This is a genomic window from Leuconostoc sp. LN180020 (assembly GCF_014844115.1).
Lineage (GTDB): Bacteria > Bacillota > Bacilli > Lactobacillales > Lactobacillaceae > Leuconostoc > Leuconostoc citreum.
Genome location: NZ_CP039736.1, coordinates 940687 through 1171372 on the forward strand (window position 1 = coordinate 940687; position 230686 = coordinate 1171372).

Here is a 230686-nt window from a genome sequence, read left to right on the forward strand (position 1 = left end):
GATAAAATAGCCGATCAAATAGCGGATGCGATTTTAGATGCTGTTTTAGCACAAGATCCTAATGCACGTGCAGCAATTGAAGTGACAACTTCAACAGGCGATGTATCAATTTTTGGTGAATTATCGACATCTGCCTATGTCAATGTTCGGCAAATTGCGACTGAAACCATTCGTGAAATTGGTTATAATCATGCAGAATTAGGATTCACCGCTGATTCTGTTAATGTATCTAACAAAATTGTTGAACAATCAGGCGATATTGCGCAAGCAGTCGACAATGCTGATGATGACCCAGAACAATTAGGAGCAGGTGATCAAGGCATGGTGTTTGGCTATGCGACAAATGAAACTGATAGTTATTTGCCACTCACATTAGCCTTATCACACCGTTTGATGCGTAAAATTCGTGATGTGCGTGAAGCGGGCATAGTTGGTTACTTGCGTCCAGATGCTAAGGCAGAAGTCAGTGTTGAATTGGATGATCAAGATCATATTACACGCATTGCGGCTGTTGTATTATCCACACAACATGATGAAAATGTTTCTCTTGAACAATTAAGAAAAGATGTACGTGAATTAGTTATTGACCAAGTATTGCCACAAGAATTAGTTGATGATAAGACAATTTACTATATTAATCCATCTGGTCGCTTTGTGCTCGGTGGACCGCAAGCAGATTCTGGTTTAACGGGACGTAAAATTATTGTAGATACGTACGGTGGTGCAGCACATCACGGTGGTGGTGCGTTCTCTGGAAAAGATGCCACGAAAGTAGATCGCTCAGCAGCTTACTTTGCTCGCTATGTTGCAAAAAACCTTGTGGCAGCAGGCGTTGCTGATAAACTCGAGCTTCAAATTGCGTACGCTATTGGTGTTGCCCAACCAGTATCATTGAATATTGATACATTTGGCACAGCCAAAATTGACGAAGCTAAAATCCGCGATATTACGGCAGAACTTTTTGATTTCCGACCATTGGCAATTATTAACCAACTTAATTTACGACGTCCAATCTATAAGCAAACAGCAGCATTTGGTCATTTTGGTCGTACCGATATTGATTTACCTTGGGAAGCACTAGACCGTGTCGATGAAATCAAGGCTCGCCTCTAATTTTTTACCCGCTGGAATATGTTAGAATAGGATATGTTTAAAAAGCAGTCAACAATTCAATTTTTAATGTTCGGTGTAGCAATTGGCGAGAGCATGACGCAATTGTCTAATAGTCAGCAAGAAGCATTGCTACAACAGCCGATGAATTTTCAGCAGGACCTAAGATGGGGTGCCCAAACAAGTTTAGCTTTGACGACGGTCGCTAGCTTATCAAGAGGTTATCAGTTAGCCGATGTCATGAACCATTTTCAAAATTGGTACAGAAAACGGCAGTTCGCGCCTGAAAAAACGATCCAGCATGTCGACGTGATTACCAAAAAAGCGATGGATAATTATATTAAAAATCGCGATACCCTGTCTTCAGGTGTTTTTGAGGACACAGCTGATAGCGAAGACATTCTGGTGAGAATGCTACCAGTGGCGCTCTATCTTCATCATGAATATGGGGTCTCATTTATTAATGATGAAATGGCTATGCTGACGTTGCATCGCATTGCTGGATTGACACATAATGATGAGGGCGCATTGGTCAGTGTTGGTATGTTAAGTTTGATTGTGAGTCAATTATTAGAAAAACAATCTATTCGCGATGCAGTTGAAAATGGGCTTGCTTTTGGTTTTGAATATTACTCAAGACACAAAGTGTTTGCTTCTGAATTAAGCGCTTTTGAAGAGTTGAATTTGCCGGACTTTGCTAATATTCCGGTAAGTAATATGACACTTGATGGTCGCAGTGCTAGTACACTAGAGGCAGTCATTTGGTCGTTGTTAAATAGTGACAGTTATACCGAAGCGATGCACAACGCGTTCCTACATGGGCATGCAAATAGTGTTGTGCCAACGATTGTCAGTGCTATTGCTGCGATTGTTTATCAGGAAGAATTAATATTACAAGCCAGTCAATATCTCGTTTCACGAAAATTGATTGTTGGCGTTGCTAGTCAGGCAGAACGGTTAGGACGATTTAATTAAAAAAGATGTTCACGATAACATGAGCATCTTTTTTAGTTAAATCCAAAATGGGTAGGTTTGCAGGGTTGTTGTAAAAATAAAACTACCATTACCAAGCTCTTCACCATCTAATTGACCTGGTTGGATATCATGCACGTGTATTTGTGCACCTTTTTGTAGTGTAAAATGGTGTACTTTTTGGTCTTTTAAATGACGACCATCCTTTTTCAAGCCTATAAATAATGTTAAAAAGTGAATAAAAGACATTTTTTCAACAACAATCATGTCTAACTGTTCTTCAAACAGATCAGCTTGTGGCAGAATAGCCAAACCACCACCAAAATAAGGTTGGTTGACAATGGTTGCTAAAAATACTTGATGTAGATGATAATATTCCTCACCATTTGTAATTGTTACCGGAAAGCTATTTTGATTAAAGAAAGTAGAAAAGGCAGTAAAAGCATAACTCATTGCGCCAAAATGCAATTTGTTAAAGTATGTTTTCCATTTTGAGTGATTAGTTTGAGTAACGACTGCGGCATCAAAGCCCATACCCATGTTATTAATAAAATATTGTGTTGTTTGGTGCGGCGCTTCACCGATGATTTTGCCAACATTAATCATTTTGGGCTTAACAATTTGTTGTAAACGGTTAATGACTTCATCTGATGAACCAATATGACAAGCACGAGCGAAATCATTGCCTGTACCGGTAGGAATATAAGCAATAGGCAAGTATTGGTGTCGTTGTATTTGTAATAGACCATTAAGTGTTTCGTTAAGGGTACCATCGCCACCGATAACCAGCACCACAGCTTCCGCATCAACCAATGTTTTAGCCAAATTCTTGGCTAAATAAATAGCATGATCCGGATACTCTGTATCAAACCATTCGATGACATTAGGCATATTGCGTATATTGTTAGTTACCGCTGTATGTTCACCGTTGCCAGCATGCGGATTATGAATCACATAAAAATTAGGCATTGTCCTTGTCTTTCAATAAAACTAGTTTTATTGTAACAAAAAAAGCCCATTAGGGCTATGCCAGTTAACCTAAGAAATGACGAAGTTGTGCCATACGATTAATTAATGCTGTGACAGCAATTGGGGCACCATCTTTGATTTGAACGACTTGTAGCGCTATTTCTGCGTGTTGTTGTTCTTCTCTGGTTTGTGGGCCAACTTCAAGGTTAAAAATAGCTTTTAGAATCATAATATCACGTTCAACCTCAGCCCAAGCAGGACTTTGAGTTTTAAGCACTTCAAGTGCATCGAGATTGACATAATGTGATAGTTCTTGGAAATCTTTTTTCATGCTAGGATAATTACGTACAAGTGCGGATAGATGATCGGCGTTTAAGTTTTCTAATGCACGACCGAAACCAATAAATTCTGGTGGGACACCGATGGAATAAAAGGCGCCAGTAAAGTTAATCGCACGAGGTAATTCGATACCGTCAACTGACCGAGAATAGCCTAGAACACCCACGTGTTGGCGACGGTCACGACGCTTAGGAAAGGCCTTAAAGATTGGTTGCATATCAGGCACCAGCTGATCTAACGTATGAGCGTAGAAGGCCGCGGATTCTTCAGCAACCTCGGCCAAAATCGTTTGATCTTCGGCTGAGATCTGCAATGGTTCTACGACCGGTAATTTTGCTTTCAATTCACTGATGGCACTTTGAACGTCCTCGATGGGAAAATCATAGCGAAAAGCCGATTGGACAGTCGCTGTTCTCACACCTGGGAATTCTTTAATGTAGCGGTCAATACGCTTTGGTGACAAGCCACCACGGAAAATAGCAGATCCTGTACCAGAAATTGGATAAATTTCTATATTTTCTTCGCGCGCAAATTCATGCAGACGTGCAATGGCCAATTTGTTTCCTGTGATTGAACTCATGAAACCAGCCGTTAATGCTGAATCAGAACCAGCTAGGAAGACACGAAGATACTTAGGACGGAAACCAAAGTGCTTCTCATGGAGCTGAAGGTATTCTTTTAGAATTTCAGGTGCATGCAGTTGTGTATCGAAATCTTCAAATAATGGAATCATTTCGATGTATGGTGTATTTTTATCTGATCTTGTAAATTCAACTGATTTAAAGTTAGCCAGCTTTTCAAAAAGCACTTGCATTTCTATTAATTGATCCGCACGTTGCGCCATTGGTAAAATTGTTTCAAATAATGGTCGTTGTGCAAAGCCTAAGTCATGTGCAAAATCCTCTGAACTGAGAATTGCGGTCATGGCCTGCATTAAATTATAGCCTTTTTCTTCCCAGATGTTAGGAAATCGGAAAGTGAGAAATTTATCTCTACCAATTTGATTTGTTTTAAAGTAATCGTATTCGGTGCTAAACAAACGGTCAATGACAGCCGCATCAGCGTGCTTGCCTTCCCAATCCCACATGTATTCATCAACGTTTAGCTCACTGAAATTTTCAAAAGCTTCATTCATTTCACGGTAAGCGCTGATAAAAGGTTGTTGAGAAGAATCCCAGAATGGTGCATTAGCGTTATCTGGATGTTGTGTACCCATAATTGTTGGGATTTTTCTTTCTGTCATTGGGGGCTCCTTTAATTGATACTTATATCATTCTAGCATACTATGACTTGATTAAAAATAAGAATGTCCAGATTTATTAGAAAACATGATTGTTTTTATTCAAAATGTTCGGAATATACAGTGGATTTGTTTATATTAAAAAAGCACCCAATAGATGGGTGCTTGGTTTAAATCATAATTAACATTGGCAGAATCATTGGCTTGCGTGCAGTTTCTTTATAAAGGAATCTAGATAAGTCATCAATGACAGCTTGTCGAATATCTGCTTCACTGGCATTTGAATTATTCATGATACGACGCATTGTACCAAAAATAATGCGGCGACCTTCATTAATGAGTTCGCCCGATTCACGCATATAAACAAAGCCACGTGACAAAATATCCGGTCCAGATAGAATTTCTTTCTTTTTTAAATCAATTGTCGCTGTGACCACCACTAAGCCGTCTTGGGATAACTTTTGACGATCATGTAGTACAACAGAACCGATATCACCAATACCTGAGCCGTCAATATAAGTATCGTCACCAGGAAAATGACCTGCAACACGAGCGTTTTCGCCATCCAAAGCCAAGACATCACCATTTTCTAGGATGAAAGTATGGTCTTTTGGAATATCTAACTCATGTGCCAAAGAAGCATGGACTTTTAGCATACGGTATTCACCGTGAACTGGCATAAAGTACTTTGGCTTCATTAATGCTAACATCAATTTCTGTTCTTCTTGACCGCCATGACCAGAAGTATGAATGTTATTGACTTTACCATATATAACATTGGCACCGCCTTCTTCAAGCTTATTGATGACAGCATTGACCGAAGCGGTATTTCCTGGTATTGGGGAAGATGAGAAAATAACATTATCTTTTGGCTTCAAACGAATTTGCTTGTGTGTACCTTCAGCAATACGTGCTAGAGCGGCCATTGGTTCGCCCTGTGATCCAGTAGATAGTATTAATAATTCATCATCAGGTATATGTTTGATTTCTGATTGTTCAACCAACATGTTATCAGGGATGTTCAAGTAACCAAGGGCACGACCGTTTGTGACGGCAGATTCCATTGAACGGCCGAAAACAGCTATTTTACGCCCATGAGCAATTGCTGCATCAGTTGCCATGCGAACACGGTTCATATTAGAAGCAAAAGTTGCAAATATAATGCGACCATGTTCCAACTTGTCAAATATGCGATTAACAGATTTTGCAACCCAAGCTTCAGATTTCGTCCACTCTGGTCGCTCTGCGTTGGTCGAGTCACTCATCATTAGTAACACGCCTTTTTCACCAAGACGCGCCATTGACCAAAGGTTAGGTGGCTGCTTTGTTGTTGGCGTCAGGTCAAATTTGAAATCACCAGTTTCGACGATAGTGCCAACAGGGGTGTGTACAGCAACACCAAACACATCAGGAATGGAATGGGTTGTTCGGAAAAATTCAACATTCAGTTGATCAAATTCTAGAACAGTGCCATCCGTAATTTCGTGTAGTTCAACACGGTTTAACATTTGCTTTTCTTCAAGTTTGTTCTTGATTAAAGCCATGGCTAATGGGCCGGCATAAACTGGCACATTAACAGCTTGCAAAAAGTAGGCGATAGCACCAATATGGTCTTCGTGTCCGTGAGTAATGACAAGTGCTTTGACGCGATCGATATTGTCGACTAAATAAGTATAGTCGGGAATAACATAGTCAATACCAAGTAATTCGTCTTCGGGGAACTTAATACCCGCGTCAACGACGATAATTTCATCTTGATATTCAATACCATAAGTATTCTTACCAATCTCGCCTAAACCACCTAGCGCATAAACTGCGACTTCGTTAGGTTTGATATCTACAGAATATGTCATAGGTTAGAATGTTGTCATCTTGAAGTTAGGGTTGGCCTTCTCATAAGTGACGGCCTTATCTGACAACTCTTCAATAAATTCAACGTTATAGTCAGTGTTTTCTTCAATTATTTCACGTGCTTGTGGTAAACTTTCAGCTGTTAGGTAAAGTGAAAGTGTCGTTTCCCGTTTGGGATTGCGCTCAGGGTGTTCTTGGTAATAAACTTTGTAAATCATAATGCCTCCAAATAGTGTTTTAATTTTAATTTGTCACGAACGAAAACCTATATTATAGTGTACCACATAGCATTTGAAAACGGGAAACTTGTCGACATATTCCTTGCTTATTGGTCCTAATATTGATAAATTGATATAAAGGAATAATTCAATGACAGTGCAAGCAATTACAGTATTCATGGGGTCACAACTCGGTAATCAATCGAGCTATATCACGATGGCAAAACAATTAGGTCAAACGATTGCTCAACGGCGTCTCAAAATGATTTACGGTGGTGGTCGAGATGGTCTAATGGGGATTGCTGCAAGGTCTGCCATGGCTGAAGGTGGCGAAGTTGTAGGTATCTCACCGAATAACTTGGCTGAGGAAGCGATAGCTATTGATAGTGTGACGAAACTCATTGAAGTTGCAGATATGGACGAGCGTAAGCGTCTATTAATGGCCTATGCCGATGCCTTTATTGCGCTACCAGGCGGATTTGGTACATTAGAAGAGATTGCACAAGTGATTAGTTGGGAAAAAATTGGGCTACACCATAAGCCACTGGTATTACTGAATACAAATGGTTTTTATGATAGTTTGTGGCATTGGCTGATGACGAGTGTGTCCAGTGGTTTTGTGACGCAAAATGATTTAGATAAAATCTACCTTGCGGATACTGTCGAGTCAGCCTTAACTTATCTTATTAATGAATCTGACAGATAATAGCACGGAGGAAATATGGCACAATCTGATATGATGGCCGAATTTATTGGCGTCTATATGTCATCGCTTAAAAATTTAGAAAAATTGATTTCACAGCCAACGAGTGCCTATGGCATTTCTTTTGAACAGTGGTTAATTATGTCGGCCGTGGCACACAGTCGCACACCATTGACTTTGACAGAAATTGCTGCCGAACGTGGTGTTACCAAGGGCGCGGTCGCGCGTCAACTAAAGCCACTCTTTGAAAAAGAATATTTACAGCAAGTAACAGACGACAAAGACCGTCGGCGAGTGTTGTTACATCTTACTGAGACAGGCGTAGTGGTTGAGACAACCATTACCGAAAAAGTTAGCAGTCGTTTCAATAAATGGCTCGGCATTTATGGTTTAGAAGAAGGTAAAAGTTTGTTGGCGCATTTACACCGATTAGAAGACCTAATTGTTAAACCGGAATTAGCGCATAAAAATATTGAGAAATAAGGTTTTTTGTGGTACAATTTTATCTTGTTTGACTACTGCAGAGACAGTTAATTTCTGTTATAATAAACATATTATTTATAAAAGAGGATACTAATCATGGCTATTGGCATGAATGATTTGAAAAATGGATTGACAATTGAGTACTCTAACTCAATTTGGCGTGTTTTGGATTTCCAACACGTTAAGCCTGGTAAGGGTGGTGCTTTTGTTCGTTCAAAATTAAAGAACCTCCGTACTGGTGCTGTGAATGAAGTGACATTCCGTCCTGGTGATAAGTTTGAACAAGCTGACATCACAACGCGTCCAATGTCATATTTATTTGCTGAAAATGATGGCCGTGTGTTCATGGATGTCGAAACTTATGAACAAGTTAATTTGCCAGATGATAAGATTGCAGCTGCCTTGAAGTTTTTGCTTGAAGGTATGGAAGTTAAGGTTACGATGTACGGTAACGAAATCTTAGGTGCTGAATTGCCTTCAACCGTTTCTCTAAAAGTTGTTGAAACACAACCAGGTATTAAAGGTGCAACAGCGACAGGATCAGGTAAGCCAGCGACTGTTGAGACAGGCGCAACGATTACTGTACCGGACTTTATTAACGAAGGTGAAACAATCATTGTTAATACAGAAGACGGTTCATACAAGGGCCGCGCTTAATTAAAGTGTGAACTTATGCCATTTGAGAGAATGATTATCGTGGAACAGCTTAAACGCACCAGGATTTTTATGTTGATAATCGGCATGACAGGGAACACGTTTGAAAAAGTTCCCCAGCGGAACTTTTTATTTTAGGAAATATTTTCGAGGATTAAATCATGGCCAGAGAAATAAAACGAAGTAAACAGACAACAAAAAATATTGTGTTAGCGACTGAAAGTCCAGTTGAGGGCACAACGCAAGTCACACCTGAAGTTATTGAGATTATTGCACAGATCGCAACACAAGAAGTGCCAGGGGTCTACTCAATGCGTGGTAAATTATCAGATCACTTCACAGGCGCTTTTGGTTCTAATGGACGCGGTAAAGGGGTTGAATTAACACAATCTGAGGATGGCTTAATCATTGACGCCTATGTCTTTTTGCAATATGGCGTGGCTGTACCTAAGGTTGCATTGGCAATTCAAAATGCTATTCGTTCGCAAATTTCATCAATGACTGATTTACTGATTGTGCAGACAAACGTTCATGTCAGTGGCATTGTTCCCGAGAAATTATCAAGTAAGATTGATCCTGACAATTTGTTTGGTGACGTTGTCACATCAGAGGTGCCCGATTAATGGCTAATTTAACACGACACGAATCGCGACAAGCCGCTTTCCAGATTCTATTTGCGCTGGAAAAGGACCCACAAAATAATAATATTGATCGTTTATATGATATTGTTTTAGAGGGTAAAGATTTTGATGATTACCTACCACGTTTGGTTAATGGTATTTTGGGTAATAAAATAGATTTAGATGCACAAATTTCAGAACATTTAGCGGCTGGTTGGGCAATTGCACGTATTAATAAAGCTGATTTAGTTATTTTGAGATTGGCTATCTATGAATTGAGTCAACAACTTGTACCATATAAAGTAGCAATTGATGAGGCACTGATTTTAGCAAAGACGTTTGCTGATGAAGATGATCGTAAATTTGTTAATGGCGTTCTGAAAAATTTTGCACCTAAAGTAGAAGCAACAGACACTAAAGATTGATTGAAAAGGCGCCTAGCGGCTTTTTTTATTATGATATACTGATAACAAACTGATGCCAATCTTATCTCTGATAAGAAAAAGCGAGTAAAAACGGAGGATCAGGTATTTAAAACACGTGTGGCACAAACTTCGGTTGTGCCAAATGATAGTGCTAGATACATATAGAATATGGCAATTTATGATTTAACAAAAACACCAGCTGATAGTTACGATACGCATACACATCTCAATGATGACAAATTATATCACGACGTTCCAGCGTATATTGGTCGTGCTAATGAGTTTCGCGTCATGGAAATGAATATTGTTGGCTATGATGCCACGGGTAACGAGCGTGCATTAGAAATTGCACAAGCGCATGATAATATTTATGCTGTACTAGGTTTTCAACCCGAAGATACGGCTGATTTTGATGAAGCTGCAGCATTGTTATTGTCGCATCAACTTGAACAAGAAAAAGTAGTTGGCGTTGGAGAAACTGGTCTGGATTATTATTGGGATACACCATCACGCGAGATACAAAAAAAAGCTTTCCAGACACATCTCGCTTTAGCTAAAAAATATGACTTACCAGTGATTATTCATAATCGCGATGCCTTCAATGACGTTTACGATATAGTGAAGGCAAGTGGTGTCACTAAAGGTGTTATGCACAGCTTTTCTGGGACACCAGAGCAGGCTTTAGCATTTGTTGACTTAGGCATGCATATTTCCTTTAGTGGAGTGGTCACTTTTAAAAAGGCAGAAGAGGTTCGTGACGCGGCGCGAGCTGTCCCACTTGACCGTATTTTAGTCGAAACAGATGCCCCTTACTTAGCGCCAACGCCATTTCGTGGTAAAGACAATGAACCTGCACTTGTGAAATATGTTATCGATTCCTTAGCCGAAACTTTAGCTGTCACGCCTAAGGCGTTATCAGAAATAACACGAACAAACGCGCATCGTCTATTTTTAAACCATGAGTGATAAGCCGAAAATCAATGAATTTATTGTGGTTGAGGGTCGTTCTGATACGGAAAATTTGGCACGTGCTGTTTTAGCAGACACAATAGAAACTGGTGGCAGTGCTATTAATGCTGATGCCATAATCCGTGCACAAGTAGCCGCTAAAACAAGAGGCGTTATCATTTTAACCGATCCTGATTTTAATGGTCAGCGCATTCGGCGTCTTGTTGCTGAAGCTGTGCCAACTGCTAAACATGCTTATATAACACAAGCACAAGGTCGTGCAGCAAAGGACAATGTGCACAAATCACTCGGTGTCGAGCACGCAACACCTGACACATTGAGAATGGCATTGTCTCGTGTGATGACACCAAAAAAAACCGTTACAACTGATATTACGCAATATTTTTTACAGGAAAATGGTTTACTGAATGGGCCGAATGCACGTCAGTTGCGCCAAAAAATCGGCGAAACATTAAACATCGGTTACACTAACGGCAAACAACTATTAAAACGTGCCCAACAATTTGGTTTAACGCGAGATCAAATTTTGACAGCACTAAAAAAGGAAACATAGTATGGCAGATATAATTGATATTGCAAATCCAACACGAACACAGGCTATTTTAAATCAGTATGGGTTACATGCTAAAAAGAAGTTTGGACAGAATTTTTTAACTGATTTGAATGTACTGCACGGTATTGTTGATGTTGCGGGTATCACGTCAGAAGATTATGTTATTGAAATTGGCCCAGGCATTGGGGCTTTAACCGAACAACTGGCACGTTCAGCCAAAAAAGTTGTTGCGTTTGAAATTGATCCACATATGGTTGCTGTACTAGCCGAAACATTATTACCTTATGATAATGTGAAAGTCATTGAAAACGATATTTTAAAAGTTAACTTGGCTCATGTGATTGCAACTGAATTTGGTGAAGGGGCACACGTCAAGATTGTGGCCAACTTACCTTATTACATTACAACCCCCATCCTCATGCAATTATTACGAGCCAAAATTTCATGGGACAATATTGTGGTTATGATGCAACGTGAAGTTGCTGATCGTTTAAACGCTGAGATAGGAACGAAAGCCTACGGTGTACTCACGTTAACGATTCAATATTATGCTCAAGCGCAATTGGCAATTAAAGTGCCGGCAAGTGCTTTTAATCCGTCGCCAAATGTTGATTCAGCAGTGGTGATGTTGACGCCGATTGTTCCAGAAACTGTTGTTGATAATCCAGATAAATTATTTTCCGTTGTTAAAGGTAGTTTTGCCCATCGGCGTAAGAGTTTATGGAACAATATGTTGCAAATGTTTGGTAAACAAGAAGACGTTAAGCAACGGATACAAGACGCTTTGGACTCAGTAAACATTGCCTCATCTATTCGTGCCGAGCGTTTATCTTTGAATCAGTTGACAGCGCTTTATGAAGCCCTTAAGTTGCAAGGATTGATTAAATAACCGTATATTATTGCATTTTCTGTTGCCATTATACACTCATCATTTGTGAAAAAAACCTAATTATGGTATAATAGATTAAGTTTTCACGAAAGGTGGTATAAAAATGCCAAGTAGTTTGCAAGACATCAAGATTAAGTTAGATGCACATGTCGGTGAGGCTGTCACCGTAGTTGCACAAGCTGGTCGCAAAAAAATAACCGAACGTAGTGGTGTATTACGTTCGACATTCCCCTCGCTGTTTGTGGTTGAGTTAGACGATGCAAACTTTGAGCGGGCATCATACAGTTATACTGATATATTAACGAATAACATTGATATTACCTTTACCGATTAATTTTTATTTCGCCCGTTAGGGCTTTTTTTGTAGGTGAGAGATAACAGCAACCATGAACAGACAAGCAATATACGCTATTTTGACAATTTTATTAATTCCGTTAGGTTTACTGTGGGTATTTGTTTATATGACAACAGACACACCAGCCCCAAAACATGTACCAGTAAAAATTGTTACTGATAATGTTGCTTATCAACAAATTGCGGCATCTGTTGCTGGTAAGAGTGGGCAAGTGACTTTGGTGTCTGCTAATTTACCTACCAAAAATCAGCGTCAGGCCTTTAAATCGGCAGAAATTATCTTAACAGATAGCCATCAAGATCAATTACTAACGCAACGCAATAAACAGCAGTTACATTCAAAAATTCTAGTTGCTAGTGATGTTGTCAATGATCAAGGCGCAGGGAACTATTGGTTGAGTCCGGAAATCATGTTGCGAACGATTAATAGGTTATCAGATTTACTGAGTGACTTCGATCCGCAAAATCGTGACGTCTATATGCATAATAGTCAAAAGCTGTTAGATAACCATCAGGCCTTATCGAATGGTATCAATAACTTGAAATCAAAAAATAACGTTCAGTATATTGCGACCAACAATGCGCAACAAATTTTTATGTTGCAATTGAATTACCGACGTGTTTTACCAGATGTTGAAACGGCAGACGATAAAGCATTTGACCAAATAAGCCAGGATTTTAAAGCCAAAAAAATAAAATTTATATTAACGGCACCCCAGGATCAGAGTCAAAATGATCAGCGCTTGGTGAAGCTGGCAAAAGATGCTAAAATACCAGTAATTACTTTTAATCAAGTTTTGCCTCATGACGAAAATATTTTGGCTTGGCAATTCAATTTTGTAACACAAATAAACAATGCAATTCAGACAATAGAAAGTGGTAAATGATGGCAATTATCCAGACACGTGATTTTGGTATCCGTTATGGTGAAAAAGCTGTCTTGTCACACGTGAACGTTGACGTGCCGGCAGGACGCTTTTTTGCCTTATTGGGAGAAAATGGGGCAGGTAAAACGACCTTTATTAAAGCTCTCATTGGTCATAATCAGCAGACCAATGGCTTATTAACCCTTAATGCGAAACGTATTGGTTTCGTACCACAGTTTCGTGATATTACGAGAGATTACCCATTGAGTATAGCAGAATTTGTGGGATTAAATTATAATAAAGGCTGGCGATTATGGTTTTCTCCCGTCGAGAAACAGCAGATTGCGGCTGCTTTACAACGTATGGATTTATCTGATATTGCGTCAAAGCGTTTAGGTTTGGCATCTGGTGGTCAGCAGCAACGTGCCTTTGTGGCACAGGCTTTAGTACAGCAACCCGACCTACTTATTCTTGATGAGTCGACAGCTAGTTTGGATCATGAACATAAAGTGGCGTTATTACAAAATATTAAACAGCTACAAAAGGCACAGGATCTTACCGTTTTATTTATTACGCATGAGTTAAAGTTAGTATCACAATATGCTGATGGTTATTTATTATTTGACAATGGTCATGTAACGCAAGGTGAAGCAAAAGACCTAGGGGCACTAACGACTAAAATGACAGCACCCTATGATGAGGATGAGGTAAGGCATGTTTAATTATGATTTTATGCAAAATGCATTCATGGCAGGGACTGTTGTTAGCATTGTCGCTGGTATTGTTGGGACATTTGTGGTGGCACGGAACTATGCTTTCTTAACGCATACATTAAGTGAGATTGGTTTTGCTGGTGCAGCATTTGCCCTGTTTGCTGGTTGGCCAGCATTGTTGGGGATGATGCTAGCAACTAGTGGTGCTTCAGTGGCTATTGGTGCGCTCGAATCTGGTTATACCAAGCGCGATAATGTGACTAGTGCAGTCTCAGCTTTAGCCATTGGTTTAGGTATTTTATTTTTAGCTCTTGGACATACAAGTACCACAGCTGCAACTGGTATTTTATTTGGTTCAGTATTAGGCATTAGCCGTCAAGATTTGTTGCTGTTACTAGCTTTGGCGCTACTCGTCATTATTGTTTTGTTTTTTAACTATCGTGCATTGAGGCAACTCTCATTTGATGAAGCTGGTATGTTTTTGCAACATGGGACACAAAAAATGGTTCGTTATATTTTCCTGATTATTATTGCCTTGTCAGTTAGTATTTCGTCGCAATTAGTTGGGTCATTATTAATTTTTGTTCTGGTAACTTTACCAGCTGCTAGTGCAAAATATTACGTCACTACAACGCCACAATTGATGGGTGTAGCCATTGTCTTTGCGCTATTTGGCACCTGGGTGGGACTAACTTTGGCCTATCTGACGAACTTGCCAACGAGCTTTTTCATTGCTGTAATTGAAGTGTTGATTTATTTAGTTTCTGTCTGGCAATTTCAAAAAAACGCTTAAATACCGAACATTGACGGTATTTAAGTGCTATAATTAAACTCAAATACTAATACTCAAAAAGGAGAAAACGTGCTAATTAACTTTTAGCACGTTAACATATTATGAAAACACGTCGTTCCGATCGTCTTGTCGACATGGCGCGCTACATGCTTGAGCGCCCACGCACATTAATTTCATTGTCTTATTTTGCGAAGCGATACGATTCAGCTAAGTCTTCTATTTCTGAAGATTTATCTATCCTAAAACGCACATTTCAGGAGCGCGGGACAGGATTAATTGAGACAGTACCTGGCGCTGCTGGCGGTGCGCGTTTTGTACCTTTTATGGCTGAAGATGAGGCGAGAGACTTCATTGAACAAATACGCCGAGATGTTAATGACGAGACGCGTGTACTACCTGGTGGGTACGTGTATCTTTCAGATTTATTAGGCCGACCTGATATTTTAAGACAAGCTGGGCGACTGATTGCAACCCAGTATTTAAGAGATAACATTGATGCTGTTATGACTGCAGCCACGAAAGGTGTACCTTTGGCACAAGCAGTTGCTGAACAGTTGAATGTACCTTTTGTGATTGTTCGTGATGATGCTAAAGTGACTGAGGGACCAACGGTTTCAGTTAATTATCTAACAGGATCATCAAAGCGTGTTGAAAAAATGGAGTTATCACGTCGTTCTTTGCGAACAGGCTCTCGTGTATTAGTGGTGGATGATTTCATGAAAGCTGGTGGTACCATTCAAGGCATGCAGACGCTTGTGAGTGAGTTTGATGGTACCGTGGTTGGTACCGCTGTTTTTGCTGAAGGACGTTCGGCAACTCGATTGTTAGATCGATTCACATCGTTGCTTCATGTTGATACGAATTTGAAAAATGGTGATCCCATTTTGGTGACCGCTGGTAACTATTTGCAAGAAATTTATAAGCACGAGGCCTAATTTTAATGAGTGATGAAGTAAACGTTTTAGTATTAGCTGCTGGTCATGGTTCACGCATGAAATCTCGTGTACCAAAAGTATTACATCATGTTGCGGGACAAACAATGATTGATTGGGTTCTAGATGCTGTTGCGCCTTTAACACCTAATCGACCAATTACTGTCATTGGTGTGGGGGCTGAAAGTGTTCAAACTCATGTTGGAGAACGTAGTGACTTTGTTTTACAGGCACAGCAATTGGGTACAGGACATGCAGTACAACAAGCACAAGATAAATTATCAGCGAGTCACGGTGTAACCTTGATTATGTCTGGAGATACACCAATGTTTCGAGCAGAAACATTATCAGAGTTTATTGCGGCACACCGTCAGTCAAACAATGCTGTCACTGTATTAACTGCTGTGACGCAAGAGCCAACTGGTTATGGCCGTATCGTTAGAGCAGACGACGATACAGTATTAAAAATTGTTGAACAAAAAGATGCCAGTGTGACGGAACGTCGAATTCAAGAGATTAACACAGGTGTGTACGTATTTGACAATCAACTCTTGTTTGAAGCTTTGGCGCAGGTTAAAAATAATAACGCACAAGGCGAATATTATTTGCCAGATACATTAGACATCCTAAGACAAGCCGGACACCAAATTGGTGCGCACGTGTTGCATGATTTCACAGAGTCATTGGGTGTGAATGATCGTGTCGCTTTATCCGTTGCCAATCGTGTGATGCACGCTCGTATTAACCAACAATTAATGATTTCTGGCGTTGAGTTGCTAGATCCTGATCATACATATGTTGACGCAGGTGTTATTATTGGTCAAGATACGGTGATCGAGGGTGGCGTGACAATTCTTGGTCAGACGACAATTGGCCAGGATAATTTATTGACATATGGTACACGTATTGTTGATAGCGTTATTGGTAACCATAACACTATCACAGATTCACACATTGAGTCAGCAACGATTGCTGATCATGTTACCATTGGTCCGTTTGCCCATCTAAGACCAGAAGCAGATTTAGCTAATGGCGTGCATATTGGTAATTTTGTCGAAGTGAAACAAGCCAGCTTAGCTGCTAATACGAAAGCGGGTCATTTAAGCTATATTGGCAATGCAACCGTTGGACAATCAGTTAATATAGGTGCCGGCACAATATTTGTCAACTATGATGGTGTGCATAAATTTAATACCAACGTAGGCGATCATGCATTTATTGGGTCAAACACTAAGCTTGTGGCACCAGTGACAATTGCTAACGAAACAATTACGGCAGCAGGATCAACCATTACAGAAGACATTCCGGAACATGCGATGGGTATTGCGCGTTCACGACAAGTGAATAAACAAGACTTTTGGAAACGCATGCCACATAAGTAATTTTTAAAAAGCCGTCGGTCAAGCTACGTCGCGGCTTTTTTATTATGCAACCGTTAACGTCAGTATTTGTGGTAATATAAAAATACGATATAAGTGAGGATAAAGCATTGAATATTACAGGTCAAAAGGCACTTGAAAATATTGTAGAAAATCATTTTTATGTGGATACATTAACAGTTGGCGATGAGCAGAATATTGACTTGGATGGCTTATTTGAGCGATTAGATAAGCACATCACTGATATAACATTTATGCATCTGGATATTTTAGTAGCTGGCGGTGTTAGCGAAGGCGGGACAACGTTGACATTAGAGACAAATATTATTAATCTACCTCTGCGTTACACTAGTCAGCTCAAGAAGCTAGTTTGGCCTGAAAAAACAGATAATGATGTCAATCTCTACATGATAATTGAAAATGAATTTGTCAGTCAATCACATCTTGTGATTGCATTAGCTAGTTCAGTTGCGGCTTATTTGGATGATTCTGATAGCGTTAAATATAAAATATCACAATGGTTTACTAACGAATTATCCGTAATACAGGAGCACCAATCAGGACAAAAAAATGACGAGAAATGAGCTATAGGATAGCCTGTCTCGTCATTTTTCTTGTTGTATTTTTGCCGTTAGATGGGATATTTGATTGTTGGTAAGATATGAAAATGCGAGAACGTGTGGGGAGGACGTCTGTTTAACACCATCTAAGCTACCAAGATCATAAACAGCAATAATGTATTCAGCCATTGCTTGTTTCGAATCAGCATGAAAATCAGGTATGACAATATCATCAAGATGGTTTTTTGGGGGATTGGCAATACGATTGATGGCATGCGTTTCAATATTTGTTATTTTTATCATAGGCTTATTATAAAGGCAAAGTCTTGTTTTGCCAATCTTTGTAGTATACTAAAATTATGTTTAAAAGAGGCTTTAATTTTAATACAACACGCATATCTTTTGTTGGCCGTGGCTTACTAATAGGGGTATTATCTGGTGTTGTAATTAGTGTTTTTCGCTATGCCATTGAAAAATTATTATTGTTTTGGATTGAAATATATCAGTATGTTGCGTTACCAAAGCATGGTTGGTTGGTTATTATTATTGTGTTGGTTAATATATGTATTGGTTTGTTGATTGCAAAAATGGTGCAGCAGGAGCCAAATATTTCTGGCTCTGGTATCCCTCAGGTTGAAGGCCAACTCATGGATGAGCTTAACACAAAATGGTGGGCGATACTCTGGCGTAAGTTTGTGACGGGCATTTTAGGTATTGGTAGCGGACTCATGCTTGGTCGAGAGGGGCCTTCCATTCAACTTGGTGCTGCGGTGGGACAAGGCGTTGGTCATACGCTACATTTGGATAAAAACGACAAAAAAATTGCGATAGCTAGTGGTGCTGCTGCTGGCCTATCAGCTGCTTTTAACGCGCCAATTGCTGGTGTGATGTTTGTATTAGAAGAAATCTACCACAGCTTCTCACCACTAGTATGGTTGTCTGCACTGAGTGGCGCCATTGCGGCTAACGGCGTATCGAGTAGTTTATTTGGTTTAAAACCAGTTTTATCAGTGACGCAAGTACCTGTATTACCACTATCTAGTTATGGGTTACTGGTTATACTTGGCTTGATTTTAGGTTGTTTTGGTTATTTTTATCAACGCATCTTGTTAAAAACAAATATTTGGTACCAGAAAATTTTCCCAGTACCGCATGCGTACTTTGGTATTGTGCCTCTGCTGATGATTATACCAGTTGGCTTACTTTGGCCTAAGGGTTTGGGTGGTGGTAACGGCATTATTTTGTCATTAGGTCATGTTATACCATCGCTGCAAATTCTTTGTGTCATGATTGTTGTGCGCTTTATTTTTTCTATGGTGAGTTACGGTTCGGGATTACCTGGCGGTATCTTCCTGCCAATTCTAACGCTTGGTGCATTAATTAGTGCTGCGACTGGGCAGTTGTTTGTTTTATTGGGTTGGCTAGAGAGTCAATATGTTATTGATTTTATGGTTGTTGGTATGGCAGGTTATTTTGCCGGTATTGGTAAAGCGCCATTTACAGCTATATTATTAATTGTTGAGATGGTGGGTAGTCTAACACATTTGATGCCACTAGCCATTGTTAGCTTACTCTCTTATTTGACGGTAGACTTATTAGGTGGCGAACCAATTTATACGAGTTTATTAAAACGATTAATTGGGCCAGGGTCGTTTATTAAAAGCCAGGAAACAATCACTATTGATATACCAGTATTGGTGGGGAGTGTGTTAGCTGATCAATCGGTACGTGATGTGCCGTGGCCTAAAAATAGTTTGTTAGTTTTGGTCTTACGTGAAAATAGTAGCATTATACCTCATGGTGATTTAATTTTAAGGCCGGGGGATCAATTACGTATTCAAATCGAAAAGAAACAATCACAGGCAGTACGAACGCAATTTTTGACATTACATTAGTGCCATGGTAAAATTAAATTATGCGATGAGTCGAAGCGCTTGAAAAATTAGCGCCGATTGCGGCCTGCTACGTTAAATCGTAAATCTCGTATAGATGCAGGTGTTAATAGTGGTTGTGGAACCCTATTTTCTCACCATGACTAACAGTGCTTGCACTGTGGCGACGCGACTTTGCTGTTGGTGTGACAACCAATAGTCGCCCGTAAGAGCGAATCTTACATGCCAAACTAACATCTGACAATTGTCAGGTGTTTTTTAGTTTTTCAAGATGATTGTGCGTATAATCTATTGGAGGTTTCAACCAATGATAGATCAAATACTGGCAATAAAAGAGAAAATACTAGCTTATCGATTCATAAAATGGGTTATAAGTGGCATAATGCTAATCCTAGTTCTGGGAATCTATGCGATTTATATGTTGTCACATCAACAGGAACTTACAAGCGTGAAGACGGATCCATCAAAGGAAGCCAGAAAAGCAACGATGACAAATGCTTCAACTGAGATAAAGAGTCAATCATCTGATGCGGTAATCATGGTTGATGTTAAAGGTGCGGTCAAAAGACCAGGTGTTTATAACGTTGTCGATAATCCACGTGCACAGAAAGCAATCGCTCAGGCAGGGGGAATAACATCAGAAGCGGATATTACAACAGTTAATTTAGCTCAGAAAATGTCTGATGGTACGGTGATTTATGTGCCCAACAAAAATGAACCACAACCTAATAACGAGAGAACGGTGATTGCTAAAAAGAGTGATAGTGCAAAAATTAATCTTAATACGGCGACTGCCAATGAACTTCAAATGTTGGAGGGCATTGGAGCAAAAAAAGCAGAGCAAATTATTGCGTATCGAGAAACACATGGACATTTTAAGGATGTAACAGAATTAAAGGGTATACCCGGAATAGGGGACAAACGTATTGAATCTTTAAAAGATAAGTTATTGGTTTAAAATGAGCCGATATCTTTTAATTGTGACGCTTATTATTAGTGCACTAAGTGTTTTTGTTTATAGACAAGATACGATGACACTTTGTTTTTTATTAGCTTGCCTTACTTTACTAATTTTTAATTTTAAGCAACAAATGATTTTTTTACTCAGTTTATTAGTGATACCATTTCTATGTTATTTTATGTTAGATACCTATCAGCTTGGTCAGCAAGCTAAGCAATCAGAAAATCAAAGATATATTTGCCGAGGCACCATTTTACCAGATAGTATTGCCATAGATGGTGACCAATTAAGTGCTAATGCCAAGCTTTACGAGTCACGTCAGGTCATTCGAGTGTATTACACATTCACTTGTCTAAAAGACAAGCAACAATGGCAATCCAATACAGATGTTTTGCAATTTAGTGCGTCTGGGCATTATAAACGGATGATGCCAGCTACGAACTTTAACCAATTTGATATGCGACGTTATTATGAAGCAAAACACATAACACATCAGCTAACAGTTCAATCGTGGTCTAATTTAAAGCAAAAATCAGTCCATTCTCTACTCGATACTTATCGCAACCATATTCATAAATGGCATGCGATAGGAATAAAGAAAGCAGAGATGTTACCACAGCCACTAAACGAATATGCTGAGTCAGTAATTTTTGGTGCTGCACCAAAATCGTTTTATGTTAATAATCCAGGCGTACAAAAACTTGGTTTAATTCATTTATTTAGTATTTCTGGTTTCCACATTAACTATTTATTGAAAATGGTAATGGGTATGTTTCGACGTTTATTTATTCCTAAAGAAATATCAGCAGTTATTGCAGGCATGATTTTATGTATTTATTTTGTTTTTTCAGGAGAAACAGCTGTCTTAATGCGCGCGGTTATTGTTGGCTTATTTTTTTTGTTACGCATGACTGGTTGGTGTAAATTAACGCCGCCCACAGTTTGGTCGGTTAGTTTGTTAGGCACCTTAATATACGAGCCATGTATTTTATTAACATTAGGTGGACAATTATCATTTACTTTGACTTTCTGTCTGTTGTTTGCTAAGTCTTTGAATTTTTGGCAAACTAATATGCTATTAAGTTTGGTGAGTTTTCCTTTTATTGTGGCACAGCAATATACATGGCACATCCTTCAAACATTAGTCAGTTTTGCTGTTATTCCTATTTTCAGTACGCTAATTGTTCCTTTTACATTACTCGGTTTTGCAGGGCAAGATATACCTGGTATAGCGAAGGTTGTCAATGTGTTAATACAATGTTTTACTAGTTGTTTAGATAGCATGTCGATGTTGCCTGGTGATATGATTATTGGTAAACTGCCTAGTGTCGTGCTAGTATTATTTTTTACTTGTTCGTTGTTGATTTACGTTAAACAAAACGCTTTAGCATTTTTTTGTCGTGGTATGTGCCTATTATTACTATTTTTTGGGACTATTTGGGTACGTTACCCATTATATGGTGAGTTTACAACCTTTGATGTTGGACAGGGGGATGCCGCTTTAGTCAGAACGCCATTTAATCGATCAGTGACCTTGATTGATACTGGTGGTCAGGTTGACTTCAGTGCCAAAAAGGATTGGCAAATAAAACAGTATCAACGGACTAACGGCGAGTCCGTCATTGTGCATTACCTTCACAGTCGAGGTATTTCTCAGATTAATAACCTTGTGCTATCACATCACGATTATGATCATATTGGTAATGCTAAAGTTATTTTGAAACATCTTTCGGTTCAACGCGTCATTATCCCTGCTGGTATGCTAAAACAACAAAAATTTTTAAAAGAAATCCAACCCTACCTTGGTAGAACAAAGGTATGTGAGTTAACCGCCGGTGATGAAATACCAAATTGCCCATTTCATATTGTCCATCCCTTTACTTCTGGACAAGCAGAAAACCAAGACTCAATTGCGTTATTTGGCTGTTTAGGCAATCAACGAATTTTGACAGCTGGCGACTTAGATCGTGCAGGGGAAAAAGCAATTGCAGAACGATATCCAAAGCTGAAAGTTGATATATTAAAACTTGGACATCACGGTTCTAAAACCGCTAGTGATCCGGAAACACTTAGAAAGTGGCAACCACAGTATGGTATAATTTCAGCTGGACGTGACAATCGATATAACCATCCACGTAAAGAAACAATACGAACGTGTACGGTCAATCAGATAACAAACTTGAATACACAAAAAGACGGCATGATTCGCTATATTTATGATAATAATCAAACAAGCTATTTTGAGGTAAAAATAACGCATGAACTTAAAGCAACTGTATCAACAAATTCAAAATAATGCACTGGCCAATTTTTATGTAGTTATTGGCGATGAAGACATACTTATTCAGCGAGCAAAACAAGCTTTTAAAGCAATTATTAAGTCTGACGATCGCGAAATGAATTTTTCGCAATTCGATTTGTCGCAGCAGGATTTAAGTGAAGTAATCGACGATGCCATGTCATTACCTTTTTTTGGGGATAGACGTGTTATATTAATTCAAAATCCTGAATTTTTAACAGCGAAGGGTAAAATCAGTGAGACAAATCAAGACCAGTTATCAAAACTTATTGAGAGCCCTGTTGCAGACAATGTGGTCGTCTTTTTGATTAATGATTTAAAAATAGATAAGCGAAAAAAAATCACTAAACAGGTGCTTAAGCATGCGGAACAGATTGAATTAGCAGCACTTAATGAAAGTGCTGCTAAACAAGCCATAACACAACAATTACAGCAACAAAACTATACAATGTCACCTGATGCACTGCAAGAACTCGTAGTAAGAACCAATGCACAATATACCGTAATGGTCAATGAACTGCCAAAATTATTAGCCTATGCAGTATACGATAAGAAGATTACTTTAGATGCAGTTAATGCGCTTGTACCAAAAACGTTAACTGCTAATGTTTTTGATTTAGTTGATGCAGTCATGACCAAAAAAATCAAACAAGCACTAATCATATATCGTGCGCTATTACAGAATGGTGAACCAGCATTACGAGTGAATGCAGTTTTAACCGGACAATTTAGATTATTAATCCAAGTTGCTGGATTAAAGGGGAGTGATCAGGAAATTAGTCAACAGTTGGGTGGTATTCATCCTTATCGTATTAAGTTAGCACGTAAAATGCTGGGTAAATACAATTTACCAGCATTGCGGACTGGTTATTTAGGGATGATTTTAATTGAAAGTAAGTTAAAATCAACCAATCAAGACCCAGAAATGTTATTTGAAAGATTTATTTTACAATATATATAGTAAAAAAAGACTTGGAACATGTCCAAGTCTTTTTTACTATGAATTACTTTACATACTTAGCTAAACGTGACTTTTCACGTGAAGCCTTGTTCTTCTTAATCAAACCCTTTGAGTGGGCACGATCAATTGCAGAAGAAGCAATTTTGTACAATTCTGCCAAGTTGTCTTCACCAGCAGCTGCAGCCTTTTCAAAACGCTTAACAGCTGTACGGTAAGCACTAGCTTGTGGTTCGTTACGATCGTGTTGCTTTTTTGTAAGACGAACACGTTGAATTGCTGATTCAATAACAGGCATATGTCTTTTCTCCTTAAATTTGATACGAGGTTTTCAGGTTAATCTGAAAGATTAACGACGCAAACCTAAGCGTTGGATCAATTCACGATAGCGTTGAATATCAGTGTTGCGGAGGTAACGTAACAAGTTACGACGGCTACCAATCTTCTTCATCAAACCACGTTGTGAGTGGAAATCATGCTTGTGAGCTGCCATGTGTACGTTCAACTCATTAATATCAGCAGTTAAAACTGCGATTTGTACTTCAGCTGAACCTGTATCGCCTTCGTGGCGAGCATATTCCTTGATGATTTCGTTCTTACGTTCTTGTGTAAGGGCCATAATCATATCCACCTTTCTAAAATGTCGCCAATGACTGTGTAAAACGACGGTGAGACGCTGAACAAAGTCATTGGTCATGTTGTTTTTACAACAAGATTAATTATACGCGATTTTTGATAAAATGCAAGCGTGTTAAGCACTTGAGTTATGGTAAAATGGATAAGTATATGTTTAGATGTGCAACGTGTTTGAAATGGCATGATATAGCACACAAGTAAAGGAGTAGATGAATGTCTGAAACAACAATTTCAAAAGAAGAAGTTGCCCATGTTGCTAAATTAGCTAAGTTATCTTTTGATGATAGCGAACTAACGCAATTTACAACACAATTAGGTGATATTTTAAATATATTTAATACTTTAGGTGAAGTAGACACTGCTGCAGTCGAACCCACTTATTCAGTCACTGAAAATGTTAACCATTTGCGTGATGATGTTGCACATAATTGGCACCAAAAGCAAGGCTTACTAGAAAATGCGCCACTGGCATCAGCTGGATTGATTAAAGTGCCGGCAATATTAGAGGATGAAGGAGAATAATGATGACGATTGATTTTTTTGATAACGATTTAACATCTCTTCATAATGCCCTTTTAAATAAGCAGTTTACGGCTAGTGAACTAACTAAAGCCACGCTTGAAAAAATCGAGAAAACTGATGACAAGCTACATGCTTTTATTATGACGAACCCAGAAATAGCTTTGTCACAAGCTGAAAGCATAGATGAAAAGCAAGATTTTGCTCACGTCTTATCGGGACTCCCATTAGCATTAAAGGATAACTTAGCTACTAAAGGAATTGAAACAACTGGTGCTTCAAAAATTTTGGAAGGTTTTAAGCCAGTCTATGATGCCACTGTTGTTGAAAAGCTTAATCAGGATGGTGCCATTTCTGTCGGAAAAGCGAACATGGATGAATTCGCAATGGGTGGCTCAACAGAAACATCATATTATAGTAAGACAGCTAATGCATGGGATCAAACAAAGGTGCCGGGCGGATCATCTGGTGGTTCAGCGGCAGCTGTTGCTGCAGGATTAGTGCCGTTCGCCTTGGGTTCTGATACTGGTGGTTCAATCCGTCAACCAGCAGCATTCAATGGTATTGTCGGTATGAAGCCAACATATGGTCGTGTATCGCGTTGGGGGTTGTTTGCGATGGCTTCATCGCTTGATCAAGTGGGGCCTTTTACACGTACTGTAAAAGATAATGCATTGGTTTTGAATACCATTGCTGGTTTTGACATTAAGGACTCTACTGCTTCAAAACGTGAAGTGCCTGATTTTACAGCACAGTTAACCGGTAATATTAAAGGTTTAAAGATTGCTGTACCAAAAGAGTATTTTGGTGAGGGAATTGATCCTAAAGTGGCAACAACAGTTAAAGCAGCAATTACGCAGCTCGAGGCAATGGGGGCTACGGTTGATGAAGTGAGCTTGCCACACACAAAGTACGGTGTTGCTGCCTATTATATTATTATGTCTTCAGAAGCATCTTCTAATTTACAGCGTTACGATGGTGTACGCTATGGCTATCGCGCTGATGATGTTAAAAATCTTGAAGATTTGTATGTTAAGACACGATCAGAGGGCTTTGGTGATGAAGTAAAGCGTCGCATTATGCTAGGGACATTTTCATTATCTGCTGGTGCTTATGATGCGTTCTTTAAAAAAGCAGCTAAGATTCGTACTTTATTAATAGAAGACTTCAATAAAGTATTTGCTAATTATGATGTTATAGTCGGTCCCACAGCGCCAACTGTTGCTTATGGCCTAGGAGAAGAGGTAGATGACCCAACAGCTATGTACTTAGCTGATGTACTGACTGTACCGGTTAATTTGGCTGGTCTGCCCGGATTATCTGTTAATGCAGGATTTGTAGACGGTTTGCCAGTCGGCTTGCAGATTATTGGTAAGCCATTTGATGAACAAACTGTTTACCAAACGGGCTATGCCTTTGAACAAGCCACGCGTCTATTCGAACAAATACCAGATATTGCAAAAGAAGACTAAGAAGGGGACAGTTGATTATGGGAACAGGAAATTTTGAAACAACCATTGGATTGGAAGTTCACGTTGAAATGCAAACCAATTCAAAGCTTTTGTCACCATCGCCAGTCCATTATGGTGATCAGCCAAACGAAAACACGAATGTGATTGATTTTGGCTATCCTGGTGTTTTGCCGGTTGCTAACAAAGGGGCATTAGAATATGGTATGCGTGCAGCGCTAGCCTTGAATGCCACCATCTCACCATTTATTCGTTGGGATCGTAAGAATTATTTTTACCCAGATAACCCAAAAGCTTATCAAACAACACAATCACAGACACCTATTGGTACAAATGGCTATCTTGACGTCGTATTAGCTGATGGACAAACCAAACGCATTCGTATTAAAGAAATGCACGTCGAAGAAGATGCAGGTAAAAATACACACGGTGCTGATGGCTATTCATACGTGGATTTGAACCGTCAAGGAACACCTTTAATTGAAATTGTATCGGAAGCAGATATCGCTTCCCCAGATGAAGCTTATGCTTACCTAGAACAGTTGCGCCAAGCTATTTTGTTTACTGGTATTTCTGAGGCTAAAATGCAAGAAGGTCAAATGCGTGCGGATGTTAACATTTCAATTCGGCCATTTGGGTCAACCAAATATGGCACTAAAGTTGAAATGAAAAATATTAATTCATTCAACTATGTCCGTAATGCTTTGATTTTTGAAGAGAAACGCCAGGCAGAGGTGTTGCGCTCAGGTGGTGTCATTCAACAGGAAACACGTCGCTACAACGAACCAACAAAGTCAACAATACTCATGCGTGTTAAAGAGGGTGCAGATGATTACCGTTATTTCCCCGAACCAGACTTATCACCTGTTGTGATTGATCAAGAATGGATTGATCAAGTAGCAGCTGAATTACCAAAATCTGCTAAGGAACGCCAGCAGGACTATGTTACACATTTGGGCATTGAACAATACGATGCTGAGGTATTAACTCAGACTTTAGCGATGGCTGATTTTTATGACGCAACTATCGCAGCTGGGGCCGATGCAAAACGTGCAGCTAATTATCTAATTGGCGATGTGAATGCTTTCATGAATAAGCACCAAGTTGAATTACAAGAAACACAATTAACGCCACAGCATTTGGCAGGTATGATTAAGTTGATTGAGGCTGGTACGATTTCAACAAAACAGGCAAAACAAGTCTTTGAGGCAATTATGACAGGTGAGGAACCAGAAGCTTTTGCTAAGAAAAATGGTTTGGTTCAAATTAGTGATCCGGCTGTCCTACTAGAATGGATTACAGACGTATTAGATAATAATCCGCAATCCATTGAAGATTTCAAGGGTGGTAAGGATCGCGCAACTGGCTATTTGATTGGACAATTGATGAAAATGTCTAAAGGACAAGCCAATCCTGGCATTATGAACAAATTATTATTAGAAGAGCTAGCCAAGCGCTAATAATGCTGGATAGTCACATAACAGGTAAACTTACCTGTGTACATAAGTTTTATGAAAGGATAGTGTGGCACGGTAACGTGTTTAACAAATAATTAGCATTATTTGTGACGTCACACGCTAACATGAGAGCAAGAATTATTTATAATCCAACATCCGGTCGTGAAGCAATTAAGCGGGAAATGTTGGACATTTTGCAAGTTTATGAGTCAGCTGGTTATGAAACATCGGCATTTGCCACGACGCCAGAACCAATGTCTGCTGCCATAGAAGCCAGACGAGCCGCTGAAGCGGGATTTGATTTGATTGTTGCTGCCGGTGGTGATGGCACGATTAATGAGGTGGTTAATGGTTTAGCACAATTAGATAAGCGGCCAATGATGGCGGTTATTCCAGCTGGCACTACAAATGATTACGCACGTGCTTTAAAGTTGCCTCGCGATGAACCTCTAGAGTCAGCCAAAGTTATTTTGCAAAATGAAACAATTAAGATGGATATTGGTAAAATTGACCAATATGGGCAGTCAAAGTATTTTATGAATATTGCAGCCTTAGGCACCATTAGTGAAGTTACCTATGCTGTGCCGTCATTAATGAAGTCATTATATGGGTACTTGGCATATCTAGTTAAAGGCGCGGAGTTAATTACAAGAATTAAGCCAGTAAACGCTAAGGTTGTGTACGATGAGGGTGAATATTCTGGGAAAATTTCGATGATTTTTTTGGCATTAACTAATTCAGTTGGTGGCTTCGAATCAATTGTGCCAGATGCTAAGTTAGACGATGGCAAGTTTACATTATTGATTATCAAGGAATCTAACCTTGCCCAAATTCTCCAGATTGTTGCGCAGATGCTCAATGGGGGGAAGCATGTTGATAACCCGCAATTGATTTATAAAAAAACTAACAAAGTGGAAATCATACCATTGGATGATGACCGGTTAAAGGTTAATTTAGATGGTGAATATGGTGGCGATGCCCCAATGCTTTTCACTGATTTACAGCAACATATTGAATTTATTGCGAACCGTTCTGGTATGCCAGAAGCAGCAACTGTTTCGGACCGAACTAAACAGCAATTTATGGCTGACGTCGAAAAACTCGACGTTAAATAATGTTTGTAGTGGGTGTCGAAAAACCCAAGAAAAGGAGTGTGCGATTAATATCATACGATGATGAATTATGTCGTGATGATGAGCACGAATATTATGGCAAAAGCAAATCGTGTCTATAAAACGAAGGTTCCCGTAACCAAAAATCAACAAGTTGAGGCTGAAGTGGTTGATATTACTTATCAAGGTATGGGTGTCATTAAAATCGATAATTTTCCAATTTTTGTAATTGATGCCATACCTGGTGAAGTGGTACAAGTTGGTATTACCAAAGTGTTAAAAAGTTACGCTTTTGGTCGCGTGATTAAGCGCGTAAAGGCCTCACCAAATCGTGCCGAAAATGTCGATAAGGTCGCAATTACAACAGGCATTGCGCCATTGGCGAATTTGAAATACGAAGCCCAGTTGACATTTAAGCAACGGCAAGTAGAACAACTCTTCAAAAAAGTTAATGTTAGTGTTGAAGTGAACCCAACGATTGGGATGACAGATCCAACAAAATACAGAAACAAAGCGCAGGTGCCTGTCCAAATGGTTAATGGCCAATTGGAAACAGGCTTTTATCGGCGTGGATCACATAAATTAATGCCAGTAGAGGACTTCTATATTCAAGATCCAAAAGTTGACGAAGCTGTTTCCGTTACACGTGATGTGTTACGTGATCTTGGTATTTCGGCATATGACGAGGAAACACATAAAGGTGTTGTACGCCATATTATGGCACGTCGTGGTTTTTATTCACATGAACTGATGGTTGTGATTATCACCAATACGAAAAAATTACCCGAAGCCGATAACATTGCAGCAGCTTTACGTGCAAAACTACCTGAATTAAAGAGCTTTATCCACAATATTAATAATCACGATACCAACGTCATTATGGGTCAGTGGAATGAAACAGTATGGGGTGCAGATGAGATTCATGATCAGCTAATGGGAAAGGACTTCATCATTGGCCCAAACTCATTTTATCAAATTAACCCGCAGACAACTGCTGTTTTGTATACATTGGCTGCCGAGAAAGCAGGCTTAAAACCGACAGATGTAGTGGTAGATGCTTATTCAGGCATTGGCACGATTACCTTGTCAATTGCTGATCAAGTGGCCAAAGTTTATGGTGTGGAAGTTGTTGAAGATGCTGTCCTAGATGCAGAAAAAAATGCCCAAAATAATCATATTGACAACGTTGAATTTGTTACAGCCGATGCGCCCGAGCAGATGACACAATGGGCAGCAGATGGTCTGAAACCGGATGTTGTATTTGTTGATCCACCACGTAAAGGCTTAACCAATGAATTAATCTCAGCTGTTAGTGCGATGCAACCGAAGACATTTGTATATATAAGTTGTAATCCTGCGACCTTGGCACGTGATACAGTTCAGATATTAGCAGAAGGTTTTCATATTGATGGGCCAATTCAACCAATTGACCAATTCCCTCAAACAACACATGTTGAAAGTGTGTTGATATTTAAGCGTTAAGCACTATGTGAATACTATTTTGTCAAAACAACTCAAAATAATTTGACAAATATTGGTTAACTCTGTAATATATATTAGGGCTCCCATTAAATGGGACAGACGTTAAAAGCTCCCAAGTATTATACTTGGGAGCTTTTCTATTTTTATTTTTACCCCTGAAACGTTGCATGCGCGCAAGCGCTTAATCATGAGGAGGCATCATGGCAGAAAAACAAGTTAAGTATATTTTTGTTACCGGTGGCGTTGTGTCATCTTTGGGAAAAGGTATCGTAGCGGCTTCACTTGGCCGTTTGTTGAAGAACCGTGGCTTAAAATTGGCCATTCAGAAATTGGATCCATATATTAATATTGATCCAGGCACAATGTCCCCATATCAACATGGTGAAACTTTTGTGACAGGAGACGGTTTGGAAACAGATTTGGACATGGGGCATTATGAACGTTTCATGGACATTAATACAAATATGTATTCTAACGTGACAACAGGCCGTATTTATTCTGAAGTATTGGCCAAAGAACGCCGTGGTGATTATAATGGTGGCACAGTGCAGGTGATTCCGCATATTACTGATGCTATTAAAGATAAGATGAAAAAAGCGGCTGAATCAACAGATGCTGATGTTGTTATTGTTGAGGTTGGTGGCACTGTTGGGGATATTGAAAGTTTGCCATTTATTGAGGCATTACGTCAAATGAAATCAGATCTTGGCAGTGATAATGTATTTTATATTCACACGAGTCTTATTGTCTATTTGACAGCTGCGGGCGAAGCAAAAACTAAGCCCACACAACATTCTGTGGCACAATTGCGTTCATTAGGTATTCAACCGGATATGATTGTTCTGCGCACCTCTTCACCGTTAGAAGATAACTTAAAAAAGAAAATTTCAACTTTCACAGATGTCGACCCTGATGCAGTCATCGAGTCACGCGACGTTGAAACATTATATGACATTCCTTTGAACCTCCAAGCACAAGGGATGGATGACGTAGTGCTTAATAAACTAAAGGTTGATGCACCAAAAGCTGATATGGTAGCCTGGTCAGAAATGGTGGAAAATATCAAGCATCCAAAGAAGACAGTTAATATTGCTTTAGTCGGCAAATACACTGATTTGCCCGATGCTTATATCTCTGTCAATGAAGCATTAAAGCATGCTGGTTATGCCCAAAATACTGAGGTTAATATTAACCATATTAAATCTGAGACAGTGACTTCAGACAATGTGGCAACGCTCTTGGCAAACGCTGATGGCGTGATGGTGCCAGGTGGATTTGGTGAGCGTGGGACGGAAGGTAAGATTCAAGCCATTCGCTATGCCCGTGAAACAAATGTGCCATTCTTAGGTGTTTGCTTAGGGATGCAACTTGCTTCCGTTGAATTTGCGCGGCATGTTTTAGGTTATGACGATGCTAACTCAACTGAGTTGAATCCTGAGACACATGCACCTATTATTGATTTGATGAAAGATCAAGAAAATGTTGAAAATCTTGGTGGGACACTACGTTTGGGACTTTATCCGGCTATGCTAACACCAGGAACATTAACTGCTAAGGCTTATGGTAACGTTGATGAAATTGAGCAACGTCACCGCCACCGTTACGAATTTAATACGAAGTTCCGCTCAGAATTTGAAGCAGCTGGTATGATTTTTTCTGCAACGTCACCAGATAATCGTTTAATGGAAGTCATTGAGTACCCAAAAAATGATTTCTTTATCGCAGCACAATACCATCCAGAATTCTTATCACGTCCAGAGCGCCCAGAAGGTTTGTACCATGACTTTATTGGTGCAGCACTTAAGCACGAGGCAAAATAAATTTATTTTTGAACACGCGAACGCGTGTTTTTATTTTCGAACAAAATACTTGCTTTGCTTGGTATAATAATAATATGTTAGCAAATCCATCAAAACACATTGAACAAAAACTCGCGTTGCTGCCATCAGAACCCGGGTCATATCAAATGAAAGATAAGAACGGCAAGATTATTTATGTTGGTAAAGCCAAAAATTTAAAGAATCGTGTTCGCTCTTATTTCAAGCAAGATCATAGTGGCAAAACAGCAGAATTAGTGCAAAATATCACCGATTTTGATTATATTGTCACAAATTCCGATAAGGAAGCTTTTTTACTAGAAAACGAATTAATTAAAAAGTATAAGCCTTATTATAATATTCGCTTGAAGTATGGTACTGGTTATCCTTATATTAAAATTACTAAAGAGCGCGATCCTAAAATGGCTTTAGTTAATGAAGTCAAGCGAGATGGCGGCTTTTATTTTGGACCCTATCCAAACGTTTATGCTGCACAGGAAACCTTACGATTTTTGGAAAAAAATTATCCTCTACGACGCTGCAACGGTTATCAAGGCAGGCCATGCTTATACTACAATATGGGACAATGCTTAGGACCGTGCTGGCATGATGTACCACAAAAAGCGTATGATGATCAAATTGCGCGTATTAAACACTTTTTAGATGGTAATACTGCTTCAGTTAAAAAAGCCATTGCACAGAAAATGCAAATAGCTGCCGAAACATTAGAATTTGAGCGTGCGGCTGATTTAAGAGATCAACTCAAATATATTGATGAAACAGTTGAAAGTCAACGTGTACTCTCAAAAGACACGACACCTCGCGACTTGTTTAATTATTATCTTGACAAGGGTTGGATGACGGTTGAAGTCTTTTTCTTAAGACAAGCACGTCTAATTCGACAATACAAACAGACATTTTCGGTTGTCGGGGCAGCTGATGAAGAAATGATGAACTTCATGCAACAGTTCTATGCACAGCGTAACATTCAAAAACCCAATGAAGTATTAGTACCCAAAGGGATTGATACTAATGCATTATCAGAGATGTTACAAATTCCTGTACGTGTACCTGTGCGTGGTGAAAAACGTGATTTGCTAGATTTAGCTCAAAAAAATGCTCGAATTGCTTTAGAAGAAAAGTTTCGTTTGATGCAGTTGAATGAGAAAAAAACGACAGGCGCGATGCGCGAAATCACCCATGCTTTAAACATTCCTATGGGCAAAAGAATTGAGGCTTTTGATCATTCACATACCCAAGGTGTCGAAATTGTCAGCGCTATGGTTGTCTTTGATGATGGCGTGCCCAACAAAGACCTATATCGTAAATATAAAATTAAATCGGTCAGTCACGCTGATGAATGGTCTGAAACCCAAGAAGTAATCCGCCGCCGATACTCACGTATTTTGAAAGAGGGCGGTGAAATGCCAGACCTTATTTTAATGGATGGTGGAGAAATTCAGCTACACGCTGCCAAAGAAGTGTTAGAAGATGAACTTGGTCTAACTAGCTTGCCGATTGCAGCCATGGTGAAAAATGATAAGCATAAGACAGCTGATCTGATTGATGGGCGAACAGGTGAAGTAGTAGTTTTGAGTAAGCAATCTGAAGGTTTCTTCTTGATTCAGCGTGTACAAGAGGAAGTGCATCGGTTTGCGATTAATTTCCATCGCCAACTGCGTAGTAAGAACTCGTTAGCATCACGCTTAGATATGATTGACGGTGTCGGCCCTAAAACGCGACAGAAATTACTACGTGAATTTGGGTCACTACCAAAAATAGCTGGGGCTTCCATTGAAGCATTGCAAGCCATCGGCATTAATGAAAAATTAGCGCGTGTTATCCATATGAGTTTAAAATCAGGCATACAATAGTAATAAACCTCATGGTCGCACGACGACGCGTTTTATGTTAAACTAGAGTATTAAAAGTATCGCAAGCTCAATGATATGAGCGGACAAGGAGAATCGCATCAAACAAGACGCGTCCGATTAGTAACAGCGTGTCGGTTGGTTTGGTGCACTAAAGCTATGGCATTTGTAGATCAAGCAGAAATTGAAGTAAAAGCTGGAAAAGGTGGCGATGGTATTGTATCCTTCCGTCACGAAAAATTTGTGGCTATGGGCGGTCCATTCGGTGGAGATGGTGGCCACGGAGGGTCAATCATTTTTAAAGTGGACGAAGGTCTACGCACTTTGATGGATTTTCGTTATAATCGTCATTTTAAGGCTCAGCCTGGTGGCAACGGTGGCACAAAAGGAATGACAGGTGCCTCAGCCGAAGATCGATATATCAAAGTGCCACAAGGCACAACGGTAAAAGATGTTGAAACGGGCGAAGTTTTAGGCGACTTACTGGAAAATGGTCAAGAATTAGTTGTCGTAAAAGGTGGCCGTGGTGGCCGCGGCAACATTCATTTTGCTACACCAGCTAACCCAGCACCTGAATTGTCAGAAAATGGCGAGCCAGGTCAAGTCCGAAAGCTTAAGTTAGAGCTTAAGGTGCTTGCCGATGTTGGACTCGTTGGTTTTCCTTCGGCGGGAAAGTCCACGCTATTGTCTGTTGTTTCTAATGCAAAACCTAAAGTTGCGGCTTACCATTTCACAACGCTGTCACCTAATATTGGCATGGTTCGTCTAGATGATGCGCGCGATTTTGTTATGGCCGATTTGCCCGGTTTGATAGAAGGTGCATCTCAAGGTGTTGGACTTGGCTTCCAGTTTTTACGTCACGTTGAACGTACGCGTGTCGTACTGCACCTTGTGGATATGTCAGGTATTGAAGGAAACGACCCGTACACACAATATCGTAAAATATTAGATGAACTAGGTCAGTATGATGAAACAATACTAAATCGACCACATATTGTTGTGCCAACGAAGATGGACATGCCAGATTCTGAAGAAAATTTGGTTAAATTCCGTCAAGAAGTTGCCGCTGATTCAGGTTTGCCTGTACAACCGGAGATTATGCCTATTTCTGCTTTAACGCGTGAAGGGGTTCAACCTTTGATGCGATTAACTGCTGACTTATTAGCCACTGCACCTGTACCGGAAAGTTACCGTCCTGTGGTAGAAAAGGTGTCTAACGATAAAACTTATGACTTTAAGCCAGAACAGCATAACTTTACTGTTGAATGGTCCGAGGAGACAGAAGAGTGGGTTATTGGCGGCGCTGAAATTGAGAAACTATTCTTAATGACAAATATTCAGCGTGATGCAACGATTATGCGTTTTGGGAGACAGCTCAGGCATATGGGCGTTGATGACGCGCTTCGCAAAGCTGGTGCCAAAGACGGTGATGATGTGCGCATCAATAACTCGGATTTTGTATTCGAATTCAGTGATTAATGTTTTAAAACAGCCAGTGTACTACTGACTGTTTTTTATTGCTTAAAATAGTTTGTGAATAAAAGAACATTGATGTAGCAAGCTATTTCACAATCTTTATTTCGCATAGACTAGTGAAAAGTGCTATGATATGGTTATTGAAAAAAGTTTGGAGGAAATGAGTGACACCACGCGATGAGTGAGAGTTATCATTCAAGCGCAGCGCACACTCCTTAATAAAATGGCAGAAAAAAAGTTTGGTGCAGATATTGTTGCACAAAGTCTAACAAACCACGGTGTTGATTTAGTATTCGGCATTCCGGGTGCGAAAATTGATCGCTTATTTGAGACATTGGAACACCCTTCAGCAGGTGTGAAAGTACCCCATTTGATTGTCACACGACACGAACAAAATGCTGCGTTCATGGCTCAAGCATTTGCCCGTATTACGGGTAAAACTGGTGTTGTCATTGTGACTTCAGGCCCTGGTGTTGGTAATCTTGTGAGCGGGTTGATGACCGCTAGTGCCGAAAATGACCCAGTTGTCGCTATTGGTGGCCAGGTACCGCGTCGTGATCTTTATCGTTTAACGCATCAGTCAACAAATTCTGTAGCACTCTTTAATTCGATTACTAATTTCAGTTCAGAAATTCAAGATCCTAATAATATTTCAGAAATTATTGCCAATGCTTTCGCAGCTGCTAATGGTGCCAAAAAAGGTGCTGCTTTCGTTTCTCTGCCCCAGGATGTTGATGATGCACCTGTAACCATTGATGCATTACCACAAGTGCCCGCAGCGCAACAAGGTGCCGCTTCTCTTGCTGATCTTGATTGGTTAGCTAACCAAATTAAGCAAGCACAGCTTCCTGTTTTGCTAGTTGGTGCGCGAGGTTCTGATGATCAGACTGTTGCAGCTTTGCACAGCTTGCTTGGCGACACACCGCTACCAGTTGTCGAAACATTCCAAGGTGCTGGTGTTATATCGCATGACTTAGAACCAACAACTTTCTTTGGTCGTATTGGTCTTTTCCGTAACCAAACTGGTGATAAGCTACTAAAACAATCAGACTTAGTGATTACAGTTGGTTATGACGCTATCGAATATGAACCACGTAACTGGAATAAAGAAAACGACTTAAATATTGTCGCCTTAGATACGACACCGGTTCAAATTGATAATAATTTTGTGCCAAAACGGCAATTAGTAGGTAATATTGCGCAAAGTCTTGACTTGTTAGCTGAACGTATCAAAGGTTATGTATTACCTGAGGCTAGTCAAAGTCAATTAAAGGCATTGAAGAAAGATCTGAATGACACGGACGAGCCAACTTATACACCTGCTGAAGGCAACTTAAATCATCCGTTGAATATTATTAAGGCGCTACAAGCACGTGTCACAGATGACATGACAGTGTCCACTGATATTGGCTCACATTATATCTGGATGGCACGTCACTTCAAGTCATATGTCCCACGTCATTTCTTAATTTCAAATGGTATGCAAACACTTGGTGTTGGACTACCATGGGCATTAACCGCAGCCATGGTACGACCAAATGCTAAATCTATTTCTGTTTCTGGCGATGGTGGTTTCTTCTTTTCAGCGATGGAATTGGAAACAGCTGTTCGTCTAAACTTAGATACAGTGCACATTGTTTGGAATGATAATGCACACTATGATATGGTTAAATTCCAAGAAGAATTAAAGTATGATGGTGAATCAGCTGGTGTTGATTTTGGTAATATTGATCTTGTCAAGTATGCCGAAAGCTTCGGAGCTAAAGGTTTACGTGTCAATACTCCGGCAGAACTCGATGCTGTATTGGATGAGGCATTTGCAACTAAGGGACCAGTTGTGGTCGATATACCAGTTGATTATTCACATAATTTCGAGTTAGGTGAACAATTAATTGAGTCAGAAGGCTAATGATAATAGGTAAGTAAAAAGCACATTATTGTGCTTTTTTTGTGAACAAAATTTGTAATCAGATTGTTATTTTGTGAACTTATACATTGGAAAAAAGAAAATAGATGAACGTATAAGGTTATTTTAAAAAAACTTACAAAAAATAATGAATAAATACTTGGTGTTATAGATTTAACAAATAACAAGACTGACTTGCTAATACGCTATTAAAAATAAATGAAACAAACATTCGCATGAATGTTTATACATAGAACAAGTGTTTGACATTAACCAGTAAAGGGGCGCATAATTCTAAATACAGTCATCAAATTGATTAGTCACAAAAATCACAATAAAATTAAAAGGGGAACAAGAGATGTCGTTAGGTCAAACATTACTAAAAGTCACAAAACAGACGGGGGAGACAGTGACGTTTCACGCTTATAAGGTCGCTTTGATACTAAATCTTTTGGGGGTAAAAGATGATGTTTATCAACAAGTGATGGCCGCGGTGGAAAACCAGACGAAACAACCACAATTAACAACAGCACAAATATATAATACTGTGTTATCCGAACTCAAAAAATTGGATGGTGCTGCAGCCGCAGCTTTTGAGCAAGAACATATTCGAGCAGAAAAAAAGTGGCAACAGGCCATTAATCCATCAAACAAAATCAATCGACTCATTGCGCAAGAAGATGATATTGTTCACGAAAATGCTAACAAAGATGCGCAAGTTTTTAATACATTTCGCGACCTAACAGCTGGTATGGTTGGTAAATCAACAGGGCTGAAAATGTTGCCAGAAGATGTAGCTAAAGCTCATTTACGTGGTGATATGCACTGGCATGATTTAGATTATTCGCCCTTGAGTCCAATGACAAACTGTTGCTTAGTCGATTTTAAGTTTATGTTTGAGCATGGCTATACAATGGGCAATGCGCAAGTTGAACAGCCGCAATCAATCGGGACGGCCACAGCTCAAATGGCGCAAATTATTGCCAACGTTGCTTCATCACAATACGGTGGTATTTCTATTAATCGTGCTGATGAATTGCTCGCACCATATGCAGCAATGAATTACAAGAAGCACCTAGCTGAAGCCGAAACCTATGTTGTGCCCGAAAAAAGAGAAGCATATGCTGTGTCCAGCACAAAAAAAGATATATATGATGCGATGCAAGCATTAGAGTATGAAATTAATACGTTATCTTCAGCACAAGGACAAACACCTTTTACAACATTGGCTTTTGGTTTAGGCACAGATTGGTTAGCGCGTGAAATTCAAAAAGCTATTTTTGATATTCGCATTAAGGGTATTGGGCCAAATCATCGTACAGCGATTTTTCCAAAGCTGGTATTCTCGTTGAAACGTGGCGTGAACATGCTTAAAAACGATCTAAACTATGATATTAAAAAAATGGCGATAGTGTGTGCAACAAAACGCATGTATCCTGATGTTTTGAATTATGAAAAAATAATTGAAATTACTGGTTCGTTTAAGGCGCCAATGGGCTGCCGTTCATTTTTACAAGGTTGGCGTGATGAAAATCAAACGGAAGTCAACGAAGGGCGTATGAATTTAGGTGTGGTAACCCTAAATATCCCACGTATTGCGATCCAGTCGGGTGGGGATGTGAATATGTTTTGGGAGATTTTAGCAGAGCGTCTAGCGTTGGCCAAAAAGGCATTACAATTTAGAGTAGCACGTACCAAAACAGCGATTCCTGAAAACGCACCAATTCTTTATCAAGGTGGCGTTTTTGGCAGTCAAAGTGTCACCGAAGTTGATAGTTTATTCAGAAATGGCCGCGCCACAGTGTCTTTGGGTTACATAGGATTATACGAAGTGGGCGCTTATTTCTTTGGTGCGAATTGGGAAGATAATAGTCAGGCACATGATTTTACGGTTGCTATTGTGCGCCGTCTTAATGAAGCATGTCAGCAGTGGGAAAAAGAGGATGGCTACCATTATTCTGTGTATTCAACGCCAGCGGAATCACTAACAGACCGCTTTTGTGAACTTGATAAGGCGCGATTTGGCGTGGTTGATAATGTGACTGATAAAGATTACTATACGAATTCATTCCATTACGATGTGCGAAAGCATCCTAATCCTTTTGAAAAACTACTGTTTGAAGAAGCTTATCCACATTATGCAAGTGGTGGGTTTATTCACTATTGTGAATATCCTAATTTAAAACAAAATCCAGCAGCACTTGAATCAGTTTGGGATTTTGCTTATGATCATGTTGGTTATTTAGGCACAAATACACCAATTGATAAGTGCTTTAAATGTGGCTATGAAGGAGAGTTTAAGCCAACTGCACGTGGTTTTTGCTGCCCAGAGTGTGGCAACCATGACCCAAAGACTTGTGATGTGGTTAAACGAACTTGTGGTTACTTAGGAAATCCACAAGCTAGGCCTATGATTCACGGACGCCATGCTGAAATTACGGCCCGTGTGAAAAATATGTCACAAAATGAGGTGGATGAAGGCCATGTCTAAAAAATTAGAAAACGGTATTACTGTACCGGATAGTCAAGAATGGCGCTCGGAAGATTTGACACGTAATTTTGTAGCCGATTACAAACCCTTCGTTATGGTCGATGGCCCAGGCGTACGTTGCTCAATTTACTTGTCCGGTTGCAAATTCTTATGTCCTGGCTGTTATAATGTTGTCGCGCAAAACTTTCATTATGGCACAGAATATACACAGGCACTAGAAGATCAGATTATTGCAGATTTGAGTCAACCGTATGTTCAAGGATTGACTTTGCTTGGTGGTGAACCATTTTTAAATACACCTGTTGTTTTACAATTAACACGTCGTGTGAGAGCAGAATTTGGCGATACGAAAGATATTTGGTCTTGGACTGGCTATACGTGGGATGAATTAATGAAGGAAACCGATGATAAAAAAGCACTATTAGCAGAAATTGATGTTTTGGTAGATGGTCGATTTGTGCAAGCTCTGATGGACTTATCTTTAAGATTTAAAGGATCTGCCAATCAGCGCATCATCGATGTGCCGCAGTCGCTAGAGGCACAGCGCCTTATTTTGTGGCAAGATGAATATGGGATTTAAGTTTTAAAAGCACTGGTTTAGGTGCTTTTTTTATGTTGTTAACGCTCAAAATGTCGTGTGTTTTGTGGCGTTCGACTATTTTGGTGTAAATAAGGTATAATAGTTAAGTGTTGTGACTTTTTCACACATGTACATTTAGTCGGAGGAAGGACATGACTGAAGATATTAAAAAAGCGGTTTATGAACCCAATGATCCACGTGGGTTAGATGAACCCTTCTTACCGGTGTCTGTGGCTAAACAGCTTGATTTACCCGGAAACCATAATAATTCAGAAGCACCACTGAAAGTAAGTGGCCGTTATATTACAAAAGAATACGATATGGGTACGTCCCGCAATGAAAAGATTCAGGCAATATTAAATCCTTTGAAATCAGATAAGGAAAAGTTTTGGGGCTTGAAGGGCATCTCTTTTGATGTCTTTGAAGGTGATGTTGTCGGCGTGATAGGCGTCAACGGCTCAGGAAAATCAACATTACTTAATATATTGAGTGGCGCCTTGGCTGAAACTTCTGGTCGTTTGAAAATTAAGGGGCAAACCTCATTGCTATCGGTTTGGGATGGCTTACGCGATAATTTGACCGGATTAGAAAATATCCGATTGAAGTCACTCATGATGGGGTTATCAAATAAAGAAATTGATGACCAAATTGACGACATATCCGATTTTTCTGAACTTGGTAAGTTCATTAAACAACCAGTTAAAAACTATTCATCGGGGATGCGTTCAAAACTCGGATTTTCAATAGCAGTGCATCAAGATCCTGATATTATGATTATCGATGAAGCGTTATCTGTTGGGGACCAAACCTTTACACGTAAAGCTTTGAACAAAATGAAGGAATTTAAAGCTGCAGGTAAAACAATTTTCTTCGTGTCACATGCCCTAGGCCAAATTGAAGAATTCACAGACAAAACAATGTGGATTCAATATGGTGAGTTAAGAGCCTATGGTGATACGGAAACGATTCTGCAAGAATATAAAGATTGGACTAAATGGTACAATCAGCTCGATGATGATGTTAAAAAGTCGTATGTTGCAGCACGTAAACAAGCACAAAACGACTTCAATCGTCAACAGTTAACAGAACGTATAGCATTAGATCAGCATTTGACGAATACAGAAAAGAAAAAAATTGTCAGAGACAATGCTGTTGGTGGCCGCCTAAGTTGGTGGAACTGGCTACTTGCTTTTGCTGGTACGGGTATTCTGATTTATGCTGTGTACGCTTATATGTATTTTGGACGGTAAGTAAAACATGAAAGAAATATGGCTTGTGCTACGGGAGCAAATAAAATACTTTCCCGTTATTTTACGTTTAGCGCGCTATGAAACTCGCGCGAAATACATGGACCATTCTTTGGGTGTGCTGTGGGATATTATCAACCCTGTTATGCAGATTGCAACGTATTGGTTAGTCTTTGGTGTCGGTTTGCGGCAAGGCGGTGAAACTGATGGTGTGCCATATATTGGTTGGTTAGTAATAGGTCAGGCAGTATGGTTGTTTTTGAATACATCATTTATGGATGCTACTTGGAGTATTCGTAACAATGTACGACAAGTTTCTAAAATGAATTTTCCAATCAGCATTATGCCAAGTGTGAGAACTTGGATTAACGTCATCCCATTTTTTATTACATTAGCCGTGGGTGTTGTCATTGCTGTTTTGTCAGGTGTTCATCTAACGCCACATGCATTCCAATTTATTTATTATTTCTTTGCGATGCTCGTCTTTTTGCACGCTTTAGGCATATTTAATGCGACTATTACAGTACTTTTCCCTGATTATCAACAATTGATACAAACAATTATGCGATTCGTATTTTGGTTTTCTGGTGCAGTTATCGATATTGCACAAAAATTGGGCCCAACACACGCACGCATTGGTCGTTTAATAGAAATGAACCCGTTTTATTATTTAATTGCTGGTGTTCGTGATTCATTCTTGAGTACCGGCTGGGTATGGGATCATCCATCACAAAATATAGCCTTCTGGTCATTTGTGCTGGTTGTATTACTGTTAGGATCACATTTGCATTTGAAATTCCGTGCTTATTTTGCGGACCTTGTTTAATACTTAAGCGAAAAGAGGGTGCGGCCAAGTGGTTCGTACCCCCTCTTTGCATACATAATTACAATAGGAGTTAATCCATGACTGAACCAATTATTCATATCCCTAAAAATCATGACAAGCCTGTCACCATTGTTAAAAAAAGTTGTCGGGCAACAACAAAGCTAAGCGTTGTTGTGCCAATGTATAATGTGTCACTTTTTCTAAGAGAGGCGTTAGATTCTCTACTTAGGCAAGGTGTTGATGGGGGCTATCAAGTTATTTTAATTGATGATGGTTCAAAAGACGCAACCCCGGAAATTGCGCGTGAGTACGTTGATAACTATCCAGAAATATTTGAATTATACCTGTTTGAGAACGGCGGACTGGGTTCAGCAAGAAATCGTGGGACTAATTTAGCCGAAGGTGAATTTATTACCTATGTTGACCCAGATGACATTGTCATCGATTTTTCGTATCGCAAAATGTTAAATATGATTATGCGTACGGGATCTGATTTGATTGGCGGAGCGGTTAGAAGGTTTAATAGTACAGGCGAATCATGGACGTCTTATGTTCATCATAGAGCTTATCATGATACATATGAAGCCACAACATTGGCAGAACATCCCGAAATGGTTTGGGATTCGACTGCATGGAATAAAATATATCGTCTCGATTTTATTTTAAAATATAGTCTTTATTTCCCAGAAAAAGTATTGTACGAAGATATGCCAACTGTTGTACCAATGTATAGCTTAGCGCAAAAAATTGATATTTTTGATGAGATTGTTTATTTGTGGCGATTCCGTGATATTGGGGCACCTTCAATCACACAGGCAACAGGTCAAATTAAAAGTTTTACTGACCGCGTTAAGGGCATGAAGTTCATTCTCGAAAGCCTAAAAAAGTATGACGCTCCAAGAAGTGCACAAGATGAACAGTTACACAAAATGCTTGATTTTGATTTAACTATTCCTTTTACTTACGATAACTATTTAGTGCTAGATCAAGATTATAAAGATGTAATCTATCGTGAAGTGAAATCCTTTTTGGAAATGCTAACCCCACAACAATTTAATCAAGCACGTTTTTGGTATCGTGCACTATATACTATCTGGCTAAATGAGCCGTATAATCTTGTACAACAAGCAATTTTAACTTATGCCAAAAAAGAATTTCATATTAGCTTTAATCCAAAAACAAAGCAGTTGCATAGTAGCTACCAAGATGATTTTGATTTTGAACTACCAACATTCAAGCATGATTTTGAAAGTCGCACACGTTTATATGAAGTAAAGCAAGAAGATAATGTTGTCACCCTTGATGGTCATCTATATTATCAGTATTTGGATGTCAATAATTTAGATGATATTGGCGATGCTGAGGTAACATTCGTTAATAAGTATGGTGAGACAGTTGCGCCGTTTACAGGCAGCATCGTCTTCTCCGAAGATCCTAATATAACAGCGTACAGTGGCTTTGATAACACACAAACAAAAGTCGAAGCACCGGCACACCACTATCAATACAATCACTATCATATTGAAATACCATTAACAGACTTAACGGCGCTTACCGAACCAGCTTACATTAAAATTAGCCAAGTAGTACATGGTATGTCATTGCAGGCTATTGTGACGGAACCATTACCCGGTGATGATCCAAGACCTGAAGGATTTATGGTTGGTGATGACTTCATTGTGCCCGGTTATTCATCGGACTGGCGACTAAAATTTACTAGGTATCCCAAAGCACCCGTAGTTGTTTCTAGCCGGTATTATAATAATAATTACATATGGCAACTTACTCATACTAAGGCCCATGTCGCATTATGGGATGACGCTAATCAACGTTACTTACCAGTAGTGCGTCAAGGACAAAACTATACAATTTCAGAAGCAGACCAGTCATTCTTAGGTGAGGCGGATCCTAATGCTAAACGGTGGTGGCAATTAATTACCACAGATGATTTATCTGATGTGACGAGCTACGAGAAAATCCGCATGTCACAACAACAGATTGCAGCACCGCAAAGTATTGGTGCAAATATGAGTATTTTTCATGTTTCTAATCATGTCGCCACTTTAGCTATCTCATGGGAATACCCAATTGTGAAATCTTTTAGTGTGGATGATAACACAGCTAAAATACAATTTTGGCTCGGAGGCTGGACAAAGACAGCATTGTCGGCCAAACTAACCTTTGCTGCAGATGGGTTATCAAATAGTTATCGTGCCAAAAAATTGACGCATGGTTTTGGCAAGCGCCAATTGTGGGAAGTATCGATGCCATTGTCATTTGGTCAATATCGTGATGTTGCATTACTGCATCCTGAAATTTCTATACATTTCTTGCGTCGTGATGATTTCACGATGCCTTTGCGATGGGGTAAGTCAGTTCATGAGTTACTGAATAAAACCATACCAATGGGACAGTTAGAGTGGTTAATTAGTACAGACGATAAAGAGGAACATCGTAAAGTTGTATTAAGACAAAACACGAACCGTGAAGGCTTTAGAGATATGGCCGATAAAGTGGCCTTCTGGCAAACGGACTATCTAGAATATTTAAAACAGCCATTATTGAATAATACAGTTGTTTATTCATCCCTTTGGGGAGACAAGTTTGGCGATAATCCAAAAGCTATTTATGATTACCTACAGGCACATACTCAAAAGTTTAACCATGTTGTCGTATTAAAAAATATAGTCGAAGAGGTCGACCTACCAAATACTAAATTTATTTCATTTGGCACAAAAGAATATTGGTATTATTTAGCTCGAGCAAAGTATTTTGTTAATAATGTTAATTTTGAACAAGATGAACGCATTAAACGGTCATCACAAGTTGAAATACAGACAATGCACGGGACACCATTAAAAAATATGGGATTTAATGTACTAAATGAATGGAATCCTGCTAACTACGAGCGTTATTTACGTAAAAATTTGAATTGGGACTATCTTACAGTCCCAAGTGATTATGTAGCGGAGGTAGCACAAGACGCATATCGCCACCAAGCTCAGGTCTTACCGACAGGTTATCCAAGAAATGATGCTTTATTTAGTAGGGCCAATTCTGAAAACACAAAACAGATGAAGCAAAAGATGGGGATACCCACAAATAAAAAAATTGTTTTATATGCTCCGACATGGCGAGTTCGTGGCGAAATCGAATTGCCAATTGATTTTGTGCAATTAGAAAAAACTTTAGATAAAGAGCTTTACATGATTATTCACCCGCACTATTGGAATAATGTCAGTAATGTTCCAAAAGCTAATAATATATCATTAGCTAATCAAGATTTTTCAATTGAAGACTATTACTTAGTTTCTGATGTGATGATTACTGATTACTCATCTACGATGTTTGACTATGCATTGCTTGATAAACCAATGATTTTTTATACTTATGATTATAAAGAATATGTGTCGTCACGTGGGCTGAATTTTGATTTTGAGCATGATGCGCCCGGACCACTAGTCTACAATCAAAACGAATTATTAGCAGCAATTAATAATTTTGAGGCTATTGAACATCAATATCGTGAAAAAATTGCAAACTTTAAGCATAAGTTTATACAATATGATGATGGTCATGCTAGCCAAAAACTTGTTGAAACGGTCTTTAAGGATGATATGGCATGAAACAAGCGATGAAGAAAATACAATGGTATCAGGCATACCCATATTTGATTATATTAGCCATTGCTTTGATTTTTGCCCTACCACAACTTCATAGCAGAGGCATCTATTTAGGGGCAGATACAGCATTTCACTTTAATCGTGCTTTTGAATCTATGCAACGGCTCAAGCATTTAAACTTTCATAATATGACGATGTCACTTTATGGTTTCGGTGCAACTGGGCGTATAGTCAATGCTTTTTACGGACCCGGATTAGGCTATTGTTTCGGTCTTATCTTGTTGATGACACAGGCATGGCTGAAATTTCAATTAATCACTAACTTTATTCTAACGTTTGGGACAATAGCTTTGAGTTATTGGTTGTTCAATAAGTATTCTAGACAGCCATTTTTGAGTTTGACTGTGGCTACGCTATTATCACTGACAAGTTATTGGGCATTAACTTATTGGTACCAAAGTTCGGGAGGAATGCCGTGGGGCATGATGTTCCTGCCATTAGTAATTGATGCCGGTATGCAGATGACTAGTGGGCAAAGGCAGCTGGTGAAGCCCATAAAGCTTGGAATTACCATGGCCATTATTTTGGAATGTCACATGCTATCGTTTGTTTTTAGTGTCTTCATAATAGCTGCCTTCTTTATAGTTGCGTTAGTGACTACCAATCAAAAACTTATGCTTGTTAAGCAAATTGCTTTGGCGGGCTTAATCAGTGTTGGTTTAACGCTGGGATATTGGATTGACTACTTGACAATCATAAAAACACAGCCAATTTTGTCTCCATTTATTTTCACCTCACCTAAAGCATTATCAACGAATCCTTATCAAGGGCTGGCTTTTTGGTTAATTGTGTTGTCAATAACTTTGCTAGTTGCTTGTGTTAAACAAGTATCAAAGCAACAGTGGTTGTTATTAATTTTTGGATTATTATTTCTATTCATTGCCTCGGCACCAGCGATTGTAACAAATCATTGGAATGATATTGCTTTCTTTAAAATTGTGCAGTTCCCAATGCGGTTTACGCTACCTGGTTTATATTTACTTAGTTTTTTTGTTATTTTATCGTTGACGCAACTGATCAATACACTAAATTTAAAGAAACAATATCTTTTAGCGATAAGCATTGGACTGTTACTCATCGGCGGCATGACAATTAAAAATACTTATATTAGTAACGAAAACGCCAACCAAAATTTTTGGCGTCAGGATAATACGTTAGCATCAAAGTTGGTTATTCCAAATGATGAATCCAAAGAAGCTAGCCAAATACAGGACTTGTTACAAAAAAGGCAACAACAGTTTGACAAGAGTATGCATGTTGTTAATTTTAGCGCACCGGATTATTTGCCCGGCAAAGATGAGGTTTTCTCAAATGATAAACATTATCAAGCTGTTGTCAATAATCTGATTTTACCGAGCCAGTTTAAAAAACGCATAAATAATGCTGGGAATCTGGAAATTACTTGGTATCAAGCACATCCGGCTAAGATACAAGTGCCAGCCGTAGCTTACCGACAAACAGTAGCTACCCTGAATGGCAAACAAATAATGCCTAAGACCGGGCTGGTGGGCGTGATTGATGTGGTTGGTCGTGAAGGAGAGAATCAACTGATATTGGGCATCAAAACATCTTTGCTACAAACAGTAGCGTATGTGAGTCCAATCATTGTAATCGTGATTCTTTTGAGCTATCAAGTTATAAGCATAAGGAAACGTCACAATGAATAATAGATACGATGTATTAGACATCTTTAAACTAATTGCGGCCATTTTTGTAGTAGGTATTCACATTTGGCCTTTGCCTAACCCAGAGAGTAATATTGTTCTTTTTTTAGGCATTGGCCGCTTTGCCGTACCATTTTTTCTACTGACATCTGGTTTTTTGGTGCATAAAAAGTTAATGACTTTGCCATCGTTAGCTGAGCGAAAACAGTATACATGGCACTACCTTAAACGTCTATTTAAGTTTTATCTGGCTTGGTGGTTACTATATCTTTGGCTAATACCATTAGATTGGAGTGGTCATTTTCGTTTCAAAGGTGAGCATGGATTACGATTGGTATGGTCGTTGTTTAAGAAATATATTCTTAATTTTTTCACAGGTAGCACCTTCCAAGGCTCTTGGTATATTTCAGCAACTATCTTGGGCGGAATTATCGTCTTTGTATTACTTAATCGTTTAAATGTGTTATCACAGACTGCGATTGGGACTATTTGGTTGGCAATTTTACTGATTGTCTTGCTTAAGGGCAAGAATATACCAATGGTTATGACCACGCTTAAGCATATCCCAAATTTTTTGCCAGCTGAGTCTTTCCTAGTGGCTGTACCATTTTTGATTTTTGGCCGCTTTATTGCTGAATATGAGGGCTTTTTCCGAAGAATACCTATCTTGCTGTTGACTGTGTCAATCATGTTGATTCAACTATTAACTGTTAAAGAAGTATTTCATTGGCGTGCAGCAGGGACAACATTATCGACTGAGCAATTTATCTTTGTTGATTTATTGGCGGTAAGCGTTTTGTTATTGGCAATCAATGTCGCTGTCAGACAAATTACTATACCTTGTTCGAACGATATACGTCGTCTCTCTAGCTTTGTTTACATGGGACAATTTGGTTTAATCGTGTTAACAGCAATTTTACATAATCGCTTCGCTATTAACATGAGTGGTTGGACAAAATTTAGTTTGGTGTTAACTGCCTTAATGTTACTGTTTAGTTTGTCTTATGCTTTACAAAAGAATACTAGACTTAAGTTGATTAGATATTTATGGTAAGCTGTGAGTTAGTGATGTGACACAAGATGGATTTGTAAAACACTGCTGTTTTACGTATAATTGAACTACTGAACTTATGAAGGAAATAATCAGATGACTGACAAAACTGTCGCTGCTGCTATTGTGACATACAATCGCTTGCCATTATTGAAAGAATCACTCGCTGCGGTTTTAGCGCAAACAAATTATTTATCACATGTTATTGTAGTTGATAATTTATCAACTGATGGTACAAAAGAGTATCTGGATAGTTTGCATGATAGTCGCGTGGTTGTTTATCACGCTGACAAAAATTTAGGTGGTGCTGGGGGCTTTAACCAAGCTGTCCGCTTATTTGGTGAAACTTTAGAAGATGATTATGTCTGGTTAATGGATGATGATACGATTCCAGAGCCAGATGCTTTAAAACATCTTGTCGAATTTTCAGAATCGCATCCAGAAGCTGGTTTTGTTAACTCACAGGTGCGTTGGGGTAGTATGACGGGTAATCCTTCTTGGATGAATGTCACGGCGCCACGTGCTTTTACTTGGCAAAGATACCTCACTGATAAGAACCAACCAGCAATTGAAGTTGTTAATTCAACTTTTGTGTCAGTTATGTTTTCACGTGAGATGGTAGCAATGGTAGGCTTGCCTCAAAAAGAGTACTTTATTTGGGGTGATGACATGGAATACACAAATCGTATTGCTGACATCAAACGAGGCTATATGGTTATTAATTCTATTGCTGTGCATAAATCAAAAGAAAACACTAAACCTGGTGATATAATTGCGGAAAAAGATGCTAGTCGTCTATGGCGTTATGATTATGAGTACCGTAATCGTGTCTTAACGGCACGTCGCATTTCTACCAAAGATATGATCAAAACAATTATCGGGGCAGTTATTTATGATTGGCGTCGGACCTTATTAAAGCGAGGCGTTCCTTTCCGAGCTAAGAAACTTGGTATGATTATCCGCGGTTTATGGCGTGGTTTGTTTTTTAAGCCAACAATTGAGTATGCAGCTGGATTACACCAAACAAAGACCATTAGTTTAAGAGAGTTGGATTTAGAAGAATTACTTAACTAAAAAAGTTGTCACTTTCAAAGTGACAACTTTTTTAATTTGCAATAAATTCATGGGCTAAAATACCCATCATCATACTATCGTGATACTTACCTTCAGCGAAAAAATGACCCCGTAAGACACCTTCTTGAGTGAAACCAACTTTTTTATAAATATGAATAGCAGCAGCGTTGTCAACGTCAACATACAGGTAAACTTTGTGCATGTTCAAAACTTTAAAGGCATATTCAATGCCCGCTTTGATAGCTGATTGAGCGTAACCATGTCCCTGGTGGTCTGGATGGATGATAACTTGTATTTCAGTATGGCGATGTAACCCATCAATATACATTAATTCAACCACACCAATAAATTGGTCCTTATCTTCAACGACAAAACGTCGTTCTGTCTGATCTAATACATGTCGTTCGTACAACAACTGTAACTCATCAAACGACGTGTATGCTTCCTGAAACCAAAGTGCCATCACTTTACGGGAATTTTCTTGTTGATAAATATAAGGTAAATCTCTTTTTTCTAGTGGCCTAATTTTCATTTCTAATCCTTTCGACAACATGATCTATTAAGATTATTATACCGCAACAGGCGCTTTAATCGCAGGCTCACTTTCATAATCGAGCACCTTGATGTCATCCATTGTATAGTCAAATAGTGACTTGACTTCAGGATTCAGCCATAGCTTTGGCAAATGGTGCATTGGACGAGAGAGTTGTTCGGTGATTTGTTCAATATGGTTATTATAAATGTGCGTGTCACCAATCGTATGGATAAAATCGCCAACTTCATAGCCAGTCTGCGCGGCAACCATATGTAGCAGAAGAGAATATGATGCTATGTTGAATGGCACACCCAAGAAGAAGTCACCAGAGCGTTGGTATAATTGCAGGCTAAGCTTGCCATCAGCAACATAAAATTGACTGAGCACATGGCATGACGGTAATGGCGCTTGTGGTGTTGTTTCGGCATTCCAGGCAGTTAATATAAGGCGACGTGAATCAGGTGTTGCCTTAATTTGATTCACTAGGCGATTAACTTGATCAATGGCGTTTTCACCAGATATTGTTTCCCAGCCGCGCCAAAGCTTACCGTAGACATCGCCGATATAACCAAACTTCTCCATAAAATCATCATCATTGAGAATATTGTCCACGAAAATAGCTTTTTGTGCTTGATAAGCTGCAGCAAAATCAGCATCTTCTTGTGCACGATGGCTGAAGTTCGTCATATCAGGACCAGAATATTCTTCTGAAGATACCCAATTTTTAAAAGCCCATTCATCCCAAATGTGATTGTTGTGTTGGAGTAAAAATCGAATATTATTATCACCCCTTAAAAACCAAAGCAATTCTGACTTTATCAGTCCAAAAAAAACTTTTTTTGTGGTGAGTAGGGGAAAACCCTCTTGCAGATTGAAACGCATTTGTGATCCGAATAAAGAATGCGTGCCAGTACCAGTGCGGTCGCCCTTGAGGTGACCTTCATCTAGTATTTTTTGTGCTAAGTCGAGGTATTGTTGTTCGTTTTTTGACATGATTATATTATGTCGTGTTCATAGAACACGGTTATCCTTTCGCGTGTGGTAATGATTAAAATCTTAACAAATATACGATAAAATATTAATTTTGTCCGTGTTTTGTTTTTGCGATGATATCGCCAAATAACGGCTAATACGATTGTAGCATGTTTAAAAGCATTGGTAAAACAATGCTAAAATGAGGTTAATGTATCATGATTAGATATTCGTTTTCTAAAACAAAAAACTGTGATAGAATAATAATAGTTCGTTATTAACAAATAATTCATTTTTTTTGGAGAGTATCATTCATGTGTGATGAATTGTTGCCAATTAATTTGTTGTGCTGTTTGTGGTAAAAAAGGGACTTGTTTGACGGTGACATGTTTTTGAGCCAGCAATTCTTCTGCAAAAGCGTTATTGTGATAATCGCGCATGAAGTTGATTTTTTTGATACCAGCTTGCAACAATAATTTGGTGCATTGGATACAAGGCACATCAGTCACATAAAATTCTGCCCCTGAGACGCTGATGCCCATTTGAGCGGCTTGCATTAAAGCGTTTTGTTCAGCATGTACTGCACGAACGCAGTGGCCATCAACCATTAAATCACCGACCTCGGTACAATGTGGCGTGCCTGAAACTGAACCGTTATAGCCGCTGGCAATAATGCGATTATTCTGGACAATTATCGCGCCAACATGCAGCCTGGTGCATGTAGAACGAGTGGATAAAATAGCTGCCTGTGCAATAAAATATTGATCCCAGCTAATACGATTATTCTTCGACATATTGAATGACTCCCATGATCTTTTTGTTAAGAAAAATATAACATAAATCGCGAACAAACGAAGGAGCTTTTTGATGACTGAAATACTTGACGGTGCAGCAGTAGCAAAGTTAACTAACGAGAAAACTGCTAATCGTGTGGCAAAACTAGGGAAGCCAGTAACATTAGCTGTTATATATGATCCTCAAAATGACGGTAGTCGATTATATGTCGGCATGAAATCCAAAAAAGCCGCTGCTTTAGGTATTCAGACCAAAGATATTCCGACAGCAGCTGATGCAACGACAGAAAGTGTGTTGGCATTAGTCGCGTCACTGAATGCTGACCCTTCAATTACAGGAATTCTAGTACAAAGTCCGTTAGCAAAAGGCGTCAAAGAACGTGAAATTTTTTCAGCAGTGGCACCACATAAAGATGCTGATGGCTTAGGCGCAACGGTACAAGGGATGTTGTTTGGTGACGCATTAGATGATTACACTGTTGCAGCGACACCGCAGGGTGTGATGACACTATTAAAGCACTACAACATCGATATTTTTGGCAAACAAGCGCTTGTTATCGGTCGTTCTCAATTATTCGGCCGTCCAATGTTTGCTTTATTGACTAATGCTGACGCAACTGTAACGTTAGCACACCGCTACACACCAGAAAATGTCCTGAAAGATTATTTGAAGCGCGCAGATATTGTAGTTGTTGGTGTGGGCAAGCCAGACTTTATTCAAGGTTCAGACTTGAAGCCGGGGGCTGTGGTTATTGATGTTGGCATGAATTTTGTTAACGGTAAAGCTGTTGGAGATGTCAATTTTGATTCTGTCCAAAGTATTGCCAGCTACATCACGCCAGTGCCTGGCGGTGTTGGACCAATGACTATTGCGACACTATTAGAAAACACAATTACCTTAGCAGAAAATTACCAAGCATAAAAAAGCAATGATCTTTCTATCAAATAGACGGATCATTGCTTTTTTATGCTTGGTGAAGGTGACATTTAGGATTAAATGCGTGCTGACATTGTGGACAGTTAGTTGATTTAAGATATATTGTGCCAGTCATTTCAAAACCACAGTTACCACATCGCACACTTTTTGCTGTCAATGTTGCCGGTTGAAACGCATGACGACGTAATGAATCATGACACAGGTAGCAAGCAAAGTATTCCTGACATAGCTCGCATTGATTGGCAATGATATCAAAATCTTGGTGCCAATGTTGACATCGCCCTGACGCATCAACAGCAATCCCTAAAATCTTAGTCATGCTCTAATACACTAAAACGACGGCGCAGTGTGAGTGCAATTGTTGTGGCAAGTGCAGCTTTAATCAAATCGCCAGGAATAAAAGTAAGCTGCATTAGCAAAGCCTTAGAAAATGACATGTGTGTGATAAGAGTCAAACCAACAGCACCACTGACATCAATAAAGATAACCCCAAAAATAATAATTGCGATAAAAAGTGTTACAAAGTTGAACTTATTGAAATGCTTTAAGTACTTAACAGACAATCCAATCAATAGTGCAGCAAACGGATAGGCCCAAATATAGCCAGCAGTGGGGGCGATGAAATGAACAAAGCCACCACTACCACCGACCAAGACAGGTAAGCCAATGGCAGCCATAATTAACCAAACGATAACAACGATAAAGCCGCTACGCCAGCCTAAAATGGCCCCTGCCAGCATAATGCCCATATTCTGCACTACAATTGGGACAATCCCGATTGGAATGGCCGGAATATAAGCCATGATAATCAATATGGCGATAATCGCAACGGTGAAGGTGAGTCTTTGTGTCTTCATAATTTCCTCTTGTTAACTTATTTTTCTATATAAGTTTACAACTAGGCGATGCAGTTGTCAAGAAAATAAAAAAAGCTATTTTAATAGCTTTTTAAGGTGTATCGTAGAAGAAATTTTTGACATGGTTGATAGCTACTTCATTACCAACAAAGTATAATGTATCGCCACGCTCAATCACAGCATAGGGACCAGGTGAAATCACTAATTCATCATTATGCATGAGGGCAACAATTGTTGCGCCAGTACTCTGCCAAAAATTCAAACTAGCAATTGACTGTCCAAATTTTGAACTATCTGAGATGAGTTCAAGTTCAAAAGGATTGAGGGGATTGTGATACTGCACACGCTGAGTTTGATCGAATAAACGCGACATTGACTCTTCTAAAGTTTTAATTTCTCTTTTCTGTTGTGAAATTGTTTCTTTAATTTGGCTATGAATTGTTTGTATATCAGATGTTTCTTGTGCTTGGTTTAAAAAGATTTTAGCTTTTTCCCGTGACAAGACTTCAATACCACTGCCATGGACTGGTTTGACAATTTCCAAATCAGCTAATACGCTTATGGCTTTACGGGCTGTCTCAGATGACACGCCAAAAGCAGCTGAAAGAGTAGAACGTGCGTGTAGTTTACTACCCACTGGATAATTATTGTCAGCTATTTTCTGCGCAATTTGATAAGCTATTTTACGATAACGGGGTTCTCTAATTGTTGGCATCATGTCCTCCAAACGATAGGATAATTTGACAAAAGTGACAACTTATGACAAAATAGAAGACATCACTTAGTGGCAATCTATTATTTATAACAAGTTGTCACTTTGAAGTATAAGTTAAATCATAAACAGAGTCAATGAAAAAATAGCATTGTCATCATGCTATTTGAACAAAGTGGAGGATTTCATGGCGAAAGTAGAGATTAAGCATCTCACAAAAATTTTTGGGAAGCGTCCAAAAGCGGCGCTGAAAATGGTAAAACAGAACAAAAGTAAGAACGAAATTGTCGAAAAAACAGGGAGTACAGTTGGTGTCTATGATATCAACATGAGTATTGAAGAAGGCGAAATATTCGTCATTATGGGGCTGTCAGGATCGGGAAAATCAACGTTGATTCGCTTACTGAATCGCTTGATTGAGCCAACTGATGGTCAATTATTTATTGATGGGCAAGAAATCACTAAGTTTAATAAGAAACAAATGCTTGATATTCGTCGTAAAAAGATGAGCATGGTCTTCCAGAACTTTGGACTGTTCCCACATCGTACGCTTCTAGAAAATACTGAATATGGCCTAGAAGTACAAGGTGTTGATAAAGCAGAACGTCGCAAAAGAGCGGAAAAAGCATTGGATAATGCTAAGCTATTAAGCTTTAAAGACCAATACCCAAGTCAGTTATCAGGTGGTATGCAACAACGTGTTGGTTTGGCACGCGCACTGACAAATGACCCGGATATACTCTTGATGGATGAAGCGTTTTCTGCTTTGGACCCCCTTGTTCGAGGTGAAATGCAAGAAGAACTCTTGGATTTGCAAGCTAATGTCCGCAAGACAATTATCTTCATTACACATGATTTGAATGAAGCCTTACACATTGGTGATCATATTGCCATTATGAAAGACGGGCAATTACAACAAGTTGGTACCGGTGAAGAAATTTTGACGGATCCTGCTAATGAATATGTTGAAACGTTTATTGGCGGTGTTGATCGTACCAAAGTGTTGACAGCTGAAAGTATTATGATTCCAGCACTCACGACAAATATTGCGGTTGATGGGCCAACGGTTGCCTTACGTAAAATGTCTGATGAAGAAGTGTCTGGTTTGGTTGCAGTTGACCGTAACCGTAAGTTATTGGGTTATTTGTCTTCCGATTCTGCCGTTTCTGCACGTCGCGAACGTAAGTCACTGACAGAAGTAATTGCAGAAATGCCGACTGTATCATTAGATACGTTAATTGCTGATATCATGCCGATTATTTATGATTCGCAGACACCGGTAGCTGTTATTGACAGTAATAATCGCGTGAAAGGTGTCATTATTCGCGGTGCGGTCATAGAAGCACTTGCCGACACAGAAGGAGATGATGAGAATGCTTAATATACCTCAACTACCCCTTGAAGATATTGTAACCAAGGGCGTCAATTGGCTAACAAATCACTTATCTGGACTGTTTAACTTAATGCAACATGTTGGACAAACAGTCATGGATGGGATGACTAACGCTTTAGTTGCTGTGCCAATGCCGTTAATGATTGCCGGCATTACGTTAATCGCTATCTTAACCACACCTAAAAAGTATGGTTTTCCGTTATTCACATTTGTTGGGTTAGCCATTATTGCTAACCAGAATTTGTGGGATGACTTGATGAGTACCTTAACATTAGTTATCATGGCTTCTGTTATCTCCCTAGTCATAGGGATACCACTTGGTATTATAACGGCTAAGTCACCAAAAACAGCCGCTGTTGTGAAGCCAATTCTTGATTTCATGCAGACAATGCCCGGTTTCGTCTACTTAATTCCTGCCGTTGCTTTCTTTGGTATCGGTGTGGTGCCTGGTGTGTTCGCATCGATAATATTTGCTTTGCCACCAATGGTTCGTATGACAGACCTTGGTATTCGTCAAGTACCTGTTTCATTGGTTGAAGCAGCAGATTCATTTGGGTCAACGACTTGGCAGAAATTAATTAAGCTCGAACTACCAAGTGCTAGAAATACTATCTTAGCTGGTGCCAATCAAACAATTATGTTGGCCTTATCGATGGTTGTTACTGCTTCTATGATTGGTGCGCCTGGACTGGGTCGTGGCGTCTTATCTGCCGTACAACATGCTAATATTGGTTCTGGATTTGTGAATGGTTTGGGTCTGGTGATTTTAGCGATTATTATTGATCGCTTCACACAAAAACTGAACTCTAAGCCTGGCGAAAAAGCAGAAACAAAGCCTTGGAAACGTTGGACTATCTTAGCAACACTAGTTGTTATGATTGGTGGTGGGGTTGTCAATGCTGTCACCACTAAAAAAGAAACAGGGCAACGCGTTAATCTTGGTTATGTTGAATGGGATTCAGAAGTTGCTTCCACGAATGTCTTAGCCGAATCTTTAAAACAACATGGTTATAATGTGACGATGACCCCGTTAGATAATGCAGTGTTATGGCAGTCTGTTGCTAATGGGCAAGTTGATGCTTCACTAAGTGCATGGCTACCTATAACTCATAAGACTTTATATGACAAATTTAAGAATGATGTGAATGTATTAGGTTCAAATTTAAAAGGTGCTAAAACCGGTTTAGTTGTACCTGATTATATGAATGTTAACTCTATTGAAGATTTAACAAATCAAGCTGACAAAACAATTACCGGTATCGAACCTGGTGCTGGTGAAATGGTCTCAGCGAAAAAAACGCTGTCTAGCTACGCCAACTTGAATGGTTGGCAACTCCAAGGTTCATCATCAGGGGCTATGGCAATTGCTTTAGATAAAGCTTATAAAGCTAAAAAAGACATTGTGGTAACAGGTTGGTCACCACATTGGATGTTTAGTAAATACAACTTGAAATATTTAGCAGACCCTAAAGGCACGATGGGTAAAGGCGAAAGTATTAATACCTTTACAAGAAAGGGATTAAAGAAAGAGAATCCTAAGCTTGAAAAAGTACTTGATAAGTTCCATTGGTCAAAAGACGATATGGAAAGCGTCATGTTAGCTATACAAAATGGTAAATCACCAAAAGAAGCAGCAAATAACTGGTTAAAATCACACCAAAAATTAGCTGATAGTTGGTATCAATAATAAAAAAGCAATGCTGTTTAATTACAGCATTGCTTTTTTATTATTGATTCAATTGTTGGTCTTGCTGAATAATCCAATGATTCAAATTTTCATCAACCACACTTTGCGGGTGTTGCTTCAAAAATTGGCGATATAATGTGGCAATGCGCTTTCTAAATATGAGCGTATTAGGCGCTGAAAGTGAATCATCAAGTAACTGATAAGAGCGAATAGCCGCACTGATGAAACGTAGTTCAGCTTTGATGTCATCAGAAGATAACCCGTGTTCTTCTGATAAATAATGTTTTTTGGCTGCAAATCCAAGTGCTTGCTGGAAACGATTGAGATGTTCAGGATCAATCGTCGTTTCTCGACTAAGCTGTAGCATTGTTTCTTTGAAACTGGCAATTGCTTCAGGGCTTGCTTGATTAGTCAATTCGAATCTTTGAAAAGGAAGCCCATTGGCGGTGAGACGCTCTTCGTAAGTATACCACTTGGGATTTATTAGGAAATAAGGTTTATCATTCAACATTGTCTATTAATACCCTCTAATCATGACGGGTTATATTTTTAATCAACTGTGACATGATTTTATCATCACTATATGATAAGACATTTTTTGCATAGATTTTTTTGCCAAACCAAGCTAACAAAATCAGTGATACGAATGCAATGATAAGTGAGATAATGCCACCAGGCCAAGTTTCTACTTTGGTTACTAATCTAACTGGCATCATGCTTTGTGAAACAAAAGGAACATAGCTAAGGATTTTAATTGCAAAGTTATTTGGCATATTAGTCATAATGAAACTAAAAATATACCCAATCATTGCTAAGAAAGTGATTGGTTGTATTGCTTGTTGGACTTGAGAATTATCATTGATTAGCGAAGCTATCAAAGCTGTTAAGACAAGATATAAAGCAATAGCAACTAAAATGAACAGGATAGCGTATATAGAGAAGCCTAAGGTCATGCTAGAAAAAGTCTGGGAAAAGCTCTTAACTATGGCGTTATCCTTAAAGCTAAAGTATCCAATCGTCCCGGCTACCACATAAATTAGCATATGCGTAACGGCAAGGGCAAAAATACCAATCATTTTGCCGAAGTATTGAATATTTGAAGAAGTGGCTGCTAGTAAGGTTTCCATGATTCGCGATGACTTTTCATTAGCAATCTCGGTCGCAATCATTGATGTGTACCACATAACAACGACCCAAGTGATGATACCAATGGCCACGGCAATACCATAGTTGGCAGTATTTGAATTATCGCCATTGGTTGACTTATTATTGGCCTGCTTAACCACTGATTTAAGGTTAAAAGGTTGACTGAGCGCTTGTGTCTGTTCCGCTGTTAAGCCAAAACTTGACGCCTTTTGTGTCCGTGATAGGTTGCCTAGGATACTGGCAATCGCTTCTTTGTTAATGTGGTTACTCTTTGGTTGAGTTGTTAAAGTTGCATTATCATTAGATGTGATAGTCACAACACCATCAAGTGACTGTTTATCAAGTGCAGTGTTTGCTTGTTTTGCATCAGTGATAGATGAAATTTTCATATCCAGTGTTTTATCGCTCTTCACAAAAATTTGTCGCACATTTTGATTGCCGATAATGGCCACTGTTGGGGTGGTGTTTCCTTGCATCTTAGTAACACCAAAAACAATACCACCAATGATAGCTGTAAAGATGATTGGTGAAAGCACGAGTAACCAGTATCCTCGTGATTTAAAGTGGTTACGATATGTTTGTTTGATAACGACGTTAAGTCCATTAAGCATTGTGTGCTACCTCCTGTCGGAAAATATCATCAAGTGTCGGTGGTTGTTGAGAGAAGGCTGGTATATAACCATTTTTGGTCACATAAGTAAAAATATCGTGGCCGACATGGTCTTCTGTAATGGTGAGATCAAATCCAGCACCTTGTGGTATGACATTGATAACACCTGGCAAATGAGCTAATTCTTCTCGTGAGAAAGGCCCTTCAATGTACACTTTTGTGCGACCGAATTGTTCCCTGATTTCTTGGACGCCACCTTGTAAAATACTTTTTCCTTGCTTAAGCATGGTCAGATTATCAGAAATTTTAGTCACATTATTCATGTCATGACTAGAAAAGATAATCATTGCGCCTTGGTCACGCATACGCATGATTTCAGACATCATAATACTTGTATTGACTGGATCAAGGCCAGAAAAAGGTTCATCTAAAATAATAAATTCTGGTTTAAAAATTAATGATGCAATCATTTGAACCTTTTGTGCATTACCTTTGGAAAGAGATTGTACCTTGTCTGATGCTTTACCAACAACATCTAAGCGCTTTAGCCAATGTGTTAATTCAGATTTGGCATCGGCACGTGACATACCATGCAATTCCGCAAAGTATAAAATTTGTTCTTCAATCGTTAACTTTTGATACAGACCACGTTCTTCTGGTAAAAAGCCAATTTTTTGCTTATCTTTTTGTGTAATGGGGCGGTTGTCCCATGTAATTGTGCCAGATGTTGGCACGATAAAATTCAGAATCATGCGAAATGTCGTGGTCTTACCGGCACCATTTTGGCCAATTAATCCCATAACTTTTCCTGGCTCTAAAATCATATTAAGATCATTGACAGCAATTTTGTCTCCAAACCGTTTGCTGAGATGTGTGAGTTGAATCATAGTGTGCTCCTTATAGTAACTGATTGAGCAGCCAGCGTAAGCTTGCTCTTAGTGCAAGTAGTAGAATAAGCGGTATGATGAGAAAAAACCAACCTTGGTCGCTATTACTATAGCCGTATAGGGCCGCAGTAATTGCGAGTAGAAGTAAAAAATTGAGACTCAAGGCATCAGCACGTTGCCGTATGAATTGTGTTCGTTCATCCGATTCAATCACCTTGTGCTTATGTAGACGTTCAGGATGTGACAAGTCATATAAGATACTCAATTTAAAACCTAACGCGATAGCAAAAAAAAAGTTAGACAAAGTAGCCAGGAAGGTTAGGTCAATACCAATGAAGTAATGTTTAACCAGACTGTTACTAATAATCGTCAAAATACCTAAGACAACAAATAATACCGTAAAGGCGTTTCTTCGATAGGTTGTTACTTTTTCATAGGTCTGATCAGACATACCAGGGTTAACTTTGATGAGTATTTTTTTTATCATCAGTTTCTCCGTTCTCAAAAATAAACACTTCTTCAATTGATAAGCCAAAAAAATGTGCAATGTCATAAGCTAAAAATAATGAGGCATTATATTTTCCCTTTTCCAAAGAGATAATCGTTTGTCTAGTGACTGCTAATGCTTCAGCTAAATCAGCCTGTGTCATTTGACGCGCTTTTCGGAGTTCTTGAATTCGCGTTTTCATAGGTATACCTCGATTTTAACATCATAAAGTATAGTTCGCTTTACAAAATTTAGTATAGCAAGCTTGACAATAAAAGTAAAGTAATAATTTTATAATTGTTGATGATTGCAATTTTCAATAAAAAGAACTATAACTGAGGTGTAAGAAAGGGGCCCATAAAATGGCAGATGAAAAATATCAAATGTTAGATCTTCCGATGAACGAGGTGTTTGATTGGAGTGAGGACAAAACCCCATTACGTGACGCTCTATGGAACCATTATATGAATACAAGTAATAAGGATACCTTATCAACATTGAAGCATATGAATGCATTTAAAACAATGAGCGGGGATGAAATTAAGGTAGAAGCAGAAAAAGTTTTGCACTAAGCCAAAATAGCTTTTGCTAAATAAACGGTTAACATTGTTTGTCAAATGTTGGCCGTTTATTTTTGACGCTTTTTTAATTGTTGTTTTATTTTACTGGTTGACGAGCGGTACTTTTTTCTGTATACTTATATCTTGTTATGGCGCTATGGTCAAGTGGTTAAGACGTCGGCTTCTCAGGCCGAAATCGAGGGTTCGACTCCCTCTAGCGCTATTATATTGCAGAGCGGTGCATCTAGTTTGAAAAAACTTGATGTATCGTTTTTTGTTATGAAAAACGTTGCACTGTATTTCATACAAAATGGGAAACATTTTAAATAGGCAAGGCAGCAGTGTAATAGCTATAGAATCCGAAAAAATTTTAAGGGTCAACTATGATAAGTACAGGGCCGACTTATTAAAAGGGGCGGGGTGTTTAATTTTATTGTCTTTTAAAGCGAACTAACAGGCAAATTAAGTACTTTAGAACTAAGGTAGTGTATTGCTATTTAGACCATGAATGTGTAAATAGCAGCGCCTAAATCGGCTCTTAGAGTGTTTAGTAGCATTGAAATTTTAATGTATACTGTACTAAGTATAAAGTTATGAGTGGGGAAGTATTATGTTATTGAATATTATTTATTGGTTCGTTATTTGTCTGTTAATTGTAGTTGGTGCATTGTTAATTTATAAAAGTTATAAGTATCGTAATGTGAACCTAGCTTGGTGGGATTACCTGCTATATTTTTCTGTGTTTATCTTATGGATTGTGGTGAAGAAAAGTGTTGATATTACATACCTGGTTTCTTTAATTACTACACTAGCTGTTCTGTATTTGCTGTTAGCCACTGACAAAAAGAGTTAATAAAAAAGTCATGCCCTAGATTAAAACTAGCGCGTGGTTTTATTTTGTATATGTGGATAAATTACTTTGTTTCACAGCCAACAATAAATTTTGCAAAATCTTCTAAGCTACCTTTAAATGATTTGACGTTATCCAAAAAATAGAACGTTGATGTTAGGTCAAAATTCTCTATTTCATTATTAACATCTAAAATATATATTCTTTTCTTTAGAGCAGTGGCAATACCAAATTCAATGTTAGATCCTTTACCACTAGGAAAGATGAACACGAGAAAGTCAGCTCGTTCAACACCTTGTAACTCTTCGTTAGCAATCTTATGCAACGTTTCAATGGAGTCCGATCTCTTATTTAACGTCCAGTTGTAGGTGCGTAAAAATGATGAGTGTTCTAGCATAACAGATAAATTATTAATTAATTCTGCATATCTAAAGGAACCAGCAATATAAAATTTTGTTTTCTTATTTTGAGACATACCATACTCCTTGAACAGTATTATATAAATTGAACAGAGACATCGATACGGCATTTAAATTATCTTAATAAACATGATAATGAATTATCGATACTCAATTTTACAGTTACGCAAGCAAAGCAGCCATTCAAGGTCAAAAAATTGTTAGTAAATGTTAGTGTGCAACCGAAGTATTTTCGAGTATGGTAATACCAACAAATATATATACATATATTTATAGGCGTTTTTAACTGTTGCTATCAATCGCTATATAGGTTGTTACAAAGCTTTTAACAGCGCGTGATTTCGTTATATCAAAGAAGGTTAAATTTAGCATTGCAAATTTTTACTTTCCTAACGAGTAGAAAAATACAACAAATATTATATGAGACACTCCTAATATACTGTTATCATAAATAAAAAAACACGATAACTTATTTATTTCTCGTCCGTATTTTTTATTTAAAGCTTGGCAAGTATGTACGCACTCCGTGAGTGCTTTTTTTAATAAGAATTGTGTTGATACTCAAAGTTACCGTTTAAGATAGACGTAATTATAGCTCCAATAAATAGGAAATATAGGGCTATAAAAGCAATGCCAATGATAAATTGAACAATACCAGCTCTGTTCCATGTGGCTTGTACCGCCTTAAAAGTTTCTACATCTTTATAGTCGCCTTTTTGCCAAGCCCATTCGTTCCCTTTAAAACCGCATACGAACATCCAAATAAAATTAAATCCAGGAATTAAGCACAACAAAGGTAAGTAAGTTTTGTTTCCAATACCCCAGAAGATGTTGTACATAAATGCTCCCCAATTCCAGCCTTTAACTTCTGCTGGTACGATAGTGCCATTTTCATCCATAATGAAATGATTCCCCTTAATGCTTTTAACGTGGTTCAATGCACGTATGTACGCACTCTGTGAGTGCTTAGCTAGTCAATTTATATGTTAGATATTTTGCGCCACTAAAAATAGTTAACAAAGTAAATACAAACGCCATTGACCAGTTGAGTGAGATCTCATTTTTAGATATAGTTAGAGAAAAACTAAAGTCAAGTCCATGTTGATAGACTGTATACAGTGTTAGTAAGGCAAGTAAAAATGTGATAATCAAATAGAGTGTAGTTTTTTTCATGAATATACATTCCCCAATAATGCTTTTAACGTGATTCTGCACGTATATTGCCCTAGCTAGTCATTGCTTTTATAGAATTAGAATCAATTAATTCAATATAAATAGTCCAATTCATTGACTTCTATTTTCGATCCTCACGTAACATCTTCACAAATGCAAGGATAGATTTTTTATAGTCCTCAGATAATTCTTTTCCCTCAAAAGACATAACTAGTTCATCATCATCTAAATCCACATGTTTTTTGCCCTCTCGAATAGCAGAACCGCTGTGAACTGTTTTAAACGCGTTGTCAGTTTTGCCTTGTAAATAGTCTACCGTGGTATCCAAAGCGTTAGCAATGAGTGATAACATTGCATAAGAAGGAGTATATTTGTCAGTTTCAATTTGTGCAATGCTTGAACGTGAAGAGTTAATTAATTCAGCTAGTGAAGTCTGAGTTAGTTTTTTTATTTTGCGCTGTTGTTTCATGCGTTCTGAAGTTACAGACATATTAGCACCTCGATTAAATGTTAAGTATTTATAAAGAACTTAATTAAAAACAAAAATTAATTAAGAAACTTTAAAACGTATTGTGCAGTGAACTAACAAAAGTTATAGTTTTATTATTGAATGTTAGTTTAAAAAACATATAGTGTTTGCTTGTACAGTGAATATACACATATCATACCAAACAAACAATACCATTTAAAGGTAAGTAAGGGTATTTAAGCGTAAGCGTGAACCATTAGAATCCAAAGAAATAGGAGAGTACCATGACAGTATCAAACGCCTTATTTAACGAGACATCAATAATTAAGGACACAAAAAGTGCTTTTGGGGAATGTTGAAGAAAGATTAGCACACTCACTGGTGAATGGTGCTAACTGTGAGAGAGCATTTTGATGTGAGTCTAAGAATGTTAATAATTGGAAAAAGTAGTGACTTATCACAGGTTATAAACATGACGAAATTATGATTTATGGTATTAATGCCATTGAACGTGAATGATTTAAAGTAACGCAATAGAAAGGACGGCAGAGCATAAGAAGGCAAAAAAGCACATCCCTGAGCGACTAAACTAACGGATGAGCTTTGCTACAATGCCTGATACGTGGCTTTTGCTAAACACATTTCAATATGGAAGATAATAAGAAGATAGAATTACATATTACACTGACGCAAGCCAACTACATTAACTCATTATTTGATAGACCAATGTTTGCCATTGATTTAAACAAAAAAACGTTTCGACCTGTTAATGATGTTCGTTTTTACGATTGGTTACAAAACCTTGCGCAAGGGGAACAAGAATGATAGGCTTTAAGCTTCGTGTTTGAGAGACGGTGTTGAGTGATAGGAGGGGGTTCGATAAGTATTAATGACCAATCTTTTAGTGTCATAAGCAAAAATTAATCAATTTAGCGCGCTATTGAAAACATGGCGCGCTAAATTGATTAATTTCGTAAGCGTAATATTATGTCTGCGTTTTAATGCAATAGTAAGACGGGTTATAATTAGGTTTTATGATAAATGAAATCGTAATTATAAGGCGGTTAAAAAAGCAATGAGCCCAAAAATAATACCAGGAAAGTTAGCGAGTGCAACTGGAATATCTCGCTGATCCTTATATAAAGCATAGACAACCCATAATAAGCAGTTAATGGCTGCAACTAAAGGTTGAATGGGGTTACCCTTGGATCCTGATAAGTTATCCATTATCTGAGGAATGTATGATACATACATCATGATGGCCATAGCGGTGGCCACCCAACTCAGATATCGGATAAATCGTTTCTTTTTCATAATAGCCTCCATGAGTCGAATGATACAACAACTTTTATATAAAATCAAGTGAAACATGTAATAAATAAATGATTAAAAAATAATTAAACACTGAAAAAAGCGATATTTACAGGGATGAAATTGTAAATATCGCTTTTTTAATTTGTTACAATATAAACTAATTGTTGACTACTTGTTCGAAACCATTCTTGATGGCATCATTTTGTGTTTCTGTAAAGATTAAATCATCACCATTAGTTGTCCGAGAAACATAGACTTTGGGTTGATTATTTTGAATAACAAATAAATAAAGTGCACGATTAAATGTACCTTGCGCGCCAACGTTTCCAGCAGCTGCTGCGACAACTTTTATAGGCGCATCACCTGAACCGTCTGGTGACCAAGTTGGTGTCACGTTCATGTTATCAAACTTAATATGATTATTATATTTACCGCTTGTTAGTGCCTCTGGAAATTTGACGCCATATAGATCTGGCGTTTTATTATCATAGGTACCATCAAATTTTTGGTTCATTTGTGATTGCCAGCTTTGCATGAAAGTTGATAGTTCTTTTTGCTTCTCTAAACGCCAACCTGCATTGACGTGACTATGATTTTCATCTTTACTATCTGCTGTATTAGGGCCAGTGACGACAGATGTTGAAGAACTGGCGGTAGATGGCAATATAATAGAATCAGCTTTTTTTTCAGGTGATGCTCTATGCGATTTTGTTACGGCATTCTGTGTTGCATGTGGCTTATTATTGTTGCCGTAAATGAGTAATGAACTCATAGCAATAATGATGACTATAATGGTACTTACAGCGATAATGATTTTCTTTTTAAATGACATGTTAACGCTCTCCCATAACAACGAATTATATTTAAATTATATCATGAATGTTACTAAAACGTTACATTTTAATAAAATATAGTCGTGTCTTCTGACTGCATCAGTGTGAACAAACAAAGTGAGCAAATATACTGTCTCAATCATGATAGCATGTTAAACTAAATGTATATCAAGCAATCTTTCATAAAGGAGAACATCATCATGTCAATTGAAGAAAAATTTGATAGCGCTAAAGACAAGATCGTTGGTAAGGCTAAGGAGTTAGAAGGTAAGCTAACTGGTGATAAAGTACGTGAAGCCGAAGGTAAAGCCCAAGGCGTTGTAGGTAAAGCAAAAGATGCTGTCGCTGATGTGAAAGATGGCGTCAAAGAAGCTGTTAAAGATTACAAAGAAGACAGCAAAAAAGAAATTGATAAGTAAGCAGTAGCTAAAAAAGTAATGAAAAAGCGCGTTGTCAAAATTGGCAACGCGCTTTTTCATTTCATCTTAATCCAACAAAATGTTAGCATAGAAACTAAAGGAGATTAAGATGTATACGAAACGATTTGTGCAACTATTCGTTATTTTTCTTGTGACAATGTTTATTGCCACGTTTATTTTGCAACAATTAAACATACAGGGATATGTTTATCAAGCATTAACCTTGACGATAGTGGGGTATATTATTCTCACAATTCCACTGACCATTTTGACCATATTAAAGCAACGCAAAAAATTTAATAATTCGACGTCGAACCAGTCAAAAGACATGCTACAAAAGACATTAGAGACGTTGGAAAATGTGATGGTGCTATCAACCGTATCTGAAAGTAAGGCGCTAACAACCAGTGTGATTACTTTCAAGCAATCACGGAGTGAATCAAATGTTTTTTACCTTGTTACAGCTGGTGACACACAACGTGTAGCACAAATAAGAGCGACAGGACGGGCCGCGTTTACGACATGGTATCAAGCGAAGACAGGGCAGCGTATCAGTTCGAATCAAGTCACTGCTACAATTATTGACGACAGAGAGTTACAACATACGTTAGATAAACACCCAGAAATTAAAGAATTATCAGATGATTTTAGTCATCAAGTGATTATTAAATTGCGTGTGCATACTTTAATCATTGAGTCCTTTAGAGACCAGCCACGCGTGATGACTTTTGAAAATTGACTAGGTTGATGTAGAAATTACTTTGTGATAAAAAATAAAAACAACTTGTGAATAGCTTTTTATTTTGTTAATCGTTTGCTTTTATTTATATGACTTATCTGGCTAATATAATTTGTGAATTGGTGTTATAAAAGTTAGTGAAAAAACTTTTATTTTGATATTAGAAGGACTATAATGAAATTGTTGTTAAGTAGTTATGCAATCTGTATTGAAAGAAAGGTCGAAAAACATGAGTTACCAAACAGTTAATCCGTTTACAGCTGAAGTTATTAAGACATTCGACAATCATGATGATGCCTATGTCGAAAATGCACTTGCCAAAGGCCATGCCTTATACAAAAAATGGCGTAATGATCCGGTTGAAAGTCGTGCAGCAGCCCTTAATAAGGTTGCAGATGTCATGGCAGAAAAAGCCGATGAGCTTGCTAAAATTTTGACACTTGAAATGGGTAAGCGCTTTTCTGAAGCACAAGGAGAAGTGGCAATTAGTATCGCTATTGCGCGATACTATGCAAAAAATGCAGCTGAATTCCTTAAGCCAAAAGAAATCGCATCAGCCATTGGGCCGGCACAAACAATTTCAAGACCAACTGGTGTACTACTAATGGTCGAACCTTGGAATTTCCCATACTATCAAATTATGCGTGTGTTTGCACCGAATTATATGGCAGGCAATCCTATGGTTCTCAAGCACGCTAGTAATACGCCAATGGCTGCGGATGCTTTTGAAAAACTCGTTCAGGAAGCCAACTTGCCAGAAGGCGCCTTTACCAACTTATTTATAGACTATGATCAAGTCAGTCAGATTATTGCCGATGAACGTGTTCAAGGCGTGGCACTCACAGGTTCTGAAAGGGCCGGCCAGCTAGTTGCTTCTGAAGCAGGAAAGAATATGAAGCAGAGTTCGCTTGAACTCGGTGGTAGCGATCCGTTCATTGTATTGGATGATGCAGATTTATCAGAAATTAAAAAAATTATTAGCGGTGCACGGCTATACAATGCGGGCCAAGTCTGCACATCTTCTAAGCGTTTCATTGTAACAGAAAAGAATTATGATGCTATTGTAGATATGCTAAAGACAGCCTTTTCAGAGGCTAAGTTAGGTGATCCGATGCTACCAGAAACAACATTAGCACCACTTAGCACGGTGAAAGCAAAAACAAATTTGACCAAGCAAGTCAAAGCAGCTGTTGAAGCTGGCGCAACGTTAGCATTTGGTGACGTTGAACAAAATCAGCCAGCAGCTTTGTTTGAACCAGTTATTTTAACTGATATTACAAAAGAAAATCCAGCATTTTACCAAGAGTTCTTTGGTCCTGTAGGACAGGTGTATAAAGTTCGCGATGAAGCGGAAGCTATTGCGCTAGCAAATGATTCACACTACGGTTTGAGCGGCGTTGTCTTTGGTGGCTCAGCAGAACATGCTGCCGAAGTTGCTTCACAAATTGAGACAGGTGTTGTCTTCGTGAATAGTTTTGGTGGCACATTACCTGAATTACCATTTGGTGGTGTAAAAAATTCCGGCTATGGTCGTGAGCTCGGTGACTTAGGCATTGACACCTTTGTCAACAAGGAAACAATTGTGACAAAACACGAACCAATTGATCTAGATGATGCCTTTGGCGGTTTTGTCTAATCGCTATCTAAAAGCAGTGTTATTATTAAAAGCCTAAGCGGTGACCTTATCTTGGTCGCCGTTTTTTGAGTTAAAATGTTACAATAATAGCATGATGACACGTGATGATAATGTGAATGTATTGCCTGGTGTTGGGCCAAAAAGGCTCGAGGCATTACATGAAATTGGTATTTTTACAATTGAAGATTTAGTCACTTATTTTCCTTTTCGCTATGAAGATTTAGGTGAGCGGGTGCCCTCTGAAACGTTAGATGGGGACAAAGTGACATTTAAAGGGATTGTTAGTACACCAGCTGTAATGACACGTTTTGGCAAAAAAACACAGACACGTTTTGGATTGTTAATTGCCCATGAAAATATTCGTGTCACTTTTTTTAATCAGCCTTGGATTATGCAAAACATCATTGTTGGTGAGGAAATTGCAGTTTACGGCACATATAACGCTGCAAAAGCTGCTATGACAGGCATAAAAATGATTAATGCTTCGGTCGATGGGCTAGATCCTATCTACCCAGCAACCAAGCAAATTGCTGCTAAAACAATTCGACATTTGATTGAAATCGCTTGGTCTGAAGTCAGGGGAACAATACCGACACTTGTGCCGGAAACTATCCGACAAAAGTATCGTTTATTGGATCGCAATACCCAGATTGAAAATATGCATTTTCCAGTCGACATGGCTGCAGCGAAAGCAGGTCGTCGCAGTGCCGCATTTGAAGAGTTTTTCATTTTTCAAATGCGACTACAGTTACTAAAATTAGCAGACCAAAACTTTGCCGGAGAAGGTATTGATTATGATGAGACGGCGCTAGTTAATTTTGAACAAGCTTTGCCATTCGAGCTGACAGCTGCACAGCAAAAAGTTATTCAGGAAATACTTCAAGATCAAAAAAGACCGCGACACATGAACAGACTCTTACAGGGAGATGTGGGTTCAGGAAAAACGGTTGTAGCTGCTATGGCCATGTACGCAGCGGTGACGGCTGGTTGTCAGGCGGCAATTATGGCACCAACAGAAATTTTAGCGCAGCAACATGCGATGAATTTAGCCCAATTATTTGATAATGCTGGTGTTAACGTACGTGTTGAATTGCTAACTAGTGGGCTAAAAGTAGCAGCTCGTCGTCATTTATTAGAAGATCTTGAAAACGGTGCAATTGACATTTTGGTTGGGACACATGCGTTACTACAACCAGATGTTGCCTTTCATCATCTCGGTTTAGCTGTTATTGATGAGCAACACCGGTTCGGGGTTAATCAACGCGCAAAATTACGTGAAAATGGGGTTAATCCTGATATTTTAGCCATGACGGCTACGCCTATTCCACGGACATTGTCTATTACAGCTTATGGGGAAATGGATATTTCAGTCATTGATCAATTGCCCAGTGGGCGAAAGACCATACAAACAAAACGATTGCGTCACAATCAGTTAGATACAGCATTGGACTTTGTTAAACAGCAAATTGACCTGGGTGCCCAAGCTTATATTGTCACACCGTTAATCGAGGAATCCGAATCGCTGGATGTACAAAACGCTACTGCTATGTATGAAGCGATGCAACTTGAATTACCTCAATATCAGATTGGTTTATTGCATGGTCGTTTATCGAATGATGAAAAAAAGCAGTTAATGCAAGATTTCAAAGCTAATCGCATTCAAATTCTGGTGGCAACGACAGTCATTGAAGTAGGTGTTGATGTACCTAATGCTAGTGTGATGCTAATTTTAGATGCGGATCGTTTTGGCTTGGCGCAGTTGCATCAGTTGAGAGGGCGTGTCGGGCGTGGTAAGCGACAGTCATACACAATTCTCGTAGCTGATCCTAAAACTGATTATGGAACTGCACGTTTGGATGCTATGGTTGAAACAACAGATGGGTTTGTTTTAGCGCAACGGGATTTGGCCTTGCGAGGTGCTGGCGATATTTTGGGCACGAAACAATCGGGTGTGCCAGAATTTAATGTTGGAGACCCAGTAAAAGACTTGCGAATGTTAGAGATTGCCCAACAAGAAGCCATCGCTATCGTGAATGATAAAACATGGGATCAAGCGCCAGCAAATCAAGCGTTGGTTAATTATTTATCTCGGACAATGGCGCAGTATCGACACTTTGATTAAACATACAAACAATTGAAATGAATTGAGGAGATAACTTTTTTATGGGTAAAATAGCTGATACCCCAATGATGGTGCAATATCATGAGATCAAGGCACAATATCCAGATGCTTTTGTTTTTTATCGGTTAGGCGATTTTTATGAATTATTTGAAGAAGATGCTATTCAGGGTGCTAAAATACTTGAGCTCACTTTAACGGCACGGAATAAAAATTCTGAAAATCCAGTACCAATGGCGGGAATACCACATCATGCGGCCCAAAACTATATCGATATTTTAGTAGACCAGGGTTATAAGGTAGCTATTGTTGAACAAATGGAGGATCCAGCAGTTGCTAAGGGGATGGTCAAGCGTGATGTGGTTCAACTTGTCACACCGGGCACAAAGATGGCGGATGGTGCTGGCGGAGATAAACAAAACAATTACTTAGCCGCAGTATTACCAGCAAAAAATGTTTGGTCTATTGCCTATGTGGATTTGTCAACGGGTGAGTTACGTGCTACCACAACGGGCCGATTTGAAGATGTCATGGATGAGTTAAGTTCATTAGAGGTTAAAGAAGTTGTTTTATCTAAAAATGATGTTGCAACAACCGAACAACAAATTGCGAGTCAGTTAGGTGAACGTGGGATTGTCATTTCAACGCAAGGCACAGCGGAACCTAGTGCAACTGTTAGCTTTTTGACGCAAGCACTTAAAGTAACTTCAGAAATTGAAGCAACGACAATATTGCTGAATTATATTTTTGATACCCAGCGGCGCAGTCTGGATCATATTGTACCAGCCACAAGTTATGAACGGCTTAAATTTTTAAAGTTTAATCAAGATACACGCAGTAATCTGGATTTAGTTGAAAATATGCGTACCAAGAAAAAAGCAGGTTCGCTGCTTGGGCTCATTGATCGTACAAATACGGCAATGGGCGGGCGTTTACTTAAACAATGGTTGTTGAAACCACTACGTGAAAGTAGCGATATTGAAGCACGTTTAGACCTAGTACAGTCGTTTCAAAATGATTTTTTAACACGTGGGGCATTGCAAGACCACTTAAAATCGGTTTACGATTTGGAACGATTGGCAGCGCGTGCCGCAATGGGCACTATGAATGCACGTGAACTTGTACAACTCAAGCGGTCATTACGGGCGATTCCTGGGATTAAATCTGTTTTATTACAAGCTGACACGACACTTTCCAATGCCGGGCAGCAATTAGATGACATGACAGATTTGGCTGATTTAATTGATGTGGCTATTGTTGATGAGCCACCCGTTAGTGTGCGTGAAGGCAATATCATAAATGACGGTTTTGATGAACGGATTGATGGCTATCGACAAGTTTTAAAAGATAACCAGCAGTGGTTAGCGCAATTAGAAATAGATGAACGTGCACAAACTGGTATTAACTCTTTAAAAGTAGGTTACAATAAGAACTTTGGTTATTATATTGAGGTGACCAAAGCAAATATTGGTCGCTTAGCCACTGACCGCTACCAACGTCTACAAACGTTAACTAATGCTGAACGTTTTGTGACACCAGCCCTTAAACAGCATGAAAGCCTGATTATTGAGGCCCAAGCGAAACGCACAGAGCGAGAGTATGAATTGTTTGTCACCGTGCGTGAACATGTCAAATCTGATATATCTCGTATTCAAACACTTGCACAACATATTGCGCGATTAGATGTGTTATCGTCATTAGCAGATGTTGCTGATAATCAACGCTTTGTTAGACCAACATTTACAAATCAACATGTCATCAATATTATGCAGGGGCGTCACCCCGTTGTAGAGTCGATATTAGACGCAGGTGATTTCGTTGCCAACGATGTTATACTCGATGAATCAATTAATATGCAATTAATTACTGGTCCAAATATGGCTGGAAAATCAACTTACATGCGTGAATTGGCTTTAATTGTGATTTTAGCTCAAATGGGGAGCTTTGTTCCAGCAGATGTTGCCGAATTACCAATTTTTGATCAGATTTTTACGCGTATTGGGGCTAACGATGATATGGCCATGGGTCAGTCAACCTTTATGGTTGAAATGGCAGAAGCTAATGATGCGCTGCAGCAAGCAACAGCAAATTCACTTGTTTTATTTGATGAATTAGGCCGTGGTACAGCAACTTATGATGGTATGGCTTTGGCTCAAGCAATTATAGAGTTTTTAGATAAACATATTCACGCTAAAACATTATTTTCAACGCATTACCACGAACTAACAGTTTTAGCAGATAATCATACAAGCATTGAAAATGTTCATGTTGGTGCTGTCGAAGATGATGAAGGACAATTACATTTTCTCCATCAGATACAATCGGGTCCAGCCGACAAATCTTACGGTATTCACGTCGCAGCATTAGCAGGTCTACCAAAAGAGCTGATTGATAATGCAACAAGCATTTTGCACGATTTAGAGGCTGGCAAGATGATTGTGACGCAAACAAATGATCAAGTGGCATCAGCTGTGATACAACCAGATGCTCATTTATCCGAGCAAGTCGCTTTGTTTGATATGACTGTACCGGATGACAAAACACAAAAAATTCTGGATGCGCTAGACAATTATGATATTCTGAACATGACGCCAGTAGATGCGATAAATGCACTTAACCGTTTGAAAAAAATGAGAAGTTAGGAGAGATGCGTCGCGGCGCAAAATAGTTATGGGTAAAATACATGAACTATCAAATTTATTAGCTAACCAGATTGCTGCCGGAGAAGTCATTGAGCGACCGGCTAGTGTGGTAAAAGAATTAGTAGAAAATGCAATTGATGCCGGTGCCACACAAATTGACATCGTGGTTGAAAATGCAGGTGAAACATTTATTCGTGTTGTGGATAATGGTGCTGGAATAGACCCAGTCGATGTCCCACTCGCTTTTACGAGGCATGCAACCAGCAAAATTACAGACAGGCATGATCTCTTTAATATCGTCTCTTTAGGGTTCCGTGGTGAAGCACTACCTTCCATTGCCGCAATTGCTGACGTTGAATTGCGCACAAAAACAACTGAAACAGCAACTGGCTTAAACTACCATATTAAAGGTGGAAAGGAAATTAGTGCTACGCCAGCTAATGGCCGTCGTGGGACGGTGATTACCGTGCGTGATTTATTTTATAACACACCTGCTCGTTTAAAATATCTTAAAAAACATCAAACAGAGTTATCAAAAATTGTCGATATTATTAATCGCCTAGCATTGTCATATACAGGCATTGCTTTTACAGTAAGCGCTGATGGCCGCTCATTGCTAAGAACAACTGGCAATGGCAATCAACAACAGGTAATTGCTGGCATTTATGGCCGTGATAACGCACAAAAGATGCTAGCAATTACCGGTGAAAATGACGATTTTAACATAACAGGATTTATTTCCCTACCAGAATTAACACGTGGTTCACGTGAATATTTGACGGTATTAGTTAATGGTCGATATATTAAAAATTTTGCTGTCTCAAACGCTGTCATTCGTGGATATGGCTCAAAGTTAATGGTTGGCCGCTTTCCTATGGGTGTTATTAACATTAATACGAATCCATTACTCATTGATGTCAATGTGCACCCACAGAAATCTGAAATTCGTTTATCAAAAGAAACCGAATTAGCCGAATTGTTAGTCACAACCATTAAAAATCGGTTAGCTGAGGAAAATCTTATTCCAGATGCGTATGAAACACTTTATGGGCAACAAAATAAACAACAGAATACACAAAACACTTTCACACCAAAGGCACCATGGATTGCAGCAGAAGATAGCATGGACGGTCACAATGCTGAAAAAATGTCTTCACAACCGATTAGACGCTCACCAAGTTTGGTGACACCGGTTGAAATCACGAAGCGTGAAGAACTGTCATCTGACCGTGTTCTGACATTTACACAAAAGTATACGAATGAGCTACCACAACCTGTTTTCGAAACTGATAACGTAGTCGAGCAACAGGTGACTGAACCAACAGTAACGTATCAATCTCAATATTCAGAAACTGGCAGTCATAGTCAAGAAACCTTGCCGTTGTCAGAACAAAAGCCAACAGGTTTCCCCGCCTTAGATTATATTGGCCAAATGCATGGCACGTTTTTGTTTGCTCAGAGCGAGGATAGTTTCTTTTTAATCGATCAACATGCAGCGCAAGAACGTGTCAATTACGAGTTTTATCGCGAGCAAATTGGTCAGGTCACCAATGATCAGCAACGTTTGCTAGTACCGATTACAATTGATTATTCAGTTTCCGAGATGCTAGCTATTGCTGACCATCAGCCGGAACTGATGGCACTTGGTTTGCGCCTGGAACCTTTTGGTGCGACGACGATGATTATTCGTGAACATCCAACTTGGTTTGAAAAGGGCCAAGAGGAAGAAACTGTTCGTGAGATGACAGACTGGTTATTACGCGACGGCCAGCTAACGGTTGCGCAATTTCGAGAAAAAGCTGCTATCATGATGAGTTGTAAACGCGCAATTCGAGCAAATATGCATCTGTCTGACACAGCTGCACGACAACTACTAGCACACTTGAGTATGGCAGAAAATCCATATAATTGCCCGCATGGACGGCCTGTGTTAACACAATTTACATTGACAGAAATGGAAAAAATGTTTAAACGTATTCAAGAGTCACACGAGAAATGGGAAAGTTACGATAATCATCCGTTTTAAATAATACTGTCAGTTTGAGATTGGCATTTAGGAGAGAACTATGAATAATAATGATATTGTTATCCGCTTACGTTATGCGCTGAATATCAAAAAAAGCGATTTGATAAAAGTTTTTGCTTTAGGAGGTATGACATTAGACGAAGCAAAAGTTAATGATATATTAACTAAACAAGAGCCTGATAGTAAGCGTGATGATAAGCTCACTATGCAGCAACTAGAAGGATTTATGAATGGTTTAATTATTTCACAGCGAGGCCAAAAAATTGGGGCTGATTTGCAACCCATTGCGCCGACTTTTGACATGGCTAAAGAAGAAGACATTAATAATGTAGTGATGAAAAAATTGAAAATTGCTATGTCTTATACAAGTGATGATTATATGGCCTTTATGGCGAAAGCAGGCATTGAAGTATCTAACTCAGAACTAAGTGCTGTCTTAAGACGGCCAGATCATCGTAATTATAAGCCAGCTGGTGACCGCTATTTGCGAAATATATTAAAGGGGATGGCCATGACCTACCGTCCTGATAACGGCAAATCATAAGCTATTTATTGTATAAATATTCACAATTGTGTAGAATAAGGGTAGTGAAGCTTGTTAAGGAGAATAAAATGACAGAACAGACTTTCATTATGGTAAAACCTGACGGTGTATTACGCGGTAAAATAGGTGATATTATTATGCGTATTGAAAACAAAGGTTACCGTATCGTTGCTATGAAAATGTTGACCCCAACGGCTGAGCTGTTAGCCCAACATTATGCTGAACATGTCAATAAACCTTTTTACCCTGCGCTTGTGGACTACATGACATCTGGTCCAGTTGTCGCAATCATTGCTGAAGGGGAACAAGTTGTTGCCGGGTGGCGTCATATGATGGGCGAAACAAATCCAACCTTGGCAAACCCTGGAACCATTCGTGGCGACTTTGGGCGTGAATGGCAAGCGGAAGCGATGATGAATTTAGTACATGGTTCGGATAGTGTCGCTTCGGCGCAACGCGAAATTAACCTTTGGTTTGCTTTTAAATATGTAGCTTGAAATAGACGAAAATGGGTCTAATTTCAAGCTTTTTTGTTGCATTCTCAGTGCTGATGGTAAAAGTTTGGTAAAATAAAGAATATAGACTCGGAGATTAGAAAATGATATTAAATAACATGACAATACTCGAGAACCAACCACTTGCACCTTTTGCACATACTCAGGTTGGTGGCGTAGTAGACTATTTAGCAATTCCTAAGACGTTAACAGAATTAAAAGAAGTACTGGACTGGGCAAAAAAAGCCCAACATCAAGTGTACATTTTTGGCCGCCTATCTAATCTCGTTGTGCGTAATGGTGGGCTGCGAGGCGTGGTTATCTTATTACATGAGCTGCATACTATTCAAGTCACTGACGATACGATTACTGCAGAAGCAGGCGCAGACCTCATACTAGTTGCTGAGGTAGCCATGGAACATGGTTTGACGGGCTTAGAGTGGGGTGCTGGTATTCCGGGATCCGTTGGTGGTGCCGTTTTTATGAATGCAGGCGCTTACGGCGGACAAGCGGATATGGTCGTTAGTTCAGCCACAGCTATCATGCCTAATGGCACAATTCAGACTTTTTTGGCAGAGGCGCTTGACTTTGGTTATCGTCAATCTATTTTCCAAGAGAATCAAGGGATTATTATTAGTGCTACTTTCTGCTTGACATCAGATGATCAACGCGCAATTAGAGAGCGAATGGATGACAACAATTATCGACGTGCCGATAAGCAACCATTGAATTACCCGTCCAATGGCTCGGTCTTTAAGCGACCGGAAGGATACTTCGCAGGCAAATTAATCATGGATTCCGGTTTGCAGGGTCAGCGTGTTGGTGGCGTTGAAGTCTCCAAAAAGCATGCTGGATTTATGGTGAATGTCGCGCAAGGGACTGGCAATGACTATGAAGATTTGATTCATTTTGTTCAAGACACTGTTCAGGAAAAGTATGGTGTCATGCTCGAAACCGAAGTACGTATCATGGGGGAAAGGTAAGCTATGGCCATACTTGAACTCATTGTTATTCTAATTGTCTCAGTGACCGTTTCAAACGTGATTTCTCATTTTGTACCAGACGTGCCTGTCAGTCTTTTTCAAATTGCGATTGGTCTGATATTGGCTTGGGTATTTGGTGTTTTTATTGCGGTTGACGCACACTGGTTCATGCTTTTATTTGTTGCTCCACTTCTGTACAATGATGCTTGGCGCTTTCCTAAACGAGAGCTGTGGGAGTTACGTGGTCCAATTTTAGGGAATGCCATTCTACTGGTACTATTAACCACACTAGTTGGTGGGTTCTTGATACATTTGTTAATACCACAATTTCCAAAATCAGTCGCTTTAGCACTTGCAGCTGTTGTGTCACCCACTGATCCTGTTGCCGTACAGGCAATTGCAAAACGTGTTAAACTGCCTGCAAATGTGATGCACATTGTGTCTGGAGAAAGTTTGATTAATGACGCTAGTGGCTTGGTTAGTTTTAATACGGCAATTAAGGCAACCGTTGCGGGGACATTCTTACTAACAGATGCCATAGGTAATTTTTTTTGGATGACAATTATTGGCCTAATCGTTGGTTTGGTTTTGGGAAACATTGTTAGTCTGTTACGAGATACTTTTGATCGTGTGGGCTTAACAGATGTGGTCTTTCATACCGTTATTATGTTGTTATCGCCATTCTTGATTTATTGGGCAGCTGAAGATATTTTTCACTCATCAGGTGTGATTGCCGTGGTGGCTGGGGGAATCATTACCAAAATTTTGAGTGATCAACAGATTGATGCGCGTAACCCTGAAATTTCGGTGACAGCAGTGCGCACTTGGGAAATATTTGTTTATTTACTGAATGGCGTTATTTTTGTATTATTAGGCATCGAATTACCGCAAGCAATTGATGTTGTGATTAAAAGTTCGCAAATACATACCGGACGTGCCATTTTTTACGGCATTGCCGTTTGGGTAATTATTTTTGTTATTCGAACACTTTGGGCGTATGGTAATCAAGTGATGTTGTACATTAAAAATGGCGAACATAAGCCAGATATGAAAACGTCGTTAACACTTGGTTTATCTGGTGTACGTGGGGCAGTAACCATGGCCGCTGTTATGACCATTCCAACGGTTGTAGCCGATGGTTCAGAATTTCCACAACGTAATCTTCTCGTATTTGTGGCGGCAGTTGTTGTTATTGTGAGTTTATTGGTTGCTACCATAATGTTGCCATTTGTGACCAAGGAACGGTCAGCCCATGATTTTACGCAACCAGAAATGTTAGATGCAGAAGTAGATAGCACCAGTGAGGCGCACAAAGCAGATTTATCTGAAGCACAAGCACGTATTTTTGCGATGCAGATTGGTATTCAGACGTTACGTGAATCCCAGCGAGATGATAATCGTGCGATAGTTTACGAATTGGTGACACGTAAGCAGGGCACGATTACACAAATCCGTCGCCAAATGCCAATGGCACAAACCAAAAAGCCACTAAGTGATGATTCAGAGTTGCGCCGTGTTGCACTCGATGCACAACGTGATCGCCTGCAACAGCTTTTAGTTAATGAGGAAATATCGCCGTTAACATTTTCATCTCAATCACGACGTTTAGAGCGCTTGGAAAATTTGATTGCTACTGATAAGACATACAGAATGTCAACGCAATGGGCATGGGAACTCATCAGGCGTGGACTACGTAGTATCCGGATATGGTTCTCTGATGAAACAACTGATAAGGTAAAAAAAGAAACCTCGTTAGCAATTCGAGAAACCTCTAAAGCAGCGATAAAAAAATTATCAGAGCATATGACGCGTTATAATGGTGATACGGTGTCTCATCGTATTGAACGGCAAAATGCTTATAATCTAATTGTCGCTTATCGTTATCGGATTGAACATGATAAGCATCTTGATACACCACAACAACGCGAAATCGACGAAAAGCTACGCATGGAGTTGGAATTAAAAGCGCTTAATGTTCAGCGTGAGACAATTCAAAATCTTTATGAACAAGGTAGAATTACGCGACAAGCAGGCATTAACATCAGGCAATTTATTAATTTTGCGGAAACCGCTGCATTAGCTGGTAAAAATGAATCATAGGTGCTTAATATACCATAAGACTTGTTCATAAATTAGGAAAAGGAATTTATATGTTACCATACTTAACAATCAGTAATATGATGCATGCTGTTGATATTGCTATCATTTGGTTTTTACTTTATAAGATTATTCAATTTGTTGAGGGCACACGTGCTTTGCAAATTTTGCTTGGCGTAGGCGCAGTTATCTTAATTAAAGTCATTAGTTGGTATTTGGGTCTAGGAACAGTATCTTGGGTAATGGATCAACTCATTACTTGGGCGCCAATTGCTTTGGTAGTCATTTTCCAACAAGAAATTCGCCGTGGCCTTGAAACATTAGGACGACGATTGACGCTCAGACGTGCACATATTGATAATACGTTTGAGCACCAGCTTATCAAAAGCTTAGATGTCGCATTACAATATATGTCAAAACGTCGTATTGGGGCTTTAATTACGATTCAAAGAGATGCACAACTTGACGAGTACATTAAGACAGGCATTAAGTTAGATGCCTATGTGACGGGGCAATTATTGATTAATACGTTTATTCCTAATACACCCTTGCATGATGGGGCTGTTATTATCAGTAAAGCGCGTGTGGCAGTCGCTTCAGCTTATTTACCATTATCTGAAAGTACACGTATTCCAAAAGAACTTGGTACGCGACATCGTGCAGCTGTAGGTATATCCGAGGCCAGTGATGCTATCACTGTTGTTGTGTCTGAAGAGACTGGCGAAATTTCGATTACACAAAATGGTGATTTATTACGGCATATGGATCAGGAAAGTTATATGAACTTTTTTGAAAAGCAATTCTTAGCTGAACGTACCGCACCTGTTAGGAATCGTCATTGGTGGCAAAGAGGGGGACGTGCACAGTGAAAAAGATTGGACAATCAAAAATTGTAAATCTCGTGATTTCTTTACTTATTGCATTGCTGTTGTTTGCCTATGTTATCAGTACAAAGTCAGGAGTAGCTAATTCAAGGGGAGCAGATAATTTTTCAACATTAATTCCTGAGAAAAAAGCAACGCTAAAAATTCCATTGAATTTGCAGTTTGATAGTGACCGTTATGTTGCAATTGGCGCGCCAACAACTGTACAAGTATCTATTGAGGGGGCAGGCGCTCTAATTTCGGCAGCACAAAGTCGTAATGATATACAGGCTAGTGCTGATTTAAGAGGCTTAGCCCCAGGAAAGCATACCGTTACAATCGCATTGCGCGGTGTGAATTCATCATTGACCTCAACCGTTGATCCTCAGAAGATAACGGTCACTATTGCTAAACGTACTACGACAATATTACCTGTCAATGTGACTTATGATAAAAATGCTATTGCAAAAGGCTATACGGTTAGCGATACAAGTGTTGATCCTAAGCGAGTGACTATTAGTGGCCCTAAGACTAATGTCGAGTCAGTTGCGACAGTGATAGCTCGGGTACCATTGCAAAATGGCGTCAAAGACACTGTGACGCAAAGTACACGGCTTGTTGCCCTTGACAAAAATGGTAACGAAGTAGAGGTTGGATTTAGCCAACGTGTGGTCAATGTGACCGTCAACATTGCACCAGAAGATTCAAAAAAACTACAGTTAAACGCAACGATAAAGAATGGGGATGCGAGTCAGTATCAAGTGACCTTTGACCCTAAAAATGTGACGGCATTCGGCTCTTCTGATATACTTAATGCTATGAATAGCATTAGTGTGCCAGTTGATGTGGCGAATATTCAAAATCAAGGTACTGTCAAAATCAATTTACCAAGCATTGACGGCATTGTTCGCTATGATTCATCGACGGTTACTGCTAACGTGACGCATAATGGTAGCAATACAAATAACGGTGGTTCGTCCGCCAAAGAGTCTACTAGTTCATCAAGCAGCAGTAATAGCAGTAGCAGTAGCAGTGCAAATTCAAGCAGTAAGTAAAGAAAATAGGACAAGAAGATGTCAGAAATTAAGTTAAAATATTTTGGAACAGATGGTGTACGTGGCATAGCTAACGAAACATTAACACCGGAATTGGCATTCCGCTTAGGACGAACTGGTGGGGCAATTTTAACACGCCACGCTGAATCAGATAAAAAGCCGGTTGTTATTGTGGGTCGAGATACACGTATTTCTGGTGATATGTTGCAACAAGCCATGATTGCCGGGTTCTTATCAGTTGGTATTGACGTGTTGCGGTTAGGGGTTATCACAACACCTGCTGTTGCTTTCTTAGTTCAGAATTTGGAAGCAGATGCGGGGGTACAAATCACTGCTTCGCATAATCCTGCTGCTGATAATGGCATTAAATTTTTTGGTAAGGATGGATTCAAGTTATCCGACGAATTGGAATATGAAATTGAACAATTATTGGATTCACCAGAAGACACTTTGCCACGACCAAGTGCTAATGGTTTAGGTGTTGCTAGTAATTATCCTGAAGGTGCTTTGAAGTACATGAGTTTTTTGCAGAAAACCATTCCAACGGATTTATCTGGTATGCAAGTTGCTTTAGATGGTGCTAATGGCGCAACAAGCGACTTACTGCCAAGATTGTTTGCAGATTTAAATGCGGATTTTGTGACTATGGGCACTGAACCCAATGGGCTTAACATTAATGATGGTGTGGGATCAACACATCCAGAAGCACTGGCCGACTTAGTAAAATCTAGTGAAGTGCAAGCTGGCTTAGCTTTTGATGGTGATGGTGATCGTTTAATTGCTGTAGATGAAAATGGCGACATTGTCGATGGCGATAAAATCATGTATATCACTGGCAAATTCATGAATGAACAAGGCCGATTAAAGCATAGTACTGTGGTATCAACTGTTATGAGTAATATCGGCTTTTATAAGGCATTAGCGGCTCATGACATGACGAGTGTGAAAACATCAGTTGGTGACCGTTATGTTATGGCTGAAATGATTAAGTCTGGATACAATTTAGGCGGCGAACAATCTGGTCATATTATTTTTAGAGATTGGGCAACTACTGGTGATGGCCTGCTGACAGCATTACAATTATTGTATGTTATGAAAGAAACTGGCCAAAAATTATCTGAATTAGCTGCTGATGTCCAAGTTTACCCACAAAAATTAGTTAATATCGCAGTTGCTGATAAAGTTGCTATACAAAAAAATCCAGCTGTCCTCGCAAAAATTGCTGAAGTAGAAGCTGAAATGGCTGGCGATGGTCGCGTGCTAGTTCGCCCGTCTGGCACAGAATCGTTACTACGTGTTATGGCGGAAGCACCAACAACTGAACTAGTTGAGAAATATGTTGAAGCTATTGCAGCGGTTGTAAGAGATCAAGCAAATGTATCATAAAGTAAGGAAGTGCCAAGTTTATTAAAAACGAGGTGCTTTTTTTGATATAATAAAGTGTAAAACTATATTTTCAAAGGAAAAAACCGTGTCACAAGACAGTTTTAAACAATATTTATTATCAGAGTTCAACATTCAATTTAATAATGAGACATTGTTGCTCGAAGCACTAACACAACGTAACTATCTGAATGAACATCCTAATGAACCAGGACGTGATTATCAAAGACTAGAGTTTTTAGGTGATTCAGTCATGCAGGTTTCTGTGGCAGAGTATCTTTTCAAGCGCTATCCTAATTGGCATGAAGGGCAATTAACGGAAATGCGTATTGCCATGGTTCAAACACGCTCTTTTGCTCATTTTTCCAGGGTAGCCCACTTAAATGAGGGTATTCGCTTAGGTAAGGGAGAAGAAATGTCGGGTGCACGTGATCGTGATTCCTTATTAGAAGACATTTGGGAAGCTTTTATTGGGGCCTTGTACTTAGATCAAGGATTCGAGGCAGTCAGAAAGTTTTTGGATCAGACATTGTTTGCTGCTGTAGATACGGACTTTTTTGATCGCTTTATTGACTTTAAAAGCCGTTTACAAGAGAAACTACAAAAAAACGGCGCTGTTGATATTGATTATCGGACTGAAAATGAACAGCAATTGTCTCATAACGCACAATTATTCGAGGCAAGTGTTTCTGTAGATGATCACGAATTAGCACGTGGAACAGGTAAGTCGATTAAAGACGCCGAAAAAGCGGCAGCGCGAGCGGCACTAAAATTATTGGAAGAAAAATAAGTTATGAAACTTAAATCACTCGAAATCAGTGGCTTTAAGTCTTTTGCTGATAAAACAATTATTGAATTTATGCCGGGTATGACAGGTATTGTTGGCCCCAATGGTTCTGGTAAGTCAAATATTATTGAAGCGATGCGTTGGGTAATGGGCGAGCAAAGCGCTAAAGATTTACGGGGCACTAAGATGACCGATGTGATTTTTGGCGGGACAAACATGCGGGGCGCGTTAAATCGGGCCGAAGTCTCAATGACTTTTGATAACACAGATCATTATGTTAATTCTGATTTTAGTGAAATTAGAATTACACGTAAACTTTATCGTTCTGGAGACAGTTCATATCAAATTAACGGTGTTGAAAGTCGCTTGAGAGATGTTCACGATTTGTTCATTGATACCGGTTTGGGCCGTGAGAGCTTTTCTATTATTTCTCAGGGTCGGGTTGAAAGCATATTCAATGCAAAGCCAGAAAATCGGCGTGCCATTATTGAAGAAGTGGCTGGTGTTCATAAATATAAGCAAAATAAGGATCGGGCACAAAAGGAACTCACACAAACGCGGGACAATTTAGCACGTGTTGCAGATATCATACATGAAATTCAAGGGCGGATAGACCCACTCGCAGAACAATCAGCACAGGCAACTGATTATCTAGCACAGAAAGAACGCTTCGAAGCACTTAATCGTTTACAACTCGCCCTGACACATCATGACTTAGAGCTGAAAATTATTGAAGCCACGCGACGTGCTGAATCCAACGACGGGCTTGTCAATCAAGATAAAACTAAACTAGATGTGCTAAATAAAGCCTTGGCCGATAAACGTCAAGAACGTATCAGTGCACAATTATTACGTGATAAACTACAACAAAATATCTTACATGACACGCAAGTACGAGAACGTTTAATTGGTGCGAGCAATTTAAGTGCGCAACAAATCAAGTCACTGAACGATAGTCTAACAATTCAGGCACAACAGATAACACAGTTACAATCAGAACAAGATGATTTAACGAAGAAAAAAGACAGCCTGATAATAGAAAAGCAAAAACTGACAGTCGCTGCAGATGAATTAAAAACGCAACTCAAAAAATTTGACCGGCACCACCAGTTAGCGCAACAAAAAGACACGCAGCAAAAATTAGAACAGAATCGACATAATTATATTGAAGTAATGCAAGATATAGCAACTGTTCATAATACATTGCAGACTGAAGAAAAAGCCAAAAGCAACTTAACCGCGCGCTTGGCTAAATTGACTAATCAATTAGAAAGTGAAACGGCTGCTTTGCACACATTGTCAGCTGATTTACCTAGCAGTGATTCGGAACAACAGACGAGTCAAGTATTAAATGATTTGCAGAAAGCACTCGCCAATTGGCAACAACAAATTGACACTGCAGAAGCAAAATATCAGGCTGATGAACAAAACTGGTACCGATTGTTGAGCGATTTAAATAAGGTACGTAGCCAGTTGGATGCACGCAATGCACTTGATGAATATGCTGGCTTTTATCAAGGTGTTCGTGCATTAATGAAACCAGACATTCGTCAGGCTTATCCAGGCATTCAGGGTGTTGTTGCTGAATTGCTGACAGTACCGGTTGATTACACTTTGGCTATTGAGACTGCATTAGGGGGCGCTTTACAGCAAGTGGTTGTTGATACAACTGATACAGCTAAACAAGTTATTTCTTATTTGACGAAAAAACGTGCTGGTCGTGTGACAATTTTGCCGATGGATACCATGAAACCTCGACAGTTATCGGGACTTTATCATGTTGAGTCAATTAGCGGTTTCATTGGTGTGGCAGCTGACTTAGTGACAATGCCCAAAGATATGCGCCAAATCAAGTCTAATTTGCTTGGACAGACAGTTATTGCTAAGGACCTCGATGCGGCAACACACATTGCAAAGGCTGGGCAGCATCGTTTTCGTGTTGTGACATTAGATGGCCAGATTATTAATACTGGTGGTTCTTTGACCGGTGGTGCGAATCAGAAACAAGGGGCGACTATTTTAAGCCGACAAGCCGAAATAAATCATCTTAATCAACAAGTGGCGCAATTAACAGCCGCATCACAAAAACAAGAAAAGTCATTGCAAGAAGAACGCAAGCGTTTGAACGCGTTAAGAGAAGCTAGTCAGGCTGCAGAAACAAAATATGCAACGGCAAAAAATCAAGTGAACCAAGTAGATTATGAATTGACGCGACAGCAAGATGCCTTAAAACAGCAACAGCGTACAGTTGATGCGCTAAAGTTTGAATTGACTGATATCAAGGCACAACAAGCTGATCTTTTAGAAAAATTAGTTGCTGATGAAAAGTCATTGCAACGCTTAACCAATCAAAAAGCAACGTTAGAGTCAGAAGCTACTGAATTGAAAACAGCGTTAGCACACTTGTCAGAGCAATCACAGGTTGATCAAACACAACAAACGCTTGTTCAGACGCAACATGTTACAATGAAGACACGCGTTGATGGCTTAAATGAGCAGCTTGAACAACTCATTAACCAAAACGACACTGTAACAAATCGTTTGGCGGCATTACAAGCGCAACACAGCGCAATGAAAAAACAGCTTGTTATGGCGCAAGATAACGATGATCATGATGCAAAAGTGGCCAATATATCAGCGCATTTAGTGCAAGCAGAAAAAGATTTTGATAAGCAAACTGAACAGTTTAATAGTTTGACAGATGTCACAATGAGTTTAGAAGAACAATTCGAAGCTCAGCAAGCAAATTTACGAGTGCACATTACAGCTCAGAGTCAGACTGCTGCTGCCTTAGCACGATTGGAAACACAACTAGACAACATTAAAGGGCAATTATTGACACAATACGATTTAGTTGATATTAGTGATGTCTTAGGGCAACACCAAGTTGATGAACTACCAGAAATCACCTCACAATTGACGTTAGTCAAAAAAAGTTTGGATGAGATTGGATCGGTTAATATTGGCGCTATTACTGAATATGAAGAAGTTAAAACTAGATTTGATTTTCTAAATCAACAGCGAGATGATTTACAGTTAGCCAGCGATACGCTGTTACAGACCATTGATGAAATGGATGAAGAGGTGCAAGTGCGATTTAAAGCAACCTTTGACCAAATCGCGACACATTTTTCAGCAGTATTTTCTAAAATGTTTGGTGGCGGCCGAGCAGAAATTCGACTGACAGATCCAAAACATTTATTAACAACAGGCATCGATATTATTGCACAACCACCTGGTAAAAAGTTCCAACAAATGAGCTTACTTTCTGGTGGTGAAAAAGCTTTAACTGCTATTACGCTTCTATTTGCTATTTTACAAGTTAGACCGGTACCTTTCGTGGTATTAGATGAAGCAGAAGCAGCTTTAGATGAGGCAAACGTTGACCGCTTTGCGCAATATTTATATCATTTCTCAGGAGAGACACAATTTATTGTAATTACACATCGTAAAGGCACAATGATGAAAGCTAATCTTTTGTATGGGGTTACCATGCAAGAAGCAGGTATTTCCAAAATGATTGCGGTCGATTTAGATAAAGCAAGAGAAAGCGTGGGATAACTATGGGACTATTTGATATTTTCCGTAAGAAAAAAACTGATAATCAAGAAGAGGAAAGCAATCAACAAGCTAGCCGTGTATCGTCAGAATCGCTCTCAGATCAAACATCGGATCAATTGTTAGAAGAGCAACATGATGTACAATCAGAACTTGACAAATCTGAGGCACCGGTAGTAAAATCGCCAGAAACAGAAACAGAAACAGAAACAGAAACAGAAACAGAAACAGAAACAGAAACAGAAACAGAAACAGAAACAGAAATTGAGTCAGAACAGCAGGTCTATAATAAGGGTCTGGAAAAAACGCGGACAGGCTTTGCCGCTCGTTTCAATAAGTTTTTAGCTAACTTCCGTTCAGTGGACGAAGATTTTTTTGAAGAGCTTGAAGAAACGTTAGTTGGTGCCGATGTAGGCTTTGATATGGCCATTAAAATTTCTGATGAATTACGTGAAGAGGTTAAATTAGAAAACGCTAAACGTAAAGAAGACGTACGTGATGTCATCATTAAGAAAATGGTTGATTTATATGAGGCTGACGGCGTTGATGAAGATGCAACAATGCACTTTAATGCGAACGGGACAACAGTTATTCTATTTGTCGGTGTCAATGGTGTGGGTAAAACCACAACTATCGGGAAGTTAGCTACAAAATATCGGCAACAAGGCAAATCGGTCTTGCTTGCTGCTGCAGACACATTCCGTGCGGGGGCAACAAAACAGCTACAAGAATGGGGCGAACGTGCTGGGGTACCGGTCGTTGCTGGAAAAGAAAAAGCAGATCCAGCTTCGGTAGTGTTTGAAGCTGTTGCCAAGGCACGGGATGAACATTATGACATTTTGTTTGTTGATACAGCTGGTCGTTTGCAGAACAATGTCAACTTGATGCAAGAGTTAGAAAAAATGAAACGCATTATACAACGTGAAATTCCGGATGCCCCACATGAGGTTTTGTTGGTCTTAGATGCCACAACAGGACAAAATGCGTTACAGCAAGCAAAGCTCTTCAAAGATTCATCAGATGTGACAGGTATCGTACTGACTAAGATGGACGGTACTGCTAAGGGTGGTATTGTGTTTGCTATTCGTAGCGAGATGCATTTGCCTGTAAAATGGATTGGCTTTGGTGAAAAAGCGAGTGATTTGCGCGTATTCAAACCGGAGGAATTTATTTATAGCTTGTTTAAGGACTTGATTGAATGAATTTTGAAGAAAAAAATCGCATAAATGGGTTATTTGGTTTCTATGGTGAATTACTCACAACGAAACAGCAGGATTATTTGCGTTATTATTTTGAAGATGATTACTCGATTGTTGAAATTGCAGAAGCAGAGCTTGTCAGTCGACAAGCCGTCTCTGATAATATTAAGCGTGGCATTGATCAGCTTGTAAAATATGAACATGTCCTACATTTACAACGGAATTTTGAAGCCAGATCGGCAATTGAAAAGCAAGTACAAGCCTATATTGATTTACATTATCGTGACGATGAAACGTTGAAACAATTGGTTTCACAATTATTGGCACATGAAATAGAAGATTGACTTGTGGCGTGATACGCTAATAAATCAGGAGGAAATACACAACTCTTTAACGAGTTGTATAGTAAATATTATGGCTTTTGAAAATTTAACTGAACGCCTGTCCAAGGCAATGAAAAACTTAACCGGTCGTGGTCGTGTTAGTGAAGAAGATTTACGTGCAACGATGCGCGAAATACGGTTGGCCTTATTGGAGGCCGATGTCAATTATGAAACTGTCAAAAAGTTCGTAGCTAATGTTCGTGAGAAAGCGAGTGGTGCGGATATTTTAGAGGGTTTGAACCCAGCGCAACAAGTAGTTAAAATTGTCAATGATGAGTTAACGGCAACGATGGGTGAGGAAGCTGTCCCACTCAACAAATCCCCTAAAATCCCAACAGTTATTATGATGGCTGGATTACAAGGTGCCGGAAAAACAACGACGGTAGCCAAGTTAGCCTACAAATTAAAAAACGAACAGCATGCGCGACCATTACTCATTGCGGCCGATGTTTATCGCCCTGCTGCCATTGATCAATTAGAAATTTTGGGGCGTGATTTAGGTATTCCTGTCTTCCAATTGGGAACAGACATTAACCCACGTGACATTGTTCGACAAGGCCTAGCTGAGGCCCATAAAAATAAAAATGATTATGTCTTTATTGATACGGCTGGTCGCTTGCAAATTGATGAAACCTTAATGCAAGAATTAAAAGATATTGCCGATATTGCGTCACCAGACGAAATTTTATTGACAGTAGATGCTATGACCGGACAAAATGCGGCAGAAACGGCTAAAGGTTTCTCTGCTGCTTTGGACTTAACTGGTGTTGTTTTGACCAAGTTAGATGGCGACACGCGCGGTGGTGCAGCATTATCCATACGTGATGTTACTGGCAAGCCAATCAAGTTTATTGGTCAGGGCGAAAAGCCAACAGATTTGGATGTTTTTTATCCTGACAGAATGGCGTCACGTATCTTAGGCATGGGTGATGTGCTGACGTTGATTGAAAAAGCACAACGTGATTTTGATGAAGAAGCACAAGCTAAACAGCTAGAAAAGATGCGACAAAATACATTTGATTTCAATGATTTTGTTGCGCAACTTAAACAAGTACAAAAAATGGGTCCGATGGAAGATTTGTTAAAGATGATTCCAGGAATGGCAAATAATCCAGCCTTAGCTAATGTGAATATTGATGCTAAACAATTTTCTCATCTTGAAGCCATTGTTAGTTCAATGACACCAGCCGAACGTGAAAATCCTGACTTAATTAATCCTTCTCGTCGTCGTCGTTTGGCTGCCGGTGCTGGCCGACCAATTGTGGAAGTTAATCGCATGATTAAGCAATTTGACCAAATGCGTAAGATGATGAATCAAGCCACCAATGGTAATTTTGGGGGCCTTGATAAAATGATGGGTGGCTCGGGTATGGATATGTCTGCCATGATGGGCGGCATGGGTGGCGGTATGCCAAAAGGCAACTTTGGTCAAAAGGTTCAAAATTTTGCCATTAAACAAGCAGCTCGACGCTTACAAAAAGCAAAAAAGAAGCGCGGTAAAAAGTGATGAATAAATTGGCAATTGTGCTACCAGTATTTGTATTTGTGGTGGTCTTGGGCTCGAATTTGCTAAACATGCCACACGTCTCAATTTTAACTATTTTATTATCAATTTTTTGGGCAGCTGTTGTAGCGTTAGTCATCTTTGGGCTAATTCGATTTTTATCATGGTGGATGTTACACTAATATGGGGGCTGATGTTGCAACGGTAGTGTACTGGATAGAATAAAGGAGAAATATGTCAGTCAAATTAATTGCTTCAGATCTTGATGCGACTTTTTTAAAAAGTGACAAGACCTTCAATGAACCACTTTTTCAACAAGTGCTCGATCAATTACATGCGCAAGGTGGCCAATTTATTGTGGCCACAGGAAATCATGTTCAAAAAGTGCACGACTATTTCAAAAATTTTAAAGGGCAATATCAGCTTATTGCTAATAACGGTGCAGAAGTGATTTTAGATGGCGAATTAAAGCACGTCTGGTCTGTACCTAATGAAGCGTTAGCTGTGATTGATAACTTAGCAGATAAGTTTACTGAAAGTTTGCAGTTGGGGGTATCATTCGTAGCCGCAAGACGTGCATATATGATTGTTAAACAACCTAATGATGAGTATCTATCTTGGGCACATACTTACTTTGAGAACTTGACCATTATTGAGTCTGTTGATGAAATTACTGAACCTATTTTAAAAATATCGCTGGTGCTGCCACAATTAGAATATGAGTTTATGCGTGAGGCAAAAACTGTGTTAGGCAACAAGGTGCATGTAACGACTTCTGGTTATGGGGCAATTGACATTGTGAACCCAGATGTTAATAAGGCGAATGCCTTATCTTATATCGCAGAAACACTAGAGATAGCACCAGAAGAGATTATGGCCTTTGGCGATGGTCTCAATGATTTGGAAATGTTGGAGTATGTGGGTCAACCTGTTGCAATGACCAATGCCGACGAAGAATTATTTAAACATGATTTTGCGATTAGTGTTGCTGATAATGATCATGATGGTGTATTGCGAACCATACTAGAAAAAATTTAACACGCTGATGCGTGTTTTTTTGTGGTTAAAATGTTATGATTGATTAGAAAAATAAGCATTTAATGAGAGTGGTGTTAATATGAAAGAAACAATCAAAAATATGGCAGCGTATGAAGCAGAATTACCTGTAGCAGAAGTGAAAGCAACTTATGGTGTCAGTCACGTGGCACGACTATCGGCTAACGAATCTCCATATGGCCCATCACCAAAGGTTGGTCCAGCAATCAGAGATGTATCAGATGATGTTTTAGGCTTTTATCCTGACGGACAAGCCACAGCACTAAGACAGGCAGTTGCCAAGCTAGAGCAAGTGAACCCAGACTCACTTGTTTTCGGGGCAGGGGCTGACGAATTAATTGAGTTGTTGACGCGAGTTATCTTAACGCCAAATGATAATGTTATTGTGCCTAATCCTACGTTTGGTGAGTATGCCATGCACGCTCAAATTGAACAAGCGAAAACTAAAAGTATTCCTGTGAATCAAGATACTGGGCATGTTGATTTTGATGCAATGTTTGATGCGGTTGACGAGCATACCACGATGGTGTGGTTAGCTAATCCAAATAACCCAACAGGTGTTTTTGAGACAAGATCAGATATTTTATCTTTCTTGCAGAAGTTACCACAATCAGTTGTTTTAGTTGTTGATGAAGCCTATTATGACTTCGTAGATCAAATAGATGCTACCGTTATACGAGACGTTAAGGATTATCCCAATCTAGTCGTTTTGCGTACCTTGTCGAAAGCTTATGGTCTGGCAAACCTGAGAATCGGCTATGGCGTCATGCAGGAACCACTTTATCAGGTTATGCAGGCCGTACGTTTACCATATAATTTAAATACCTATCAAATCACAGGTGCAGTAGCTGCCCTTAGTGATCAACTTTATCTGCAATCAGTTGTTGCTAAGGTGAAGTCTGAACGTGAAAAATTTGAACAATTTTTGACGAAACACCAGTTTAAGTATTATCAATCACAAACCAACTTTCTCTGGATTAAAGTTGGTGATGCGAAACGTGTTGGTGAGGCTCTTCTGTCAGAAGGGTATCAAATTAATGACCGCCTAAATGCCGAATGGATTCGCATTGCATTAGGAACTGTGTCTGATAATGAGGGGATGCAGCGCATTTTATTGAATTTTTAAAAAATAGCTAAGAGAATATGTTCTTCTCTTAGCTATTTTTATTTGTAATTCCTATTATTTAATTTTGCATGACAATATTAATAGCGTGTTACGATTCTACTATTTAATGTTAATAAAATTAATAAATATGGTATTATCTTATTGTGGTGATAGATGCACCAAATACTGTATCATGTTTGGTCACATGAAAGGGAGAGTAATTAATGAAACAACAAGAAACAGTTACCCGTAAAAAACTTTATAAATCCGGTAAGGTTTGGGTTGCAGCAGCTACTGCATTTGCGGTATTGGGGGTTTCAACTGTAACAACAGTCAATGCTGATACAAATCCGAATGTCGCTGTTAAGCAAATAAATAATACAGGAACCAATGATTCTGGCGAAAAAAAGGTACCGGTTCCATCAACTAATAATGATAGTTTGAAGCAAGGAACAGATGGTTTTTGGTATGATTCAGACGGCAATCGTGTCGATCAGAAGACCAATCAGATTCTGCTTACTGCGGAACAACTTAAAAAAAATAACGAAAAAAATTTATCAGTAATCAGTGATGATACATCAAAAAAAGATGATAAAAATATTTCTAAGCAGACCAAAATTGCTAATCAACAAACAGTAGATACTGCTAAAGGCCTGACTACCAGTAATTTATCTGAGCCCATCACTGGGGGTCACTATGAAAATCACAATGGCTACTTTGTTTATATAGATGCTTCAGGAAAACAAGTAACAGGTTTGCAAAATATTGATGGTAATTTACAATATTTTGATGACAATGGATATCAAGTCAAGGGATCCTTCCGAGATGTCAACGGCAAGCATATCTATTTTGATTCAGTAACAGGGAAAGCTAGTTCAAATGTTGATATTGTTAACGGTAAAGCTCAAGGATATGATGCGCAAGGCAACCAATTAAAGAAAAGTTATGTCGCCGATAGTTCTGGGCAAACTTACTATTTTGATGGTAATGGCCAACCGTTAATCGGCTTGCAAACAATTGATGGGAACCTACAATATTTTAACCAACAAGGGGTTCAAATAAAGGGTGGTTTCCAAGATGTTAACAATAAACGTATTTATTTTGCACCAAACACAGGTAATGCCGTTGCCAATACTGAAATAATTAACGGTAAATTACAGGGGCGTGACGCAAATGGTAACCAGGTAAAGAATGCATTTAGTACAGATGTTGCAGGAAATACATTTTATTTTGACGCAAACGGTGTGATGTTAACAGGGTTGCAAACTATTTCAGGAAAGACATATTATCTTGATGAACAAGGCCACCTGAGAAAAAATTACGCGGGAACATTCAATAATCAGTTTATGTACTTCGATGCTGATACAGGTGCGGGTAAAACAGCGATTGAATATCAATTTGATCAAGGATTGGTATCACAAAGTAATGAAAATACTCCTCACAATGCCGCAAAGTCTTATGATAAAAGTAGTTTTGAAAATGTTGATGGTTACTTAACAGCAGATACATGGTATCGTCCAACCGATATTTTAAAAAATGGAGATACTTGGACGGCATCTACCGAAACTGATATGCGTCCGCTTTTAATGACATGGTGGCCTGACAAACAAACACAAGCAAATTACTTGAATTTTATGTCTAGTAAAGGACTTGGTATAACGACCACTTATACAGCAGCTACGTCACAAAAAACACTAAATGACGCAGCCTTTGTTATTCAAACAGCAATTGAACAGCAAATATCTTTGAAAAAAAGTACTGAGTGGTTACGTGATGCAATTGATAGCTTTGTGACGACACAAGCTAATTGGAATAAACAGACAGAAGACGAAGCTTTTGATGGATTGCAGTGGCTTCAAGGGGGATTCCTAGCTTATCAAGATGATTCACATCGGACGCCGAATACTGATTCAGGAAATAACAGAAAACTAGGACGTCAACCAGTTAATATAGATGGTTCGAAAGATACAACTGATGGTAAAGGCTCTGAATTCTTATTAGCTAACGATATTGACAACTCAAATCCGATTGTTCAAGCTGAGCAGTTAAACTGGCTACACTATTTAATGAATTTTGGTAGTATTACAGGTAATAATGACAATGCGAATTTTGATGGCATTCGTGTAGATGCTGTTGATAATGTTGATGCCGATTTACTAAAAATAGCTGGCGATTATTTTAAAGCTCTATATGGTACAGATAAAAGTGACGCCAATGCCAATAAGCATTTGTCTATTTTAGAAGACTGGAATGGCAAAGATCCTCAGTATGTTAATCAACAGGGCAATGCGCAATTAACAATGGATTACACAGTTACTTCACAGTTTGGCAATTCTCTAACACATGGTGCCAACAACAGGAGTAACATGTGGTATTTCTTAGATACTGGCTATTATCTTAATGGAGATCTTAATAAGAAGATAGTAGATAAGAACCGTCAAAATTCTGGCACTTTAGTTAATAGAATTGCTAACGCAGGCGATACACAAGTTATTCCAAACTACAGTTTTATTAGAGCGCATGATTACGATGCTCAAGATCCAATTAGAAGAGCCATGATTGATCATGGTATTATTAAAAACATGCAGGATACCTTCACTTTTGACCGACTGGCTCAGGGAATGGAATTCTACTATCAAGATCAAAATAATCCGTCTGGTTTCAAAAAGTATAACGATTATAACTTACCTAGTGCCTATGCAATGTTGCTGACGAATAAGGATACTATTCCGCGTGTCTATTATGGAGATATGTATTACGAGGGTGGGCAATATATGCAAAATGAGACGATTTATAATCGTGTTATTTCAGCGTTGCTCAAAGCTAGAATAAAATATGTTTCTGGTGGGCAAACAATGGCTACCGATAGTTCTGGAAAAGACCTTAAAGATGGCGAAACTGATTTGTTAACAAGTGTTCGATTTGGTAAAGGAATTATGACATCAGATCAAACCACAACACAAGACAATAGCCAAGATTATAAAAATCAAGGCATCGGTGTCATTGTTGGTAATAACCCTGACCTTAAGTTGAACAATGATAAGACCATTACCTTGCATATGGGAAAGGCGCATAAGAATCAACTTTACCGTGCCTTAGCATTATCAAATGACTCAGGGATTGATGTTTATAATAGTGATGATGAAGCACCAACTTTGAGAACAAATGACAATGGTGACTTGATTTTCCATAAGACAAATACGTTTGTGAAGCAAGATGGAACTATTATAAATTACGAGATGAAGGGATCATTAAATGCTTTAATTTCGGGTTATTTAGGTGTCTGGGTGCCAGTTGGAGCTAGTGATTCACAAGATGCTCGTACAGTGGCAACTGAAGCATCATCAAGTAACGATGGTTCTGTATTTCATTCAAATGCTGCATTAGATTCTAATGTTATATATGAAGGTTTTTCAAACTTTCAAGCGATGCCGACTTCTCCTGAGCAAAGTACAAATGTTGTTATTGCAGCAAATGCTGAAATGTTTAAGAAATTAGGTATTACTAGTTTTGAGTTAGCACCTCAATATAGGTCTAGTGGTGACACTAATTACGGTGGCATGTCATTCTTAGATTCTTTCTTAAATAATGGTTATGCATTTACGGATAGATATGATTTAGGCTTTAACAAGGCAGACGGGACCCCTAACCCAACAAAGTATGGAACGGATCAGGATTTACGTAATGCAATAGAGGCATTACATAAAAACGGCATGCAGGCTATAGCTGATTGGGTTCCCGACCAAATATATGCTTTACCAGGAAAGGAAGTTGTTACTGCTACTAGAGTAGACGAACGGGGAAATCAACTAAAAGACACGGATTTTGTCAACTTACTCTATGTTGCTAATACTAAAAGTAGTGGTGTGGATTATCAGTCAAAGTATGGTGGCGAATTTTTAGATAAACTAAAAGAAGAGTATTCATCATTATTTAAACAGAACCAAGTATCGACAGGTCAGCCAATTGATGCTTCTACAAAAATTAAGCAATGGTCAGCTAAATATATGAACGGGACCAATATTTTACATCGGGGCGCTTATTATGTTTTGAAAGACTGGGCTACCAATCAGTATTTTAACATTGCAAAAACTGATGAAGTATTTTTGCCACTACAGTTACAGAATAAGGATTCTCAAACTGGTTTCATTAGTGATGCCTCTGGTGTGAAATACTACTCAATTAGCGGTTACCAAGCAAAAGATACTTTTATTGAAGATGGTAATGGTAATTGGTATTACTTTGATAAAGATGGTTACATGGCGCGTTCGCAGCAAGGCGAAAATCCTATAAGAACAGTCGAAACTAGTGTCAACACACGAAACGGTAATTATTACTTTATGCCAAATGGTGTCGAGTTGCGCAAAGGCTTTGGAACAGATAATAGTGGTAATGTCTATTATTTTGATGATCAAGGTAAGATGGTGAGAGATAAATACATTAACGATGATGCTAATAATTTTTATCACTTAAATGTTGATGGGACTATGTCTCGCGGACTATTTAAATTTGATTCTGATACTTTACAGTATTTTGCTAGTAATGGTGTCCAAATAAAAGATAGTTATGCGAAGGATAGTAAAGGCAATAAATATTATTTTGACTCAGCTACAGGAAATAACGATACTGTGAAAGCCCAAGCTTGGGATGGTAATGGCTACTATATTACTATTGATTCTGATGCGAACAATACAATTGGGGTTAACACAGACTACACTGCCTACATCACTAGCTCGCTGCGCGAAGATGGCTTATTTGCTAACGCACCTTACGGTGTTGTAACAAAAGACCAAAATGGTAACGATCTTAAGTGGCAGTATATTAACCATACGAAACAGTACGAAGGGCAACAAGTGCAAGTCACGCGTCAATACACTGACAGTAAGGGTGTGAGTTGGAACTTAATTACCTTTGCTGCTGGTGATTTACAAGGACAAAAGCTTTGGGTGGATAGTCGTGCGTTAACTATGACACCATTTAAAACGATGAACCAAATAAGCTTCATTAGTTATGCTAACCGCAATGATGGGTTGTTCTTGAATGCGCCATACCAAGTCAAGGGGTATCAATTAGCTGGGATGTCCAATCAATACAAGGGCCAACAAGTGACCATTGGCGGGGTGGCGAACGTTTCTGGTAAAGACTGGAGTCTGATTAGTTTTAATGGGACACAGTACTGGATTGATAGTCAGGCATTGAATACCAATTTCACACATGACATGAATCAAAAAGTCTTTGTCAATACAACTAGTAATCTTGATGGGTTATTCTTAAATGCGCCATACCGTCAACCAGGTTATAAGTTAGCCGGTTTGGCTAAAAATTACAACAACCAAACGGTTACCGTTAGTCAACAGTACTTTGATGATCAAGGCACGGTCTGGAGTGAGGTTGTTCTTGGGGGTCAGACGGTCTGGGTTGATAACCATGCATTGGCACAGATGCAAGTCAGTGATACAAGCCAACAGCTCTATGTGAATAGCAATGGTCGGAATGACGGGTTATTCTTGAATGCGCCATATCGTGGTCAAGGGTCACAACTGATAGGCATGACGGCAGATTACAATGGGCAACATGTACAAGTGACCAAGCAAGGGCAAGATGCCTACGGTGCACAATGGCGTCTTATTACGCTAAATAATCAACAGGTCTGGGTTGATAGTCGCGCTTTGAGCACAACAATCATGCAAGCCATGAATGATGATATGTATGTGAATAGCAACCAACGGACAGATGGTTTGTGGTTAAACGCACCTTATACGATGAGTGGGGCTAAATGGGCTGGTGATACGCGTTCGGCTAATGGGCGCTATGTCCATATTTCAAAAGCTTATTCAAACGAAGTCGGCAACACATACTACTTGACGAATTTGAATGGTCAAAGCACATGGATTGACAAGCGGGCGTTTACTGCGACCTTTGATCAGGTGGTGGCATTAAATGCAACGATTGTGGCACGCCAACGACCAGATGGGATGTTTAAGACAGCACCATATGGTGAAGCGGGGGCGCAGTTTGTCGATTATGTGACAAACTATAACCAGCAAACCGTGCCAGTAACAAAGCAACATTCAGATGCTCAGGGTAATCAATGGTACTTAGCGACAGTGAATGGGACACAATACTGGATTGATCAACGGTCATTTTCACCAGTAGTAACGAAGGTGGTTGATTATCAAGCTAAGATTGTGCCACGGACAACACGTGATGGTGTGTTTAGTGGCGCACCCTATGGGGAAGTGAATGCTAAGCTAGTTAACATGGCAACTGCGTATCAAAATCAAGTTGTCCATGCGACAGGAGAATATACGAATGCTTCAGGGATCACATGGAGTCAGTTCGCGTTAAGCGGACAAGAAGACAAGCTATGGATTGATAAGCGTGCTTTGCAAGCTTAAGGGAAGGATTCAACAAAGGAGGGTAACATTATCAGCGGATGTTGTTATCCTCCTTTCCTGTACTCAGTATTTCCCGAATAATTGAGACAGTTTCATGACAAATCAACAAAACTAGTGTCAATGCCTCGGTTATGGGGTAAACTACTATTAGTTAACGGGTTGTTGCATAATAATATCACATTCAATATATTATGTATTTTTATCTGATTATGTGATTTTTTGAGATTTGGAGCGAAAATGAATAAAGTAATAATTAATAAAAGCTTCTGTGTTTTGGTAATGAGTTTGTTGTCGATATTTCTATTCTCATTAAAAGTAGACGCTCGTTCCAATAGTGGCTACAATCAAATATCTTTTAATCAACATGAAATTGCTTATGCGCCTTTTAGTCAAGTACCTTGGTATGCAACTGTGAATGTCGGCATGTCTGCAGACAAAAATAACATCTATACAGCTATTGATATGGGGCCATGGTATCAAGGAACTTCTTTTTTTCCGTGGTGGTGTCAACATGATAAACATGATAATTATGATTATCATGTTGGTTATCAACTTGCGATTGACAATCAATCGCTTTTCATAGAAATGGTTGATACAGGAAGGTCGTCGTTTGATGTTATTGAGTTGTATACAGGTAAAAAAGTTGGTTATGGAAAATTCACAGCCTATAACTATAACAAGACTTCATGGCAGTTTCAAATATCTTTAAAGGCGATAAAGAAAATTTTAAATAATAACATATCAGAAAATGCGACAATTAGTTTGTACAATGGTTATCTATTCAAACAAGCCGAAAGTATCACGTATGCTGGTTCACCAACAGGGCCATGGTTACTTGCCGGTATTGGTTTGGTATTTGCTGGTGGTGGCTATTACCTACAAAATCAGCGCCGAAAAAAGATTACGGCATCAGCAACAAACGAGGTAATTCATGCTTAATAATGCGGTTATTATTGGTCTAATTATTATTTGGGTCTATGTATTATCTGTTCTGAAGCGTGCTAAAACGGATGCTTTTTATTTTTTGGCTGGCAGCGCAGGCTTGTTCGTTATTCTTCTTTTATGGAGTAAACCTTATGGTGTCTGGTTGTTTTCGACCATTCTCACTTGGTCGGCCGGAGTTGTTGGTCATCTTACTGGCTTATTTGATACTTTCTATGCGTCACATGTTATTCAGGTGGTGGCGAATCATCATACCAGCATTTTATTGGTTGATTATGAATGTTCAGGCATTATTGAAACAACGGCATTTTGGGGATTAATTGCCTTTTATCCTGTGTATGATGCACAAAAGCGGTTAATGTTGGCGCTTATTGGGGCATTATGGTTTTTCCTTGCAAATACGTTACGACTATCTTTTGTTGCAATTGTAATTTATTATTTTGGCGATGGGGCTTTTTATGTTGCTCATTCGATTATCGGACGCCTGTTGTTCTATTCAATTGCAATCTTACTTTATTATCTAGTCTTCACAAAGGGGCAACTTGTTAATCAAATGCTCAAAAAACAGGGATAAACTATGTCATTTTATTTACATCAATTTACTTATCAGTTAGGTTTTTGGTTCACTTGGTTGCTCATTCCGATTGTTGTGGAAATTTTCCCAGCTATTTATTTCAATCTAGTTTTGATAAAAACATCAAAAAACCATCAAGTGATGCAAGAACCATTGAAATTACCAATGGTATCTATTGTATTACCTATATATAATTCAGGACAAACATTATACCAGTGTATTCAGTCGATTAGTCAATCAACCTATCCAAAACAATTAATCCAAATTATTGCCGTGAATAATCAAAGCACTGATAACAGTTTTACGGTGTTTAATCAGGCTCAAGCTGATTTCCCAGTACTTAGAATGCAGTGGATGAACACAGATCAAGGTAAAGCGCGTGCACTAAATGCTGCTATTTATAATAGTATGGGGCAATATATTATTAATTTGGATACTGATGGTTGGTTAGAACCCAATGCCTTAAAACGGTTTGTGCTTTATTTTGAAAATCACTCAGAAATTGATGCAGCAACTGGTACGATTCTGACACAAAAAAAAATGATTCAAAAAACGCAAAGTAAATGGCTTAAATTGCTACAGTTAAACGAATATTTTGAGTATGCACAATCATTCTTATCGGGCCGTAGTATTGAAAACCGTGGTAATCGTTTGTTCACAATGTCAGGTGCATTTTCAGCGTTTAGACGAGATGTATTAGTTCAGACATTTATGTATAATGTTGACACGGTTGGTGAAGATACTGATATGACATTTCAACTGCGATTCCGCCTAGGCAAGCGTATAGGTTTCTGTGATGATTCCATGTTTTATGTTGAACCAATATCAGGTTATAGTGAACTTTATTTACAACGGCAGCGTTGGCAGCGTGGGCAAATTGAAGTCGCACAAAATTTCATGCAGAATAAGTTGAGTGTCCGTCAGATTTTTACTAACTTTATGATTAGTCGATTAATGATTGATCACACGTTTATATTTCCACGCTTGGTTTGGATTACTGGGCTTGCGATGTTATTATTTTTCGGTTACTCACCTGTCGTTGTGTCTATGTCAGTTGTGATGATGTACGTGTTATATGTTGCTTATGGGTTGATGAACTATACTAGTTCATATATGCTTTTGAAAGCGTTTCCCACTGAACGCGCTTACTTTAAAAATAAATGGTGGGTAGCATTCACTATGCCACTTTATAATGGCATTAATACGTTAATTCGTTTTATTGGAATTATTAATACAATGACTAGAAATGCGGCTTGGCAGACAAAAACTTTTAAATCTGAAACACGTGATATTAAAAACATTCTGATGGCTGATTGGTCGCAGTTATGGAAGGATAAAAAATAGTTATGAGTAACAAGGTTTTAACATATAGGTTACGAACTTTTATTAATGCCACGCATGCAGTACGTTGGCAAGGAGTACAAGGTGTAGCACATCCTCACACGTGGGAATTGATTTTGGATATCCAACCGATGACTTATCCACAACCAATGAAGTTTGAAGATATTGAGACAGTGATTAATGATAGCATTGCAGTTTTTTCAGGTGAATTTCTAAACACTGTCGCACCATTTGATGACATTAATCCAACGCTTGAAAATTTTGCCGAAGTGCTATTTGATATTTTAACTACAGCTTTACTCAAAATATCATGTCAATTGCTGGATTTGTCTGTCGGTGAATCGCCAACACGATTTATTAATATTGCTTTGGCGCAAGATTGAAGAGGTGGGTGGTGATGCGGACTAAATTACAACGGTGTGCTTATAATATACAAAAATGCCTAGATAGCATATATCTATTGTTTATTTTTATAACGTTATATTTTGCGGTGACTTCGACTAATTTGAATTTAAGAAGTAATTCAGGTGATGAATTTATTGGTATTGGCACGACTTGGGTATCCATCGTTTTTTTGTTGATAATCATTGCAATTGTATTGGCTTTTGCTGTTAATCAGACGTTTAGAACACTTTGGCGACGAGTATTTATACAGCATGGCGTGCTAGTAGCCACTATCATGGTCGTTTTAGCATTACTTTGGCAATTAATTGTCATTCTACAGACACATCCAGCCATTGGCTTTGATCCCGGTGCCATTCATGAAGCATTGACGCAAACGAGTTCAGCTAATATAAGATCTTATTATAGCTACAACACGAACAATTTATCATTATTATTGATTCAACATGAAATTGCAAAAGTAATGCATAATACCTCTTGGTTAATGTTTGACTGAGTCAACTGGTTATTGTTAATTGGGACTGTCCACGTTAATATGACGACAGTCTGGTTCGTTGATAAACGTAAATTAGCGATTGGCTTGTATACACATGCTGTTTGGTTAATGCTTTTTCCAATGGTGTTAGTACCTTATTCCGACATTTATGTTTTACCGTTTGTAGCGCTTTTGATACTGTGTTATGTAATCATATCAACAACAAAATGGCATATAGTGTTAAAGGTGGGCATCAGCATTATAGCTGGTTTGACCTTGTCTGGCATTTACTTTCTCAAACCCTCAGCAATGATTCCTATTATTGCTATATTTGTTGTAGAATTTTTACACATTTTGATAACTAGAGATAATAATCAAAAAATAATGTTGATGAAAATTTTAGTGGTGACTGTATTTTTGCTGACAGCAGGATTCAGTTATCAGTTAGGCAACAAGGTATTACAAAACCAAACTTATATGGTGATTCAGAAAAATCGTACCTTACCACCAATTCATTTTATTAGTATGGGTGTGAGTGGCGATGGCGGTTATAATGCACAAGATGTCTTAGCAATGGCTAAACAACCTTCACAGGCTGCTATGTCACGCTATTCAAAAGACAAGTTAGTTGAAAGGTTACAACAGAAAGGGTTCATTGGCTATCTCATCTTTTTAATTCACAAACAAGATAAAAATACATCAGATGGTACATTTGCTTGGCTGAAAGAGGGACGCTTTATCATCGATAAACCAGCAAAAAATGGTGTAAAAAGTGTGATACAAAATATTATTTATCCAAGTGGACATTATCTTTCTGACTTTCATTTTATTGCGCAATTCTGGTGGGTTATGTGTATCGGAATTATTAGTCTGGGATGGCGGCAAAAAGACCGACTGACAGCTGTGTTACGGCTAGCTATTGTTGGGGGCTTTTTGTACCTGTTGATTTTTGAGGGCGGCCGCTCGCGATACATTATTCAGTTTTTACCGATATTTTTATTATTAACAGTGTTTGTTTGGCCACAAACAGTTGCACTAATTCAAGAGAAATTATCATGGCTTAATGTCAATAAAAAAAACATGTGATACTTTTTTAGAAACAACATTTTTTATTTATTTTTCTATATCTTATCTCTCTTTTGTATGGTAAAATGTTTAGGTAAAAGGCGTTTATTGTTTTATTGTTCGTGTTTTACTAAAAAATAAAACGTGCCGTTACAGAGGGACACTCACGGATGGGCGCAAACAGGTGTTATCACGTTTGACTGACAACACTTTCTCCGACAAACCTATCCCGTCTGAAAGCAGCTGTGGCCGTACTAGGAGAAAAATATGTCTGGTGTAATTGTTGTTGGTTCGCAATGGGGCGATGAAGGTAAAGGTAAGATAGTAGACTTTTTTGCAGAGCATGCAGATGCAGTTGTGCGCTATCAAGGTGGCAATAATGCCGGTCATACTATCTGGCATGGCAATACAAAATTTGAGTTGTCAGCTTTACCTTCAGGAATCCTAACAGAAGGCCAATTAGCAGTTATTGGTAATGGTGTTGTGGTAAACCCTGAGGCCTTGCTTGCAGAAATTGCGGAAGTACAGTCTCAAGGTATTGCAATTGATAATTTGCGAATTTCAAATCGTGCGCATGTTATCATGCCTTATCACATTGCGCTTGATAAAGCTGCAGAATCATCAACAAATAATCGTATTGGTACAACTAAAAAAGGAATTGGTCCGGCTTATACAGATAAAATTTCACGTGTTGGTATTCGTGTGGCAGACTTAGTTGATCCTGATGTATTTGCTAAGTTGCTAAAAGAATACTTACCGTTTAAAAATGCACAATTGACCAAATTGTACAATGAAGAAGCACTGAACTACGATGACATTTATGAAACTTATGTTGAATATGGTCGTCAATTGGCACCATATGTGACTGATACTTCCTATTTGCTTGGTCAGATGATGGCCAACAAAAAGCGTGTCGTTTTTGAGGGTGCCCAAGGTATTATGCTTGATGTTGATCATGGCACTTATCCTTATGTTACTAGTTCAAATCCTACTGCTGGTGGGGTTATGAATGGTGCTGGCGTGGGACCAAAACAAATTCAAGACGTGGTTGGGGTCATCAAAGCTTATACGTCACGTGTTGGGGAAGGCCCTTTCCCAACGGAATTACATGACGACATTGCTGATCATATTCGTGAAGTTGGTCATGAATATGGGGTGGTTACTAAGCGACCACGTAGAATTGGTTGGTTAGATGCTGTTGCGTTGCGACATGCGGTACAAGTATCTGGCTTGACAAAGTTAGCAATTAACTCACTTGATGTTTTGACCGGATTAAAAACGCTTAAAATCGCTACATCATACACCTATAAAGACGAAGAAATTCATCATTTTCCAGCATCAGACACATGGTTTGAAGGCTTAGATGTTAACTTTGAGACACTACCTGGATGGGATGAGGATATTACTGGTGTGCAATCATTTGATGAATTACCAGCTAATGCGCAAAACTATTTAAAGCGTATTTCTGATTTATTGTCGGTCGACTTGTTAAGCTTTGCTGTGGGACCAAAGCCTGAGGAAACCCATTTACTCAGTGACGTTTGGCAATAATGTCTTATAACTTAGAAGGTGAGTAAGCAATGGTAACATTACAAGCAGCAGATTTGTTATTCGTACGAAATCAACATGATGGCATGGATGATGCTATTGCAGCCGCAACTGGCGATTATGTTCATGTTGGTATTGTGGTTGATGAGACACATGTTATTCATGCTAGTCCAAAATATGGTGTGGCAACGCAAACACTGGCACAATTTTTGTCGGATTCACCACATCCTGATCTTTATCGACCAGAAATTCAAAAACATCAAGCTGAGAATGTGATTGCGCAAGCCAAGACATACGAAGGTTTATCTTATAATAAAACTTTTTATCCAGATGGTGACGGTATTTATTGTTCACAGTTAGTAGAATTAGCCTTTCAGGGTATGATTACATTTCCGACACAACCGTTACATTTTAATGATGATAAACAAGAAGTGTCAGATTATTGGCAGCATTATTATGACAAGCTAAATGTTGCTGTGCCAATTAACCAGCCTGGCTCAAACCCAGAAGCCATGGCAAAAGATAAAAATTTAAAATTTATTGACAAATTGTAAAAAACACGATTCCGCAACGACTAATCATGAGTCGCTAAGAATCGTGTTTTTCTTATGCTTTAACAGGAGATGCTTGATTTTCAGTGATAACAATATGATTGGCATCATCTAAATCAGCAAGTAATACGGTACTTGCTGGATGTGCCAAGTAGTAATCTGCCAGTTGATCTGCAATCTTATCTTGCAAGACACGCCGCAGAGGTCTTGCCCCTAGTGCAGGATTATAACCAAGTTCAGCTAACTTAGCTTTTGCTGAATCGCTAACAATGACATTCAGATTATTATCAGCTAAATTAGCGTTCATATCAGCTAGGAGTAAATCAACAATAGTTAGTAAATGCTTTTGAGTGAGTGTTTGGAATTCAATAATATCATCAAAACGATTCAAAAATTCAGGACGGAAATAATTTTCTAGGCGTTGCAAAAGTCTGCTTTGCGCATCAACTTGATTGAAGCCCATTGGTGTATTACCAGTATCTGTTGAACCGGCATTAGAAGTCATAATAACAATAGTATCTTTGAAACTAACAACATGTCCTTGAGCATCCGTTAAGCGACCATCATCTAAAATCTGCAAGAACATATTCATGACATCAGGATGGGCTTTTTCAGCTTCATCAATTAAAACTAATGAATAAGGGTGACGGCGAACTTGCTCTGTTAATTGACCGGCTTCTTCATACCCAACATAACCAGCAGGAGCGCCAATGAGCTTAGATACGGCATGCTTTTCCATATATTCTGACATATCAAATCGAATTAAAGCGTCTTTGCTACCAAACATCTCTTGCGCTAACTGCTTGGCGAGCTCAGTCTTACCAACACCCGTTGGACCAACAAAGAGGAAAGAACCAATAGGACGACCAGATTTTGTTAAACCAATTCGGTTACGACGAATGGCTTTAGCAACCGTTGCCACTGCATCATCTTGTCCAATAATGTGCGTTGATAGATTTTGATCAAGTGTCTGTAGTTGATTAGCTTCGTTTTCTTTTAGGGCACCTACAGGAATATCGGTCTTATCTTCAATGATTTGTAAAATATCTTTTTCTGTAATTGCTTGAGGTTTAAACATTTCAGGGTGCGCCTCAACTTGCGCTTTCTGTGATGTTAGCTGGTTGGCTTGATCGCGCCAGTAGCTTGCTTTTTCAAAATCCTCTTTATCAATGGCTTCTTGCTTTAGGCTCTCAGCGTGATCAATTTTTGCCTGGATTGTTTTAGGGTCAGCGATTTTCATTGACAGGTTCTTACGTGAACCAGCTTCATCAATGAGATCAATGGCTTTATCAGGTAAAAAGCGTTCTGTGATATAACGATCTGAGAGCTCGACGGCAGCTGTTATTGCTTCGTCAGTAAACGCAACGTGATGATAATCTTCATATCGCTTTTGGATACCTTTTAAGATTGTAATTGTGGCTGACTTACTTGGTTCGTTAACCTGTACAGGTTGAAAACGACGCGCAATGGCACCGTCTTTTTCGATTTTACGGTACTCGTTTAAGGTTGTGGCACCAATGAGTTGAAATTCCCCTCGGGCCAGAGCTGGCTTTAATATATTGCCAGCATCCATACCGCCTTCAGCGTTACCAGCCCCCATGATTTCATGTATTTCGTCGATGAATAAAATGACATCATCATTACTTGCCACTTCCTTCATTAGTTGACGCATACGTCCTTCAAATTGTCCTCGCATGGCTGTACCTTGTACCATGGCGGACATATCTAGACGAATCACTTCTTTGGAACGCAATTTTTCAGGGACTTTGTTAGCAACAATGGCTTGGGCCAAGCCTTCAACAACGGCCGTTTTACCAACACCTGCTTCACCGATTAAAACAGGATTGTTTTTTGTGCGTCGGTTTAAAATTTCAATTGTTCGGGAAATTTCTTGATCACGCCCGATAACAGGATCAAGCTTACCTTCACGGGCTTGCTGCGTTAGATTTATACCGTATTCTTCGAGTAAAGTAGGGCGTTTATTTTGTTTGTTTTTTTTATCTTGTGTTGTGTTTGACGTTGACTGGTTGGCTGAACTTGTTTGCATTTGTTCATTCATAGCCCGCATCATCTCATCAAAATTGATGTTACCAAATCCAAATGGGTCTTGTGATGCCATAATATCACCGTGTGTGATCCTGAAAAAACGTGATGCACACATTTTCCTTTCTTAATTATGTCTCAAGTATAGCACCTAAAGATTAAATTGCAATTAAAATTAGCACTCTTTTTTTTAGAGTGCTAAAAAGAAAATGTTGTATAATAATTGTGAGGTAAAATTATGGATTATGAACAACAATTAAATGATTTGAGAGATGGTAAAATTGATGAATTAGCCATTACGCCAGAAACCTTTCCCGCCTTTCAAAAAGTTTGGCGTGATTTTCCGTCTCAAAATAAAATACGAGGCGTTGCAAGTAAGCAGGGTCATGTTAAATATATTCGCGTAAATTAGTCGGCAATATCGTCGATTTTTATGCTACAATACTATAAGTTAAGCATTTTTAAGATATGCATATTTTAAAAAGTAAAAAGGGGCAGCGTCGTGGCATTTTCATTTGGACAACGAAACGTCGGTATCGATCTTGGTACTGCCAACACATACGTATATATTGAAGGGCGAGGCATTGTACTACGAGAACCTTCAGTGGTTGCACGTAATACGCAAACCAATGAGGTTGTAGCTGTCGGCTCTGAAGCAAAAGACATGCTCGGCCGTACACCAGCTAGTATCGCAGCTATTAGGCCAATGCGTGATGGTGTTATTGCAGACTATGATACAACTGTTGCAATGATTCGGTACTATCTTCAAAAGGCACTTGGTGGACGTATCGGTAAACCATACGTTACAGTTGGCGTACCTTCAGGTGTGACAGCTGTTGAACGTCGCGCCGTGATTGATGCCGCCCGTGTGGCCGGCGCACGCGACGCCTATGTTATTGAAGAACCATTTGCCGCTGCTGTTGGTGCAGGTTTGCCTGTAATGGATCCTACTGGTTCAATGGTGGTGGATATGGGTGGCGGTACTACTGATGTCGCTACTATTTCTTTGGGTGGTATTGTGTCGAGTCGTTCGATTCGTATTGCCGGAGATAAATTAGACGAATCAATTGCCAATTTTGTACGGAATAAGTACAATGTAACAATTGGCGAGCCAACCGCTGAACGCCTTAAGATAGAAATTGGCGCTGCGTCACTGGCGCTTGCACGCACATTACCAGATGCTTCCGTGCGTGGTCGAGATTTGTTAACTGGTTTACCTAAGACAATTGATGTGACTGCTGAAGATGTTGCTATGGCGATTCAAGAGCCTGTCAGAGAGATTGTTATCGCTATTCGCGAAACCTTGGAATCCACGCAACCTGAATTGGCAGCTGATGTCATTGATCATGGTATGGTGTTAACAGGTGGCGGCGCTATGTTGCGTGATATGGATAAAATTATTCAAGAAGCAACGAAGGTACCAGTTTTGATTGCAAACGAACCATTAGATGCAGTAGCTATTGGCACAGGCGAAGCCTTGAAGTCAATCGACGTTATGCGTCAAAATTAATCATTTATTAAGATAAAGAATTAACATTAGCGTGGCGGCTGGCGCTACGCTTTTATTTTTGAAAAAGGGGACAACAACATGCGTAAAATATTTTCTTCACGTACCGTTGTGACAATGATTATTGCGTTTATTGTGATTATCGGATTAATCACAGGTTCTAACTGGTTAGCAAAACGTACCAACACACCGCCTTTTATTCAACGTTTTGGTAACGATTTGGCTGGGGGAGTCAGTCGTATTATTGCGGTACCTACGACAGCAATTGGGCGAACAGCCAATAGTATCGGTAATTTATTAGATACTTTTGAAGAAAACCGCACGTTAAAGTCAAAGCTCGACCAGTTTGCGCAAGATAAGGTGCGACTACAAACCGTTGAAGAAGAAAATCGATCACTGAAAAAACAATTAGGGCTACAGGCGACTTTAACCGACTATAAAACAGTTTCTGCTGTGACAATTAGTCGTTCACCGACAACTTGGCAGTCACAATTAGTGATTAATAAAGGCACGAACACTGGCTTAAAAAAAGGTATGCCAGTGTTGTCAGGTGCTGGAATTATTGGTCGTATTAGCGAAGTCAATACAACAAATGCAAAAGTGGCTTTAATTTCAGACACCAGTGAAGATGCTAATCGCTTTGCCATCACGATTAAGGGTGGTAGTGGCGATGTTAATGGTATTGTGACTGGATTTAATCGAGAGAAAAATCAATTAATTATGGGACAGGTTACCTCAGATAGCACAATTAAATCAGGTGATTTGGTTGAAACGTCTGGTTTAGGTGGTGTGATACCTGCTGGACTGTACGTGGGTAAAGTTGCGCGTGTGACAAAGGATGACTACGGTTTGTCAAAACGTATATATATTGAACCAGCAGCTGATTTGGGCAATATTACCACGGTTATGGTTGCTGTATCTCAGTTAGGAGCAAAATAATGGCATTTTGGCAAATAACACGGCTAAGGGTTGTTTATCCCGTTTTACTTGTACTACTTCTTTTTGTTGATGGCGCTTTGATGGCTGGTATGGGCGGTATTTTTACTGCTTTTCCTTGGCATGTTTTACCAGTGACGACTTTAATTTGGTTATTTTACGGTGTGCAGTTTGACGTTGAGGCGGATCTACCGTTCTGGCTTTACACTGTCTTAGTGGGTATCTTATTTGATATGTATTATACTGGCATTTTTGGGACCTACACAGTAGCCTTTGTTGCCGCGACAGCTTTAATGAAACAACTCAAGCGAGTATTAGATGAACGCTTATTAAGTGGGGCAACAATCTTTCTCATCGGTCTAGTCGTCTATTTGTTGATAACTTACTTTGCTGGCTTTGTCATTGGGATTGCCAATATCAGTGTTACCACTTTTCTTCTGTATGAAGTGTTGCCCACGGTAATACTAAATACTATAATTGCCACAGTTGGCTATTATCCCGTCTGGTCACTTTTTCAGTTTTTAAGATAGGACTTGACAAGTTGGCATAAAAAGGATATATTATTGTCAATATTAAAAACGTTGAGCAGAAGAGTAGTTTGATTAATTTTTCAGAGAGTTTGCGGTTAGTGTGAGCAAATAAATTATTCAGATGAACCACATCTGTGAGTATGTAGTTGAATTGAAGTAGGCTGCATCGGAAGTGCCCGTTATCGCATACAGTCTTTGGACTTATTGAGGTATTATCAGTGATGGTTAATACATTTAAGAGGTGGCACCGCGGTAACGCCCTCTGAGTAGTGATACTCGGAGGGCGTTTTTGCTACTATGACAAAGACTGAGTAAGTGATTTTGTGTGAGCAAGGTCAGAACATGAGGTGGCACCACGCTCGAGCGTCCTCTTGCAATATTTTGCAAGAGGGCTTTTTTAATATATAACATAATATTTAAATGTGATAAGGAGAAAAAAATGAACTATTTCCTCAATATTTTACCCAGCTTATTATCAGGCTTGAAAATGACACTGGGGGTGTTTTTTCTAACAATTGTTGGGTCTGTGCCACTAGGAATTATTGTTTCCCTAGGTATGAAGTCGGAGTACTTTACAATTCGTTGGCTAATTAATGGCTACATATGGATTATGCGAGGGACACCATTACTCCTTCAGCTCATATTTGTTTATTATGGTTTAGGCATGATGGGTATTACATTTCCTCGATTTGAAGCTGCTGCTATTGCCTTTATTATTAATTATGGCGCTTATCTAGCCGAAATATTCAGAGGGGGGTTACAAGCGGTACCCCGTGGTCAATATGATGCGGCTAAGGTTCTTGGGCTCAATAAAGTACAAACTTTTTTTAAGATTATATTGCCACAAGTTATTAAAATTGTTGTACCATCTTTTGGAAACGAGATTATCAATCTGGTGAAAGATACGTCGTTAGTTTATGTTATTGGTTTGGGTGATATTCTGCGCGCTGGTAACATTGCTGCAAGTAGAGATGTTACGCTAGTGCCTTATCTATTAGTCGGCATGATTTATCTGTTGATGACGGCAATTGTGACTGTGTTGCTAAAACAAAGTGAAAGTCGTTTGAATATTTGGAGGTAACTGATGTTAGAAATTAAAAACTTAACAAAAAAATATGCTGATAACACGATTTTTAAATCACTAGATTTAACTGTTCAAGATGGTGAAGTATTGAGTATTGTAGGCCCATCAGGTATTGGTAAAACAACCCTAATTAAAATATTAGCTGGCTTAGAAACAGCTGACAGTGGTGAAATTAAACTAAATCATGACGTGCTAGCAGTCGATGGTTCTAGATCTGATGCGAAAGTGGGCCTCATCTTTCAAGATTTTAACTTATTTCCAAATTATTCAGTTTTAGACAATGTGGCTTTGGCACCGATTAGTGTTATGAAATTATCGAAAAGCGAAGCAAGACAAGTAGCCAAACAATTATTGGAAACATTAGGTATGAGCGATAAAGTTACCCTCTATCCTTTCCAGTTATCGGGCGGGCAAAAACAACGAGTGGCGATTGCGCGAGCACTAGCGATGCAACCGCAGATTTTGGCTTATGATGAACCAACGAGTGGGTTGGATGAAGCGTCAACACGTCAAGTGGCTGAGGTTGTTAAGACATTAAAACAACAAGGTGTGACGCAGATGATTATTACACATGATCAATTCTTTGCCGAATTAGTGTCTGATCGTGTATTCGACTTTGCGACGGAGGTGAAACGATAATGGTCAGTATGAAACGTAAAATCATTGTGAACACGTTGGTTGGTTTAGCTTTTTTAGCCATTGTTATTTGGGCAATTCTGTCCCTTGGCGTTGGTAATAAGCAGAACAAAGACACGCAAGCTACAGCGCAAAAAGATGATTGGCAGCGTATTAAGCAAGAAAAACAAATTACTATCGGATTAGATGATACCTTTGTGCCAATGGGATTTAGAAACAAAGAAGGTAACATTGTGGGGTTTGATGTTGATTTAGCAAATGCAGTGTTTAAAAGCATGGATATCAAAGTTAAGTGGCAACCTATTGATTGGTCTATGAAAGAAACTGAACTAAACACGGGCAACATTGATGCGATTTGGAATGGCTATACTAAGACGACGGCGCGCGGTAAACAGGTAGCTTTTTCTGACACGTACCACCGAGCAACACAAGTTTTAGTGACATTAAAGAAAAATAATATTAATCGCTTTTCAGACATGAAAGGTAAAGTACTAGGAGATCAAACGGCTTCGAGTGGCGATGAGGGCTTTAATAAATACCCTGATGTTTTAAAACAGTACGTTAAAGACCAAAAAGTTGTTGGTTATGATACTTTTGATAAAGCATTTAACGATCTAAATGCTGGAAGAATAGATGGATTACTCATTGATGAAGATTATGCGCGTTACTATGTGGCCCATCAGCCAAACCCTAAAGATTATACTGTGACTGTTGGCGCATTTCCTGTTGATATGACAGCAGTTGGCTTCAGAAAATCGGATAATAAGTTGCGTGAAGCAGTTAATAAAGCTTTAACACAATTCAAAAAAGATGGCCGTTTACAACAAATTGAAAACAAATGGTTTGCTAATTAAAACACAAAATCAAAGCTAAACAATAGCTTTGATTTTTTCTTTAGAAAATAACGATCATTTTGTCATGAATGTCTGAAAAATGTTACACTAGTAGTATTATGAGTTGAGAGTCGAGAGGTGACAAATGCTGAGAGATTCATTGTGGATAATTGTGATTTTGCTTTTAATCGTCAATACCCTCGGTGCCATCGTGACTGTATTCAGTCAGAAAAGAGATATTGCAACAATTTGGGCTTGGTTATTAGTGTTAATAACGATGCCGGTTGTTGGCTTCTTTATTTTTTTTCTAGTTGGCAGTCGTATTTCCAATAAGAAAATATTTCGTTTGCGAACCCAAGAACAACGTGGGTTAGAACAGATTGCTGACAACCAAAGGCAACAATTACAAAAAATTGAACAATTGCTACCTGTTCCAGATGCTGCGTCAGAGCTAGTCAATTTATTTTTGTCATCCGATGAGGCCGTTTTAACACGTGGAAACGATATTAAAGTTTATAATAATGGCCAAGATAAATTTGCGGCGCTGTTCGAAGATATTAGACAAGCCAAACATCATATTCATCTTGAGTATTTCACAATTTATGATGATCATATAGGCAATCAATTGATTGATTTATTGACTGCTAAAGCACAAGAAGGCGTTGAAGTTCGCGTGATATTTGATCAATTTGGCTCACATGGTCAGCACAGACGGTTATACAAACGCTTAAGGCTAGCCGGTGGTATCGCTACATCATTTCTTATGAGACCGTTTCAATTGCTAACACTACGTTTTAACTTTCGAAATCATCGTAAGTTAGCCATTATTGATGGTATGATAGGGTATATTGGCGGTTTTAACGTGGGCGATCAATATCTTGGTCAATTCAAAAAATTTGGTCATTGGCGAGACACGCATTTGCGTATTCATGGTGATGCAGTCCTGTCTTTACAAAGTCGTTTTTTAATGGATTGGAATGCCACAGCCGAGCCTAATGAGCTGTTAGTTAAAACAACACAGTATTTTCCAGTGATATCAACATTACCTGGCCGTTCAATGGTTCAAATTGTATCGAGTGGGCCAGATAATGACATGAAGCAAATTAAACAGGGATTTATGCGAATGTTTGCTTCAGCTCGAACAGAAATAACAATTCAAACACCATATTTTATTCCGGATGCGGCTATTTTAGAGACATTAGAGATTGCTGTGATGTCAGGTGTACGTGTACGCCTAATGATTCCCGACCGCCCAGACCATCCTTTTGTGTATCGTGCAACGCAGTATTATGCGAAGGAATTAATTGATTTAGGTGCCGAAGTTTATCGTTATGATGGTGGCTTCTTGCATAGTAAAGTTGTTATCATTGATCATGAAATTGCCACAGTTGGTTCAGCGAATATGGATATTCGATCGTTTGCCTTGAATTTTGAAACCAACGCTTTCATGTATGACCCAGCGTTTGCTGGACAACTTGAAGCGCTTTTTGAACAAGATGTATCACAATCAACACAGTTAACAACTGTCGATTATGAGGAACAGTCTATTTGGATGACTATATTACAAAAATTCAGTCGTTTATTCTCACCAATATTATGAAAAAAATACAACTTAAACCAGGGGTGCACCTTGTTGTGATGCCCACAAAACAATTTAAAACACTAAACATTGCCGTCGATTTTGCAGCACCTTTGTTAGCAAGCACAACCTCGGCTAGGGCACTTTTGACGTACTTAACAGCGGTTAGTGCCCAAAAATATCCCAATCAACAAGCCGTGGCGCAAAAGACCATTGATTTATATGGTGCACAATATCAAACAGATGTCACGCGTTTTGGTCAGACACACCATATTCGCTATCAATTACAAATGCCAGCGCCCATTTATCTCAATTCTGCGGATGCAGGATATCATCTATTAACTGATGCTTTTGATTTTATGCGCGACATGATTTTTGAGCCCCTTGTTACTGACAAAGCTTTTAATCAGTCTGTGTTCCTGCAAGAGCAACAAAGTTTAATCAACGAAATCGATGGCTTAATTGACGATAAAAAACGTTATGCGGCACTAAAACTCAGAGAATTAACTTATAGTTTACCCGCAATGCAACGGCCTACATTAGGGACGGTTGAAGATGTTAAAGCGTTAACACCGGCTAGTGTGTATAGTGCTTATCAAAGTATGGTGACATCAGACGAAATTAATATTATTGTATTTGGGGATGTGTCTGAAACCGACATTCTACCTCTCTTAGATAAATGGCCACTTCATTCTCGTACACAGCAACCGCTTCAACCATTTTATAGGCAGGGTCTGCGCCCAGTTACGGTTGAAATTACTGAAACGCAAGCTAACTTAACACAGGCTGTCTTGATGTTAGCTTACCAGTTGAGTTTAGCGCCAGATGATCCTCAAAGATTTACAGCAGTTATTTTGAATGCGTTATTTGGTGGATCACCTTTGTCCAAATTATTTGCAAATGTACGTGAAAAATCGTCGTTAGCCTACACTATTTATTCACGATGGCAGCATGATACAGGCTTTTTAACAGTAGCCGCCGGACTGGCCTCTGATAAAGTTGGGTTAGCTGATCGCATGATACAGGCAGAACTTCAGGCCATTAAGCAAGGGAATATCAAACGAGAAATTCTCGAAGCCATTAAAACGAGTGTTGTCAATGATTATTTAAGTCAACAAGATTCACCTAATAGTGAAATGACCTTGGCTTTCTCAAGATTATTAACACGACGTGAAACGCCAACAAATGAATGGGTTAATGCCATTATGGCAGTTTCTGTGGAAGATGTCGCACAGCTAGCGCAAGCAGTTGTTTTACAAACACGATTTACATTATTGCCTGAGGCAGTCGAATGAAAGAACAACACTATCAACAATTACAAGAACATGTATTAACTGAAACGCTAGATAATGGCTTAAAAGTGGTCATGATACCAAAAGAGAATTACCACAAGACTTTCGCCGTATTGACAACGCCATTTGGTTCATTAGATCGTCATTTTAAAATCAATAATTCAGAAGTAATTGATATTCCTTCTGGGACGGCTCATTTTTTGGAACACAAGCTTTTTGAAAAAGAAAGCGAGGATGCTTTTAAACGATTCGGAGAATTAGGTGCTGATGCCAATGCTTTCACAACAGCTTATCAAACGAGTTATCTTTTTTCCACGACTGATAATTTTGAATTATCTTTAGTCCATTTACTAGATTTTGTTCAAACACCATATTTTAGTCTGCAAACGATTGCCAAGGAACAAGGTATTATTGGACAAGAGATACAAATGTATGAAGACGACCCCAACTGGATTGTATACATGGGATTATTGCAAATCCTGTATCCTAAGTCGCCATTGGCTGATGACATTGCGGGAACACAAAAGACGATTTCAAAAATCACACCGCAATTGTTATATAATATTCACAAAGCTTTTTACCAACCAAAGCAGTTAACATTACAAATTGTTGGTCATTTTGAGCCAAAAACGGTGCTGGCTTTAATTCGTGACAATCAAGCGCAAAAAAGTATTGAAGATATTCAAGTCGATAGTCTAGCTGATCAACTTGAAATACCAACTAAAGTCACAGAAATCAAACATTTCAATGTGGTGAGACCTAAGATTGCTTTGGGTATTCGTCTAGAAAATACTAATTTGAAGTCTATGGATGGTACCAAAGCAGGGTTAATAGCTGATATTTTAGCCGATATGATGTTTGGAGAGCAGACAGATTGGTATCAAAACCTGTATAATAAAGGTATTATCGATACTGAATTTGAGACATCATTTGATATAATCCGTGATTATCAATTTGTTAGTTTTTTTTCAGAAACGACGGAATATGAAGCTTTAACAGCAGCTATTCAAAATCAGATTGAAAATTATAAAGCGATATTGTCAGGACAAGAGTCAATGTTTGAATCCTTAAAGCGGGCAACGCTGGGTGAGGGTATTCAGCGTCTCAATAGTTTGGAAAGTATAGCGTTACGAGGGGATGACGTCTTATTCAATCACAACTTGTTTGATAAAATTATGTTACTTCAAGCACTAACATATACCGACATATTAGACTTTGCTAACAAAATCTATCAAAATGTTACACTACAGCGCTTTATCTTGAAGAAATAATAACTGGGAAAATTATGAGTGAAACTTTAACGAATCAAATAGGGGAACAACTTAAAGCTGCTCGTCTAGCTAAAAATATGTCTTTGGATGATGTCCAACAGATTACAAAAATTCAAGTACGGTACCTTGAAGCCATTGAAAGTAATAATCTCAGTGTCTTACCAGGGGACTTTTATGTGCGCGCCTTTATTAGGCAATACGCGTTAGCCATGGGTTTGAATCCTGAAGATTTATTGGGAGAAACACGCCCAGCTTCAATTTCACGAACAAATGATTTGAGTCGTGCGCACCGAGATAATGACGGTATTGTGCGTGCAGGAAATGATACACAATTATCCACAAAATCTCGTTTATCGAACTTGTTACCAACGATTTGGGTCATTTTATTAGTGGTCATTGGGTTAATTGTGGTATGGTTTGCTTTGACACACTTAACACAAGGCAAGCAGCAGTCAAATGACAGTGGCAATGTCTCAGTGTCAACATCAACGGTGCCAGCATCACAATCATCAAGCACAGCTGCTTCATCGTCAAGTCAAAAAGAAAAAAAGCCGGCTAAGCCAGCCTTGAATTTAGGAACGCCAGAGCAGAATACGGCGTTACAAACAACAATTTATAATATTTCTGGACAAAATAATACGGCGCATACTATCAAAATTAACGGTCAAGGTACAGGAACGAATGTTAAGGTGACAGTGGGACAAAATATTTTGTTTAATGAGATGGTTACCACAAATAAGTCAATTACTGTGCCTACTGGAACGAATGCTGTCAATGTTCAATTTACAAATGTTGGCAACGCAGTAATGACGCTTGACGATCAAAAAATATCAGTAATTAATACTGCGACACCGTTTTGGAATGTGTTAATTAACTTAAATAAGTAAAGAGGCAATGATGAATCTCCCTAATAAATTAACAGTTTTTCGAATTGTTTTAATCCCAGTTTTCATTCTTATTCTATCCGTACCCTATCAATGGTCGGTCATTAATATGGGATCTGTACATTTACCAGTTAATTGGCTAATTGCGGCAATTGTTTTTGCAGTGGCAGCGTTTACTGACTTTTTGGATGGTCAAATTGCGCGACGTCAACACCTTGTTACTAATTTTGGTAAATTTGCTGATCCTTTAGCAGATAAGTTACTGGTAATGACAGCGTTGATATTTTTAACGGGTTTCCATGTTGTACCAGCATGGATGACGGCAGTTATTATAATTCGTGAGTTAGCGATAACTGGTTTACGGACATTGATTGTTGAAAATAATGGGCAAGTGTTGGCAGCGCAGATGCCTGGAAAAATTAAGACATTTTCTCAAATGTTTGCCATTTTATTTTTGTATCTCAAAGACATGCCATTCACTTTTGTACATGTGCCTGTTGGTGGCATATTATTGTGGATTGCCGTTGTTTTCACCATCTACTCAGGGGTAGATTATTTTTGGCAAAATAGAGCAGTTTTTTCTGATGGTATGTAAAGCGCTAATAGCGCTTTTTTCGTCTAATAAAATAAAGGGGAACATAAACGAACAATTGTTCGTTTATTTGCTTGCTTTTACTGTCATAAACAGGTAAACTAATGAAGTAAGATAAAAGGAGTAGCCACACATGGTCACAAAAAAGACGACTAAAAAAGATGATAAAGATAGCCAAGCTAAAGGCCGAAAAGCCGCTTTAGATGAAGCCTTAAAAAAAATTGAGAAAAATTTTGGTAAGGGTTCAGTCATGGTTTTAGGTGACAATGCTTTGACGCAAATTGAGACTTATCCTTCTGGGTCGGTTAAGCTAGATGTTGCGTTAGGTGTTGGTGGTTATCCCAAAGGCCGAATTATTGAAATATATGGACCAGAATCCTCTGGAAAAACAACTTTAGCTTTACATGCGGTGGCTGAAGTGCAAAAGGCTGGTGGTACAGCAGCTTATATCGATGCGGAAAACGCTTTAGATGTAAAGTACGCTGAGGCATTGGGCGTACAAAAAGATGAATTGCTGCTATCACAACCAGATACTGGCGAACAAGGCTTAGAAATTGCTGATGCGCTAGTACAATCAGGTGCGGTCGATATTATTGTTGTTGATTCAGTCGCAGCCCTTGTACCTCGAGCTGAAATTGAAGGTGAAATGGGTGATTCGCATGTTGGTTTGCAAGCACGATTAATGAGTCAAGCGCTTCGTAAATTAGCTGGGACTTTAAATCGCACAGGAACCATTGCTATTTTTATTAACCAAATTCGTGAAAAAATTGGTGTGATGTTTGGTAATCCTGAGACAACACCTGGTGGACGCGCGCTGAAGTTCTATTCAACAATTAGACTTGAAGTTCGTCGTTCAACTCAAATTAAAGATGGTACGGATGTTACAGGTAACCTCACTAAGGTGAAGGTTGTAAAGAATAAAGTTGCGCCACCATTTAAAGTGGCAGAAATTGACATCATGTATGGCAAAGGTGTTTCTCAAACTGGTGAAATTTTAGATTTAGGTGCAGAACAAGAAATTATTCGCAAAGCTGGCGCTTTTTACTACTATGACGATGTGAAAATTGGTCAAGGCCGTGAAAAGGCAAAAGAATTTTTGGATGATCCAGAAAATGCCGATATGCGACAAACAATCTATGAAAAAGTTCGCAATGCTTTTGGTATAGGTGATGGTGAAACAGCCGAATCCGATGAGACGACTGCAGACAAGCAAAAAGGCGCTGAGACGATAGAACTTGCTAGTGATACAGATGACTTGACAGATGAGCCAATTGTATAATTCCTGTAAAGAATAAAAGGAAACGCTAGGGCGTTTCCTTTTTTTTTGTTACAATGCAATTAAGTAAAGAATTGGAAGGACTGCGCGCCATAAAAGGTGTGTCTGGAAATCATGGCAAAAATTTTAGTAGTGGATGATGAAATCGCAATCTCAACGTTGTTAAAGTATAATTTAGAAGAAAATGGTTATGATGTCACGGTAGCTTCTGATGGCCAAACAGCTTATGATTTAGCCAAACAAGAAAGTTTTGACGCTATATTGTTGGATTTGATGTTACCGGTCATTGATGGTATGACGTTATTAAAAAATTTACGTCAAGATAAAGTGAGTACGCCAGTTATTTTGGTTACTGCAAAGGGCGACGAATTTGATCGCGTTTTCGGATTAGAATTGGGCGCAGACGATTATATTACTAAGCCTTTCAGTCCACGTGAAGTGGTGGCACGTGTCAAAGCTGTTCTTCGTCGTTCACAGGTAGATCATCAAGTTTTGGCTGAATCAGATGTCATTAAGGTTCAAAATGTCGTCATTGACGATAACAAAAAAGTTGTGACTAGGGACAATCAGATTTTAACTTTAACCCCCCGCGAGTATGAGTTATTACTTTATTTTGCTCACAGAATTGGACGTGTAATCGACAGAGAAACAATTTTGACAGCTGTTTGGGGTTATGAATTCACTGGTGAAAGTCGAATGGTTGACATGCATATCAGTAATTTAAGAGAAAAAATCGAAACCAATCCTAAATCGCCACAATTATTAAAAACGGTTCGTGGGTTTGGCTATACATTAGTTGTGTAAGTCGTTATGTAAAGACGTTTTTACAAACATTTACATAACGACAACACTTTTGATGGGGATTCTTTGACATAAGGTATGTAGTATATAACTTGTAAGCAAGGACAGGCACCCAAGAGCCTCTACTACAACCCCTGTTTACACTACATACGCTTCTTTGAAGCCTAGTCAAAGGGAGAATCACTCATGAACAAAACAGTTGTCGGAATCGTAGGCGGTGTCGTTGTAATCGCAGCGGGTTTCGCGTTGTATAGTAGTGCCAATCATTCAGGTAATAGTGGTGCTAAAACATCATCAAGTGCAACAACCAAAGTTAGTGGTAAAGTGCTTGCTTTAGGTTCAACAGCTTTGCAGCCATTAGCTGAACAAGTTGCAACGTCTTTCCAAGAAAAAAATCCTGGTGCTACAATTACGGTTCAGGGTGGCGGTTCAGGCGCTGGTTTGAGTCAAGTTTCAAGTGGGTCAGCCCAAATCGGTAACTCAGATGTCTTTGCTGAAGAAAAGTCTGGTGTTGACGCATCAAAACTACAAGATCATAAGGTAGCAGTGGTGGGTATTGCTCCAGTTGTTAACTCTGAAGTACAAGTATCTAGCTTGTCAAAAGATCAGTTACGCGATATCTTCACAGGGAAAGTCACTAACTGGAAAGAAGTTGGTGGTAAAGATGAAAAAATTGTTGTGATTAACCGTGCAACTGGTTCAGGCACACGTGCGGTCTTTGAAAAGAATGTCTTAAACGGGCAAGCAGCCATTAAGACAACAGAACAAGATTCAAACGGTACGGTGCAAAAGATTGTTTCAACAACACCTGGTGCTATCTCATACCTAGCATTTGCTTACCTAGATGCTTCAGGTATCAAGGCACTGAATATTGATAAAGTAACTCCTGATAAGAAAAATGTCGAAGATAATTCATGGCCAATTTGGGCTTATGAACATATGTACACTAAGGGTTCTGCAACAGGAACAACTAAAGCATTCTTAGACTATTTCTTGACAAAAGATGTTCAAAAGACGTTAGTTCCTAAGTTGGGTTATATCGGCTTAACTGATATGAAGGTAACTCGTGACGCTGCTGGTAAGGTTACAAATAATTAAAAGATTCAAATTAACAAAGCTCGCGATAGCGAGCTTTTTTGTTATGATATAAATGAGGTAAAGACTAGATGAAAAAAAATAGCCTAAAATTTTTGAGTTTTTTATGTGTGAATATGAGCGTCATTTTATTGTTTAGCGTGTTGTTATTTCATCTCAGTGTTAAACAATGGCTTCTTTTATTATTGGCGATTTTTTTAGCAACTATTGGCGAATATGCTGTCTCACTTTTTTGGAATGGGCGAAGACAACGTGAAATAGATGTTATGACAAACCGCATGTTAGCGACTCAAAATAATGAAGAGCCACGTGGTGTATTAGCTGAACCACAATCACCCTACTATGATTTAATCAATGCCTTTAACCAGTTGCAAAGCTATGTTAAACATATGCAATCGACGATGCAACGTGATCTAGCAAATTATCAATCTTTATTAACTAGTTTACCCGTTGGCGTTATTCATGTTAACCGGCGGCATATTATCGATGTTTTTAATCAAACAGCAGCGGATTTATTAGCTGTAGATCGTCCTGAAACACCTATTGCTGAGAGCTTAGTAATTCGCCAATTTGCCTTATCAGAGCTAATTACTCAAACTTTTAATACCCAGCAAAACCAGCAAGCGATCTTAAATTTGGCAGTTGACAACGGTATGAAACAGTATGAAGTGAGCACATTTTATCAAAAAGGCGATGTTCAGCACGCTGAAGTCATGATTATTTTATATGATTTAACAACTGTTCTTCAAATTGAGCGTATGCAGTCTGACTTTCTAGCGAATGCGTCACACGAATTAAAAACACCTTTAACAGCTATTACAGGATTTATAGAGACACTTCAAGGTCCTGCTGGTGAAGATGCAACCACACGGCAACAATTCTTGCAAATTGTCTCTGACGAAGCACAACGACTATCCTTGTTAGTGAATGATATTTTGTCTTTATCACGTGCACAGCAACGTGATGATACACTACAAAAAGAATTAACAATTAGTGACATGATTGATAAACAATGGGAACAAATTGGAACACTCTACACAGATAAGGCCATTACTCTAAGAAACGATGTACCACGGGATTTTGTTGTCCATAGCATTTACGCAGATGTTAATACAATTTTGCAGAATTTATTAGTTAATGCTGTGAAATATAATGTTCAGGGTGGTAGCATTCAAGTGACAGCATTTAAGGACCATCAATATTGGCAATTGAATATTAAAGATACTGGCATTGGTATCCCAACGAGTCAGCAATCACGCATATTTGAACGCTTTTATCGTGGGGATGAATCACGACAACGTAAAATTGCAAATGGAACGGGTCTTGGCCTGGCAATTGTTAATGAAATCGTCAGTAAGCATAACGGGACGATTAAGGTTCAGTCGCAAGTCGGTGTTGGAACAGTTATGAGTATGACGATGCCATTGTAAACGTTTCCTTTACGATTTCTTTACATAAGACCGTAGTGACATTTACATTGTTTTAAGATAATAGAGGAGTAGTAGTTAAATCTTGGGAGGCATGAATATGTCGAAATCGCATCGCGGAACAATTGTGTCTGCAATTGTAGCCGTGGGTATTGTTGCGGCTATTGGAACAGCTTATGCAACACGTGACAAAGGAAATTCTGGCACATCTATCACAGCAGTTGGTTCAACGGCGTTGCAGCCATTTGTTGAATCAGCAGGCGAAGAGTATGCAAAGGAGAACCTAGGCACATTCATTAACGTACAAGGTGGTGGTACTGGTACGGGATTAAGTCAAGTTGCACAAGGTGCAGTTGATTTAGGTAATTCTGATGTGTTTGCAGAAGAAAAAGCTGGTATTGACGCTAAAAAATTAGTTGATCATCAAGTAGCTGTTGTCGGTATTGCGCCATTGCTAAATAAAGACAATGGTGTTAGTAATTTAACCACTAATCAGTTACGTGACATTTTCACAGGTAAAGTAACCAATTGGCAGCAGGTAGGTGGCAAAAATATAAACATCGTCATTATTAACCGTGCAGCTGGTTCGGGGACACGTGCCACTTTTGAAAAGTGGGGACTAGGTGGCGCGCAAAGCCTTTCCGCGCAAGAACAAGATTCTTCTGGTATGGTGCGTTCCATTGTTGCAACAACACCAGGAGCCGTTTCATATGCTTCGTTTGGTTATATTGACCGTTCAGTCACTGCACCTTCGGTAGATAACAGTGCCCCTACTAATGCAAATGTTATTGACGGTAGATACCCAATTTGGTCTTATGAGCATGTTTATACGAAGGGTAGACCTAATAAAGAAGTCGCGCGCTTCTTAGATTACTTAATGTCAAAGAAAATACAAAAGACACTAGTGCCAGAGCTGGGCTATATTTCAATTCACGATATGCATGTGACGCGACAATTAGATGGCCAATTAGTTAAAAAATAAAGTTTAAGATTCAATTAGAAGAGAACATGAGATATGATACCTGTGTTCACAAATCCTGAATATAGGCTAAGTCATACTTTGGAGAAAAAATGGATAACATTACACAGAAGTTGATGCAAAAATCTGAATCAACGAAAAAAGATTCAATGGGCCGAGCAGTTAGTTTGGCAGCCTTAGCCCTTATTGTAATAGTCGTTGTATCGATTTTTGCTTTCGTTATGAGCCGCGGATTGTCAACATTTTTACATGATGGCGTTAGCGTGAAAGATTTCCTATTTGGCACCAATTGGAATCCATCCGTTATAGATCCACACACTAAGCAACCCTATATTGGGGCGTTGCCAATGATCTTGGGATCGTTTTTGGTTACCTTATTAGCAGCTATTGTAGCTACACCATTTGCAATTGGGACATCACTGTTTATGACAGAAATTGCCCAAAAACGTGGTGCTAAAATTATGCAACCAATTATAGAGTTGTTGGTAGGTATCCCATCGGTTGTTTATGGTTTTATTGGTTTGACAGTAGTTGTACCCTTTATTCGAGCAACTTTTGGTGGCTCAGGATTTGGTATTTTGTCTGGTACGATTGTCTTGTTTGTTATGATTTTACCAACAATTACTTCTATGACAGTCGACACATTGAAGTCGGTGCCACGTCATTATCGTGAATCAGCGTTGGCAATTGGGGCAACGCGTTGGCAAATGATTTACAAAGTCGTTTTACGCGCGGCAACACCTGGTATTCTAACAGCAATTGTCTTTGGTATGGCACGTGCTTTTGGAGAGGCTTTGGCTGTTCAAATGGTCATTGGAAATGCGGCATTGATGCCTCATAATCTGATTTCTCCAGCTTCAACGTTAACATCTGTTTTGACAATGGGTATTGGTAATACAGTGATGGGATCGTTACAAAACAATGTTTTGTGGACGTTGGCTATGATTTTATTGCTGATGTCACTGGTCTTTAATTTGATTGTTCGCGCTATTGGACGCAGAGGAGAAATGAAATAATGAACGCAAAAACTGCTGATAAAATAGCCACCGGCGTTATTTATGCCATTTCAGGCATTGTTGCTTTAATTCTTATTGCAATGCTTGCCTTTATTTTAGTCCGTGGCGTGCCACATTTGTCATGGCACTTTTTAACATCACCAGCAAAGGCCTTTGAAGCCGGCGGTGGTATTGGCATACAATTATTTAATTCATTTTACTTATTAATTTTGGCGATGATTATTAGTTTTCCTATTGCGCTGGGCGCTGCCATTTATTTGAATGAATACGCACGTAAGGGTAAATTCACCACGATTGTTCGTACAGCAATTGAAATTCTAAGTTCTTTGCCTTCTGTTGTTGTGGGACTGTTTGGCTTCTTGTTGTTCGTTGTTAAATTTCATTTTGGTTTTTCAATTCTATCTGGTGCTGTGGCGTTAACATTGTTTAACTTACCATTGCTAACGCGTTCAATTGAAACCAGCTTGGCGCAAATCCCTAATTTGCAACGCGAAGCAGGTTCAGCGCTTGGCTTGTCTCGATGGGAAACCGTCATCCATGTTATTTTACCAGCGGCTGTCCCATCAATTGTGACCGGTGTGGTGCTATCTGCAGGTCGTGTTTTTGGTGAAGCTGCCGCGCTAATTTATACGGCTGGTCAATCTGCACCAGCTTTGAATTTTGCTGACTGGAATCCATTTAATATTTCTAGCCCACTAAATCCAATGCGACCAGCAGAAACATTAGCGGTTCACATTTGGAAAATCAACTCTGAAGGTATTATGCCAGATGTCAGTGCAGTCTCAGCGGGGGCTTCAGCTGTTTTGATTATTGTTGTCTTACTATTCAACTTTAGTGCGCGCAAGATTGGTGCTAAGTTACATCAGAAACTGACAAGTGCCTAAATAGTGCTGGGTTAGTAAGGATACTAATAATGAAGTGGCTATGAACAATTATTTGATGTGAATAGCATGATGGAGAAAATATGGCTAACAATATTGACTTGAAACCAGTCAGTGAATTTATTTCAGAAAATGCACCAGAACGTTTTATTTATGATATGCCAGCGGAAAAACACGAAGTGGCTATCTCAACAAAAAATTTACAAGTATTTTATGGTGATAACCTTGCCTTGAGTGAAGGTGACTTGTCATTTGAACGCTATAAGATTACGAGTTTAATTGGCGCATCAGGATCCGGTAAATCAACATTTTTACGTTCATTAAATCGTATGAATGATGGTGTAGCAACCGTTAAAGGAAATATCATGTATCGTGGCGTTGACATCAATACTAAGGCAATTGATGTCTATGAAATGCGTCGTCATATTGGTATGGTATTTCAACGACCAAATCCCTTTGCCAAGTCAATCTATAATAATATCACTTTTGCATTGACACAACGTGGGGTGACAAAGAAGCAAGAGCTAGACGAAATTGTTGAAACAAGTTTGCGACAAGCAGCGCTATGGGATGAAGTTAAGGACGAATTGAACAAGTCGGCATTAGCATTATCTGGTGGGCAGGCACAGCGGTTAGTTATCGCTCGTGCACTGGCATTAAAGCCAGATATTCTATTACTGGATGAACCCTCTAGTGCACTAGACCCCATTTCATCGGCACAAGTGGAAGATACATTATTGGAACTCAAAAATAAGTATACAATTATTATTGTGACTCATAATATGCAACAAGCAGCACGAATTAGTGATTATACAGCTTTCTTCCATATGGGAAAAGTAATTGAATATGATTTAACACGTAAAATATTCACGCGACCAAAAGTTGCGTTAACAAATGATTATATATCGGGGAACTTCGGATGACAGAGACAAAACAAAACAACATTCTGGAAACACGTGATGTTAAGTTGTGGTATGGTCAAAAAGAAGCATTGCATGGTATTAATTTAAGTTTTCCTGAAAAGGGTATTACTGCATTAATTGGGCCATCTGGATCAGGTAAATCAACTTATTTACGGGCATTGAATCGAATGCATGATCTGGAAGACAATATTACGGTTACGGGGACGTTTGATTTTAAGGGCACCGACATTTACGCACCAACAACAGATACGGTTGAACTTCGTAAACGTATAGGAATGGTATTCCAACAACCCAACCCATTTCCATTTTCAATCTATGAAAACGTTATTTTCGGCCTGCGTCTGGCTGGTGTTAAAGATAAAGCTGTGTTAGATGAAGCAGTTGAAAAAGCATTAAGGCAAGCCTCTGTCTGGGACGAAGTCAAAGATGATTTGCATAAATCGGCATTGGGCCTTTCAGGAGGTCAGCAACAACGTGTTTCAATTGCACGTGTCTTAGCAACTTCGCCTGATTTGTTATTGTTAGATGAGCCAACATCAGCCTTAGATCCAGTATCAAGTCACAATATTGAAGAAACACTATTGAATTTGAGAAACGATTATGCGATGATTATTGTTACACACTCAATGTCACAGGCATCTCGTTTATCAGATCGTACTGCTTTTTTCTTAAGTGGTGATTTGATTGAAGTAGATGCGACAAAGCATATTTTCCTAAATCCCCAGAGACAAGAAACACAAGATTATGTGAGTGGCCGATTTGGTTAATAACTAAAAGTTTAACAATAAGGAGAAGTATGATGCGTCGATTATTTGATGAAGAATTAGCTGATTTGGATAACTCATTTACTGAAATGGGTATGCTTGTTGCACAAACGATACAAAAGTCCGTGCAATCATTTGTTGATCATGATCGTGAAGGGGCAAGAGCCATTCTTGATAATGATCACCAGATTAACGAACGAGAAGCAGCAATTGAAAAGAAAACCTTTGAGATGATTGCTTTGTATCAACCAGTGACAACTGATTTGCGTGAAATTGTGACTATCTTAAAAGCAGTCTCTGTTCTTGAAAGAATGGGCGATCAGGCCAGAAATATTGCCAATTCAACGATTCGTGTGAAGGGGACAAAACATATTGCCAACGTTGAAGAAAAACTTGGTGAAATGGGAACACAAGTAGCTAAGATGGTTTCTGCAGTCATGGATTACTATGTTAAAAATGATGCACTTGGTGCTGAATCAATTGCTGAAGAAAATCAATCATTATCAAAGCGGGCAGCACAAGTGCGTTCAGATTCAGTTGAAGGCATGAAAGAAGATGCTGAATTAGTTGATTCGGCAGCTGATTATCTGGTTATTGCTGGTTATCTCAAGCGTATAGGTGACTATACTACTGATATTGCTGAGTGGATTGTTTATAAGCGCACAGGTAAAATCATTGAGTTAAACCCAGGTTATAATTACTTTATTTAATATTATTTTACGAGATGAATGACTGAACGCTAAGTTTAGTCATTTTTTGTTTATCAGACGTCTTTTTGGTATAATGAAACTACTGGCACGAGTGAATAAGTGCATTGCAACAATGCGTTAAGCGCTTACACTAGTCAATGAAGGGAGGCTTCAATGCGTTTTCTTGCACGATTAGCAACAACAATGTTGGTCTTCTTAGTTATCGGCGCGTTATTTCCAAACGGATTTAGAGTTGATAATTGGTTAACTGCACTCGGGGCGGCGTTAGTGTTAGCAATATTAAACACCATTATTAAGCCGATCATAGTGTTGCTTACCTTACCGCTAACGATTCTTACATTTGGCTTATTCACAATAATTATTAATGCCGTAATGCTTGAATTGACTGCCGATTTGGTTGGTGGATTCGATTTTGCAAGTTTTGGATGGGCAATTTTAACAGCAATTATTTTATCAGTTGTGAATACTATTTTAACAACTGATGTGTATATGGATTCAGGAAGATAACAGCATGGCACAAAATTCAGTTACAGTAAAACAGTTAGTGGACAATACACGGTTAGAAATTGTCGCTGGCAATCAATATTTAGAACGGCCAATTACAACATCAGATATTTCACGACCTGGCTTGGAAATGACAGGTTATTTTAATTATTATGCTCCTGAACGTGTGCAATTATTGGGTATTACTGAAACATCGTTTTCTGAACGTATGGGGCATGAAGAATTGTTGATGGTTTATCGACGTATGGCTGATGCTGCGACACCAGCATTTGTCGTTTCTACCGGTTTGCCAATCAGTGATGAACTCAAACAAGCGGCTGATGAAGCAAAAATTCCTATATTAACCTCAACGTTGACTTCATCACGAATTCTATCTAATATGACATATTATCTCGGTGGACAACTAGCACCACGTGAAAACGTTCACGGTGTGCTGATAGATGTCCACGGATTAGGTGTTTTGATTACTGGTGATGCGGGTATAGGAAAAACTGAAGCAGCGCTAGAACTCATACAACAAGATAAAGCACGTTTGGTCGCTGATGATCGCGTTGATATTTATCAAGAAGATGAAGAGCGTTTAATTGGTGAGCCCAATGGTGTGTTACGCAATATGATGGAAGTGCGTGGTGTTGGTATTATTGATGTTCAACAAGTATATGGTGCCGTTTCAGTACGATCACACGCAACGATTGCCTTAAACATTCATTTATCAAATGGTAAGATTGGTGAAGCTAATTTTGACCGACTAGGGAATGATAACGACACATTAGAAATTTTGGGTGTCAAAATTAAGCGTATGGTCGTACCGGTCACACCGGGGCGAAATACAGCCAGCGTGATTGATGCCGCTGCGGTTAAGTTCCGTACGGCTAATATGGGTATTGACGCGCTCAAAACGTTGGAAGAGCGAATGTCTGCCGAAATGATTAAAAACGAAAAGAAAGACTTGGAGAACAAAAATGACTAAAATTGCTGTGCTGGGCGCTGGCTCATGGGGGACAGCACTAGCCAATACTGCTGCTGAAAATGGTCATGATGTTCGCTTATGGACGCACCACTCTGATCAAGCAGTAGAAATTAATCACAACAAAACAAATACAAAATATTTACCAGATGCAACGCTCTCAGAGCAGTTGTTTGCTACTGATGATATGGCAGTTGCCGTAAAAGATAGTGATATTGTGTTATGTGTTGTTCCAACTAAGGCTGTACGGGAGGTTGCTAAACAGTTAGCTGATACACTGGCACAGTTAAATCACCAGGTTATTTTGGCACATGCGACAAAAGGACTTGAGCAGGGCACTTATAAACGCATTTCTGAGATGTTATCGGAAGAAATACCGGAAACCTACCGTTCTGCATTAGTCGTTGTATCTGGCCCATCACATGCAGAAGATGTTATAAAACATGATTTGACAGCAGTTTCTATTGGTGGAAGTGATGAAAATGCAACTAAGCTGCTACAGCGCGTGTTGTCAAACAAAACGTTTAGAGCTTATACCAATCATGACTTACTTGGTTCTGAATTGTTTGCTGCATTAAAAAATATTGTTGCTATAGGATCAGGTGCTTTAGTTGGTTTAGGTTACGGTGCAAATGCACAAGCTGCGCTTTTGACTAGAAGTTTAGTTGAGATGCGTCAGTTGGGCCTAGCAATGGGTGCACAAGAAAAAACATTGTATGAACTAGCCGGTATCGGTGATTTAATTGTGACGGGCATGTCACCAAATTCTCGTAACTATCGTGCTGGCTTAGGATTAGGTCAGGGAAAAAGCTTAAAGCAAGTGTCTGATGACATGGGCATGGTAATTGAGGGTGTCAACACAACGAAAGCAGTATATGATTTTTCACAACAGTACCATGTGGACATGCCGATTACCAAAGCAATTTATCAGGTTTTGTATGACAATAAACCGTTATCTGAAGCCATTAATGATTTGATGTCACGGCCTTTGAAATCTGAAGACGCGTTGTAACTATGATGAAGTGTTAAGAAAGAGAGTAAACTATCATGAAACCAGTACGTAAAGCAGTTATTCCAGCCGCAGGATTAGGCACACGTTTCCTGCCAGCAACAAAGGCACTTGCCAAAGAGATGCTCCCAATTGTTGATACGCCAACAATTGAATATATTGTGCGTGAAGCCATCGCCTCAGGAATTGAAGATATTGTGATTGTTGATGGTAAGTCAAAGCGCTCAATTGAAGATCATTTTGATTCTAATCCTGAACTAGAGAATAATCTGCGTGAAAAAGGCAAAGATGAACTATTAAAGATTGTTCAAGAAACTACCGATATTAACATGTACTTTATTCGTCAGTCACATCCGAATGGGTTAGGCGATGCTGTTTTGACTGCAAAAGCTTTTATCGGCGACGAGCCATTTGTCGTGTTACTAGGTGATGACTTAATGCAGGATGAAGTACCACTCACAAAGCAACTAATAGAACGTTATGAAGAAACTGGCGAATCAACGCTAGCGGTTATGAAGGTACCACATGATCAAGTTTCTGAGTACGGGGTAATTGATCCAGCTGCTGAAGCTTCTGATGGTTTATACCGTGTTAAGACATTTGTGGAGAAGCCTAAGCCAGAAGATGCACCATCTGATTTGGCGATTATTGGTCGCTACTTGTTGACACCAGAAATTTTTGAAGAATTAGAAAATACGAAACCTGGTAAAGGTAATGAAATCCAATTGACTGATGCAATTGATTCTTTGAACAATCGTCAACACGTTTATGCACATGAATTTAAAGGTAGCCGATATGACATCGGATCTAAGATTGGTTTCTTAGAAACTAATATTGAATTTGGTTTGAAGCATCCACAGACACGTGATCAGTTGCGTGCTTATATTAAGGAATTAGCTGCAAAATTATAAGTCGATACCATTGTCAGTGTAGACATTTGATTAGACAAAGACAGTTGTTTTGTGTAAAATTATACTGATAAAAGGTAAGTAAAGTGAGGCGTGTCAAATGGCAGATTTAAAACGATATGATGTTATCATAGTGGGTGCTGGACCAGCAGGAATGACAGCGGCGACGTATGCGTCACGGGCTAATTTGTCTGTGCTGATGTTAGACCGTGGTATTTATGGTGGCCAAATGAATAACACTGCTGACGTTGAAAATTATCCCGGATTTGATACAATTCTTGGACCGGATTTAGCTGAAAAAATGTATGCGTCTTCAACTCAATTTGGCGCTGAATATGGCTTTGGTAGTGTGGAAAGTATTGAATTGCAAGGACAAGACAGGATTGTTCATACAGATATGGGCGACTATGTGACAAAAGCAATTATTATTGCCACAGGTTCAGAACATATTCATTTAGGAGTTGATGGCGAAGAACAATACCAAGGACGTGGTGTGAGTTATTGTGCCGTTTGTGATGGGGCCTTTTTCCGTGATGAGGATGTATTAGTTATCGGTGGTGGTGATTCAGCTATTGAAGAGGGTCTCTATCTTACTAATTTAGTCAAATCAGTTACTGTATTGCATCGCCGTGATAAGTTACGTGCACAGCAAATTATTCAGGATCGTGCCTTTGATAATGAAAAAATGGCATTTCGGTGGCATACAGAAGTACTGAAAATCACTGGGGACGATGAAAAGGTAACTGGTGTAGATGTTATTAATAACCAAACACAAGAACTGTCGCACATTGATGCCAGCGGTATCTTTATATATGTTGGCTTGATGGCAAACACACAAGGGTTTGAAAATCTCAATATTACAGACAGCGAAGGCTGGATTCTAACCAACGAAAAAATGGAAACGACCATTCCGGGTGTCTTTGCTGTTGGTGATGTTCGTGCAAAGACATTACGTCAGATTACAACAGCAGTTGGCGATGGTGGTATTGCTGGACAGGCAGCTTATGACTATATTAGTAGTTTGCCATCTGTCAATGAGGCAACAACCAGCGTAAAAGCAAATTCTTAGAATTTGCTTTTTTTGTTAAATTTAATAAGCTTTATTTTATCTTGTTTTTTTCTCATAAATAGTTGCTATAGACAGTTTTTATATGATTTGAAAAACTTATGAAAATTCATGTAAATTAACATTACTATTTTCATAGTGGAAAACGTTTGACAATTGAGGTGCAAGCGGTTACAATTATTTGTGTTGACTTGCACAAAGAAATTTTAATACAAAAAGGAACCGGTTCTATTTTAACGAGAACTGAAGGAGAGAATCATGAAGAGTCAAGATAAATGGATTACTAAAGTTGCTTTCTTAGGTATTTCATTCATGTTAACTAGTGCGTATGCCATTAACGGGGCACTACCACAGATGACTAAATCATTAGGTGTTTCGGCGACAGAAGTACAGGCGCTTGCAACAACACCCTCAATCGTTGTCACAGTCTTTGTACTGTTAAGTTCGTTCATTGCTGCTAAACTAGGCGACAAAAAGACAATTATACTCGGTATGTTACTTGTTGGCTTTGCTGGTATCGTACCATTCTTCGTCTCATCGTATGCAGCAATTTTAGTTTCTAGAATGGTATTGGGCGCTGGCTTTGGTATTTTTAATTCACTAGCAGTCTCAATGATTGCCGTGATGTATCAAGGGCAAACACGTGCCACGATGTTAGGTTGGCGTGCCGCCGTGGAACAAATTGGACAAGCTGTGTTAACTTTTGTTGCAGGCTTATTGTTGAATTTTGGCTGGCATACAACGTTCTTAGTTTATCTTTTAGCTTTCCCAATCTTATACTTATTCTACGTTCGTGTACCAGATACGACAGAAATGTTGGCAGAGGCAGAAGAAAAGCAAGGAAAAGCTGCTAAAAAAAGTCTAGAAGGACCGAAAAAAATTAGTCCAGTTGTTTGGATATTAACTTTATTTGCAGCTTTCTTAGTTATTGATTACATGGCTATTCAACTTAGCTTTCCGTTCATGGCACAGAGTCTAGGCGTAAATGGTATGGTTGTGTCAACAATTTTGTCCTTCATGTTGGTGGCTGCAATGGTCGGTGGCATAGTATATGGCACAATCCAAAAACTGTTTGGACGTTTTACATTACAAGTGGGCTTGATTTTGATGGCCATTTCCAATTACCTAGTCGCTTTTTCAAATCATAATTTTGTTATGTTAACGATTGGTGTACTGCTCATTGGCTTCCCAATGCAATTGATTTCACCATTTATTTTTAGTCAATTACCTAATCTAGCACCACTTAAGAAACAACCATTTGTGACATCAATTATTTTGATTGGTTTTAACGTTGGTGTCTTCGTTGAACCGTTTATTATTTCATTTTTGGCCGGCATTATGGGCAATCATACAAGTAATGTTGCAGCGGCGGCATATACGACAATTCCGCTGCTCGGTGTCATTCTATTAATTATTGCGGTGATTACTTTTTTCACTAATCGTAAGCGCTTGGCATAATGACAGAGCACCTGCGCTGCTAGACGGCGCAATATAAATAGTCTAAGTTTATAAAGTTTACAACTGTGTTTTTAAAAGGAGAACAAAAAACATGAAAAAGCTTACCAATGAAGCAATGCTAATTACATATGCTGACTCACTTGGAAAGAATTTAAAAGAATTAAATCAAGTTTTGTCAAATGAACTTGATGGTGTTGTTGGTGGTGTCCATGTGTTGCCATTTTTCCCTTCAACAGGTGATCGCGGATTCGCCCCTGAAGAATACGAAACAGTCGACCCAAAGTTTGGTGACTGGTCAGATATCGATAAGTTAGCAGAAAAATATTACTTGATGTTTGATTTCATGTTGAATCATATTTCACCACAATCAAAGTATTTCCAAGACTTCTTAGAAAAGAAAGAAGCATCAGAATATTATGACATGTTCTTGAAGTATTCTGAATTTTGGCCTGAAAACCGTCCTACTGAAGCTGATATTGATTTGATTTACAAGCGTAAGGATAAGGCACCATTTGCACCCGTAACATTTGCTGATGGTACAACCGATCAAGTATGGAACACTTTCGGTGACCAACAAATGGATTTGGATGTCACTAAAGAAGTAACTAAAAAGTTCATCAAAGACTCATTGGTTAATTTGGCACATCATGGTGCATCTGTTATTCGTTTGGATGCCTTTGCTTATGCGATTAAAAAGTTGGACACAAATGATTTCTTCGTTGAACCGGAAATTTGGAACATCTTAGATGAAGTTCGTGAAATCCTGGCAGCGGAAGGATCAGAAGTGTTGCCAGAAATCCATGAACACTACAAGATTGTCCGTAAGATTACTGAACATGACATGTATTCATATGACTTTGCTTTGCCATTAATCACGTTGTATTCATTGTACTCAGGAAAGACAAATCGTTTAGCTGATTGGTTACGTCAAAGCCCAATGAAGCAGTTTACAACCTTGGATACACACGATGGTATTGGTGTTGTTGATGCTAAGGACTTGTTGACACAAGAAGAAACTGACTTTACAACTGAAGAAATGTACAAAGTTGGTGCCAACGTTAAGAAGATTTTCTCATCAGCAGCTTATAACAACTTAGACATTTACCAAATTAACACGACTTATTACTCAGCATTAGGAAACGATGACGCTGCTTACTTGCTAGCACGTGCAGCTCAAATTTTTGCACCAGGTATTCCACAAATTTATTATGTTGGTTTGCTTGCGGGTGAAAATGATATTGAGTTACTAGAAAGCTCAAAAGAAGGCCGTAACATTAACCGTCATTATTATGATTTGGCTGAAATTGCTGAAACAACAAAGCGTCCGGTTGTTTCAAACTTGTTTAACTTGCTACGTTTCCGTAACACAAGCTCAGCGTTTGATTTAGATGGTACAATCGATGTGATTAATGATGGTGAAAACGAATTGACAATCACACGTACGTCTGCAGATGGTAAGACAACAGCTGTGTTGGATGCTAATTTTGAAACAAAACAATTTACTGTAACAGAAAATGGTGTTGAAATTTTCGCTACAAAGTAAAGACGTCAAGAAAAGCGCCTCGGCGCTTTTTTGGTATAATAGAGGCAAATAAAGGATAACGTTATGCTCATACTTGCTTCTAATTTACCTCACTTTTTAACAGATATTCTTTCAGCGGATAATCCGTTTTCAATGACTAAGCTCGTGATTCTTTTTTTGCTTATTTTTATTGAGACAGCAGGTATTGTGACTGGTTTCATACCAGGGGACACAATATTAACCACTGCTGGTGGACTTGCAGGAACACATCATAATTTCGGCGAATTAATGGCTTATATTGCTATTTTTTCATTGGCTTCTTTTTTGGGCGATGCCGTCAATTATTGGTTTGGTGCCTTTTTGATGAAACAGATTAGTAAAATCCCGTTTTTAAAGCGACACCTACAGGGAGAAATGTTAGATAAATTAGCTACTAATTTTCATCCAAAGCGTTGGCTATTATTTGTTGTTTTAGGACGCTTTTTACCTTTCATTCGTGTTGTTGTACCGCTATTAGCAAGAAGATTAGGACTGCCATTTGTGAGCTATATTCGTATGGCGGCTTTTGCGAGTGTATTGTGGTCTGCAGTCATTGTTTCTGCAGGATACTTCATTGGACACCTAGATATACCGTCAGATATGCTGTTAATTATCGTTGTAGGCATAGCGATCGTCTTTATCGTGGCTTTAAGAGTCCCAAAATTTAGACAAGCAATCGTTAACTTGTTTGTTCGGAAATAATCAAACTTTGTTATAATAAAGCTAGAATACACATAGGAGAAAATCATGAGCTATCAAGAACAATTAGCAAAATGGGAAGCATCAGTTTTGCCAGAATATTTGGCCAAGGATTTGGCGCACTATACACCTGAAGAGCAAGAAGATGCGTTTTACCAGAATTTGAGTTTTGGTACAGCTGGCATGCGTGGTGTTTTGGGTGCCGGCACAAATCGTATGAATATTTACACAGTTCGTCAAGTCACTGAGGCATTAGCGCGTTATATTGACGCCCAGGGCAATGCTGCAAAAACTAGTGGTGTTGTTATCAGTTTTGATTCGCGACACTTTTCACCAGAATTTGCTTCAGATGCAGCGCAGGTTTTATCTGCACATGGTATTAAAGCCTATTTGTTTAGCAGTTTACGACCAACACCGGAGTTGTCTTTTGCTGTACGCGAACTTGGCACATTTGCGGGCATTATGATTACAGCATCGCACAATCCTAAAGAATATAATGGCTATAAAGTATACGGAGCGGATGGTGGACAAATGGTGCCAGAAGCTGTTGAGGCGGTTGTTTCAGAACTTGAAAATATACAAGATGTCTTTACGATCGCTTTAGATAAATCAAATGCGCATGTGCAAGTTATTGATTCAGAAATTGATGATAAGTATTTAGCTAACGTTGCCACAGTAACGGTTAACCCAGAGTTGGTTGCTAAGGAAGGGGCTTCGTTGAAATTTGTTTATTCACCGCTACATGGCACAGGACAGTATATTGGTGAAAAAGCACTACAACAAGCTGGTTTTACAAACTATACCATTGTAAAAGAGCAAGCGGTGATTGACGGAGATTTCCCAACAGTTAAGAAGCCAAACCCAGAAGATGCAGCAGCCTTAGTTATGGCTATTGATTATGCTAAGCGTGAAGGGGCTGATGCGGTTGTGGCGACTGATCCCGATGCAGATCGTATGGGAGCAGCTGTCAAATTAGCTGATGACACATTCCAAGTCTTAACAGGGAACCAAATTGCGGCTGTGCTTGTGAATTATCTTTTGACGGCAAAGAAAGAAACAAATACATTACCAGAAAATGGTGCTATTGTGACTTCAATTGTTTCTTCACGTTTTGCTTCAAAGATAGCGGCTAGTTTTGGGGTAACAACAGCAGACGTCTTGACAGGGTTCAAGTACATTGCTGCAACGATTGATGAGTATGAAGCAACTAAATCACATCAATTCTTATTTGGCTTTGAAGAGAGTTTTGGTTACCTGGTTAAGCCATTTGCCCATGACAAAGATGCTATTCAAGCTCTTGTGTTATTTGCTGAAGTAGCAGCATATTATAAGTCACAAGGCAAGACGTTCGCCGACGGCCTACAAGAGTTATTTGAAAAGTTTGGTTACTTTGAAGAAAAGACAATTAGCCTAGACTTTCCAGGGATACATGGCAATGATGAAATGTCAGCCATTATCAGTAAGTTCCGTAATGAACAGCCGAAGACAATTGGTGGTGTGGCAGTCAATCGTGTACAAGATTTTTCAACGGCAACTGAAACATCAGCAGACGGTCAACAAAAAACATTACCACAGCCAAAAGCTAATGTCTTGAAATATTGGTTAGCAGATGGTTCTTGGGTGGCTGTGCGTCCTTCAGGTACTGAACCAAAATTGAAATTCTACATTGGTGTTGAATCCGATAGTCAAGCGACATCACAAGCTAAAATTGATGTTATTTCGGAAGATTTGATGCGCTTTGCAAAGTAATTCTGGACAAGTAATAATTTATTTGATATAATTAAAAAAGCCGTAATGGCAATATTAACGATAATCCGCTGTGCGTCAAGCCTAAGGGCAAGTGTAAGATTGTCGACTAGGAGAATGACCAATGCGTCAAAATACTATTTTAGAGAATGTGACATCAGCACAATTGCGTTCTGATATTCCTGAGTTCCGTGCCGGTGATACAGTTAAGGTTTATGCCAAGATTGTCGAAGGTTCACGTGAACGTATCCAATTGTTTGAAGGCGTTGTCATCAAGCGTAAGGGTTCAGGTATTCAAGCAACATATACTGTTCGTAAGATTTCATCAGGTGTAGGTGTGGAACGTACTTTCCCATTACATTCACCTCGTGTTGAAAAGATTGAAGTTGTACGCTTTGGTGCGGTTCGCCGTGCTAAGTTGTACTACTTGCGTGCTTTGCAAGGTAAAGCCGCTCGTATCAAGGAACGTCGTCGCGACGTATAATCCTAAAAAGGCACCCATTGCAGGTGCTTTTTTACTACAATTTTTATGCCACTACAGCTCAAGTATAGCGGTTGTCTGTGTAATATTTGCGTAACACAATAGCAAAGCTATTGATATGGATACCAATCTCTGAGGGTATATAATAGTTACATACTCGAATAATATTTGAGTTTCATTACTCCCCTAGTAATGTTTCAATCAGCCCCCCAATTACTGATTGATTTTAATGATAGCGCGAGCTATCTTCCCTCTGACCATTGCCCTCTTCGGTCAGAGGGATTTTTTTGTGCTGACTGCTGAAAACGAACTTATGTTCGCTTGTTGATGTTATAATGTTGATATGGCAGAATTCTTAATAACAACTGATTTAAGGAAAATATTACACGTTGACATTGATGCTTTTTATGCGCAAGTAGAAATGCGGGATAATCCTGAGCTGCGCAATCGGCCACTAATAATTTCGCGTGATCCTGCAGAAACAGGTGGACGTGGTGTGGTCGCGACGGCTAATTATGTTGCACGAGCGCTAGGTGTGCACTCTGCCATGAGTGCAGTTGAAGCACGGCAGTTAGCGCCAGAGGGCGTCTTTCTATCGCCAAATTTCAAAAAATATAGGCAAGTATCAAAAACGATTCATCACATTTTTCACACGTTTACCGAAAAAATTGAACCCGTTGCACTTGATGAGGCTTATTTAGATATGACAGATTCACACTTGTCTGGGGCGAGTATAGCCGCACAAATTAGACATCAAATTTTAAAAGAAACGGGTTTGACCAGTTCAATAGGTATTTCACACAATAAGTTACTTGCTAAGCTAGGATCCGAGTTTAACAAACCAAATGGTGTCACGGTTATTACACACGATAACATGTTGTCCTTTTTAGCTGAACTACCGATAGGCGACTTTCGTGGGGTAGGTGCGAAGACAAAAGCAAAATTTTCAGCGTTAAAAGTTGAAAATGGATTACAATTACGTCAATTACCTAAAGAAACACTGAGAGGATTGTTTGGTAAGATGGGTGAGAACTTATACTGGCAAACACGAGGCGTGCATTTTGGGGAAGTGCAGTGGCAACGTCAGCAACAGTCAGTGGGAAAAGAAGCTACTTTTAGGTATTTTATCCACAATGAAATTGATGTCCATAAAGCCTTTAAGCAACTAGCCAATGAGATGATAGCCGCTTTAAAAGTAAAACAATTAACCGGACGTACATTAAATATCAAAATAAGAGATGATGCATTTAATACAATTACGCGTGCGATCACTAGAGAAACACCATGGCCATTATCTGAAACACTCATAACACAAACGGCTCAGAGTGTGTTTGAGGAAGTTATTCAAACACCTTTTTCAGTAAGGTTGCTGGGCTTGTCTATTAGTAACTTACAATCGAGTACATTTGAAGAAATGACATTGTTTTAAACATGGTATACTTATTGAAGGCGTAATGAAGCAGATAAATGATTACGATTCAGAAAGACGAATTAATGGCACGAATTGAAGAAGAAATTTTAACACAAATTAAACGATATGATACGGTTATTATTCATCGGCATCAACGACCAGATCCTGATGCGTATGGCTCACAATTAGGATTAAAGGCTATTTTACAAGCTAGTTTTCCGAAAAAGAAAATTTATGCAGTTGGTAAGGCCGTAGCAGGCTTGTCATGGATGTCACAGGATGAAATATTTATGGATGACATACCTGATAAGGCATATAACAATGCGTTAGTAATCATGGTTGATACAGCAAATGCACCTCGAATTGATGATCAACGGTGGCCTAATGGTTTAGAAACAATTAAAATTGACCACCATCCAAATGACGAACCTTATGGCGATTGGCAATGGGTAAAAGAAGGTCATTCGGCAACGAGTACCATGATTTACGAATTTTACGAAGTGTTGAAAGATCAAGGCTTGGTTATGAATGCCAAAGCCGCACGACTACTTTATACAGGTATTGTAGGTGACACTGGCCGCTTTATGTATAGCATGGATAAAGAAACATTCCGTGTTGTATCAGAGCTTTTTAATTATGATTTTGATTATGAGGCTGTTCTTTACAATATGACAACTATGACAGAGAATGCTGCCAAGTTATCAGGCTATGTACTGCAAAATTTGACGATTCTACCATCAGGGTTTGCTTATATCATTTTAACGAATGAACTAATTGCTTCATATAACTTACGTGACGCTGGAACGGCTTTTGTTGTGTCGTTGCCGTCAAAAATTGATCAGGTGAAAGCCTGGGCGATTTTCGAGGAGCAAGATGAGGGTAATTACCGAGTAAGATTACGTTCACGAACAATTGTGATTAATAAAATTGCTAACCAATTTGAAGGTGGTGGGCATGCAATGGCCTCAGGTGCATGGGCACAAACGACAAACGATATTACGCGCCTAGTCGACATGGTTGATGGGAAATTAATGGCAGAAAATCACATGACAGATAAAAGTAAATAACATGATATGTATTGAAAGCAGAGGAAATTAATGGCAGAAAAAGCAAACCAATTTGGACAATTTAATTTAAAATCAGACATTATTTCAGCACTAACAGCTATTGGTTTTATACAACCAACTGCAGTTCAGGCTAAATTAATCCCGGCCGTTTTACAAGGGCACGATGTTGTTGGCCAGTCGCAAACAGGTTCAGGTAAGACGCATACTTTTTTGATTCCAATTATTAATCAGTTGGAGCAAGGAAAGAATTACGTACAAGCGGTAATTACAACACCTTCGCGTGAACTTGCTGCACAAATTACAAAAGCGGCGAAGCAGTTTGCTGATAAGTTGCCTTACGAGGTAACAATTTCGGAATTTGTTGGTGGCACAGATAAGCTACGACAAGTTAAACAACTGGAAAATAATCAACCACAGATTATTATTGGGACACCAGGGCGTATAAAAGATTTAGTTTCTTCTGGTGCGCTAAAATTGCATGCAGTTAAAACATTAGTTGTTGATGAAGCGGACATGACATTGGATATGGGTTTCTTAAATGAAGTGGACTATATTGCAGGTGCTATGCCAGAAAAATTGCAAACGCTAGTTTTCAGTGCAACCATGCCAGAAAAACTCAAGCCGTTCTTAAAAAAATATTTGGATAATCCTAAATTCGAAGCAATTCCTGTTTCAACTGTTATTGCCGAAACAATCGACAACTGGTTGCTAGCTACAAAATCAAAAGATAAAAATGATGTCATTTATCAGATCCTAAGTATTAGCAATCCCTATTTAGCACTTGTTTTTGCCAACACAAAGGATCGCGCGAAAGAGATAGCTAGCAATTTACGTAGTAAAGGCTTAAAAGTCGCTGAGATTCATGGGGATATTGAGCCAAGAGAACGTCGACGTGTCATGAAAGCGATTCAAAACTTAGATTATCAATATGTTGTGGCAACTGATTTAGCAGCTCGAGGTATTGATATTGAAGGTGTATCGCATGTGATTAATGATGATATACCTGGTGAACTTGAATTCTTTGTTCACCGTGTTGGTCGTACAGGGCGCAATGGTATGCCAGGATTGGCAATTACCTTGTATGGACCAGATGAAGAAGATGAAGTAGTAGAGCTTGAATCATTGGGAATTGATTTTAAAGCAAAACAAATTAAAGATAATCAAATTATTGATGTTAAAGATCGTCGTGCACGTAAACAGCGTGTGGCAACGACTAAAAAGCTTGACCCAACAATGGTTGGCATGGTTAAAAAGAAAAAGAAAATTGTTAAACCAGGTTATAAGCGACGAATTAAATCAGCTATTCAACGTAAGAACCAAATGGATCGACGTATTTCTCAACGTGAAGAAATGCGTGCAGTGCGTAAGGCTAACAAAAAACGTGGTGACGCATAAAAACCTTGATAACGCTTGTTATCAAGGTTTTTTTACTGTTTTCTATCAGAACGTGCTAATGGCTTGAGAATATTTGATTCAATTAAGCTAACAACTTCAGGATTTTCTGGCAGGCTTGAATGCTGAGCATTGTCGCCGGAAACAGTAATTTGAGTATATGATTTAACAGCTTTTTGATAAATATATTTACCCGCAATCACACTTTGAACTGGTACGATACCGTCATCAGTATAATCTTCAGTGCCAGCAACAGAATACATGGTTAAATCTTTGGGTAGCTGATTGTTGCCACTAATGAGATCATTAAGCATTTCAGTTCGGCGTTGTAAGGAAGATTCTGAGAAATTAAAAGGTGTACCGAGCGTCATGAGTATTGGAATATTAAAATCATCGTCAGCATGGTATTTTTCTAAATAAATAGTCCAATCAAGACCACCATTAGAATGCCCAACTGCAGAGAATGTTTGAAAATGATAGCGATCTTGCAGGGTGTCTAGTGCTTTAGCTAACCATGATGCTTGCTTTTTAATGTGGTCATAACCATCTTGATTATCTTCAAAACCAATAACAATAAAAGGCTGTCGGTCATTGGCATTAATACTACCTAGAAAAGTTAATTGGCCACTAGTGCTGACCTGAACTTTGAGCACACTATGCGGCGCACCCTTGGCATTGATGGTGGCAAATAAATCATCAAATCGGTTAATCGTGGCCTCGGAACCTGGAACGAAAATCGTGGGCACCATTCGGGAATTTTGTATTTTGGCTTGGCTAGTTGTTGTTTTTGCAACCCAATGTTGGCCATAAAAACCTAATGCAATTATAAGCATCAGACTAACAGTTAAAATGAACTTATTTCTCATAAGAAACCCCCTCGGTCAAGCGATGAACAAATGGGCGGTAGATAACGATACTTAATATGACGACGGCAACGGTAACTAACGTTGAACGTATTGGCGTTGTACTGGCAATTGTTGGTAACAGTAGATTAGGAATATTCATTGGTGTTGGGTAAACAACGGGTTGAATGAAATGGGTGGCGATAGCAACATACCCAATGAGTTGACTAATAACTGAAACCAAAAGCATAGGCACTAACATGAGTGGCCTAAGAAATAGCGGAACGCCAGCGAGTAACAAAGTGTTATCATCAAACAGACTAGGGAACCAAGTGATGAGGCCTAATTTTTGGTGCTTCCTTGAGGTAGCGAATAACAGCAATAAACTAATGGCTAAAGTATTACCAATGCCACCAAATAGAGTGAAAGCACCGTAAGTACTGTATAGATTTTCGGGATACGGTAAGACTTTATGACCTGTGCTTAGGACGGCATCTAAATTAGCGATAACAGTATTTAAGGTTGTTTGATCATCAGTCAGTTCTGAAGGCAGTGCAAAGCCAAAAACGAACAGCAGGGGTGAAAGAATTGAAACAGCGAGCAAACCCCAGAAGGTGGTGAAAAATGTTTTAGACAGCAGGGCAGATATGGTAGTTTGAAAATGTGGGATGGCAATTAATTGCCGCAATAACCAACTCATTAAGATAATTAAGACGGCCCAGACTAAATAGCGATAGGCATAAGGTGACGTATCAGGATTGACCCATTTTTTTTGAAACCAGCAATAGGTTGTGACACTAAATAAGACAGTAACACTCATGAGTAAGTATTGCGTTGTATTATATGTAGGAATCTGATTTTTACCGACTAATAATAAATAAATGGCAATAAAATTCGTTAAGATGGGCAAACTGGTATTTGTAATACCTTTGGTTGTGAGGTAGTGTTGTGTGAGTGCAATAACAAAAATCATCACGATGGCAGCATCTAAGAAGGTTAACCCAATACGCATGTGGTTAGATATAACCTTTGTTATTGGCGGATAGTTGTCGACCATGCGACCGATAAAGTTATCAGGGGCAAAGATTAATCGAAATAGAAGATGCGCATAGACATCAATTACTAATATAGGTCTAAGTTGCTGTAACGCGGTCTTGACTGCCTGCATGGTTGCATGCTGATAGACAATATTATCCCAACGTTGTGATTGATTAACAAGCGTTTTAAGCATGGCATATCTCCGAATGATGTAATCTGTATTGTAATAATTTGCTACAAAACGAGCATGTTTGTGCTATAATTAATTCAATTGTGTTTTATAGTAGTTCCAAATATGTACTATGTTGATTATACATGAAATCACAGATACGGGGGTAACCTGAAATGATTAAACAATTTTTTCAACGTCCGGTTGTCAATTTTATTGCACGGACGCTGTTCTATTTTATTGTCATTCTAACGCTTGTGTACCTTTATAGTTATTCAGGTGTAGGTGGCGGTAAGTTTATTTATAACGAATTTTAATTTAGGAAAATAATATGATGATTAAAAATGTCATTGAAACAATTGATAGTTTCGCTGAAACACAGGGGGATACAATTGCTTATGATGAATTAGGTGTACAACACACTTATGCACAACTGAAAGATGCCTCTGATGCTTTAGCAGCATTTATTGAGACGCAAGATATTGCTGAAAAGGCGCCGATTATGATTTATGGCGGTCAACAATTTGATATGATAGCTAGTTTTTTGGCTAGTGTGAAGTCAGGACACGCCTATGTGCCAGTTGATGTTAACTCAGCTGAAGAGCGTTTGACAGATATTATAGAGATTGGGCAACCAGCTTTGATAATTGCGGTAGATGATTTGCCTATTACAGTTACTAAGGTGCCGGTAGTTAAAAAAGAAGCATTGCGCGCAATTTTTGAAGCCAAAACATCGTTTACATTGAGTCAGCCAGTTAGTGGCGATGACAATTTCTATATTATTTTCACTTCTGGGACAACTGGTAAGCCGAAAGGCGTTCAGATTTCACATGATAATTTGTTGAGTTTTTCAAATTGGATGTTGGGGGATGACTTCGCTTGGGAATCTGGTAGCAATGTCTTGTCACAACCGCCATATTCTTTTGACTTATCGGTTATGGATTGGGTGCCGGCTTTATTGTCGCATGGGACATTAAAAGCTTTGCCTAAACAAACGGCTGATGATTTTAAATCACTATTTAAGACATTGCCAACGTTGAATTTGCATAAGTGGGTCTCAACACCATCTTTTGCCGACGTTGCGTTATTAGATCCAGAATTTAAGCAATCAGTACATCCCAATTTAAGCGCTTTCTTCTTCTGTGGTGAGGTATTGACCAAAACAACTGCTGAGAAACTGCTAGCACGTTTTCCCGATGCGCATATCTATAATACTTATGGCCCTACTGAAGCCACTGTTGCGGTAACTAGCATACCAATTACTCAGGCTGTCATCGCTAACAACAACAAGATGCCAATCGGCTATGTCAAAGCTGACACTGAGATTGTTATTCAAGATGCTGATGGCGAGATGGTTGCCGATGGTGAGCCAGGTGAAATTATTATTGTTGGGCCATCGGTATCAAAGGGTTATCTCAATAATCCTGAAAAGACAGCGGCAGCGTTTACTACAGTTAACGGCCAACAAGCCTATCGTACTGGTGACTTAGCTATTCGTGATAAGGATGGTTTATTACACTATAAGGGCCGTAGTGATTTTCAAATTAAATTACATGGCTTCAGAATTGAATTAGAAGAAGTTGCTCAGCAATTACAGCAAAGTCAGTGGGTGGAACAGGCTGTTGCCATCCCTAGGTATGATGCCGATGGTAAAGTAAAACAATTATTAGCAATTATTGTTGCAAAAGATAATGACTTTGAAAAACCTATTCTACTGACCAATGCAATCAAGGCGGAGTTGGAAAATATTATGATGCCATATATGGTACCAAGCCGCTTCATGTATCGCGAAAGTCTGCCATTGACGCCGAATGGTAAGATTGATTTGAAAGGGTTGATTGCTGAGGTGAATGGCAATGCTTAATTTACAACCCTATGCTGATCCAAAATATTTTGTGATTTTACTACTAGCACTTGCACCGCTTACTATTGGCTTATACTTTGGCAAGCGTTTTGCTTGGTATGAAGTCATCGTGTCGTTTGCGTTTATTTTCCTAATGTTCAATGGCAAGAAATACCATGAAGGCTATGCTATTATCGGGTTCATGATATGGCAGTGGCTACTTGTTTGGGGCTATACGCTATATCGAAAGAAAGCCAATAATACGGTCGTATTTTACGTCGTAACATTACTCGCGATATTGCCGTTATTCTTGGTTAAACTGTCTGCACCAACACACTGGACACATGTGGCCACGTTGTTAGGTTTTCTAGGTATTTCGTATTTAACATTTCGTTCAGTTGGTATGATTTTAGAGACGCGTGATGGCTCAATTAAAGAATTTAATCCTTGGTTATTTTTACGTTTTATGCTCTTTATGCCAACTATTTCGTCAGGACCAATTGACCGATATCGCCGTTTTATAGCAGATGTGACTTCGGTACCAGATCGTGACAAGTATCTAAAAATGTTAGAAAAGGCTGTTTGGTATTTCTTCCTCGGTTTTTTGTATAATTTTGTTATATCGGCCTATTTTTTCCAGAGTTTTGTTTTACCTCAGGTTAAAAGTTTGGCAATTGAATCGGCCAGTGTACATGGTGGCTTAACATGGTGGTTAGTGCCAGTGATGTACGCTTCAGGTTTGAATTTGTTCTTCAACTTTGCCGGCTATTCATTATTTGCTGTTGCAACAAGTTATGTTATGGGTATTGAAGTCCCTATGAACTTTAATAAGCCATTTTTGTCAAAAAACTTGAAAGAATTCTGGAATCGTTGGCACATGACTTTGTCATTCTGGTTCCGTGATTATATTTTCATGCGATTTGTTTTTCTCATTATGAAGAAAAAATGGATTAAAAGCCGTGTAACAACCTCGAATTTAGCATACATTTTTAATATGTTAGTGATGGGATTTTGGCACGGCTTACACTGGTATTATATTGTTTATGGCTTATTCCATGGCGTCGGATTAGTGATTAATGATGCATGGCTGCGTTATAAGAAGAAACACAATGTACCGCACAACAAATTTACAGAAGCACTAGCCATTTTCATTACATTTAATGTGGTTATGGTAAGTTTCTTAATATTCAATGGTGATTTCTTAGACAAACTATGGTTTAAGTAAACGTATTTAAAAGAAAGAGGAAATAACAATGGCAGTAAAAGAAGAAGTAGTTGAAATTTTAAATACAATTATTGGTGAAGATATTTCAGATCAAATGGACGATGACTTTTTTGAAAGTGGTCTGCTTGACTCAATGTCAACAGTTGAGTTGTTACTTGATCTTGAAAGTAAGTTCAATATTCAAGCACCTGTATCAGAGTTTAACCGTGACGAATGGAACACGCCCAATAAAGTGATTGCTAAAGTTGAATCATTAATCGGGTAAATCGCATGAAAAAACGAGGATTATGGTGGATTTTTGGACCGGTAATCATTGCGTTTGTATTAATTGGCGCACTTTTTTTGGCACCGTTTTCCTTAAATCACATCACACAAAATGATATCCGTGAAGCATCTGTTTCGTTTTCGAAAAATGTGTTCAAGGGTGAAGCGATTAAAACTGCAGCGTTTAATGATAAATCTAAACGATATGTGCCTTTTTTTGGCTCGAGTGAGTTGCTACGTTTAGATACGATGCACCCATCTATGCTTGCTGAAAAATATCATCGTAATTATCAACCTTTTTTACTAGGACAAGCTGGCACAGAAGCACTAACGCATTATCTAAGTATGCAAGAAATGCCCAATGGTTTGCATAAAAAACAAGCTGTATTTATTATTTCACAGCAATGGTTTACGAAAAAAAATTCTAAAGTTTCTTTTTCTGAATTTTATTCACCGTTACAAACGGCTAATTGGTTGCAACGAATTGATCGTATTACACCCACTGACCGTTTCATAGCAGATCGTTTACTACGTGAAAAGCAAGTCAAAAATAATGCCGTTTATAACCGTCTAGTAACAAAAATTAGTAATAACCAACCACTATCAAACGCCGATAAAAATATATTAAGCGTTCGGCATCGTATGTTATTACGGGAAGATCAATTATTTTCTAATTTCTCAGCATCTAATAATTGGAAAAATCGTGTCAAGCCCGCTATTGGTCGCTTACCCGATAAGGATGATGCAGCAACACTGCTAAGCGAAGCGACAAAATTAGGTGAGCAAGAGACAACAAACAATAATTTTCAAATTAAGAATTCATTTTATAAATACCGTATTAAACTTAATTTGAAAAGATTAAAAAATTCACAACGCAATTTTGACTATCGTGAATCCGAAGAATATTCTGATTTGCAAGCTGTATTAGCTGAGTTTGCTAAGCAGCATACAGATGTGTTATTTATCATCCAACCAGTTAATCAACGTTGGACCGATTATACAGGTTTGCGTAAAGAAATGTATTATCAAAGTGTCGATAAAGTTAAAAAACAGTTAACTTCTCAAGGCTTTAATAATATTGCAGACTTTTCACGTGATGGGGGTCAAAATTATTTCATGCAAGATACGATTCATCTTGGTTGGAATGGTTGGGTAGCAGCAGATCAAAAAATCAACCCATTTTTGACAAAGGGTTATCAGCCAGTTAATTACCATATTAACAATAACTATCTTTCAACGCGTTGGCAAAATCTTTCGCCAACACCTGAAAATTTGAAATCGTTTAAATAAAAAAGATGTGCCACTTTTGGGGCACATCTTTTTTTGTTATGAGAAAGGTGATTGCGAATCTTTATTGGTGTTTGTTGGAAAGTTAAAAGGGTCAATTTCTTCTTCACTAGATAGTGCACTCAAGCTGGTTCGTTCTTCTGCAGGTGATATGACATCATCGAATTTAAATGCCAGTAGTGAGTCAGTAATTGATTGTTCCCTCGATATATCACCATCATCGCGCAGTTCAACTAATTTTGCGTGCTCAACGCTAGCGTGCGTCTTTTTGAGAAATGATTCGCGAGCGGCAACGCGTTGTTTAATATCAGAAACGTCAACAGTTTCATTTAGATCAGTGACGACTTCAAAGCTGACACCGATATTTTTTTTCATGATTTTGAAAGTTGCTTCAGCAATGGCGCCTGTTTGTACTTCAAGTTGTTGTGCTAAAAATCCTGCCTCGAGACTGAAGTCAGCTGTTTTGTCGCGTGCTAAACGTTGCTGTACTAAATCACCTGTGAGGGACCAGCGTTGATTTTTACTATCTTGAGAGGCAATTTCTAAATCTCCAAAACCAGCATTTTTAAAAAAATCTACAACTGAGGCAAGTGCATCTGTTGGGAATTGACGAGCAATTTCTTTACCGGCCCAGTAGAGAATGTGTGGATAATCCTCTTGCAGTAAATTTTTAAGTAAGCCGTCACGTAAGAGTGTTAGAGCAAAACTGTTAACTTGAAAATTTGTTTGTAAAATTTTATCGTAATCGTTGATATTCATGAACTTGTTTGACCTTTCAGACTTTTATTATACCAAACTTTACGGCCTAAAAGCTTGCATTCTTTGCATTTAAAGGCATAATTATAGATATGAATAAAAATAATCCAATCGGTTTTGTTGATTCTGGTGTTGGTGGTCTAACAGTTATCAAAGAAGCTCAGAAACAACTACCCAACGAACAATTTATCTTTATTGGTGATACAGCACGAATGCCTTATGGCCCACGGCCTACTGAAGAGGTTGTGCGTTATACCTTTCAAATGGCAAATTACCTCGTCGAGCAAAAGCATATTAAGTTGCTGGTTATTGCTTGTAATACTGCAACAGCACGCGTATTGTCTCAGTTACAGAGGACATTAGCTATTCCTGTCATTGGGGTTATTCAACCAGGTGCTTGGGCTGCCACTAAAACAACTAAAAATAATCGCATAGGCATTATTGCAACACAGGGAACTGTCGATTCCGGTGCCTATGATAATGAGATTCACGCTTTTCGTGATGACGTTCAGATAACGTCACAAGCTGAGCCTGAATTTGTTCAGTTAGTTGAGTCGAATAAATACCACGAGGCAGCAACGGGGAATATCGTTAGTCAGCATCTTGAACATATGAAGAGCCAAGATGTTGATACGTTGATACTTGGATGTACACACTTTCCATTATTAGCGCCTTTTATTGAATCGGCCATGGGGCCACAGGTTACTCTAATAGATGCTGGACGTGAGACCGTTCGCGTGATTCAAGAAGCCTTGCTTATGCATGATTTATATACAAGTGTCGCACATTCACATAGTAAAGATATTTACTATACAACAGGGAATACAGCAAATTTTCGTATCATAGCGACCGATTGGTTAGATTTACCAGACGCTTTAGATGTACGACACCTTAATATAGTAGAAAACGATAGGCAACAATATTTGGAGGAACAAGATGGCAAGACTAATTTTAGCCAGTAACAATGCGCACAAAATTAGTGAGCTAAAGGCAATGTTGGCAATGTTGCATATTGAACTCACTGTTGTGCCATTGAACGAATTAGACAGTAACATACCAGAAATAGTCGAGAATGGGAAAACTTTTGAGGAAAATGCCACGATAAAAGTTCAGACTATTGCCAAAGTGGCACCCAATGATTATATTTTGGCTGATGATTCTGGTTTGTCTGTTGATGCCTTAGCCGGTCAACCAGGAGTTTATTCGGCGCGCTATGCGGGCGATCATGATGATGAAGCAAATATCGATAAAGTGTTGACAAAATTATCTGGTGAAAAGAATCGTACAGCACATTTTAATAGTGTGCTAGTGTTGATTGATAATCACGGCCGTCGGTTAGTTGCTAATGGTCAAGTTGATGGACAAATTACCACAGGGCGTCGTGGTAATAACGGTTTTGGGTATGATCCCATTTTCTTTGTACCCCAATTTGATAAAACTTTTGCTGAACTGACTGCTGAAGAAAAAAATCATGTTAGTCATCGAGGGTTGGCGCTCAAGTCTTTGGGACAGCAACTACCAGATTGGTTGAAAGGATAGGATAAATGACGAAGTTTCTTATTGTATCGGATACGCATGGTGATCGAGATATACTCGTTGATATTTTTAATCATTGGCAGTCAAATGTTGCAGCTGTTTTTTATAATGGTGATTCAGAGTTATCAGCCAATGACAATGTATTTGACGGCGTCTCAACTGTGATTGGTAATATGGATAACGACGATGATTTTGTTGCAGCACGGGTTACAACTATTGCGGGCACGACTTTTTCTCAGACACACGGGCATTTATATAATGTACGTTCGTTGGATTCTTGGGCTAATTTAACCGTGATGAACCAACTTGCTAAGGAAGCGAAAGCGCAAATTGTGTTGTTTGGTCATACACATATCGATGGCGTGGCAATGTTTGACGATAAATTATTTATTAATCCAGGTTCGATTAGTTTGCCAAAGGGGCCACATACGGCTATTGGTGGCACTTATGCAGTATTAACAGTGTCCGATACAGCGTACTCTGTGGCATTTTATAATCGGCAGCATGAGGAAATTCCTGCATTAACGCAATCGTTCAATCGCTAATGGCTGAATCCTGAATAAACGTGATAAAATTGTAACTATGGGAAATCAACAAGAACCACAATTTAACCAATGGTATGATGAAAATACTGAAGTAGATAGCTTGTTACGTCATGCTGCCACCAATGAGGCGGAACAGCATGATGAACTGTCGCTGAGACCCCAGTTTTTGCGTGAATATATTGGGCAAGCTGCCTTGAAAGAGGAACTGTCTGTTTATATTTCTGCGGCCAAGCAGCGTGAAGAGGCACTTGACCATGTCTTATTATTTGGACCACCAGGGCTAGGGAAGACTACGCTGGCTATGATCATTGCTAACGAGATGGGGGTTCATATTAAAACCACCTTGGGGCCAGCAATTGAGAAACCAGGCGACCTAGTGGCGTTGTTAAATGAATTAGAACCAGGTGATATTTTATTTATTGATGAAATTCATCGCTTACCAACAAACGTTGAAGAAATTATGTATTCTGCCATGGAGGATTATTTTGTAGACATTATGGTTGGACAAGGACCGACAGCGCGTGCCGTGCATTTTCCTCTGCCACCTTTTACTCTCATCGGCGCAACAACACGTCCAGGTATGTTATCTAAGCCATTGCGCGATCGTTTTGGGATTATGAGTGCGATGTCATATTATACGCCAGAGGAACTACAAGAAATCGTTGTCAGGTCATCTGATATCTTTAAGGCGCCCATTAAACCGGAAGGGGCTTACGAAATTGCTTTGCGTTCACGCGGAACACCAAGAATTGCTAACCGGCTGTTAAAACGCGTGCGTGATTTTGCGCAAGTCCAAGGGAAAGCAGCCATTGATCGGGTAATTGTTGATATTGCCTTAGATAAGTTGCGTGTTGATAATCGTGGTCTAGATGAAACAGATCATAAATTATTAGATACAATGATTACGTACTATCAAGGTGGTCCGGTTGGCTTAAATACGCTTGCTGCTAATATTGGTGAGGAAGCAGAGACGCTTGAATCCATGGTTGAACCTTACTTATTACAAATTGGTTTTTTACAGCGCACACCAAGGGGACGAGTTGTTACTGAAGCAGCTTATGCGCATCTCAATATCCCGTACCAAAGGAAAATGTAATGGACTATATTATCTCTGATACGCATTTCAATCATGAAAAAATTCTTTATTTTGATAAATCACGTGTAGAATCATTAAAATTATTGGGAATAGCACCTACTATTTCAGAAATGGATCGCTATTTAGAAAAAATTTGGAATGATACAGTGACTGATGAAGACACTGTATATTTTTTGGGTGATTTGGGGATGTTTCGCAAAAAGCAAGATTTTGTGGCACAACTGGCTCGCCTGCGGGGTAAAAAAATATTATTTAAGGGTAATCATGATCATACTGATCAGCTGAAAGCAGCGTATAAAGCGCCGGAGGCTCAAGTCATTGAAGTTGTTGAGACAGCAAAATCACTCAAGATTGATGGTCGGCAAGTTTGGTTGAGTCACTACGCTGTTGATTTACCATACCCATTATTATCACTTCATGGGCACATTCATGAAGCAGAATATCAGCGTGATAATATGATTAATTTATCACTTGACTCAGCCTATATGCAAACAAGGGTATTTGGACAGCCTATTAGTTTTGAGGCGCTTAGTCCGTTACTATCACAACGTATTGCAGCAATTTCAGAAACCTATCAAATAGAATCTGAGAATAAACGTTATGATCGTTTGGTTGAGCGTGCATTTGATGAGAAAATCACCATCAACAAACCAACAGCAACACAACGTCATGAATTAGCACTGCTCGTTGATTATCTGAATAAAAATGATTTAACTTATGCGACTGTTCTAAAACAGTTTAATATTCCAAATGATAATAAAGTGTTATCCGAAAAAGAAAAAGAGAAAGTGAACTTGACAGGGTTTGAATTTGAAAAGCAAACTGGTATGTCAGGTAATACAGGTATAAAAGATGACTGATGAGAAACATTACCAATTGGCGGACTTTGATTATGATTTGCCAGAAGCATTAATTGCGCAAACACCTTTAAAGCAGCGTGATGCTTCACGTTTACTGGTACTAGATGCTGATACAGGCGCTTATCAAGACAAGCATTTTTACGACATTTTAGATTACGTGAATCCTGGTGATGCCATTGTCATGAATAACTCACGTGTTTTGCCAGCAAGATTACATGGCATACGTCCAGAAACTGGTGGACATGCTGAAGTCCTGCTATTACGCCAAGATCATGGGGATGTATGGGAGACATTGGTGCGACCAGCCAAGAAATCACCTGTTGGTTCGACTATTGTGTTTGGTGATGATGTGACACAGCCAATCATGACAGCAACGGTTGTCGGCGAGCTAGAACATGGTGGTCGATATGTCGAATTCCATTATGATGGCATTTTTATGGCGCTATTAGATAAATTAGGTGAGATGCCACTACCGCCTTATATTAAAGAGAAGTTGGCTGACCAAGAACGCTATCAAACGGTCTATTCGAAAGTTGATGGTTCAGCTGCAGCGCCAACAGCTGGATTACATTGGACACCTGAGTTGCTTAATCAAGTCCGGGCTAAAGGAGTTAAAACAGTTGAATTAACGCTTCATGTGGGGCTAGGCACTTTCCGACCGGTAGAGGAAGAAAATATTGAAGACCACAAAATGCATTCAGAGTTCTATCAATTAAGCCAAGATGCAGCGGATACATTAAACCAGGTACGTGAAAATGGCGGACGCATTATTGCCACGGGGACAACATCTATTCGTACTTTGGAAACAATTGGGTCAAAATTTGAGGGCAAATTGCAAGCAGATTCAGGCTGGACAGATATTTTCATTAAGCCAGGGTACAAGTGGACAACTGTTGATGCATTTATTACTAATTTCCATTTGCCAAAGTCAACTTTGGTTATGTTGGTTGCTGCGTTTACGGGTCGTGACAATATTCTAAATGCCTATCAACATGCTGTTGCTGAACAATATCGTTTCTTTAGTTTCGGGGATGCGATGTTTATTAAGCGCGACAAATAATTTTACAGTGGCTTAAAGAGCACATGTCTACATGAGGAGAGACACGATGTATGAATATATTAATGGCTTGATTACAAACATTTATCCCGCTTATCTAGTGATTGCTGATCGCAGTGGTGTTGGTTACAAATTATTCGTAGCCAACCCATATCGCTTTGAACAAAATGTTGAATCTCACGTCTATGTTGAACAAATTGTTCGTGAAAATGAAATGACATTATACGGGTTTATAGACGAAAACGAAAAATATTTGTTTAATAAACTGCTCAATGTTTCTGGTATTGGACCTAAAAGCGCCTTAGCTATCTTAGCAAGTGATGATGCTGCAGGATTAGTAACAGCTGTGGCCAATGATGATGCATCTTATTTAACACAATTTCCTGGCGTGGGTAAAAAGACAGCCCAACAAATTGTGTTGGATTTGAAGGGAAAGTTAGATGATTTGGCATTATCAGCAGGTATGACGGTAGAAACAGTCCCTACAACTGATAATCAGGCATTGGCTGATGCTTTGGCAGCACTGGAATCGTTGGGGTATAGTGCGAAAGACGTCGCTAAATTACAGACAGTTTTGGCTAATCAAAAGGATACAACAGACGGGTATATTCGCTCAGCGTTGAAGTTTTTGGTGAAATAATATAAAAAACACATGACCAGATGGCCATGTGTTTTTTATTAACGAATTGTTTTCAAAGCATCATTAATTTGATTTAAAATAATAGTTTGATTTTCTGGTATTTCCAAATCGTATGTCTGGAGATCTACTTTTATTTTTGGTGAGGCATCATAATTGTCAAACCACTCACGGTAAGCTGACCAAATGCGGAAATAGTATTGACGTAAGTCGTCATTATTGTCGAATTGTTCGTAATCGCGGCCACGTTTTTTGATACGATAAAGAATGGTCTCAAAATCTGTTTCAGCATAAACTAACAAATCAGGTGACTTTTTAGGTAATTTTTGCAGTTCGGACATCATATTATTTAATAACTGTGTATAAACTGACATTTCAGCATCTGTAATATTACCATCTTTGTGGTTCTCAGATGTAAATAATGCGTCTTCATAAATCGAACGATCTAAAACATTATTATCATCTGCTAATGCCTGCTTAATCATATCAAATCGACGATTTAAGAAGTAAATCTGTAATAAAAAACCGTATTGCTTTGGATCAGAATAATAAAGTGGCAAAACCGGATTATCACCAACCGGTTCATAAAATGCTTTTGTGCCAAAATTTTCAGCGATTAAACTTGTTAATGTTGTTTTACCAACGCCAATCATACCTGCGGTAATAATCACCATGACGACCTCCAATATTTTAGTAGCTTAATAACTATACAAAAAAACCGTCCAAACAACAAGTACGGTTGTCGGACGGTTTTAAGTCAAAAAGCGAACATTAAGCTTTTTTCTGTGCTTCAAGCAAGTCACGGATTTCAGCTAATACTTCTAATTCTGGATTGGCTTTAACTTCTTCTTTTTTGTTTGTACGCAGGATACGATTAACAAATTTCACCAAGAGAAAGACGACAAAGGCAGTAATTAAGAAGTTAATGACGTCATTCAAAAAAGCACCATATTTGAATGTTAATTCCTTAGTAACGACTAATTTTAAGTTTTGAAGATCTGAGGTGCCACCGGTGAAAAATGTGATAATAGGACTGATTAAGTTATTGGTTAATGACTTGACAATACCAGTGAAAGCACCACCGATAATGACACCAACGGCTAAATCAAGCACGTTGCCGCGCATGATAAATGTATTGAATTCTGATAACATACTAAAATATCCCCTTATATGAGCCTTGATATCAGGCTACATACTTCCTTTCCTTACTGAATACTAACTTCTATTTTACCTAACAATTAGCTAATTACCAAATTAAGCCGTTGAATTTAGGCGTTTTTTAGCTAATTTGAGATTAACTTAAAGTTTGTTATATCACAAGAATTGATAATGACCGTCTTTCTCATGAAAGAAACCGCTAACCATGATAAAATAAACGTAATTGTTTTGAAGGAGATTTGTTATGACTGAAAAAGATCAATTAACACTATGGCATGAACAACTGATTGCCATTATTAAAGATATTAATACGCCACATACACTTGGCGGTATTACAAATGACGCTAACCGTGCGCATGATTCGCGCTTAGCACGACGGGCATTAGATAATTTAATTGTGTTGAGTGAAGAAATCAATGCTAAACGACAATAAGTAATCATGGGGGCCTGGGGGGCAATATGATATCTAAATATGCACAATATTTACCAAAACGTGCGAAAATCGTCTGGGTGTTGGACGATTTAATAGGGATGCTAGTGTTGAGCCTAGCGTTATTAGTCCTTAATTTATGCTTAGGGACGCAGTGGCCAAGTACCATTATCATGGTTTTAAATATAATGTTAATTGTGATTATTGGTTTGGTCATTGGTCATCTATTACTGATACCGTACTATTATCGTTTTCACCGTTATGCTTTAGATGATACAGCTATTTTAATTTATAAAGGCTTTTTTCTTAGAAAAACAGAAGCGATACCACTTAATCGTATTCAAAATGTTGATACGACTCAGGGGCCATTACTTCAGTTTTTTCATTTAAAGAGACTGGTTATTGTGACAGCGGCACATAGTTTTTCGATTGCAGCAGTTGATGAGCAAGTTGCGCAAACATTGCGTGAACGATTGATTTTAGCGGCAAGACAAGCGCGTGAGGTTAATAATGATGACTAAATCTGCTCATCAACCTGTTGTTGCTGTTATTGCCGAAATCATTATGACAGTACGAGAATTCTTTTTTGTCGTGTTGTTTTTGTTTTTTGGTCACACGCGTAGTATGACGAGTCGCTTAATCGTCATTGTTGGCTTAATCTTGTTAGCAATACTTTTTGGTGTTTTACGATGGTGGTTTTTTACATATGACATGACACCTCATGAAATAACACTCAAAAAAGGGGTGTTCATTAGAAAATATGTACATATGCCTTTCGAGCGAATACAGACGATTACACGTACACAACCATTTTATTTTCAGCCATTTGATGTTTATCGGGTAAGTATCGAGACATCTGGCAAAAAAGATGATCGTTTAGTTTTTAGTGCGTTACGCTTAACTCAAATTGAAGTGATCGAGCAATATCGTCAGCAATCACAAACGAAAACAACTGAGTCAAAGGAAGTACCAAAGGCCGATCATGTTTACCATATCCAGACATCTGAACTTGTCGTGTTTGCTTTGACATCATTAGGGAGTTTGGGCATTTTTGGTGCCTTAGCAACAGTCATTTCTGAATTGAGTATGCATATGCCACAGGATTTAGTGGCAAAGTTTGATCACTGGTTTTCAGGTCAAACGTTTGCAGGGTATATCATGATTTTGGCTGTCATCTTAATTGTCAGTTTAGTCATTGCCTTTGCACGAATATATAACCGCTATTATCACTTTACATTGACACGATTTGGCGTTCATCTAGCCATCACACAAGGTTTATTGACTAAAAAAGAAATACAGTTGCGCTTATCGCGTATTCAAGCCGTACACTACGAGCAATCTTTATTAAGACGTTGGGTAAACCTCGCAACAATCAATGTCTTGTTAGCTTCATCAGGCCGAGGGGATAAAGAGAAACAGGATAAAACGACGATTATACCTGTTGTTAGTAGTTCAAAAGCGTATCATGTGTTGTCTGATTTCTTACCTAGTTATCGGTTGATTACACCAAAAAAGGCTATTGGTATTGACCATGCTATGTTTTATGAGCTACGTTATGAGGTGCTCATGAGCCTAATCTATTTAACTTTGCCGACTGTGATTTATTTTGGTTGCGCTTATGTCTGGCATTGGCCGACAATTTATAGTGTCATTGGTATTTTCATATTGTCTGTTTTAATAATTTATGTCATGATATGTGCGGCTGTTCGCATGACAGACCAGCGATTAGTCATTGAACAAGAAACATTAACTCTTCAAACATCTCAATGGCTGACCAAACATGTGTATACAATTCCTCGTGACAAGATTCAGGGGGCGAAAGCAACGCAAAGTTACTTTATGATTAAGTCACAAACACAACATCTTCGCGTTATAATTCGGAATGGCGATGGGGCTAAAATGATTGACATGCGTTATTTACCAGAAGCAGAAGTAGAAAGGATTATACGTTGGATAACACATGTCAAGTAAAAACCCTTGACATAAGACTGGTTTAGTGGGATACTATTAGTTGTAAATAAAGTGCAAAAAGCACAAAAGAAATTTGGAGGACATTAATATGTCAGTAAAAATCCGTTTGAAGCGTATGGGTGCTAAGAAGCGTCCTTTCTACCGTGTTGTTATCGCTGATTCACGTTCACCTCGTGATGGCCGTTTCATCGAAACAGTTGGAACATACAACCCAATTGCACAACCAGCAGAAATCAAGCTTGATGAAGCAAAGATTTTGACATGGTTGAGCAATGGTGCGCAACCATCAGATACTGCACGTAACTTGTTGAGCAATGCAGGTATTTTAGCAAAGTTTGCTGAAATGAAGGCTGCTAAGAAGTCAACTGCTGCAAAGCCTGCAGCATCAGCTACAAAGCCAACAGAAAAGAATACTGTTGCCGAAATCAAAGCTTATTTGGATGCTCAAGGCACTCAATATGCATCATCAGCTAAGAAAGCCGATTTGTTAGCATTGGTATAATTGATAATATTGTATGATTTGAAAGTGATAATTGCGCTAATTTGTTAGCATAGTTATCACTTTTTGTATGTAATATAATGCTGACGACTAAGTTTTGAGATGGTATAATGATGGTGTCCAAGTTTTGAAAGTGCTTTCTTTAACTTTGACATTATGGAGAAAACACATGTTAGCAAAACCTAAGCTGTTTTTAGATATGGATAATGTGCTTGTGGATACGTTGTCTGTTTTAAATACCCTTGATATGGCGCAATTCCAGGTAGATAAACCAGACCAAATTCCTGGTATTTTTCGTCATTTACCACCAATGCCCGACGCTGTTGAAAGCATTAATGTTTTGGTAGCAGATTTTGAGTTGTACATTTTATCAACTGCACCATGGCGTAATCCCAGTGCTTGGCAAGATAAACTTCTATGGTTGACAGATCATTTTGGGAATGATAATAATAGCCCTTTTTATAAGCGTGTTATTTTAACACATGATAAAGGAATCGTTCATAAGACCGGTGGTATTTTGTTGGATGATCGACCTTATCATGGTGCTAGTCAGTGGCAAGATAATACAGTGGATAGTTTATGGCTGCAGTATGGCTACGATACTAATCTTGTTTGGTCAAAAGACTTAGTTGCATACCTTCAAGCAGTTGCAGAATCGTATCAATTATCAGGCAAGTTACGAATGAGCGCTGAAAATATTGCAAAAGATAAGCATTATCAATTATTTGGGCACACAGAAACTTTTGAAAAAGCACCTTGGGAATAAACTATTAAAAAGCAATCAAGAATTGATTGCTTTTTTTGTGACATGTTATGACTATTTATGGCACAAAAAGCTTGCAAAAAATATTAAAAGCAGTTATTATTAAATCGTAAAGAAAGCGCTTACAAATAGTGAGGACAAACATGATTGTCGCAGAACGTAAGAAACAAATTTTAAAAATCATCCAAAAAAATCAATTTATTTCGCTACAAGAACTCAAAAAGGTAACAAAGACATCATTGTCTACGGTGCGTCGAGATTTGGATATTTTGGCTGCTGATGGGTTAGTACGTCGTGTACACGGTGGTGTTGAATGGATAGAGCCGAGCCGTGGTAGTTTACCGGTGAGTGAACGTTTATCACTGTATCAAGCAACGAAACAAAAAATTGCGCAACGCGCAGCACAACAATTACAAGGTGGTGAAATTATATTTCTTGATGCCGGCACAACGACAGGAGAACTTATTCCATATTTAGCAGATAAAAAACCTGCAGTTACAGTCGTCACGAATTCAGTCCATCATGCAGCCCAACTATCCGATTTGATGATACCCGTAATGATTATTGGTGGGCAAGTAAAGCAGACAACTGATGCGGTTATTGGCGCAGCAGCTGTTAATCAAATCAATCATATGTTATTTAATGTTAGTTTTGTTGGGGCCGATGGTCTGTCGGTCGAATTTGGCTTAACGACACCAGATTTAGAGGAAGCAGCAATAAAAAAAGCTGTTGTTGAGCGGTCACAGGTGAGCTATGTGTTGGCTGATAATAGCAAAATTGGAACGGCTGCCTTTGCAAAAGCAGTTGATTTAGAACGTGTTGTCTTAGTAACATCAGCTCTAACCAATCAGCAGTGGCAAGTATTAAGCCAAGCCATGACAGTAATAGATGCGGAGGAAAATAAATGATTTATACAGTCACCTTAAATCCTTCTTTGGATTATATTACGCGGCTAACACACCTTAAACTAGGCGAAACAAATCGCTCAGATTCGCAAATAATGTATCCCGGAGGTAAAGGTATTAATGTTAGCCGATTATTGGCACATCTAGCTATTGCTAACACGGCTTGGGGGTTTTTGGGTGGTTATACTGGTCAGCATCTGCAAGCTACCTTATCTGAATCGCATATTCACCAAAATTTTACAACAATTGCTGGCAATACACGTATTAATATTAAGATAAAAGCAGCTGAAGAAACCGAGATTAATGCTACAGGGCCTCATATTAGTGATGACGAAGTGGCGCTATTTCTCTCACATTTTGATGTATTAACAGCTCAAGATATTGTGATTTTATCAGGCAGTGTGCCTAAAAATTTAAATGATACAATTTATCAAAAAATGCTAGACAAAATTCAAGAGCGACAGGCAGCATTTGTTATCGATACCACAGGGGAACAATTACAATTAGCTTTACGCCGTCAACCATTATTGGTCAAACCTAACCGTGCAGAACTGGCACAGCTTTATCAGGTGCCACTTACGCAACCCAAAGAGGTTATACGTTGGGGACAGCAATTATTGAAAGATGGCGCAAGATATGCGATTGTTTCATTAGCAGGGGATGGAGCGATATTATTTACAACAACAGGGCAATATTTTGCACAACCGGTTGTCGGTAAAGTGGCAAACTCCGTTGGTGCTGGGGATTCAATGATTGCTGGCTTTGTTGGCACTTGGTTAACAACAGGAGATGTAATGGCAAGTTTTAGAATGGCGGTAGCTAGTGGGACAGCCACCGCATTCAGTGATGATATTGCAACGCAAGAAAAGATTAATGCAGTTTATGAACAAGTGATTGTCACACCATATGATATGTGAGGAAACATCATGAAAATTAGTGAATTGTTAGTACCCGAAGTAATGATTTTAGATTTAAAGGCAAAGACTAAACAAGCAGCTTTTGAAGAAATGATTAATCGGTTGTATGAAGCTGGTCGTATTACTGATAAAAAAGTATTTTTAGAAGGTATTTTGGCTCGTGAATCACAAACGACGACTGGTTTGGGTGATGGCATTGCGATGCCACATGCTAAAAATAGTGCCGTAAAAATGCCAACAGTTGCTTTTGCACGATCAACCGCTGGCGTAGACTATCAAGCTATGGATGGACAGCCAGTGCATTTGTTATTTATGATTGCTGTGCCAGCAAATGCTAATAATACCCATTTGGAGGCGCTAGCCAGCTTATCACGTTATCTGCTACAAGATGGCTTTATGGATAAACTCAAGCAGGCAACAACACCCGATGATGTGGTGAATTTATTTACAACTCAAGAAACGGCACCAAATACAGCACATGTTGAAGATGACGCCCCATATTTGGTAGCGGTTACTGCATGTACAACTGGCATTGCGCATACTTATATGGCTGAAGAAGCATTAAAAAAAGAAGCTGATAAGCTAGGTATTCGTATTAAAGTGGAAACAAATGGTGCTGGTGGCGTTGGAAATAAGTTAACCGACTCTGATATTGCGCATGCACAGGGTGTCATTATTGCCGCAGATAAAAAAGTCGAGATGGCACGTTTTGATGGAAAACCCTTGATTAATCGGCCTGTAGCCGATGGCATTCGCAAACCAGACGAGTTAATTGAATTAGCACTACGGCAAACTGCACCAATATATCATAGTCAAGAGGCCAAAACGACAAACTCTTCGGAAACAACACAATCCATTGGTAAAGCATTCTACCGTCATTTGATGAGTGGCGTCTCAAGTATGTTGCCATTCGTTATTGGCGGTGGTATTGCCATTGCATTTGCTTTTCTAATTGATCAAAGCTTAGGTGTGCCAAAAGATGCATTGTCTAGTTTAGGAACTTATCATCCAATTGCTGCTTTTTTTAAGCAGATTGGTGGGGCAGCCTTTGGCTTTATGTTACCAGTTCTTGCTGGATACATTGCTTATTCTATTGCTGAAAAGCCTGGACTCGTTGCTGGATTTGTTGCCGGTGCACTAGCTGCCAATGGTTATAATCTGTATAATGTTGGCCTTGATGTTAAGCATATGCCAATTCCATCAGGATTTCTAGGCGCGCTTGTCGGCGGTTTCTTAGCCGGCGGTATCATGTTATTACTAAAAAAACTTTTCCAAAGTTTGCCGAAATCTTTGGACGGCATTAAATCTATCTTGTTCTATCCGGTCTTAGGTGTCTTGTTAACTGGATTTGCGATGTTACTGATTAATATTCCAATGTCTGCAATCAACACAGGATTGAATCATTTTTTGTCAGGCTTAAGTGGAACCAACGCTGTTTTGCTAGGTATTATTCTTGGTGGCATGATGGCCATTGATATGGGTGGACCGGTTAATAAAGCGGCTTACGTGTTTGGTACTGGGACTTTAGCTGCAACAGTTGCTACTGGTGGGTCCAATATTATGGCCGCAGTGATGGCTGGTGGCATGGTGCCACCGTTGGCAGTCTTTGTGGCAACGCTAATTTTCAAGCAGAAATTTGATCAACAAGAACGACAAGCTGGTTTGACAAACATTGTGATGGGCCTGTCGTTTATCACTGAGGGTGCCATTCCCTTTGCAGCGGCAGACCCAGCACGCGCTATCCCAAGTTTTATGGTCGGTTCAGCAGTTGCTGGAGGGTTGGTTGGTTTGACTGGTATTAAATTATTAGCCCCACATGGTGGTATCTTTGTTATTGCACTAACGAGTTCACCATTACTTTACCTTGTGTTTATCGGCATTGGTGCCATTATTTCTGGTGTTGTTTTCGGTTTGTTGAAGAAGGGTTAATGGCATGTTAAGTAGAGATTATTGTTATACTATCAGATACTTTTCATGGTAAAATAATAACATGATTATTTACGACACAATGAAATTTAAGAATTGGCAGTTAACCCTTTTTAAAGATAACGATGCGATTGTCTTTATTAGTTTTGCTGATGATGGTGTTGGTGAATTTTCATTACAATATCCCCGCATGAAGCTTCAATACGCTAAAATACCAGAGTTGCGCTATTTTGAACAATATTTATCTGGTGAACGTGTTGATTTTAAAAGGCTTAATGTCGCTTACCTATCGGGAACCCCTTTTCAAATTAGTGTCTGGCATGCTTTGCACGAGATGGGCAAGGATGAAAAACTTACTTATCAGCAGTTAGCACAACGTGCTGGACAGCCAACAGCTATTCGAGCTGTGGCTAGTGCTGTCGGTAAAAATCCGTTAACTATTATTAACCCATGTCATCGTATACTACCAAAAAATGGTGGTGTTGGTCAGTATCGTTATGGGCAAGCATTAAAAAAATTACTCATCTCATTAGATGATAGTGAAACAACACAATACTTTTAAAATAAATTAATCATTTTTGTTTTGTAAGCTGAGTTTTTTTTAACCCAAACTTAAATGAAGCTAATTTATAAAAAACACGGTATTCTATCCGATAGAATATCGTGCTTTTGTTTCGTTACTGACTGCACAATGAAATCACTAGGCCTTACTATGACAGACGTTATAAGAAAAATAGACGGTTTTACTCACGCATTTGAGCATACTGTAAGGCAATACGTTTAAAAATATTTTTGAGATGACAATCATCTAAAATAGTTAATATTGTGTAGGCTTGATCAATTTTGTGTTGCTCATTTCTGTATAATCCGATTAAAAACAGCAACCAAACTTGGTGCGTTAAGCTATCCTCTAAAGGTATATCTTCTATTTTTTTGATAATCCATTCAATAATAATTGGCTTATTTTGGAGAAGACTCGTTTCAAAAAAACGGATAATAAGATTAGTAATATTATCCAGTTGGTTATATTGCACTGTCTCATAAATATATTGGCCTAGAATATCGGAGATATAGGGTCTAACTAGTGTGACCGGTAACATGTTTACTGTGCATTCTAGTAAATAGATGTCGTACAATTGCCAGCTAATGAGCTTATTGAAATAGTCAATCAATATATTTTGATCTGTTGTTGATGCGATTCTAAATTTAGTGTGATAGATAGTTGCTTTCAGCATTAAGATATCATGCTTATTGTTTAAAGTTAATGTCTTTCTCAATTTTAGTTCATTATACATGGCATATAAGCCGTCAATGTCATTATGAAGGTACTTATAATTTAATTTATTTCGAAAGTTAACGATATTAAAATCGATTTCAAAATTGTTAGAAAAATATTCATCGATGGTGATGTCTAGCTCTTTGCAAATAAAATAAATTGATTGTGCATTAGGTAGAATCTGGCCACTTTCAATTCTAGAAACCATAGCTTGTGAACCGATAAAGGCACCTAACTGTTTTTGAGATAAGTTTTTTAATTTTCGACGTTCTTTGATAATGTTTGTTTCTTTCCGCATAATAATCTGTCTCCATTGCTTTCAAAATAATAATAGTTAATTATTATCATGGAACAATCAATATTTTATTTATATTCACTATTGAATATCCTTTTTTGCATAAATCTCTAGAGCCGATTTTTTGGGTTATACAATGAATTGGTAAAGGTTAATCATTTTTACAAAACCATGGTGGTTTTTTATTTTTTCTAAAATTACCGAACTAGAGGAAGAGAAAAGGAGCAATAGTTGTGTGAGAGACATGAGGGTAATTTGTGACCGTAAAAAATTGTACAAATCGGGCAAAGTACTAGTAACAGCCGGTATTTTTGCTTTGATGATGTTTGGCGTCACAACTGCTAGTGTTAGTGCAAATACGATTGCAGTTGACACGAATCATAGCCGTACTTCAGCACAGATTAATAAGAGTGCCGTTGATAAGGTTAATGATGACAAGACTACTTTAGGAGCGGCAAAAGTAGTGGCAGTAGCCACAACGCCATCAACGACACCTGCAACGGATAAGGCAGTAGATACAACGTCATCGACGACACCTGCAGCAGATAAGGCAGTAGATACAACGTCATCAACGACACCTGCAACAGATAAGGCAGCAGATACAACGCCAACGACACCTGCAGCAGATAAGACAGTAGATACAACGTCATCAACGACACCTGCAACAGATAAGGCGGTAGATACGCCAGCCACACCTGCAGCAGATAAACTAGCAAATACGACGCCTGCAACGGACAAGGCAGTAGCCACAACGCCAGCGACGCCGGTAGCAAATAAAGCAGCAGACACGAGTAGTATTCATGATCAACCATTAGATACAAATGTGCCAACTGATAAATCAGCAAACCTCGTCTCGACAACACAAAAAAGTACGGATAATCAACAAGTTAAGTCTACAGAAACATCTCATCTTCAAGAAATCAACGGTAAAACCTATTTTCTTGATGACAATGGTCAAGTTAAAAAGAACTTCACCGCTATTATTGACGGTAAAGTTCTATACTTTGATAAAACATCCGGTGAATTGACCGCAAATGCACCGCAAGTTACTGAGGGATTAGTAAATATTGATAATGCACATAACGCGGCTCATGATCTCACAGCTAATAACTTCACAAATGTCGATGGTTACTTAACAGCTAACGGTTGGTATCGTCCTAAGGACATCTTAAAAAACGGAACGACCTGGACACCAACAACAGCAGAAGATTTTCGACCATTGCTCATGTCTTGGTGGCCGGATAAGAATACGCAGGTAGCTTATCTACAATATATGCAATCAGTTGGTATGCTACCTGACGATGTTAAAGTATCAAATGATGATAATATGAGCACATTGACTGATGCTGCTATGACTGTTCAAAAGAATATCGAATCGCGAATTGGTGTATCTGGAAAAACTGATTGGCTCAAGCAAGATATGAACAAACTGATTGATTCACAGGCAAATTGGAATATTGATAGTGAATCAAAGGGTAATGATCATTTACAGGGTGGGGCATTGTTATATGTGAATGATGACAAAACACCTAACGCGAACTCAGATTACCGTCTGTTAAACCGTACACCAACCAACCAAACCGGCCAAATTACTGATCCAAGTAAACAAGGTGGATATGAGATGTTATTAGCTAATGATGTTGATAATTCTAACCCTGTTGTACAAGCTGAGCAATTGAACTGGCTTCACTACATGATGAACATTGGTACTATAGCTCAGAACGACCCAACAGCTAATTTTGACGGTTATCGTGTTGATGCGGTTGATAACGTTGATGCCGATCTCTTACAAATTGCTGGTGATTACTTTAAAGCTGCATACGGTACTGGTAAAACTGAGGCAAACGCAAACAATCATATTTCGATCTTGGAAGATTGGGATAATAATGATTCTGCGTACATTAAAGCCCACGGGAATAACCAATTGACAATGGATTTTCCAGCACACTTGGCTTTGAAATACGCCTTGAACATGCCTCTTGCCGCACAAAGTGGCCTAGAACCGCTAATTAATACAAGTCTTGTTAAGCGTGGGAAAGATGCCACAGAAAATGAAGCACAACCAAACTATGCCTTTATCCGTGCCCATGATAGTGAGGTGCAGACCGTTATTGCACAAATTATTAAGGATAAAATTAACACAAAATCAGACGGCTTAACTGTAACACCAGATGAGATTAAGCAAGCTTTCACTATTTACAACGCCGATGAATTAAAAGCAGATAAGGAATATACAGCATACAATATTCCTGCTTCTTACGCTGTATTGTTGACAAACAAGGATACTGTGCCACGTGTTTATTATGGTGATCTATTTTCTGATGATGGACAGTATATGTCACAGAAGTCACCATACTATGACGCCATTACGTCACTTTTGAAAAGCCGTATCAAATATGTTGCTGGTGGTCAAAGTATGAATATGACGTACTTGCATGAGTGCTTTGATCCAGCAAAAAATGAGACAAAGCCACAAGGTGTCTTAACATCAGTACGTTACGGTAAAGGTGCGATGACAGCTGACGATTTGGGTAATAGTGACACACGTCAACAAGGTATTGGTTTGGTGATTAATAATAAGCCATTCTTGAATTTAAATGATGATGAACAAATTGTGCTCAATATGGGTGCTGCTCACAAAAATCAAGCTTACCGACCACTTATGTTGACAACAAAATCTGGTCTTCAAATTTACGATAAGGACGCCGGAGCGCCAGTTGTTTATACTAACGATGCTGGTCAACTTATTTTTAAGTCAGATATGGTCTATGGTGTCAGCAATCCACAGGTATCTGGTTATTTTGCTGCATGGGTACCAGTCGGTGCGAGTGACAGTCAAGATGCTAGAACACAAAGCAGCCAGTCAGAAACTAAGGATGGCGATGTCTATCATTCAAATGCTGCGCTTAATTCTAATGTGATTTATGAAGGCTTCTCGAATTTCCAAGCAATGCCTGAAAAGAATGATGACTTCACCAACGTAAAAATTGCTCAAAATGCTAAATTGTTTAAAGATTTAGGGATTACAAGCTTTGAATTAGCACCGCAATATCGTTCAAGTACAGATAATAGTTTTTTGGATTCGGTTATTCAAAACGGCTATGCCTTTACTGATCGATATGATGTTGGGTATAATACGCCAACAAAATATGGTACAGTTGATCAACTTCTAGATAGTCTAAGAGCATTACACGCACAAGGTATTCAGGCTATTAATGACTGGGTACCTGATCAAATTTATAATTTACCTGGTGAACAAATCGTCACCGCAGTTCGTACAAATGGTTCAGGTAAGTACGATTATGGTTCTGTGATTAATAACACGCTCTATGATTCACGAACAGTTGGGGGCGGCGAATACCAAGAAAAGTTTGGTGGCCTGTTCTTAGACCAGTTGAAAAAAGATTATCCTAGCTTGTTTGAAATTAAGCAGATATCAACAAATCAGCCGATGAATCCGGATGTTAAAATTAAGGAATGGTCTGCAAAGTACTTTAATGGTTCAAACATTCAAGGTCGTGGCGCTTGGTATGTACTTAAAGACTGGGCAACAAATCAATATTTCAATGTGTCTAGTGATAATGGATTTTTGCCTAAACAGTTACTGGGTGAAAAAACAAGCACCGGCTTTACAACAGAAAATGGTAAGACTTCTTTCTACTCAACAAGTGGTTATCAAGCTAAAGATACCTTTATTCAAGATGGGACAAATTGGTATTACTTTGATAATGCAGGCTATATGTTGACAGGTAAACAAAATATCCACGATAAAAATTATTATTTCTTACCTAATGGTGTGGAACTTCAAGATGCTTACCTTTTTGATGGTAATCAAGAATTTTACTATAATAAAGCTGGGGAACAAATTATGAACCAGTATTATCAAGATAGTCAAAATCAATGGCATTATTTCTTTGAAAATGGTCGTATGGCAATTGGCCTGACAGAAGTTCCGAACGCTGATGGCACAGATGTTACACAATATTTTGATGCTAATGGTGTCCAAATTAAAGGCACAGCTATAAAAGATCAGAATAAGCAATTACGCTATTTTGATGAGGCCACAGGTAATATGGTGGTTAATTCATGGGGACAGTTAGCAGATAAGTCTTGGCTTTACCTTAATGCACAAGGCGTTGCTGTGACTGGTAACCAAAAAATTGATGGGGAAGAGTACTACTTCAATGCTGATGGTAAGCAAGTTAAAGGCAATGCAATCATCGATAATAATGGTAATCAACGTTATTATGATGGTGATAAGGGTGTCATGGCAGTTAATTCATGGGGTGAGTTGCCAGATGGCTCATGGTTATATTTGAATGACAAAGGTATTGCTGTAACAGGCCGTCAAGTCATTAATAATCAAGTTAATTTCTTTGGTAATGATGGTAAGCAAATCAAAGATGCCTTTAAATTATTATCCGATGGTTCATGGGTATATTTGGATGATAAGGGCCTGATAACAACTGGAGCCAAAGTTATCAATGGTCTAAATATGTTTTTTGATAAAGACGGTCATCAAATCAAAGGTGATGCCAGCACGGATGCCAATGGTAAGCGCCATTATTATGACAAAAATGATGGTCATCTTGTCACAAATTCATGGGGTGAGTTGCCAGATGGTTCATGGTTATATCTAGATGAACAAGGTGATGCTGTTACTGGTCAACGTGTGATTGATGGCAAGACACGCTATTTTGAAGGAGATGGCAAACAAATTAAAAATAGCCTAAAAACGCTGGCCAATGGCGATAAGATTTATCTTGATGGTGATGGGGTTGCTGCAACAGGCTTACAACATGTGGGCGATAAAATCATGTATTTTGATGAAGATGGCAAACAAGTTGTTAGCAAGTTTGTATCAGCAAAAGATGGTTCATGGTATTACTTAAATCAGGATGGTGTTGCCGCGGTTGGTCCAAGCAGCATTAATGGACAATCACTTTACTTTGATCAAGATGGTAAACAAGTTAAATATAATGAAGTCCGTAATAGTGATGGGACAACAAACTATTACACAGGATTAACGGGCGAAAAGTTAACGCAAGACTTCGGTGAACTACCAGATGGGTCATGGATTTATCTTGATGCGCAAGGGCATACAGTAACTGGCGCACAAATCATTAACGGCCAAAATCTTTACTTTAAGGCTGACGGCCAGCAAGTTAAAGGTCATGCTTATACTGACCAATTAGGTCATATGCGTTTTTATGATCCTAATTCAGGTGATATGTTGAGTAATCGCTTTGAACAAATCACACCCGGTGTATGGGTTTACTTTGGTGCTGATGGTGTGGCCATAACTGGACAACATGACATAAATGGTCAGAAGCTATTCTTTGATGAGACAGGATATCAAGTTAAAGGTTCGCAACGTACAATAGATGGTACGTTATACAGCTTCGATTCTCAAACTGGTAACCAAAAACCCGTACAGACAACATTGTTGCCACAAGCAGGTCACTATATCACGAAAAATGGTAACGATTGGCAGTATGATACCAATGGTGAACTAGCGAAGGGTCTGCGTCAAGATAGCAATGGTAAGTTGCGTTACTTTGATTTGACAACCGGCATACAAGCGAAAGGTCAATTTGTTACAATTGGCCAAGAAACTTATTACTTTAGTAAAGATCACGGGGATGCGCAGTTATTGCCAACGGTTACTGAAGGGCATTACGGTACAATAACACTCAAGCAAGGTCAAGACACCAAAACAGCCTGGGTTTACCGTGATCAAAATAATACTATTTTGAAGGGATTGCAAAATATCAATGGCACGTTGCAATTCTTTGATCCATATACAGGTGAACAACTTAAAGGTGGCGTAGCAAAGTATGACGACAAGCTCTTTTACTTTGAATCAGGTAAAGGTAATCTTGTTAGCACCGTAGCGGGTGACTATCAGGATGGTCATTACATTTCCCAAGATGGCCAAACACGTTACGCAGATAAGCAAAATCAGCTTGTAAAGGGACTTGTTACTGTTAATGGGACATTACAATACTTTGATAACGCTACTGGTAACCAAATAAAAAATCAACAAGTTATTGTTGATGGCAAGACGTACTATTTTGACGATAAAGGCAATGGTGAATACTTATTCACTAATACATTAGATATGTCTACTAATGCTTTTTCTGCCAAAAATGTTGCATTTAATCATGACAGTAGCAGTTTCGACCATACTGTTGATGGCTTCTTGACGGCAGATACTTGGTATCGACCAAAGTCAATTTTGGCTAACGGGACAACTTGGCGTGATTCGACTGATAAGGATATGCGACCATTAATCACTGTTTGGTGGCCAAATAAGAATGTTCAAGTCAACTATCTCAACTTCATGAAAGCAAATGGATTGTTGACAACAGCAGCACAATACACACTACATTCAGATCAATATGATTTGAACCAAGCTGCACAAGATGTTCAAGTGGCCATTGAAAAGCGCATTGCGTCAGAGCATGGCACAGAATGGTTAAAGAAATTGTTGTTTGAATCACAAAATAATAACCCATCATTTGTGAAGCAACAATTCATTTGGAATAAGGATTCTGAATATCATGGGGGTGGTGATGCTTGGTTCCAAGGTGGTTATCTGAAGTATGGCAATAACCCACTCACACCAACAACTAATTCTGATTATCGTCAACCTGGTAATGAATTTGACTTCTTGCTAGCCAACGACGTGGATAATTCTAATCCTGTTGTGCAAGCTGAAAACTTAAACTGGTTACATTACTTAATGAACTTTGGCACCATCACTGCGGGTCAAGATGACGCTAATTTTGATAGTATTCGTATTGACGCTGTCGACTTTATTCATAATGATACAATCCAACGTACTTATGATTATCTTCGTGATGCTTATCAAGTGCAACAAAGTGAAGCCAAAGCAAACCAGCACATTTCATTGGTTGAAGCTGGCTTAGACGCGGGTACATCAACGATTCATAATGATGCGTTAATTGAGTCAAACCTCCGTGAAGCAGCGACATTGTCGTTAACAAATGAACCTGGTAAAAATAAACCATTGACGAATATGCTACAAGACGTTGACGGTGGTACGCTTATCGCCGACCATACGCAGAATAGTACAGAAAATCAGGCGACACCAAACTATTCAATTATTCACGCGCACGATAAAGGTGTGCAAGAAAAAGTCGGTGCAGCCATTACTGATGCTACTGGTGCTGATTGGACGAACTTTACAGATGAACAGTTAAAAGCCGGATTAGAGCTATTCTATAAGGATCAGCGTGCAACAAACAAAAAGTATAATAGTTATAATATACCAAGTATTTATGCCTTGATGTTGACAAACAAAGATACTGTTCCTCGTATGTATTATGGGGATATGTATCAAGATGACGGACAGTATATGGCCAACAAGAGCATCTACTATGATGCCTTAGTGTCATTAATGACGGCTCGTAAAAGCTATGTCAGCGGTGGTCAAACTATGAGTGTTGACAATCATGGTTTGTTGAAGAGTGTCCGCTTTGGAAAAGATGCGATGACAGCTAATGATTTAGGTACATCAGCTACGCGTACTGAGGGGCTTGGTGTCATTATTGGTAATGATCCAAAGTTGCAACTTAATGATTCGGATAAAGTGACACTGGATATGGGTGCAGCACATAAAAATCAAAAGTATCGCGCAGTTATCTTAACAACACGTGATGGTTTGGCAACCTTTAATTCAGATCAAGCACCAACAGCTTGGACAAACGATCAAGGAACGTTAACATTCTCAAATCAAGAGGTTAACGGGCAAGACAATACACAAATTCGTGGTGTTGCTAATCCGCAAGTTTCTGGTTATCTAGCTGTTTGGGTGCCTGTGGGTGCATCAGACAATCAAGATGCCCGTACAGCAGCAACGGCAACAGAAAACCATGATGGTAAAGTATTACACTCGAATGCGGCATTAGATTCTAACCTTATTTATGAAGGTTTCTCTAACTTCCAGCCTAAGGCAACAACGCATGATGAACTTACGAACGTTGTAATTGCTAAAAATGCCGATGTCTTCAATAATTGGGGTATTACGAGTTTTGAAATGGCACCACAGTACCGTTCAAGTGGGGACCATACATTCTTGGATTCAACGATTGATAATGGTTATGCCTTCACTGATCGCTATGACTTAGGTTTCAATACACCAACAAAGTATGGCACTGATGGTGATTTGCGTGCAGCGATTCAAGCGCTACATCATGCTAATATGCAAGTTATGGCTGACGTTGTTGATAACCAGGTCTATAACTTACCTGGTAAAGAAGTTGTTTCAGCAACACGAGCAGGTGTTTATGGTAATGACGATGCCACTGGCTTTGGAACGCAACTCTATGTGACTAACTCCGTTGGTGGTGGTCAATACCAAGAAAAATATGCTGGACAATACTTAGAAGCTCTGAAAGCAAAGTATCCAGACCTCTTTGAGGGTAAGGCCTATGATTATTGGTATAAGAACTATGCAAATGATGGATCAAATCCTTACTATATATTGTCACACGGTGACCGTGAATCTATCCCAGCAGATGTTGCTATTAAGCAATGGTCAGCTAAGTATATGAACGGCACGAACGTTTTGGGCAATGGTATGGGTTATGTATTGAAAGATTGGCATAATGGTCAATATTTCAAGCTTGATGGTGATAAATCAACATTACCTCAAATTTAATTTATTTTGATAGGGAACGATTATCTTATCAAATTGTAGTGACAAAAGTCGCAGATATTGAATCCAATATCTGCGACTTTTCGTCTGTAAAGCTATGCTATAATAACGTTATGACAAAAGAAAATTATTTTAAAGTTGGCACAATTGTCAACACCCACGGTATTCGTGGCGAAGTGAAGATTATGGCCATTACTGATTTTGCCGCCGATCGTTTTAAAAAAGGTGCAGCATTACAAATTGAAACCAAGCAAGGCTTTGTGCCAGTGACTGTACAATCGTCACGTTTACACAAAAATATGTGGTTGGTATTATTTGAAGGCGTCACAAATATTAACGAGATTGAAAAATATAAAACCAACGACATCTACGTTTATGGCCAAGCACGTGAAGCACTTGGTGATGATGAATATTATTACGATGAAATTATTGATAGTCGTGTTGTGAGTCTGTCTGGTGAAGCAATCGGTGTTGTGTCTGAAATTATGACAACAGGGGCCAATGATGTTTGGGTCGTTAAACGTCAAGGCCAGTCAGATGCGCTTATTCCTATGATTGATGATGTTGTCAAGTCAGTTGATGTGGCCAATAAGCTGATTACCATTGATGTGTTGGAAGGATTGTTAGATTAATGCGTATTGATGTTTTAAGTCTATTCCCAGATATGTTTACGCCGTTAAAGCAATCTATATTGGGTAAAGCGAGTGACAAGGGGGCATTAGATTTTCATGTCACTGATTTTCGTGATTACACTGAAAACAAGCATAATAATGTCGATGATTATCCATTTGGTGGTGGTGCAGGCATGTTGCTCATGGCGCAACCTATCTTTGATGCCATGGCTGCGGTAGAAAAAGCGGCCGGTGATAAAGGTCACGTTGTCTTGCTGGATCCTGCTGGGCGTAAATTTGACCATCATGTTGCCGAAGAATTGGCACAGAAATCGCATCTCACTTTTATTGCCGGGCATTATGAGGGCTATGATGAGCGTATTCGTGAACTAGTCGATGATGAAATTTCGCTTGGTGATTATGTATTGACTGGCGGTGAGCTTGGCGCAATGGTGATTATTGATGCGACAGCGCGCTTTTTGCCAGATGTTTTAGGCAATCAAGTGAGTGCTGAAGAGGATTCATTTCAAGATAATTTACTTGAATTTCCACAGTACACTCGGCCCGCAGACTTCCGTGGGCGTAAGGTGCCGGATGTCTTAATGAGTGGCAATCATGCTAAAATTGCTGAGTGGCGTTTAAAGGAGTCCTTGCGTCGGACATGGCAGAGACGACCAGACTTGCTAGAAAACCGTGTTCTTACACAGACAGAACGCGATTTACTCGATGATGTCAAGCATGAGTAAGCTAAGCGTTGATAAAATTCTTATGTTACAAAACTTTAACGGACAATCAATATTGTTCGTTTTTTATTTTATTATTATTTTCACATATGTGTTCGAAAATGATTAACGTTAAGCAATTTATTATATTACAATTACTGTTATGAATGTGTCATTTCTGTAACAAAAATGAAATTAATGAGTGTTAAGGTATTTACATACATATATTATTAAATAATTATTCGCATGAATAACTGATCATGTGAAAGGGAGATTGGAAGCGGGATGATTGATTTACATAGCCATCTACTACCGGGAATAGATGATGGTTCTCAATCAATGCAGGCATCCCTTCAGCTAGCGCGTGACGCAGTTGGAGAGGGTGTTGAAGCAGCATTGATGACACCACACCATATGAACGGTCAGTTTGTGAACCACAAGCGTGATGTCGTTGCCTTAACGACAAAGTTTCAAATGGCACTTGAACAAGAAAAAATACCACTGCAAGTTTTTCCATCGCAGGAAGTACGCATTAATGGTGAGTTGTTGATAGCTTTAGATCAAGATGACATTCTGTTTGCCGATGAAAGTAACCGGTACCTGTTACTTGAATTTCCAGATGATGACGTACCGGCATACAGTGCCGATATGATTTTTAATATCATGCAGCGAGGCATTATCGTCCAAATTGCGCATCCAGAGCGAAATGCGAAAATCATGTCGCAGCCAGATATCTTATATCAACTTATTGAGAAAGGTGCTATTGCCCAGATAACAGCTAGTTCCTATGTTGGGGCCTTTGGTAAAAAGGTGCAAAAGTTTGCGGAGACAATTATTGCCCATCATTTAGGGCATGTTTTTGTTTCGGATGCCCACGATTTACCAAACCGTACGTACCACATGGCAACGGCTATGATGAAGCTTGAACAGCAGATGGGGGCAGATTATCAACAGATGTTTGCTGAGAATGCTGAGGCGATACTCGATGGCAATCAGGTGGCGCGGTTGATACCTAAAAAAATTGTCAAACGCCGTTTTTTTAATGGATTTTAAATACATAATAAAGGATTAATAAATAATGAATAACGTACTTGAGTTACGACAACTATGGGACATTATCCGTAAACATTTTTTTGCCATTTTTTTTATGGCGTTAATTGGTGCCGGTATTGGCTATGGTATTGCTAAGTTTTTAATCGCGCCCACTTACAGTGCATCAACGAGTATGCTAGTTAACCGATCGACAGATAATACAACGGGAAATGCTAATTTATCTGATCAACAAGCTGATGTGCAAATTATCAATACATATAAAAATTTAGTCATTTCAAGTAATGTGTTGGGAGACGTTGCTGATAAATTAAAGCAACCCAAAACTGAGGTTGTTCAACCGGGTAAGCCTGCTGTATATGACACATTAGCAGACGGTACACGTCGCTTAGTATCGCCCGAACAAAAGGAAATCAAAAAAACATCTTCACAACAGACCTATGATCTCACAGTTGACCAATTAAAGAAGATGGTCTCAATTTCTAATCAACAAAACTCACAGGTCTTCGCTATTAATGTGACGTCAAAAGACCCAAAACAGGCAGCACTTGTCGCTAATACTGTTGCTGATTCTTTTAAAGCCAAAATTGGTGGCTTTATGAAGATTAATAACGTGTCGATTATTGATTCAGCCAAAGCAAATAAAACGCCAGTAGGACCTAATAAAAAATTATTTATCTTAGCCGGTGTCGTTATTTTAGGCGGTTTGGCCTTCCTAGTTGCCTTGGTTCGCGAATTATCTGATACGACAATCAAATCGCCTGATGAAGTTTCACAGCTATTTGGCTTTACCAATCTTGGTGTTGTTAGTCATATTAAAGTCATGAAGCATTTTGATATGGCACCAACAGTTCAAAGTATGTCAGATGATGGCAAAGCAATGCATTCACGTTCACGGCTCAGTCGTTTGAATAAGGATTAATAGGGGAGAACAGACAATGGCCTTTTTTAAGAAAAACAAAGCACTAGGTGATGGGTTATCTGCCGAAACAATGACTACGGGTGCCAGACTTATTGCGGCTGCTGAACCTAAAAACCCAGTTTCAGAGCAATTTAGAACGTTACGGACGAATATTGATTTTGCGTCAGTAGCCAAGGGAAATGTCAAGACATTGCTCGTTTCCTCTGCTTTACCTTCAGAAGGAAAATCAACAATTACGGCAAATCTAGCCGTTGTTTACGCGCAACAAGGTAAGCGTGTCTTGTTAGTTGATGCAGACTTACGACGTCCAACAGTCGCAATCACTTTCGATGTAACTGATAATCATGGGTTAACGAATTATCTTGCGGACGTTCATAGTGAACTTGGTTCGATTATTCATCATACACGTATGGATACGTTAGACGTGATTGCTTCAGGTCCAGTACCACCTAATCCAGCTGAATTGCTAGCCTCAGCGCGTATGACGACGCTAATTACGCAACTAAGAGATCATTATGATCTCGTGATTTTTGATGTCCCACCATTCTTGATGGTAACTGATGCACAGGTATTGATGAGCAAAATGGATGGCGTTGCCATTGTTGTCAGTGGTGGTAAGACAACTAAAGGGGCGTTACAGCGCACATCTGAAATTCTGAAAATCGCCGAAGCACCGGTAGTAGGTTTTATTTATAATGATCAGAATCAGAAAAACAACGCTGGGAGTGGCTATGGCTATGGCTATGGTTATGGAGAAACCAAGTCTTAAGCGATAATCGTATATTGGGAGATGGGAGAGAATTATTGGTTTATAGAAAAGTTGTTAAACGATTACTTGATTTGTTGCTTGCAATACCCATGTTAATCATTTTATTAATTCCATTAATCATTGTTGGCATTATTATTAAACTGACTTCGGAAGGCCCCGTTCTATTTATTCAGGAACGGTACGGCAGAAATTCGAAGCCTTTTGCGTTGTACAAATTTCGGTCAATGACAAACAAGGCACCAGTAAAAGCAAATTCAGAGTTTGAAGACATTACAAGCTATGTGACGCCTTTTGGTATGCTCATTCGAAAAACATCAGTAGATGAATTGCCACAATTATGGAATATTATTAAGGGCGACATGAGCTTTATCGGACCCCGTCCGCTGGCTAAGACTGATGAAAAGGTGTTGTCCTTGCGAAAGCAGAACGGTGCTGATCAAGTATTACCAGGTATTTCAGGATTAGCACAAGTCAATGGGCGAAATAATCTTTCGGATGAAGATAAAGCTGCCTATGATGCTAAATATGCAGCGCACTTAAGCTTTAGAGTAGATATGTTATTGACTGTGGAAACGGTTGTATCTGTATTGAAGCGTGATGGTGTGTTTAAAGAAACAGTGATTGATGATAATAAGTCAGATAAAGATATGGTGAGGTATAGTGAAGAAAGTATTGATGATAGCAGCAAAGGCTAATATGATTCAGCAATTTAACCATCGAAACATTAAAATTTTACAAAATTTAGGATATGAAGTTCATGTTGCCACAAATATGGTGGATTTTGGTTCGATGTCTGCAGAAGAAAATGAGCGTTTTAAACAATGGATGAATGACAATAAGGTAGCGGCGCATCAAGTTGATTTTGAGAGACGTATGGGTTCTTTGAAGGGAAATATACGTTCCATTCAGCAACTGCGGCACCTGTTCAAAGATAATAACTTTAAATTTATTCATGTTCATTCACCATTGGGGAGTATATTGGGACGTTTCGTTGCAAAACAGTTTAAAGTTTCCTCCATATACACCGCACATGGGTTCCATTTTTTTAAAGGAAGTTCAAAAAAGGCGTGGTTCATTTTCTATCCTTTAGAATGGATATTTTCTTTTCTAACAGATACACTTATAACAATTAATGATGAGGACTATGAACTGGCGAAGAAACACATGCATGCTAAAAGAGTCACAAAAATTAATGGGATTGGTGTAGATGTCGAAAAAGCTTGGCAAGTTACGGATGAAGAAAAAGCCAAAGCGCGTATTAGAATTCGAAAGGAATTAAATATTCCATGTGATGCTTTTCTGATAACTTCTGTTGGAGAACTGAGCGATCGAAAAAACCATAAGATTGTATTAGAAGCTTTAAAAAGTATGACACCAAAACAACGACAACATGTTTATTATATTATTGCGGGGACAGGTGTAAATGGAGAAAAATTAAAACAATTAGCCAATAGTTTTAATTTTGAGGAACATTTTAAACTATTAGGTTATCGCACTGATATTCATGATATTAACTATGCCAGTGATTCATTTATTTTTCCGTCTTTGCAGGAGGGTTTGGCAGTCTCGGGATTAGATGCTACAGTAGACGCAACATGGATAATTGGTAGTCAACGTCGAGGAGTATCTGACTATATTTTGGAGAATATAAACGGCAATTTATTTAATCCAAATGATTCGGATACCTTAAAAGCATTAATATTAAAAATTATGAGAAAGGCGGAATATTTACCTAAATTAGATTTCTTAAAAAAATTCGACTTTAGGGAAGTTGACAATAAAATGTATCAAATTTATCAGGAGTTAGATAATGAATAATCCATCTGTCGCGGTATTAATGTCAACGTATAATGGAGAAGACTATTTGGCTGAACAAATTAATTCCATATTAAATCAAACTTACCAGAATATCCATCTATTCATTCGCGACGATGGTTCAACGGACAATACAATGAGCATTATCGAAGAATTCATAAGGAATCCAAAAGTTTCTGTAATAAAAAGTGGTGATAATTTAGGATATAAAAATAGTTTTTTAATGTTATTAAAAACGGTTGTCGATTTGAAAAAAAATTATAAATATTTCTCTTTCTCAGATCAAGATGATGTTTGGTTGAAAGATAAGATTTTAGTCAGCATAAAGAAATTAGAAAAAGATGATAGTAAGTATCGTATTTATTTTAGTGGATTAACTTTTGTGGATTCAACATTAAATAAATTAAAAATTAAAGATGATTCTAATATAAGAACCACGTTTCCAGCAGAAATGGTTCGACATTCGGTTTCTGGAGCAACCAGTGTGTTTTCCAGAGACCTAGCAGAGTTGGCAGTAAAATATAAAGAAGTTCAAAAACTGCCTGGTGGACATGACGAGTTTATTTTTAGACTTAATGCGGCACTCGGGGGTCATTTTTTTGCTGATAAGAACAATTATATTAAGTTTCGACGACATGAGGACAACGCTTCCAGTGCAACAAAGGGCCTATTGTTTAAGATTATGCAGGAATTTAATAGAAAAGATGGTTCGGTAGTGATTACGGCTCAATTTTTAAGAACGTATTACAAAAAAAATTTGACTGCTAGTACATTTCAAGAAATCGAAATGTTACTGAACTATAATAAAGGTTTTAAGAGTAAGTGGTTATTGTTGAAAAACAAAAAGTTTCGACGTGAGAACTCATTAATGAATATTATCTTTTTCTATAGAGTAATATTTAGTAAATTATAATGAGTTAAAAAGTAATAATGGAGAGTTTTAATGACGATCACTACAACTTATTTGATAACTATATTAATAATAGTCTTAGTGGTATTCTATACAAATTACATAAAAAACATTGTAAATCCGGTATTTTTATTTGTCATCCCTACAGGATTTGCTTATATATTGTATGTTTGGTATTTCCAAACAACTTGGACTTTAAGTAATGAAGCTAATTTAATTTTCTTAATAGGGGAATTTTCTTATCTAATAGGATACTTTCTTAGATCTTTTTTCAATTTTTCAGTAAAATCAGTTGCCACCGAGACAGTTCCAATCTCTTATCAATCTGCTCATTTTGAAAAAAATATTATAGTCTGGGGACTTCTTGTCTCTGGAATAATAATGAACTTTCTCAGTATAATTAAGTTAAGGCAACTAGGAGCAGGTAGTGATAGCTTTAGAGATCAATTCATTAATATTGTTAGTTCTCTCCCTCTGTATGTTATTTATGGAAAGTACATAACTGTTTTTGCTCTCTGTTCATTAGTATACAGTTACCTAACAAGTAAGATTAGTAGGTGGTACTTATTAATCATCCTACTAGGCACTGGAATTGTATATTATAGTGCTACTTTGACTCAGGCTAGAACAGATATTCTAATAGTATTAATGCCTATAGCTATTATATTTTTAATGGTTAAAATGCAAAATGCCAATTGGCAGCTCTTCGTTAAATCTGTGTTTATAGCTATGCTATGTTTATTTTTACTTTATTTTTCTTTTTTGTTCGTGCAAATCGCTAGATTTGGTAACGTTACGGGTAATTTTTTCTCAAGTGAAAATCAAACTTTTCAATACATAAGTTTACCATTAACAGCGTTTGATAAATGGATGGTGACACCAGGTTTGAGTGGAGTACGACATGGATTTGGTATTATTGAACCAATCGATAAGTTTTTGAAATTATTACAAATTAATCAACACGAATATTCATTTGCTGTAAGAGGACAATTTAACGTTTATAGTTATTTATCAGCGCCATTTTTAGCTCTTGGAAAGTTTGGTGTTTTCATTGTTATGTTCATAGCTGGCTATTTTAATTATTGGCTTTTTGATAAGGCAAAGCACAGCACCTACTACCTATTGTACTATGCTTTTTTTGAAAATTCAGTTATGTTGTCATTTTATTCTTGGCAAATGACAAGCATGGTGAATGTTTACGCACTAATGTTTATCTTATTAATTCAATTCAACAAGGTGAAAGTACATGAAAGTAAGCTTAATAATAAGTTTTAATTCTGAGATAAGTTTATTAATAGAGAACATCAATATTCTTTCAAAAGTAATGGATAAAATAGTTATTGTTGATAACAACTCAGTTAATAAAAAAGATCTTATAGAAATAGAGAATAGTTACAGCAAAGTAAAAATAATATTTTTGGAGAGCAATTTTGGTATTGCAAAAGCTACTAATGTTGGATTTGATTATTTATCGGAAATTAGTGACTGGATATTAGTCTTAGACCAAGACTCAATTCTAGATATAAAAGACATTGACGTATTATATAGTTTTGTAGATAGAGATAATTTTAATAGTTTAGGTATGATAACCCCAAGATATTTAGAAAGAAATGAACTTCATGATCATTTTGGTGATGAAAATATTTCCGAATGGCAGTTTGTAGATTATCCAATTGCTTCTGGATCACTTGTGAGCGTGAAAGCTTGGAAATTTGTTGGCGGTTATGATGATGATTTATTCATTGACAGAGTCGATGACGACTTTGATTTAAGAATTAGAAATGTAGGGTATTTAATCATACAAGCTAATCATGCCACAATCAATCATGCAATAGGACAAATTAAGGTCGTTCATTTTTTTAATAAAAATATAAAAGTGTATAATCACAATGCTTTTCGAAAATATTATCAATCAAGAAATAACATCATATTTGCAAAGAAACATGGCGGGTTACTAAAAGCGTGGGTTCGCAATATTGTTCTTCTTTGTAAGACAGTACTTTTTGAACAGGAAAAAATGACAAAATTCAAAAGTATATTCAAAGGAATTAAAGATGGAATTAAATACAGCATGTAGTCCTACAATATCTGTTATCATACCAGTTTATAATGGGGCTAAAACCATAGAACATACCATAAAATCTGTTCAAAATCAGACGGTGTCTAACTGGGAAATACTTGTAATTGACAATGGATCAACAGACAAGACAGAATCTTTGGTTCAAAATATTAGCAATACTGATAAGCGAGTAAAATTATTGAAATCCGCTAAAGGAAGAAGTCTCGCAAGAAATAAGGGTTTAGATTCTGCTCATGGTAAATATATAAATTTTTTGGATGCGGATGATCAATTAACTAATCAACATATGGAAAGAGGTTTAACTTTTTTAGATAGAAATAATGACTTTTTTGCATATGTAGAAAATACAGAGTATATTAATGAAAAATTTCAGAAAATATCGGTTGTGAATGAATCACATGAAAAAAATTTAAGTAAGGAAAATCCATTTGAAATATCCTCGGTACTATTTAGAAGAACTGATAACATTGTTACATTTATGATTGGGTTAGATCACAATGAAGATTGGCTTTTTTGGTATCAAAATTTGATCCATAAAAAGATAGAGATTAGATATGACTTAATAGGAGAACGAAAATTAGTCACTGGAAATAATACAATGTTAGATCTCAACAATATGTTGGGGTCAGAGATTATAGTCCTATCGAAAATAAATGCGAAAACCAGTCTGCTTAGAAAAACAAAATTGATGTTTATGTTTTTTAGATCGAAATATAAAAACGAAGAAAAGTTTGTGAATATTGTAGAAAAAAAATTCCAATACATATACGTTTTCATTAAAATCGTTTCTAAGATGCCGTTAATCTATAAAATAATTAACTATTTCATAAGTTATAAAATTAGGCTAATGAGTAAAAAAAGTATGTATTAAAAACGAGGAGATTATGAGTAAAATATATCTTGCTGGTTATTTTAGGAAAAATTTAGGTGATGATCTATTTGTTAAAACAATAGCTAATAGGTACCCTACTTCTAGCATAACTATTCTTGTCGAACCTAAATTTACTGAACCATATGTTGATATGCCTAATGTAAAAGTTGTTAAGTATGTATTTTATAGGCGACTTTTAAATAAGTTACTTTCAATAATTGGCGTAACAGATTTTATTGAAAGAAAATTGATATCAAGAAATGATTTGATTGTTGAGATTGGAGGTTCTATATTTCAACAGATAGCTAAAGAAGGCATTACTTCTCGAAGACTAAATTATTTAAAAAGTAATAAACCTATCTTTATTATTGGCAGCAATTTTGGACCGTATACTACCGATGACTATTATAAGACGTATAAGGAATATTTTTCGAAAGTTAATAGCGTTGTTTTTCGAGATGAAGAATCCTTTTCTTTATTTAGAGAAATACTAGTTGTTGATGTAGCTCCTGATGTGGTTCTTGGATTACCTATTACCAAGTCAAATAATGAAATTGTCCAGCACAAAAAAAAGCTTGCGGTCGTCTCTATTATTAACATAGTGGACAAAGTAGTCGCAACAAATAAAAATTCGATTCAAAATTCATATGATCGGAAAATTAAAGAATTAATATTACAATTAATTAAACGCAACTATACTATTGTTTTATTCGGATTTAGCGAAGCTGAAAATGATACAGTAGCTGCAAATCGTATTTTTAGCAGCATCCCAAGTCACGTTAGAAATAATGTACTACTTAAGTCACATGACAACATTAATGACTCCTTAGATATTCTTCAGAAAGCTGATATAATGTTTAGTTCGCGATTTCATGCAATGATTTTGGGATGGAGGTTGCAAATTCCTCAGTATGTTTTTTCTTATAGCCAAAAAACAAATAACGTAATACGAGATTTATTCCCCGTTCAGGCTAATATTGATGTGAGGCAAATAGCCGATATTGATGCTGAATTTTTAATCGATAATGTAAATACTATGGATAAAAAAACTTTAGAAAATGTCTCAAAATCTGCAGAGATACAGTTTAAATTTGTGGATCAATTTTTTAAAAATAATTCCTAGAAAATTAGCAGGTGCATGATTTTATTGTCAGTTCATAGAAATACGATTACGAACTATTTAATGAAATGGAAATTTATAAATGAGTAAAATTATTAAAAATGCGCTTTACCAAGGTATGTTTCAGGTATTATCTGTATTGTTACCGCTAATTACTGTTCCTATTGTTTCACACAGAATAGGTCCTAATGGATTGGGATTATTTAACTACTCTAACTCAATTGTAAATTATTTTGTTCTCTTCGCAGGTTTAGGGCTAGTCTCGTATGGAGTCAGAGAAATTGCGGCAGTACGCGACAACTTAGAAATGATGAAACAGACATTTTGGGAACTAGAGTGGTTCAACATAGTTTTTTCACTAATAGCCACTGTAGTGTATATTATCTTGTCTTTCTTTTTATCGAATTCTTGGATTTATCATATTCAGTTATTAATAATGTTGGGTACTGTTTTGGATATTTCATGGTTTTTTGCAGGTATCGAAGACTTCAAGCTGGTGAGTTTAGTTAGTATATTTGTTAAACTTGTATCATTTTTTTTGATTATAACATATATTCAAAGTAGTGAAGATTTACCTTTTTATGTAATGATTGTATCTATGAGTTCCTTATTAAGTCAGTGTGTTTTTTGGCCTATAGCAATAAAAAAAGTAGGTTTTAGAGTAATACCTATTAAGAAAGCTTTTAGACACTTTAGAGGGGCATTATCTTTTTTTACTGGACGTATAGCTTCTACTGTTTATACCAATTTAAACAAGACACTTTTGGGCTTATTAACTTCCGTCTCGATGGTGGCATATTTCTCTAATTCTGTGTTAATAATTAATGTAATAGTTACTATGTTAACAACTATTGATACGGTTTTATTGCCCAGAATGACTAACATGGTTTCAAAAAATGAAGAGAATTCTATGATTCTGTTGTTAAAAAAGTCAATTCATTTAGAATTATTTTTAACAATTCCAATGATGTTTGGTTTAATTGCTATTGCTCCCAAATTTGTATTCTGGTTCTTTGGGGTGAAATTTTTAATGGTCGAACAATTGCTAATTTGGATGTCTATATTATTAGTTATTATACCTTTGAGCAGCGCCGTCGTCCGGCAGTACTTAATGCCAAAAGGAAAAATGAAAGAGTATAATTATTCAATGCTTTATAGTGCTTTAGTAAGCATTATATTAGACATTATTTTAATTCCATTGATTGGAATTTTTGGAGCAGTTATAGCAACTCTAGTGGCAGAATTTTTAGTTTCAGGAATCAGAGTGTATTATTTGGTAAGGGACACAGATTTTAATTTTGATTATGTGGAATTAGTGAAATATTTAATCTCGGGAATTTTGATGCTTATAACAGTGCGTTTTGTAACTAATTCCATGGTTCCAACAATGTTAACTACTTTGCTACAAGTTTTACTGGGTGCAACGTCTTACGTACTAGTATTAATATTGACCCAATCAAAATTAATAACTTATTTTTTGCACATACTGAGGAGAAAATTAAATGGTTAAAAGCCCATTACTGACTATTGTTGTTACAACCTATAAACGGGACATTTTTTTGGAATTGGCACTCAGCAAAATACTAGAACAAAATTATGATTCCCTTGAAATTATCGTAATTGATGACAATCCTAATCAAAACTCAAATAGTACTGAAAAAATTGTGAATGAATTTGTAGGTAAAAATAATGCTCAAATAAAATACATAAAAAATAAAAAAAATATTGGTATATCGAATGCACACAAGTTAGGTTTTTCTGAATCTCGGGGAAAATACATTGTTTTTCATGATGATGATGATTATTATACTAATGCAGATTGGCTTACTAAAGCTGTTAATATAATGATGGCTGACCCCGAACTAGCTTTTGTCGGTGCAAGAAGTTTTGCATTTACGGAGGATGAGAAAAGAGAAGATAACTTATCATGCTTTGGAAAAATAACCAGCAAAGAGTATTTAAAAAACTTTACAACAATTGGTAAGCCGTTATCTACATTCGCAGCTGTTTTCGATACTAGCAAACTAGAAGCAGCTAAATTTAATAATATGTTAATTTCAAATGATACGACTATCTATTTAAGAGCTTTACTATATGGTGGAGGATATCTATTGAATGAGTACATCGGTATGTATCGTGTTCATAAAAATAGTTTAACCAAAACAATAGATGCCGATACTTTATTACTACATATTGATGAAAAAGAATTGCTGCTTTCTGAATTAAAGTGGGATTCCTCAGAAAAAAATGATTTTTATTTTAATCAATCAAAAATGAATTTGGGTTATTATATTTTACGCAATGACAATCCAAATTATAGAAAAGTATTTGGGTGGATTAATAAAAAGCCAAGAAAAAATCGTAACAAATTGAGGCTTATTGTCATTAAATTTGTTGTAAAAAAATTCATGTTTCAACTTTTAAAAATTAAGTAAAAATTATAATATTGATTTACAGATGTCAACTTAGGAACTTTATTGTTTAATTATTATCTAAGATTTAGTATTTGAGAAGTAAAGGGGATTTTGTAACACCTGCGTAATGTTTTGTAAGCGACAACATCGTATACTTAGGTATATAGACACAAAAACAATATGCTCATAAGTCAATAAATCGGACTATTTTTTATCTAGGGCTGAACTGATTAGGCTACTTTCATGTTTCGATTGGCGAGACTGATTCTTTCGTCGTTGAACCATTGAATATATTTGGACACACCTAAAATTAGATGAGCAATCGATGGAAAACGGAATTGATAAATCATTTCACGCTTTAATAGAGAGTGAAAACTTTCAATTTTGGCGTTATCATATGGATACCCTAACTTTGAATACGAATGATCAATTTTATGTCGATTTAACAAATTTTCAAAGCCAAAACTAGTAAACTGACTGCCCATGTCAGTGTGTAAATAATTTGGTTTTTTATGAGTTGATAGCGCTCTTTGTAGTGTTGTAACTACTAATTTGGTATCCATCGTGCCACTGATTTGATGGGCTAATATCTTATGTGTTCGTAGATTTAAAACTGACGCTAAATACACCCACTGACCATTGCTTAACTTTAAATAAGTGATGTCCATACTCCAGACATTGGCGTCTTGTAACTTTCTGATTAAGTTTGGCCGTTGAATATAATCAACTGTTGTCGTTGGTTTGTTAAACCGTCGACTCATGACAGAGTGTATACCAGCTTCTCGCATTAAGCGACGAATTCGGTTGGTACCATGATGTAAATTCAGATCAGCCAATGCTAATCGCAAACGTGGCGCCCCATAAGCTTTGTAGTTATTTTGCCAAATTTCACGTAATAAAGCTTTTAAAATAGTGTCTTCTCGTTGACGATGGCTTTCAGTATAGTGAACCCAATCAAAGTAGGTGCTTTTGGGTATTTTGAGTAGACGAAGCACCATCATGAGTTTAAAATGCTGTTTTAGCAATGATTGGACAATAGGAAAATGGGTCTTACGTTTTACTTGCGATGTTCGCCCAGCAAAACGGCCGCAATTTTTAAAATTTCGTTTTCTTCCTTGAGTCGCGCGATTTCTTTCTGCATTGCATTAAATTTGGCACGAGTCACTTGGTTGCCATTCATGTCAGTCCCAACGATTTGGGCTTTTTTGACCCAACCCGTAACCGTTTGTACAGCCAAATGATATTCATTGGCCAGCGAATTAGCAGAACGACCCTCGTTGTACAAGGCAACAATTGATGATTTAAATTCAGTTGCGTATCTCTTAGCTTTCATAATAAAAAACTCCTATACTTGATTATCTCGGATTATGCCCTAGAAATAAAGCAGTCCGGATTTTCAGTATACGAGCAATATTAAAATGTTCGAATTCCTAATTTTATGTAGAAATAAGGTTATGTCATTATTAAAGAATATTTTTTGATATGAATCTCCATGTTTTTGTACGAGAAAAAAATATTCTATCAGGCAGGATATGCATTTTAATTGTACTATGTTAGGATTTGGGAGAGACTGAGAATGAATCAAGATGAATTTAAAGTATCAGTTGTTATAGCACACTACAATGCTGGAAATTATATCAGAAAAGCGCTCGACTCTCTGGTCAGACAGACGATGAACCAAGATGATTTTGAAGTAATTATTGTTGATGATAAGAGTACCAAGCCATTAGATATTATTCAGGAATATGAGTCTAAAATTAAGCATTTGCGAATAGTTGTCGAAGAGCAGAATCATGGTTATCCAAGCATTCCAAGAAATCATGGGATAGCAAAAGCACATGGGACATTTATCATGCTTATGGATCAAGATGACAATTTGGCGGATGACACCTTGTTGACTTTTGTTGAATTTGCTGGCGATGATTCTGATGTCATTATTGGCAAATACGCCGAAGGCAAAATGTACAACGGTACGCAGATTCCCTTTAAAAACGGCATGAACATCAAAGACGCGAGCATCATCACGGATCATATTCTCAGCACGTTAGCACCCCATAAGATGTATCGACGGGCGATGTTAAATCAATATGATGTTAGATTCCCTGACAGTAGTTATATTCCAGTCGAAGAAGATCAAGTTTTCAATATGAAAGCCTATTCTGTTTCGAGAAAGATTTCCATCTTAGCAGATAAAGATTACTATTATTGGAACCAACGAGAAGACTTTGGTAATCTCGGCAAGAGTTCAAGTTATACCTACAATGAACCTTGGAAATATCTCAACATCTTATCAGAGGTATTCAATATTATTGAGGCGTCTCCTAATTGGCCTTTGGCACAGCAATCTAAGCTCAAGGCAATGTATATTGGTCGACTATTTAATAGCTCATATACAACTGTGATAGAGATTATTAAGCTTCAGAAAAATGAACAAGAGAGAGAAACGATAATTGCTGGTTTGAGAAAAATAATCAATGAGCGTATGGATTCACAAAGTATTAGCGAAGTTCGCCAAGAATCGCGATGGATGGTTCTGGGAATTAAGTATGGTATGAACGATGAGGAATTATCGAACTTAGAGACAGAATTGTTTTCAGGCGAGAAATCAGTGGTGCAGAACATACAATGCATCAATGGCGAGACAGTGAAAAATCTGTCAATCCATGGACGAATATGTGCAATTCCAGTTGACTTTCTAAAGAAAGCAAAGACGCTTGGTTCGAACTAAGTTAATGGACACCATTCTTTGATGTAAAATGCGTCAGCATATATAAGGAGAGAAGAAATGAAAGGCATTATCCTAGCCGGAGGTTCCGGCACGAGACTTTATCCAATCACCAAGGCAACAAGTAAGCAGTTGGTGCCAATTTATGATAAGCCAATGATTTATTATCCATTGTCTGTTTTGATGTTAGCTGGTATTCAAGATATTCTGTTGATTTCGACGCCAGAATATCTTGAACAGTTTGAAGCCTTATTTGGTGATGGACATGCGCTTGGTTTGAATATCACTTACGCTGTTCAAGAAGAACCGAGAGGTTTAGCTGATGCATTCATTGTTGGTGCCGACTTTATTGGTTCGGATTCAGTAGCGTTAATATTAGGGGATAACATTTTCTATGGTGCTGGGTTATCTGAAAAATTGCAGGAAGCAACACAGAAGAAAATTGGCGCGACAGTATTTGGGTACCAAGTTGCTGACCCAGAACGTTTTGGTGTGGTAGAATTTGATAGTAGTGGTAAAGCAATCGCCATTGTAGAAAAACCAGCACAACCAAAATCCAATTATGCCATAACCGGTTTGTACTTCTATGATAACGATGTTGTTCATATTGCAGCAAATGTGAAGCCCTCTGAGCGTGGCGAAATTGAAATTTCGGATATTAACCAAGCATACTTAGAACGTGGTGATCTTGAGGTTCAAGTCATGGGACGCGGTTTTGCGTGGTTAGATACAGGGACACATGATTCATTATTGGAAGCATCATCATTTATTGCGACAATCCAAAAACAACAAAATCTTAAGGTTGCGTCGTTAGAAGAAATTGCTTATCGGATGGGCTACATTGGTTTATCACAATTAGAAAAACTTGCACAACCATTAAAGAAAAACGATTACGGGCAATATTTGCTTCGAGTTGTTGCTGAAGAATCATAATTAGAATAAAGGGCACAAAAATGACAGATCAATTTTTTGAAAAAGAACTTGCGGCAAGGAAAATTACTGATATTCCTGGTATGATTGAATTTGATATTCCAGTTCACGGGGACAACCGTGGTTGGTTCAAAGAAAATTTCCAAAAAGAAAAAATGGTACCGTTAGGTTTCCCAATAGATTTTTTTGCGGCGGATAAGCTACAAAATAATGTCTCGTTATCAAGACAAGGGGTTTTACGTGGCTTGCACGCTGAACCATGGGATAAATACATCTCTGTAGCCGATAATGGTAAGGTACTTGGGGCATGGGTTGACTTGCGTGAGGGCGAGTCATTTGGTCACGTCTACCAGACAGTGATTGATGCCAGTAAGGGTATTTTCGTTCCACGTGGTGTTGCGAATGGCTTTCAAGTATTAAGCGAGACGGTTTCATATTCATATCTAGTGAACGACTATTGGGCATTAGATCTCAAGCCAAAATATGCCTTTGTAAACTATGCAGATCCTACTTTAGGGATTGCATGGGATGATGTCGACAATGCTGAAGTAAGCGAAGCTGACAAAAATCATTCTATGCTGAAAGATGTGATGCCATTAACTGCAGAAAAATTATAATTGTAGTAAAATTTGTTGTTCTAACGTATAATGTAATAATAAGCAACACATTAGAACCTATCTAGGAGAAATCATGACTGACTATAAGAATATTTTGGTAACCGGTGGTGCCGGATTTATTGGTGCGAATTTTGTACGCTATATTGTTGAAGAACATCCTGACATCTTTGTGACTGTGCTTGATAAGTTGACTTATGCTGGGAATCGTGCGAATTTAGCTGGATTACCAGAAGACCGTGTTAAGCTCGTTGTTGGTGATATTGCCGACGCACCACTTGTTGATCAACTTGTTTCTGAGACTGATGCTGTCATTCATTATGCTGCCGAATCTCATAATGATAACTCATTGCAAGATCCATCACCATTCGTACAGACGAATATCATTGGCACCTATACATTACTTGAAGCAGTTCGTAAGTACAACAAGCGCTTCCATCATGTATCCACTGATGAAGTTTATGGTGATTTACCGCTTCGTGAAGACTTACCAGGGCATGGTGAAGGTGTTGGCGAAAAGTTCACCCCAGAATCACCATACCGGCCATCAAGTCCTTATTCATCAACAAAGGCAGGGTCTGATTTGCTTGTCCGTGCTTGGGTACGTTCATTTGGGGTCCAAGCAACAATTTCTAATACCTCTAATAACTATGGGCCATACCAACACATTGAAAAGTTCATTCCTCGTCAGGTAACTAGTATTTTAAGTGGCATTAAGCCAAAACTATATGGTAATGGTAAAAATGTCCGTGACTGGATTCACACATACGATCATGCTACAGCCGTATGGGCTATCTTAACCAAAGGTAAGATTGGTGAAACATATCTTGTTGGCGCTGATGGTGAGAAGGACAATATCACAGTGTTGCGTGCCATTCTCAAAGACATGGGCAAACCAGAAGATGATTTTGATTTTGTACAAGATCGTTCTGGTCACGATTTGCGTTACGCTATTGATGCTACAAAGATGCATGAAGAGCTCGGTTGGCAGCCTAAGTATACTGATTTTGCTAGTGGATTAGCACATACAATTCAATGGTATACTGACAATCAAGACTGGTGGCAAGCAGAAAAGGCTGAAGTTGAAGCCAAGTATGCTAAAAATAATCAATAAACGATACTGCAAAACTCACATCTTGTGAGTTTTTTGTCTAGGAGGAGAAAGATAATATGACGTACTTGATTACCGGAGCCAATGGGCAATTAGGACAAGAACTACAAAAGTTATGCAATGAACGTGATATAGATTTTGTTGCTTTTGATTCTAAGCAGTTAGATATTACTGATAGAGAAGCTGTATTTGAAGCTTTTGCGCGTGTACAACCTGATGTGGTATATCACGCTGCAGCTTACACAAAAGTTGACCTTGCTGAAGATGATGGCCGAACAGTGAACTGGCAAGTCAATGTTAATGGCACCAAGAATGTTGCCGATGCGGCACATCACTATCAGGCGAAATTGGTTGCTGTGTCAACAGATTATGTTTTTGCGGGGACAAGTGAAACAGCATACCAAGAAACAGATGCTGTTAACCCACAAAATGCTTACGGACGTGCCAAGTTAGCTGGCGAATTGGCAGTCACTGAGAGTGGTGCTGATGCCTATATTGTACGGACCAGTTGGGTATTTGGTGAGTTTGGTAATAATTTTGTTTATACCATGCAACGTCTGGCCAAAAGCCATCCACGACTGACCGTTGTTAACGACCAATTGGGACGACCAACTTGGACACGGACACTGGCTGAATTTATGTTATATCTTATTGATAATCAAGCAAACTATGGCATCTATCATTTGTCCAATGATGATGTTGCCACATGGTTTGATTTTGCGCGTGAAATATTGAAAGATCATGCAGTGACAGTTTCACCGGTTACCAGTGCAGAGTTTCCCCAAAAAGCGTACCGGCCAAAAAAGTCAGTCATGAGCTTAGACAAAGCAAAAGCCACTGGCTTTGAAATACCAACTTGGCGTAACGCATTAAGTATGTTTTTAGAAAGCATAAAATGAACCATTAAAAAAGCGACCAACGAAAAATTGGTCGCTTTTTTATTCTATTGCTCAGGCAAATAATTTTTTAGTTGCGCGTAGCAATGTTTTTATGTCACGATCATATCTTGGTGTGTCAACTAAGTGAGACATCGGGATACCAGCAAAATGATAGGCAGCAATTTCACCGGAACGAACAGCACTTTGTTCGGTAAAAATCATTTGGTAAGGTTGTTCCACAAATTCACCGGTAAAAGCCAAATTAGTTGCATGCTCGGGAATCACTTCTGGGCGGTCAATTTTAGCTCGATTATTGAACAAAGCTGAGGCATAAGGCATGTATACTGGAATGTTATTGATGACACTTGCTAATATATCATCTTCTTTCTCCTTGATATTGACAGGGCCGGAATCAACTGCTGAGAGGTGTGCAATCAGCTCGAGTAACATTTCCTTACCGGTCAATTCAATATAAGGCTTACCAAATAATGGGCTGTTGCGTCTTGGGTATAAGAAGTAACCCCAAAGAACTGTTTCATTAGGTTTTTGACTAGTGAAGTGGGGTTGGTGATGAACAACAATTGACATGTCAACGTCAATCTGATCTAGTGGTGTGATGGGGGTGGTAGATAAGAATGAATTCAGCGCATTACCAGGTAATTGCGTTGTGATACGCGTAATTTCATTTAATAGCAGATGGTCTTTAGTTGTCAAAGTAAAGCTAACCCATTCACTTGCATCACGGTTAGCAAAGAATTTATCAGGGTTACCCAGATTATAGAAATGCTCAGTAGCTTGGCGCCATAAGCTTGAAGCTGCACCGTAATCCATATTTTCTGGTGCCGGTGTGTCATAGTCACCAAGAGTTGCTGAATCAGTAATAGAACCATTGGTGAAAATGACAGCAGTATCGTCATCAATAGCGACATGTTCTTTTTGATTCGTTGCCGTGTTCACCATCTGTAGACCCGTGACAGTAATTTCATCGGTCATTGTCGTATCTTTAAATTCAAACGCAGTGACACGTCGATTAAGAATAATTTGGCAACCGTTAGCTTTCAGGTAATTGATTAGTGGCAGCATAATGCTTTCATATTGATTATAACGTGTTCGGTTAACACCAATTAAGTGTTCAATTTGTGTAAATTCATAAATCATTTGGTGCATATAACGCCGTAATTCTTGTGCTGAGCTACGTGTACGAAAGGCAAATGTCGTTTCCCACATGAACCAAAAGTTTGTTTCAAAGAAGTGCGAATCATCGGCAAAATAATCTGCAATAGTGACGTTATCTAGTTTTGTTTCTTCGTCATCAGGCATGAGAATTAATTGTGTTAATAATTTACGGTCTGCCTGATTAAAGCCTAATTTGCTAGCATTCAAAATGCCCTGACCAGGTTGCAACAAACGTGCTTTATCAAATGTCGGGTGCTTGGCATCAAAATCGCGTGTGTCCTCTGCCGCAGTCATATTAGGTTCGGTCATCGAAGGAATACGATCCAGTAGATCCATGAGGTCAACGTAAGTACGGTAATTTAACATACGACCACCACGAGCAAGATAACCTTTGGTATTAGATAATGGATGATTTTTATTCCAATAGTCGTCGACGACTGAATCAGTGGTATCCCCATCATTTGAACCATGTTGATCTAGCGCATAAAAGGTAATATTTTCTCCAGACCAGTGGCCTTCTTGAATTAAGTAGACAGCCGCCGCCATATTGGCTATACCGGCACCAATCATTACAGCTTTATTTTTACGCATAATCAATCTCCAATCTGATATTTTTTACAGGACAATATTATCGTTTAGCTCTCAAATTTCTTATAGCTATCCAAATCGTCACCTTTAAATAGTGATAATTTTTTAGCGGTATAACCACCATAGACTAGCAGAGAAACACAAGCTAAACCTAAAACGACAACGTACTTTTTCATAAAAATATCCACCTTTCAATTAGTAGGTCTTTCTAATGATTATTATAATCTTATCAGTAATAAATGTCTTTGGACGAAATAGCTTATTTGCCTAGTTGCTTGTGTGTTTATTTTTATTAATGATGAATTCAATGGTGCCATCCAGAATAGCTGTTGCGCGGGAGACTAATATATCTTTTGGTGTGTCGCAATCAGTCAGTAGCCATTTAATAATTTGCGATGCAATGGCGCTACCGTAAAAATCAACTAAATCTTGTGCGAGTAATGGTGTAACATCGTCATCGATGGTAACTACGACAGACTGCACCATTTGCGCGCCGAGTTCAAATAGAAAAGTTTCCAGTAAGTCACGTTGGTGTGAGTGTAATGCTTCCAGGCAAAGGGCTTTGTTTGCCAAGATGTAATTTAAAGCAATTGCATACTTTGCTGCCCAATTTTTAGCGGTAAGGTGATCTTGCACTTGTGAAATAATATCTTGTTCTAACGTCCAGCGTAAAAGATCATAAATATCACTAAAATGATAATAAAATGTATTACGATTAACTTGTGCTTTTGTAGCCAATGCGTCAATTGTAATTTTATCGAGTGCTGTTGTTTGAACAAGTGTTTTTAGAGCGAAAGCGAGATCTTTTTTCGCCTGTGTGGACATAACTAACTCCTTTAATCCTTGTAATTTCACGACGATTATACCAGTTTTTCTGGTTAGGCGTGTGATAAATGTTCTCAAAAGCGTCCAGCTTAACATGATATACTATTAACTAACATCTGCTAATGTGACATGGGGTCTAGATAAAGGAAAAATATGCTAAAACCGGCAAATTTGCAAGCACTCGTCTCACAATTAAATCACAGTAACGCTGATGCGCGACAGTATTTAGCTAATCTAGGAAATACAACAATTAGGCAACAAGAGTTAGTGGGTATCGAAAAATTAGTTCATTTGTTACCAGTTGAAACGTCGGCATTCAAAGCGGTCTATGTTGGCTACAGTGTGCCCAAGCTGAGTAAGGAATTTGACCTACTGTTATTTGGTGCTAATAATCAAATCATCAACGTAGAATTAAAAAGCGATGCCCATTACGCTGTTGAAAAAGTCAGAAAACAACTGGTTAATCATAAATATTACCTGATGAATATGTCAGATAATCTATCCCTGTATACCTACAATTCTGATGCCAATCGGGTGTATACGTTGCAAGACGATGACACATTAGAGAGTGTGTCAACCACCGACAAAGAAGCATTGTCAAGCACAAAGTTTTATCAAGATATCATTGCTTGTCAGCCTATAACATTGCCAAGTATTGACCAAGCGTTTAACCCAGATCAATATTTAGTCTCGCCTTTAGCGCAGTTAACCACATTTTTAAGTGGGCAATATCATTTACCGCATCACCAGCAGCTGATTCAATCAAATATATTGGCGGTTAAACATTCAGGTATATTTGCCATGAATATTGCTTCTAGTACTGGGAAAAACTTGATGCTATATGACACGGTAAAACTATTACAGACATCGTACCGTGTGTTAATTGTTCAAATCGGGTCATTGAATAGTGGACAAAGTTATTTGAGGAGAATCTATGGTTGGCAAATTTTACCTGAACGACAATTTTTCAAGAAAATTAAAAATAATCGTTTAGCCCATTTTGATGTGATTTTTATTGATGACGCGCAACGCCTTTCCGTCAAACACGCTAATCTTTTGGTGAAACATCAAGTTAATCAGCATTTACGTGTTTATTTGCTCGGGGATGTTAACCAAAAGGAACGTCAAAAATCACAGCGTGGTACATTTTTTGAAAGCATTAATCAACAACTGGTGGCCAATCAGGTCATCGAATTACAAGTATTAAACAAGTGAGGAGAGACAATTGAACAAAGTGAGTATAGTTTGGATCCGTCGCGATTTTAGAATCCAAGATAATTTAGCGCTTGCTGCGGCAACGGAGAACAGTGACAGCGTATTATTAGTATTCATCGTTGATCCAGAACAAATTGAAACTACGGCATCATTGAATCAAAGTGCTTTCTTTGCGAGTGCTAAAGCATTCCAAGCTAATTTAGAAAAAGAAAATATTCATTTACTGATTTTAAAAGGGACACCAGAATCACAATTTGAAAAATTAACAGCAGCTTTGCCAGAAATTTCTGATTTGTATTTTAACTTTGATGAGCGTGGCTATGGCAGGCAACGTGATCAACAAGTTGCACATCATTGTCAGGCGACCTTAGGCCTCAAAACGCATGCCTACATTGATTATAATTTGCACAGTGCCAATGAAATAAAAAAAGCAGATGGCGCAGGTTATCAAATATTCACACCTTACTTTAAGCGCTGGATAACCTTACCAAAACCAACGCCAGTTAAAGTGAGTGTGACTAGCCTGCAAGAAAAACAAATGGCCAATATTGAACCACTACATTTGCACCAAGAGGGCTTATTAACAAGCTTAATTAACGAAAAACATGACAAACAATTAGTTGGACAAGTTGGTGAGGCAAAAGCGCTACAAACTTTGAAAGATTTTATTCAGTCACATCTGGCTGAGTATGATACGCAACGCGATTTGCCATTTTTGGATGCAACGAGTCACTTATCTCGTTACCTGAGGACAGGGGAAATAGCGATTAGAACGATTTATCAAGCTGTCATCAATGAGCCAGAGAGTGAAGGGCAGCAGACCTTCATTAAGGAACTAGCATGGCGTGATTATTATAATATGATTTATGCTATGAATCCGCAGCAAAACACACAGTCATTACGACCTGAATTTCAGAAAATTGCTTGGCGAAATAACCATAATGATTTTTTGTTATGGCAAACAGGGCAGACTGGTTTTCCAATTGTTGATGCAGCTATGCGACAACTTAACCAAACGGGCTGGATGCATAATCGGTTACGCATGATTGTTGCATCATTTTTGACGAAAGATCTACTGATTGATTGGCGTTGGGGTGAGCAATATTTCCATGATCAATTACTTGATTATGAACCTGCCAGCAACATTGGTGGTTGGCAATGGGCAGCCTCGACCGGGACAGATAGCGTGCCGTATTTCCGAATCTTTAACCCAACACGACAATCACAAAAATTTGATCCAGATGGACAATTTATTAAACAGTTTGTGCCAGAACTATCACAAATTACCAATGATAAAATTCACGAGCCACAGTTGTTAACCGATTTAGAACAAAAAGAATTTCAAGTCACATTGGATAAAGATTATCCAAAACCTATGGTGACACATAAGCAGGCGAGATTACGTGCTATTGAAGCTTATGAGCAGAGTAAAGACACTGTAAAATAAGTATTTTTGTGACGGTTATTTTGTGATTTAGGGTTTTGTTGCGTGATACAATGAAAGTAATATAGGCTAAGGAGATTGGGTTGATCATGAGTCGTATGTTACTAAACAGACCAAATAATATGTTATTGGATTGGCATTTGCTACTAGATGATACCAGCAAAAATAGGCTAATTAAGGATGCCGCATTAAATGAAAAAGCGCTTGTTGTTGGACGTGTTGGCCTGATTTTACTTTCTTGTGGTACTGGTGCTTGGCGTGTCAGAGAAGCTATGAACAGTATTGCAACCAATCTTGGCATTATCTGCGTTGCCGATGTTGGTTTTACTAGTATTAACTTGAGTTGCTTTGATAGCGCTCGAGAGTCCTACTCGCAAACTTATGTTTTATCGGGAACAGGTGTCAATACTGATAAATTAAGTACAATAGATAAATTTGTTAAGCGTTTTGGGCAACAATTAGAAACACTAACGGTTGCTGGCGTTCACGATCAATTAGAAACAATCAACAAAAAGACAGCTAATTATAACCCCGTCATCAATGGCTTGGCTGCTGCATTGGCTTGTTCATGTTTTATTTTTTTACTTGGTGGTGGCATCCCCGAAATGATTGGTAGTTTCATTGGCGCTGGTGTTGGTAATTTGGTTAAAAGTTTGATGACCAGAAACCATTACTCCACGCTGATAAGTTTGGGAATTGCGGTAGCAGTTGCTGGTTTAGCGTATGTTGGAACGTTTCATCTCATGCGTATATTTATTGATTTACCGTTATCACATGAATCTGGTTATATTGGTGCGATGTTGTTTGTGATACCTGGTTTTCCTTTTATCACTAGTATGCTTGATATTTCTAAGTTAGACATGCGTTCTGGGATTGAACGTTTGAGCTACGCAACGATGATTACAGTGGTGAGTGCACTTGTGGGTTGGGTGATTGCCGCTTCAGCGAAATTCTATCCCGCCGATTTTGTGGTATTGCCACTAACGACAAATCAGATTATTATTTTACAGCTTATAGCTAGTTTTGGTGGCGTATTTGGTTTTTCAGTGATGTTCAATAGTCCAATTAACATTGCAATCACTGCTAGTTTGATTGGTGCTGTAGCCAATACAACGCGGTTAAGCCTGATTAGTTTGTATCACGTACAGCCAAGTTGGGCAGCCTTTATTGGGGCATTAATGGCGGGTGTCTTAGCTTCAATTGTCAATCATTATAAGGGTTACCCGCGAATTACCTTAACTGTGCCAGCAATTGTTATCATGGTACCTGGCTTGTACATTTATAAAGCAATCTACTATATTGGCTTTAATCAATTGGCGACAGGGCTACTATGGTTAAACAAGGCAATTTTGATTATATTATTTTTGCCGCTAGGGTTGTTTGTTGCAAGAAGTTTATTAGATTATAAATGGCAACACTTTAATTGAGTTGAACAGCGAAAAATCACTAGAAAGCGCCCGATAAATTGGCGCTTTTTTAATGATTTGATTGCCTGGTGGCTGCACTTAAATAGCACTAAAATGTTAAAAATAGCAGTACAAATTTGAAGTGTGATATTATTGAGAGAGTTTAAGTGTACATGCTTTGCACACGGCAACACAATAAAAGGGAGTGGAGCAAAATTATCAGGTGATGTGTTCTCGTCAATGCGGGGCAGCATTTTTAGAGTTTGTTCGTTAAGTAGGCTATGCCAAGTAAATATGAAACTGTAAAAAAAAATATATTAGATCAAATCGTCACGGGTGAGTTGCAAAAAGACCAAAAATTGCCGACTGAAAGTGAAATGATGGCAACGTTTTCTGTCAGTCGCTACACAATTCGACGCGCTATATCTGATTTAGAGAATGAAAATTATGTATACCGTATACAGGGTGGTGGATCCTTTGTGACTGATTGGCAAACACAGAGAACCCCGGATAAAATGCCCAGAGTTATCGGCATTTTGTCAACTCATGTTGCTTCTTATATTTTCCCTGCAATTATTGATGGTGCTGATCAAGTCATTAGTGATAGTGGTTTTTCACTCAGTTTGGCCAATACTCATAATCAACCTGCTAGGGAACGTACTGCGCTAATTAATTTAATGAGTCAAAATCTGGCGGGCTTAATCGTTGAACCGACTCAGAGCGCGATACCAACCCCAAATATTGATTTATATCAAAAATTACAGAAAATGGCGATACCAATTGTTTTTATCAATGCTGGCTATCAAAATGTTGCCGATGTTTCTGTCATCAGTGATGATAGTGAGGCGATTTATCGGGCGACCAACTATCTGATTAGTAAGGGCCATCATCGCATTGTTGGTGTATTTCAAGTTGATGATCAGCAAGGTGTCAATCGATTAGATGGTTATATGAAAGCCTATCAAGCACACTCGGCATTGTTAACTGACTGTATGCCGATGATGTATAAATCTGATGATGTTACCCAAGCATTACATCAAATTAATGAACTTGTTGTGCAATCACCGACAAAAAGACCAACCGCAATTATTGCGTACAATGATCAATTGGCTATTCGTATCATTGCAATGATTCATGATTTAGGCTTACGTGTGCCTGAAGATATTTCTGTGATGGGATTTGATGATTTCCAATTGTCACAGTATTTATCACCGCGGTTAACAACGATGACCCACGAAAAACAGAAAATGGGACAAGATGCAGCAAAGCTGTTGATTCAAAAAATTAATCATCACAAGGTTGCCTCAATTATCTACCGCCCAGAATTAATTGAACGTGATTCTGTCAAAGACTTAAGTGTTCACGATGATTAATTGTAAATAACTGTGTATTATGTTAAAAAAATAAATATAAGCGGTAGATTGCAAGAATTAACCGAACACTGCAAACTGCTGAAAAACCTTTCGTGGTGATTGCCAGTTGAGTGTTTTCATTGGTCTCGCATTGATCCAATGATTAATTTGATCTAATTCTTTGGCGCTAACTGTTTCAATTTTGCGTTCTTTCGGTATAAAACGACGGACGTATCGATTTAATATCTCATTACTCCCACGTTCTTCTGGTGAATATGGGTGCGCAAAATAGACTGGAATGCCTAGTTTTTGTTCGATTTCGTTATATTTTGCAAATTCTCGCCCACGATCAACAGTGATTGACTTGGCATTTTTGATCCCTTGAAAAAAATGAATTAAGACTGGTGTCACTGCCTGACTATTGCGCCCAGTGACCTGTCTCACGATATGTTGCCGGCTTAGTCTTTCAGTAATTGTCACCAGCACATCACCACGTCTTTTACCCGATTGCATGGTGTCAACTTCAAAATGTCCAAAGGTTTGTCGTGCTTTCACACTTTCAGGTCTCGTTTCAATCGAACGACCATGCACAAATACTTGTCGTCTACCATCAGATTGACGCTTTTGACGGATACCTTTGTCAGGTAAATCAGCCAATGATAGTTTGAGTCGACCAGCATTGAGCCAATTATAAATCGTTTTGAAAGGTAACCCTAAAACATGCGCAGCGGTTTCTGGTGACCCCTTCAATATACCAATGTGGTGATTCAAAAAGACAGCGATAGCTGGTGTTAGCGTGTCATGACGACCACGTAGATGACGTTTTTTCAATGCCAACGCATGAGCAATCTCAGCTTTATAGGGTGTAACTTGATGAATTTCAATCGAAACGGTTGAAGGAGAGCGTTTAATAAAGCGCGCAATGGCACGAATAGAATAATTCAATTCGAGTAAAGTTTGAATGACAGTGCGTTCTTGAGATGATAAACTAGTCATGAGTCGCAGTTCCTTTATGGTTGTTTTAGGCAATTACCATTAAAGGCGCTGCGGCTTTTTTATTCAAGTGTTCGGTTTAATTTTACAATCTACCAAGCTCATAAAAAAATAAAGTTTGGTGCCTTTCTGCGCATTAAGCTTTATTTTTTATCTATTTATTTATCAGATGAAAATATATATGTTTGACTTATACGGACAAATATCTTATAGTAACACTGTAAGCGTTTTCATTAATTGCTAAATTCTAGATAAATGGTGTTTTGATGAAAATAATTATTGAAACCACGCAAGAATAAGAGAGGATTTTCGAAATGTCAAATGTTAAAGAATACAAGTTTTGGTTTGTCACTGGCTCACAATTTTTATACGGACCAGAAGTACTGGAACAAGTCGCCGCAGATTCAAAGAAACTGGTTGCCGCGTTGAATGATTCTGGAAAATTACCTTATCCAGTTGAATTTAAAACAGTTGGTGTCACTGCTGAAAATATTACTGAGACAATGAAAGCAGCTAATTACGATGATTCTGTCGCCGGTATTATCACTTGGGCACACACTTTTTCACCTGCCAAGAATTGGATTAGAGGGACGCAACTACTTAACAAGCCATTACTACATTTAGCCACCCAAATGTTAGATAAAATCCCTTACGATACAATTGACTTTGATTATATGAATCTCAATCAATCTGCACATGGTGATCGTGAATATGCATTCATTAATGCACGACTTCGGTTGAACAATAAAATTATTTTTGGCCACTGGAGTGACCCAGCAATCCAAGAACAAATTGGCAAGTGGATGTCAGTGGCTGTGGCATACAATGAGAGTTTTAAAATTAAAATTGTTACATTCGCAGATAAGATGCGTAATGTTGCTGTGACTGACGGTGACAAAATTGAAGCCCAAATTAAACTGGGCTGGACTGTTGATTATTGGGGGGTTGGCGATTTAGTCGCTTATGTTGATGCAATAGATAGTCATACAATTGATGACCTTTATACAGCGTTACAGGATAAATATGACTTTGTCAGAGGTGACAATGACGCGGCAAAATATGAACATCATGTAAAATATCAGCTGCGTGAATACTTGGCCATTAAGCAATTTATGGATGAAAAGGGCTATTCAGGCTTTACAACAAACTTTGAAGATCTTGTCGGCCTAGAGCAATTACCAGGCTTAGCAGTGCAATTATTGATGGCTGATGGCTACGGTTTTGCCGGAGAAGGGGACTGGAAGACGGCAGCGTTGACACGACTACTTAAGATTGTTGGACATAATCAAGCAACAGCATTTATGGAAGATTACACATTGGATTTGCGTAAAGGTCACGAAGCAATCCTTGGTTCACACATGTTGGAGGTTGATCCGACAATTGCTTCCGACAAGCCACGTATTGAAGTACATCCGCTAGATATTGGTGGCAAAGCAGACCCAGCAAGATTGGTATTCACGGGTAGAGCCGGAGATGCAGTTGATATCACATTAGCTGACTATGGCGATGAATTTAAATTAATTAGTTATGATGTTACAGGAAATAAGCCGGAGGCAGAAACGCCATATTTGCCAGTAGCAAAGCAACTATGGACGCCAAAAGCTGGTTTGAAAGCTGGCGCAGAGGGGTGGTTAACAGTTGGCGGTGGCCACCATACCACATTAAGTTTTGCTGTTGATTCAGAACAACTCCGTGATTTGGCAAACATGTTTGGTTTAACGTATGTAAATATTCAGTAACGGTGACTATGATGACAAATCAATCAACAAAAAAAATTTCAAGTACGTATATCTATTTCTTTGGTGCATTTGGTGGGATTCTCTTCGGCTATGACATCGGTGTCATGACAGGCGCGTTACCATTTTTACAACGAGACTGGCATTTGACAGACGCTGGTGTCATTGGTTGGATCACTTCTGCTCTCATGCTAGGTGCTATCGCTGGTGGTGCTTTAGCTGGACAATTATCAGATAAGCTCGGGCGTCGACGTATGATCTTAGCGTCATCATTTGTATTTGCGATTGGTGCCCTTATGGCTGGCTTATCACCTCACAACGGTGTTGCTTGGTTGTTAATCGCACGTGTATTGCTAGGTATAGCTGTTGGTGCCGCTTCCGCATTGGTACCTTCTTATATGTCAGAAATGGCACCAGCCAAAACAAGAGGCCGGTTATCTGGATTGAATCAATTAATGATTGTCTCAGGGATGCTACTATCTTACATTGTCGATTTCCTACTGCAAGGATTGCCACATGGGATGGCGTGGCGTTTAATGCTTGGGTTGGCTGCTGTGCCGGCAATAATTCTCTTTCTTGGCGTGTTGAAGTTGCCAGAATCACCACGTTTCTTAGTAAAAATAAATGATTTAGCTGCAGCAAGACATGTTTTGACCTTTATTAGGCGAGATAATGAAATTGAACCTGAATTAGTTGAGATACAAAGAACAGTGTCAATGGAATCGAGCGCACAGAAAAACGTCACCTTAGCGACACTTTTCTCGAGTAAGTATCGCTATCTTGTAACCGCTGGTATTGGTGTTGCAGCTTTCCAGCAGTTCATGGGTGCTAATGCCATTTTCTACTACATTCCATTAATTGTTGAAAAAGCAAGTGGGCAAGCAGCATCTAGCGCATTATTATGGCCAATCGTACAAGGTGTGATTCTAGTGCTAGGCGCTATTCTATACATGGTTATTGCTGATAAATTTAAGCGACGGACTTTGTTGATGATTGGTGGTACAGTGATGGCGCTATCATTTCTTATGCCAGCAGTACTAAATGCTTTGGTAGGCGAACATCATTTACCACCAATGCTGATTGTTGTTTTCTTATCAATATTTGTGGCTTTCTACTCTTTCACTTGGGCACCATTAACTTGGGTATTGGTTGGCGAAGTCTTTCCCTTAGCTATTCGTGGCCGAGCAAGTGGCCTAGCTTCTTCGTTTAATTGGCTTGGTTCATTTGCGGTTGGTTTGTTATTCCCAATCATGACGGCAATGATGCCTCAGGCATCCGTCTTTGCTATCTTTGGTGTCATCTCAATTATTGCGGTATTGTTCATTAAATTTGCGGTACCAGAAACGCATGGTAGAACATTAGAAGAAATTGAAGCACAAGGTACAAACCATTAAAAAAACATGTGTTTATCTGAAACAAAATAATGCGCTAATCAGATAAAGACTATCTGGTTAGCGTTTTCAAATGAAAAAGTTTAGGAGAATAACAGCATGACAGCACAACAAATACAAGAAAAAGCCATTGCAACCGGACAGGTGGCATTAGGCGTGGAATTTGGATCGACAACAATTAAAGCAGTATTGACTACTAACAGCGGACTAACGATTGCTTCAGGCAGTTATGATTGGACAAACAATTTTCAAAATGGTCTCTGGACGTATAGCCTGGATGATGTTTGGCTAGGTTTACAGAGTGCCTATCGACAACTGAAAGCACAAGTTGAATCAAAATATGGCTTGAAACTTAAAAAAATCAAAACAATGGGTTTTTCAGCTATGATGCACGGCTACTTAGCATTCGATAATCAAGACACACTACTAGTTCCATTTCGTACATGGCGCAATGCGACAACTGGTCGGGCATCACGCGAATTGACCAAGTTATTTGGCTTTAACGTGCCACAACGATGGAGCATTGCACATTTGTATCAAGCTATCTTAAATCAGGAGACGCATGTTAAAAATATTAGTTATTTCACAACACTTGCAGGATATGTTCATTGGCAATTAACCGGTGAAAAAGTTTTAGGTGTTGGCGATGCCTCAGGGATGTTTCCTATCGATGCAGACACTGGTAATTATAATCAAAATATGATTGATCAATTTTCTCATTTGAAAGCGGTCCAACAATATCAGTGGCAGATACAAGATATATTACCAGAACCGCGACATGCTGGTGATATGGCGTGTCATTTAACAGCAGCAGGTGCTAAAAAGTTAGACCCAACAGGCGATTTAATGGCAGGTGTCATCGTGGCACCACCAGAAGGCGATGCCGGGACGGGTATGGTAGCGACCAATAGTACGCAAGTACGAACAGGTAACATTTCAGTGGGAACATCTATTTTTTCAATGATTGTTTTAGAAAAAAGTTTAAAGCATGTTTATAGTAATATCGATATCGTCACTACGCCAACTGGCTTACCTGTTGCCATGGTTCACGCCAATAATTCTGCCTCTGATTTAAATGCTTGGTCCAAACTGTTTGCGGAATTTGCAGGGATGATTGGTCAGAATTTATCAAACGCGGCCTTGTATCAAACCCTGTTCAATGCTGCTTTGAATGATGCTGATGCTGATGCTGGTGGTTTAACTGGTTATGGCTACTATTCCGGTGAAAACATTACTGCAGTACCGGAAGGACGACCATTATTAGTCAGACAACCAGACTCACATTTTACGATTGGCAATCTTATGCGTTTACATATCTTTAGTGCATTCGGTGCGATTAAAATTGGCATGCGGATTTTAGCAGATGAAAACGTACTAACCGATAATATTGTGGCTCAAGGCGGTGTGTTTAAAACACCAATTGTGGCTCAAAAATTGTTAGCAGCAGCACTCAACACAAACATTACTGTGATGGCCAATGCTGGTGAAGGTGGGCCGTGGGGAATGGCTATTTTGGCACTTTATGCAGCCAATAAATTAGGCGGTCAGACACTAGATGATTATTTAGCAAAAAACATATTCGCTGAAACTAAAGCACAAACACTCGCGCCAGAACCACGTGATGTTGCAGGATTTGAAGAATTTATGACACGTTATATTGATGGCCTACAAATTGAGTTAACCGCCATTAAAGCATTGCCTAGTAATCAAATAAAGGAGTAAGCAGATGTTAGAAGTATTAAAGCAGCAAGTATATGAAGCAAATATGGCATTACCGCAGAATAATTTAGTGACATTAACTTGGGGCAATGTGTCTCAAATTGACAGAGAAAAAGGGTTGTTTGTCATTAAACCAAGTGGCGTGGATTATGATGCATTACGGCCAGAGGACATGGTCGTTGTTAATTTGGCAGGTGAAGTTGTCGAAGGAGAAATGAACCCATCGAGTGATACACCGACGCATGCTTTCCTATATCGGCATTGGCAACAATTAGGTGGCATTGTGCATACGCATTCTAAGTGGGCAGTTGCTTTTGCACAGGCAGGGATACCCATTCCTGCAGCAGGCACAACCCATGCTGATACTTTTTATGGTGATGTGCCTGTAGCAGATAGATTGACGAAAGAAGAAGTCGGCGGTGATTATGAATTAAATACAGGCTACTCAATTGCGCGTGTTTTTGACCGCGAAAAAATTGATCCAATGGCATTACCAGGTGTTTTGACAAACGATCATGGACCCTTTACTTGGGGTGTAGATGCACAAGATGCTGTTCATAATGCTATCGTACTTGATGTTGTGGCAGAAATGGATTATCACACGATGCAGCTCAACCCTTCGCAAGACTTACATGTGCCACAGTATCTTCTCGATCGCCATTATTTTAGGAAGCATGGTAAGGGTGCCTATTACGGCCAAAAGAACAGCAATAAGGTGTCATCAAAATAAGCAATTTAGGATACGAGGTGTTAGGAGCGACAATAGTTACACATTACGGTGACGCATGACGACTATCTCTTCTGATTTACAGTATGGTAAAATCAAGGTAATGCATTTTATACAATTGATACTTATAGTAAACGGAGGCACACAAGGTAGTCGTGTGAATAATAATATGAAAATAGCTATTGCAGGATTTGGTGCACTTGGTGCACGATTAGGTGTCATGCTCCAGGCTGGTGGCCATGAGGTTACCGGGATTGATGGTTGGCCGGCACATATTGCTGCTATTAATACAAAAGGTTTAACAGTCGTTAAAGATAATGATGCACCACAAAAGTATTTTGTACCAGTTATGCCGGCAAGTGAAGTGACAGGCACATTTGATTTAATTATTTTACTCACTAAAACACCACAACTAGACCGCATGTTAACAGATATTCAGCCTATTATAACGGATACTACAAAATTATTGGTATTATCAAACGGTTTGGGTAATATTGAAGTGATGGCAAAGCACGTGTCGCGCCATCAAATTTTGGCTGGCGTCACATTATGGACATCGTCACTAATAAAGCCAGGTGAAATACATGTTACTGGTAGTGGCTCTATTAAATTACAAGCAATTGGCGATGCTGATGTCCAAAGTATAGCGGATGCTTTGAATCAGGCTGGCTTAAACGCCGAAATTACCCCAGATGTGATGACAGCAATTTGGCATAAGGCAGGTATCAACGCGGTGCTCAATCCTTTATCCGTGTTGTTAAATGCAAATATTGCTGAATTTGGCACAGCTGGCAATGCCATGGATCTAGCGTTGAATATTCTAGATGAGATGAAGCAAGTTGGTGCGTCACAAGGCATTAAAGTTGACGTTAGTGGTATTATGACGGACTTGAGTCAGTTACTTAAACCAGAAAATGCAGGTAACCATTTTCCGTCAATGTACCAAGATATTCAAAATGGTAAACATACTGAAATTGATTTCTTGAATGGTTACTTTGCCAAGATAGGACACCAATCTGGCATTCCGACACCTTTCAATGCCTTAGTGACACGGTTAATTCATGCCAAGGAAGATATTGAACGTGTTAAATTAGCAAAACAGCAAGAAAACTTTGAAATTTGATTTCGATTATAGTATCATGAAGAGAAAATAATTTTTCTCTTTTTTATCATCTACAAGGAAGTAATGAATATGACAGATAATATTGAAACAGCAATTTTTGCGGGCGGATGTTTCTGGTGCATGGTCCAGCCATTTGATTCATTACCAGGCATTGAAAAAGTGCGCTCTGGATATACCGGTGGTCATACTGAAAATCCAACATATGAAGATGTTTTGTCGCATACCACTGGTCATACTGAGGCCGTAAAAATTTGGTTTGATCCAGCAATCATGAGTTATGAAGAACTGGTCTCGATTTATTGGGAACAAACAGATCCAACCGATGCCATGGGACAATTTCAAGACCGTGGTGATAATTATCGACCAGTGATTTATGTTGCTGACGAACAACAACGCCAGATCGCTGAAAAGTCCAAGGCAGCTTTGGCAGCCTCAGGTCGCTTTGATGAGCCAATTGTGACAACAATTGAGTCAGCAAAACCTTTTTATGAGGCGGAAGAATACCACCAAGATTTCTATAAAAAAGATCCGAACCGAGAGGCGCTAGCGATGAGACAACGCGCTGCATTTCAAGCGGATAAATGGGGCAAGTAATCGACAGCCAAAGGCTGTTTTTTATTTTGTATTCTGATTGTGACGTTAAAAATTGGCGAGATATGGTAAAATGGATAAGTTATGGATGGTCTGTGATCGTCTAATTGATTAGGAGAATAAGTTTGATTATCCGGTCATTTACCGGGTCAAGCTGTCACAATAAAAATGCAACTTGAATTTTTAGGTACAGGTTCTGGGCAACCATCAAAATTTAGAAATGTTACCAGTATTGCTTTGCGTTTATTAGATGAGCGTAACGCAGTCTGGTTATTTGATGTTGGTGAAGCCACGCAACATCAAATTTTAAAAACCACCTTGCGTCCGCGCAAAGTTGAAAAAATCTTTATTTCTCATTTGCACGGAGACCATATTTTTGGGTTGCCGGGGTTCTTGAGTTCGCGTTCATTTCAGGGTGCAGATAAAAATGAACCATTAACCATCTACGGTCCAAAAGGTGTGAAAGAGTTTGTGCAAACAGCCCTCCGTGTCTCTGAAACACGTCTATCTTATCCGTTGGTTTTTGTCGAATTAACGGCAGGTGTTGTTTTTGATGATAAAACATTTCGTGTCATTGCGGCTAAAATGAAACATCGCATTGAAAGCTGGGGGTTTAGAATCGAAGAAAAAGATCATCCTGGTGAACTTTTGGTCAATAAATTACGTGCAGAAAACATACCATCTGGTCCGATATTTGGACAACTGAAGGCAGGAAAACGTGTTAGTTTACCTGATGGTCGTATTTTAGATGGTCATGATTATGTTGGTCCAGCACAAAGGGGACGTGTTGTCACATTTATATTAGACACCCGCCCAAATGATAATATCGAGCTTCTAGCGCGACACGCAGATGTCTTAGTTCATGAAAGTACATATGGTGCCGGTGAAGATGAAGCAAAAATGGCTCGGGCACATGCCCATTCGACGAGTATTAACGCAGCTAATAATGCACGTCGAGCACAGGCCAATCAGTTGGTATTAACGCATCTATCAGCTCGATATATTGGTCCATTGCTTAAAAATTTGGTTTCAGATGTGCGCCATGTTTTCCCAAATACGATTGTTGCAAGAGACCTAGATGTGATAGATGTGCCACTCAAAAAAGAGGTGTCGGTTTCAGACCCACACAAAGTATAAAGAAGGTTACGATGAGTCAGAGTAATTGGCGCTTGATGCCACAACCACCAGAAAAGGCGGTTAGACAACTTACGTCACAATTAAATATTAATCAATTAACGGCTACGATTGTTGCGCAAAAAGGCTATACGACGCCAGAGGCTGCCTTTGGTTATCTGCAGCCGACCATTACGCAGTTACATGATCCCATGTTGCTACATGACATGGATAAAGCATTTGAACGCTTAACAGAAGCAGCTTTTGGTGGCGAAAAAATTGTTGTTTATGGTGATTATGACTTAGATGGTGTCACGAGCACGGCTGTCATGGTTGAAGCTTTAGAAGTATTAGGTGCTGATGTAACGGCCTACATTCCAAATCGTTTTACTGATGGTTACGGACCTAATGTTGCAGCATATCAACGTTTAATTGCAGAGGGTGCTCAGGTAATTGTGACAGTTGATAACGGTGTAAGTGGTCATGAGGCTGTTGCTATGGCAATGCGTGCCGGTGTCGATGTTATCATAACAGATCATCATGAATTAGCCCCAACATTGCCGGAAGCTTACGCAATTGTACATCCAAGACATCCTGACGGACATTATCCATTTGCTGACTTATCTGGCGTTGGTGTTGCTTTCAAACTGGCGCAAGCGTTGTTGACTGATGCGCAGCCAGTGACAGAAAAAAGTGAGTTACCAACAGAGTTATTAGACTTAGTGGCATTGGGTGAAATTGCCGATATGGTATCGCTAACCGATGAAAATCGTACACTTGTTTCTTGGGGGTTAAAACAAATCAGTGATAGCCCACGTCCAGGCATTACTGCTTTGTTAAAAAATGCTGGCCAGGTAGCAGATCAGCCAATTAATTCGGAAACAGTATCTTTTAAAATTGCACCACGCTTGAATGCGGTCGGTCGGTTAGGCGACGCAAAACTTGCCTTAGATTTATTAGTATCACAAGATGACGACACAGCTGTTAATTTGGCCACCCAAGTCGAAGCCATTAACGCACAACGACAAGAAATTGTTGAAGAAGTGTTTGGCGCCGCTAAGCAAATTGCATTATCAGATAAGTACCACGACGATCAAGTTTTGGTTATTGCTGGCGAAAATTGGCATCAAGGTATCTTGGGTATCGTTGCCAGTCGGTTGGTTGAGTTAATGCACAAGCCAGTCATTGTTCTAAGCCAAGTTGATGGTGTTTATAAAGGTTCTGGTCGATCGTATGGCAATTTTGATTTGTACACTTTAATGGGACAATATCGCGATCTCTATGACACATTTGGTGGTCATGCTAGTGCACTTGGATTAGCAATTACACCAGCTCATTTGACATCATTACAAAATCAAATCAAACAGCTTCAGCCACTTAACATTGCTGAAAAAGAAGTAAATGTTAATATGATGTTAAGTGCTGAAACAATGACCACAGCGTCTTATGATGCATTGACACTTTTAGAACCCTTTGGAACCGATAACCCGCAACCGGTCTTTGGTGTGCAAGAACCAAAGATTGCCAAAGCAGCAACTATGGGCACAACAAACCAGCATATTAAATTAACACTGGCTAATCATGTTGAAGCTGTTGGCTTTAATCATCCTGAATGGGCAAGTGTTGTGGCCCATCCGCAAAATATTTCGTTTGCGGCGACGTTAGGCATGAATTATTTTCGCGGTCAAAAAAAATTGCAATTATTGTTAGCTGATATGACTATGCCACAAGTCACGGATAACAATACTCACAAAAAATTCTTTGCCGATGTTTACAAGTTCATCTATGCTAATCAAGACTTGAATTTTGCACAAAACTTGGATAAAATAGCAAAGCAGCTACAAATTACTAAAACTGACCTGAATATCATGGTGCAAGTATTTATCGAACTTGGATTTGTTCATGTTGTGGACGGTGGTTTTGTAAAAGTAGTCCCAAATGCGCCGCAAAAGGCATTAACGATGTCAACCACTTATCTTAAATTTTTGGCTAACCGTTAATGATAAAATAGAAAGTATGAGTATGGCCTAAAGAGGTATCGTACGAGTGTTTAACAGTTCATTAACACATACTCAGAGAGAAAAAATGACAGTAGATTTGTATAATTATGTAGCAACCGTTGAAAATTTTCCAGAACCAGGTGTTAATTTTCGAGATATTTCACCGTTGATGGGGGATGGCGTTGCCTATAAGCAAGCAGTAGATGCCATTGCTGATTTTGCAAAAGATTTAAACGTCGACTTAATTGCTGGGCCTGAATCGCGTGGCTTCATTGTTGGTTCACCACTAGCTTATGCTTTAAATATCGGCTTTGTGCCAGCGCGTAAAGGTGGTAAATTACCACGAGCAGCCGTGAGTGCAGCGTATTCTTTAGAATATGGTGGTGAAAATGTTTTGGAAATTCATCAAGATGCGATTAAACCAGGACAACGTGTCCTAATCGTTGATGATTTGCTAGCAACGGGTGGCACAATTAACGCTACTCGCGAAATCATTGAAAAATTAGGTGGCATTGTTGCAGGGGTTGCCTTTATTATTGAGCTAACAGATTTGCATGGTCGTGAAAAAATTATGCAAAATGGACGTGAAGTACCATTTCTAACACTCATGACATATTAAAAAATAGGGTAAGAATATTTAAGTGTTCTTACCCTATTTAACTAGGAAAATACGGTCATCAATAGTATCAAAAGAGTGATGGTTTGTATTAAGTTCGGGTACTTTTGTTAACTGAGCTGTTTGCCAAAATGCCATAGAATTGGTATGTTTAAATGGTTCACCAATGAGAATGAAGTCACCAGTAAAATGAGTTGCTCGAAGATAATTTAAGATTTTTACATCTGTTTGTGCTGTGTCGGGCGCCCAGCTCATAATAACGACATCGTATGATATGTTCTGTAAGGCTATTTCAGCGTCTAGTGGTATAATTTGAGTCCAAGGATCGGCTATTTCGATATCTTGTTCTTGCCATTGAAAGGTGTCTGTGGCTGTAACCAACTCATTGCCCAGTGCCCGTAGGCCATAGGTAATGAGACCGTTGCCTGCCATGATTTCGAGTACGCGACGGCCAGCAATAAAATGATTGAGGTCAGCCAGCCACTTCAGATTAGGCAAATACCATACGCCAAACTGCGTAATCAACCATTGCCTAAAATTAGATAATAAATCATCTAATGGCATTAAGCTAGGATTTTTCAGTATTTGTTTTTCTGTAAAACTGAGCTTTGGTAGTTGCTTTTGCGGTAGTTTGTGAACTGCTAAACGCTGTAATACGTCTTTGGCAGCTTGAATTTTGAATTGTGCTAATCGGTCATCGGAGAGGCTTTTTTCGTAATCACTTAATGCCTCGAAAAAGGTTGTGTCTATCATCGTTTAATTTAAATTGATAAGTGTTGACGTAAAATGTCTGGTGCTAATGACTTGGCACAATGTGGCGCGAAAGTCGCAATTAGGTTGTCAATTGATAAGTTAGTTAATAGTTGTGTATCGATTGCTGTCGGGTCATCGATGGCAATACAAGGATCAGCTTTGGATAGCATTTGTTTTGCCAAAGCCTGATCTTCTAATACGGCCTGAAATGTTTCTGTGGCCTCGCGGTTAACCAAAAAATCATCAACATTTAGACGTGCTGTTTCCGCTATATTAGTGACTAATGCCAGTGAATAAGCTTGACTTGTTAGGGCATGCTGTAAATTAATTAAAAAACGGCGCGCTTTTTTGTTGCCTTCAACTTGAGCTGCCTTATAGTCCATAGCAATATGACAACTTTTTTGATCGTTATTGTCCGTAGTGCTGTCGCGTAAGTAACTTGGCGTTAGCTTTGCCACAAGGTGATGATCTAAGAGTGGAATAAAGCGCAGATGAACACGCTCAGATAAGTCGTAGCTGAGTTGTAATAGCCGTTCCTCAGTTTTTAAACAATCCGTGGAAAGCGGATTAGAAAAATGATAAATGTCAAGCATGATAGACCTCCGAGATAGCCGATTATAAATATAGTGTTCCTTATCCAAAACCATATTTTACCTGTAAATGATTGTCTTGTCGACTGATAAGCTCAAAACCAAACAAGATGTGTGTTAAAATGGAGTTTGTAAACTAAACGAACAATCATGCTGCGCTATATTGCATACAGATATAGGGCAGCATAACTATGTGAATAAAGATGGGGCGGATGAGCAAGTAAGCATCCGTTTAGAAAGAGGTGTCGTCATGGAATGGGAACGTTTTTTTGTTCCATATCAACAGGCGGTAACAGAGCTGAAAGTTAAGTTACGTGGCTTACGTGACCAGTACGAAAAAGAGGGGAAAAACTCTCCGATTGAATTCGTGACAGGTCGAGTAAAATCAAAGTCATCGATTGAAGAAAAAATAGTACGTCGTCATTTAGAGGAATCGCGTTTAGCATTAGATTTGCAAGACATTGCTGGGGTACGTATTATGACGAAGTACGTAGAGGACGTTTACACTGTTGTTGAATTGTTACGTGATCGCACAGATTTCCAGATTCTTGAAGAGCGTGATTATGTCATGAATGCTAAGCCTTCTGGATATCGTTCGTACCATATTGTAATTGAATATCCCGTACAAATGTATGGCGGGGAAAAGAAAGTATTAGCTGAGATACAAGTGCGTACAATCGCTATGAATGTTTGGGCTACGATTGAGCATGATTTACGTTACAAGCATGGCGATGAGTTACCAGCTGAAATGGCAGAACAACTGACTATTTTGGCAGAAGAAAACTTCGAATGGGATCAAAGAGTCAGTGAGATTCGGGCGACAGAATGAAGATAGCAATTTTTAATAATGATGCTAAAAACTCACAGATGATTACGCAGTCGTTAGTTGCTTCACTTGAGAAAAATGGGCTAACCATTGATAATCAGCATCCAGATATTGTCATTACTGTTGGGGGTGATGGCACGTTGCTGGGTGCTTTTCAGCATTACGTTGATCAGATTGATACAATCCGTTTTGTTGGCTTACATACAGGCCATCTGGGATTTTATACCGATTGGTTGAGCACTGAGCTTGCCAATCTGGTGAGCAGCTTAACGCATGACAATGGTCAGCGTGTAAGCTATCCCTTGTTAGACATGACGGTTGTTCATGAAAGCGGTGAGCAGTATCATTTTTTGGCGCTTAATGAAGCCGCAATTAAGCAACCGGTCGGTACATTAGTTGCTGATATATACTTAGGTGGTCAATTATTCGAACGCTTTAGGGGTGATGGCATTGCCGTTGCTACGCCGACCGGCTCAACAGCTTACAATAAAGCTAATGGTGGCGCTGTATTACATCCAAAATTATCAGCAATCCAAATGTCAGAGATTGCTTCGATTAATAATCGTGTGTTTAGGACATTGGGGTCGCCATTAGTCGTTCCCAAAGGTGAAGAAATTATCGTCAAGCCAAAAAGTAATCATTTTTTGGTGATGTATGATCAATCTGAAATCAAAGGCCGACATATTAATGAGCTGCGTTTTCGTGTCGCTGATAAACAAGTGCATTTTGCGGCATATCGACATGTCGATTTTTGGCAACGTGTCCATCGGGCGTTTATTAATGATATTGAGTCATAACAATATTTTATATTTATTGAGAGGAATATATGCACAAAACGGCTTTGTTTTGCTGCATTTACATAGTTAGTCATGCAATTTACTTGGACATATTCAGGCACAGAACAACGAAAGGTGAGAACATTTTTACAAGCGCATGGGGTCTCACATCGTATGTTTAGCCAAATGAAGCATAATGGTGGTGCCATTTTAAAAAATGGGCAACAGGTTTATACCTCGGATTATTTAGATCATGGGGATCAAGTGACGATAGTCATGCCAACTGAAAAAGGAAACGATTTAGTTGTGCCTGATTATCGACCACTCGATATTATTTTTGAAAATGAGCATTGGTTAGTTGTTGATAAACCATATGGGGTAACAACTGTACCTGGCCACGCTGACCGTCTACATACACTGGTTAATCAAGTGAAAGGTCACTTGGAAGAGATTAATGCCGAAGATTTAGTGCCTCACGTGGTGACAAGACTAGATAGAGATACATCTGGTATTGTGCTATTGGCTAAACATCGCTTTGCGCACGCTGTTTTGGATCAACAATTACAGGATCACACAGTAGAAAAATTTTACTTAGCTTATCCCAGTGGTATTCTTACTGAAGATCATGGTGACATTAATGCTCCGATTGGGCGTGTAGAAGGCGATTTTATTAAACGAGAAGTTCGTGATGATGGCAAACCTTCACGTACCGAATATTGGGTCGAGCGCCGTTATGATGAAAATGGCGAGCAGCCAATGACGCGTGTGAAAGTGCAATTACATACGGGGCGCACACATCAAATCCGTGTCCATTTTAAAAACATTGGCCACCCATTGGTTGGCGATGATTTATACGGCGGACCATTGTGGCATGGCTTAAAAAGACAGGCATTACATGCTTATCACATGCGTTTTTACGACCCATTCATTGAGGATTACCGTGAATTTAATACAAAGTTACCAGAGGATTTAAAAGGGTTGCGTGATTTGATTTAAACGATAATAAGCATAATAGCAGGAGGTGTACGGTTAATATGGCTGAGCAAATTGAAGAATTAAACCAGACAATTCAGCACCTTTCAGACTTGATTCAGTCTGGACAAGACAATACATTTATCGATAGTTTTGAAGCACTACATGAGTATGAAATGGCACAAGCGTATGCTGGTTTGCCAGAACAATTTCGTAGTGTTGCCTGGCGGTTACTTTCTGATGATATCCTAGCCAGCGTTTTTGACAATCTGGATGTTGATGAGGTTGACATCGTTGCGTTACTGAAAGAAATGCCACCAAGACGCGGTGCTCGTATTTTGCAAGAAATGTACGCCGATAATGCGGCCGACGTGTTACAAGAAATGCCACCGCGGCTAGTTGCAACCTATCTTAGTCTGATGCCAAAATCAGAAGCCGATGAAGTGCGCCAACTCATTAATTATGATGAGCAAACTGCCGGTTCGTTAATGTCGACAGAATATTTAGCTGTTGAAGAAAATTTACATGTTGACGATGTGATGCATTTGGTTAAAAAGCAAGCACTGGAAGCGGAATCAATTAGTTATGTTTACGTGCTCGATAAGCAAGAACATTTGATGGGTGTTATTTCTTTACGAGATTTGCTGACCCATGCTGATGATTTACCAGTGATTAATATTACCAATGAGCGTATCATTAGTGTTAAAGCTGGTGATGATCAGGCAGATGTTGCACAAATTGTGGCTAATTATAACTTCCTTTCTATTCCTGTTACCGATGATAATAATCGTTTGTTAGGTGTTATTACAGTTGATGATATTGTTGATGTTATTGACGAAGAGGCCGTCGAATATTACTCTGGTTTGGCGGCCGTTAACGTCAGTCAAATTAACGATACGCCTTGGCACTCTGCTGTTAAGCGTATTCCTTGGCTAATTGCATTATTGTTATTAGGTATGACAACCGCAACTTTAATTAGCTCTTACGATGGCTTAGTGAGGCGTGCTTCAATCTTAGCTGCTTTTATTTCTTTAATTACTGGAACAGCTGGAAATGCTGGGACACAAGCCTTAGCCTTAGCGGTGCGTCGTATTGCCGTGGGAAGTGATAAAAATGGCTTAAGAGATTTCTTTAGCGAAGTTATTGCTGGTATTTTGGTGGGTATCGCTACTGGTTTGTCAGTGTTTATAGTGGTCGCGCTATGGAAACAAAATGTTGTCTTAGGCTTTGCTGTAGGATTAGCAATGACAATTGCTATTATTGTTGCCAATCTAGCAGGTTATCTCATTCCTGTTGTAATTGATAAAATTGGCTTTGACCCAGCAGTGGCGAGTGGGCCTTTTATCACCACATTATCCGATTTAACCTCTGTGCTAATTTACTTTAATGTCGCACAACTGTTTATTACACATTTCATTGGTGGTTAGGGTTACAATGATTACCTTTTGCTAATTTTTTGAGAAGTCGTTTAATTAAGGAGTAAGTGTCATGACACGTGAATCATTACATCGACAGGGTAAACAAAATGGCCGCAAAAAAAGCCATACAGTTCGTCGTATCATTTTAATTATTGTTGGCCTATTGTTGCTGTCTGGTGTTGCTGTAGGTGCGGTAACCTATTATAAAATGAATCGCACAATTAGTAAGATGCAGAAACCTTCTGCAACAACGAAAAAAGCTGATCAAGTCACTGCAAGCAAAGCGCCAGTATCATACTTATTGCTGGGTACTGATACTGGTGAGCTAGGCCGTGATTATAAAGGCCGCACAGATACTATGATGGTTATGACAGTTAATCCATCGAAACAAACGACGACAATGACATCAATTGCGCGTGATACCTTAGTCACTGTCAATGGCCAACAAATGAAAATTAATGCGGCTTATGCCTATGGTAATGCTGATTCAGCGTTATCTGCTGTTGAAAATTTATTGAACATTAAAATCAATGGTGGCTATTTTCTGGTTAATATGGCAGGCATGATTAAAATGGTTGATGCCGTTGGCGGTGTTGATGTGATATCACCATTAACATTTACAACTGAAGGGGATGATACGCAAGCTGACTCTAAAAAGCAATATTCGTTTGTTGCTGGTCAAAGCTACCACATGGACGGCAACGAGGCGCTGGCTTTTTCAAGGATGCGACACGAAGATCCAGATGGTGATTATGGTCGTCAAAGAAGACAACAATTAATCATTCAAGCAGTCCTCAAGCATGCGGCAAGTGTTGGATCACTGTTTAATGATACATTGTTAAACATGTTATCTAATAATATTCAAACTGATGTATCTAGCAGTTCTATGAGAAATTTGGCGTTTAACTATCGTTCAGCATTATCTCATGTTAAGCAAGATCAGCTGCATGGTACAACACAAAGCATGGGGGATTTAGGTGCGGTTGAGGTTATGACGCCAACTGAAATTGATCGTGTCCACCGTGCCATAACTGAACAAATGACGAAATAAAAAAGCAGATTAAGGTTATCTGCTTTTTTATTGCAAAAATATACATTTTTATCGCTGTTATTCAGCCTTAAAGTGTATATAATCAGTAAATGGTTGAATAAAAAAACGGTGGGCGGTATTATTAATGCATACATAAACACGGAGGTCACTAACATGACAGAAAAATTAGTATTAGCTTATTCAGGTGGTTTGGATACTTCAGTTGCTATTCCTTGGTTAAAAGAAAAAGGATACGATGTTATTGCAGTGGTCTTAAACGTCGGACAACATGGCAAAGATATGGTTGCTATCCAGGAAAAAGCACTTAAAGTTGGCGCTAGCCAGTCTATCGTTATTGACGCACAAGCTGAATTTGCAGACCAATATGTTGCACCAGTGATTAAAGCCAATATGTTATATGAGGGCGAATATCCAATGGTTTCAGCTCTCTCACGACCTTTAATTATTAAAAAATTAGTGGATATCGCACACGAAAATGAAGCAGTTGCTATTGCACATGGCTCAACAGGACACGGTAATGATCAGGTTCGGTTTGAAGCAGCAATTCATGCTTTGGACCCAGATATGAAAATTGAAGCACCTATTCGTGATTTTCAATGGTCTCGAGAAGAAGAAATTGAATATGCTCAGCAACATGATGTGCCTGTACCAATTAATTTAGAGTCACCATACTCAATAGATGAAAACCTATGGGGACGTGCTAATGAAGCGGGTATTTTGGAAAATCCTTGGCATCAGGCACCCGAGGATGCTTATGCTTTAACGACAGCAATTGAAAATACACCTGATATACCAGAATTTGTTGACGTCACATTTACTGCTGGCATTCCAACATCATTAGATGGTAATGAAATGCCATTAGCCGATTTAATTATTAAACTCAATATCATGGCAGGCACGCATGGCATTGGACGTATTGATCATATTGAAAATCGTTTGGTTGGGATTAAATCACGTGAGATCTATGAAGCACCGGCAGCAGCTGTTTTGATGACAGCACATAAAGATCTCGAAGATTTGACATTGGAACGCGATGTGGCTCACTTTAAGCCAATGGTGGAACAACAACTTGCTAATTTAGTTTATGAAGCTAAATGGGTATCACCGCTATTTGATAGTCTTATGGCTTTCGTTGATGAGACACAGAAAAATGTAAACGGTGTGGTGAAGATGAAGTTATTCAAGGGAAGTGCCATTGCTGTTGCACGTCAATCAGAGCATAATTCACTTTATGATGAGGATTTAGCAACATATACCAGTGCCTCATCCTTCGATCAAGCCGCGGCAGTTGGTTTCATCAAATTATGGACATTGAGTAACACGGTGTACGAACAAGTGAATCATGTTCACAGTCAAAAGCCCAGTCAATTGAAGCTTAAAAATTAAAAAAGATGGCGAAAGCCATCGTACATAAATAGGGAAAGGATTATATTGTTTATTGGCAAAACAATATTGTTAAAATGTTATGACAACAACAAAACTATGGGGTGGCCGCTTCACTGCTAAGGCTGCAGAATGGGTCGATGAGTTTGGTGCATCAATTCATTTTGATGAGCAAATGGCAGCCGAAGATATCGAGGGTTCAATTGCCCATGCTAAAATGCTTGGTAAGCAACAAATTATTTCAGAATCTGAGTCAGCAGAAATTGTTGCTGGATTGGTGGCCTTAAAAAAAGAGTTAGATGATGGCATGCTAGCATTTGATGTTAAAAATGAAGACATTCATATGAATATAGAAGTGCTGTTAACAAAAAAAATTGGGGCGGTAGCAGGTAAATTACACACAGCACGTTCACGGAATGATCAAGTTGCAACAGATTTTCATTTGTGGGTGAAACATCGCTTGCCACATGTGTTGGATGCGTTAACTGAATTACAAGAAACTCTGTTACAGCTAGCAACACAACATGCTGGAACAATTATGTCAGGCTATACACATTTACAACATGCGCAACCAATTACTTATGGTCATTATCTTTTAGCGTATTGTGAGATGTTTCAACGTGATTATGATCGTTTTGAGTTTAACCAAAAGCATACCGATATGTTGCCACTTGGGGCAGCAGCTTTAGCTGGCACAACGTTCCCAATCGATCGTGAGTTTGTTGCAGAGCAGTTAGGTTTTAATGATATCTACCATAACTCATTAGATGCCGTGTCTGATCGTGATTTTGCATTAGAATTTTTATCTAATGCGGCCATGCTGATGATGCACTTATCTCGTATGGCAGAAGAATTGATTTTATGGTCAACGTATGAATTCAATTATATCGAATTGTCTGATGATTTTTCGACAGGATCATCGATTATGCCACAAAAAAAGAACGCAGACTTTGCAGAATTAGTGCGTGGTAAAACAGGGCGCACGTATGGTGCATTAATGGCACTTTTGACAACGATGAAAGCACTTCCTTTAGCATACAATAAAGACATGCAGGAAGATAAAGAACAAGTCTTTGATGTGATGGATACTGTGCTGGCTGCGATTAAAATTTTTACGGGTATGTTGAGTGAAATAACAGTGCATAAAGAACGCATGTTAGCAAGTACGCAAGATGATTTTTCTAATGCGACCGAACTAGCTGATTATTTAGCAACAAAGGGTGTTCCTTTTCGTGAAGCACACGCGATTGTCGGGCAATTAGTGTTGACTGGTATTCAAACCCATACGCCTCTTCAGAACATGGCTTTAGCTGATTTACAGGCAGCGGCACCGCAGATTGAAGCTGATATTTATCTTGTATTGCAATCAGAAACAGCTGTCAATCGTCGTACTTCAATTGGTGGTACTGCTGTAGCGAACGTACAAAAAGAAATTGCACGTCAGTATAAAAATTTGGAGGCGCGTCAATGAGTTCACATTTTCAAGGGAAATCTTTTTTAAAAGAAATTGATTTTACCAAAATTGAGTTAGAAACCTTAATTGATTTAGCAGCACATTTTAAGTATCTCAAGCAACAGCATATTCCTCACCAATATTTACAAGGAAAAAATATTGCGTTGTTATTTGAGAAAACCTCAACACGGACACGTTCTAGTTTTACAGTGGCGGCAAATGATTTAGGGGCACATGCTGAATTTTTAGGACAACATGATATTCAATTGGGTAAAAAAGAATCATTAGTAGATACGGCTAAAGTATTTGGTCGGATGTATGATGGTATCGAGTATCGTGGCTTTTCTCAAAAAACTGTAGAAGATTTAGCGACGTATTCAGGGGTGCCGGTTTGGAATGGCTTAACCGATGCATGGCACCCCACACAGATGTTGGCCGATTTTCTAACAATTAAAGAGAAATTAGGTTCACTTGATGGTGTGACACTAGCATACATGGGCGACGGTCGCAATAACGTTGCACATTCACTATTAGTTACGGGTGCTATTTTGGGTGTTAATATTCATATTGTAGCACCTAAGTCTTTACAACCAAATCGTGATGTACAAGACATAGCACAGCAGAAAGCAGCCGAATCTGGTGCAACATTGATGATAACCGATGATATCACAGCGGGTGTTGCTGGCGCTGATGTTTTGTATACGGATGTCTGGGCCTCAATGGGCGAAGAATCAACTTTTGCAGAGCGCATTAAGTGCTTATTACCCTATCAAATTAATCAGGCATTGGTATCGGCAACAGGGAATCCTAACGTCATTGTATTACATGATTTGCCAGCTTTTCATGATTTAAATACAACAGTTGCCCAGCAAATATATAAAAAATACGGTTTAACCGAAATGGAAATTACTGACGAAATATTTAATGCACCCTTTGCTTATCAATTTGATCAGGCAGAAAATCGTTTGCATACGATTAAGGCTGTGATGGCAGCAACATTAGGTCATATGTTTTTACCGATAGGATACTAAAAAAGTTCGCATTGCGAACTTTTTTAGTATCCTAATTCTTTTTTTGGCGAACATGCAAGAAGACAAATAAAACAAGGGCACAGCTGATAAATATTGCTAAATAACCAATACCTGTCTGCGCGCCAGTGAGTACTCCTTGGTGTGGTTGTTGGCGCATGGCTTGTCCCAAAATTTGGGCCACAATAGCAGTCGCTGCAGCGCCAACAAGTTGTTGCATCGTGTTTAATACCGCATTCCCATCAGCTGTTTCGTGGTTCTTAAGTGCACCTAACGTTAAAGTCATGAAGTTAGCATAAGCTAGACCAGCGCCTACCATCATCAAAACGTGTAGACCAAGTAGGGACCAGAAATTAAGTAAGGGTAAGAATACAACAAAGCAAATGAGTGCGGTTGTTGAAAAGCACAAGCCAACAAAAACTGGCCAAAAACGACCGATACGATCTAACAAAGCACCAGCTATTGGTGCAAGCAGTGCGCCGATTAAAGCACCTGGAAACATAAACATACCAGCAACAGTCGCATTATGTTGCTGATATAACTGCAAATAATTTGGCAAGATAAACGACAAACCGAGTAAGATAGCTTGATAGACTAGCATGCCATACATATAGGCATCGAAATACACATTACGAAAAAGCGTGAGATTAATCATTTTTTGTTTTTTGTTCACATGATAAAACATAAAGAGTGCTAGTAATCCGATAAAGTATAACGGTAGTGATTTCTGTTCAATGGCTAACAATCCAGTTGCCAAGCCGATTGAAAGGCAGACAAATGATCGGAAGGGAAAAGGCTCAGTTAGACGAACAGGCTCTTTAGGAATACTAAACATGCCAATAATGAGCGAGATAACTAACAAGATAACAAGTGACCAAAAAATAGCCCGCCACCCAAAGCTGTTCAACAAAATGCCACCATAAGTTGGGCCAATGGCAGGTGCTAACGAAGTAATCATGCTGCCAATACCCATCATCATGCCGCGTGTTCTCATTGGTGAGTGGGTCAGTATAATATGAAACATCAGTGGTAAAGCAATGCCGGTGCCAATGCCTTGTAAGACACGTCCAGCTAATAACCAAGTTAGTGTTGGTGAAAAAGCATCACAAATAATACCGATCAGAAACAAAATATTTGCCGTCATAAATAATGTACGTATTGAAAAATTACGAATTAAAAATGCTGAAATGGGTATAATAACAGCAATTGCCAATAGGTAACCCGTAGTAATCCACTGCACAGCATTTGTCGTGACACTAAATTCAGTCATTAACTGTGGAAAAGTAACATTCATAGCTGTCTCAATCAAGACACCACTGAAACTTAATATGCCAGAAGCAATCACTGCCGGCATAACATGCCAATTGTTTGTTCTCATGAATTAGCTCCTTAAAAAATAAAAAGAGGTGTGACATTATCTAAAAAGATAATGTCACGCCTCTTTTGTCGGCATGTGTTTTAACACATGCTATCTGTACGAAACAACAGTTTTAAATTTACCAGACAAATAGGTGATTTGTCAAGGGTTAAGATTTTATTTTTAAGCGTGCTATAAGGTCGGGTTCGGGTGTCACATAAAGTGTTTGTTGACCTTCAAAAATAACGAATCCGGGTTTGGCACCATTGGGTTTACGTAGTTTTCCAGCTGGTAAATAATCTACGGGAACATTTGCCGATTGCCTTGCCTTACTGTAGTAGGCGGCCAATTTAGCAGCCTCTAGTAATGTTGTTTCGGAGGGTTGAGGTGAGTGGATAATAACATGTGAACCAGGTATTTTCTGAACGTGAAGCCAAATGTCACGGCGGTCGGCTTGTTTCAAAGATAACCGCTCATTTTGCAAATTGTTTTTGCCAACTTCGATTAGTGTGCCATCGGAACTTTCAAAACGGTCGGGCTTAGAAATTTTCGGCTTTTGCTTACTTTTTTTTGTAGTGCGAATGTAGCCACCATTCATCAATTCAATGCGTATGTCAGCAACATCCTTAGGTGAGGCGACCTCTAATTGTGCAACAATGTTGTTAAAATAATCAATTTCTGCTGTTGTTAATGCCAATTGGGTATTGACATAGTTTACAGCAGTTCTTAACTTACGATACTTATTAAAATATTTTTCAGCATTCTTTAGTCCATTTAATTTTGGATCAAGCGGAATATTTAATAACTTATTGTTGTCATAATAATTTTCAATCGCGACAGATGTCATACCCTTTGTCACTAAATGTGGATAGGTAATGAGTAAATCACCCATAACTTTCAGTGCATCAGCATTTTCAGCATCAGTTAAGGTCGCTAATAATTTTTTCTTTTTAGTATTATTTTTTTTCAGTTCGTTTTTAACGACGCGTACAAGTGAGCCGGCTTGTTGATTGACACGTTCGCGTTCAGCCTTACCAACGTAATAGGCATCTAGCATGATCCCAAGACTATCAAAATGTTGCTTGGTCGCAAAGTCTTGTAGCCAATCAATGGCTGCATAACTCAGATTCCCCTTATCAGAGTGAAACAGAGTTGGCTTTGGTTGATCAAAAGCTGCTAGCCAATTTTTTGCATACTGAATCCGATCGCCAGTTGTATCGATGGCTCGCGTTAAAGCTTTTGCTGAGTCCTGACTGAAGCCTTGATAAGTTGCTTGGATAAAGGCTGGCCATGCTTCAACCGGTTGGTCAAGAATCATTGTCGCTAAATCAGTTAAATCATTAGTGAAAGGGTTAAGCTTATGCTGTTCAGGCGGTAGAATGTAACGAGCACCGGGCATTAACGAGCGGACACGATTTTGGTCAGCGGGGACGTGTTTGATTAATTCTAAAATACGGGCGTCGCTTTCACGTACCAAAAAAATATTAGAATGACGCCCCATCATTTCAATTGTTAGTCGAATTTCTTGCACATCACCTAATTCGTCACGCGCATTAACGTAAAAATTAATCATACGATCATTAGCAACTTGTTCAATCTTTTGCAGCTTGGCGCCTTCAAGATAACGCCTTAGAAACATCACAAAGTTCGGTGCTGTTTGCGGATTTTCATAAGGAATATAGGTGATTTGTGCGCGAGCATAAGTCGGGTGGGCGCTTAGCAACAAAGGATAGTTTTGGCCATTTTGTCGCACGACTAAAACAATCTCGTTAGCATAGGGTTGGTGAACTTTTGTAATACGGCCACCAACAAGTTTTTCATTAAATTCATGCACAAGGGCATGTGTAAACAGACCATCCAGTGGCATTTCTTGTTCCTCACTTTTTGAATGTTGTTGATTCCAATACTAGTCATTTAAAAATGGTCACTTTATAATAATTAAAGCGACCATTCAATCAATATTTATTGTGATGTGACAGCTAAACTATTTTTGAGCCATGTACTTCTGTAACGCCTAATGTGTTGGCAATACGTTGCGCATTTGCGACAGTTACGCCACCACCAGGGAGAATAGTTAAATCCGGTGGTGAAGTATTGACTAAAGTTTGCAACTCGGATAGAAGATCGGTAATTGGTGTTTCTAACATCCCACCATGTGTTAGAATACGTTTGACATGATGATCAGACAGCCATTGCATCACGTTTTGTTGGCTTTCTTGGGCAATATGGTCAAATGCCATGTGCATAATGACTTCTAAATGTAACTCATGAGCATGATTAATGAGTAACATCATGGCATCAAAGTCTAGTTGATGGTTACGGACGACACCAAATGTCACATATTGACCACCGAGGTCTGCAATTTGCTGAAGACTATCTTGCATTTGTTGCAGTTCTGCATCATCGTAAGCAAAATCACCACCTCGTGGGCGAACCATAATGACGACAGGAACGTCTTCGACAGCCATCAAGGTGTCAATGATTGTACGCGTATCAGGTGTTAAACCACCGAGTTCTAAGTGGCTACTGAGTTCAATTCGATTAGCGCCTTTGCGGCGCGCTTGTTTGGCAGCTTCAACAGAGTCAACAGCCGCTTCTCTAATTGTAATTGTCATGTCACTATTCTACCACAAAAGTGACATGATGATGTTAAATGAGATAAAAAATCATTGTAATTTGTTATGTAAAGGAAATAAAAAGCCTACTTCTTAAATTAGAAGTAGGCTTTTATGTGATTACTTTTCAATCACTTGCTTGCCGTTATAAACACCAGAAGGTGATACACGGTGAGCTACGCGGTATTCACCAGTTGTCTTGTCCAAAACAATGTTAGGAACATTCAAACCGATGTGTCCGCGGCGGTTACGCTTATGAGACTTAGAGTTCTTGTTTGATGGGGTAGCCATAATGGCACCTCCTTTCGTTTCAATTTATCAACTAGTCAAGTTTATCTAAAATTGAGCCATTTGTCAATAGGTTTTTAAAAAATCGTGTCAAGGTTTTTTACTTGACACTGTTTTTTGCAAGCTGTGCGGTGATATCTTTGTGGTGGAACCAAGAAGATTGTAATAAGGCCAATATATCATTAGCAAAATACATTAAATAGGTTACCAGAATGACAATAGCTGAAGCACCTAAGGCACCACCAGCAGCAACCGTTAATCCCCACAAGATAATTTGCATGATACCTTGTAATAACCAAGCAAACCAACTCTCAGAAAAACGAAAGGTGGTTAGCACGGCACCAATTAAACCAGTACCAAGCACAAGTGAGTCAGATATTGGTCTAGGTGTATGCAAAATTTTTGTTTCAAAAAGATAAGCCGCAACGAAAGCAATAATTGCAACGACAGTTAGCATTGTGTACCAGAAAACTTTACCGTGTTTTTCACCACGTATATCAGTTTCATGAATGAAGCGGACATGCTGATTCGTATTTTTTACCCACCCTGGCATAATGAGCACGGGGATGTCAAGTAGAATCACGTAAGTGAGCTGTAGCATAGCATCAGCTGGATTACGGTGTAGCCAAGCCACATAAATATAGATAGCTGCAGATAACAGACCAAAAAGGCCATTCATAGGTTTGGCTTCTTTGAGACCAAGGACAGTAATCCAACCAAATGCTGC

212 protein-coding genes, 1 tRNA gene, 1 pseudogene and 1 other annotated feature (2 of these 215 running past the window's edge) are annotated in these 230686 nt (G+C 38.7%); of the genes and pseudogenes, 171 read left to right on the top strand and 43 right to left on the bottom strand.

What is annotated here, in order from left to right:
- Positions 1–1113 carry the 3' portion of a methionine adenosyltransferase gene (gene metK / locus FAZ25_RS04955; RefSeq protein ID WP_004902599.1) on the top strand. The gene continues 45 nt to the left of window position 1, outside the view, so the window shows 1113 of its 1158 coding nt (coding positions 46–1158); its start codon lies off the left edge, out of view; it ends in the stop codon at positions 1111–1113.
- Positions 1114–1146: 33 nt separating this feature from the next.
- Positions 1147–2085 (top strand): ADP-ribosylglycohydrolase family protein, encoded by a 939-nt coding sequence (locus tag FAZ25_RS04960; protein WP_004902595.1) that lies wholly within the window; start codon positions 1147–1149, stop codon positions 2083–2085.
- A gap of 36 nt (positions 2086–2121) precedes the next feature.
- On the opposite strand, the gene FAZ25_RS04965 is transcribed toward FAZ25_RS04960, so the two are convergent.
- The 4 genes from FAZ25_RS04965 to FAZ25_RS04980 form a co-directional block, all read right to left on the bottom strand.
- Positions 2122–3051: a diacylglycerol kinase family protein gene (locus FAZ25_RS04965; RefSeq protein ID WP_004904814.1), complete on the bottom strand. Its 930-nt coding sequence runs from the start codon at positions 3049–3051 to the stop codon at positions 2122–2124.
- Between the two features lie 64 nt (positions 3052–3115).
- Positions 3116–4633, bottom strand: coding sequence for a phosphoenolpyruvate carboxylase (ppcA, locus tag FAZ25_RS04970; RefSeq protein WP_004904811.1), 1518 nt, complete (start codon positions 4631–4633; stop codon positions 3116–3118).
- Positions 4634–4800: 167 nt separating this feature from the next.
- Positions 4801–6483 carry a ribonuclease J1 gene (gene rnjA / locus FAZ25_RS04975; RefSeq protein WP_004902588.1) on the bottom strand — a complete coding sequence of 561 codons (1683 nt, stop codon included), beginning with the start codon at positions 6481–6483 and terminating at the stop codon, positions 4801–4803.
- A gap of 3 nt (positions 6484–6486) precedes the next feature.
- Entirely contained in the window at positions 6487–6699 is a 213-nt protein-coding gene (locus tag FAZ25_RS04980) for a DNA-directed RNA polymerase subunit epsilon (protein WP_004902587.1), read from the bottom strand.
- A 151-nt stretch (positions 6700–6850) separates the two neighbouring features.
- Between FAZ25_RS04980 and FAZ25_RS04985 the strand changes: the two genes are divergently transcribed.
- The 15 genes from FAZ25_RS04985 to FAZ25_RS05055 all read left to right on the top strand — a co-directional run bounded on the left by FAZ25_RS04985 (position 6851) and on the right by FAZ25_RS05055 (position 17616).
- Complete coding sequence (locus FAZ25_RS04985) at positions 6851–7405, top strand: TIGR00730 family Rossman fold protein (protein WP_004902585.1); 555 nt, start codon at positions 6851–6853, stop codon at positions 7403–7405.
- 15 nt (positions 7406–7420) lie between these two features.
- Complete coding sequence (locus tag FAZ25_RS04990) at positions 7421–7885, top strand: MarR family winged helix-turn-helix transcriptional regulator (protein WP_004904807.1); 465 nt, start codon at positions 7421–7423, stop codon at positions 7883–7885.
- Positions 7886–7981: 96 nt separating this feature from the next.
- Entirely contained in the window at positions 7982–8542 is a 561-nt protein-coding gene (efp, locus tag FAZ25_RS04995; RefSeq protein WP_004902581.1) for an elongation factor P, read from the top strand.
- A 158-nt stretch (positions 8543–8700) separates the two neighbouring features.
- The gene (locus tag FAZ25_RS05000) at positions 8701–9162 is read left to right on the top strand and encodes an Asp23/Gls24 family envelope stress response protein (RefSeq protein WP_004902580.1); all 462 of its coding nucleotides are present in this window, start codon (positions 8701–8703) and stop codon (positions 9160–9162) included.
- Positions 9162–9584: a transcription antitermination factor NusB gene (gene nusB, locus FAZ25_RS05005; RefSeq protein ID WP_004902577.1), complete on the top strand. Its 423-nt coding sequence runs from the start codon at positions 9162–9164 to the stop codon at positions 9582–9584. The genes FAZ25_RS05000 and nusB overlap by 1 nt, the downstream gene beginning before the upstream one ends.
- 168 nt (positions 9585–9752) lie before the next feature.
- Complete coding sequence (locus FAZ25_RS05010) at positions 9753–10550, top strand: TatD family hydrolase (RefSeq protein WP_004902576.1); 798 nt, start codon at positions 9753–9755, stop codon at positions 10548–10550.
- The gene (gene rnmV / locus FAZ25_RS05015; RefSeq protein WP_004904804.1) at positions 10543–11106 is read left to right on the top strand and encodes a ribonuclease M5; all 564 of its coding nucleotides are present in this window, start codon (positions 10543–10545) and stop codon (positions 11104–11106) included. Before FAZ25_RS05010 ends, rnmV begins: the two co-directional genes overlap by 8 nt.
- A 1-nt stretch (position 11107) precedes the next feature.
- Positions 11108–11995, top strand: a complete 888-nt coding sequence (gene rsmA / locus FAZ25_RS05020) for a 16S rRNA (adenine(1518)-N(6)/adenine(1519)-N(6))-dimethyltransferase RsmA (RefSeq protein ID WP_004902573.1) — start codon at positions 11108–11110, stop codon at positions 11993–11995.
- 103 nt (positions 11996–12098) lie between these two features.
- A complete protein-coding gene (locus FAZ25_RS05025) occupies positions 12099–12329 on the top strand; it encodes a Veg family protein (protein WP_004902570.1) in 231 nt (76 codons plus the stop codon).
- A 52-nt stretch (positions 12330–12381) separates the two neighbouring features.
- A complete protein-coding gene (locus FAZ25_RS05030; protein ID WP_004906616.1) occupies positions 12382–13236 on the top strand; it encodes a metal ABC transporter solute-binding protein, Zn/Mn family in 855 nt (284 codons plus the stop codon).
- Complete coding sequence (locus FAZ25_RS05035; protein ID WP_004902567.1) at positions 13233–13937, top strand: metal ABC transporter ATP-binding protein; 705 nt, start codon at positions 13233–13235, stop codon at positions 13935–13937. The genes FAZ25_RS05030 and FAZ25_RS05035 overlap by 4 nt, the downstream gene beginning before the upstream one ends.
- Complete coding sequence (locus FAZ25_RS05040; RefSeq protein WP_004906612.1) at positions 13930–14721, top strand: metal ABC transporter permease; 792 nt, start codon at positions 13930–13932, stop codon at positions 14719–14721. The genes FAZ25_RS05035 and FAZ25_RS05040 overlap by 8 nt, the downstream gene beginning before the upstream one ends.
- Before the next feature lie 101 nt (positions 14722–14822).
- Positions 14823–15656 (top strand): pur operon repressor, encoded by an 834-nt coding sequence (gene purR, locus FAZ25_RS05045; RefSeq protein ID WP_004902563.1) that lies wholly within the window; start codon positions 14823–14825, stop codon positions 15654–15656.
- 5 nt (positions 15657–15661) lie between these two features.
- Positions 15662–17035: a bifunctional UDP-N-acetylglucosamine diphosphorylase/glucosamine-1-phosphate N-acetyltransferase GlmU gene (gene glmU, locus FAZ25_RS05050; RefSeq protein WP_004906608.1), complete on the top strand. Its 1374-nt coding sequence runs from the start codon at positions 15662–15664 to the stop codon at positions 17033–17035.
- Between the two features lie 107 nt (positions 17036–17142).
- Positions 17143–17616 carry a hypothetical protein gene (locus tag FAZ25_RS05055; protein WP_004902559.1) on the top strand — a complete coding sequence of 158 codons (474 nt, stop codon included), beginning with the start codon at positions 17143–17145 and terminating at the stop codon, positions 17614–17616.
- A 21-nt stretch (positions 17617–17637) separates the two neighbouring features.
- Here the strand turns inward: FAZ25_RS05055 and FAZ25_RS05060 are convergent, their stop codons facing one another.
- A complete protein-coding gene (locus tag FAZ25_RS05060; protein WP_004902556.1) occupies positions 17638–17895 on the bottom strand; it encodes a hypothetical protein in 258 nt (85 codons plus the stop codon).
- 56 nt (positions 17896–17951) lie between these two features.
- On the opposite strand from FAZ25_RS05060, the gene FAZ25_RS05065 reads away from it, so the two are divergent.
- From FAZ25_RS05065 to holA, 4 genes are all read left to right on the top strand, one after another.
- Positions 17952–19487: a ClC family H(+)/Cl(-) exchange transporter gene (locus tag FAZ25_RS05065; RefSeq protein ID WP_004906606.1), complete on the top strand. Its 1536-nt coding sequence runs from the start codon at positions 17952–17954 to the stop codon at positions 19485–19487.
- A gap of 304 nt (positions 19488–19791) precedes the next feature.
- Entirely contained in the window at positions 19792–20442 is a 651-nt protein-coding gene (locus FAZ25_RS05070) for a helix-hairpin-helix domain-containing protein (protein WP_004906601.1), read from the top strand.
- Between the two features lies 1 nt (position 20443).
- Positions 20444–22741 (top strand): DNA internalization-related competence protein ComEC/Rec2, encoded by a 2298-nt coding sequence (locus tag FAZ25_RS05075; protein WP_004906599.1) that lies wholly within the window; start codon positions 20444–20446, stop codon positions 22739–22741.
- Entirely contained in the window at positions 22704–23705 is a 1002-nt protein-coding gene (gene holA / locus FAZ25_RS05080; protein ID WP_004906596.1) for a DNA polymerase III subunit delta, read from the top strand. The genes FAZ25_RS05075 and holA overlap by 38 nt, the downstream gene beginning before the upstream one ends.
- Positions 23706–23748: 43 nt before the next feature.
- Here the strand turns inward: holA and rpsT are convergent, their stop codons facing one another.
- Both rpsT and rpsO read right to left on the bottom strand, forming a co-directional pair.
- The gene (gene rpsT, locus FAZ25_RS05085) at positions 23749–24000 is read right to left on the bottom strand and encodes a 30S ribosomal protein S20 (protein WP_004902547.1); all 252 of its coding nucleotides are present in this window, start codon (positions 23998–24000) and stop codon (positions 23749–23751) included.
- 51 nt (positions 24001–24051) lie between these two features.
- Positions 24052–24321: a 30S ribosomal protein S15 gene (rpsO, locus tag FAZ25_RS05090; protein WP_004902545.1), complete on the bottom strand. Its 270-nt coding sequence runs from the start codon at positions 24319–24321 to the stop codon at positions 24052–24054.
- 230 nt (positions 24322–24551) lie between these two features.
- Here rpsO and gatC point away from each other — a divergent pair, with 230 nt between their 5' ends.
- The 17 genes from gatC (at position 24552) to FAZ25_RS05175 (ending at position 50063) form a co-directional block, all read left to right on the top strand.
- Positions 24552–24860, top strand: coding sequence for an Asp-tRNA(Asn)/Glu-tRNA(Gln) amidotransferase subunit GatC (gene gatC / locus FAZ25_RS05095; protein WP_004902542.1), 309 nt, complete (start codon positions 24552–24554; stop codon positions 24858–24860).
- A 2-nt stretch (positions 24861–24862) separates the two neighbouring features.
- Positions 24863–26329: an Asp-tRNA(Asn)/Glu-tRNA(Gln) amidotransferase subunit GatA gene (gene gatA / locus FAZ25_RS05100; RefSeq protein WP_036061194.1), complete on the top strand. Its 1467-nt coding sequence runs from the start codon at positions 24863–24865 to the stop codon at positions 26327–26329.
- Positions 26330–26346: 17 nt separating this feature from the next.
- A complete protein-coding gene (gene gatB / locus FAZ25_RS05105; RefSeq protein ID WP_004909167.1) occupies positions 26347–27786 on the top strand; it encodes an Asp-tRNA(Asn)/Glu-tRNA(Gln) amidotransferase subunit GatB in 1440 nt (479 codons plus the stop codon).
- Positions 27787–27908: 122 nt separating this feature from the next.
- A complete protein-coding gene (locus FAZ25_RS05110) occupies positions 27909–28898 on the top strand; it encodes a diacylglycerol kinase family lipid kinase (protein WP_004902537.1) in 990 nt (329 codons plus the stop codon).
- Between the two features lie 93 nt (positions 28899–28991).
- Complete coding sequence (gene rlmD / locus FAZ25_RS05115) at positions 28992–30377, top strand: 23S rRNA (uracil(1939)-C(5))-methyltransferase RlmD (RefSeq protein WP_036061196.1); 1386 nt, start codon at positions 28992–28994, stop codon at positions 30375–30377.
- A gap of 200 nt (positions 30378–30577) precedes the next feature.
- Positions 30578–32197, top strand: coding sequence for a CTP synthase (locus tag FAZ25_RS05120; protein WP_004909163.1), 1620 nt, complete (start codon positions 30578–30580; stop codon positions 32195–32197).
- A 74-nt stretch (positions 32198–32271) separates the two neighbouring features.
- Complete coding sequence (uvrC, locus tag FAZ25_RS05125) at positions 32272–34068, top strand: excinuclease ABC subunit UvrC (protein WP_004909161.1); 1797 nt, start codon at positions 32272–32274, stop codon at positions 34066–34068.
- Between the two features lie 156 nt (positions 34069–34224).
- Complete coding sequence (gene obgE / locus FAZ25_RS05130; protein WP_004909159.1) at positions 34225–35544, top strand: GTPase ObgE; 1320 nt, start codon at positions 34225–34227, stop codon at positions 35542–35544.
- Between the two features lie 220 nt (positions 35545–35764).
- Positions 35765–37450, top strand: coding sequence for an acetolactate synthase AlsS (gene alsS / locus FAZ25_RS05135; protein WP_012305386.1), 1686 nt, complete (start codon positions 35765–35767; stop codon positions 37448–37450).
- Between the two features lie 355 nt (positions 37451–37805).
- Positions 37806–39938 carry an anaerobic ribonucleoside-triphosphate reductase gene (gene nrdD / locus FAZ25_RS05140; RefSeq protein ID WP_192269101.1) on the top strand — a complete coding sequence of 711 codons (2133 nt, stop codon included), beginning with the start codon at positions 37806–37808 and terminating at the stop codon, positions 39936–39938.
- On the top strand, positions 39931–40518 hold the full coding sequence (gene nrdG, locus FAZ25_RS05145; RefSeq protein ID WP_192269102.1) for an anaerobic ribonucleoside-triphosphate reductase activating protein: 588 nt from the start codon (positions 39931–39933) through the stop codon (positions 40516–40518). Before nrdD ends, nrdG begins: the two co-directional genes overlap by 8 nt.
- A gap of 152 nt (positions 40519–40670) precedes the next feature.
- Positions 40671–41768, top strand: coding sequence for an ABC transporter ATP-binding protein (locus tag FAZ25_RS05150; RefSeq protein ID WP_004902522.1), 1098 nt, complete (start codon positions 40671–40673; stop codon positions 41766–41768).
- A 7-nt stretch (positions 41769–41775) separates the two neighbouring features.
- Positions 41776–42591, top strand: coding sequence for an ABC transporter permease (locus FAZ25_RS05155; RefSeq protein WP_004902519.1), 816 nt, complete (start codon positions 41776–41778; stop codon positions 42589–42591).
- A 77-nt stretch (positions 42592–42668) separates the two neighbouring features.
- On the top strand, positions 42669–46217 hold the full coding sequence (locus tag FAZ25_RS05160) for a CDP-glycerol glycerophosphotransferase family protein (RefSeq protein WP_012305385.1): 3549 nt from the start codon (positions 42669–42671) through the stop codon (positions 46215–46217).
- The gene (locus tag FAZ25_RS05165) at positions 46214–47941 is read left to right on the top strand and encodes a hypothetical protein (RefSeq protein WP_004909150.1); all 1728 of its coding nucleotides are present in this window, start codon (positions 46214–46216) and stop codon (positions 47939–47941) included. The genes FAZ25_RS05160 and FAZ25_RS05165 overlap by 4 nt, the downstream gene beginning before the upstream one ends.
- Positions 47934–48992, top strand: coding sequence for an acyltransferase family protein (locus FAZ25_RS05170; RefSeq protein WP_004909148.1), 1059 nt, complete (start codon positions 47934–47936; stop codon positions 48990–48992). The genes FAZ25_RS05165 and FAZ25_RS05170 overlap by 8 nt, the downstream gene beginning before the upstream one ends.
- 93 nt (positions 48993–49085) lie before the next feature.
- Positions 49086–50063, top strand: coding sequence for a glycosyltransferase family 2 protein (locus tag FAZ25_RS05175; RefSeq protein WP_004909146.1), 978 nt, complete (start codon positions 49086–49088; stop codon positions 50061–50063).
- 31 nt (positions 50064–50094) lie between these two features.
- On the opposite strand, the gene FAZ25_RS05180 is transcribed toward FAZ25_RS05175, so the two are convergent.
- The 3 genes from FAZ25_RS05180 to FAZ25_RS05190 form a co-directional block, all read right to left on the bottom strand.
- On the bottom strand, positions 50095–50595 hold the full coding sequence (locus FAZ25_RS05180) for a GNAT family N-acetyltransferase (protein WP_004909144.1): 501 nt from the start codon (positions 50593–50595) through the stop codon (positions 50095–50097).
- 36 nt (positions 50596–50631) lie between these two features.
- On the bottom strand, positions 50632–51591 hold the full coding sequence (locus tag FAZ25_RS05185; RefSeq protein WP_004904767.1) for a thymidylate synthase: 960 nt from the start codon (positions 51589–51591) through the stop codon (positions 50632–50634).
- A gap of 287 nt (positions 51592–51878) precedes the next feature.
- A complete protein-coding gene (locus FAZ25_RS05190; protein ID WP_004902505.1) occupies positions 51879–52364 on the bottom strand; it encodes a deaminase in 486 nt (161 codons plus the stop codon).
- 73 nt (positions 52365–52437) lie between these two features.
- Here FAZ25_RS05190 and FAZ25_RS05195 point away from each other — a divergent pair, with 73 nt between their 5' ends.
- Positions 52438–53286 (top strand): bifunctional 5,10-methylenetetrahydrofolate dehydrogenase/5,10-methenyltetrahydrofolate cyclohydrolase, encoded by an 849-nt coding sequence (locus tag FAZ25_RS05195; RefSeq protein ID WP_004904765.1) that lies wholly within the window; start codon positions 52438–52440, stop codon positions 53284–53286.
- Between the two features lie 43 nt (positions 53287–53329).
- Here the strand turns inward: FAZ25_RS05195 and FAZ25_RS05200 are convergent, their stop codons facing one another.
- The 3 genes from FAZ25_RS05200 to FAZ25_RS05210 all read right to left on the bottom strand — a co-directional run bounded on the left by FAZ25_RS05200 (position 53330) and on the right by FAZ25_RS05210 (position 54873).
- Positions 53330–53620, bottom strand: a complete 291-nt coding sequence (locus FAZ25_RS05200; RefSeq protein ID WP_080514234.1) for a CHY zinc finger protein — start codon at positions 53618–53620, stop codon at positions 53330–53332.
- A complete protein-coding gene (locus FAZ25_RS05205) occupies positions 53613–54158 on the bottom strand; it encodes a biotin transporter BioY (protein WP_192269104.1) in 546 nt (181 codons plus the stop codon). Before FAZ25_RS05205 ends, FAZ25_RS05200 begins: the two co-directional genes overlap by 8 nt.
- A 91-nt stretch (positions 54159–54249) precedes the next feature.
- The gene (locus FAZ25_RS05210) at positions 54250–54873 is read right to left on the bottom strand and encodes a TrkA C-terminal domain-containing protein (RefSeq protein WP_004909137.1); all 624 of its coding nucleotides are present in this window, start codon (positions 54871–54873) and stop codon (positions 54250–54252) included.
- Between the two features lie 184 nt (positions 54874–55057).
- Here FAZ25_RS05210 and FAZ25_RS05215 point away from each other — a divergent pair, with 184 nt between their 5' ends.
- Together FAZ25_RS05215 and FAZ25_RS05220 are read left to right on the top strand one after the other, a co-directional pair.
- Positions 55058–56251, top strand: a complete 1194-nt coding sequence (locus FAZ25_RS05215) for a glycine betaine/L-proline ABC transporter ATP-binding protein (RefSeq protein WP_004909136.1) — start codon at positions 55058–55060, stop codon at positions 56249–56251.
- Positions 56244–57950 (top strand): ABC transporter permease/substrate binding protein, encoded by a 1707-nt coding sequence (locus FAZ25_RS05220; RefSeq protein ID WP_012305384.1) that lies wholly within the window; start codon positions 56244–56246, stop codon positions 57948–57950. The genes FAZ25_RS05215 and FAZ25_RS05220 overlap by 8 nt, the downstream gene beginning before the upstream one ends.
- Positions 57951–57990: 40 nt before the next feature.
- Here FAZ25_RS05220 and FAZ25_RS05225 read toward each other — a convergent pair whose 3' ends face one another.
- The 5 genes from FAZ25_RS05225 to FAZ25_RS05245 are packed head-to-tail and all read right to left on the bottom strand — an operon-like array spanning position 57991 to position 61282.
- Positions 57991–58461 (bottom strand): hypothetical protein, encoded by a 471-nt coding sequence (locus FAZ25_RS05225; protein WP_004909068.1) that lies wholly within the window; start codon positions 58459–58461, stop codon positions 57991–57993.
- Positions 58462–58477: 16 nt separating this feature from the next.
- Positions 58478–59707, bottom strand: coding sequence for an ABC transporter permease (locus FAZ25_RS05230; RefSeq protein WP_004909065.1), 1230 nt, complete (start codon positions 59705–59707; stop codon positions 58478–58480).
- Positions 59700–60593 carry an ABC transporter ATP-binding protein gene (locus FAZ25_RS05235; RefSeq protein ID WP_004909062.1) on the bottom strand — a complete coding sequence of 298 codons (894 nt, stop codon included), beginning with the start codon at positions 60591–60593 and terminating at the stop codon, positions 59700–59702. Before FAZ25_RS05235 ends, FAZ25_RS05230 begins: the two co-directional genes overlap by 8 nt.
- A gap of 10 nt (positions 60594–60603) precedes the next feature.
- On the bottom strand, positions 60604–61080 hold the full coding sequence (locus tag FAZ25_RS05240) for a hypothetical protein (protein ID WP_004909060.1): 477 nt from the start codon (positions 61078–61080) through the stop codon (positions 60604–60606).
- Positions 61052–61282 (bottom strand): helix-turn-helix transcriptional regulator, encoded by a 231-nt coding sequence (locus tag FAZ25_RS05245; protein WP_004909057.1) that lies wholly within the window; start codon positions 61280–61282, stop codon positions 61052–61054. Before FAZ25_RS05245 ends, FAZ25_RS05240 begins: the two co-directional genes overlap by 29 nt.
- 160 nt (positions 61283–61442) lie before the next feature.
- Between FAZ25_RS05245 and FAZ25_RS05250 the strand changes: the two genes are divergently transcribed.
- Together FAZ25_RS05250 and FAZ25_RS05255 are read left to right on the top strand one after the other, a co-directional pair.
- Positions 61443–61652, top strand: a complete 210-nt coding sequence (locus FAZ25_RS05250) for a hypothetical protein (protein ID WP_004904757.1) — start codon at positions 61443–61445, stop codon at positions 61650–61652.
- Between the two features lie 139 nt (positions 61653–61791).
- A tRNA-Glu gene (locus tag FAZ25_RS05255) sits at positions 61792–61863 on the top strand.
- A 691-nt stretch (positions 61864–62554) separates the two neighbouring features.
- On the opposite strand, the gene FAZ25_RS05260 is transcribed toward FAZ25_RS05255, so the two are convergent.
- The 3 genes from FAZ25_RS05260 to FAZ25_RS05270 form a co-directional block, all read right to left on the bottom strand.
- Positions 62555–62965: a hypothetical protein gene (locus tag FAZ25_RS05260; RefSeq protein WP_004909052.1), complete on the bottom strand. Its 411-nt coding sequence runs from the start codon at positions 62963–62965 to the stop codon at positions 62555–62557.
- A gap of 483 nt (positions 62966–63448) precedes the next feature.
- Positions 63449–63808, bottom strand: coding sequence for a hypothetical protein (locus tag FAZ25_RS05265; RefSeq protein ID WP_004909049.1), 360 nt, complete (start codon positions 63806–63808; stop codon positions 63449–63451).
- Positions 63809–64203: 395 nt separating this feature from the next.
- Complete coding sequence (locus tag FAZ25_RS05270; RefSeq protein ID WP_192269105.1) at positions 64204–64572, bottom strand: helix-turn-helix domain-containing protein; 369 nt, start codon at positions 64570–64572, stop codon at positions 64204–64206.
- Positions 64573–65199: 627 nt separating this feature from the next.
- Between FAZ25_RS05270 and FAZ25_RS05275 the strand changes: the two genes are divergently transcribed.
- Positions 65200–65376, top strand: a complete 177-nt coding sequence (locus tag FAZ25_RS05275; RefSeq protein ID WP_004903589.1) for a hypothetical protein — start codon at positions 65200–65202, stop codon at positions 65374–65376.
- Between the two features lie 228 nt (positions 65377–65604).
- Here the strand turns inward: FAZ25_RS05275 and FAZ25_RS05280 are convergent, their stop codons facing one another.
- Positions 65605–65865 carry a SemiSWEET family transporter gene (locus tag FAZ25_RS05280; RefSeq protein ID WP_004903587.1) on the bottom strand — a complete coding sequence of 87 codons (261 nt, stop codon included), beginning with the start codon at positions 65863–65865 and terminating at the stop codon, positions 65605–65607.
- Between the two features lie 157 nt (positions 65866–66022).
- Positions 66023–66697, bottom strand: coding sequence for a DUF4767 domain-containing protein (locus tag FAZ25_RS05285; protein ID WP_004904747.1), 675 nt, complete (start codon positions 66695–66697; stop codon positions 66023–66025).
- 201 nt (positions 66698–66898) lie between these two features.
- Here FAZ25_RS05285 and FAZ25_RS05290 point away from each other — a divergent pair, with 201 nt between their 5' ends.
- The 30 genes from FAZ25_RS05290 (at position 66899) to FAZ25_RS05430 (ending at position 106589) form a co-directional block, all read left to right on the top strand.
- The gene (locus FAZ25_RS05290) at positions 66899–67117 is read left to right on the top strand and encodes a CsbD family protein (protein ID WP_004903582.1); all 219 of its coding nucleotides are present in this window, start codon (positions 66899–66901) and stop codon (positions 67115–67117) included.
- Positions 67118–67226: 109 nt separating this feature from the next.
- Positions 67227–67856 carry a pyridoxamine 5'-phosphate oxidase family protein gene (locus FAZ25_RS05295; RefSeq protein ID WP_004903580.1) on the top strand — a complete coding sequence of 210 codons (630 nt, stop codon included), beginning with the start codon at positions 67227–67229 and terminating at the stop codon, positions 67854–67856.
- A gap of 229 nt (positions 67857–68085) precedes the next feature.
- Positions 68086–69492 (top strand): NAD-dependent succinate-semialdehyde dehydrogenase, encoded by a 1407-nt coding sequence (locus tag FAZ25_RS05300; protein WP_099044661.1) that lies wholly within the window; start codon positions 68086–68088, stop codon positions 69490–69492.
- 91 nt (positions 69493–69583) lie between these two features.
- Positions 69584–71614, top strand: coding sequence for an ATP-dependent DNA helicase RecG (gene recG / locus FAZ25_RS05305; protein ID WP_146972678.1), 2031 nt, complete (start codon positions 69584–69586; stop codon positions 71612–71614).
- Positions 71615–71655: 41 nt separating this feature from the next.
- Positions 71656–74253 (top strand): DNA mismatch repair protein MutS, encoded by a 2598-nt coding sequence (mutS, locus tag FAZ25_RS05310; protein ID WP_146972680.1) that lies wholly within the window; start codon positions 71656–71658, stop codon positions 74251–74253.
- A 28-nt stretch (positions 74254–74281) separates the two neighbouring features.
- Entirely contained in the window at positions 74282–76279 is a 1998-nt protein-coding gene (gene mutL, locus FAZ25_RS05315) for a DNA mismatch repair endonuclease MutL (protein WP_192269107.1), read from the top strand.
- A gap of 40 nt (positions 76280–76319) precedes the next feature.
- Complete coding sequence (locus FAZ25_RS05320) at positions 76320–76823, top strand: DUF1456 family protein (RefSeq protein WP_004904741.1); 504 nt, start codon at positions 76320–76322, stop codon at positions 76821–76823.
- 68 nt (positions 76824–76891) lie between these two features.
- The gene (gene ndk, locus FAZ25_RS05325; RefSeq protein WP_192269109.1) at positions 76892–77320 is read left to right on the top strand and encodes a nucleoside-diphosphate kinase; all 429 of its coding nucleotides are present in this window, start codon (positions 76892–76894) and stop codon (positions 77318–77320) included.
- 101 nt (positions 77321–77421) lie between these two features.
- On the top strand, positions 77422–78300 hold the full coding sequence (gene murB / locus FAZ25_RS05330) for a UDP-N-acetylmuramate dehydrogenase (protein ID WP_192269110.1): 879 nt from the start codon (positions 77422–77424) through the stop codon (positions 78298–78300).
- A 3-nt stretch (positions 78301–78303) separates the two neighbouring features.
- Positions 78304–80400 (top strand): Na+/H+ antiporter, encoded by a 2097-nt coding sequence (locus tag FAZ25_RS05335; protein WP_004904739.1) that lies wholly within the window; start codon positions 78304–78306, stop codon positions 80398–80400.
- A gap of 50 nt (positions 80401–80450) precedes the next feature.
- Positions 80451–81266: a diadenylate cyclase CdaA gene (gene cdaA, locus FAZ25_RS05340; protein ID WP_004903559.1), complete on the top strand. Its 816-nt coding sequence runs from the start codon at positions 80451–80453 to the stop codon at positions 81264–81266.
- Positions 81263–82315 carry a YbbR-like domain-containing protein gene (locus FAZ25_RS05345; protein WP_192269112.1) on the top strand — a complete coding sequence of 351 codons (1053 nt, stop codon included), beginning with the start codon at positions 81263–81265 and terminating at the stop codon, positions 82313–82315. The genes cdaA and FAZ25_RS05345 overlap by 4 nt, the downstream gene beginning before the upstream one ends.
- 18 nt (positions 82316–82333) lie before the next feature.
- The gene (glmM, locus tag FAZ25_RS05350; protein WP_192269114.1) at positions 82334–83701 is read left to right on the top strand and encodes a phosphoglucosamine mutase; all 1368 of its coding nucleotides are present in this window, start codon (positions 82334–82336) and stop codon (positions 83699–83701) included.
- A gap of 85 nt (positions 83702–83786) precedes the next feature.
- Entirely contained in the window at positions 83787–84488 is a 702-nt protein-coding gene (rnc, locus tag FAZ25_RS05355; RefSeq protein WP_192269115.1) for a ribonuclease III, read from the top strand.
- Between the two features lie 3 nt (positions 84489–84491).
- Positions 84492–88046, top strand: coding sequence for a chromosome segregation protein SMC (gene smc / locus FAZ25_RS05360; protein WP_192269117.1), 3555 nt, complete (start codon positions 84492–84494; stop codon positions 88044–88046).
- A 2-nt stretch (positions 88047–88048) separates the two neighbouring features.
- The gene (gene ftsY, locus FAZ25_RS05365; RefSeq protein ID WP_192269119.1) at positions 88049–89245 is read left to right on the top strand and encodes a signal recognition particle-docking protein FtsY; all 1197 of its coding nucleotides are present in this window, start codon (positions 88049–88051) and stop codon (positions 89243–89245) included.
- Complete coding sequence (gene ylxM / locus FAZ25_RS05370) at positions 89242–89586, top strand: YlxM family DNA-binding protein (RefSeq protein ID WP_004909011.1); 345 nt, start codon at positions 89242–89244, stop codon at positions 89584–89586. Before ftsY ends, ylxM begins: the two co-directional genes overlap by 4 nt.
- 70 nt (positions 89587–89656) lie before the next feature.
- Positions 89657–91132, top strand: a complete 1476-nt coding sequence (gene ffh / locus FAZ25_RS05375) for a signal recognition particle protein (RefSeq protein ID WP_004903790.1) — start codon at positions 89657–89659, stop codon at positions 91130–91132.
- Positions 91132–91311 (top strand): hypothetical protein, encoded by a 180-nt coding sequence (locus FAZ25_RS05380; RefSeq protein ID WP_004904962.1) that lies wholly within the window; start codon positions 91132–91134, stop codon positions 91309–91311. The genes ffh and FAZ25_RS05380 overlap by 1 nt, the downstream gene beginning before the upstream one ends.
- A gap of 52 nt (positions 91312–91363) precedes the next feature.
- The gene (locus tag FAZ25_RS05385; RefSeq protein WP_040177265.1) at positions 91364–92167 is read left to right on the top strand and encodes a Cof-type HAD-IIB family hydrolase; all 804 of its coding nucleotides are present in this window, start codon (positions 91364–91366) and stop codon (positions 92165–92167) included.
- A 79-nt stretch (positions 92168–92246) separates the two neighbouring features.
- Positions 92247–93311, top strand: a complete 1065-nt coding sequence (gene hisC / locus FAZ25_RS05390; RefSeq protein WP_192269121.1) for a histidinol-phosphate transaminase — start codon at positions 92247–92249, stop codon at positions 93309–93311.
- 203 nt (positions 93312–93514) lie between these two features.
- Complete coding sequence (locus FAZ25_RS05395; RefSeq protein WP_192269123.1) at positions 93515–99688, top strand: glycoside hydrolase family 70 protein; 6174 nt, start codon at positions 93515–93517, stop codon at positions 99686–99688.
- Positions 99689–99925: 237 nt separating this feature from the next.
- Positions 99926–100627 (top strand): Firmicu-CTERM sorting domain-containing protein, encoded by a 702-nt coding sequence (locus FAZ25_RS05400; protein ID WP_192269126.1) that lies wholly within the window; start codon positions 99926–99928, stop codon positions 100625–100627.
- Entirely contained in the window at positions 100620–101204 is a 585-nt protein-coding gene (xrtG, locus tag FAZ25_RS05405) for an exosortase family protein XrtG (RefSeq protein ID WP_004902005.1), read from the top strand. The genes FAZ25_RS05400 and xrtG overlap by 8 nt, the downstream gene beginning before the upstream one ends.
- 3 nt (positions 101205–101207) lie before the next feature.
- Entirely contained in the window at positions 101208–102548 is a 1341-nt protein-coding gene (locus FAZ25_RS05410; protein ID WP_192269128.1) for a TIGR03111 family XrtG-associated glycosyltransferase, read from the top strand.
- 2 nt (positions 102549–102550) lie between these two features.
- Complete coding sequence (locus FAZ25_RS05415) at positions 102551–102928, top strand: 6-carboxytetrahydropterin synthase (RefSeq protein WP_004901999.1); 378 nt, start codon at positions 102551–102553, stop codon at positions 102926–102928.
- A gap of 14 nt (positions 102929–102942) precedes the next feature.
- Entirely contained in the window at positions 102943–103443 is a 501-nt protein-coding gene (locus tag FAZ25_RS09630) for a hypothetical protein (protein WP_243236199.1), read from the top strand.
- A gap of 39 nt (positions 103444–103482) precedes the next feature.
- Positions 103483–104508: a hypothetical protein gene (locus FAZ25_RS05420; protein WP_243236200.1), complete on the top strand. Its 1026-nt coding sequence runs from the start codon at positions 103483–103485 to the stop codon at positions 104506–104508.
- A gap of 246 nt (positions 104509–104754) precedes the next feature.
- A complete protein-coding gene (locus FAZ25_RS05425; RefSeq protein ID WP_085698676.1) occupies positions 104755–106038 on the top strand; it encodes an adenylosuccinate synthase in 1284 nt (427 codons plus the stop codon).
- Positions 106039–106067: 29 nt separating this feature from the next.
- A complete protein-coding gene (locus FAZ25_RS05430) occupies positions 106068–106589 on the top strand; it encodes a YiiX/YebB-like N1pC/P60 family cysteine hydrolase (RefSeq protein ID WP_004901994.1) in 522 nt (173 codons plus the stop codon).
- 52 nt (positions 106590–106641) lie between these two features.
- Here FAZ25_RS05430 and FAZ25_RS05435 read toward each other — a convergent pair whose 3' ends face one another.
- The gene (locus tag FAZ25_RS05435) at positions 106642–108705 is read right to left on the bottom strand and encodes an ATP-dependent Clp protease ATP-binding subunit (protein WP_036058422.1); all 2064 of its coding nucleotides are present in this window, start codon (positions 108703–108705) and stop codon (positions 106642–106644) included.
- A gap of 162 nt (positions 108706–108867) precedes the next feature.
- Here FAZ25_RS05435 and FAZ25_RS05440 point away from each other — a divergent pair, with 162 nt between their 5' ends.
- The 35 genes from FAZ25_RS05440 (at position 108868) to FAZ25_RS05610 (ending at position 143917) form a co-directional block, all read left to right on the top strand.
- Entirely contained in the window at positions 108868–109041 is a 174-nt protein-coding gene (locus FAZ25_RS05440; RefSeq protein WP_004901989.1) for a hypothetical protein, read from the top strand.
- 90 nt (positions 109042–109131) lie between these two features.
- Positions 109132–110139, top strand: a complete 1008-nt coding sequence (locus tag FAZ25_RS05445; RefSeq protein WP_004901987.1) for a rod shape-determining protein — start codon at positions 109132–109134, stop codon at positions 110137–110139.
- A gap of 78 nt (positions 110140–110217) precedes the next feature.
- Positions 110218–111075, top strand: coding sequence for a rod shape-determining protein MreC (gene mreC / locus FAZ25_RS05450; RefSeq protein WP_004901984.1), 858 nt, complete (start codon positions 110218–110220; stop codon positions 111073–111075).
- On the top strand, positions 111075–111602 hold the full coding sequence (gene mreD, locus FAZ25_RS05455; RefSeq protein WP_048801495.1) for a rod shape-determining protein MreD: 528 nt from the start codon (positions 111075–111077) through the stop codon (positions 111600–111602). Before mreC ends, mreD begins: the two co-directional genes overlap by 1 nt.
- Before the next feature lie 42 nt (positions 111603–111644).
- Positions 111645–111868 (top strand) — a binding site (T-box leader).
- 173 nt (positions 111869–112041) lie between these two features.
- Positions 112042–112683 carry an amino acid ABC transporter permease gene (locus FAZ25_RS05460; RefSeq protein WP_004901980.1) on the top strand — a complete coding sequence of 214 codons (642 nt, stop codon included), beginning with the start codon at positions 112042–112044 and terminating at the stop codon, positions 112681–112683.
- Between the two features lie 3 nt (positions 112684–112686).
- Positions 112687–113325: an amino acid ABC transporter ATP-binding protein gene (locus tag FAZ25_RS05465; protein WP_048801496.1), complete on the top strand. Its 639-nt coding sequence runs from the start codon at positions 112687–112689 to the stop codon at positions 113323–113325.
- Positions 113325–114176, top strand: coding sequence for an amino acid ABC transporter substrate-binding protein (locus FAZ25_RS05470; protein WP_085698678.1), 852 nt, complete (start codon positions 113325–113327; stop codon positions 114174–114176). The genes FAZ25_RS05465 and FAZ25_RS05470 overlap by 1 nt, the downstream gene beginning before the upstream one ends.
- A gap of 124 nt (positions 114177–114300) precedes the next feature.
- Positions 114301–115755, top strand: coding sequence for a cardiolipin synthase (gene cls / locus FAZ25_RS05475; protein WP_040177250.1), 1455 nt, complete (start codon positions 114301–114303; stop codon positions 115753–115755).
- A complete protein-coding gene (gene yfmF, locus FAZ25_RS05480; protein WP_085698743.1) occupies positions 115752–117029 on the top strand; it encodes an EF-P 5-aminopentanol modification-associated protein YfmF in 1278 nt (425 codons plus the stop codon). The genes cls and yfmF overlap by 4 nt, the downstream gene beginning before the upstream one ends.
- On the top strand, positions 117026–118297 hold the full coding sequence (gene yfmH / locus FAZ25_RS05485) for an EF-P 5-aminopentanol modification-associated protein YfmH (RefSeq protein WP_012305369.1): 1272 nt from the start codon (positions 117026–117028) through the stop codon (positions 118295–118297). Before yfmF ends, yfmH begins: the two co-directional genes overlap by 4 nt.
- A 14-nt stretch (positions 118298–118311) precedes the next feature.
- Positions 118312–119184 (top strand): RodZ family helix-turn-helix domain-containing protein, encoded by an 873-nt coding sequence (locus FAZ25_RS05490; protein ID WP_004904929.1) that lies wholly within the window; start codon positions 118312–118314, stop codon positions 119182–119184.
- Positions 119185–119194: 10 nt separating this feature from the next.
- The gene (gene pgsA, locus FAZ25_RS05495) at positions 119195–119776 is read left to right on the top strand and encodes a CDP-diacylglycerol--glycerol-3-phosphate 3-phosphatidyltransferase (protein ID WP_012305368.1); all 582 of its coding nucleotides are present in this window, start codon (positions 119195–119197) and stop codon (positions 119774–119776) included.
- A 130-nt stretch (positions 119777–119906) separates the two neighbouring features.
- Positions 119907–121052, top strand: coding sequence for a recombinase RecA (gene recA / locus FAZ25_RS05500; RefSeq protein ID WP_048801498.1), 1146 nt, complete (start codon positions 119907–119909; stop codon positions 121050–121052).
- 111 nt (positions 121053–121163) lie between these two features.
- A complete protein-coding gene (locus tag FAZ25_RS05505) occupies positions 121164–121853 on the top strand; it encodes a response regulator transcription factor (protein ID WP_048801499.1) in 690 nt (229 codons plus the stop codon).
- A gap of 183 nt (positions 121854–122036) precedes the next feature.
- Complete coding sequence (locus FAZ25_RS05510) at positions 122037–122948, top strand: phosphate ABC transporter substrate-binding protein (protein WP_004901961.1); 912 nt, start codon at positions 122037–122039, stop codon at positions 122946–122948.
- Positions 122949–123061: 113 nt separating this feature from the next.
- Positions 123062–124375, top strand: coding sequence for a cell wall metabolism sensor histidine kinase WalK (locus tag FAZ25_RS05515; RefSeq protein WP_080984258.1), 1314 nt, complete (start codon positions 123062–123064; stop codon positions 124373–124375).
- Positions 124376–124472: 97 nt separating this feature from the next.
- Positions 124473–125354 (top strand): phosphate ABC transporter substrate-binding protein PstS family protein, encoded by an 882-nt coding sequence (locus tag FAZ25_RS05520; protein ID WP_085698682.1) that lies wholly within the window; start codon positions 124473–124475, stop codon positions 125352–125354.
- Between the two features lie 89 nt (positions 125355–125443).
- Positions 125444–126367, top strand: a complete 924-nt coding sequence (pstC, locus tag FAZ25_RS05525) for a phosphate ABC transporter permease subunit PstC (protein ID WP_004901956.1) — start codon at positions 125444–125446, stop codon at positions 126365–126367.
- Positions 126367–127251, top strand: a complete 885-nt coding sequence (gene pstA, locus FAZ25_RS05530; protein ID WP_004901954.1) for a phosphate ABC transporter permease PstA — start codon at positions 126367–126369, stop codon at positions 127249–127251. Before pstC ends, pstA begins: the two co-directional genes overlap by 1 nt.
- An 80-nt stretch (positions 127252–127331) precedes the next feature.
- Positions 127332–128171: a phosphate ABC transporter ATP-binding protein PstB gene (gene pstB / locus FAZ25_RS05535; RefSeq protein WP_004901951.1), complete on the top strand. Its 840-nt coding sequence runs from the start codon at positions 127332–127334 to the stop codon at positions 128169–128171.
- A complete protein-coding gene (gene pstB, locus FAZ25_RS05540) occupies positions 128168–128938 on the top strand; it encodes a phosphate ABC transporter ATP-binding protein PstB (protein ID WP_004901948.1) in 771 nt (256 codons plus the stop codon). Before pstB (FAZ25_RS05535) ends, pstB (FAZ25_RS05540) begins: the two co-directional genes overlap by 4 nt.
- Positions 128939–128970: 32 nt before the next feature.
- Positions 128971–129645: a phosphate signaling complex protein PhoU gene (gene phoU, locus FAZ25_RS05545; protein WP_004901946.1), complete on the top strand. Its 675-nt coding sequence runs from the start codon at positions 128971–128973 to the stop codon at positions 129643–129645.
- A 153-nt stretch (positions 129646–129798) separates the two neighbouring features.
- Positions 129799–130152: a phage holin family protein gene (locus FAZ25_RS05550; protein ID WP_048801502.1), complete on the top strand. Its 354-nt coding sequence runs from the start codon at positions 129799–129801 to the stop codon at positions 130150–130152.
- A gap of 4 nt (positions 130153–130156) precedes the next feature.
- A complete protein-coding gene (gene hprK, locus FAZ25_RS05555; RefSeq protein WP_004901943.1) occupies positions 130157–131119 on the top strand; it encodes an HPr(Ser) kinase/phosphatase in 963 nt (320 codons plus the stop codon).
- Entirely contained in the window at positions 131112–132128 is a 1017-nt protein-coding gene (locus FAZ25_RS05560; RefSeq protein ID WP_004907988.1) for an NAD(P)H-dependent glycerol-3-phosphate dehydrogenase, read from the top strand. The genes hprK and FAZ25_RS05560 overlap by 8 nt, the downstream gene beginning before the upstream one ends.
- Positions 132129–132163: 35 nt before the next feature.
- On the top strand, positions 132164–133036 hold the full coding sequence (galU, locus tag FAZ25_RS05565) for a UTP--glucose-1-phosphate uridylyltransferase GalU (RefSeq protein WP_004901937.1): 873 nt from the start codon (positions 132164–132166) through the stop codon (positions 133034–133036).
- Positions 133037–133133: 97 nt separating this feature from the next.
- Positions 133134–134102 carry a thioredoxin-disulfide reductase gene (gene trxB / locus FAZ25_RS05570; RefSeq protein ID WP_192269131.1) on the top strand — a complete coding sequence of 323 codons (969 nt, stop codon included), beginning with the start codon at positions 133134–133136 and terminating at the stop codon, positions 134100–134102.
- Positions 134103–134357: 255 nt separating this feature from the next.
- Complete coding sequence (locus FAZ25_RS05575; RefSeq protein WP_012305362.1) at positions 134358–135557, top strand: MFS transporter; 1200 nt, start codon at positions 134358–134360, stop codon at positions 135555–135557.
- A 91-nt stretch (positions 135558–135648) separates the two neighbouring features.
- Positions 135649–137100, top strand: a complete 1452-nt coding sequence (gene gtfA / locus FAZ25_RS05580) for a sucrose phosphorylase (protein ID WP_004904914.1) — start codon at positions 135649–135651, stop codon at positions 137098–137100.
- 63 nt (positions 137101–137163) lie between these two features.
- The gene (locus FAZ25_RS05585; RefSeq protein ID WP_004901928.1) at positions 137164–137820 is read left to right on the top strand and encodes a DedA family protein; all 657 of its coding nucleotides are present in this window, start codon (positions 137164–137166) and stop codon (positions 137818–137820) included.
- Between the two features lie 45 nt (positions 137821–137865).
- Positions 137866–139566 (top strand): phospho-sugar mutase, encoded by a 1701-nt coding sequence (locus FAZ25_RS05590; RefSeq protein ID WP_192269134.1) that lies wholly within the window; start codon positions 137866–137868, stop codon positions 139564–139566.
- 121 nt (positions 139567–139687) lie between these two features.
- Positions 139688–140047 carry a 50S ribosomal protein L19 gene (gene rplS / locus FAZ25_RS05595; RefSeq protein WP_004901922.1) on the top strand — a complete coding sequence of 120 codons (360 nt, stop codon included), beginning with the start codon at positions 139688–139690 and terminating at the stop codon, positions 140045–140047.
- A 340-nt stretch (positions 140048–140387) separates the two neighbouring features.
- Positions 140388–141473, top strand: a complete 1086-nt coding sequence (dinB, locus tag FAZ25_RS05600) for a DNA polymerase IV (protein ID WP_012305360.1) — start codon at positions 140388–140390, stop codon at positions 141471–141473.
- A gap of 65 nt (positions 141474–141538) precedes the next feature.
- The gene (locus FAZ25_RS05605) at positions 141539–142522 is read left to right on the top strand and encodes a bifunctional oligoribonuclease/PAP phosphatase NrnA (RefSeq protein WP_192269819.1); all 984 of its coding nucleotides are present in this window, start codon (positions 141539–141541) and stop codon (positions 142520–142522) included.
- 30 nt (positions 142523–142552) lie between these two features.
- On the top strand, positions 142553–143917 hold the full coding sequence (locus tag FAZ25_RS05610) for a DEAD/DEAH box helicase (RefSeq protein ID WP_004901919.1): 1365 nt from the start codon (positions 142553–142555) through the stop codon (positions 143915–143917).
- A 32-nt stretch (positions 143918–143949) separates the two neighbouring features.
- Here the strand turns inward: FAZ25_RS05610 and FAZ25_RS05615 are convergent, their stop codons facing one another.
- Complete coding sequence (locus FAZ25_RS05615) at positions 143950–144780, bottom strand: alpha/beta hydrolase (RefSeq protein ID WP_004904904.1); 831 nt, start codon at positions 144778–144780, stop codon at positions 143950–143952.
- Positions 144770–145987 carry a PTS sugar transporter subunit IIC gene (locus FAZ25_RS05620; RefSeq protein ID WP_192269136.1) on the bottom strand — a complete coding sequence of 406 codons (1218 nt, stop codon included), beginning with the start codon at positions 145985–145987 and terminating at the stop codon, positions 144770–144772. Before FAZ25_RS05620 ends, FAZ25_RS05615 begins: the two co-directional genes overlap by 11 nt.
- Before the next feature lie 152 nt (positions 145988–146139).
- Between FAZ25_RS05620 and FAZ25_RS05625 the strand changes: the two genes are divergently transcribed.
- The 5 genes from FAZ25_RS05625 to dltD are packed head-to-tail and all read left to right on the top strand — an operon-like array spanning position 146140 to position 150585.
- Positions 146140–146280: a teichoic acid D-Ala incorporation-associated protein DltX gene (locus FAZ25_RS05625; RefSeq protein WP_004901910.1), complete on the top strand. Its 141-nt coding sequence runs from the start codon at positions 146140–146142 to the stop codon at positions 146278–146280.
- Between the two features lie 14 nt (positions 146281–146294).
- The gene (gene dltA / locus FAZ25_RS05630; protein ID WP_099044630.1) at positions 146295–147827 is read left to right on the top strand and encodes a D-alanine--poly(phosphoribitol) ligase subunit DltA; all 1533 of its coding nucleotides are present in this window, start codon (positions 146295–146297) and stop codon (positions 147825–147827) included.
- A complete protein-coding gene (gene dltB, locus FAZ25_RS05635; RefSeq protein WP_192269139.1) occupies positions 147820–149031 on the top strand; it encodes a D-alanyl-lipoteichoic acid biosynthesis protein DltB in 1212 nt (403 codons plus the stop codon). The genes dltA and dltB overlap by 8 nt, the downstream gene beginning before the upstream one ends.
- 28 nt (positions 149032–149059) lie before the next feature.
- Positions 149060–149296, top strand: coding sequence for a D-alanine--poly(phosphoribitol) ligase subunit DltC (gene dltC, locus FAZ25_RS05640; protein WP_004901903.1), 237 nt, complete (start codon positions 149060–149062; stop codon positions 149294–149296).
- A 5-nt stretch (positions 149297–149301) separates the two neighbouring features.
- Entirely contained in the window at positions 149302–150585 is a 1284-nt protein-coding gene (gene dltD / locus FAZ25_RS05645; RefSeq protein ID WP_133286047.1) for a D-alanyl-lipoteichoic acid biosynthesis protein DltD, read from the top strand.
- Between the two features lie 36 nt (positions 150586–150621).
- Here dltD and FAZ25_RS05650 read toward each other — a convergent pair whose 3' ends face one another.
- Complete coding sequence (locus FAZ25_RS05650) at positions 150622–151341, bottom strand: YslB family protein (protein WP_004901897.1); 720 nt, start codon at positions 151339–151341, stop codon at positions 150622–150624.
- Positions 151342–151430: 89 nt separating this feature from the next.
- Between FAZ25_RS05650 and racE the strand changes: the two genes are divergently transcribed.
- From racE to ruvA, 7 genes are read left to right on the top strand one after another with little or no spacing between them, the layout of a single operon-like run.
- A complete protein-coding gene (racE, locus tag FAZ25_RS05655; RefSeq protein ID WP_149333905.1) occupies positions 151431–152300 on the top strand; it encodes a glutamate racemase in 870 nt (289 codons plus the stop codon).
- Positions 152275–152877 carry an RdgB/HAM1 family non-canonical purine NTP pyrophosphatase gene (gene rdgB, locus FAZ25_RS05660; RefSeq protein WP_192269141.1) on the top strand — a complete coding sequence of 201 codons (603 nt, stop codon included), beginning with the start codon at positions 152275–152277 and terminating at the stop codon, positions 152875–152877. Before racE ends, rdgB begins: the two co-directional genes overlap by 26 nt.
- Before the next feature lie 5 nt (positions 152878–152882).
- Positions 152883–153419: a YfcE family phosphodiesterase gene (locus FAZ25_RS05665; RefSeq protein ID WP_192269143.1), complete on the top strand. Its 537-nt coding sequence runs from the start codon at positions 152883–152885 to the stop codon at positions 153417–153419.
- 37 nt (positions 153420–153456) lie between these two features.
- On the top strand, positions 153457–154515 hold the full coding sequence (gene ruvB / locus FAZ25_RS05670) for a Holliday junction branch migration DNA helicase RuvB (protein WP_192269145.1): 1059 nt from the start codon (positions 153457–153459) through the stop codon (positions 154513–154515).
- Positions 154515–155375 carry a metallophosphoesterase family protein gene (locus FAZ25_RS05675; RefSeq protein ID WP_133286049.1) on the top strand — a complete coding sequence of 287 codons (861 nt, stop codon included), beginning with the start codon at positions 154515–154517 and terminating at the stop codon, positions 155373–155375. The genes ruvB and FAZ25_RS05675 overlap by 1 nt, the downstream gene beginning before the upstream one ends.
- A complete protein-coding gene (queA, locus tag FAZ25_RS05680; protein WP_004904889.1) occupies positions 155368–156435 on the top strand; it encodes a tRNA preQ1(34) S-adenosylmethionine ribosyltransferase-isomerase QueA in 1068 nt (355 codons plus the stop codon). Before FAZ25_RS05675 ends, queA begins: the two co-directional genes overlap by 8 nt.
- Before the next feature lie 46 nt (positions 156436–156481).
- Positions 156482–157072, top strand: coding sequence for a Holliday junction branch migration protein RuvA (gene ruvA / locus FAZ25_RS05685; protein WP_004904886.1), 591 nt, complete (start codon positions 156482–156484; stop codon positions 157070–157072).
- A 38-nt stretch (positions 157073–157110) separates the two neighbouring features.
- On the opposite strand, the gene FAZ25_RS05690 is transcribed toward ruvA, so the two are convergent.
- Entirely contained in the window at positions 157111–157743 is a 633-nt protein-coding gene (locus FAZ25_RS05690; RefSeq protein ID WP_004901879.1) for a deoxynucleoside kinase, read from the bottom strand.
- A 97-nt stretch (positions 157744–157840) separates the two neighbouring features.
- Positions 157841–158221, bottom strand: a complete 381-nt coding sequence (gene mscL, locus FAZ25_RS05695) for a large-conductance mechanosensitive channel protein MscL (RefSeq protein WP_192269147.1) — start codon at positions 158219–158221, stop codon at positions 157841–157843.
- Between the two features lie 250 nt (positions 158222–158471).
- On the opposite strand from mscL, the gene FAZ25_RS05700 reads away from it, so the two are divergent.
- From FAZ25_RS05700 to FAZ25_RS05740, 9 genes are all read left to right on the top strand, one after another.
- Complete coding sequence (locus tag FAZ25_RS05700) at positions 158472–158660, top strand: hypothetical protein (RefSeq protein ID WP_004901874.1); 189 nt, start codon at positions 158472–158474, stop codon at positions 158658–158660.
- A 26-nt stretch (positions 158661–158686) separates the two neighbouring features.
- Positions 158687–159178, top strand: coding sequence for a PH domain-containing protein (locus FAZ25_RS05705; RefSeq protein WP_192269149.1), 492 nt, complete (start codon positions 158687–158689; stop codon positions 159176–159178).
- Entirely contained in the window at positions 159168–160628 is a 1461-nt protein-coding gene (locus FAZ25_RS05710; protein WP_146983313.1) for a PH domain-containing protein, read from the top strand. Before FAZ25_RS05705 ends, FAZ25_RS05710 begins: the two co-directional genes overlap by 11 nt.
- A gap of 88 nt (positions 160629–160716) precedes the next feature.
- Entirely contained in the window at positions 160717–161130 is a 414-nt protein-coding gene (gene rpsP, locus FAZ25_RS05715) for a 30S ribosomal protein S16 (RefSeq protein WP_004904880.1), read from the top strand.
- Positions 161131–161296: 166 nt separating this feature from the next.
- Positions 161297–161893, top strand: a complete 597-nt coding sequence (locus FAZ25_RS05720; RefSeq protein ID WP_004904878.1) for a hypothetical protein — start codon at positions 161297–161299, stop codon at positions 161891–161893.
- A gap of 140 nt (positions 161894–162033) precedes the next feature.
- Positions 162034–162798 carry a DeoR/GlpR family DNA-binding transcription regulator gene (locus tag FAZ25_RS05725; RefSeq protein ID WP_192269151.1) on the top strand — a complete coding sequence of 255 codons (765 nt, stop codon included), beginning with the start codon at positions 162034–162036 and terminating at the stop codon, positions 162796–162798.
- On the top strand, positions 162795–163712 hold the full coding sequence (pfkB, locus tag FAZ25_RS05730) for a 1-phosphofructokinase (protein ID WP_012305349.1): 918 nt from the start codon (positions 162795–162797) through the stop codon (positions 163710–163712). The genes FAZ25_RS05725 and pfkB overlap by 4 nt, the downstream gene beginning before the upstream one ends.
- Positions 163713–163721: 9 nt before the next feature.
- On the top strand, positions 163722–165641 hold the full coding sequence (locus FAZ25_RS05735) for a fructose-specific PTS transporter subunit EIIC (RefSeq protein WP_012305348.1): 1920 nt from the start codon (positions 163722–163724) through the stop codon (positions 165639–165641).
- Between the two features lie 61 nt (positions 165642–165702).
- Entirely contained in the window at positions 165703–166200 is a 498-nt protein-coding gene (locus FAZ25_RS05740) for a methylated-DNA--[protein]-cysteine S-methyltransferase (RefSeq protein ID WP_192269153.1), read from the top strand.
- Positions 166201–166381: 181 nt separating this feature from the next.
- Here FAZ25_RS05740 and FAZ25_RS05745 read toward each other — a convergent pair whose 3' ends face one another.
- Positions 166382–167212, bottom strand: coding sequence for a helix-turn-helix domain-containing protein (locus FAZ25_RS05745; protein ID WP_040177215.1), 831 nt, complete (start codon positions 167210–167212; stop codon positions 166382–166384).
- A gap of 241 nt (positions 167213–167453) precedes the next feature.
- Between FAZ25_RS05745 and FAZ25_RS09715 the strand changes: the two genes are divergently transcribed.
- The 15 genes from FAZ25_RS09715 to FAZ25_RS05820 all read left to right on the top strand — a co-directional run bounded on the left by FAZ25_RS09715 (position 167454) and on the right by FAZ25_RS05820 (position 189197).
- The gene (locus FAZ25_RS09715; protein ID WP_371812492.1) at positions 167454–175895 is read left to right on the top strand and encodes a glycoside hydrolase family 70 protein; all 8442 of its coding nucleotides are present in this window, start codon (positions 167454–167456) and stop codon (positions 175893–175895) included.
- A gap of 110 nt (positions 175896–176005) precedes the next feature.
- Entirely contained in the window at positions 176006–176524 is a 519-nt protein-coding gene (gene rimM, locus FAZ25_RS05755; protein ID WP_004907941.1) for a ribosome maturation factor RimM, read from the top strand.
- Positions 176524–177249 carry a tRNA (guanosine(37)-N1)-methyltransferase TrmD gene (gene trmD / locus FAZ25_RS05760; protein WP_004907938.1) on the top strand — a complete coding sequence of 242 codons (726 nt, stop codon included), beginning with the start codon at positions 176524–176526 and terminating at the stop codon, positions 177247–177249. The genes rimM and trmD overlap by 1 nt, the downstream gene beginning before the upstream one ends.
- Before the next feature lie 261 nt (positions 177250–177510).
- Positions 177511–178278 (top strand): tyrosine-protein phosphatase, encoded by a 768-nt coding sequence (locus tag FAZ25_RS05765; protein WP_192269159.1) that lies wholly within the window; start codon positions 177511–177513, stop codon positions 178276–178278.
- Positions 178279–178303: 25 nt separating this feature from the next.
- Positions 178304–179197, top strand: coding sequence for a YveK family protein (locus FAZ25_RS05770; protein ID WP_192269161.1), 894 nt, complete (start codon positions 178304–178306; stop codon positions 179195–179197).
- A 16-nt stretch (positions 179198–179213) separates the two neighbouring features.
- Positions 179214–179966 (top strand): CpsD/CapB family tyrosine-protein kinase, encoded by a 753-nt coding sequence (locus tag FAZ25_RS05775; protein ID WP_192269164.1) that lies wholly within the window; start codon positions 179214–179216, stop codon positions 179964–179966.
- 35 nt (positions 179967–180001) lie between these two features.
- A complete protein-coding gene (locus FAZ25_RS05780) occupies positions 180002–180661 on the top strand; it encodes a sugar transferase (protein WP_192269167.1) in 660 nt (219 codons plus the stop codon).
- Positions 180642–181784, top strand: a complete 1143-nt coding sequence (locus FAZ25_RS05785; protein WP_192269170.1) for a glycosyltransferase — start codon at positions 180642–180644, stop codon at positions 181782–181784. Before FAZ25_RS05780 ends, FAZ25_RS05785 begins: the two co-directional genes overlap by 20 nt.
- Complete coding sequence (locus FAZ25_RS05790; protein WP_192269173.1) at positions 181777–182694, top strand: glycosyltransferase; 918 nt, start codon at positions 181777–181779, stop codon at positions 182692–182694. The genes FAZ25_RS05785 and FAZ25_RS05790 overlap by 8 nt, the downstream gene beginning before the upstream one ends.
- Before the next feature lie 30 nt (positions 182695–182724).
- Positions 182725–183966 (top strand): O-antigen polymerase, encoded by a 1242-nt coding sequence (locus tag FAZ25_RS05795; RefSeq protein WP_192269174.1) that lies wholly within the window; start codon positions 182725–182727, stop codon positions 183964–183966.
- Positions 183938–184768 (top strand): glycosyltransferase, encoded by an 831-nt coding sequence (locus tag FAZ25_RS05800; protein ID WP_192269177.1) that lies wholly within the window; start codon positions 183938–183940, stop codon positions 184766–184768. Before FAZ25_RS05795 ends, FAZ25_RS05800 begins: the two co-directional genes overlap by 29 nt.
- On the top strand, positions 184746–185642 hold the full coding sequence (locus FAZ25_RS05805; RefSeq protein ID WP_192269180.1) for a glycosyltransferase family 2 protein: 897 nt from the start codon (positions 184746–184748) through the stop codon (positions 185640–185642). Before FAZ25_RS05800 ends, FAZ25_RS05805 begins: the two co-directional genes overlap by 23 nt.
- Before the next feature lie 13 nt (positions 185643–185655).
- Positions 185656–186765, top strand: a complete 1110-nt coding sequence (locus FAZ25_RS05810) for a polysaccharide pyruvyl transferase family protein (RefSeq protein WP_192269182.1) — start codon at positions 185656–185658, stop codon at positions 186763–186765.
- A 79-nt stretch (positions 186766–186844) separates the two neighbouring features.
- Complete coding sequence (locus FAZ25_RS05815) at positions 186845–188272, top strand: polysaccharide biosynthesis C-terminal domain-containing protein (protein WP_192269184.1); 1428 nt, start codon at positions 186845–186847, stop codon at positions 188270–188272.
- The gene (locus FAZ25_RS05820; protein ID WP_192269186.1) at positions 188265–189197 is read left to right on the top strand and encodes a glycosyltransferase family 2 protein; all 933 of its coding nucleotides are present in this window, start codon (positions 188265–188267) and stop codon (positions 189195–189197) included. Before FAZ25_RS05815 ends, FAZ25_RS05820 begins: the two co-directional genes overlap by 8 nt.
- A 209-nt stretch (positions 189198–189406) precedes the next feature.
- On the opposite strand, the pseudogene FAZ25_RS05825 reads toward FAZ25_RS05820, so the two are convergent.
- A pseudogene (locus FAZ25_RS05825) lies at positions 189407–190216 on the bottom strand (IS3 family transposase); the annotation flags it as partial.
- Positions 190217–190233: 17 nt separating this feature from the next.
- On the bottom strand, positions 190234–190509 hold the full coding sequence (locus FAZ25_RS05830; protein WP_012304996.1) for a transposase: 276 nt from the start codon (positions 190507–190509) through the stop codon (positions 190234–190236).
- Positions 190510–190752: 243 nt separating this feature from the next.
- On the opposite strand from FAZ25_RS05830, the gene FAZ25_RS05835 reads away from it, so the two are divergent.
- The 5 genes from FAZ25_RS05835 to rfbD all read left to right on the top strand — a co-directional run bounded on the left by FAZ25_RS05835 (position 190753) and on the right by rfbD (position 195455).
- The gene (locus FAZ25_RS05835; RefSeq protein WP_192269187.1) at positions 190753–191904 is read left to right on the top strand and encodes a glycosyltransferase family 2 protein; all 1152 of its coding nucleotides are present in this window, start codon (positions 190753–190755) and stop codon (positions 191902–191904) included.
- A gap of 57 nt (positions 191905–191961) precedes the next feature.
- The gene (rfbA, locus tag FAZ25_RS05840) at positions 191962–192834 is read left to right on the top strand and encodes a glucose-1-phosphate thymidylyltransferase RfbA (protein ID WP_192269189.1); all 873 of its coding nucleotides are present in this window, start codon (positions 191962–191964) and stop codon (positions 192832–192834) included.
- A gap of 20 nt (positions 192835–192854) precedes the next feature.
- Entirely contained in the window at positions 192855–193448 is a 594-nt protein-coding gene (locus FAZ25_RS05845; protein WP_192269191.1) for a dTDP-4-dehydrorhamnose 3,5-epimerase family protein, read from the top strand.
- Between the two features lie 73 nt (positions 193449–193521).
- A complete protein-coding gene (gene rfbB, locus FAZ25_RS05850; RefSeq protein WP_004903312.1) occupies positions 193522–194559 on the top strand; it encodes a dTDP-glucose 4,6-dehydratase in 1038 nt (345 codons plus the stop codon).
- Between the two features lie 56 nt (positions 194560–194615).
- Complete coding sequence (gene rfbD, locus FAZ25_RS05855; protein WP_192269192.1) at positions 194616–195455, top strand: dTDP-4-dehydrorhamnose reductase; 840 nt, start codon at positions 194616–194618, stop codon at positions 195453–195455.
- A gap of 51 nt (positions 195456–195506) precedes the next feature.
- Here rfbD and FAZ25_RS05860 read toward each other — a convergent pair whose 3' ends face one another.
- From FAZ25_RS05860 to FAZ25_RS05865, 3 genes are all read right to left on the bottom strand, one after another.
- Positions 195507–197201, bottom strand: a complete 1695-nt coding sequence (locus FAZ25_RS05860; RefSeq protein ID WP_192269194.1) for an oleate hydratase — start codon at positions 197199–197201, stop codon at positions 195507–195509.
- Positions 197202–197245: 44 nt separating this feature from the next.
- Positions 197246–197374: a hypothetical protein gene (locus FAZ25_RS09670; protein WP_004903304.1), complete on the bottom strand. Its 129-nt coding sequence runs from the start codon at positions 197372–197374 to the stop codon at positions 197246–197248.
- 91 nt (positions 197375–197465) lie between these two features.
- Positions 197466–198023 carry a TetR/AcrR family transcriptional regulator C-terminal domain-containing protein gene (locus FAZ25_RS05865; RefSeq protein WP_192269196.1) on the bottom strand — a complete coding sequence of 186 codons (558 nt, stop codon included), beginning with the start codon at positions 198021–198023 and terminating at the stop codon, positions 197466–197468.
- Between the two features lie 153 nt (positions 198024–198176).
- On the opposite strand from FAZ25_RS05865, the gene FAZ25_RS05870 reads away from it, so the two are divergent.
- From FAZ25_RS05870 to FAZ25_RS05885, 4 genes are all read left to right on the top strand, one after another.
- The gene (locus FAZ25_RS05870) at positions 198177–199238 is read left to right on the top strand and encodes an aspartate aminotransferase (protein ID WP_192269198.1); all 1062 of its coding nucleotides are present in this window, start codon (positions 198177–198179) and stop codon (positions 199236–199238) included.
- Positions 199239–199248: 10 nt separating this feature from the next.
- Positions 199249–200685 carry a deoxyribodipyrimidine photo-lyase gene (locus FAZ25_RS05875; protein WP_192269201.1) on the top strand — a complete coding sequence of 479 codons (1437 nt, stop codon included), beginning with the start codon at positions 199249–199251 and terminating at the stop codon, positions 200683–200685.
- 86 nt (positions 200686–200771) lie between these two features.
- The gene (locus FAZ25_RS05880) at positions 200772–202109 is read left to right on the top strand and encodes a threonine/serine exporter ThrE family protein (protein WP_192269204.1); all 1338 of its coding nucleotides are present in this window, start codon (positions 200772–200774) and stop codon (positions 202107–202109) included.
- 260 nt (positions 202110–202369) lie between these two features.
- Positions 202370–203461: a GntR family transcriptional regulator gene (locus FAZ25_RS05885; protein ID WP_192269207.1), complete on the top strand. Its 1092-nt coding sequence runs from the start codon at positions 202370–202372 to the stop codon at positions 203459–203461.
- A 57-nt stretch (positions 203462–203518) separates the two neighbouring features.
- Here FAZ25_RS05885 and FAZ25_RS05890 read toward each other — a convergent pair whose 3' ends face one another.
- Entirely contained in the window at positions 203519–204436 is a 918-nt protein-coding gene (locus tag FAZ25_RS05890) for an IS30 family transposase (protein WP_192269210.1), read from the bottom strand.
- A gap of 311 nt (positions 204437–204747) precedes the next feature.
- On the opposite strand from FAZ25_RS05890, the gene araA reads away from it, so the two are divergent.
- From araA to FAZ25_RS05935, 9 genes are all read left to right on the top strand, one after another.
- Positions 204748–206172, top strand: coding sequence for an L-arabinose isomerase (gene araA, locus FAZ25_RS05895; protein WP_192269213.1), 1425 nt, complete (start codon positions 204748–204750; stop codon positions 206170–206172).
- 11 nt (positions 206173–206183) lie between these two features.
- Positions 206184–207563, top strand: a complete 1380-nt coding sequence (locus tag FAZ25_RS05900; RefSeq protein WP_192269822.1) for a sugar porter family MFS transporter — start codon at positions 206184–206186, stop codon at positions 207561–207563.
- 96 nt (positions 207564–207659) lie between these two features.
- A complete protein-coding gene (locus FAZ25_RS05905) occupies positions 207660–209282 on the top strand; it encodes a xylulokinase (protein WP_192269216.1) in 1623 nt (540 codons plus the stop codon).
- Between the two features lie 4 nt (positions 209283–209286).
- Entirely contained in the window at positions 209287–210009 is a 723-nt protein-coding gene (locus FAZ25_RS05910) for an L-ribulose-5-phosphate 4-epimerase (protein ID WP_192269219.1), read from the top strand.
- Positions 210010–210175: 166 nt separating this feature from the next.
- A complete protein-coding gene (locus tag FAZ25_RS05915) occupies positions 210176–211129 on the top strand; it encodes a ketopantoate reductase family protein (RefSeq protein WP_036058586.1) in 954 nt (317 codons plus the stop codon).
- A 69-nt stretch (positions 211130–211198) separates the two neighbouring features.
- A complete protein-coding gene (msrA, locus tag FAZ25_RS05920) occupies positions 211199–211723 on the top strand; it encodes a peptide-methionine (S)-S-oxide reductase MsrA (protein ID WP_004903281.1) in 525 nt (174 codons plus the stop codon).
- Between the two features lie 165 nt (positions 211724–211888).
- Positions 211889–212857 (top strand): ribonuclease Z, encoded by a 969-nt coding sequence (gene rnz / locus FAZ25_RS05925; protein WP_192269222.1) that lies wholly within the window; start codon positions 211889–211891, stop codon positions 212855–212857.
- 11 nt (positions 212858–212868) lie between these two features.
- Positions 212869–214833, top strand: a complete 1965-nt coding sequence (gene recJ / locus FAZ25_RS05930) for a single-stranded-DNA-specific exonuclease RecJ (protein ID WP_100666063.1) — start codon at positions 212869–212871, stop codon at positions 214831–214833.
- A gap of 85 nt (positions 214834–214918) precedes the next feature.
- Positions 214919–215452 carry an adenine phosphoribosyltransferase gene (locus FAZ25_RS05935; RefSeq protein ID WP_004903276.1) on the top strand — a complete coding sequence of 178 codons (534 nt, stop codon included), beginning with the start codon at positions 214919–214921 and terminating at the stop codon, positions 215450–215452.
- A 33-nt stretch (positions 215453–215485) separates the two neighbouring features.
- Here FAZ25_RS05935 and FAZ25_RS05940 read toward each other — a convergent pair whose 3' ends face one another.
- A complete protein-coding gene (locus FAZ25_RS05940; protein ID WP_100666061.1) occupies positions 215486–216202 on the bottom strand; it encodes an SAM-dependent methyltransferase in 717 nt (238 codons plus the stop codon).
- Between the two features lie 8 nt (positions 216203–216210).
- Positions 216211–216795 carry a DsbA family protein gene (locus FAZ25_RS05945; protein ID WP_192269225.1) on the bottom strand — a complete coding sequence of 195 codons (585 nt, stop codon included), beginning with the start codon at positions 216793–216795 and terminating at the stop codon, positions 216211–216213.
- 247 nt (positions 216796–217042) lie between these two features.
- Here FAZ25_RS05945 and FAZ25_RS05950 point away from each other — a divergent pair, with 247 nt between their 5' ends.
- The 8 genes from FAZ25_RS05950 to argF all read left to right on the top strand — a co-directional run bounded on the left by FAZ25_RS05950 (position 217043) and on the right by argF (position 225702).
- Positions 217043–217621, top strand: a complete 579-nt coding sequence (locus tag FAZ25_RS05950) for a GTP pyrophosphokinase family protein (RefSeq protein WP_004903269.1) — start codon at positions 217043–217045, stop codon at positions 217619–217621.
- Complete coding sequence (locus FAZ25_RS05955; protein ID WP_004905897.1) at positions 217618–218415, top strand: NAD kinase; 798 nt, start codon at positions 217618–217620, stop codon at positions 218413–218415. The genes FAZ25_RS05950 and FAZ25_RS05955 overlap by 4 nt, the downstream gene beginning before the upstream one ends.
- A 72-nt stretch (positions 218416–218487) precedes the next feature.
- Entirely contained in the window at positions 218488–219390 is a 903-nt protein-coding gene (locus tag FAZ25_RS05960) for an RluA family pseudouridine synthase (RefSeq protein WP_004903264.1), read from the top strand.
- 38 nt (positions 219391–219428) lie between these two features.
- On the top strand, positions 219429–220793 hold the full coding sequence (gene mgtE / locus FAZ25_RS05965; protein ID WP_192269228.1) for a magnesium transporter: 1365 nt from the start codon (positions 219429–219431) through the stop codon (positions 220791–220793).
- A gap of 61 nt (positions 220794–220854) precedes the next feature.
- Positions 220855–221835 carry an LCP family protein gene (locus tag FAZ25_RS05970; RefSeq protein WP_004903258.1) on the top strand — a complete coding sequence of 327 codons (981 nt, stop codon included), beginning with the start codon at positions 220855–220857 and terminating at the stop codon, positions 221833–221835.
- 153 nt (positions 221836–221988) lie between these two features.
- Positions 221989–223221: an argininosuccinate synthase gene (locus FAZ25_RS05975; protein ID WP_146992482.1), complete on the top strand. Its 1233-nt coding sequence runs from the start codon at positions 221989–221991 to the stop codon at positions 223219–223221.
- Between the two features lie 79 nt (positions 223222–223300).
- Positions 223301–224689 (top strand): argininosuccinate lyase, encoded by a 1389-nt coding sequence (gene argH / locus FAZ25_RS05980; protein WP_004905893.1) that lies wholly within the window; start codon positions 223301–223303, stop codon positions 224687–224689.
- Positions 224686–225702, top strand: coding sequence for an ornithine carbamoyltransferase (gene argF / locus FAZ25_RS05985; RefSeq protein WP_004907871.1), 1017 nt, complete (start codon positions 224686–224688; stop codon positions 225700–225702). The genes argH and argF overlap by 4 nt, the downstream gene beginning before the upstream one ends.
- Before the next feature lie 31 nt (positions 225703–225733).
- Here argF and FAZ25_RS05990 read toward each other — a convergent pair whose 3' ends face one another.
- The 5 genes from FAZ25_RS05990 to pnuC form a co-directional block, all read right to left on the bottom strand.
- Entirely contained in the window at positions 225734–227077 is a 1344-nt protein-coding gene (locus tag FAZ25_RS05990; protein WP_146992485.1) for an MFS transporter, read from the bottom strand.
- A gap of 148 nt (positions 227078–227225) precedes the next feature.
- Positions 227226–228923: an NFACT RNA binding domain-containing protein gene (locus FAZ25_RS05995; RefSeq protein ID WP_146992487.1), complete on the bottom strand. Its 1698-nt coding sequence runs from the start codon at positions 228921–228923 to the stop codon at positions 227226–227228.
- Positions 228924–229035: 112 nt separating this feature from the next.
- The gene (locus tag FAZ25_RS06000) at positions 229036–229671 is read right to left on the bottom strand and encodes a copper homeostasis protein CutC (RefSeq protein WP_004901095.1); all 636 of its coding nucleotides are present in this window, start codon (positions 229669–229671) and stop codon (positions 229036–229038) included.
- A gap of 120 nt (positions 229672–229791) precedes the next feature.
- Positions 229792–229962, bottom strand: a complete 171-nt coding sequence (rpmF, locus tag FAZ25_RS06005; RefSeq protein WP_004901089.1) for a 50S ribosomal protein L32 — start codon at positions 229960–229962, stop codon at positions 229792–229794.
- Between the two features lie 97 nt (positions 229963–230059).
- Positions 230060–230686 carry the 3' portion of a nicotinamide riboside transporter PnuC gene (gene pnuC, locus FAZ25_RS06010; RefSeq protein ID WP_004905317.1) on the bottom strand. The gene runs 189 nt beyond the window's last position, so only the last 627 of its 816 coding nucleotides appear in the window; its start codon lies beyond the right edge, outside the window — the gene reads right to left on this strand; the stop codon is at positions 230060–230062.

Bases quoted from the DNA above. Each gene is read 5' to 3' on its own strand.
- FAZ25_RS05785 (WP_192269170.1), top strand. From the start codon at position 180,642: ATGATAGCAGCAAAGGCTAATATGATTCAGCAATTTAACCATCGAAAC.
- araA (WP_192269213.1), top strand. From the start codon at position 204,748: ATGTCAAATGTTAAAGAATACAAGTTTTGGTTTGTCACTGGCTCACAA.
- FAZ25_RS04990 (WP_004904807.1), top strand. From the start codon at position 7,421: ATGGCACAATCTGATATGATGGCCGAATTTATTGGCGTCTATATGTCA.
- gatA (WP_036061194.1), top strand. From the start codon at position 24,863: ATGACGATTGATTTTTTTGATAACGATTTAACATCTCTTCATAATGCC.
- FAZ25_RS05790 (WP_192269173.1), top strand. From the start codon at position 181,777: ATGAATAATCCATCTGTCGCGGTATTAATGTCAACGTATAATGGAGAA.
- pstA (WP_004901954.1), top strand. From the start codon at position 126,367: ATGAACGCAAAAACTGCTGATAAAATAGCCACCGGCGTTATTTATGCC.
- FAZ25_RS05230 (WP_004909065.1), bottom strand. From the start codon at position 59,707: ATGCTTAATGGACTTAACGTCGTTATCAAACAAACATATCGTAACCAC.
- FAZ25_RS05265 (WP_004909049.1), bottom strand. From the start codon at position 63,808: ATGGATGAAAATGGCACTATCGTACCAGCAGAAGTTAAAGGCTGGAAT.
- FAZ25_RS05235 (WP_004909062.1), bottom strand. From the start codon at position 60,593: ATGATTCAACTCACACATCTCAGCAAACGGTTTGGAGACAAAATTGCT.
- FAZ25_RS05170 (WP_004909148.1), top strand. From the start codon at position 47,934: ATGAATAATAGATACGATGTATTAGACATCTTTAAACTAATTGCGGCC.
- ylxM (WP_004909011.1), top strand. From the start codon at position 89,242: ATGAATTTTGAAGAAAAAAATCGCATAAATGGGTTATTTGGTTTCTAT.
- FAZ25_RS05720 (WP_004904878.1), top strand. From the start codon at position 161,297: ATGTTAGCAAAACCTAAGCTGTTTTTAGATATGGATAATGTGCTTGTG.
- FAZ25_RS05830 (WP_012304996.1), bottom strand. From the start codon at position 190,509: ATGAAAGCTAAGAGATACGCAACTGAATTTAAATCATCAATTGTTGCC.
- FAZ25_RS05725 (WP_192269151.1), top strand. From the start codon at position 162,034: ATGATTGTCGCAGAACGTAAGAAACAAATTTTAAAAATCATCCAAAAA.
- racE (WP_149333905.1), top strand. From the start codon at position 151,431: ATGAATAAAAATAATCCAATCGGTTTTGTTGATTCTGGTGTTGGTGGT.
- FAZ25_RS05940 (WP_100666061.1), bottom strand. From the start codon at position 216,202: ATGATAGACACAACCTTTTTCGAGGCATTAAGTGATTACGAAAAAAGC.
- FAZ25_RS05210 (WP_004909137.1), bottom strand. From the start codon at position 54,873: ATGCCAACAATTAGAGAACCCCGTTATCGTAAAATAGCTTATCAAATT.
- dltB (WP_192269139.1), top strand. From the start codon at position 147,820: ATGCTTAATTTACAACCCTATGCTGATCCAAAATATTTTGTGATTTTA.
- ruvB (WP_192269145.1), top strand. From the start codon at position 153,457: ATGGGAAATCAACAAGAACCACAATTTAACCAATGGTATGATGAAAAT.
- FAZ25_RS05270 (WP_192269105.1), bottom strand. From the start codon at position 64,572: ATGTCTGTAACTTCAGAACGCATGAAACAACAGCGCAAAATAAAAAAA.
- FAZ25_RS05870 (WP_192269198.1), top strand. From the start codon at position 198,177: ATGCTAAAACCGGCAAATTTGCAAGCACTCGTCTCACAATTAAATCAC.
- FAZ25_RS04960 (WP_004902595.1), top strand. From the start codon at position 1,147: ATGTTTAAAAAGCAGTCAACAATTCAATTTTTAATGTTCGGTGTAGCA.
- FAZ25_RS09630 (WP_243236199.1), top strand. From the start codon at position 102,943: ATGCGGACTAAATTACAACGGTGTGCTTATAATATACAAAAATGCCTA.
- FAZ25_RS05490 (WP_004904929.1), top strand. From the start codon at position 118,312: ATGAGTGAAACTTTAACGAATCAAATAGGGGAACAACTTAAAGCTGCT.
- FAZ25_RS05110 (WP_004902537.1), top strand. From the start codon at position 27,909: ATGAGAGCAAGAATTATTTATAATCCAACATCCGGTCGTGAAGCAATT.
- FAZ25_RS05290 (WP_004903582.1), top strand. From the start codon at position 66,899: ATGTCAATTGAAGAAAAATTTGATAGCGCTAAAGACAAGATCGTTGGT.
- msrA (WP_004903281.1), top strand. From the start codon at position 211,199: ATGACAGATAATATTGAAACAGCAATTTTTGCGGGCGGATGTTTCTGG.
- dinB (WP_012305360.1), top strand. From the start codon at position 140,388: ATGGCAGAATTCTTAATAACAACTGATTTAAGGAAAATATTACACGTT.
- efp (WP_004902581.1), top strand. From the start codon at position 7,982: ATGGCTATTGGCATGAATGATTTGAAAAATGGATTGACAATTGAGTAC.
- ffh (WP_004903790.1), top strand. From the start codon at position 89,657: ATGGCTTTTGAAAATTTAACTGAACGCCTGTCCAAGGCAATGAAAAAC.
- FAZ25_RS05955 (WP_004905897.1), top strand. From the start codon at position 217,618: ATGAAGATAGCAATTTTTAATAATGATGCTAAAAACTCACAGATGATT.
- FAZ25_RS05625 (WP_004901910.1), top strand. From the start codon at position 146,140: ATGATTAAACAATTTTTTCAACGTCCGGTTGTCAATTTTATTGCACGG.
- rnjA (WP_004902588.1), bottom strand. From the start codon at position 6,483: ATGACATATTCTGTAGATATCAAACCTAACGAAGTCGCAGTTTATGCG.
- FAZ25_RS05075 (WP_004906599.1), top strand. From the start codon at position 20,444: ATGAGCCGATATCTTTTAATTGTGACGCTTATTATTAGTGCACTAAGT.
- FAZ25_RS05010 (WP_004902576.1), top strand. From the start codon at position 9,753: ATGGCAATTTATGATTTAACAAAAACACCAGCTGATAGTTACGATACG.
- FAZ25_RS05950 (WP_004903269.1), top strand. From the start codon at position 217,043: ATGGAATGGGAACGTTTTTTTGTTCCATATCAACAGGCGGTAACAGAG.
- FAZ25_RS05150 (WP_004902522.1), top strand. From the start codon at position 40,671: ATGACTGAAGATATTAAAAAAGCGGTTTATGAACCCAATGATCCACGT.
- rlmD (WP_036061196.1), top strand. From the start codon at position 28,992: ATGGCAAAAGCAAATCGTGTCTATAAAACGAAGGTTCCCGTAACCAAA.
- FAZ25_RS05425 (WP_085698676.1), top strand. From the start codon at position 104,755: ATGTCTGGTGTAATTGTTGTTGGTTCGCAATGGGGCGATGAAGGTAAA.
- phoU (WP_004901946.1), top strand. From the start codon at position 128,971: ATGCGTCGATTATTTGATGAAGAATTAGCTGATTTGGATAACTCATTT.
- pfkB (WP_012305349.1), top strand. From the start codon at position 162,795: ATGATTTATACAGTCACCTTAAATCCTTCTTTGGATTATATTACGCGG.
- FAZ25_RS05410 (WP_192269128.1), top strand. From the start codon at position 101,208: ATGTCATTTTATTTACATCAATTTACTTATCAGTTAGGTTTTTGGTTC.
- rfbD (WP_192269192.1), top strand. From the start codon at position 194,616: ATGACGTACTTGATTACCGGAGCCAATGGGCAATTAGGACAAGAACTA.
- FAZ25_RS05890 (WP_192269210.1), bottom strand. From the start codon at position 204,436: ATGACTAGTTTATCATCTCAAGAACGCACTGTCATTCAAACTTTACTC.
- FAZ25_RS05740 (WP_192269153.1), top strand. From the start codon at position 165,703: ATGATTATTTACGACACAATGAAATTTAAGAATTGGCAGTTAACCCTT.
- FAZ25_RS05295 (WP_004903580.1), top strand. From the start codon at position 67,227: ATGTATACGAAACGATTTGTGCAACTATTCGTTATTTTTCTTGTGACA.
- FAZ25_RS05160 (WP_012305385.1), top strand. From the start codon at position 42,669: ATGACTGAACCAATTATTCATATCCCTAAAAATCATGACAAGCCTGTC.
- FAZ25_RS05060 (WP_004902556.1), bottom strand. From the start codon at position 17,895: ATGATAAAAATAACAAATATTGAAACGCATGCCATCAATCGTATTGCC.
- FAZ25_RS05515 (WP_080984258.1), top strand. From the start codon at position 123,062: ATGAGCGTCATTTTATTGTTTAGCGTGTTGTTATTTCATCTCAGTGTT.
- FAZ25_RS05335 (WP_004904739.1), top strand. From the start codon at position 78,304: ATGGCCATACTTGAACTCATTGTTATTCTAATTGTCTCAGTGACCGTT.
- FAZ25_RS05200 (WP_080514234.1), bottom strand. From the start codon at position 53,620: ATGACTAAGATTTTAGGGATTGCTGTTGATGCGTCAGGGCGATGTCAA.
- FAZ25_RS06000 (WP_004901095.1), bottom strand. From the start codon at position 229,671: ATGACAATTACAATTAGAGAAGCGGCTGTTGACTCTGTTGAAGCTGCC.
- FAZ25_RS05220 (WP_012305384.1), top strand. From the start codon at position 56,244: ATGCTTAATATACCTCAACTACCCCTTGAAGATATTGTAACCAAGGGC.
- FAZ25_RS05065 (WP_004906606.1), top strand. From the start codon at position 17,952: ATGTTTAAAAGAGGCTTTAATTTTAATACAACACGCATATCTTTTGTT.
- FAZ25_RS05910 (WP_192269219.1), top strand. From the start codon at position 209,287: ATGTTAGAAGTATTAAAGCAGCAAGTATATGAAGCAAATATGGCATTA.
- holA (WP_004906596.1), top strand. From the start codon at position 22,704: ATGAACTTAAAGCAACTGTATCAACAAATTCAAAATAATGCACTGGCC.
- queA (WP_004904889.1), top strand. From the start codon at position 155,368: ATGACTGATGAGAAACATTACCAATTGGCGGACTTTGATTATGATTTG.
- FAZ25_RS05765 (WP_192269159.1), top strand. From the start codon at position 177,511: ATGATTGATTTACATAGCCATCTACTACCGGGAATAGATGATGGTTCT.
- FAZ25_RS05900 (WP_192269822.1), top strand. From the start codon at position 206,184: ATGACAAATCAATCAACAAAAAAAATTTCAAGTACGTATATCTATTTC.
- rpsO (WP_004902545.1), bottom strand. From the start codon at position 24,321: ATGGCCCTTACACAAGAACGTAAGAACGAAATCATCAAGGAATATGCT.
- FAZ25_RS05880 (WP_192269204.1), top strand. From the start codon at position 200,772: ATGAGTCGTATGTTACTAAACAGACCAAATAATATGTTATTGGATTGG.
- ndk (WP_192269109.1), top strand. From the start codon at position 76,892: ATGACAGAACAGACTTTCATTATGGTAAAACCTGACGGTGTATTACGC.
- FAZ25_RS05185 (WP_004904767.1), bottom strand. From the start codon at position 51,591: ATGTCAAAAAACGAACAACAATACCTCGACTTAGCACAAAAAATACTA.
- FAZ25_RS05700 (WP_004901874.1), top strand. From the start codon at position 158,472: ATGACTGAAAAAGATCAATTAACACTATGGCATGAACAACTGATTGCC.
- FAZ25_RS04985 (WP_004902585.1), top strand. From the start codon at position 6,851: ATGACAGTGCAAGCAATTACAGTATTCATGGGGTCACAACTCGGTAAT.
- mreC (WP_004901984.1), top strand. From the start codon at position 110,218: ATGCGTAAAATATTTTCTTCACGTACCGTTGTGACAATGATTATTGCG.
- purR (WP_004902563.1), top strand. From the start codon at position 14,823: ATGAAAACACGTCGTTCCGATCGTCTTGTCGACATGGCGCGCTACATG.
- FAZ25_RS05260 (WP_004909052.1), bottom strand. From the start codon at position 62,965: ATGTCTCAAAATAAGAAAACAAAATTTTATATTGCTGGTTCCTTTAGA.
- FAZ25_RS04980 (WP_004902587.1), bottom strand. From the start codon at position 6,699: ATGATTTACAAAGTTTATTACCAAGAACACCCTGAGCGCAATCCCAAA.
- argF (WP_004907871.1), top strand. From the start codon at position 224,686: ATGAGTTCACATTTTCAAGGGAAATCTTTTTTAAAAGAAATTGATTTT.
- rpmF (WP_004901089.1), bottom strand. From the start codon at position 229,962: ATGGCTACCCCATCAAACAAGAACTCTAAGTCTCATAAGCGTAACCGC.
- FAZ25_RS05250 (WP_004904757.1), top strand. From the start codon at position 61,443: ATGGCAGATGAAAAATATCAAATGTTAGATCTTCCGATGAACGAGGTG.
- FAZ25_RS05990 (WP_146992485.1), bottom strand. From the start codon at position 227,077: ATGAGAACAAACAATTGGCATGTTATGCCGGCAGTGATTGCTTCTGGC.
- pgsA (WP_012305368.1), top strand. From the start codon at position 119,195: ATGAATCTCCCTAATAAATTAACAGTTTTTCGAATTGTTTTAATCCCA.
- FAZ25_RS05905 (WP_192269216.1), top strand. From the start codon at position 207,660: ATGACAGCACAACAAATACAAGAAAAAGCCATTGCAACCGGACAGGTG.
- FAZ25_RS05650 (WP_004901897.1), bottom strand. From the start codon at position 151,341: ATGAATATCAACGATTACGATAAAATTTTACAAACAAATTTTCAAGTT.
- FAZ25_RS05805 (WP_192269180.1), top strand. From the start codon at position 184,746: ATGGAATTAAATACAGCATGTAGTCCTACAATATCTGTTATCATACCA.
- FAZ25_RS05035 (WP_004902567.1), top strand. From the start codon at position 13,233: ATGATGGCAATTATCCAGACACGTGATTTTGGTATCCGTTATGGTGAA.
- FAZ25_RS05590 (WP_192269134.1), top strand. From the start codon at position 137,866: ATGAGCTATCAAGAACAATTAGCAAAATGGGAAGCATCAGTTTTGCCA.
- rplS (WP_004901922.1), top strand. From the start codon at position 139,688: ATGCGTCAAAATACTATTTTAGAGAATGTGACATCAGCACAATTGCGT.
- FAZ25_RS05815 (WP_192269184.1), top strand. From the start codon at position 186,845: ATGAGTAAAATTATTAAAAATGCGCTTTACCAAGGTATGTTTCAGGTA.
- FAZ25_RS05510 (WP_004901961.1), top strand. From the start codon at position 122,037: ATGAACAAAACAGTTGTCGGAATCGTAGGCGGTGTCGTTGTAATCGCA.
- nusB (WP_004902577.1), top strand. From the start codon at position 9,162: ATGGCTAATTTAACACGACACGAATCGCGACAAGCCGCTTTCCAGATT.
- yfmF (WP_085698743.1), top strand. From the start codon at position 115,752: ATGAAAAAAATACAACTTAAACCAGGGGTGCACCTTGTTGTGATGCCC.
- FAZ25_RS05215 (WP_004909136.1), top strand. From the start codon at position 55,058: ATGGCGAAAGTAGAGATTAAGCATCTCACAAAAATTTTTGGGAAGCGT.
- FAZ25_RS05960 (WP_004903264.1), top strand. From the start codon at position 218,488: ATGCAATTTACTTGGACATATTCAGGCACAGAACAACGAAAGGTGAGA.
- FAZ25_RS05240 (WP_004909060.1), bottom strand. From the start codon at position 61,080: ATGATAAAAAAAATACTCATCAAAGTTAACCCTGGTATGTCTGATCAG.
- FAZ25_RS05820 (WP_192269186.1), top strand. From the start codon at position 188,265: ATGGTTAAAAGCCCATTACTGACTATTGTTGTTACAACCTATAAACGG.
- FAZ25_RS05585 (WP_004901928.1), top strand. From the start codon at position 137,164: ATGCTCATACTTGCTTCTAATTTACCTCACTTTTTAACAGATATTCTT.
- FAZ25_RS05465 (WP_048801496.1), top strand. From the start codon at position 112,687: ATGTTAGAAATTAAAAACTTAACAAAAAAATATGCTGATAACACGATT.
- trmD (WP_004907938.1), top strand. From the start codon at position 176,524: ATGCGTATTGATGTTTTAAGTCTATTCCCAGATATGTTTACGCCGTTA.
- glmM (WP_192269114.1), top strand. From the start codon at position 82,334: ATGTCAGAAATTAAGTTAAAATATTTTGGAACAGATGGTGTACGTGGC.
- rnmV (WP_004904804.1), top strand. From the start codon at position 10,543: ATGAGTGATAAGCCGAAAATCAATGAATTTATTGTGGTTGAGGGTCGT.
- FAZ25_RS05735 (WP_012305348.1), top strand. From the start codon at position 163,722: ATGAAAATTAGTGAATTGTTAGTACCCGAAGTAATGATTTTAGATTTA.
- FAZ25_RS05605 (WP_192269819.1), top strand. From the start codon at position 141,539: ATGGCACGAATTGAAGAAGAAATTTTAACACAAATTAAACGATATGAT.
- FAZ25_RS05665 (WP_192269143.1), top strand. From the start codon at position 152,883: ATGACGAAGTTTCTTATTGTATCGGATACGCATGGTGATCGAGATATA.
- FAZ25_RS05435 (WP_036058422.1), bottom strand. From the start codon at position 108,705: ATGGCATCACAAGACCCATTTGGATTTGGTAACATCAATTTTGATGAG.
- glmU (WP_004906608.1), top strand. From the start codon at position 15,662: ATGAGTGATGAAGTAAACGTTTTAGTATTAGCTGCTGGTCATGGTTCA.
- FAZ25_RS05560 (WP_004907988.1), top strand. From the start codon at position 131,112: ATGACTAAAATTGCTGTGCTGGGCGCTGGCTCATGGGGGACAGCACTA.
- cls (WP_040177250.1), top strand. From the start codon at position 114,301: ATGCTGAGAGATTCATTGTGGATAATTGTGATTTTGCTTTTAATCGTC.
- FAZ25_RS05550 (WP_048801502.1), top strand. From the start codon at position 129,799: ATGCGTTTTCTTGCACGATTAGCAACAACAATGTTGGTCTTCTTAGTT.
- pstB (WP_004901948.1), top strand. From the start codon at position 128,168: ATGACAGAGACAAAACAAAACAACATTCTGGAAACACGTGATGTTAAG.
- FAZ25_RS05775 (WP_192269164.1), top strand. From the start codon at position 179,214: ATGGCCTTTTTTAAGAAAAACAAAGCACTAGGTGATGGGTTATCTGCC.
- smc (WP_192269117.1), top strand. From the start codon at position 84,492: ATGAAACTTAAATCACTCGAAATCAGTGGCTTTAAGTCTTTTGCTGAT.
- nrdD (WP_192269101.1), top strand. From the start codon at position 37,806: ATGTCGTTAGGTCAAACATTACTAAAAGTCACAAAACAGACGGGGGAG.
- FAZ25_RS05620 (WP_192269136.1), bottom strand. From the start codon at position 145,987: ATGCTTAAAACGCTTGTTAATCAATCACAACGTTGGGATAATATTGTC.
- rsmA (WP_004902573.1), top strand. From the start codon at position 11,108: ATGGCAGATATAATTGATATTGCAAATCCAACACGAACACAGGCTATT.
- FAZ25_RS05180 (WP_004909144.1), bottom strand. From the start codon at position 50,595: ATGAAAATTAGGCCACTAGAAAAAAGAGATTTACCTTATATTTATCAA.
- rfbA (WP_192269189.1), top strand. From the start codon at position 191,962: ATGAAAGGCATTATCCTAGCCGGAGGTTCCGGCACGAGACTTTATCCA.
- rpsP (WP_004904880.1), top strand. From the start codon at position 160,717: ATGTCAGTAAAAATCCGTTTGAAGCGTATGGGTGCTAAGAAGCGTCCT.
- FAZ25_RS05120 (WP_004909163.1), top strand. From the start codon at position 30,578: ATGGCAGAAAAACAAGTTAAGTATATTTTTGTTACCGGTGGCGTTGTG.
- FAZ25_RS05245 (WP_004909057.1), bottom strand. From the start codon at position 61,282: ATGAAAACGCGAATTCAAGAACTCCGAAAAGCGCGTCAAATGACACAG.
- cdaA (WP_004903559.1), top strand. From the start codon at position 80,451: ATGTTACCATACTTAACAATCAGTAATATGATGCATGCTGTTGATATT.
- ftsY (WP_192269119.1), top strand. From the start codon at position 88,049: ATGGGACTATTTGATATTTTCCGTAAGAAAAAAACTGATAATCAAGAA.
- FAZ25_RS05745 (WP_040177215.1), bottom strand. From the start codon at position 167,212: ATGCGGAAAGAAACAAACATTATCAAAGAACGTCGAAAATTAAAAAAC.
- obgE (WP_004909159.1), top strand. From the start codon at position 34,225: ATGGCATTTGTAGATCAAGCAGAAATTGAAGTAAAAGCTGGAAAAGGT.
- hisC (WP_192269121.1), top strand. From the start codon at position 92,247: ATGAAAGAAACAATCAAAAATATGGCAGCGTATGAAGCAGAATTACCT.
- FAZ25_RS05935 (WP_004903276.1), top strand. From the start codon at position 214,919: ATGACAGTAGATTTGTATAATTATGTAGCAACCGTTGAAAATTTTCCA.
- FAZ25_RS05040 (WP_004906612.1), top strand. From the start codon at position 13,930: ATGTTTAATTATGATTTTATGCAAAATGCATTCATGGCAGGGACTGTT.
- mutL (WP_192269107.1), top strand. From the start codon at position 74,282: ATGGGTAAAATACATGAACTATCAAATTTATTAGCTAACCAGATTGCT.
- FAZ25_RS05575 (WP_012305362.1), top strand. From the start codon at position 134,358: ATGAAGAGTCAAGATAAATGGATTACTAAAGTTGCTTTCTTAGGTATT.
- FAZ25_RS05190 (WP_004902505.1), bottom strand. From the start codon at position 52,364: ATGTCGAAGAATAATCGTATTAGCTGGGATCAATATTTTATTGCACAG.
- FAZ25_RS09715 (WP_371812492.1), top strand. From the start codon at position 167,454: ATGAGGGTAATTTGTGACCGTAAAAAATTGTACAAATCGGGCAAAGTA.
- trxB (WP_192269131.1), top strand. From the start codon at position 133,134: ATGGCAGATTTAAAACGATATGATGTTATCATAGTGGGTGCTGGACCA.
- FAZ25_RS05275 (WP_004903589.1), top strand. From the start codon at position 65,200: ATGGAAGATAATAAGAAGATAGAATTACATATTACACTGACGCAAGCC.
- mscL (WP_192269147.1), bottom strand. From the start codon at position 158,221: ATGTTATCAGAATTCAATACATTTATCATGCGCGGCAACGTGCTTGAT.
- FAZ25_RS05380 (WP_004904962.1), top strand. From the start codon at position 91,132: ATGAATAAATTGGCAATTGTGCTACCAGTATTTGTATTTGTGGTGGTC.
- FAZ25_RS05400 (WP_192269126.1), top strand. From the start codon at position 99,926: ATGAATAAAGTAATAATTAATAAAAGCTTCTGTGTTTTGGTAATGAGT.
- FAZ25_RS05320 (WP_004904741.1), top strand. From the start codon at position 76,320: ATGAATAATAATGATATTGTTATCCGCTTACGTTATGCGCTGAATATC.
- FAZ25_RS05285 (WP_004904747.1), bottom strand. From the start codon at position 66,697: ATGTCATTTAAAAAGAAAATCATTATCGCTGTAAGTACCATTATAGTC.
- rpsT (WP_004902547.1), bottom strand. From the start codon at position 24,000: ATGCCTGTTATTGAATCAGCAATTCAACGTGTTCGTCTTACAAAAAAG.
- FAZ25_RS05520 (WP_085698682.1), top strand. From the start codon at position 124,473: ATGTCGAAATCGCATCGCGGAACAATTGTGTCTGCAATTGTAGCCGTG.
- FAZ25_RS05280 (WP_004903587.1), bottom strand. From the start codon at position 65,865: ATGAAAAAGAAACGATTTATCCGATATCTGAGTTGGGTGGCCACCGCT.
- FAZ25_RS05690 (WP_004901879.1), bottom strand. From the start codon at position 157,743: ATGGTGATTATTACCGCAGGTATGATTGGCGTTGGTAAAACAACATTA.
- FAZ25_RS05915 (WP_036058586.1), top strand. From the start codon at position 210,176: ATGAAAATAGCTATTGCAGGATTTGGTGCACTTGGTGCACGATTAGGT.
- ruvA (WP_004904886.1), top strand. From the start codon at position 156,482: ATGTATGAATATATTAATGGCTTGATTACAAACATTTATCCCGCTTAT.
- FAZ25_RS04965 (WP_004904814.1), bottom strand. From the start codon at position 3,051: ATGCCTAATTTTTATGTGATTCATAATCCGCATGCTGGCAACGGTGAA.
- FAZ25_RS05675 (WP_133286049.1), top strand. From the start codon at position 154,515: ATGGACTATATTATCTCTGATACGCATTTCAATCATGAAAAAATTCTT.
- ppcA (WP_004904811.1), bottom strand. From the start codon at position 4,633: ATGACAGAAAGAAAAATCCCAACAATTATGGGTACACAACATCCAGAT.
- FAZ25_RS05225 (WP_004909068.1), bottom strand. From the start codon at position 58,461: ATGTTGAATGATAAACCTTATTTCCTAATAAATCCCAAGTGGTATACT.
- dltD (WP_133286047.1), top strand. From the start codon at position 149,302: ATGAAAAAACGAGGATTATGGTGGATTTTTGGACCGGTAATCATTGCG.
- FAZ25_RS05970 (WP_004903258.1), top strand. From the start codon at position 220,855: ATGACACGTGAATCATTACATCGACAGGGTAAACAAAATGGCCGCAAA.
- FAZ25_RS05300 (WP_099044661.1), top strand. From the start codon at position 68,086: ATGAGTTACCAAACAGTTAATCCGTTTACAGCTGAAGTTATTAAGACA.
- FAZ25_RS05770 (WP_192269161.1), top strand. From the start codon at position 178,304: ATGAATAACGTACTTGAGTTACGACAACTATGGGACATTATCCGTAAA.
- rnz (WP_192269222.1), top strand. From the start codon at position 211,889: ATGCAACTTGAATTTTTAGGTACAGGTTCTGGGCAACCATCAAAATTT.
- FAZ25_RS05505 (WP_048801499.1), top strand. From the start codon at position 121,164: ATGGCAAAAATTTTAGTAGTGGATGATGAAATCGCAATCTCAACGTTG.
- FAZ25_RS05800 (WP_192269177.1), top strand. From the start codon at position 183,938: ATGAAAGTAAGCTTAATAATAAGTTTTAATTCTGAGATAAGTTTATTA.
- FAZ25_RS05470 (WP_085698678.1), top strand. From the start codon at position 113,325: ATGGTCAGTATGAAACGTAAAATCATTGTGAACACGTTGGTTGGTTTA.
- FAZ25_RS05415 (WP_004901999.1), top strand. From the start codon at position 102,551: ATGAGTAACAAGGTTTTAACATATAGGTTACGAACTTTTATTAATGCC.
- nrdG (WP_192269102.1), top strand. From the start codon at position 39,931: ATGTCTAAAAAATTAGAAAACGGTATTACTGTACCGGATAGTCAAGAA.
- rdgB (WP_192269141.1), top strand. From the start codon at position 152,275: ATGGCAAGACTAATTTTAGCCAGTAACAATGCGCACAAAATTAGTGAG.
- FAZ25_RS05385 (WP_040177265.1), top strand. From the start codon at position 91,364: ATGTCAGTCAAATTAATTGCTTCAGATCTTGATGCGACTTTTTTAAAA.
- mutS (WP_146972680.1), top strand. From the start codon at position 71,656: ATGGGTAAAATAGCTGATACCCCAATGATGGTGCAATATCATGAGATC.
- rimM (WP_004907941.1), top strand. From the start codon at position 176,006: ATGACAAAAGAAAATTATTTTAAAGTTGGCACAATTGTCAACACCCAC.
- FAZ25_RS05395 (WP_192269123.1), top strand. From the start codon at position 93,515: ATGAAACAACAAGAAACAGTTACCCGTAAAAAACTTTATAAATCCGGT.
- pstC (WP_004901956.1), top strand. From the start codon at position 125,444: ATGGATAACATTACACAGAAGTTGATGCAAAAATCTGAATCAACGAAA.
- mgtE (WP_192269228.1), top strand. From the start codon at position 219,429: ATGGCTGAGCAAATTGAAGAATTAAACCAGACAATTCAGCACCTTTCA.
- FAZ25_RS05710 (WP_146983313.1), top strand. From the start codon at position 159,168: ATGATGACTAAATCTGCTCATCAACCTGTTGTTGCTGTTATTGCCGAA.
- hprK (WP_004901943.1), top strand. From the start codon at position 130,157: ATGGCACAAAATTCAGTTACAGTAAAACAGTTAGTGGACAATACACGG.
- dltC (WP_004901903.1), top strand. From the start codon at position 149,060: ATGGCAGTAAAAGAAGAAGTAGTTGAAATTTTAAATACAATTATTGGT.
- FAZ25_RS05430 (WP_004901994.1), top strand. From the start codon at position 106,068: ATGGTAACATTACAAGCAGCAGATTTGTTATTCGTACGAAATCAACAT.
- FAZ25_RS05025 (WP_004902570.1), top strand. From the start codon at position 12,099: ATGCCAAGTAGTTTGCAAGACATCAAGATTAAGTTAGATGCACATGTC.
- FAZ25_RS05885 (WP_192269207.1), top strand. From the start codon at position 202,370: ATGCCAAGTAAATATGAAACTGTAAAAAAAAATATATTAGATCAAATC.
- FAZ25_RS05155 (WP_004902519.1), top strand. From the start codon at position 41,776: ATGAAAGAAATATGGCTTGTGCTACGGGAGCAAATAAAATACTTTCCC.
- FAZ25_RS05845 (WP_192269191.1), top strand. From the start codon at position 192,855: ATGACAGATCAATTTTTTGAAAAAGAACTTGCGGCAAGGAAAATTACT.
- mreD (WP_048801495.1), top strand. From the start codon at position 111,075: ATGGCATTTTGGCAAATAACACGGCTAAGGGTTGTTTATCCCGTTTTA.
- recA (WP_048801498.1), top strand. From the start codon at position 119,907: ATGGTCACAAAAAAGACGACTAAAAAAGATGATAAAGATAGCCAAGCT.
- FAZ25_RS05835 (WP_192269187.1), top strand. From the start codon at position 190,753: ATGAATCAAGATGAATTTAAAGTATCAGTTGTTATAGCACACTACAAT.
- FAZ25_RS09670 (WP_004903304.1), bottom strand. From the start codon at position 197,374: ATGAAAAAGTACGTTGTCGTTTTAGGTTTAGCTTGTGTTTCTCTGCTA.
- FAZ25_RS05995 (WP_146992487.1), bottom strand. From the start codon at position 228,923: ATGCCACTGGATGGTCTGTTTACACATGCCCTTGTGCATGAATTTAAT.
- FAZ25_RS05420 (WP_243236200.1), top strand. From the start codon at position 103,483: ATGACGACAGTCTGGTTCGTTGATAAACGTAAATTAGCGATTGGCTTG.
- FAZ25_RS05070 (WP_004906601.1), top strand. From the start codon at position 19,792: ATGATAGATCAAATACTGGCAATAAAAGAGAAAATACTAGCTTATCGA.
- FAZ25_RS05175 (WP_004909146.1), top strand. From the start codon at position 49,086: ATGACTGACAAAACTGTCGCTGCTGCTATTGTGACATACAATCGCTTG.
- galU (WP_004901937.1), top strand. From the start codon at position 132,164: ATGAAACCAGTACGTAAAGCAGTTATTCCAGCCGCAGGATTAGGCACA.
- gatB (WP_004909167.1), top strand. From the start codon at position 26,347: ATGGGAACAGGAAATTTTGAAACAACCATTGGATTGGAAGTTCACGTT.
- alsS (WP_012305386.1), top strand. From the start codon at position 35,765: ATGGCAGAAAAAAAGTTTGGTGCAGATATTGTTGCACAAAGTCTAACA.
- argH (WP_004905893.1), top strand. From the start codon at position 223,301: ATGACAACAACAAAACTATGGGGTGGCCGCTTCACTGCTAAGGCTGCA.
- murB (WP_192269110.1), top strand. From the start codon at position 77,422: ATGATATTAAATAACATGACAATACTCGAGAACCAACCACTTGCACCT.
- FAZ25_RS05860 (WP_192269194.1), bottom strand. From the start codon at position 197,201: ATGCGTAAAAATAAAGCTGTAATGATTGGTGCCGGTATAGCCAATATG.
- FAZ25_RS05460 (WP_004901980.1), top strand. From the start codon at position 112,042: ATGAACTATTTCCTCAATATTTTACCCAGCTTATTATCAGGCTTGAAA.
- FAZ25_RS05000 (WP_004902580.1), top strand. From the start codon at position 8,701: ATGGCCAGAGAAATAAAACGAAGTAAACAGACAACAAAAAATATTGTG.
- FAZ25_RS05195 (WP_004904765.1), top strand. From the start codon at position 52,438: ATGACTGAAATACTTGACGGTGCAGCAGTAGCAAAGTTAACTAACGAG.
- gtfA (WP_004904914.1), top strand. From the start codon at position 135,649: ATGAAAAAGCTTACCAATGAAGCAATGCTAATTACATATGCTGACTCA.
- pstB (WP_004901951.1), top strand. From the start codon at position 127,332: ATGGCTAACAATATTGACTTGAAACCAGTCAGTGAATTTATTTCAGAA.
- FAZ25_RS05165 (WP_004909150.1), top strand. From the start codon at position 46,214: ATGAAACAAGCGATGAAGAAAATACAATGGTATCAGGCATACCCATAT.
- FAZ25_RS05030 (WP_004906616.1), top strand. From the start codon at position 12,382: ATGAACAGACAAGCAATATACGCTATTTTGACAATTTTATTAATTCCG.
- FAZ25_RS05810 (WP_192269182.1), top strand. From the start codon at position 185,656: ATGAGTAAAATATATCTTGCTGGTTATTTTAGGAAAAATTTAGGTGAT.
- dltA (WP_099044630.1), top strand. From the start codon at position 146,295: ATGATGATTAAAAATGTCATTGAAACAATTGATAGTTTCGCTGAAACA.
- FAZ25_RS05975 (WP_146992482.1), top strand. From the start codon at position 221,989: ATGACAGAAAAATTAGTATTAGCTTATTCAGGTGGTTTGGATACTTCA.
- FAZ25_RS05610 (WP_004901919.1), top strand. From the start codon at position 142,553: ATGGCAGAAAAAGCAAACCAATTTGGACAATTTAATTTAAAATCAGAC.
- recJ (WP_100666063.1), top strand. From the start codon at position 212,869: ATGAGTCAGAGTAATTGGCGCTTGATGCCACAACCACCAGAAAAGGCG.
- FAZ25_RS05705 (WP_192269149.1), top strand. From the start codon at position 158,687: ATGATATCTAAATATGCACAATATTTACCAAAACGTGCGAAAATCGTC.
- FAZ25_RS05795 (WP_192269174.1), top strand. From the start codon at position 182,725: ATGACGATCACTACAACTTATTTGATAACTATATTAATAATAGTCTTA.
- recG (WP_146972678.1), top strand. From the start codon at position 69,584: ATGATGACACGTGATGATAATGTGAATGTATTGCCTGGTGTTGGGCCA.
- rfbB (WP_004903312.1), top strand. From the start codon at position 193,522: ATGACTGACTATAAGAATATTTTGGTAACCGGTGGTGCCGGATTTATT.
- gatC (WP_004902542.1), top strand. From the start codon at position 24,552: ATGTCTGAAACAACAATTTCAAAAGAAGAAGTTGCCCATGTTGCTAAA.
- FAZ25_RS05205 (WP_192269104.1), bottom strand. From the start codon at position 54,158: ATGAAGACACAAAGACTCACCTTCACCGTTGCGATTATCGCCATATTG.
- uvrC (WP_004909161.1), top strand. From the start codon at position 32,272: ATGTTAGCAAATCCATCAAAACACATTGAACAAAAACTCGCGTTGCTG.
- xrtG (WP_004902005.1), top strand. From the start codon at position 100,620: ATGCTTAATAATGCGGTTATTATTGGTCTAATTATTATTTGGGTCTAT.
- yfmH (WP_012305369.1), top strand. From the start codon at position 117,026: ATGAAAGAACAACACTATCAACAATTACAAGAACATGTATTAACTGAA.
- FAZ25_RS05945 (WP_192269225.1), bottom strand. From the start codon at position 216,795: ATGCTTGACATTTATCATTTTTCTAATCCGCTTTCCACGGATTGTTTA.
- FAZ25_RS05615 (WP_004904904.1), bottom strand. From the start codon at position 144,780: ATGAGAAATAAGTTCATTTTAACTGTTAGTCTGATGCTTATAATTGCA.
- FAZ25_RS05440 (WP_004901989.1), top strand. From the start codon at position 108,868: ATGGATTATGAACAACAATTAAATGATTTGAGAGATGGTAAAATTGAT.
- FAZ25_RS05865 (WP_192269196.1), bottom strand. From the start codon at position 198,023: ATGTCCACACAGGCGAAAAAAGATCTCGCTTTCGCTCTAAAAACACTT.